The organism is Gramella sp. KN1008, assembly GCF_004332155.1.
In the GTDB taxonomy this organism is placed as follows: domain Bacteria; phylum Bacteroidota; class Bacteroidia; order Flavobacteriales; family Flavobacteriaceae; genus Christiangramia.
In genome coordinates, this window is sequence record NZ_SJDV01000003.1 from 173,014 (window position 1) to 403,699 (window position 230,686).

216 protein-coding genes, 1 tRNA gene and 1 other RNA gene (2 of these 218 running past the window's edge) are annotated in these 230,686 nt (G+C 40.5%); 93 read left to right on the forward strand and 125 right to left on the reverse strand.

Annotated features, from left to right (window positions below; all coding sequences use genetic code 11):
- Both EZJ28_RS06620 and recG read right to left on the reverse strand, forming a co-directional pair.
- On the reverse strand, positions 1 to 18 hold the 5' end (the start) of the coding sequence (locus tag EZJ28_RS06620) for a membrane lipoprotein lipid attachment site-containing protein (RefSeq protein ID WP_131396152.1). It extends 768 nt beyond the left edge of the window; 18 of the gene's 786 nt are visible here — the first part of the coding sequence; its start codon is at positions 16 to 18; its stop codon lies beyond the left edge, outside the window.
- A gap of 137 nt (positions 19 to 155) precedes the next feature.
- The gene (gene recG, locus EZJ28_RS06625) at positions 156 to 2,255 is read right to left on the reverse strand and encodes an ATP-dependent DNA helicase RecG (protein WP_131396154.1); all 2,100 of its coding nucleotides are present in this window, start codon (positions 2,253 to 2,255) and stop codon (positions 156 to 158) included.
- Positions 2,256 to 2,382: 127 nt separating this feature from the next.
- Between recG and EZJ28_RS06630 the strand changes: the two genes are divergently transcribed.
- The 3 genes from EZJ28_RS06630 to EZJ28_RS06640 are packed head-to-tail and all read left to right on the forward strand — an operon-like array spanning position 2,383 to position 6,324.
- Positions 2,383 to 4,497, forward strand: a complete 2,115-nt coding sequence (locus tag EZJ28_RS06630; RefSeq protein ID WP_165499039.1) for a M1 family metallopeptidase — start codon at positions 2,383 to 2,385, stop codon at positions 4,495 to 4,497.
- A gap of 1 nt (position 4,498) precedes the next feature.
- Positions 4,499 to 5,401, forward strand: a complete 903-nt coding sequence (locus EZJ28_RS06635; RefSeq protein ID WP_131396158.1) for a patatin family protein — start codon at positions 4,499 to 4,501, stop codon at positions 5,399 to 5,401.
- The gene (locus tag EZJ28_RS06640; RefSeq protein ID WP_131396160.1) at positions 5,401 to 6,324 is read left to right on the forward strand and encodes a patatin family protein; all 924 of its coding nucleotides are present in this window, start codon (positions 5,401 to 5,403) and stop codon (positions 6,322 to 6,324) included. Before EZJ28_RS06635 ends, EZJ28_RS06640 begins: the two co-directional genes overlap by 1 nt.
- On the opposite strand, the gene EZJ28_RS06645 is transcribed toward EZJ28_RS06640, so the two are convergent.
- The 3 genes from EZJ28_RS06645 to EZJ28_RS06655 form a co-directional block, all read right to left on the reverse strand.
- On the reverse strand, positions 6,308 to 6,829 hold the full coding sequence (locus EZJ28_RS06645) for a hypothetical protein (RefSeq protein ID WP_131396162.1): 522 nt from the start codon (positions 6,827 to 6,829) through the stop codon (positions 6,308 to 6,310). The two genes, EZJ28_RS06640 and EZJ28_RS06645, sit on opposite strands and share 17 nt — an antisense overlap.
- A 96-nt stretch (positions 6,830 to 6,925) precedes the next feature.
- Positions 6,926 to 8,203, reverse strand: a complete 1,278-nt coding sequence (locus EZJ28_RS06650) for an amidohydrolase (RefSeq protein WP_131396164.1) — start codon at positions 8,201 to 8,203, stop codon at positions 6,926 to 6,928.
- A 7-nt stretch (positions 8,204 to 8,210) separates the two neighbouring features.
- Positions 8,211 to 8,747: a DsrE family protein gene (locus EZJ28_RS06655; protein WP_131396165.1), complete on the reverse strand. Its 537-nt coding sequence runs from the start codon at positions 8,745 to 8,747 to the stop codon at positions 8,211 to 8,213.
- A gap of 157 nt (positions 8,748 to 8,904) precedes the next feature.
- Here EZJ28_RS06655 and EZJ28_RS06660 point away from each other — a divergent pair, with 157 nt between their 5' ends.
- Positions 8,905 to 11,226 carry an ATP-dependent helicase gene (locus EZJ28_RS06660; protein ID WP_131396167.1) on the forward strand — a complete coding sequence of 774 codons (2,322 nt, stop codon included), beginning with the start codon at positions 8,905 to 8,907 and terminating at the stop codon, positions 11,224 to 11,226.
- A gap of 224 nt (positions 11,227 to 11,450) precedes the next feature.
- Positions 11,451 to 12,074: an L-threonylcarbamoyladenylate synthase gene (locus EZJ28_RS06665; RefSeq protein ID WP_131396169.1), complete on the forward strand. Its 624-nt coding sequence runs from the start codon at positions 11,451 to 11,453 to the stop codon at positions 12,072 to 12,074.
- A 1-nt stretch (position 12,075) separates the two neighbouring features.
- Here EZJ28_RS06665 and EZJ28_RS06670 read toward each other — a convergent pair whose 3' ends face one another.
- The 4 genes from EZJ28_RS06670 to EZJ28_RS06685 all read right to left on the reverse strand — a co-directional run bounded on the left by EZJ28_RS06670 (position 12,076) and on the right by EZJ28_RS06685 (position 15,686).
- On the reverse strand, positions 12,076 to 13,170 hold the full coding sequence (locus EZJ28_RS06670) for a hypothetical protein (RefSeq protein ID WP_131396171.1): 1,095 nt from the start codon (positions 13,168 to 13,170) through the stop codon (positions 12,076 to 12,078).
- A gap of 132 nt (positions 13,171 to 13,302) precedes the next feature.
- On the reverse strand, positions 13,303 to 14,148 hold the full coding sequence (locus tag EZJ28_RS06675) for an OmpA family protein (RefSeq protein ID WP_131396173.1): 846 nt from the start codon (positions 14,146 to 14,148) through the stop codon (positions 13,303 to 13,305).
- Between the two features lie 92 nt (positions 14,149 to 14,240).
- Positions 14,241 to 15,239, reverse strand: a complete 999-nt coding sequence (locus tag EZJ28_RS06680; RefSeq protein ID WP_131396175.1) for a glycosyltransferase family 2 protein — start codon at positions 15,237 to 15,239, stop codon at positions 14,241 to 14,243.
- The gene (locus EZJ28_RS06685; protein ID WP_131396177.1) at positions 15,240 to 15,686 is read right to left on the reverse strand and encodes a type I restriction enzyme HsdR N-terminal domain-containing protein; all 447 of its coding nucleotides are present in this window, start codon (positions 15,684 to 15,686) and stop codon (positions 15,240 to 15,242) included.
- An 82-nt stretch (positions 15,687 to 15,768) separates the two neighbouring features.
- Between EZJ28_RS06685 and holA the strand changes: the two genes are divergently transcribed.
- The 7 genes from holA to EZJ28_RS06720 all read left to right on the forward strand — a co-directional run bounded on the left by holA (position 15,769) and on the right by EZJ28_RS06720 (position 22,931).
- Positions 15,769 to 16,773: a DNA polymerase III subunit delta gene (gene holA, locus EZJ28_RS06690; protein ID WP_131396179.1), complete on the forward strand. Its 1,005-nt coding sequence runs from the start codon at positions 15,769 to 15,771 to the stop codon at positions 16,771 to 16,773.
- A gap of 3 nt (positions 16,774 to 16,776) precedes the next feature.
- Positions 16,777 to 17,679, forward strand: a complete 903-nt coding sequence (gene menA / locus EZJ28_RS06695) for a 1,4-dihydroxy-2-naphthoate octaprenyltransferase (protein ID WP_131396181.1) — start codon at positions 16,777 to 16,779, stop codon at positions 17,677 to 17,679.
- 90 nt (positions 17,680 to 17,769) lie between these two features.
- On the forward strand, positions 17,770 to 18,450 hold the full coding sequence (locus EZJ28_RS06700; RefSeq protein WP_131396183.1) for a metal-dependent hydrolase: 681 nt from the start codon (positions 17,770 to 17,772) through the stop codon (positions 18,448 to 18,450).
- The gene (locus tag EZJ28_RS06705) at positions 18,447 to 19,481 is read left to right on the forward strand and encodes an o-succinylbenzoate synthase (protein ID WP_131396185.1); all 1,035 of its coding nucleotides are present in this window, start codon (positions 18,447 to 18,449) and stop codon (positions 19,479 to 19,481) included. Before EZJ28_RS06700 ends, EZJ28_RS06705 begins: the two co-directional genes overlap by 4 nt.
- Before the next feature lie 5 nt (positions 19,482 to 19,486).
- The gene (locus tag EZJ28_RS06710) at positions 19,487 to 20,428 is read left to right on the forward strand and encodes a CPBP family intramembrane glutamic endopeptidase (protein WP_131396187.1); all 942 of its coding nucleotides are present in this window, start codon (positions 19,487 to 19,489) and stop codon (positions 20,426 to 20,428) included.
- Positions 20,429 to 20,488: 60 nt separating this feature from the next.
- A complete protein-coding gene (locus EZJ28_RS06715) occupies positions 20,489 to 21,589 on the forward strand; it encodes an AMP-binding protein (protein ID WP_131396189.1) in 1,101 nt (366 codons plus the stop codon).
- A gap of 22 nt (positions 21,590 to 21,611) precedes the next feature.
- On the forward strand, positions 21,612 to 22,931 hold the full coding sequence (locus EZJ28_RS06720) for a M24 family metallopeptidase (RefSeq protein ID WP_131396191.1): 1,320 nt from the start codon (positions 21,612 to 21,614) through the stop codon (positions 22,929 to 22,931).
- A gap of 29 nt (positions 22,932 to 22,960) precedes the next feature.
- Here EZJ28_RS06720 and EZJ28_RS06725 read toward each other — a convergent pair whose 3' ends face one another.
- The 3 genes from EZJ28_RS06725 to EZJ28_RS06735 all read right to left on the reverse strand — a co-directional run bounded on the left by EZJ28_RS06725 (position 22,961) and on the right by EZJ28_RS06735 (position 26,780).
- Complete coding sequence (locus tag EZJ28_RS06725; protein WP_131396193.1) at positions 22,961 to 23,383, reverse strand: DoxX family protein; 423 nt, start codon at positions 23,381 to 23,383, stop codon at positions 22,961 to 22,963.
- A 128-nt stretch (positions 23,384 to 23,511) separates the two neighbouring features.
- Positions 23,512 to 25,146, reverse strand: coding sequence for a M1 family metallopeptidase (locus EZJ28_RS06730; RefSeq protein ID WP_131396195.1), 1,635 nt, complete (start codon positions 25,144 to 25,146; stop codon positions 23,512 to 23,514).
- Positions 25,147 to 25,151: 5 nt separating this feature from the next.
- The gene (locus EZJ28_RS06735; RefSeq protein ID WP_131396197.1) at positions 25,152 to 26,780 is read right to left on the reverse strand and encodes an acyl-CoA carboxylase subunit beta; all 1,629 of its coding nucleotides are present in this window, start codon (positions 26,778 to 26,780) and stop codon (positions 25,152 to 25,154) included.
- A 188-nt stretch (positions 26,781 to 26,968) separates the two neighbouring features.
- Here EZJ28_RS06735 and EZJ28_RS06740 point away from each other — a divergent pair, with 188 nt between their 5' ends.
- From EZJ28_RS06740 to ettA, 3 genes are all read left to right on the forward strand, one after another.
- Positions 26,969 to 27,148, forward strand: a complete 180-nt coding sequence (locus EZJ28_RS06740) for a CAL67264 family membrane protein (RefSeq protein WP_131396199.1) — start codon at positions 26,969 to 26,971, stop codon at positions 27,146 to 27,148.
- 17 nt (positions 27,149 to 27,165) lie between these two features.
- Positions 27,166 to 27,639 (forward strand): DinB family protein, encoded by a 474-nt coding sequence (locus EZJ28_RS06745; RefSeq protein WP_165499040.1) that lies wholly within the window; start codon positions 27,166 to 27,168, stop codon positions 27,637 to 27,639.
- 65 nt (positions 27,640 to 27,704) lie between these two features.
- Positions 27,705 to 29,396 (forward strand): energy-dependent translational throttle protein EttA, encoded by a 1,692-nt coding sequence (gene ettA, locus EZJ28_RS06750; protein WP_131396203.1) that lies wholly within the window; start codon positions 27,705 to 27,707, stop codon positions 29,394 to 29,396.
- Positions 29,397 to 29,526: 130 nt separating this feature from the next.
- Here the strand turns inward: ettA and EZJ28_RS06755 are convergent, their stop codons facing one another.
- On the reverse strand, positions 29,527 to 29,781 hold the full coding sequence (locus tag EZJ28_RS06755; RefSeq protein WP_131396205.1) for a DUF1456 family protein: 255 nt from the start codon (positions 29,779 to 29,781) through the stop codon (positions 29,527 to 29,529).
- A 14-nt stretch (positions 29,782 to 29,795) separates the two neighbouring features.
- Positions 29,796 to 31,103: a DUF2254 domain-containing protein gene (locus EZJ28_RS06760; protein WP_131396206.1), complete on the reverse strand. Its 1,308-nt coding sequence runs from the start codon at positions 31,101 to 31,103 to the stop codon at positions 29,796 to 29,798.
- A gap of 186 nt (positions 31,104 to 31,289) precedes the next feature.
- On the opposite strand from EZJ28_RS06760, the gene EZJ28_RS06765 reads away from it, so the two are divergent.
- The 3 genes from EZJ28_RS06765 (at position 31,290) to EZJ28_RS06775 (ending at position 34,256) form a co-directional block, all read left to right on the forward strand.
- On the forward strand, positions 31,290 to 31,733 hold the full coding sequence (locus EZJ28_RS06765) for an Hsp20/alpha crystallin family protein (RefSeq protein ID WP_131396208.1): 444 nt from the start codon (positions 31,290 to 31,292) through the stop codon (positions 31,731 to 31,733).
- A gap of 270 nt (positions 31,734 to 32,003) precedes the next feature.
- Complete coding sequence (locus tag EZJ28_RS06770; protein ID WP_131396210.1) at positions 32,004 to 33,629, forward strand: thiamine pyrophosphate-dependent enzyme; 1,626 nt, start codon at positions 32,004 to 32,006, stop codon at positions 33,627 to 33,629.
- A gap of 27 nt (positions 33,630 to 33,656) precedes the next feature.
- Complete coding sequence (locus EZJ28_RS06775) at positions 33,657 to 34,256, forward strand: indolepyruvate oxidoreductase subunit beta (protein WP_131396212.1); 600 nt, start codon at positions 33,657 to 33,659, stop codon at positions 34,254 to 34,256.
- 22 nt (positions 34,257 to 34,278) lie between these two features.
- Here the strand turns inward: EZJ28_RS06775 and EZJ28_RS06780 are convergent, their stop codons facing one another.
- Positions 34,279 to 35,496, reverse strand: a complete 1,218-nt coding sequence (locus EZJ28_RS06780) for a PLP-dependent aminotransferase family protein (RefSeq protein WP_131396214.1) — start codon at positions 35,494 to 35,496, stop codon at positions 34,279 to 34,281.
- A 123-nt stretch (positions 35,497 to 35,619) separates the two neighbouring features.
- On the opposite strand from EZJ28_RS06780, the gene EZJ28_RS06785 reads away from it, so the two are divergent.
- The gene (locus EZJ28_RS06785; protein WP_131396216.1) at positions 35,620 to 37,677 is read left to right on the forward strand and encodes an acetate--CoA ligase family protein; all 2,058 of its coding nucleotides are present in this window, start codon (positions 35,620 to 35,622) and stop codon (positions 37,675 to 37,677) included.
- A 72-nt stretch (positions 37,678 to 37,749) separates the two neighbouring features.
- Here the strand turns inward: EZJ28_RS06785 and EZJ28_RS06790 are convergent, their stop codons facing one another.
- From EZJ28_RS06790 to EZJ28_RS06810, 5 genes are all read right to left on the reverse strand, one after another.
- Complete coding sequence (locus EZJ28_RS06790; protein WP_131396218.1) at positions 37,750 to 38,967, reverse strand: hypothetical protein; 1,218 nt, start codon at positions 38,965 to 38,967, stop codon at positions 37,750 to 37,752.
- A gap of 93 nt (positions 38,968 to 39,060) precedes the next feature.
- On the reverse strand, positions 39,061 to 41,064 hold the full coding sequence (gene uvrB, locus EZJ28_RS06795; RefSeq protein WP_131396220.1) for an excinuclease ABC subunit UvrB: 2,004 nt from the start codon (positions 41,062 to 41,064) through the stop codon (positions 39,061 to 39,063).
- Between the two features lie 149 nt (positions 41,065 to 41,213).
- Positions 41,214 to 42,812: a T9SS type B sorting domain-containing protein gene (locus EZJ28_RS06800; RefSeq protein ID WP_131396221.1), complete on the reverse strand. Its 1,599-nt coding sequence runs from the start codon at positions 42,810 to 42,812 to the stop codon at positions 41,214 to 41,216.
- 17 nt (positions 42,813 to 42,829) lie between these two features.
- Positions 42,830 to 43,666 carry an ABC transporter permease gene (locus tag EZJ28_RS06805; RefSeq protein ID WP_131396223.1) on the reverse strand — a complete coding sequence of 279 codons (837 nt, stop codon included), beginning with the start codon at positions 43,664 to 43,666 and terminating at the stop codon, positions 42,830 to 42,832.
- A complete protein-coding gene (locus EZJ28_RS06810; RefSeq protein ID WP_131396225.1) occupies positions 43,666 to 44,571 on the reverse strand; it encodes an ABC transporter ATP-binding protein in 906 nt (301 codons plus the stop codon). Before EZJ28_RS06810 ends, EZJ28_RS06805 begins: the two co-directional genes overlap by 1 nt.
- Before the next feature lie 94 nt (positions 44,572 to 44,665).
- On the opposite strand from EZJ28_RS06810, the gene EZJ28_RS06815 reads away from it, so the two are divergent.
- Positions 44,666 to 45,730: a hypothetical protein gene (locus EZJ28_RS06815; RefSeq protein ID WP_131396227.1), complete on the forward strand. Its 1,065-nt coding sequence runs from the start codon at positions 44,666 to 44,668 to the stop codon at positions 45,728 to 45,730.
- 145 nt (positions 45,731 to 45,875) lie between these two features.
- Here the strand turns inward: EZJ28_RS06815 and EZJ28_RS06820 are convergent, their stop codons facing one another.
- The 6 genes from EZJ28_RS06820 to EZJ28_RS06845 form a co-directional block, all read right to left on the reverse strand.
- On the reverse strand, positions 45,876 to 46,934 hold the full coding sequence (locus EZJ28_RS06820; protein WP_131396228.1) for a nucleoid-associated protein: 1,059 nt from the start codon (positions 46,932 to 46,934) through the stop codon (positions 45,876 to 45,878).
- Positions 46,935 to 47,023: 89 nt separating this feature from the next.
- Complete coding sequence (locus EZJ28_RS06825; RefSeq protein ID WP_131396230.1) at positions 47,024 to 47,536, reverse strand: hypothetical protein; 513 nt, start codon at positions 47,534 to 47,536, stop codon at positions 47,024 to 47,026.
- Positions 47,537 to 47,586: 50 nt separating this feature from the next.
- Positions 47,587 to 48,600 (reverse strand): COX15/CtaA family protein, encoded by a 1,014-nt coding sequence (locus EZJ28_RS06830; RefSeq protein ID WP_131396231.1) that lies wholly within the window; start codon positions 48,598 to 48,600, stop codon positions 47,587 to 47,589.
- A gap of 38 nt (positions 48,601 to 48,638) precedes the next feature.
- Entirely contained in the window at positions 48,639 to 50,084 is a 1,446-nt protein-coding gene (locus EZJ28_RS06835; protein WP_131396233.1) for a CCA tRNA nucleotidyltransferase, read from the reverse strand.
- A 4-nt stretch (positions 50,085 to 50,088) separates the two neighbouring features.
- A complete protein-coding gene (locus tag EZJ28_RS06840) occupies positions 50,089 to 50,658 on the reverse strand; it encodes an L-threonylcarbamoyladenylate synthase (protein WP_131396234.1) in 570 nt (189 codons plus the stop codon).
- On the reverse strand, positions 50,645 to 51,751 hold the full coding sequence (locus tag EZJ28_RS06845; RefSeq protein WP_131396236.1) for a glycosyltransferase family 4 protein: 1,107 nt from the start codon (positions 51,749 to 51,751) through the stop codon (positions 50,645 to 50,647). The genes EZJ28_RS06840 and EZJ28_RS06845 overlap by 14 nt, the downstream gene beginning before the upstream one ends.
- A 181-nt stretch (positions 51,752 to 51,932) precedes the next feature.
- Between EZJ28_RS06845 and EZJ28_RS06850 the strand changes: the two genes are divergently transcribed.
- Positions 51,933 to 52,736, forward strand: coding sequence for a glycosyltransferase family 2 protein (locus tag EZJ28_RS06850; protein WP_131396238.1), 804 nt, complete (start codon positions 51,933 to 51,935; stop codon positions 52,734 to 52,736).
- On the opposite strand, the gene EZJ28_RS06855 is transcribed toward EZJ28_RS06850, so the two are convergent.
- Positions 52,727 to 53,860 (reverse strand): CDP-glycerol glycerophosphotransferase family protein, encoded by a 1,134-nt coding sequence (locus EZJ28_RS06855; protein WP_131396240.1) that lies wholly within the window; start codon positions 53,858 to 53,860, stop codon positions 52,727 to 52,729. The two genes, EZJ28_RS06850 and EZJ28_RS06855, sit on opposite strands and share 10 nt — an antisense overlap.
- 127 nt (positions 53,861 to 53,987) lie before the next feature.
- Here EZJ28_RS06855 and EZJ28_RS06860 point away from each other — a divergent pair, with 127 nt between their 5' ends.
- A complete protein-coding gene (locus EZJ28_RS06860; protein ID WP_131396242.1) occupies positions 53,988 to 54,743 on the forward strand; it encodes a lipopolysaccharide kinase InaA family protein in 756 nt (251 codons plus the stop codon).
- Here EZJ28_RS06860 and EZJ28_RS06865 read toward each other — a convergent pair.
- The 3 genes from EZJ28_RS06865 to EZJ28_RS06875 are packed head-to-tail and all read right to left on the reverse strand — an operon-like array spanning position 54,740 to position 57,617.
- Complete coding sequence (locus EZJ28_RS06865; protein ID WP_242670080.1) at positions 54,740 to 55,807, reverse strand: glycosyltransferase family 9 protein; 1,068 nt, start codon at positions 55,805 to 55,807, stop codon at positions 54,740 to 54,742. The genes EZJ28_RS06860 and EZJ28_RS06865 overlap by 4 nt on opposite strands.
- Before the next feature lie 4 nt (positions 55,808 to 55,811).
- Positions 55,812 to 56,783 carry a glycosyltransferase family 2 protein gene (locus tag EZJ28_RS06870; RefSeq protein ID WP_165499041.1) on the reverse strand — a complete coding sequence of 324 codons (972 nt, stop codon included), beginning with the start codon at positions 56,781 to 56,783 and terminating at the stop codon, positions 55,812 to 55,814.
- Positions 56,784 to 56,801: 18 nt separating this feature from the next.
- Entirely contained in the window at positions 56,802 to 57,617 is an 816-nt protein-coding gene (locus EZJ28_RS06875; protein ID WP_131396246.1) for a 2,3,4,5-tetrahydropyridine-2,6-dicarboxylate N-succinyltransferase, read from the reverse strand.
- Between the two features lie 86 nt (positions 57,618 to 57,703).
- Here EZJ28_RS06875 and ruvX point away from each other — a divergent pair, with 86 nt between their 5' ends.
- Genes ruvX through EZJ28_RS06890 form a run of 3 tightly spaced genes read left to right on the forward strand, consistent with a single transcriptional unit; the run spans position 57,704 to position 59,215 of the window.
- On the forward strand, positions 57,704 to 58,111 hold the full coding sequence (ruvX, locus tag EZJ28_RS06880; protein WP_131396248.1) for a Holliday junction resolvase RuvX: 408 nt from the start codon (positions 57,704 to 57,706) through the stop codon (positions 58,109 to 58,111).
- Between the two features lie 33 nt (positions 58,112 to 58,144).
- Entirely contained in the window at positions 58,145 to 58,735 is a 591-nt protein-coding gene (gene def, locus EZJ28_RS06885; protein WP_131396250.1) for a peptide deformylase, read from the forward strand.
- 57 nt (positions 58,736 to 58,792) lie between these two features.
- Positions 58,793 to 59,215, forward strand: a complete 423-nt coding sequence (locus EZJ28_RS06890) for a DUF5606 domain-containing protein (protein WP_131396251.1) — start codon at positions 58,793 to 58,795, stop codon at positions 59,213 to 59,215.
- A 62-nt stretch (positions 59,216 to 59,277) separates the two neighbouring features.
- On the opposite strand, the gene EZJ28_RS06895 is transcribed toward EZJ28_RS06890, so the two are convergent.
- Complete coding sequence (locus tag EZJ28_RS06895; RefSeq protein ID WP_131396253.1) at positions 59,278 to 61,743, reverse strand: DUF5686 and carboxypeptidase regulatory-like domain-containing protein; 2,466 nt, start codon at positions 61,741 to 61,743, stop codon at positions 59,278 to 59,280.
- A 39-nt stretch (positions 61,744 to 61,782) separates the two neighbouring features.
- Positions 61,783 to 62,238 carry an SsrA-binding protein SmpB gene (gene smpB, locus EZJ28_RS06900; protein WP_131396254.1) on the reverse strand — a complete coding sequence of 152 codons (456 nt, stop codon included), beginning with the start codon at positions 62,236 to 62,238 and terminating at the stop codon, positions 61,783 to 61,785.
- Between the two features lie 112 nt (positions 62,239 to 62,350).
- On the opposite strand from smpB, the gene EZJ28_RS06905 reads away from it, so the two are divergent.
- Positions 62,351 to 63,097, forward strand: coding sequence for a DUF6503 family protein (locus tag EZJ28_RS06905; protein WP_131396255.1), 747 nt, complete (start codon positions 62,351 to 62,353; stop codon positions 63,095 to 63,097).
- Between the two features lie 5 nt (positions 63,098 to 63,102).
- Here the strand turns inward: EZJ28_RS06905 and EZJ28_RS06910 are convergent, their stop codons facing one another.
- Positions 63,103 to 63,627: a histidine phosphatase family protein gene (locus EZJ28_RS06910; RefSeq protein ID WP_131396257.1), complete on the reverse strand. Its 525-nt coding sequence runs from the start codon at positions 63,625 to 63,627 to the stop codon at positions 63,103 to 63,105.
- Between the two features lie 50 nt (positions 63,628 to 63,677).
- Positions 63,678 to 64,775, reverse strand: coding sequence for an esterase-like activity of phytase family protein (locus tag EZJ28_RS06915; protein WP_131396259.1), 1,098 nt, complete (start codon positions 64,773 to 64,775; stop codon positions 63,678 to 63,680).
- A gap of 124 nt (positions 64,776 to 64,899) precedes the next feature.
- Here EZJ28_RS06915 and EZJ28_RS06920 point away from each other — a divergent pair, with 124 nt between their 5' ends.
- Positions 64,900 to 65,085 carry a CsbD family protein gene (locus EZJ28_RS06920; RefSeq protein WP_131396260.1) on the forward strand — a complete coding sequence of 62 codons (186 nt, stop codon included), beginning with the start codon at positions 64,900 to 64,902 and terminating at the stop codon, positions 65,083 to 65,085.
- Positions 65,086 to 65,147: 62 nt separating this feature from the next.
- On the opposite strand, the gene clpB is transcribed toward EZJ28_RS06920, so the two are convergent.
- Positions 65,148 to 67,763 carry an ATP-dependent chaperone ClpB gene (gene clpB, locus EZJ28_RS06925; protein WP_131396262.1) on the reverse strand — a complete coding sequence of 872 codons (2,616 nt, stop codon included), beginning with the start codon at positions 67,761 to 67,763 and terminating at the stop codon, positions 65,148 to 65,150.
- Between the two features lie 178 nt (positions 67,764 to 67,941).
- Here clpB and ytxJ point away from each other — a divergent pair, with 178 nt between their 5' ends.
- Together ytxJ and EZJ28_RS15985 are read left to right on the forward strand one after the other, a co-directional pair.
- On the forward strand, positions 67,942 to 68,340 hold the full coding sequence (ytxJ, locus tag EZJ28_RS06930; protein WP_131396263.1) for a bacillithiol system redox-active protein YtxJ: 399 nt from the start codon (positions 67,942 to 67,944) through the stop codon (positions 68,338 to 68,340).
- Between the two features lie 96 nt (positions 68,341 to 68,436).
- Entirely contained in the window at positions 68,437 to 68,586 is a 150-nt protein-coding gene (locus tag EZJ28_RS15985; RefSeq protein ID WP_165499042.1) for a hypothetical protein, read from the forward strand.
- Between the two features lie 69 nt (positions 68,587 to 68,655).
- On the opposite strand, the gene fahA is transcribed toward EZJ28_RS15985, so the two are convergent.
- Positions 68,656 to 69,945, reverse strand: a complete 1,290-nt coding sequence (gene fahA / locus EZJ28_RS06935; RefSeq protein WP_131396265.1) for a fumarylacetoacetase — start codon at positions 69,943 to 69,945, stop codon at positions 68,656 to 68,658.
- 110 nt (positions 69,946 to 70,055) lie between these two features.
- Between fahA and glyA the strand changes: the two genes are divergently transcribed.
- A complete protein-coding gene (gene glyA / locus EZJ28_RS06940) occupies positions 70,056 to 71,330 on the forward strand; it encodes a serine hydroxymethyltransferase (RefSeq protein ID WP_131396266.1) in 1,275 nt (424 codons plus the stop codon).
- A gap of 51 nt (positions 71,331 to 71,381) precedes the next feature.
- Here glyA and EZJ28_RS06945 read toward each other — a convergent pair whose 3' ends face one another.
- The 3 genes from EZJ28_RS06945 to EZJ28_RS06955 form a co-directional block, all read right to left on the reverse strand.
- Complete coding sequence (locus EZJ28_RS06945) at positions 71,382 to 72,401, reverse strand: amidohydrolase family protein (protein WP_131396268.1); 1,020 nt, start codon at positions 72,399 to 72,401, stop codon at positions 71,382 to 71,384.
- Between the two features lie 75 nt (positions 72,402 to 72,476).
- Positions 72,477 to 72,881 (reverse strand): thioesterase family protein, encoded by a 405-nt coding sequence (locus tag EZJ28_RS06950; RefSeq protein WP_131396269.1) that lies wholly within the window; start codon positions 72,879 to 72,881, stop codon positions 72,477 to 72,479.
- Positions 72,881 to 73,939, reverse strand: coding sequence for a glutaminyl-peptide cyclotransferase (locus EZJ28_RS06955; protein ID WP_347562582.1), 1,059 nt, complete (start codon positions 73,937 to 73,939; stop codon positions 72,881 to 72,883). The genes EZJ28_RS06950 and EZJ28_RS06955 overlap by 1 nt, the downstream gene beginning before the upstream one ends.
- An 84-nt stretch (positions 73,940 to 74,023) precedes the next feature.
- Between EZJ28_RS06955 and ffs the strand changes: the two genes are divergently transcribed.
- The 3 genes from ffs to fsa all read left to right on the forward strand — a co-directional run bounded on the left by ffs (position 74,024) and on the right by fsa (position 75,707).
- Positions 74,024 to 74,122, forward strand: an RNA gene (gene ffs / locus EZJ28_RS06960) — signal recognition particle sRNA small type.
- A gap of 43 nt (positions 74,123 to 74,165) precedes the next feature.
- On the forward strand, positions 74,166 to 74,987 hold the full coding sequence (locus EZJ28_RS06965) for an SDR family oxidoreductase (protein WP_131396271.1): 822 nt from the start codon (positions 74,166 to 74,168) through the stop codon (positions 74,985 to 74,987).
- A gap of 63 nt (positions 74,988 to 75,050) precedes the next feature.
- On the forward strand, positions 75,051 to 75,707 hold the full coding sequence (gene fsa / locus EZJ28_RS06970; protein WP_131396273.1) for a fructose-6-phosphate aldolase: 657 nt from the start codon (positions 75,051 to 75,053) through the stop codon (positions 75,705 to 75,707).
- 134 nt (positions 75,708 to 75,841) lie between these two features.
- Here fsa and EZJ28_RS06975 read toward each other — a convergent pair whose 3' ends face one another.
- Entirely contained in the window at positions 75,842 to 77,254 is a 1,413-nt protein-coding gene (locus EZJ28_RS06975; RefSeq protein ID WP_131396274.1) for a hypothetical protein, read from the reverse strand.
- Positions 77,255 to 77,425: 171 nt separating this feature from the next.
- Between EZJ28_RS06975 and EZJ28_RS06980 the strand changes: the two genes are divergently transcribed.
- Positions 77,426 to 79,051 carry an ABC-F family ATP-binding cassette domain-containing protein gene (locus EZJ28_RS06980; protein ID WP_131396276.1) on the forward strand — a complete coding sequence of 542 codons (1,626 nt, stop codon included), beginning with the start codon at positions 77,426 to 77,428 and terminating at the stop codon, positions 79,049 to 79,051.
- Positions 79,052 to 79,125: 74 nt separating this feature from the next.
- Here the strand turns inward: EZJ28_RS06980 and EZJ28_RS06985 are convergent, their stop codons facing one another.
- A complete protein-coding gene (locus tag EZJ28_RS06985; RefSeq protein WP_131396278.1) occupies positions 79,126 to 81,486 on the reverse strand; it encodes an outer membrane beta-barrel family protein in 2,361 nt (786 codons plus the stop codon).
- 298 nt (positions 81,487 to 81,784) lie between these two features.
- Here EZJ28_RS06985 and EZJ28_RS06990 point away from each other — a divergent pair, with 298 nt between their 5' ends.
- Positions 81,785 to 82,147 (forward strand): CoA-binding protein, encoded by a 363-nt coding sequence (locus EZJ28_RS06990; protein ID WP_131396280.1) that lies wholly within the window; start codon positions 81,785 to 81,787, stop codon positions 82,145 to 82,147.
- Here the strand turns inward: EZJ28_RS06990 and EZJ28_RS06995 are convergent.
- The gene (locus EZJ28_RS06995; RefSeq protein ID WP_131396282.1) at positions 82,118 to 83,563 is read right to left on the reverse strand and encodes a sodium:solute symporter; all 1,446 of its coding nucleotides are present in this window, start codon (positions 83,561 to 83,563) and stop codon (positions 82,118 to 82,120) included. The two genes, EZJ28_RS06990 and EZJ28_RS06995, sit on opposite strands and share 30 nt — an antisense overlap.
- A gap of 77 nt (positions 83,564 to 83,640) precedes the next feature.
- Between EZJ28_RS06995 and recR the strand changes: the two genes are divergently transcribed.
- The 13 genes from recR to EZJ28_RS07060 all read left to right on the forward strand — a co-directional run bounded on the left by recR (position 83,641) and on the right by EZJ28_RS07060 (position 93,648).
- Positions 83,641 to 84,258 carry a recombination mediator RecR gene (recR, locus tag EZJ28_RS07000; protein ID WP_131396284.1) on the forward strand — a complete coding sequence of 206 codons (618 nt, stop codon included), beginning with the start codon at positions 83,641 to 83,643 and terminating at the stop codon, positions 84,256 to 84,258.
- A gap of 215 nt (positions 84,259 to 84,473) precedes the next feature.
- Complete coding sequence (locus EZJ28_RS07005) at positions 84,474 to 85,802, forward strand: dihydrolipoamide acetyltransferase family protein (protein ID WP_131396286.1); 1,329 nt, start codon at positions 84,474 to 84,476, stop codon at positions 85,800 to 85,802.
- A 142-nt stretch (positions 85,803 to 85,944) separates the two neighbouring features.
- Entirely contained in the window at positions 85,945 to 86,721 is a 777-nt protein-coding gene (locus EZJ28_RS07010; RefSeq protein ID WP_131396288.1) for a 3'-5' exonuclease, read from the forward strand.
- Positions 86,721 to 87,335 carry a fumarylacetoacetate hydrolase family protein gene (locus EZJ28_RS07015; RefSeq protein ID WP_131396290.1) on the forward strand — a complete coding sequence of 205 codons (615 nt, stop codon included), beginning with the start codon at positions 86,721 to 86,723 and terminating at the stop codon, positions 87,333 to 87,335. The genes EZJ28_RS07010 and EZJ28_RS07015 overlap by 1 nt, the downstream gene beginning before the upstream one ends.
- A 6-nt stretch (positions 87,336 to 87,341) precedes the next feature.
- Entirely contained in the window at positions 87,342 to 87,680 is a 339-nt protein-coding gene (locus EZJ28_RS07020; RefSeq protein ID WP_131396291.1) for an Hpt domain-containing protein, read from the forward strand.
- A 3-nt stretch (positions 87,681 to 87,683) separates the two neighbouring features.
- The gene (locus EZJ28_RS07025; protein WP_131396293.1) at positions 87,684 to 88,943 is read left to right on the forward strand and encodes a competence/damage-inducible protein A; all 1,260 of its coding nucleotides are present in this window, start codon (positions 87,684 to 87,686) and stop codon (positions 88,941 to 88,943) included.
- Between the two features lie 204 nt (positions 88,944 to 89,147).
- On the forward strand, positions 89,148 to 89,387 hold the full coding sequence (gene rpmB, locus EZJ28_RS07030; RefSeq protein ID WP_131396295.1) for a 50S ribosomal protein L28: 240 nt from the start codon (positions 89,148 to 89,150) through the stop codon (positions 89,385 to 89,387).
- A 20-nt stretch (positions 89,388 to 89,407) separates the two neighbouring features.
- Positions 89,408 to 89,590, forward strand: coding sequence for a 50S ribosomal protein L33 (rpmG, locus tag EZJ28_RS07035; RefSeq protein ID WP_131396297.1), 183 nt, complete (start codon positions 89,408 to 89,410; stop codon positions 89,588 to 89,590).
- A gap of 8 nt (positions 89,591 to 89,598) precedes the next feature.
- A complete protein-coding gene (locus EZJ28_RS07040; RefSeq protein ID WP_131396299.1) occupies positions 89,599 to 89,751 on the forward strand; it encodes a DUF4295 domain-containing protein in 153 nt (50 codons plus the stop codon).
- Positions 89,752 to 89,890: 139 nt separating this feature from the next.
- Entirely contained in the window at positions 89,891 to 90,844 is a 954-nt protein-coding gene (gene ftsY / locus EZJ28_RS07045) for a signal recognition particle-docking protein FtsY (RefSeq protein WP_131396300.1), read from the forward strand.
- A 4-nt stretch (positions 90,845 to 90,848) separates the two neighbouring features.
- Entirely contained in the window at positions 90,849 to 92,489 is a 1,641-nt protein-coding gene (locus tag EZJ28_RS07050; RefSeq protein WP_131396302.1) for an amidase family protein, read from the forward strand.
- On the forward strand, positions 92,482 to 92,766 hold the full coding sequence (locus tag EZJ28_RS07055) for a hypothetical protein (RefSeq protein ID WP_242670081.1): 285 nt from the start codon (positions 92,482 to 92,484) through the stop codon (positions 92,764 to 92,766). Before EZJ28_RS07050 ends, EZJ28_RS07055 begins: the two co-directional genes overlap by 8 nt.
- Positions 92,767 to 93,648 carry an aminotransferase class IV gene (locus EZJ28_RS07060; RefSeq protein WP_131396306.1) on the forward strand — a complete coding sequence of 294 codons (882 nt, stop codon included), beginning with the start codon at positions 92,767 to 92,769 and terminating at the stop codon, positions 93,646 to 93,648.
- Positions 93,649 to 93,655: 7 nt separating this feature from the next.
- Here the strand turns inward: EZJ28_RS07060 and EZJ28_RS07065 are convergent, their stop codons facing one another.
- Positions 93,656 to 94,786 (reverse strand): P1 family peptidase, encoded by a 1,131-nt coding sequence (locus EZJ28_RS07065; RefSeq protein WP_131396308.1) that lies wholly within the window; start codon positions 94,784 to 94,786, stop codon positions 93,656 to 93,658.
- Positions 94,787 to 94,957: 171 nt separating this feature from the next.
- Here EZJ28_RS07065 and rimO point away from each other — a divergent pair, with 171 nt between their 5' ends.
- Positions 94,958 to 96,310: a 30S ribosomal protein S12 methylthiotransferase RimO gene (gene rimO, locus EZJ28_RS07070; protein WP_131396310.1), complete on the forward strand. Its 1,353-nt coding sequence runs from the start codon at positions 94,958 to 94,960 to the stop codon at positions 96,308 to 96,310.
- Here the strand turns inward: rimO and EZJ28_RS07075 are convergent.
- From EZJ28_RS07075 to EZJ28_RS07100, 6 genes are all read right to left on the reverse strand, one after another.
- Complete coding sequence (locus EZJ28_RS07075; RefSeq protein WP_131396312.1) at positions 96,307 to 97,365, reverse strand: class I fructose-bisphosphate aldolase; 1,059 nt, start codon at positions 97,363 to 97,365, stop codon at positions 96,307 to 96,309. The genes rimO and EZJ28_RS07075 overlap by 4 nt on opposite strands.
- 21 nt (positions 97,366 to 97,386) lie before the next feature.
- Positions 97,387 to 98,676: an erythromycin esterase family protein gene (locus EZJ28_RS07080; protein ID WP_131396314.1), complete on the reverse strand. Its 1,290-nt coding sequence runs from the start codon at positions 98,674 to 98,676 to the stop codon at positions 97,387 to 97,389.
- 88 nt (positions 98,677 to 98,764) lie between these two features.
- Complete coding sequence (locus EZJ28_RS07085) at positions 98,765 to 99,430, reverse strand: TIGR02117 family protein (RefSeq protein WP_131396316.1); 666 nt, start codon at positions 99,428 to 99,430, stop codon at positions 98,765 to 98,767.
- Between the two features lie 11 nt (positions 99,431 to 99,441).
- Complete coding sequence (locus EZJ28_RS07090) at positions 99,442 to 100,134, reverse strand: TVP38/TMEM64 family protein (protein WP_131396318.1); 693 nt, start codon at positions 100,132 to 100,134, stop codon at positions 99,442 to 99,444.
- A gap of 102 nt (positions 100,135 to 100,236) precedes the next feature.
- Positions 100,237 to 103,065: a pitrilysin family protein gene (locus EZJ28_RS07095; protein ID WP_131396320.1), complete on the reverse strand. Its 2,829-nt coding sequence runs from the start codon at positions 103,063 to 103,065 to the stop codon at positions 100,237 to 100,239.
- Between the two features lie 9 nt (positions 103,066 to 103,074).
- Positions 103,075 to 105,564 carry a M14 family metallopeptidase gene (locus tag EZJ28_RS07100; RefSeq protein WP_131396322.1) on the reverse strand — a complete coding sequence of 830 codons (2,490 nt, stop codon included), beginning with the start codon at positions 105,562 to 105,564 and terminating at the stop codon, positions 103,075 to 103,077.
- A gap of 112 nt (positions 105,565 to 105,676) precedes the next feature.
- On the opposite strand from EZJ28_RS07100, the gene bshC reads away from it, so the two are divergent.
- The 7 genes from bshC to EZJ28_RS07135 all read left to right on the forward strand — a co-directional run bounded on the left by bshC (position 105,677) and on the right by EZJ28_RS07135 (position 113,865).
- Positions 105,677 to 107,293 (forward strand): bacillithiol biosynthesis cysteine-adding enzyme BshC, encoded by a 1,617-nt coding sequence (bshC, locus tag EZJ28_RS07105; protein ID WP_131396324.1) that lies wholly within the window; start codon positions 105,677 to 105,679, stop codon positions 107,291 to 107,293.
- A gap of 1 nt (position 107,294) precedes the next feature.
- Positions 107,295 to 108,659, forward strand: a complete 1,365-nt coding sequence (locus tag EZJ28_RS07110; RefSeq protein ID WP_131396724.1) for an aminotransferase class V-fold PLP-dependent enzyme — start codon at positions 107,295 to 107,297, stop codon at positions 108,657 to 108,659.
- A 162-nt stretch (positions 108,660 to 108,821) separates the two neighbouring features.
- Positions 108,822 to 109,286: an SgcJ/EcaC family oxidoreductase gene (locus tag EZJ28_RS07115; RefSeq protein WP_131396326.1), complete on the forward strand. Its 465-nt coding sequence runs from the start codon at positions 108,822 to 108,824 to the stop codon at positions 109,284 to 109,286.
- A 126-nt stretch (positions 109,287 to 109,412) separates the two neighbouring features.
- Positions 109,413 to 110,942 (forward strand): glutamine-hydrolyzing GMP synthase, encoded by a 1,530-nt coding sequence (gene guaA, locus EZJ28_RS07120; RefSeq protein WP_131396328.1) that lies wholly within the window; start codon positions 109,413 to 109,415, stop codon positions 110,940 to 110,942.
- Positions 110,943 to 110,973: 31 nt separating this feature from the next.
- On the forward strand, positions 110,974 to 112,929 hold the full coding sequence (locus tag EZJ28_RS07125; protein ID WP_131396330.1) for a LysM peptidoglycan-binding domain-containing protein: 1,956 nt from the start codon (positions 110,974 to 110,976) through the stop codon (positions 112,927 to 112,929).
- Positions 112,919 to 113,320, forward strand: a complete 402-nt coding sequence (locus tag EZJ28_RS07130; RefSeq protein WP_131396332.1) for an OsmC family protein — start codon at positions 112,919 to 112,921, stop codon at positions 113,318 to 113,320. The genes EZJ28_RS07125 and EZJ28_RS07130 overlap by 11 nt, the downstream gene beginning before the upstream one ends.
- Positions 113,317 to 113,865, forward strand: a complete 549-nt coding sequence (locus EZJ28_RS07135) for a DUF922 domain-containing protein (protein ID WP_131396334.1) — start codon at positions 113,317 to 113,319, stop codon at positions 113,863 to 113,865. The genes EZJ28_RS07130 and EZJ28_RS07135 overlap by 4 nt, the downstream gene beginning before the upstream one ends.
- Here EZJ28_RS07135 and EZJ28_RS07140 read toward each other — a convergent pair.
- The 4 genes from EZJ28_RS07140 to EZJ28_RS07155 form a co-directional block, all read right to left on the reverse strand.
- Positions 113,862 to 114,806: a nitronate monooxygenase family protein gene (locus EZJ28_RS07140; RefSeq protein WP_131396726.1), complete on the reverse strand. Its 945-nt coding sequence runs from the start codon at positions 114,804 to 114,806 to the stop codon at positions 113,862 to 113,864. The two genes, EZJ28_RS07135 and EZJ28_RS07140, sit on opposite strands and share 4 nt — an antisense overlap.
- A 152-nt stretch (positions 114,807 to 114,958) precedes the next feature.
- Positions 114,959 to 116,161 carry a tRNA 2-thiouridine(34) synthase MnmA gene (gene mnmA / locus EZJ28_RS07145; RefSeq protein ID WP_278248320.1) on the reverse strand — a complete coding sequence of 401 codons (1,203 nt, stop codon included), beginning with the start codon at positions 116,159 to 116,161 and terminating at the stop codon, positions 114,959 to 114,961.
- 100 nt (positions 116,162 to 116,261) lie between these two features.
- Positions 116,262 to 116,660: a lipocalin family protein gene (locus tag EZJ28_RS07150; protein ID WP_131396337.1), complete on the reverse strand. Its 399-nt coding sequence runs from the start codon at positions 116,658 to 116,660 to the stop codon at positions 116,262 to 116,264.
- A 41-nt stretch (positions 116,661 to 116,701) separates the two neighbouring features.
- Positions 116,702 to 117,364 carry a toxin-antitoxin system YwqK family antitoxin gene (locus EZJ28_RS07155; RefSeq protein WP_131396339.1) on the reverse strand — a complete coding sequence of 221 codons (663 nt, stop codon included), beginning with the start codon at positions 117,362 to 117,364 and terminating at the stop codon, positions 116,702 to 116,704.
- Between the two features lie 89 nt (positions 117,365 to 117,453).
- Between EZJ28_RS07155 and EZJ28_RS07160 the strand changes: the two genes are divergently transcribed.
- Together EZJ28_RS07160 and EZJ28_RS07165 are read left to right on the forward strand one after the other, a co-directional pair.
- Complete coding sequence (locus tag EZJ28_RS07160; RefSeq protein WP_131396341.1) at positions 117,454 to 118,473, forward strand: fasciclin domain-containing protein; 1,020 nt, start codon at positions 117,454 to 117,456, stop codon at positions 118,471 to 118,473.
- 228 nt (positions 118,474 to 118,701) lie between these two features.
- Positions 118,702 to 119,673, forward strand: a complete 972-nt coding sequence (locus EZJ28_RS07165) for a fasciclin domain-containing protein (protein ID WP_165499043.1) — start codon at positions 118,702 to 118,704, stop codon at positions 119,671 to 119,673.
- A gap of 52 nt (positions 119,674 to 119,725) precedes the next feature.
- Here EZJ28_RS07165 and yidC read toward each other — a convergent pair whose 3' ends face one another.
- The 4 genes from yidC to EZJ28_RS07185 form a co-directional block, all read right to left on the reverse strand.
- On the reverse strand, positions 119,726 to 121,588 hold the full coding sequence (yidC, locus tag EZJ28_RS07170; protein WP_131396345.1) for a membrane protein insertase YidC: 1,863 nt from the start codon (positions 121,586 to 121,588) through the stop codon (positions 119,726 to 119,728).
- Positions 121,589 to 121,634: 46 nt separating this feature from the next.
- Positions 121,635 to 123,275: a CTP synthase gene (locus EZJ28_RS07175; protein ID WP_131396346.1), complete on the reverse strand. Its 1,641-nt coding sequence runs from the start codon at positions 123,273 to 123,275 to the stop codon at positions 121,635 to 121,637.
- Positions 123,276 to 123,392: 117 nt separating this feature from the next.
- Positions 123,393 to 123,629, reverse strand: coding sequence for a DUF3820 family protein (locus tag EZJ28_RS07180; RefSeq protein ID WP_131396348.1), 237 nt, complete (start codon positions 123,627 to 123,629; stop codon positions 123,393 to 123,395).
- Positions 123,613 to 123,996: a response regulator gene (locus EZJ28_RS07185; RefSeq protein WP_131396349.1), complete on the reverse strand. Its 384-nt coding sequence runs from the start codon at positions 123,994 to 123,996 to the stop codon at positions 123,613 to 123,615. Before EZJ28_RS07185 ends, EZJ28_RS07180 begins: the two co-directional genes overlap by 17 nt.
- A gap of 339 nt (positions 123,997 to 124,335) precedes the next feature.
- Here EZJ28_RS07185 and EZJ28_RS07190 point away from each other — a divergent pair, with 339 nt between their 5' ends.
- Positions 124,336 to 125,871 (forward strand): GH3 auxin-responsive promoter family protein, encoded by a 1,536-nt coding sequence (locus EZJ28_RS07190; RefSeq protein ID WP_131396351.1) that lies wholly within the window; start codon positions 124,336 to 124,338, stop codon positions 125,869 to 125,871.
- Here EZJ28_RS07190 and EZJ28_RS07195 read toward each other — a convergent pair.
- The 9 genes from EZJ28_RS07195 to EZJ28_RS07235 form a co-directional block, all read right to left on the reverse strand.
- Positions 125,868 to 126,530: a hypothetical protein gene (locus EZJ28_RS07195; RefSeq protein WP_131396352.1), complete on the reverse strand. Its 663-nt coding sequence runs from the start codon at positions 126,528 to 126,530 to the stop codon at positions 125,868 to 125,870. The two genes, EZJ28_RS07190 and EZJ28_RS07195, sit on opposite strands and share 4 nt — an antisense overlap.
- Before the next feature lie 147 nt (positions 126,531 to 126,677).
- Entirely contained in the window at positions 126,678 to 127,148 is a 471-nt protein-coding gene (locus tag EZJ28_RS07200) for a DUF4168 domain-containing protein (RefSeq protein ID WP_242670082.1), read from the reverse strand.
- A 135-nt stretch (positions 127,149 to 127,283) separates the two neighbouring features.
- On the reverse strand, positions 127,284 to 127,886 hold the full coding sequence (locus EZJ28_RS07205) for a short chain dehydrogenase (RefSeq protein ID WP_131396353.1): 603 nt from the start codon (positions 127,884 to 127,886) through the stop codon (positions 127,284 to 127,286).
- A 4-nt stretch (positions 127,887 to 127,890) separates the two neighbouring features.
- Positions 127,891 to 128,349, reverse strand: a complete 459-nt coding sequence (locus tag EZJ28_RS07210) for a DUF1801 domain-containing protein (RefSeq protein ID WP_131396355.1) — start codon at positions 128,347 to 128,349, stop codon at positions 127,891 to 127,893.
- Positions 128,350 to 128,407: 58 nt separating this feature from the next.
- The gene (locus EZJ28_RS07215; RefSeq protein WP_131396356.1) at positions 128,408 to 128,812 is read right to left on the reverse strand and encodes a hypothetical protein; all 405 of its coding nucleotides are present in this window, start codon (positions 128,810 to 128,812) and stop codon (positions 128,408 to 128,410) included.
- A 118-nt stretch (positions 128,813 to 128,930) separates the two neighbouring features.
- Positions 128,931 to 130,112 (reverse strand): nitrate/nitrite transporter, encoded by a 1,182-nt coding sequence (locus EZJ28_RS07220; RefSeq protein WP_131396358.1) that lies wholly within the window; start codon positions 130,110 to 130,112, stop codon positions 128,931 to 128,933.
- Between the two features lie 51 nt (positions 130,113 to 130,163).
- Positions 130,164 to 132,065 carry a S9 family peptidase gene (locus EZJ28_RS07225; RefSeq protein WP_131396359.1) on the reverse strand — a complete coding sequence of 634 codons (1,902 nt, stop codon included), beginning with the start codon at positions 132,063 to 132,065 and terminating at the stop codon, positions 130,164 to 130,166.
- Between the two features lie 110 nt (positions 132,066 to 132,175).
- The gene (locus EZJ28_RS07230) at positions 132,176 to 132,535 is read right to left on the reverse strand and encodes a cupin domain-containing protein (RefSeq protein ID WP_131396361.1); all 360 of its coding nucleotides are present in this window, start codon (positions 132,533 to 132,535) and stop codon (positions 132,176 to 132,178) included.
- A 4-nt stretch (positions 132,536 to 132,539) separates the two neighbouring features.
- Complete coding sequence (locus EZJ28_RS07235; protein ID WP_131396363.1) at positions 132,540 to 133,034, reverse strand: DUF4440 domain-containing protein; 495 nt, start codon at positions 133,032 to 133,034, stop codon at positions 132,540 to 132,542.
- Positions 133,035 to 133,166: 132 nt separating this feature from the next.
- On the opposite strand from EZJ28_RS07235, the gene EZJ28_RS07240 reads away from it, so the two are divergent.
- On the forward strand, positions 133,167 to 135,209 hold the full coding sequence (locus EZJ28_RS07240) for a S9 family peptidase (RefSeq protein ID WP_131396364.1): 2,043 nt from the start codon (positions 133,167 to 133,169) through the stop codon (positions 135,207 to 135,209).
- Here the strand turns inward: EZJ28_RS07240 and EZJ28_RS07245 are convergent.
- Positions 135,200 to 136,486 carry a hypothetical protein gene (locus EZJ28_RS07245; RefSeq protein ID WP_131396366.1) on the reverse strand — a complete coding sequence of 429 codons (1,287 nt, stop codon included), beginning with the start codon at positions 136,484 to 136,486 and terminating at the stop codon, positions 135,200 to 135,202. The two genes, EZJ28_RS07240 and EZJ28_RS07245, sit on opposite strands and share 10 nt — an antisense overlap.
- A 112-nt stretch (positions 136,487 to 136,598) precedes the next feature.
- Positions 136,599 to 137,099: an SRPBCC domain-containing protein gene (locus EZJ28_RS07250; protein WP_165499044.1), complete on the reverse strand. Its 501-nt coding sequence runs from the start codon at positions 137,097 to 137,099 to the stop codon at positions 136,599 to 136,601.
- Between the two features lie 67 nt (positions 137,100 to 137,166).
- Between EZJ28_RS07250 and EZJ28_RS07255 the strand changes: the two genes are divergently transcribed.
- The gene (locus tag EZJ28_RS07255; protein ID WP_131396369.1) at positions 137,167 to 137,655 is read left to right on the forward strand and encodes a VOC family protein; all 489 of its coding nucleotides are present in this window, start codon (positions 137,167 to 137,169) and stop codon (positions 137,653 to 137,655) included.
- Between the two features lie 106 nt (positions 137,656 to 137,761).
- Positions 137,762 to 138,067 carry a panthothenate synthetase gene (locus EZJ28_RS07260; protein ID WP_131396371.1) on the forward strand — a complete coding sequence of 102 codons (306 nt, stop codon included), beginning with the start codon at positions 137,762 to 137,764 and terminating at the stop codon, positions 138,065 to 138,067.
- Between the two features lie 26 nt (positions 138,068 to 138,093).
- Here EZJ28_RS07260 and arsB read toward each other — a convergent pair whose 3' ends face one another.
- The 6 genes from arsB to EZJ28_RS07290 all read right to left on the reverse strand — a co-directional run bounded on the left by arsB (position 138,094) and on the right by EZJ28_RS07290 (position 142,991).
- Positions 138,094 to 139,140: an ACR3 family arsenite efflux transporter gene (gene arsB / locus EZJ28_RS07265; protein ID WP_131396372.1), complete on the reverse strand. Its 1,047-nt coding sequence runs from the start codon at positions 139,138 to 139,140 to the stop codon at positions 138,094 to 138,096.
- Between the two features lies 1 nt (position 139,141).
- Positions 139,142 to 139,759, reverse strand: coding sequence for a protein-tyrosine-phosphatase (locus EZJ28_RS07270; RefSeq protein WP_131396374.1), 618 nt, complete (start codon positions 139,757 to 139,759; stop codon positions 139,142 to 139,144).
- 12 nt (positions 139,760 to 139,771) lie between these two features.
- Complete coding sequence (locus tag EZJ28_RS07275; RefSeq protein WP_131396375.1) at positions 139,772 to 140,236, reverse strand: DUF6428 family protein; 465 nt, start codon at positions 140,234 to 140,236, stop codon at positions 139,772 to 139,774.
- 11 nt (positions 140,237 to 140,247) lie between these two features.
- Complete coding sequence (locus EZJ28_RS07280) at positions 140,248 to 140,583, reverse strand: helix-turn-helix transcriptional regulator (protein WP_131396377.1); 336 nt, start codon at positions 140,581 to 140,583, stop codon at positions 140,248 to 140,250.
- Between the two features lie 66 nt (positions 140,584 to 140,649).
- Positions 140,650 to 141,732, reverse strand: coding sequence for a Gfo/Idh/MocA family protein (locus EZJ28_RS07285; protein ID WP_131396378.1), 1,083 nt, complete (start codon positions 141,730 to 141,732; stop codon positions 140,650 to 140,652).
- A 146-nt stretch (positions 141,733 to 141,878) separates the two neighbouring features.
- A complete protein-coding gene (locus EZJ28_RS07290) occupies positions 141,879 to 142,991 on the reverse strand; it encodes a hypothetical protein (RefSeq protein ID WP_131396380.1) in 1,113 nt (370 codons plus the stop codon).
- Between the two features lie 409 nt (positions 142,992 to 143,400).
- Here EZJ28_RS07290 and EZJ28_RS07295 point away from each other — a divergent pair, with 409 nt between their 5' ends.
- Together EZJ28_RS07295 and EZJ28_RS07300 are read left to right on the forward strand one after the other, a co-directional pair.
- On the forward strand, positions 143,401 to 144,339 hold the full coding sequence (locus EZJ28_RS07295; RefSeq protein WP_242670083.1) for a L,D-transpeptidase: 939 nt from the start codon (positions 143,401 to 143,403) through the stop codon (positions 144,337 to 144,339).
- A gap of 44 nt (positions 144,340 to 144,383) precedes the next feature.
- On the forward strand, positions 144,384 to 145,145 hold the full coding sequence (locus tag EZJ28_RS07300) for a hypothetical protein (RefSeq protein WP_131396382.1): 762 nt from the start codon (positions 144,384 to 144,386) through the stop codon (positions 145,143 to 145,145).
- Here EZJ28_RS07300 and EZJ28_RS07305 read toward each other — a convergent pair.
- The 3 genes from EZJ28_RS07305 to EZJ28_RS07315 all read right to left on the reverse strand — a co-directional run bounded on the left by EZJ28_RS07305 (position 145,142) and on the right by EZJ28_RS07315 (position 147,145).
- Complete coding sequence (locus tag EZJ28_RS07305) at positions 145,142 to 145,936, reverse strand: HAD family hydrolase (protein ID WP_131396384.1); 795 nt, start codon at positions 145,934 to 145,936, stop codon at positions 145,142 to 145,144. The genes EZJ28_RS07300 and EZJ28_RS07305 overlap by 4 nt on opposite strands.
- A 146-nt stretch (positions 145,937 to 146,082) precedes the next feature.
- Entirely contained in the window at positions 146,083 to 146,439 is a 357-nt protein-coding gene (locus tag EZJ28_RS07310; protein ID WP_131396386.1) for a phage holin family protein, read from the reverse strand.
- A 73-nt stretch (positions 146,440 to 146,512) separates the two neighbouring features.
- Positions 146,513 to 147,145 (reverse strand): vancomycin high temperature exclusion protein, encoded by a 633-nt coding sequence (locus EZJ28_RS07315; protein WP_131396388.1) that lies wholly within the window; start codon positions 147,143 to 147,145, stop codon positions 146,513 to 146,515.
- A gap of 126 nt (positions 147,146 to 147,271) precedes the next feature.
- On the opposite strand from EZJ28_RS07315, the gene EZJ28_RS07320 reads away from it, so the two are divergent.
- Positions 147,272 to 147,904, forward strand: a complete 633-nt coding sequence (locus EZJ28_RS07320; protein WP_131396390.1) for an NAD(P)H-dependent oxidoreductase — start codon at positions 147,272 to 147,274, stop codon at positions 147,902 to 147,904.
- On the opposite strand, the gene ribB is transcribed toward EZJ28_RS07320, so the two are convergent.
- From ribB to EZJ28_RS07375, 11 genes are all read right to left on the reverse strand, one after another.
- Positions 147,901 to 149,049: a 3,4-dihydroxy-2-butanone-4-phosphate synthase gene (gene ribB / locus EZJ28_RS07325; protein ID WP_131396392.1), complete on the reverse strand. Its 1,149-nt coding sequence runs from the start codon at positions 149,047 to 149,049 to the stop codon at positions 147,901 to 147,903. The genes EZJ28_RS07320 and ribB overlap by 4 nt on opposite strands.
- 28 nt (positions 149,050 to 149,077) lie before the next feature.
- Positions 149,078 to 150,526 (reverse strand): LptF/LptG family permease, encoded by a 1,449-nt coding sequence (locus EZJ28_RS07330; protein ID WP_131396394.1) that lies wholly within the window; start codon positions 150,524 to 150,526, stop codon positions 149,078 to 149,080.
- A 1-nt stretch (position 150,527) separates the two neighbouring features.
- Complete coding sequence (locus tag EZJ28_RS07335; protein WP_131396396.1) at positions 150,528 to 151,169, reverse strand: outer membrane lipoprotein carrier protein LolA; 642 nt, start codon at positions 151,167 to 151,169, stop codon at positions 150,528 to 150,530.
- Positions 151,170 to 151,178: 9 nt separating this feature from the next.
- Positions 151,179 to 153,548: a DNA translocase FtsK gene (locus tag EZJ28_RS07340; RefSeq protein WP_131396398.1), complete on the reverse strand. Its 2,370-nt coding sequence runs from the start codon at positions 153,546 to 153,548 to the stop codon at positions 151,179 to 151,181.
- A 141-nt stretch (positions 153,549 to 153,689) separates the two neighbouring features.
- Positions 153,690 to 154,055, reverse strand: coding sequence for a diacylglycerol kinase (locus tag EZJ28_RS07345; RefSeq protein ID WP_131396400.1), 366 nt, complete (start codon positions 154,053 to 154,055; stop codon positions 153,690 to 153,692).
- Complete coding sequence (gene tpx, locus EZJ28_RS07350; RefSeq protein WP_131396402.1) at positions 154,055 to 154,555, reverse strand: thiol peroxidase; 501 nt, start codon at positions 154,553 to 154,555, stop codon at positions 154,055 to 154,057. The genes EZJ28_RS07345 and tpx overlap by 1 nt, the downstream gene beginning before the upstream one ends.
- A gap of 126 nt (positions 154,556 to 154,681) precedes the next feature.
- A complete protein-coding gene (locus tag EZJ28_RS07355) occupies positions 154,682 to 154,930 on the reverse strand; it encodes a DUF6952 family protein (protein ID WP_131396404.1) in 249 nt (82 codons plus the stop codon).
- Positions 154,911 to 155,225, reverse strand: coding sequence for a co-chaperone YbbN (locus tag EZJ28_RS07360; RefSeq protein WP_131396406.1), 315 nt, complete (start codon positions 155,223 to 155,225; stop codon positions 154,911 to 154,913). Before EZJ28_RS07360 ends, EZJ28_RS07355 begins: the two co-directional genes overlap by 20 nt.
- A 13-nt stretch (positions 155,226 to 155,238) precedes the next feature.
- A complete protein-coding gene (locus EZJ28_RS07365; RefSeq protein WP_131396408.1) occupies positions 155,239 to 155,877 on the reverse strand; it encodes a peroxiredoxin in 639 nt (212 codons plus the stop codon).
- A gap of 204 nt (positions 155,878 to 156,081) precedes the next feature.
- Positions 156,082 to 157,554 carry a Na+/H+ antiporter NhaC gene (nhaC, locus tag EZJ28_RS07370; RefSeq protein ID WP_131396410.1) on the reverse strand — a complete coding sequence of 491 codons (1,473 nt, stop codon included), beginning with the start codon at positions 157,552 to 157,554 and terminating at the stop codon, positions 156,082 to 156,084.
- A gap of 125 nt (positions 157,555 to 157,679) precedes the next feature.
- Positions 157,680 to 158,894 carry an aminotransferase class I/II-fold pyridoxal phosphate-dependent enzyme gene (locus EZJ28_RS07375; protein ID WP_131396412.1) on the reverse strand — a complete coding sequence of 405 codons (1,215 nt, stop codon included), beginning with the start codon at positions 158,892 to 158,894 and terminating at the stop codon, positions 157,680 to 157,682.
- A 155-nt stretch (positions 158,895 to 159,049) separates the two neighbouring features.
- On the opposite strand from EZJ28_RS07375, the gene EZJ28_RS07380 reads away from it, so the two are divergent.
- Both EZJ28_RS07380 and lpdA read left to right on the forward strand, forming a co-directional pair.
- Positions 159,050 to 159,508 carry an Lrp/AsnC family transcriptional regulator gene (locus tag EZJ28_RS07380; protein WP_131396414.1) on the forward strand — a complete coding sequence of 153 codons (459 nt, stop codon included), beginning with the start codon at positions 159,050 to 159,052 and terminating at the stop codon, positions 159,506 to 159,508.
- A 101-nt stretch (positions 159,509 to 159,609) separates the two neighbouring features.
- On the forward strand, positions 159,610 to 161,013 hold the full coding sequence (lpdA, locus tag EZJ28_RS07385) for a dihydrolipoyl dehydrogenase (protein WP_131396416.1): 1,404 nt from the start codon (positions 159,610 to 159,612) through the stop codon (positions 161,011 to 161,013).
- 157 nt (positions 161,014 to 161,170) lie between these two features.
- On the opposite strand, the gene EZJ28_RS07390 is transcribed toward lpdA, so the two are convergent.
- Both EZJ28_RS07390 and EZJ28_RS07395 read right to left on the reverse strand, forming a co-directional pair.
- The gene (locus EZJ28_RS07390) at positions 161,171 to 162,892 is read right to left on the reverse strand and encodes a M48 family metallopeptidase (RefSeq protein WP_131396418.1); all 1,722 of its coding nucleotides are present in this window, start codon (positions 162,890 to 162,892) and stop codon (positions 161,171 to 161,173) included.
- 248 nt (positions 162,893 to 163,140) lie between these two features.
- Positions 163,141 to 164,019: an aldose 1-epimerase family protein gene (locus tag EZJ28_RS07395; protein WP_242670085.1), complete on the reverse strand. Its 879-nt coding sequence runs from the start codon at positions 164,017 to 164,019 to the stop codon at positions 163,141 to 163,143.
- Positions 164,020 to 164,123: 104 nt separating this feature from the next.
- On the opposite strand from EZJ28_RS07395, the gene EZJ28_RS07400 reads away from it, so the two are divergent.
- The 7 genes from EZJ28_RS07400 (at position 164,124) to EZJ28_RS07430 (ending at position 174,038) form a co-directional block, all read left to right on the forward strand.
- The gene (locus tag EZJ28_RS07400; RefSeq protein WP_131396422.1) at positions 164,124 to 164,660 is read left to right on the forward strand and encodes an NADPH-dependent FMN reductase; all 537 of its coding nucleotides are present in this window, start codon (positions 164,124 to 164,126) and stop codon (positions 164,658 to 164,660) included.
- Positions 164,661 to 165,953: an aminodeoxychorismate synthase component I gene (gene pabB, locus EZJ28_RS07405; RefSeq protein WP_131396423.1), complete on the forward strand. Its 1,293-nt coding sequence runs from the start codon at positions 164,661 to 164,663 to the stop codon at positions 165,951 to 165,953.
- A 97-nt stretch (positions 165,954 to 166,050) separates the two neighbouring features.
- Positions 166,051 to 167,364, forward strand: coding sequence for a tRNA lysidine(34) synthetase TilS (tilS, locus tag EZJ28_RS07410; protein WP_131396425.1), 1,314 nt, complete (start codon positions 166,051 to 166,053; stop codon positions 167,362 to 167,364).
- A gap of 111 nt (positions 167,365 to 167,475) precedes the next feature.
- Positions 167,476 to 169,329, forward strand: coding sequence for a CocE/NonD family hydrolase (locus EZJ28_RS07415; RefSeq protein WP_131396427.1), 1,854 nt, complete (start codon positions 167,476 to 167,478; stop codon positions 169,327 to 169,329).
- Between the two features lie 4 nt (positions 169,330 to 169,333).
- Positions 169,334 to 171,163 carry a DUF885 family protein gene (locus EZJ28_RS07420; protein WP_131396429.1) on the forward strand — a complete coding sequence of 610 codons (1,830 nt, stop codon included), beginning with the start codon at positions 169,334 to 169,336 and terminating at the stop codon, positions 171,161 to 171,163.
- Positions 171,160 to 172,164 (forward strand): aldose epimerase family protein, encoded by a 1,005-nt coding sequence (locus tag EZJ28_RS07425; protein WP_131396431.1) that lies wholly within the window; start codon positions 171,160 to 171,162, stop codon positions 172,162 to 172,164. Before EZJ28_RS07420 ends, EZJ28_RS07425 begins: the two co-directional genes overlap by 4 nt.
- A gap of 194 nt (positions 172,165 to 172,358) precedes the next feature.
- Positions 172,359 to 174,038 (forward strand): sodium/sugar symporter, encoded by a 1,680-nt coding sequence (locus EZJ28_RS07430; RefSeq protein ID WP_131396433.1) that lies wholly within the window; start codon positions 172,359 to 172,361, stop codon positions 174,036 to 174,038.
- 75 nt (positions 174,039 to 174,113) lie between these two features.
- Here the strand turns inward: EZJ28_RS07430 and EZJ28_RS07435 are convergent, their stop codons facing one another.
- Genes EZJ28_RS07435 through galK form a run of 3 tightly spaced genes read right to left on the reverse strand, consistent with a single transcriptional unit; the run spans position 174,114 to position 177,360 of the window.
- Positions 174,114 to 175,142 (reverse strand): LacI family DNA-binding transcriptional regulator, encoded by a 1,029-nt coding sequence (locus tag EZJ28_RS07435; protein ID WP_131396435.1) that lies wholly within the window; start codon positions 175,140 to 175,142, stop codon positions 174,114 to 174,116.
- A 5-nt stretch (positions 175,143 to 175,147) separates the two neighbouring features.
- Positions 175,148 to 176,191, reverse strand: a complete 1,044-nt coding sequence (locus EZJ28_RS07440; protein ID WP_131396437.1) for a UDP-glucose--hexose-1-phosphate uridylyltransferase — start codon at positions 176,189 to 176,191, stop codon at positions 175,148 to 175,150.
- A complete protein-coding gene (galK, locus tag EZJ28_RS07445; RefSeq protein WP_131396439.1) occupies positions 176,191 to 177,360 on the reverse strand; it encodes a galactokinase in 1,170 nt (389 codons plus the stop codon). The genes EZJ28_RS07440 and galK overlap by 1 nt, the downstream gene beginning before the upstream one ends.
- A 197-nt stretch (positions 177,361 to 177,557) precedes the next feature.
- On the opposite strand from galK, the gene EZJ28_RS07450 reads away from it, so the two are divergent.
- Positions 177,558 to 178,442: a hydroxypyruvate isomerase family protein gene (locus tag EZJ28_RS07450; protein WP_242670086.1), complete on the forward strand. Its 885-nt coding sequence runs from the start codon at positions 177,558 to 177,560 to the stop codon at positions 178,440 to 178,442.
- A 91-nt stretch (positions 178,443 to 178,533) separates the two neighbouring features.
- On the opposite strand, the gene EZJ28_RS07455 is transcribed toward EZJ28_RS07450, so the two are convergent.
- Positions 178,534 to 181,089 carry an adenosylcobalamin-dependent ribonucleoside-diphosphate reductase gene (locus EZJ28_RS07455; RefSeq protein ID WP_131396443.1) on the reverse strand — a complete coding sequence of 852 codons (2,556 nt, stop codon included), beginning with the start codon at positions 181,087 to 181,089 and terminating at the stop codon, positions 178,534 to 178,536.
- Positions 181,090 to 182,115: 1,026 nt separating this feature from the next.
- Here EZJ28_RS07455 and EZJ28_RS07460 point away from each other — a divergent pair.
- Positions 182,116 to 182,331: a hypothetical protein gene (locus EZJ28_RS07460; RefSeq protein WP_131396445.1), complete on the forward strand. Its 216-nt coding sequence runs from the start codon at positions 182,116 to 182,118 to the stop codon at positions 182,329 to 182,331.
- A gap of 305 nt (positions 182,332 to 182,636) precedes the next feature.
- Here the strand turns inward: EZJ28_RS07460 and EZJ28_RS07465 are convergent, their stop codons facing one another.
- Positions 182,637 to 183,095: a GNAT family N-acetyltransferase gene (locus EZJ28_RS07465; protein WP_131396447.1), complete on the reverse strand. Its 459-nt coding sequence runs from the start codon at positions 183,093 to 183,095 to the stop codon at positions 182,637 to 182,639.
- 101 nt (positions 183,096 to 183,196) lie between these two features.
- Here EZJ28_RS07465 and treF point away from each other — a divergent pair, with 101 nt between their 5' ends.
- Together treF and EZJ28_RS07475 are read left to right on the forward strand one after the other, a co-directional pair.
- Entirely contained in the window at positions 183,197 to 184,750 is a 1,554-nt protein-coding gene (treF, locus tag EZJ28_RS07470) for an alpha,alpha-trehalase TreF (protein WP_131396449.1), read from the forward strand.
- Positions 184,751 to 184,756: 6 nt separating this feature from the next.
- On the forward strand, positions 184,757 to 185,125 hold the full coding sequence (locus tag EZJ28_RS07475) for a DUF1622 domain-containing protein (protein WP_131396451.1): 369 nt from the start codon (positions 184,757 to 184,759) through the stop codon (positions 185,123 to 185,125).
- 1 nt (position 185,126) lies between these two features.
- Here EZJ28_RS07475 and EZJ28_RS07480 read toward each other — a convergent pair whose 3' ends face one another.
- From EZJ28_RS07480 to EZJ28_RS07495, 4 genes are all read right to left on the reverse strand, one after another.
- Complete coding sequence (locus EZJ28_RS07480; protein ID WP_131396453.1) at positions 185,127 to 186,122, reverse strand: formimidoylglutamase; 996 nt, start codon at positions 186,120 to 186,122, stop codon at positions 185,127 to 185,129.
- Between the two features lies 1 nt (position 186,123).
- Positions 186,124 to 187,359 (reverse strand): imidazolonepropionase, encoded by a 1,236-nt coding sequence (gene hutI / locus EZJ28_RS07485; RefSeq protein ID WP_131396454.1) that lies wholly within the window; start codon positions 187,357 to 187,359, stop codon positions 186,124 to 186,126.
- An 80-nt stretch (positions 187,360 to 187,439) separates the two neighbouring features.
- Positions 187,440 to 187,817, reverse strand: a complete 378-nt coding sequence (locus EZJ28_RS07490; protein ID WP_131396456.1) for a PH domain-containing protein — start codon at positions 187,815 to 187,817, stop codon at positions 187,440 to 187,442.
- A 1-nt stretch (position 187,818) separates the two neighbouring features.
- Positions 187,819 to 188,865: an NAD(P)-dependent alcohol dehydrogenase gene (locus tag EZJ28_RS07495; RefSeq protein ID WP_131396457.1), complete on the reverse strand. Its 1,047-nt coding sequence runs from the start codon at positions 188,863 to 188,865 to the stop codon at positions 187,819 to 187,821.
- Between the two features lie 179 nt (positions 188,866 to 189,044).
- Here EZJ28_RS07495 and EZJ28_RS07500 point away from each other — a divergent pair, with 179 nt between their 5' ends.
- The 5 genes from EZJ28_RS07500 (at position 189,045) to mazG (ending at position 192,409) form a co-directional block, all read left to right on the forward strand.
- Entirely contained in the window at positions 189,045 to 190,199 is a 1,155-nt protein-coding gene (locus EZJ28_RS07500) for a PLP-dependent aspartate aminotransferase family protein (RefSeq protein ID WP_131396459.1), read from the forward strand.
- Positions 190,200 to 190,211: 12 nt separating this feature from the next.
- A complete protein-coding gene (gene bshB1, locus EZJ28_RS07505) occupies positions 190,212 to 190,928 on the forward strand; it encodes a bacillithiol biosynthesis deacetylase BshB1 (protein WP_131396461.1) in 717 nt (238 codons plus the stop codon).
- Between the two features lie 61 nt (positions 190,929 to 190,989).
- Positions 190,990 to 191,063: transfer RNA gene (locus EZJ28_RS07510), tRNA-His, on the forward strand.
- A 122-nt stretch (positions 191,064 to 191,185) separates the two neighbouring features.
- Positions 191,186 to 191,578, forward strand: a complete 393-nt coding sequence (locus EZJ28_RS07515) for a lipocalin family protein (protein ID WP_131396462.1) — start codon at positions 191,186 to 191,188, stop codon at positions 191,576 to 191,578.
- 57 nt (positions 191,579 to 191,635) lie between these two features.
- On the forward strand, positions 191,636 to 192,409 hold the full coding sequence (mazG, locus tag EZJ28_RS07520; RefSeq protein WP_131396464.1) for a nucleoside triphosphate pyrophosphohydrolase: 774 nt from the start codon (positions 191,636 to 191,638) through the stop codon (positions 192,407 to 192,409).
- Here the strand turns inward: mazG and EZJ28_RS07525 are convergent, their stop codons facing one another.
- The 8 genes from EZJ28_RS07525 to EZJ28_RS07560 all read right to left on the reverse strand — a co-directional run bounded on the left by EZJ28_RS07525 (position 192,410) and on the right by EZJ28_RS07560 (position 202,709).
- Positions 192,410 to 193,036: a class I SAM-dependent methyltransferase gene (locus EZJ28_RS07525; protein WP_131396466.1), complete on the reverse strand. Its 627-nt coding sequence runs from the start codon at positions 193,034 to 193,036 to the stop codon at positions 192,410 to 192,412.
- 6 nt (positions 193,037 to 193,042) lie between these two features.
- Entirely contained in the window at positions 193,043 to 195,400 is a 2,358-nt protein-coding gene (locus tag EZJ28_RS07530) for a DUF349 domain-containing protein (RefSeq protein ID WP_131396468.1), read from the reverse strand.
- A gap of 120 nt (positions 195,401 to 195,520) precedes the next feature.
- Positions 195,521 to 196,249 carry a shikimate dehydrogenase gene (locus EZJ28_RS07535; protein ID WP_131396469.1) on the reverse strand — a complete coding sequence of 243 codons (729 nt, stop codon included), beginning with the start codon at positions 196,247 to 196,249 and terminating at the stop codon, positions 195,521 to 195,523.
- Positions 196,246 to 197,262 (reverse strand): DUF368 domain-containing protein, encoded by a 1,017-nt coding sequence (locus EZJ28_RS07540; RefSeq protein ID WP_131396471.1) that lies wholly within the window; start codon positions 197,260 to 197,262, stop codon positions 196,246 to 196,248. The genes EZJ28_RS07535 and EZJ28_RS07540 overlap by 4 nt, the downstream gene beginning before the upstream one ends.
- The gene (locus tag EZJ28_RS07545) at positions 197,249 to 198,187 is read right to left on the reverse strand and encodes a DUF368 domain-containing protein (RefSeq protein ID WP_131396473.1); all 939 of its coding nucleotides are present in this window, start codon (positions 198,185 to 198,187) and stop codon (positions 197,249 to 197,251) included. The genes EZJ28_RS07540 and EZJ28_RS07545 overlap by 14 nt, the downstream gene beginning before the upstream one ends.
- 38 nt (positions 198,188 to 198,225) lie before the next feature.
- A complete protein-coding gene (locus EZJ28_RS07550; protein ID WP_131396475.1) occupies positions 198,226 to 199,623 on the reverse strand; it encodes a tetratricopeptide repeat protein in 1,398 nt (465 codons plus the stop codon).
- 106 nt (positions 199,624 to 199,729) lie between these two features.
- Positions 199,730 to 200,911 (reverse strand): aspartate aminotransferase family protein, encoded by a 1,182-nt coding sequence (locus EZJ28_RS07555; RefSeq protein WP_131396476.1) that lies wholly within the window; start codon positions 200,909 to 200,911, stop codon positions 199,730 to 199,732.
- A gap of 1 nt (position 200,912) precedes the next feature.
- Complete coding sequence (locus EZJ28_RS07560) at positions 200,913 to 202,709, reverse strand: OstA-like protein (protein ID WP_207388436.1); 1,797 nt, start codon at positions 202,707 to 202,709, stop codon at positions 200,913 to 200,915.
- Positions 202,710 to 202,924: 215 nt separating this feature from the next.
- Here EZJ28_RS07560 and EZJ28_RS16195 point away from each other — a divergent pair, with 215 nt between their 5' ends.
- The gene (locus tag EZJ28_RS16195) at positions 202,925 to 203,050 is read left to right on the forward strand and encodes a hypothetical protein (protein ID WP_278248317.1); all 126 of its coding nucleotides are present in this window, start codon (positions 202,925 to 202,927) and stop codon (positions 203,048 to 203,050) included.
- 40 nt (positions 203,051 to 203,090) lie between these two features.
- On the opposite strand, the gene EZJ28_RS07565 is transcribed toward EZJ28_RS16195, so the two are convergent.
- The 8 genes from EZJ28_RS07565 to EZJ28_RS07600 form a co-directional block, all read right to left on the reverse strand.
- The gene (locus EZJ28_RS07565) at positions 203,091 to 204,362 is read right to left on the reverse strand and encodes an adenylosuccinate synthase (RefSeq protein ID WP_131396478.1); all 1,272 of its coding nucleotides are present in this window, start codon (positions 204,360 to 204,362) and stop codon (positions 203,091 to 203,093) included.
- 12 nt (positions 204,363 to 204,374) lie between these two features.
- Positions 204,375 to 204,830, reverse strand: coding sequence for a Fur family transcriptional regulator (locus EZJ28_RS07570; RefSeq protein ID WP_131396480.1), 456 nt, complete (start codon positions 204,828 to 204,830; stop codon positions 204,375 to 204,377).
- Positions 204,831 to 204,854: 24 nt separating this feature from the next.
- Positions 204,855 to 207,065 (reverse strand): bifunctional (p)ppGpp synthetase/guanosine-3',5'-bis(diphosphate) 3'-pyrophosphohydrolase, encoded by a 2,211-nt coding sequence (locus tag EZJ28_RS07575; RefSeq protein WP_131396481.1) that lies wholly within the window; start codon positions 207,063 to 207,065, stop codon positions 204,855 to 204,857.
- Positions 207,066 to 207,100: 35 nt separating this feature from the next.
- A complete protein-coding gene (locus tag EZJ28_RS07580; RefSeq protein ID WP_131396483.1) occupies positions 207,101 to 208,339 on the reverse strand; it encodes a M48 family metallopeptidase in 1,239 nt (412 codons plus the stop codon).
- 11 nt (positions 208,340 to 208,350) lie between these two features.
- Positions 208,351 to 209,166, reverse strand: coding sequence for an RNA methyltransferase (locus EZJ28_RS07585; protein ID WP_131396485.1), 816 nt, complete (start codon positions 209,164 to 209,166; stop codon positions 208,351 to 208,353).
- Between the two features lie 73 nt (positions 209,167 to 209,239).
- Positions 209,240 to 210,577: an amidohydrolase family protein gene (locus EZJ28_RS07590; protein ID WP_131396487.1), complete on the reverse strand. Its 1,338-nt coding sequence runs from the start codon at positions 210,575 to 210,577 to the stop codon at positions 209,240 to 209,242.
- A gap of 13 nt (positions 210,578 to 210,590) precedes the next feature.
- Entirely contained in the window at positions 210,591 to 213,557 is a 2,967-nt protein-coding gene (locus EZJ28_RS07595; RefSeq protein ID WP_131396489.1) for an amidohydrolase family protein, read from the reverse strand.
- Positions 213,558 to 213,634: 77 nt separating this feature from the next.
- Complete coding sequence (locus tag EZJ28_RS07600; protein ID WP_131396490.1) at positions 213,635 to 214,717, reverse strand: DUF3810 domain-containing protein; 1,083 nt, start codon at positions 214,715 to 214,717, stop codon at positions 213,635 to 213,637.
- Positions 214,718 to 214,805: 88 nt separating this feature from the next.
- Between EZJ28_RS07600 and EZJ28_RS07605 the strand changes: the two genes are divergently transcribed.
- On the forward strand, positions 214,806 to 216,266 hold the full coding sequence (locus tag EZJ28_RS07605) for an aminoacyl-histidine dipeptidase (protein ID WP_131396492.1): 1,461 nt from the start codon (positions 214,806 to 214,808) through the stop codon (positions 216,264 to 216,266).
- Positions 216,267 to 216,394: 128 nt separating this feature from the next.
- Here the strand turns inward: EZJ28_RS07605 and EZJ28_RS07610 are convergent, their stop codons facing one another.
- Genes EZJ28_RS07610 through EZJ28_RS07620 form a run of 3 tightly spaced genes read right to left on the reverse strand, consistent with a single transcriptional unit; the run spans position 216,395 to position 219,095 of the window.
- A complete protein-coding gene (locus tag EZJ28_RS07610; protein WP_131396494.1) occupies positions 216,395 to 217,516 on the reverse strand; it encodes a peptidylprolyl isomerase in 1,122 nt (373 codons plus the stop codon).
- 2 nt (positions 217,517 to 217,518) lie between these two features.
- Positions 217,519 to 218,082 (reverse strand): gliding motility-associated peptidyl-prolyl isomerase GldI, encoded by a 564-nt coding sequence (gldI, locus tag EZJ28_RS07615; RefSeq protein ID WP_131396496.1) that lies wholly within the window; start codon positions 218,080 to 218,082, stop codon positions 217,519 to 217,521.
- Entirely contained in the window at positions 218,079 to 219,095 is a 1,017-nt protein-coding gene (locus tag EZJ28_RS07620) for a bifunctional oligoribonuclease/PAP phosphatase NrnA (protein WP_131396498.1), read from the reverse strand. The genes gldI and EZJ28_RS07620 overlap by 4 nt, the downstream gene beginning before the upstream one ends.
- Before the next feature lie 180 nt (positions 219,096 to 219,275).
- On the opposite strand from EZJ28_RS07620, the gene EZJ28_RS07625 reads away from it, so the two are divergent.
- Positions 219,276 to 219,695, forward strand: a complete 420-nt coding sequence (locus tag EZJ28_RS07625) for a nucleoside-diphosphate kinase (RefSeq protein WP_131396500.1) — start codon at positions 219,276 to 219,278, stop codon at positions 219,693 to 219,695.
- A gap of 53 nt (positions 219,696 to 219,748) precedes the next feature.
- Here the strand turns inward: EZJ28_RS07625 and EZJ28_RS07630 are convergent, their stop codons facing one another.
- The 5 genes from EZJ28_RS07630 to recF form a co-directional block, all read right to left on the reverse strand.
- Positions 219,749 to 220,900 carry a hypothetical protein gene (locus EZJ28_RS07630; RefSeq protein WP_131396502.1) on the reverse strand — a complete coding sequence of 384 codons (1,152 nt, stop codon included), beginning with the start codon at positions 220,898 to 220,900 and terminating at the stop codon, positions 219,749 to 219,751.
- A gap of 11 nt (positions 220,901 to 220,911) precedes the next feature.
- Positions 220,912 to 221,544: a protein-L-isoaspartate(D-aspartate) O-methyltransferase gene (locus EZJ28_RS07635; protein ID WP_242670088.1), complete on the reverse strand. Its 633-nt coding sequence runs from the start codon at positions 221,542 to 221,544 to the stop codon at positions 220,912 to 220,914.
- A 95-nt stretch (positions 221,545 to 221,639) separates the two neighbouring features.
- A complete protein-coding gene (locus EZJ28_RS07640) occupies positions 221,640 to 221,936 on the reverse strand; it encodes a DUF721 domain-containing protein (protein ID WP_165499045.1) in 297 nt (98 codons plus the stop codon).
- On the reverse strand, positions 221,917 to 222,354 hold the full coding sequence (locus tag EZJ28_RS07645; RefSeq protein ID WP_131396506.1) for a lipocalin family protein: 438 nt from the start codon (positions 222,352 to 222,354) through the stop codon (positions 221,917 to 221,919). Before EZJ28_RS07645 ends, EZJ28_RS07640 begins: the two co-directional genes overlap by 20 nt.
- A complete protein-coding gene (gene recF, locus EZJ28_RS07650; protein ID WP_131396508.1) occupies positions 222,351 to 223,430 on the reverse strand; it encodes a DNA replication/repair protein RecF in 1,080 nt (359 codons plus the stop codon). The genes EZJ28_RS07645 and recF overlap by 4 nt, the downstream gene beginning before the upstream one ends.
- A 147-nt stretch (positions 223,431 to 223,577) precedes the next feature.
- On the opposite strand from recF, the gene EZJ28_RS07655 reads away from it, so the two are divergent.
- The 7 genes from EZJ28_RS07655 (at position 223,578) to EZJ28_RS07685 (ending at position 229,810) form a co-directional block, all read left to right on the forward strand.
- Complete coding sequence (locus EZJ28_RS07655) at positions 223,578 to 224,348, forward strand: tetratricopeptide repeat protein (RefSeq protein ID WP_131396510.1); 771 nt, start codon at positions 223,578 to 223,580, stop codon at positions 224,346 to 224,348.
- A 6-nt stretch (positions 224,349 to 224,354) separates the two neighbouring features.
- On the forward strand, positions 224,355 to 224,861 hold the full coding sequence (gene ribH / locus EZJ28_RS07660; RefSeq protein ID WP_131396512.1) for a 6,7-dimethyl-8-ribityllumazine synthase: 507 nt from the start codon (positions 224,355 to 224,357) through the stop codon (positions 224,859 to 224,861).
- Positions 224,862 to 224,979: 118 nt separating this feature from the next.
- Complete coding sequence (locus EZJ28_RS07665) at positions 224,980 to 225,273, forward strand: hypothetical protein (protein WP_207388437.1); 294 nt, start codon at positions 224,980 to 224,982, stop codon at positions 225,271 to 225,273.
- On the forward strand, positions 225,274 to 227,127 hold the full coding sequence (gene mutL, locus EZJ28_RS07670) for a DNA mismatch repair endonuclease MutL (RefSeq protein WP_131396516.1): 1,854 nt from the start codon (positions 225,274 to 225,276) through the stop codon (positions 227,125 to 227,127).
- Complete coding sequence (locus tag EZJ28_RS07675) at positions 227,127 to 227,876, forward strand: rhomboid family intramembrane serine protease (protein WP_131396518.1); 750 nt, start codon at positions 227,127 to 227,129, stop codon at positions 227,874 to 227,876. Before mutL ends, EZJ28_RS07675 begins: the two co-directional genes overlap by 1 nt.
- Positions 227,876 to 228,775: a rhomboid family intramembrane serine protease gene (locus EZJ28_RS07680; protein ID WP_131396520.1), complete on the forward strand. Its 900-nt coding sequence runs from the start codon at positions 227,876 to 227,878 to the stop codon at positions 228,773 to 228,775. The genes EZJ28_RS07675 and EZJ28_RS07680 overlap by 1 nt, the downstream gene beginning before the upstream one ends.
- Positions 228,776 to 229,810: an endonuclease/exonuclease/phosphatase family protein gene (locus EZJ28_RS07685; RefSeq protein ID WP_131396522.1), complete on the forward strand. Its 1,035-nt coding sequence runs from the start codon at positions 228,776 to 228,778 to the stop codon at positions 229,808 to 229,810.
- On the opposite strand, the gene EZJ28_RS07690 is transcribed toward EZJ28_RS07685, so the two are convergent.
- Together EZJ28_RS07690 and lepB are read right to left on the reverse strand one after the other, a co-directional pair.
- Positions 229,790 to 230,440 (reverse strand): WbqC family protein, encoded by a 651-nt coding sequence (locus EZJ28_RS07690; protein ID WP_131396524.1) that lies wholly within the window; start codon positions 230,438 to 230,440, stop codon positions 229,790 to 229,792. The genes EZJ28_RS07685 and EZJ28_RS07690 overlap by 21 nt on opposite strands.
- A 5-nt stretch (positions 230,441 to 230,445) precedes the next feature.
- Positions 230,446 to 230,686: the final stretch of a signal peptidase I gene (gene lepB / locus EZJ28_RS07695; protein ID WP_131396526.1), read on the reverse strand. 1,325 nt of this gene lie beyond the right edge of the window; 241 of the gene's 1,566 nt are visible here — the last part of the coding sequence; its start codon lies off the right edge, out of view — the gene reads right to left on this strand; the stop codon is at positions 230,446 to 230,448.

Below are 230,686 nucleotides of genomic sequence, written 5' to 3' on the forward strand. Positions count from 1 at the left end.
ATAAATTATTTTTTTCATAATCGGTTAGTATTTAAAAAATTAGGACTATGAATGTACAGAAATGGGGGATATCCCCTATTTTTTGTAGCATCTTTTCGATGTAAGAAGAGAAATCATCGTTGTAGGACTTATATTACTGGTTTTTAAGTGTTTGTCTAGCTGATGTAATTCCAGATAGTCTTGTTCTTTACAAGACGGGAATAGGCGTTTTTGATCATCAGGTTCTTTTCCATAGAGAGGTTTGGATCCTCTTTCAGGATCTTTGAAGCGTAATATCTTGCCGATTTAAGGATGGAATTATCCTTAACAATATCTGCGATCTTCAGGTTAAGAACACCGCTCTGCTGAGTGCCCATAAGGTCTCCGGGTCCTCTTAGTTTAAGATCCACTTCAGCGATCTCAAAGCCATCATTGGTTGAGGTCATCGTCTCGAGCCTGGTCTTACTGTCTGCAGAAAGTTTATGGCCGGTCATAAGTATACAATAGCTTTGTTCGGCACCACGTCCAACCCTCCCGCGTAGCTGATGAAGCTGGGATAAACCAAATCTTTCCGCACTCTCAATTATCATCACACTGGCATTGGGAACGTTCACGCCCACTTCTATCACGGTTGTGGCTACCATTATCTGTGTTTCGCCACGTACAAACCTGTCCATTTCATAGTCTTTATCTCCAGGTTTCATCTGTCCGTGAACTATTGAAATCTGAAAGTCCGGGAATTCCCGGGCAATGCTTTCGTAACCATCCATCAGATCTTTGTAATCCATTTTTTCCGATTCCTGGATTAGCGGATAGACTATATAGACCTGCCTGCCTTTTTGAATTTCTTCCTTGATGAACCTGAAAACCTTTAAACGGTTACTGTCAAATCTGTGAACGGTCTTAACCGGTTTTCTTCCCGGCGGGAGTTCGTCTATCACCGAAATATCCAGGTCTCCATATAAACTCATCGCAAGTGTTCGGGGAATAGGAGTAGCCGTCATCACAAGAATATGGGGCGGAATTTCATTTTTCTTCCACAGTTTTGAGCGTTGTGCCACACCAAATCTATGTTGTTCGTCAATGATGGCGAGTCCCAGGTTCTTAAATTTTACTTTATCCTCCAGTAAGGCATGAGTTCCTATAAGTATATCGATCTGCCCGTTTTCAAGTTCTTCGTGGATCTCTTTTCTTTCCGAAGTTTTTGTAGAACCTGTGAGCAGACGAATGTTGACATCAAGATCCTGGCAGAGTTCGTTCAGGCCATTATAATGCTGAATGGAAAGGATCTCCGTGGGCGCCATCAAACAAGCCTGGAAATCGTTGTCCAGGGCAATGAACATGGACATCAGGGCCACGATCGTCTTTCCAGATCCAACATCTCCCTGAAGCAGGCGGTTCATTTGTGCACCGCTTCCCATATCGCTTCGTATTTCCTTAATCACTTTTTTCTGAGCGCCGGTAAGATCAAAAGGTAGGTGCTCCTGGTAGAAATTATTGAAATGATCACCGACCATATCAAAATTGAAGCCCTTAATTTTTTGCTTATGAAGCATATTCCTTCTCAACAGCTGGAGCTGAATAAAGAAAAGTTCCTCAAATTTAAGTCTGAACTGTGCCCTGGCTAGTAATTCCTGACTTTTAGGAAAATGCATATTAAAAAGAGCTTCCGATTTTGGGATCAGTTTCAGTTCATTTATGAGCTCATTGTTAAGGCTTTCAATGAATTTAAGACCCGTTTGCTGAAAAAGTTCCTGCATGAGCTTCATGATCACTCGGTTGGTAATTCCTTTTTTCACCAGCATTTCGGTAGAAGGATAAACGGGCTGCATCGCTGTTCGCAGATTCTTTTTATAGTCTGCAACCAGTTCCATTTCGGGATGCGGCATACTGAACATCCCATTGTACCAGTTGGTCTTACCAAAGATCACATAAGGCGTATTTAGCTTCAGGTTTTCCCTTATCCATTTATGTCCGCGAAACCATACCAGTTCCATTCGGCCTGTATCATCCACAAAATCGGCAACAAGGCGTTTTCCTCGCTTTTGTTCCACCATTTTGATATGTACGATCTTGCCAACAATCTGAACTTCGGAGGAGTTTCTCTGAAGCTGGGAGATCTTGTAAAAGCCTGTTTTGTCTATATAACGATTGGGAAAGAAATTGACCAGATCCCGATAAGTCGCAATATTGAGCTCTTTTTTAAGCAACTCGGCCCTGTTTGGACCTACGCCTTTTAAATACTCAATGGGGGTTTGCAACAGGTTCTGCATCATAAAAACGAAGATATTAAAACCGATTTATTTCTGAAGGCTACAATGGGAGAATAGCTGTTTTAAATAGTAAAATTTATGGATTGAAGCGCCGTTTTTGTATTTTGCAGAAGTTATTCTTCATGATTACATGCGAAATATTATAGCTTTTCTGGTCATTTTCCATTCAGGTATTCTGATGGCTCAGGAACAACAAATTTCCCAAACCGAATATTTCGATTTCCAACAAGTTGAAGCTGATGTAAAAATATGGCCATTTACAAAGCAGGTAGAAGGAAAGGTGGTTTATAGCCTTGATATTTTAAAGCATACGGATACGCTGTTTATTGATGGCCGAAAAATGCAGTTCCACGATCTCACACTTAACGGATCACCTGTTAAATTTTCGGGAAATGCTAAAGGTGTATATGTAATTCACAACTTTCTTCCCTCTAAGAATAATACGCTTGAATTAAGTTATAATGCCCGGCCGGAATCTGGTATGTACTTTATAAACTGGGAGTTTCCAGATATAGATGATTCTGAAAAGCAGGTATGGACTCAGGGGCAGGGCAGGTATACTTCAACCTGGCTGCCCAGCTTTGATGATATGGAGGAAAAAACAGAGTTCGATCTAAGCTTTGAGTTTCCTTCCGGGTATGAAGTTATAGCGAACGGAGTGCTGCAGAGCAGGGAAAAAATAAATGATTCGCTTACCCGCTGGGAATTCGATATGACCAAACCCATGAGTAGCTACCTTGTAGCTTTTGCCGCAGGAAAATATAAGTCTGAGGATATCTCCTCGGGAACAGGTGACAGGATCCGGCTTTTTTACAGACCTGAAGATTCCCTGATGTTAGAACCTACCTACAGGTATACTCAGAAGATCTTCGACTTTCTTGAAAAGGAGATCGGTGTGGCTTATCCCTGGCAAAATTATAAGCAGATACCAGTTAGGGATTTTCTTTATGCGGGAATGGAAAATACCGGAACCACAATTTTTTCCCATTCGCTTATGACCGATTCCATTGGTTTCAAGGACAGGAATTATGTAAATGTGAATGCCCATGAACTTGCTCATCAGTGGTTCGGGAATCTCGTGACCGAAAAGAACGGTAAACATCACTGGCTGCATGAAGGATTTGCAACTTATTATGCATTGCTGGCCGAAAAAGAGATCTTCGGAGAAGATTACTATTACTGGAAACTTTTCGAGACTGCCGAACAGCTCAAAGAACTGAGCGATACCGGCAAAGGTCAGGCTCTTCTTAATCCAAATGCAAGTTCACTTACCTTTTACCAGAAGGGGGCATGGGCTCTTCATATTTTAAGAGAAAAAGTGGGAGATGAAGCCTTTAAAAAAGGGATCAAGAAGTATCTGGAGCTCTATAGTTATGAGAATGTGGAGACCGACAATTTTATTGAAGAAATGGAAAAGGCTTCCGGAATGAATCTTTCAGAATTTGTCAAAAACTGGCTGGAACAATCGGCCTTTAAGGCTGAGGAGTCCCTGGAGTCCCTGAAAAGATCGGAATTTATAAGAGATTACCTCAACATAGCATCTTTAAGGGAAGTTCCGCTGGACCAGAAATATGAACTACTGGATGAAGCTTTAACCTTTCCGGTTAACGATTATACAGGACAGGAAGTGGTTCATCAACTAGCCGGTTTGGAATCGGCACAGGCCATCCAGTTATATAAAAAAGCTTTCCAAAGCAATAATCTGTATGTTAGGCAGGCAATCTCCATGAGCATGACCGGTATTCCGCCGGAGCTAAAAAAGGAATTTGAATCACTGCTGGAAGATGAATCTTACCTGACAAAAGAAGGAGCCCTGTACAGATTATGGGAGCAATTTCCATCAGAAAGAGGAAAATACCTAAGCGAGACCGCCGGATTGGAGGGCTTTTATAATAAGAATATCAGAATACTATGGCTTACGCTCAATCTTGTTACTCCAGAATTTGAAACTGAAAAAACAAATTCCTATTATGAGGAACTAGCGGGATATACTGCAGAATGGAGGCCTTTTCAGGTTAGAGAGAATGCATTCAGCTATCTGTACCAGATTGGAGCATTTAATCGTGAAAGCCTGGAAAGCCTGATTAGAGGAACTCATCATCATACATATAGTTTCAGGAATTTTTGTCGGCAATTGCTTTCTGAATTGCTAACGAACGAGGAGTACAGAAAAGAGCTAACCCAACTTTCCCAGGTAATGGCAGAGGAGGAAACAGTATATCTAAGGTCAAAAATCAACGGATAATATGCGCGCGCTGGTCATTTCGGGGGGAGGTAGCAAAGGTGCTTTTGCAGGAGGAGTTGCCCAGTATCTTATAGAGGAATTGAAAAGGGATTATGATCTTTTCATCGGAACCTCCACGGGTAGTCTTTTGATCTCCCATATGGCGCTTGGCAAAGCCGAAAAGGTAAGGAAGGTTTACACTTCGGTAAATCAGTCCAGCATCTTTAGCAGCAGACCTTTTTTGATAAACCGAAAACACGGTCACGATAATATAAGTATCAATCACTTCAATGTTATTCTAAACTTCTTAAAAGGAAGAAAAACATTTGGTGATAGTTTCCATCTTAAAAAGCTGCTCCAGAGAACATTTACCAGAGAGGAGTTTGAAGAGCTTAAAGCCGGTCCTAAAGATATAGTGGTTACGGTTTCAAATCTTTCCCTCAATGATGTAGAGTATAAGTCGATAAAAGACTATAATTATGAAGATTTTATTGAATGGATATGGATCTCCTGTAATTATACACCTTTTATGAGCCTCGTCAAGAAGAATGGTTGTGAATATGCCGATGGTGGCCTCGGGTCTATGGTGCCTATAGAGGAAGCGATAAAAAGAGGAGCTACCGAGGTTGATGCTATCATATTAAAGACAGAGGTCACTTATTTTAACAGGCTGCCCTCCAAGAACGTTTTTTCTTTGATAACCAATCTTTTTGCATTTATGCTGGATCGAATCGAACGCCAGAATATAGAAATAGGAAAATTTTCGGCCACGCATCACGATGCTATTCTTAATTTCTATTATACGCCCACGGTATTGACTACCAATTCTCTTATTTTTGATGAAGAGAAGATGACAGAATGGTGGGAAAGTGGCTTTGAATTTGCAAAGCATAAAAATAAACAGTTAGACCAAATTGAACCTTAATGCGAGCACTGGTAATATCGGGAGGAGGTAGTAAGGGAGCTTTCGCCGGGGGCGTGGCCCAGTATCTAATTCAGGAAAAAAAGAATAATTATGACCTGTTTCTGGGGACATCTACCGGGAGCCTTTTGATTCCTCACCTAGCGGCAGGGAATATTCAGAAGATCTACGATATCTATACCAATGTCACCCAACGCAAGATCTTTAGCATTAATCCCTTTATCGTCAAGAAAAAAGAGGGGCGGAAATATGTTACCATTAATTACCTGAATACTATCTGGCAGTTTATCAGACAGCGGCGCACCTTTGGAGAAAGTAAAGCTTTGAAACGTAATATAAGGAAGAATTTCTCTCATCAGGACTTTAGCCAGCTGAGGAGTAAGGTTAAAGATGTGGTGGTCACCGTTTCTAATCTTTCAAAGAACAGGGTGGAATATAAATCCATTCACGAATTTGAATATGATGATTTTTGCGACTGGATATGGATTAGTTGTAACTATATCCCTTTTATGAGCCTTGCACAAAAGGACGGTTATGAATATGCCGATGGTGGTCTTGGTTGCGTGGTGCCAATCAGGGAAGCAATAAAAAGAGGTGCTACCGAAGTTGATGCGATAATCCTCGAAGCTGAGAATATGGAGTATAATAAGATACTCGGAAAAAACCCATTTTCGCTAATGGTGAATCTTTTCGGATTTTTACTGGACCAGGTGGAATATCATGATATCGTTGAAGGAAAACTTGCAGCGATGAATAAAAAAGTTAAACTTAATATCTATTATACCCCTACAAAACTTACCGAAAATTCCCTTGTTTTCAATAAGAAGGCTATGACCCAATGGTGGCAACAAGGTTACGAATATGCCGAGAAGAAGGAACTGGAAAGAAAGGCTCAGAAATCCTCCTGGTTCAGATTAGGCTTTTAACCTCCGTTTTGATGTATGCCAGTGCGGCATCGGTAGGTGCCGGTTTGTCAATGAGACTTTTTAGCATAACCTCTCTAAGTTCATCCGGGGTGTTGATTTCTTCCCTGGAAGAAGCTTTCCTTATTAGTGTGATAGTTGCGTTTTTTGCCGTCTTTATATAATCCCAGCATTCATTACTTACATAGATCTGTTGCGCGATATTATGCTCAAATTCCTGTTCTATGGTGGCAATCAGCAAATTTGCATAAAGGTTGGCATCTTCTGAAGTAGCTTTGACTCTGAATAGGATCTTTCCTGGTGAAATTCTCTCAAGGAACAATGTGAGCCGCTCATAAGCCTGTAACCTGATTGGCAGTGCCGTCTTTCTATTTTCTCTCAGCATCAGGAACCTGCGACGGTTATCCTCATTTTTTGAATAGGTATGAAAAAAATAGAAGGCTACTAATCCCACAACAATAGCGGGTAAAATGGCGTAGAGAAAGTTGAGTATATCTGCTTCGTTCATCAAATAAAATTTTCTGGTCAGACTTTTGAAAATTCAAAGTTAATTGAATTTCCCGGGATTTGAACCTCCCGGGTTAGCCGGTTCCTGTTCGTTTAATTAAGATTGTGCATTCAGATAGTCCAGTGTTAACTGCGTCATTGTCTTAACCCCTAGTAGCAGGCCACTTTCATCAATAAAGAATTTCGGAGTATGATGTCTTGTAGGTTCTCCGTTTACAGGCATTCCACCCAGGAAAAAATACAGGCCGGGAACTTCTTCCTGGAAAAAAGAGAAATCCTCACCTCCTGTTGTAGCTTTCATGAGTTTTACATTTTCTTCGCCCGCTACTTTTTGAAGGGTAGGTAGCATCTTTGCGGTAAGGGCGGGATCGTTAAATGTGATCGCCGTGTTATTCTGTATCTCAATGCTTGCCTCCCCGCCATAGGCTTCTGCAATAGCAGGAACCAGTTCTCTCATTCTTTTTAAGATAAGTTTTTTGTTTTCTGGATCCAGCGTTCTAACAGTTCCAATCATTTCAGCTGTTTCCGGGATTATATTGAACCTCACACCACTGGTTATCTTTCCAACCGTAATTACCGAAGCCGATTCAGTTAACTCGGCATTACGGCTTATAATGGTTTGAAGACCATCAATGATCTTAGCCGAGATAAGAATGGGATCTACACCACTCCATGGAGCTGAACCGTGAGCCTGTGTGCCTTTCACATTTATCACAAATCTTTCCACCGCAGCCATGGTTCCTTCAGGTTTGTATTTAATGGTACCCACCGGTGTAGCTGCATTGATGTGCAGGCCGAAGATCGCATCCACGTCAGGATTTTTAAGCACACCTTCTTTTATCATCAACGAAGCTCCGCCTGCTTCCCCGGGAGGTGGTCCTTCTTCCGCAGGTTGAAAAATGAATTTTACGGTGCCGTTTATTTTGTCCTTATGCTGTGAAAGTATTTCGGCTACTCCCATCAAAATTGCCGTATGAGTATCATGGCCACAGGCATGCATTATCCCGGTTTTGGAACCCAGGAACTCGGTAGTGACTTCCGATTTAAAAGGCAGGTCATTATTCTCTGTTACCGGCAGTGCATCGATATCTGCTCTTAGTGCGACCGTCTTTCCGGGATTATCACCTTTCAGTATTCCCACCACTCCTGTCTTCGCAATTCCAGTTTGGGTTTCTATGCCCAGCGATTCCAGGTGAGCTGCGATCTTTTCGGCTGTTTTGAATTCCCGATTGGAAAGTTCAGGGTTTTGATGGATATCCCTGCGCCATTCAATTACCTTATCCTCTATGTTTTTGAATTCATTTGCGGAAATCTCATTTTGGGCAGAAAGAAATCCGCTAATAAGAATGGAAGCGGTTATTAAGTATCTTTTCATAGTAAATTTAAAATTTTATAAGTCTGTAATCCTCGTTTTGAAGCTGAACCAGGGCTGTCATTGCCGAGAGTGCGAATTCGGCATTTTCATCGGCTTTCTCTTTTGTTACCTTATGGTGAGCTGCGCTCTGTCCGCACAGGATCACCTGAACTCCATTTCTGGTGAGAGCCTCGATGAGAGGCAGGTTCGGATTTTTTTCTGTTTCCGGGAATTTCTCTGAATAGAACTCGTCCTTCATTACATCAAATACAGCATTTCCGTGAAGAACCAGCGCGAGCTTCATATTTTCTGGTTTAACCCCTGCTTTTTCATGCATGTTGAGATACCTGGCGGCGGTCTCAATAAGTTTATTAGGCTGGGAAGGATCAAAGCTCCTGTCTACATCTATTACTGCCTTAAGCAAATTTTTGGTATCAGTTTCAAATCCTGGAGATTCAATCGTGAAGGTCTGGCCATAATCCGGGATCATATTTCCCGGGCCATAATCCTGTGCAAAAACAAAAGATGAAATTAGGGAAGCAAACAACCAAAGATATTTTTTCATGGGGTGTTGATGATAGTTAAGGTTAAGATTTTTAAAGATATTAAATTATACTGCAATTGTCGGGATACCGAAAATGATTGTTTAAAAAAGGAATGGATTCGGGTTTACTTTTTTGGTCATTTTGGTTACCTTTCAGCTTTTTAAAAACGGAGGAAAATTGGAAGCTTATTTAGCTGAATTGAATGATGCACAGAGGGCTCCGGTGCTACAGAAAGACGGGCCAATGATCGTTATCGCCGGTGCGGGATCTGGTAAAACGAGGGTGCTTACCTATAGGATTGCCTATCTGATGAACCAGGGGGTAGACGCGTTCAATATTCTGGCCCTTACTTTTACCAATAAGGCCGCGCGGGAGATGAAACATCGTATTGCCAGCATAGTTGGAAACAGTGAGGCTAAGAATCTTTGGATGGGGACCTTTCACTCGGTCTTTGCCAAGATACTGAGATTCGAGGCCGATAAACTGGGTTATCCTTCCAATTTCACCATTTATGATACGCAGGATTCGCATAGCGTGATAAGGGCTATCATTAAAGATATGAGGCTTGATAAGGATGTATATAAATATAAACAGGTATATAACCGCATCTCTTCATATAAGAATAGCCTGATCACTGTAAAGGCATATTTTCAGAATCCCGAACTTCAGGAAGCCGATGCGATGTCTAAAAAGCCACGGCTGGGGGAGATATATAAGGAATATGTAGATCGCTGTTTTAAAGCCGGGGCGATGGATTTTGATGATCTTCTGTTAAAGACCAATGAGCTCCTTAATCGATTTCCCGATGTACTTCATAAATATCAGAGCCGGTTCAAGTATATACTGGTAGATGAGTATCAGGATACAAACCATTCACAGTATTTGATCGTTAGGGCACTTTCAGATAAATTCCAGAACATATGTGTGGTAGGGGATGATGCGCAGAGTATCTATGCCTTCCGGGGAGCGAACATCAATAACATTCTGAACTTTCAGAAAGATTATGAAGATGTACAGATGTACAGGCTGGAACAGAATTACCGTTCTACCAAGAATATCGTAAACGCGGCAAACTCAATAATCGATAAGAATAAGACCAAACTGGAAAAAGTGGTTTGGACCGCCAATGATGATGGTCCCAAGATAATTGTTAACAGATTGCTCACAGACGGGGAAGAAGGTAGGTATGTAGCCAGTTCAATTTTCGAGAACAAAATGCAGAATCAGCTCAATAACAGTGATTTTGCTATTTTATACCGAACCAATGCTCAGAGCAGGGCGATGGAAGACGCTCTGAGAAAGAAGGATATTCCTTATCGTATCTATGGCGGACTCTCATTCTACCAGAGAAAGGAGATCAAGGATGTACTGGCATATTTAAGGCTTATTCTAAACCCAAAAGATGAGGAAGCGCTAAAGCGAATCATAAATTACCCTTCCCGGGGAATTGGACAGACAACCATGGACAGGTTATCGGTTGCGGCAAACCAGCATAACCGATCTATATTTGAGGTGATTGAAAACCTTGATAAACTGGATCTGAAGATCAATCGCGGAACTCAGACAAAACTTGAGAATTTCGTGAATATGATCAAGAGTTTCAGTATCATGAACGAATCTTCCGATGCCTTTCAGCTGGCTGAAACAGTTACCCGTAAGACCGGTCTGGTTCAGGAACTGAAAAAAGACGGGACTCCTGAAGGTATCGCAAGAATAGAAAATATTGAGGAATTACTGAATGGTATTCGCGATTTCGTGGAGGGGCAGAAAGAGCTCGCCGATGCCACCGGTTCTCTAGCCGAATTTCTCGAAGATGTGGCCCTGGCAACCGATTTGGATAATGATACCGGGGACGATGACAGGGTGGCTCTGATGACCATTCACCTCGCTAAAGGACTCGAATTTCCCTATGTGTATATCGTAGGAATGGAAGAAGACCTGTTTCCTTCTGCCATGAGTATGAATACCCGAAGTGAACTGGAGGAAGAGCGAAGACTTTTCTATGTAGCTCTTACCAGGGCCGAAAAGCAGGCTTATCTTACCTATACCTTATCCCGTTATCGTTGGGGAAAACTGGTAGATGCCGAGCCCAGCCGTTTCATTGAGGAGATAGATGATCAGTACGTGGATATGATGGTGCCTCAGGATGATTATAAATATAAACCTTTAATAGACACCGATATCTTTGGGGATGATGTTGATAAAAGCAAATTAAGACGGACCAAACCAACCAACGGTACACCACCGCCATCGCATAAACCTTCTGAAGAACAACTGCGAAAATTGCGCAAACTAAAGCCAGCTGCTAATGAGCCAGTTAAAGCCAGGAATAATATAGAACTGGTGGAAGGAAATGAGGTGGAACATATGCGTTTTGGCCGTGGAAAAGTGTTGAAACTGGAAGGAGTGGGGCAGGATAGAAAAGCCGAAATAGACTTTGATGAAGGAGGGATCAAAAAACTTCTGCTTCGCTTTGCAAAGCTTAAGGTGATCTCCTGATATAGCCGTTAAACTTCTGTTATTTAAAGTCTTGAAAAGCGGCTTTATTTTTACCTTGAAGAAAATAGGAAAGGGAAAAGAGGGAGCTTTAAATGTTGAGGGAAAGATGGTAATAAGGTTTTGAAGTGTGAAAGTGAGTTTAAATATGCCGATTGAGTCTCCCAGCTTTCTTATGTAGTTCCATTTTAAAATCGTAAATTTTAATCAGTTTAAAAAATACTATTATGGCTGCTGAATTATTGAGAATTTATGACGAAAATCCCGCTCCAAAACATATAAATAAGGTTGTAGAGGTCCTCAAAAAAGGAGGACTTATTATTTATCCTACAGATACTATCTATGGTCTGGGCTGCGACATAACCAATGTTGCGGCTCTTGAACGAATAGCCCAGATAAAGAACGTAAAGCTGGAAAAGGCTAACTTTTCTTTCGTATGTGAGGATCTAAGCAATCTTTCCGACTATGTAAAGCAAATAGATACAGCCACCTTTAAGATACTTAAGCGCTGCCTTCCCGGCCCTTATACCTTTATTTTGCCGGGAGGAAATAATCTGCCCAACGTTTTTAAGAAGAAGAAAACAGTTGGGATTCGTGTACCCGATAATAATATCTGTCGTGCCATAGTAAATGGCCTCGGGAATCCTATTGTTTCAACTTCCATTAGGGATGAGGATGAGGTGCTTGAATATGGTACCGATCCAGAACTAATCCTGGAAAAATGGAGTAACCTGGTGGATATCGTGATAGATGGTGGTTATGGAGATAATATACCCTCTACGGTCATAGATCTTACTACCGAGGAGCCTGAGGTGATAAGGGAAGGAAAAGGAAGTGTGGAGATCTTATAATTCAGAAGACCTTATCCAGATTCTCAATAAAATAATCGTGAACTTCCTGCGAAGTTAGAATAAAACCTTTCTTTTTAGCTGATTCAGCCAGTTCGTAACCCAATTCAGCGGCATTCATTCTTTGAAGGGGGGTGCCGTGATGAGTGTCGCTACCCGTAAGACAGTCGCCTACAGTGAAAGACAGGTGGAAATACTCTTCTATTCTTTTCCAATTGGATGTAGCTCCCCTTTTATGTGTTAGAAAATAGGCTGCAGCGAAATCGGCTTCAAGTTCCTTGAACCTGGAGACCTGCGAGGCTTCAGTAAATTCTTCAGGTACTGTCCAGCGGCCAGAATATTCATATTGAGCCTGATGCCACCATTCGTGGGCAAGGATAGCTGAAAAGGCTATCTGTCCATCTATCCCGGCTTGTATTAGAGTTTCGATTAACCCATCGCCAATCACGAGTAAGCCGTTCGGCCTGGTAAAAGCATCCATCGCGAAATATGGATTTTCAGGGAGGTTAGGTGAAAGTTCATTTATTTCCAGGAGTGCGTCAGCTTTCCTGTAAGCTTCGGAACGATTCCGTACAGAACGATCAAAACTTTCGATCATATCGGTAAGGATCTCCCTGTCATCCAAAGAAGCGGTGTGCTGTCCGTTCAGGTAGATTTCACGGTTAAGATCCCAAAAACTTCTAAGTTCCCGCATTGTCTTTTCTGCCAGTTGATCATATTCTCCATTAGGCCCGTAATAATTCTCTCCGCGGTAGTGGGTAACATATTTTTTATGCAGTTCTTTATAGTAATTGACCAGTTCCATATTAAAATATGGATCCTTTAGGAGACTTTCAAATTGATCCTGTAAAACCCGTCCAAAAGTGGTAAGCTCACAGGCGGGCATATTCAGGTCGTCGTCAAAGTAAGGTTTGATCAGGTTACAGAAAAAGTACTGACTCTTCCCTGAAGGCTTAGGTGTTTTGTTTTGATGATAAGGTTGCTCCAGATAGGGATGAAAAACAGGTTCTTTGAGGTTGAACTCTTCTTCCGAACAGGCCAGACAGAGAAATATGCAAAAGAGCATAACGATACACCAGGAGTAGAATTTCTTCTTCATAGCTCAAAAACTTTTGGTGATCAGATCTGTAAATTTACACATAAATACCTCTTAATCAGTTAATTGGGTCTTAAAAATAGAAAAGCCCTGCATTTGCAGAGCTTTTCGTGATATTTGGAAAATCTTGTTTTCTTATTCCTGACCAGAAGTGGCTTTTTCCATTCCTTCTTCGATCATACTGTAGAACTGATCAAGTTTAGGAAGAACTACGATTCTTGTTCTTCTGTTCTTGGCACGTCCTTCAGCAGTTTCGTTAGTCGCAACAGGGATGTAGTAACTTCTACCAGCGGCAGTCATTCTTGATGGTTCAACACCAAAATCATCCTGAAGTACTCTTACTACAGAAGTAGCACGCTTTACACTAAGATCCCAGTTGTCTTCGAACATAGAAGTTTTGATAGGCTTGTTGTCTGTGTGACCTTCAACCATGAACTCGATGTTTGGCTTGTTCTTAACAACGGTAGCCACTTTTCCAAGTACTTCTTTTGCACGTGGAGTAATGTTGTAACGTCCGCTGTCAAAAAGAAGTTTATCAGAAATAGAAACGTAAACCACACCTTTTTCAACATTTATCTCGATGTCCTCGTCGCTCATGTTTCCAAGTGCTCCTTTAAGACTGGTAACAAGTGCAAGAGTAACAGAATCCTTTTTGTTCATAGCGTCCTGCATAGAACGGATAGCAAGATCCTTCTCTTTGATACTCTCTAATGAACGCTCAAGGTTCTCTGCTTCTTTCTTAGAAAGAGTGGCCAGATCTCCTACGTTATTAAGTAACGCAGCATTGGTATTATTAAGTCTGGTAATTTCCTGGTTCATTCTGTCTTTTTCATCAAGACAGGAGTTCAGCTTAACAGTGGCAGTGTTTAACTGATCTTGAGTTTCTCTTTGCTTTGCCTCTAGTTCATTGTATTTTTTCTGTGAAACACATGAAGATAGCAAAATGGCAGCTGTTGCGGACAAAAGCATGATTTTTTTCATAATTCGTTTCTTATAAATTTAAATTGTTAGAATGCCCAAAAATATCAAAAAAATAGTAAGCCAAAAAGGTATTTTAACATTTCCTTTTTGATTTATTTTAAAAGTTCCGTGAATTTATTTTTTTTCAACACGAAATGAGAAAAAACTATTGAAGGGATTATATGATATTTACTGAAAATGAATGATTTAGGTCTTTTTTTTCTAATTTTTCTGAAATACTGGTAAAAACTGGCATGAGCATCAAGGATTGCGAAGAAATGATTGAATTTTCCCTCCAGAAGGAATTTAATTCCAGCCAGCCCATCCAGAAGCATCCTTATAAACAAAATCTGATAGACTTTTGAACCTTCAACGTTCTTCAAAAGGAGAAAAAGACTGTTTCTGAAATTAAAAAATGTCTTTTTGGGATTCATGTTCTGCAAAGTCGCCCCGCCAACGTGGAAAACATGGGAATTACCCACATACTTTATCTTATAAGCTTTATTCTGAAGTCTCCAGCAAAGATCAATCTCTTCCTGATGCGCAAAGAAATCCTCGTCCAGTCCTCCAACTTCCTGATAAGCTGATTTTCTTACTGCAAGGCACGCCCCGCTAGCCCAGAAAATATACTGGTCGTCATTATACTGGCCGTGATCTTCTTCCAGTTCCTGAAAGATGCGCCCTCGGCAGAAAGGATATCCGTATTTATCGATATATCCACCTGCAGCACCTGCATATTCGAAATAGTCCTTTTTTCTGTAGTCGAGGATTTTTGGTTGTACTGCAGCGGTGTCCGGTTCGTTTTCAAAAACTTCAATAATGGGTTTTAACCAGTTTGCCGTTACTTCCACATCACTGTTCAACAGGATATGGATCTCTTCTTCTACAGATTTAAGTGCAAGGTTATAGCCCCCGGCATAGCCTGCATTACGATCATTCTGGATGATTTTAACCCCGGGATATACAGATTTTAAAAATTTTACCGATTCGTCAGTAGAAGCATTGTCGGCAACATATATAGTTGCCTCGGGAGAATGCGTTATTACCGACGGAAGAAACTGCTCAAGCAGGCTCCTTCCATTCCAGTTAAGTATAACAACTGCTACTTTCATTTATCTTGTATAATCTGGGAGTGCTTCCAGAAAAATATAATTCTCATTCTCATAATCCATCCGGCAAAAATAGTGTTCCAGTCCGTTAGTGACCATTAGAAAATCAGCCTTTAAGCTCAGATTATAACGGGCTATCTGGTCAAATGTGTCCTGTGTGATCTTAATAGATGGAGCCTTACACTCTACAATTATCTGAATATTTCCGCTGGGTTCAAAAACCACAACATCATACCTTTTGGTAAGCCCTGCGACTTTAAGCTGTTTTTCTACGTTAATCAGACTTAATGGATAGTTCTTTTCAATTTGCAGGAATTTCACACAATGTTGCCTTACCCATTCCTCTGGGGTAAGAATCACAAATTTTTTCCTCAGATCGTCAAAAACGGCTATTTTATTTTGACTATTTTTGAACCGAAACGAATATGGGGGGAAATTCAGTTTTTGCATGTTTCAAAAGTAACAAAGATTATTACAGGCCTGCAATTAACTTTTTCAGTTTTCTCTTATTCAAAACCCTGCAGTGATCCATATGGATGAAGCAAGACAAATTGTAACCGACATTCAGAAGGGAAATATCAAGCCAGTTTATTTCCTGATGGGCGAGGAGCCTTATTATATAGACAGGATTTCCGATTTTATAGAAGAATCTATTTTAACCGAGGAGGAGCGAGGCTTCAACCAGATGCTTATCTATGGAAGGGATACGAGTATTGATGAAATTGTAAGCAATGCCAAGCGCTATCCTATGATGGCAGAAAGGCAGGTTGTGATCGTGAAGGAGGCTCAGGAACTTTCAAGAACCATCGAAAAACTGGCAGATTACGCTGAAAATCCTCAGCCTACTACTGTCCTTGTGGTGTGTTATAAATACAAGAAGATTGATAAACGAAAAAAACTCCATAAGGCTGTATCAAAGCACGGAGTTGTTTTTGAAGGAAAGCGGTTGTATGAAAACCAGGTCGGAGACTGGATAAGCAAGACCATGAAAAGCAGGGGGTACAGTATTTCGCCAAAAGCAGCACAGATGCTGGTGGAATTTCTGGGAACCGATCTTGGGAAGATAGATAATGAACTTCAGAAATTACAACTTATCTGTGAGAAAGGGACAGGCATAAGCCCGGAGATCATTGAAGAAAATATCGGGATAAGTAAGGATTTCAACAATTTTGAATTAAGAAAAGCTATCGGGGAAAGGGATTCCTTAAAGGCACATCGAATAGTCAATTACTTTGCTCAGAACCCCAAAGACAATCCCCTTGTGGTAACAATTTCATTGCTGTTCTCTTATTTTTCTCAGATCCTTCAGTATCATGGATTAAGTGATAAATCTAAAGGCAGTGTGGCAAAACAGTTAAAGATCAGTCCTTATTTTGTAAGTGATTATGCCATAGCCGCAAGAAACTATCCGATGAAAAAGGTAAGTCGGGCCATTAGCCTGCTTCAGGAAACCGATGTGAAAAGTAAAGGAGTTGGTGCGGCAAATGTTTCACATGGAGATCTGCTCAAGGAACTCCTGGTAAAAATAATGAATTAAGGAATGAGTAAATTATCGTCCTGGATCGGCGCCGCAAGGCTTAGAACCTTACCCTTGTCTATTTCGGGAATTATTGTTGGCAGTAGTATAGCCGGCATCGAAGGTTATTTCGATATCGCGATCTTCAGCCTTGCCCTGGGTACTACACTGGGTCTGCAAATATTATCCAATTTTGCCAACGATTATGGAGACGGTGTGAAAGGGACAGATAATGAAGAAAGAATAGGCCCTGCCAGAGCGATACAGAGCGGACTTATCACTCAAAAAGATATGATGATGGCCATTGTTATCACTTCGGTCGCCACATTGTTAATGGCCGTACTTCTAATCTATGCCGCCTTTGGGAGTAAAATGATACTTACTTCGCTAGTATTCCTGTTTCTGGGAATAGGAGCAATCGTAGCTGCTATAAAATATACCGTTGGTGATTCAGCCTATGGGTACCGTGGTTTTGGAGATCTCTTCGTATTTGTATTTTTTGGGCTGGTTGCTGTGTACGGTTCTTATTATCTCTATAGTCATGATCATAACCTGGTGAGCCTGTTTCCGGCCGTTTCCATCGGACTCCTGAGCGTGGCGGTACTTAATCTGAACAATCTTCGGGATAGAATTTCTGATAAAAGATCGGGGAAGATCACTTTGGTGGTAAAACTGGGAGAACGCAGGGCAAAAGATTATCATTATATACTGATACTGGGAGCTTTATTCTGTATGGTGATCTACTCAGTGATCACCTCGCAGGACCTTAATGATTTTATATATCTTCTGGCTTTTATACCTCTTATTTTTCACCTTCTAAGGGTGGTGAATAATGAAGATCCTGCCAAACTGGATCCGGAGTTGAAAATTGTAGCACTTTCAACCTTTGGAATATCATTTTTATTCGCACTTGGACTTATCTGGTAATTTTCTCCTGCTTTAACAAAATTATATACTGTGTGTACCGAAGGTTTTTAGACTAATTTCTATTTTTATAAAAACCGAAAAACCAGAATTATGAAAATCACTTTTTACGGGCAAAATACCCTGGCTTTGAAAATAGGAGAAATTAATGTCCTAGTGGATCCGTTTATCACCGGGAACGATCTCGCGAAAGATAAAGTAGATATCAATGAGCTAAAAGCAGATTATATTCTATTGACTCATGCTCACCAGGATCATACACTGGATGCTGAGGCGATCGCGAAAAATACGGGAGCAATCATTGTAAGTAATTTTGAGATCGCTAATCACTATGAAGCTAAAGGTTTTGAAGTACACCCCATGAATCATGGAGGTAGCTGGGATTTTGAGTTCGGAAACGTGAAATATGTGAATGCTATCCATACCAGTTCTTTTCCCGATGGAAGTTATGGAGGTCAACCGGGAGGTTTTGTGATAGAAGGTGAGCATAAGAATATTTATATTGCGGGAGATACTGCCCTATGTATGGATATGAAACTCATCCCCATGCAAACAGAGCTGGATCTGGCTGTGCTGCCTATAGGTGACAATTTTACCATGGGAGTAGATGATGCAATTATAGCAAGCGATTTTATTGAATGCGATAAGATACTTGGATGTCACTACGATACTTTCGGGTATATTGAAATTGATCATGAAGAAGCGAAAAGAAAATTTTATGAAAAAGGCAAGGACCTAATGTTGCTTGAGATTGGAGAATCTATAGAATTATGATCGCCAGCTACAAAAAGTATATACTCAATTTTAAACGCCCTAGCGGAACTTCGCGGGGCGTTCTTACTGAAAAGGAAACCTGGTTTATAAAAATTTTTGATGGAAAGAATTTCGGGATAGGTGAATGCGGGATTTTAAGAAGTCTTAGTTATGACGACAGGCCCGATTATGAAGAAAAATTAAAATGGACCTGCGAAAATATTAAGCTTGGTGAAGAAAAACTTTGGGAGGCACTAAGGGAATTTCCCAGTATTCAATTTGGGGTTGAAATGGCCTTCAAAAGTTTAACGGCTGAAGATCCTTTTCTCCTTTTTCCTTCAGAATTCACTTCAGGAAAAAAGGCCATTCCTATAAACGGACTTATCTGGATGGGGGATAGGAAATTCATGAAGAAGCAGATCTCAGCGAAGATCGAAGCCGGTTTTAATTGTATAAAACTGAAAATAGGAGCGATCGATTTTGAAACCGAAATGGAGCTTTTAAGATCCATAAGAAAAGATTTTTCAGCAAAAGAGATCGAGCTGCGTGTGGACGCTAATGGAGCCTTTTCTCCGGATAATGCTCTCGAAAAACTTAAAAGACTCTCAGAACTTGATCTGCATAGTATAGAGCAACCTATAAAACAGGGGCAGATTGAAGAAATGGCAAAACTCTGTGAAAAAACTCCGTTGCCAATTGCACTTGATGAAGAACTGATTGGAGTGACAGATGTAACAGAAAAGAGAAATCACATACAAACTATAAAGCCGCAATTTGCCATCTTTAAACCCAGTTTGATTGGCGGTTACAGAGGAACCGAGCAATGGAAAGAGCTATGTGAAGAGAATGAGGTAGGATGGTGGATCACAAGCGCACTTGAAAGTAATATCGGTTTAAATGCCATTGCGCAGTGGACGTATACGCTGCAAACCGAATTGCCTCAGGGCCTGGGGACAGGTAGCCTGTATACAAATAATTTTGCCAGTCCGCTGGAAGTGAAAAATGGAAATATTCATTACAATCCTGCAAAAGAGTGGGAAATTAATTATTGAAAGAGATGTTTATAAATCAGGTATTTAAATATCAACACGATTTTTGGAGATACATAATAGGGATCGTGGTTGTGGTCATGGGTCTTTTTGCTGGTCAGATTCCCATACTTGTCGCCCTTGTTGCCGAGAAAGGTTACGAGGTAATGAATATGACCGAGACGGAAATGATGACGGCTCTGGATTCCAATTACTTCCTGTTTCTAATGTTATTGCCTTTTGCGATTGCCCTGGGATGTCTGCTTTTTGTGGTGAAAAAGCTTCACGATCAGCCCTTGAGGGCATTAACGACCTCCCGGCTAAAGATTGACTGGAGCCGATTCTGGTTTGCATTCCTTATGGTAGCCATTTACATTATTGTTATAACGACAGGGGATTATCTTGCCAATCCACAGGATTATCAACTGAATTTTCAATTACAGCCTTTTCTAATCTTAATGGTCATTGCGATCATTTGGATCCCGCTTCAAACCAGTTTTGAAGAATATTTTTTCCGAGCCTATCTAATGCAGGGTATTGGAGTAGCCGCAGGAAATAGATGGCTTCCGTTAATTATTACTTCTCTGGTATTTGGGGGATTACATTTTTTCAATCCTGAAGTGACCAAACTTGGGAATATTATTATGATACATTATATCTCAACAGGTTTTCTGCTGGGCATAATGACCCTAATGGATGAAGGTATTGAACTGGCCCTGGGTTTTCATGCGGCAAATAACCTGCTTACGGCCCTTATCGTTACTGCCGACTGGACTGCCTTTCAGACCAACTCAATATTTAAAGACATTTCTGATCCGTCGGTTGGCTGGGATTTAATGATCCCGATTCTAATCGTTTATCCTGTCTTTCTGCTGGTTCTTGCCAGAAAATATGGATGGAAGAACTGGGGCGAAAAACTTTTCGGAAAGGTAGAAAAGCCCCAATTCCTAAATGTTTCTGAAGATAATTAAGAGTCTCATATCAATTTGTTAACTTTAAGTTATATGCCTTTTTTCAATTTAGCTTGAAGTATGACAAATAAGTATAAAATACCTGAAACCCATCCGGAGTTCAGACTTAATAAACATCATTTCACCAACACAGAACTTCGTCAGGTGGCGTACAGCTTTATAAAGGAAGGCGAACCCTACGAAGAAAAAATAGGCAGTTTTTTATTAGACTGGTTAAAACCTTCGGCATATCTGGAAGTGCAGACATCGGGATCAACCGGGCGACCAAAAAAGATCAAGCTGAAAAAACAGCATATGATCAATTCGGCCATAGCTACTTCCAAATTCTTCGATCTTCCTGCCGGTACCACGGCTTTACTATGTCTTCCCGCGGAATACATAGGCGGAAAGATGATGCTGGTTAGGGCCATGTACCTGGGATGGCAGCTGGATACTGTTCTTCCTTCATCCAATCCGCTGGACCAGGTATTCAAGGTGTATGATTTTTCGGCGATGACGCCTTTTCAGCTTGATAATTCCATAGCACGTCTCCACCTTTTAAGAAAACTCATTATTGGTGGGGGAGCGGTATCCCCAAGACTCAGGAAAATGCTGGTAGATGTGGATACAAAGCTCTTTGAAACTTATGGGATGACGGAGACCTGCAGTCATATAGCTGCTAAAAGGTTAAATCCAAGGAAAAAGAAAAAGAAGTCTCCCAGGCCTTTTAAGCTGCTTCCAAATGTAAGTATTTCACAGGATGAACGAGGATGCCTGATTATTAAGGCTCCCAATATTCTTGATGAAGAGATTTTCACTAATGACGTGGTAGAGATCGTCACCTACAAGAAATTTCACTGGAAAGGCAGGTACGATAATGTTATAAATTCCGGAGGCATTAAATTATACCCTGAAGAGATAGAAAGGAAACTGAATAAGGAACTTGATCACAGGTTTTTTGTAACCTCCATGCCCGATGATTCTCTGGGGGAAAAACTGGTTCTATTCGTGGAAGACGACTTCTCTGAAGAAACCCTGGAAAATCTTGAAAAGACCATCCGGCAAATGAAATCCCTGTCTAAATACGAAAAACCAAAAAAAATCTATCTTGTCGAGAAGTTTGAAGAAACGCCCAATGGTAAAATTCATCGCGAAAATACTGTAAGAAGTAAAGTAAGCTAATATTCCAATCCAAATCTATTTTATGAAAAAATTACTGGTGCTAACGGCATTCCTGTTTGGTTTTATTGTACAAGGTCAGGTACTGGCTGAAAGGGAAAGATCGAAGGTGATAGATCAGATCCTTGCCGAGCGGTTTAATGAAGTTCTGCCAAAATTGATGGATCGAGCCTCAATTGATATGTGGGTGGTTATATCCAGGGAATATAACGAAGATCCGGTACTTCGAACCATGCTCCCCGCTACCTGGTTAAATGCGAGAAGGCGCACCATCCTGGTCTTTTACAGGGACAGGGCGAATGATACCATTGAAAAGCTGGCGATCGCCCGTTATAATATCGGAGATAATATTGAATCGGCCTGGAATAAGGAAGAACAACCCGACCAGTGGAAGGCCCTCGTTGACATCATAAAGGAAAGAGATCCGCAGAAAATAGGGATGAATATGTCAGAACATTTTGGGATCGCCGATGGGCTGGTGAAAACAGATTTTGACGAATTCATGACTGCCTTACCGGAAACCTACAAAAACCGAATCGTCTCAGCACAAGATCTGGCTGTGGGATGGATAGAGACAAGAACCCTCAGAGAAATGGTGTTGTATAGCGGGTTGGTGGAAATAACCCATGATATAATAGCCGAAGCTTTCAGTACAGATGTTATCCAGCCTGGAGTTACTACCACCGATGATGTGGTGTGGTGGATGCGCCAAAAAGTTACGGAAATGGGGCTGGAGACATGGTTCCATCCAACGGTGGATGTGCAGCGTAGCGAACAGAAACTTGTAGATCACATAACAGCTTTTTCCGATGAAAATGGAAGTATGGTGATCCTTCCGGGTGATCTGCTGCATTGCGATTTCGGGATCTCCTATCTTCGGCTTAATACCGATTGCCAGCAAATGGCCTACGTTTTAAAAGATGGAGAAAGCAATGCCCCTCAGTTTTTAAAAGATGCTTTTCAGAAAGGAAATCAACTTCAGGATATACTCACTGCAAATTTTGAAACCGGGGCTACCGGGAATGAAATTTTAAAGAAAAGTCTTCAGGAAGCAAAAGATCAGGGGCTCAAAGCTTCAATATACACACATCCTTTAGGTTTATATGGCCATTCTGCAGGGCCTACAATAGGGATGTGGGATCAGCAGGGCGGAGTTCCGGGAACCGGTGATTACCCTTTATATGAAAATACGGTCTATGCTATAGAACTCAATACCGAAGTTGAAATTCCGGAATGGCAGAAGAGCATCCGTATCATGCTGGAAGAAGCCGGCTACTGGGGAGAAGAAGGATTCAGGTACGTTAACAAAAGACAAAACGAACTAAGGCTTATTCCGTCAGAATAAGCAGCGGTTACTAAAGGAAAAAGCCAATCCTAATATCCCATCTTCATATTATAGTCGGCAGAATGTTTTCCCGAGCCGTAAAAAATGAAGAAAATAGTGAATACAAGTACTACTGCGGCTTCTATCAATCCTGCAGGGTTCATTATTCCCACAAAGTTGATGATAATCGCACCTAAAAGAATAGGTAACTGAGCGATTAGTGCCCATCTGGTAAGCAAACCAAAAGCGATGAGCAGCCCTCCAACCAGGTGTGCCGGCGCCACATAATGGATAACCAGCATGATTCCCCCAAATCCTCTGAGAGGTTGAATTAATTCAACAAGAGTTTCAGTTTGGGATATAAACTGAATCCCTTTAATGAAAAAGAAAACTCCCAGGGCGATCCTCAGAATATCTAACCAGTAGTAAGTGTGAGCATTGGCCCATTTATTAAGTGATTTGATACTTAACATAATGGAAAATTTACCTTAAGGTACTGATTATTAATCTTTTTAGTAAATAATTTTTTGATTTTATAATATAAAGGCCGGTTAAGCTTAACGCTAACCGGCCTTCATTTAGGGTTTTATAGGAAGGCTTTTTACAGCCGGGATATTTCAACGTAAAATTCCAGCTCATTAAGTCTGATCTCTTCGAGATCGTCTTCACCCTTCAGGATTTGCCATTCTGTAGTGGCATTCAGTCTTTTTTCGTCTTCATCAACAAATATATCTACCGGCATCCTGAAATTTTCCACATCGGCTTTCCATCTATAATAGATCGTATCATTTTCTTCTTTAAGCTGAAGCTCGGGCAGGGAAGTATGTCTCAGATATTGGTCAAAAACGGGTTTAAGATCTATTTCTGTAGCAGCATTGAAGAAGGCTTCTGTATCTTTTGTCGATATGGTCTTATGTTTGAATTTTTCGGTATAATCCTTAAAGGTTCTCCACCACAATTCATCATCATTATAAATACTCCTAATGGTATTCAGAAGGTTGGCGCCTTTAAAATACATGTCCCCGGAACCTTCGGCGTTCACTCCGTAGTCGCCAATAATGGGCCTATGATTTCCCAGCCCTCGGCGGGTTCCTTTGAGGTATTCCTGGGCCGCTTTTTTACCCCAGTGGCATTCCACGTAAATCGCTTCCGTATAACTGGTAAAGCCTTCCTGTATCCACATATCGGCGATATCGGCAGCAGTGATACTGTTTCCATACCATTCGTGACCGGACTCATGAATGATTATGTAGTCCCATTTCAGACCTATACCGGTGCCTGAAAGATCGTTACCTAGATAACCATTTCCGTACTTATTTCCGTAAGCCACAGCGCTTTGATGCTCCATCCCCAGGTACGGGGTTTCCACGAGCTTGAACCCGTCTTCAGGGAAGGGATAGGGTCCCATTTTATTATAGAAACAATCCATCATGCCTTTAACCTGTTCAAATTGCTTTTTGGCTTTATCCAGATTGTATGGTAATACATAATAATCAAGGTCAAGGTCTTTATATTTATCTGAAAAATGGACATAATTCGCCACATTTATCATGATGTTGTAATTATTAATGGGATTGACCACTTTCCAGCACCACTCTGTAAAACCATTTCCAAGATCGGTCTTTCCCAGAAAACGTCCATTTGAAACGTTCATAAGTCCGTTAGGGACTGCGATATCCATTCTGGCTTCTTCCGGTTCATCACTTTGGTGATCTTTATTCGGGTACCAGAGGCTTGCACCTGTTCCCTGTACTGCGACACCAACCCAGGGATTACCTTCCCTGTCTTTTTCCCAGACAAATCCACCATCCCAGGGAGCGTTGCTTGCTACAATAGGATTTCCATGGTAAAAGAATTGAATAGAGTCTTTACTTCCCTTTTCCAGTGCATCCTTAAAATCTATAAAAACCGCATTGAATTTTCTTTTATAATTCAGCTTTTCTCCCTGATGTACTATAGAGTCGATCTGCATATTCTCGAAAAGGTCCAGCTGCATCACCGGCAACTTTTCTTTAACCCTGAAAGTAATCATATTGGAGCCTGAAATAAATTTTTTATCGGGCTCTATCTTCAGTTTAAGATGATATTTTCTGACATCGAAATTCGTTCTTTCAGGTCTTAGTGAGCCACGAAGAGTATCAGCTTCAGTATACTGGATATGGTTGGATCCCACTACCTGTGCATTCGCACCTGTGATGAGCATTAACAATATCAGATTTAAAAATAACGTCTTCATTAAAATCAGGTTTGAATTACACCCAGGTTGAAGTCTTTCTCAATTGGAGCATGGTTGGCTGCTTCGATTCCCATAGACACCCATTTTCTCGTCTCCAGAGGATCAATAATGGCATCTGTCCACAGCCTTGCTGCCGCATAGTAGGGAGAAGTCTGTTCATCGTATCTTGCCTTAATTTTTTCAAAAACTTCTTTTTCTTTTTCCTTATCCACTTCCTCGCCTTTTTTCTCAAGAGCCGCGGTTTCGATCTGGGTGAGTACCTTGGCAGCCTGGGTTCCTCCCATAACTGCAAGTTCAGCACTTGGCCAGGCAACAATAAGTCGTGGATCGTAAGCTTTTCCGCACATCGCATAATTACCGGCTCCATAGGAGTTTCCAATTATAACGGTGAATTTTGGAACTACCGAATTGCTCACGGCATTTACCATTTTGGCTCCGTCCTTAATGATTCCGCCATGCTCGCTCTTGCTTCCAACCATAAAACCTGTTACATCCTGAAGGAATACCAGCGGAATTTTTTTCTGATTACAATTCGCGATAAAGCGGGTGGCCTTGTCGGCAGAATCTGAATAGATCACTCCGCCAAATTGCATTTCTCCTTTTTTAGTTTTCACGATCTTACGCTGATTCGCTACTATTCCAACCGCCCAGCCATCGATCCGGGCATAACCGGTAATGATAGTCTGGCCATATCCTTCTTTGTACTCTTCAAATTCAGAATTATCGACCAGTCGATAGATGATCTCATGCATATCATATTGATCGCTTCTTTTTTTAGGAAGGATACCGTAGATATCTTCCTGCTTTTCTTTTGGCGCTCCGGCTTTAGAACGATTAAAACCGGCCCTATCAAAATCACCGATCTTATCCATGATGTTTTTAATACGTGTAAGGGCGTCCTTGTCATCTTTAGCCTTATAATCGGTTACCCCGCTAATTTCACTATGTGTGGTTGCGCCACCCAGAGTTTCATTGTCTATTGATTCGCCAATAGCAGCCTTTACAAGGTAACTGCCGGCCAAAAAGATACTTCCGGTCTTTTCAACGATCAGCGCTTCGTCGCTCATAATAGGCAAATAAGCACCTCCAGCGACACAAGAGCCCATTACCGCTGCAATTTGAGTTATTCCCATACTGCTCATCACGGCATTATTCCGGAAGATCCTTCCAAAATGCTCTTTGTCCGGGAATATCTCATCCTGCATGGGAAGATATACACCCGCGCTATCCACAAGGTAAATTATGGGTAACCGGTTTTCTATGGCAATCTCCTGGGCGCGCAGGTTCTTTTTTCCGGTGATAGGAAACCAGGCTCCGGCTTTTACCGTAGCGTCGTTCGCAACCACTATGCATTGTTTACCAGAAACGTAACCTATCTTTACTACAACACCACCGCTTGGGCAACCACCATGTTCTTCGTACATGCCTTCTCCGGCAAATGCCCCTATCTCGACAGATTCCTTCTTTTCATCAAGAAGAAAATCGATCCTTTCGCGAGCCGTCATTTTGCCTTTGGAATGGTGTTTCTTAATTCGCTTTTCCCCACCGCCTAATTTTATTTTTGCCAGCTTTTGTCTTAGACTAGAAGATAAAAGCTTATTATGATCTTCATTTTTATTGAAGTTAATATCCATTATTTTGAATTTTTTACAATAATTTGAATAAATGAATGGGATTCCTTTTAAATAAATCTGTTTTCTGAAGAATTTTTAAGAATTTCCTTTCAGAAAAGGCTTTCGGCTAAAATACAAAAACGCCGGAACTCTTGGTGCATTCACCGAATCATTAAAAATAGCCGATATTTGTTTTAAATCTTATTTAAATGAAAATGAATAAAAATACCATATTTGGCTGGGCGTCTTTTTTAACTTTTCTTGTAGGTGTCGCACTGGTGCTTTTGGGAGTATTAAAATATGAGGACTACGCGATAGGTTTTTCAACCACGGGAATAGGTTTCTTCTTTATCTCCTGGGTATTCAATGCGCTTAAAGGAAGAGTATAAAACGAACTCAATTGACTATGGATAATACACGAAGAAATCAGCTGACAAAACATCTGGATGGAGGCCTCGCCTTTACTTCAATGGATAATTTCCTGGATAATATCACTTTTGAAAAGATTGGAAAACGACCTAAAGGTCTCCCTTATTCTTTTTATGAAGTGTTCTATCATATTGCTTTTGCGCAGAAGGATATTCTGGAATACACCATATCAGGGGATTATAAGACCGCTTCCTGGCCGGATGATTACTGGCCTGGTGTTCCCGAGCCGGCAAGCGAAGATGAATGGGAAGACCTAAAAGCTGATTTTTTTGAAGACAGAAGAATTCTTAGGGAATTCATCCTTGATCCCAACAATGATCTTGATGCCCCCATAATGAACTCTGAAAATCACAGCCTGCTTCGGGAAATACTTCTTGTGATAGAGCACTCTGCATATCATACCGGCCAGCTTGTCCTTATTCAGCGATTATTAGGTGTTTACAATAATTGAATTCTCTGAAAATTTCAGGATATTTGCATACTTAAATTAATACTAGAAAAATTAAATAAAAATATATGTCAGACGATAAGAAAGTTATCTTTTCGATGTCTGGGGTGACCAAGACCTTCCCCAAGGCGAATACCCCGGTATTGAAGAATATTTACCTGAGTTTCTTTTACGGAGCCAAGATTGGGATACTGGGACTAAACGGTTCAGGGAAATCCACCTTGCTGAATATAATTGCCGGAAAGGATCAGAATTATCAGGGAGATGTGGTTTTCTCTCCTGGCTATAGTGTAGGACTTCTTGAACAGGAACCTGAACTGGATGAGGAAAAAACGGTACTGGAGGTGGTGAAAGAAGGAGTAGCCGATACTGTTGCTGTGCTTGATGAGTATAACAAGATCAATGATATGTTTGGTCTACCGGAAGTCTATGAAGATGCCGATAAGATGCAGAAGCTTATGGATAAGCAGGCTGAACTTCAGGATAAGATAGATGCCAGCAATGCCTGGGAACTTGATACCAAACTTGAGATCGCAATGGACGCTCTGAGAACTCCTGAACCGGATAAAAAGATATCTGTACTTTCAGGGGGTGAAAGAAGAAGAGTGGCGCTTTGCCGTTTATTGCTTCAGGAACCGGATATTCTTTTACTGGATGAGCCTACCAACCACCTTGATGCAGAATCTGTGCACTGGCTGGAGCACCATTTACAACAATATAAAGGAACGGTAATCGCGGTAACTCACGACCGTTATTTCCTTGATAATGTAGCAGGCTGGATTCTTGAACTTGACAGGGGAGAAGGAATCCCATGGAAAGGAAATTATTCTTCGTGGCTTGATCAGAAATCCAAGAGGCTGGCACAGGAACAGAAGCAGGCGAGTAAACGCCAGAAAACTCTGGAACGTGAGCTTGAGTGGGCCAGAATGTCTCCAAAAGGAAGACAGACCAAGCAGAAGGCCAGGCTTAAGAATTATGATAAGCTTTTGAGCCAGGACCAGAAACAGATGGACGAGAAGCTGGAGATATATATTCCAAATGGTCCAAGACTTGGTACTAATGTGATAGAAGCCAAAGGTGTAAGTAAGGCATTTGGTGATAAATTACTTTACGAGGATCTTAATTTCAATCTTCCGCAGGCAGGGATCGTTGGGATCATTGGACCTAACGGTGCAGGTAAGACGACAATTTTCAAAATGATCATGGGAGAAGAAGAACCCGATAAAGGAAGTTTTGAAGTTGGTGAAACTGCAAAGATCGCTTATGTGGATCAAAGTCACGCCAATATAGACCCTGAAAAGACCATATGGCAAAACTTCAGCGATGAGCAGGAACTCATCATGATGGGCGGGCGCCAGGTGAATTCGAGGGCATACCTGAGTAGGTTCAATTTCAGCGGAAGCGAGCAGAACAAAAAAGTGAGCATGCTTTCCGGTGGAGAAAGAAACCGACTGCATCTTGCGATGACCCTGAAAGAAGAAGGAAACGTGTTGCTTCTTGATGAGCCTACGAACGACCTTGATGTAAATACACTGCGTGCTCTGGAGGAAGGTTTGGACAACTTCGCGGGTTGCGCTGTAGTGATCTCTCACGACCGTTGGTTCCTGGATAGAATTTGTACTCATATCCTGGCTTTTGAAGGAGATTCCCAGGTGTATTTCTTCGAAGGTAGTTTCTCAGACTACGAAGAAAATAAGAAGAAACGACTTGGAGGAGACATCATGCCGAAGCGCATCAAGTATAAAAAGCTGGTTAGATAAAAGCTTTAAGCTATAAGTCTAATGCAATAAGCAAAAAAGGAATGATTATTAAAATCATTCCTTTTTTAATTTTGTCAAAAGTCAAAAGTCTCATTTTTTAGCTTAAAGCTTAAAGCTTAAAGCTTAAAGCTTATGGCTTAGAGCTTTTAGTCTTCTTTTCAGGCATTGGCCCGCGAAGGTGAATGACGAGTCCGTCAAGGAAATTTCGCAGGAACTGGTCTCCACACTCCTTATATTTTTCGTGACCTTCTTTGCGGAAGATCGCTCCTAATTCACTTTTTGAAACTCTGAAATCAACCAGTGCACAGATCTCAACAATATCATCATTGGTCAATTTATGTGCAACTCTTAGTTTCTTGAAAATATCATTGTTTGTTAATGCCATGCTCCAAAGGTAATTTATTTTACAAGGAACTGTTTTGTATTAAGGCTAAGTTTTCTGGCGAGGCTTTCAATTTTCTTAAGATCATTTTTATTTTCAATGGCGTCCCGGGCGTCTTCCAGTAAAGTAGTGGCTTCTTTATCTATCACTTCATAGTAGTAGGAGTCACTGGCTTTCTGCGATTTAAGGTATAAGAACATAATGCTTAATTTCTGAACCAGGGTCACATCGTGTTTACAATATACCCTTATTGATGCAAGTACATTATACATCAATTCTTCAAAATTAACAGTGCTGATTTTGATATAGAGCTTCCCATCTCTTGAAATACTGCTATCGTCACGCTTTTGCATGCGCAGAGCAAAAAGTTCAGTCAGATAATCTATCCCGTTCATGGCTGTCCCTGGATCGTTAATCCCCGGCGACATAGCTTTCACAATGATCTCTGTAATCTGTTTAAATGCAAGGGCGTAGTTTTGTGTAACCAGTTCCCCGCGGGTAAAATTAAAACTGGAAAGTATTTCTTTCACGGAATCTTCGTCAAGCTCTTTTTTAGATTTAAAAACGGGAATTCCTTTTAATACGAAAATTCCTTTGACGGGAAGTATTTCCAATTGATTTTCGTTCTTTTCACATATATCAAGAAGATTCCTTGTGAGAATATTTTGAAAATAACCTGTTTTGTTAGTGTGATACTCAAACCAGTCAGAGCTATCCGGAAAATCAGGTTTTGCTTCAGATTCCTTTTCAATTAAATAAATAAGGCGGTCTTCTGCCAGATGAAAAATTCGCTCAAGGATATTATTGATCTGGATGTTATGCGAAATGTTATGAATAAAATAGATGAAGGCACAGATACAAACCACTGTAAACAAAATTCCAAGAAGAACAGAAAATCCCGGGATCTGATATTTATCGCCTGTGGGTTGTATTGAAAACAGGGTAAAAATGCAGAACAGTATCGTAAAAAGATAAATTCCTAAAATTACCTGGTGATTCTTATCTGATATTAGACCCGGTAATAATCTCGGAGAATAGTTACTTGATGCCTGGTTCAGTAATACCATTACCATCGAAAAACTAAAAACCATCATGGATATGAGCCCTGTAATGCAGGCACTAAGAATAGTTAGAGCAGTATTACCATTGTCGACTACCAGTACCGGAACATTTTCCAGTAGATATTCTGAGATACCTCTCTCTTCCAGGTAGATCATGAAAAAGGCAAAATTAAATCCCACAGCGGCTAAAAGAGTAGGATAGAAGGCAATATTGTTCCTTATTCGGGCAATAAAGGAGCTGAGGTTATTAAAAACCTTTTTCATGCGGATGGATTTGTTTTAAAGGTAATTAATCTTAGTTCATATTTTATAAAAATTACTCGAAACACGTCAAAATGACATATTTAAAATCTAAAAAGGCGACAAACAGTCAGTTTATGAGTAATGGTATCCAGATTGCTATATTTTAATCGAAAAATAATTGATTAATAACCATAAAATATATAAGCCATGAGTCTAATTAAAAGAAACGACACAAATTGGTTGCCATCAGTATTCGATGATATGTTCAGAACTGACTGGCTAGGAGGAACTACAAACGTAAACAGCATTGGGACCAGTATTCCTGCTGTAAATATCAGGGAAGATGATGATAGTTTCAATGTACAGGTTGCCGCCCCGGGTAAATCCAAGGAGGATTTCAATATTGAATTGGATAATGATGTACTGACAATCTCGGCCGAGGAAAAAAGAGAAAATGAGACTACCGATAAGAATGGCCGTTTTACAAGAAAGGAATTTAGTTACAGCAACTTTAAACGTTCTTTCAGCCTTCCTGATTCGGTAGATAGTTCGAAGATTTCTGCCTCCTATAATAATGGAGTTTTAGAAATAGCGCTTCCTAAAAAAGAAGAAGCTAAAGTTCAGGCCAAGAGAATGATCGATATATCATAACCTGAAAAATTGAATTAGTTAAAGAGAAAACGCCCTGATGGGGCGTTTTTTTATTTCTAATACTCCCGGAGGAGCCAACAAATACTCAGATTTTAATTAAGCATAACGGTTATTAAAATAGTAAGGAAATTGTTTTTAATACATCGTGGTATGACCAAAATCATACTCTATCAACGTTGATACTTTTAAATTAGGCTACGCTTAAAGCGTGTGTTGTGAAATGTCCATATAGAGATGACATTTCATCCGCTCACAAATAAATTTAACCAGATGAAAAGTTTACTCTTAGGTAATGAAGCGCTTGCTCAAGGCAGTATTGATGCTGGTTTATCAGGTGTTTACGCTTATCCCGGCACGCCTTCGACTGAAATTACCGAATATATTCAAAAATCAAAACTTGCACAGGATCTCAAGATACATACAACCTGGTCGGTTAATGAAAAGACGGCCATGGAAGCTGCTTTAGGAATGTCTTATGTTGGCAAAAGATCTATGGTGGTTATGAAGCATGTAGGTTTAAATGTGGCTTCAGATGTGTTTATGAATATGGCCGTTTCAGGGATAAATGGCGGACTGGTAGTTGTTGTAGCCGATGATCCTTCCATGCATTCCTCCCAGAATGAACAGGATTCCAGATTTTACGGGAAATTTGCGATGATCCCTATTCTGGAGCCATCAAATCAACAGGAAGCCTATAATGTGATGTCTTACGCCTTTGATCTTTCCGAAGAATTACAACTACCTGTTTTATTAAGAATGGTCACCCGTTTATCGCATTCCCGGGCAGGCATAGAAACAGGTGAAAAAAGAGACCAGAACGGTATGAACTTACCGGAGGATACTTCACGTTTTGCTTTACTTCCTCTAAACGCGAGAAAGCAGTATGACATTCTGGTAGATAAAAAGGAAATTTTAATTGAACGTTCTGAAAAATCAGATTTAAACACCTTAAAATTAAGTAAGAATAAGGGTACAGGCATCATAGCTTGTGGGTTGGCATATAACTATTTGATGGAGAATATAGGAGAAAATGAAGCTTCCTATTCGGTTCTGAAAATATCACAGTATCCTTTGCCTAAAGAAAAGATAAGGGCTTTATACCGGCATTGTGATAAAATCTTAGTGATGGAGGAAGGCTATCCTGTGGTGGAAGAATTATTGCACAACTATTTTGATGAGAATGATAAAATAAAAGGAAGGTTATCCGGAGATCTACCAAGAACCGGCGAATTAAACCCTACAGTAGTCGGTAGCGCTTTGGGATTGATTCAGGAAAAAGTTACTCCTGTTTCTTCTGTAGTTACTCCAAGGCCTCCACAACTTTGTGAAGGTTGCGGGCATACTGATCTTTTTAATACCATAAATGAACTCATTCCTGAGATCGGGGACAAAAATGTTTTCGGGGATATTGGTTGTTACGCTCTTGGTGCCTTACCTCCTTTGAATACCATCAATACCCTGATAGATATGGGAGCATCCATAACCATGGCGAAAGGAGCTGCTGATGCGGGAATGGAGAATGCCATTGCGGTTATTGGTGATTCCACTTTTACACATTCCGGAATGACAGGGCTTTTGGATGCCGTTTATGAAAACTCGCCAATCACGGTCATTATTTCAGACAACTCTGCCGTTGCCATGACCGGAGCTCAGGAATCAACTGCAGTGGGAAGATTGCGTAAAATCTGTTTGGGGATAGGCGTTCATCCGGATCATCTGAAGACTATGGTGCCTTTAAAAAAGAATCACAAAGAAAATGTGGAGCTATTACGGAAAGAATTGAATTACAAAGGTGTTTCAGTCATTATTTCTGAGAGACCTTGTGTGAGATTATCCAGAGATCAGAAAGAGGAGATCAAGGCCAGAATTGCGTCATTGAATTGTGAGTGTAATTGACCAGTTGAAACCATTAAACAGAAACAGATGAAAACAAATATCATATTATCAGGTGTAGGCGGACAGGGGATTCTTACTATCGCCGCGGTCCTGGATACAGCAGCCTTAAGCGAAGATTTGTTCATTAAACAATCAGAAGTTCACGGGATGAGCCAGCGTGGCGGAGCGGTTCAATCGCATGTGAGAATATCTGATAAGGAAATATTTTCAGATCTGATTCCGGAAGGACAGGCCGATCTGATATTATCGGTAGAACCGATGGAATTGCTGAGGTATACCCCTTTCTTGAAAAAAGACGGCTGGCTGGTTACAGATTCAGAGTCTTTTGTGAATACTTCCAATTATCCTGAAAAAGGTGATCTTTTCCATCAGATAAAACAACATCCAAATCATGTGATTGTAGATGCAACTGAAATCGCTAAAAAGATAGGGAATTCCAAAATTGCCAACATTGTGTTACTGGGAGCCGCATCAGGCATAATACCTTTATCCGAAAAGAGCTTGCTTGAAGCCATAAAGAAATTGTTCCAGCACAAAAGTGAAAGGATTATCAAACTAAATCTGGAAGCTTTCAATGAAGGAAAAAAAGTAGCCGAAGGAATCACTGATGTTGCTAACAGTAATTAGATTCCTGTAAAATAACTGCACTTTATGAGAGGCTGATTTTAGAACTTTGTAGGGCTCTTTTAATTGTTTCAGATAAGATAATAACTCCTTTCTCAATGTGTTCCTTTGGCATATTTGAAAACGAAAGCCGCAATCTGTCGTCCTTTTTACTTGCGGGATCAAAGGTCCTGCCCGTTACAAACACAACTCCTTTGGAAACCGTTTCTTTGAAAATGTCCGTAGACTTAATATGCGGTGGTAATTTAAGCCAGATATAAAAACCTCCTTTGGGTTCGTTCCAGGTGATCTCTTTGGGCATATGGGTTTTCAAATGTTTTTGAAGCAAGTTCTTGCGCTCCAGATATTCCTTCCTCAAAAATGTTAAATAGGGCTCCAGTTTATGTTGGGCCAAAAAATCATTGGCCAATATCTGCATGAAATTGGACGTACAAGCATCCATTGACTGTTTGACCGTTTCTGCTTTTTCAAAGATCTCTTCGGAAGAAAGCATAAAGCCTAGTCTGAAACCAGGGCCCAGTATTTTTGAAAATGAACCTGTATAGATGATTTCAACATTCTCTACACCAAATGATTTCATGGATCTGGTAAGGTGTTTTTCATCTTCATTAAAATAGAGGTCACTGTAAGCATCATCTTCCAGTAATATTATTCCTGTACCCGATAATACTTCCAGGAGTTGTTTTTTTCTTTCAGGAGTATAAATGATTCCCGCCGGATTGTGATAGTTAGGTGTGACATACAGAAATTTAGGCTTCCGGTCTAAGGATGCAATCTTACTTTTTAAAGCCTTTATATCAATCCCATCCTTATCAATGGGGATACTGTGTATCTCGGCTCCTGCAGTTTCAAAAACCGACAAAGCTCCTACAAAACTGGGATTTTCTGTTAATATGATATCACCTTCGTTTACAAATTCCTGGGTAATTATTGCGATGGCCTGAAGAGAACCGGTGGTGATCAAGATTCTGTTTTCACCAACAGGCAATCCTTTTTCTTTCAAATAGCTTTCCAGTGACTTGATGAGAGGAGGATATCCTGAGGTTGGGCCGTATTGAAAACATAGTTTTTTTATGTCTTCAGGCAAGGATTTATAGATATCATCGATTTGATCCACGGGAAACAGATCATTATTTGGCATTCCGCCGGCAAATGAAATCAGGTTTTTTCCAGAAGCCTGTTTCATTAATTGTTTAATGTCTTCTGAATGCATGGAATTGACCGCCCTTGAGAATGCATACATAGCCTGAAAGGTTTAGCTGGTTTATCAAAATAACAAAAAGGAAATCGAACATATCCTGATGAATGTCAGTTAAAATCATATTTCAAATGACTTCCTTTACAATTACTAAATTCCTTGCTTTCTATGCTTCATTCAAAACTGATTCATCCAAAAAGCATTGTTGTCGTTGGGGGCTCTGATAATATTCACAGTCCTGGCGGAAGAGTTTTAAAAAACCTGCTCGACCATGATTTTAAGGGACAATTATTTGTTGTCAATCCCAAACAGGACAGTGTGCAGGGAGTTAAATCTTATAATCATATTAATGATATTCCTGAAGTAGACCTGGCAATAATCGCTATCTCGGCCAACTATGTTTTGGATACCGTTAGGGTTCTTACCCGACAGAAAAATACCAAAGGCTTGATAGTCTTTTCTGCTGGTTTCAGTGAAAAAGATAAAAAAGGCGAAAAGCTGGAAAGGGAAATTGTTGAAATGATCAATGAAGCTGGTGGAAGTTTATTAGGTCCAAACAACATTGGATTGATAAATGAGAATTACACCGGGGTTTTTACCACCCCAATTCCAAAACTGGATAAAAAGGGAGTTGATTTTGTATCCGGTTCTGGTGCCACGGCCGTTTTTATTATTGAAGCGGCAGAAAGCATGGGACTAACATTTTCGGGCATTTACAGTGTAGGAAACAGTGCTCAGATAGGAGTGGAGGAAGTTCTGGAATATTTAGACCACTCTTTTGATCCGGAAAGAAGCTCGAAAGTCAAGCTGCTCTATATTGAAAGCATTAAGAACCCGCTCAAGTTTTTAAACCATACGGCATCATTAATGCGTAAAGGTTGCAAGATAGCTGCTATTAAGGCCGGGAGTTCCGAAGAAGGGAACAGGGCTGCTTCCTCACACACGGGAGCTATAGCCAATTCAGATGTTTTTATAGACACCTTGTTTAAAAAAGCGGGAATAATTCGTTGCTATGGCAGGAATGAATTGATTATTGTTGCCGGCATACTCTTGCAGACGGAATCAAAAGGAAAGAATATTGCGATTATCACGCATGCGGGAGGACCAGCCGTAATGCTGACCGATGTTCTTTCAAAGAACGGACTGAAAATTCCTCATTTGGAAGGTGAAGAAAGTGAAACATTGTTGAGCCAGTTATTTGAGGGATCTTCGGTATCCAATCCTATAGATTTTTTAGCAACAGGTAATGCACAGCAATTAGAAGCTATTATTGATTTTTGCGAAAATAAATGTCCGGAAATTGATGCCATGGCGGTCATTTTTGGAAGCCCGGGTTTAACAGGTGTAGATGATGTATATGATGTACTGAATAAAAAGATCAGGACATCTAAAAAACCCATATATGCTATTTTGCCATCTGTGGTGAATGTGAAGAATGAAATCCGGGATTTTATAAAGAAAGGTAATATCGCGTTTCATGATGAAGTCTTATTCGGGAATGCACTCGCTAAGGTATATAATCAGATAACTGTCACTGAGAAAGTCCAGGATCCTGACCTAAATTCGTCCAAAAAGATAAGAGCCCTGATAGATAAATTTTCTAACGGCTATATACCAACAGAAGCAGCCATTGAATTGCTGGATTATGCCGGGGTGAAATTTGCTGCTCCGGTTTATGTTAAGAATGAAGCCGAGCTAAAAAAAGTTTCAAAGTCTGTTACATGCCCGGTAGTTATGAAGGTTGAAGGACCTTTACATAAATCAGATGTTGGTGGGGTCATTTTGAATATTTCCAATGAAACCGGATTATTGGATAGCTTCCATAAGTTGATGCGAATTGAAGGTGCAAACTCTGTTATGATCCAGCCTATGATTAAGGGGATGGAACTATTTATTGGAGCTAAAAAGGAAACTAACTATCCTCATGTAATTTTATGCGGAATGGGAGGAATTTTTGTGGAAATATTAAAAGATATAAGTGCCTCAATGATTCCTGTTTCGGAGAAAGAAGCTGTAAAAATGATCACGGATCTGAAAGCATATCCAATGTTAAAAGGGGTGAGGGGACAAAGTGGTATAAACATCCAGTCCTTTGCTGAAACGATCGTAAAAATTTCAGATCTATTGACTATGATTCCTGAAATTGCAGAATTAGACCTTAATCCTCTTATGGCTACAAAAAATGATCTGACTGCTGTAGATGTAAGAATACGTATTGAAAAATAAGTGGTTTATTCTCTGATCAAGATAAGGCTCTTACATTTGTTCTCGTCGTTGCATATAGTAAAAGTTCCTTTTTCAATTGTCGATCAGGATCCACCTGTTCCCGGCACTTTGGATTGTAAAAACCTGCTGAGGTTTGATACTAAGTATCTTGGAATTGGTCCTTAAGTCAAAAAGATCATCTCCTCCCTGGAAAATAAAAGTTTTTTCAGAGTTCCCCGGCCAGTTCAATAGTCGGATGACCCTTCCTTTATTGGCTGCGGATGGAGGAATTATCAAACCGGATACCTGATTGTTAATTCTCAGGGTTCCAATATCATCGGTGATCATAAAATCTCCTGTTGAACTTGTGGTTGAGGAGTAGTTTTCAAAACCCGCATTTGCCCATGAAACTTGCCCGTTTGCATTGGTCATCATTACCTGGCCCTCAGTCCCTCTTGCTGTAGGTAATACATATTCTGTGTCGGGAGTTAGGCCAATTCCCAGCCTTCCTGCAAAATACCCGGCGAATACATTACTATTGGTATCTCCTAAAGCAATACTGTAAATTCCATATATATTTCCAACCCCCTGAACGCTTCCAATTTCCGAATAGATCCCATAATTATTGCTTTTTGCGCCAAAAGTGCGACCAACACGGTTGAATATTCCATAGATGTCATTGGTTCCGGTATTCTGGTATGTTTCATTAAAAATACCATAATGAATTCCGGTTCCGGCTCCGCCTACATTCGTCTTGATCCCATATTTGGTTCCGTTTGTAGCGCTCCGGTTGTCATTAATAATTCCATAGGTGGTCAGGTTATCGGTCGCAGAATTGGCATTATCTACTTCCAGACCTTTTTTCAGGCCAAGATCTTTACCTGTACCAATTGCGATCTGTAATCTGGAGGTGATCTGGTCGGTTCCAATCCCAACACTGGCATCCCTGTAAATAAGATCGGTTAAATTATTCGGGCTGCTTGTTGTCCCCGGTTTATAGAAGTTGGATACTGAAGCATCTGCCAGCATGGGTTTCCATTTGGTCTCTAACGCATTCCAGTAATAAAAACCAGAATTATAACCGCTAATGTTCTTATTCAGAAAAACGAACATTCCGTGCTGGTCACTTCCGGGATTATCCGAAGGAAATTTTTCAATCCTCGGGATTAATATACCATCTATATTGGCAGGATTATCTTTATCGGTGGCTATAATATCCAGTTGAGCCTTTGGAGTTGAGGTGCCAATCCCAACCTGAGCACATAGGTTACTACTTAATAGCAGAAAGAAAAAAGCATAATAATTTCTCATTGACAAACAGATTTTGTTTGTCATTTAAGTAATGTTCAAATGCTTTAGGATCAGCCAAATATATGTTATTTTTTGATGCGGAAATAAAATATTTTAAGCCAGTTCCTTAATTTTTTCCTGTAGTATTTTTATCTCATCTCTCAATCTTGCAGCCTGCATAAAATCGAGTTCTTTCGCCGCAGTTTCCATGGATTTTCTTTTCTCCCTGATCTTTTTCTCCATCTGAGGTTTGGTAAGATATTCCGCTTCTTCCTCAGCTGCTTTCAGGTCAGGACGCTTTTCATGCTCGTAGATATCAAGTTTTTCCTTGATGAGAACACTATTGAATTTCTTAACCAGTGGTTTAGGAGTTATATTGTTTTCTTTGTTATATGCGATCTGTTTTTCACGACGGTATTCAGTCTGGTCTATTGTCTTTTGCATACTATCGGTGATCTTGTCAGCATAAAGGATTGCTTTTCCTTCTACGTGACGGGCAGCGCGTCCAATCGTTTGGGTAAGGGAACGGTTACTTCTAAGGAAACCTTCTTTATCGGCGTCGATAATGGCCACGAGAGATACTTCAGGAAGGTCCAGACCTTCCCTTAGAAGGTTAACTCCAACCAGCACATCAAAAAGACCTTTTCTAAGATCCTGCATGATCTCCACTCTTTCCAGGGTGTCAATGTCTGAATGTATGTAGCGGCAGCGTACATCTATCCTGGTAAGATATTTAGTGAGTTCTTCCGCCATTCGTTTAGTAAGAGTGGTGACCAAAATCCTTTCGTCTTTTTCAACTCTTTGCTGTATTTCTTCTATGAGATCATCTATCTGGTTCAAGCTTGGTCTTACTTCCACTACCGGATCAAGCAATCCGGTAGGACGTATCACCTGTTCCACATAAATACCTTCACTTTTCTGCAGTTCATAGTCCGCAGGTGTCGCACTTACATAGATTACCTGATTCTGTAAGGCTTCGAATTCTTCAAATTTCAATGGCCGGTTATCCATTGCCGCAGGTAGTCGGAATCCATATTCCACCAATGTCTCTTTTCTGGAACGGTCACCACCATACATGGCATGCACCTGCGGGATGGTAACATGACTCTCGTCTACGACCATAAGGTAATCATCCGGGAAATAATCCAGCAGGCAGAAAGGCCTGGTTCCAGGTTTTCTTCCGTCAAGGTACCTTGAATAATTCTCAATTCCGGAACAATATCCCAGTTCACGGATCATCTCCAGGTCAAAATTCGTTCTTTCGTCCAGTCTTTTTGCCTCTAACATTTTACCTATGTCCTGAAAGTAACTAACCTGTTTAACGAGATCGTCCTGTATCTCATGTATCGCATTCTGCAGGACATCAGGAGAAGTCACAAACATATTGGCCGGGTAAATATTTAACCGGTCATATTTTTCGATAATATCGTTGGTACCGGGATCAAAAGCTTCAATCTCTTCAATTTCATCTCCAAAGAAATGTATTCTGAAAGCATTATCGGCATAGCTGGGAAATACATCCACAGTATCTCCTTTTATTCTGAAATTTCCATGGCTGAATTCAGCTTCCGTCCTTGAATAAAGACTCTGAACCAGACTATGAAGGAATTTAGTCCTGGAGATCTCCATATCCCTTTCAATTGAAACGACATTCTTTCGAAACTCCACGGGATTACCAATTCCATAAAGACAGGACACCGATGCGACTACCAGTACATCCCTTCTTCCGCTTAAGAGGGAAGAAGTGGTGCTCAACCTTAATTTCTCGATCTCTTCGTTGATCGAGAGGTCTTTCTCAATGTAAGTCCCGGATGTAGGAATAAATGCTTCCGGTTGATAATAATCATAATAACTTACGAAATATTCCACCGCATTATCCGGAAAGAACTGCTTGAATTCTGAATAAAGCTGCGCTGCAAGCGTCTTATTATGCGCAAGAACAAGCGTGGGTTTTTGAACTTCTTCAATGACGTTGGCCACGGTAAAGGTTTTTCCCGAGCCGGTCACTCCCAGAAGCGTCTGGTACTGTTCATTCTTATTAATTCCCGTTACCAGTTGCTTTATCGCCTGCGGCTGGTCTCCGGTTGGTTTATAATCTGATTCTATCTTGAATTTCATTCAGCAATTTTTCATTCATCTGTTATAATATTCGCTATTTAGCGGTCAGATGCAATTCGCCATTCATCATTCTGCAAACTATGAGAAATTGGAATGGCTAATTTCATAGCCTCACGAAATTAAGCAATTATCGAACCGAAATCAATTTTTTATCTGATCAGAGAGAAATGACCGTTAAATTCCTGACCGTTCTGTAGCTCTACCCTAAACCAGTAATCCCCGGCAGGCATTTCTTTACCATTAAAGATGCCATCCCAGCCCTGTTTTAAAGGATCCAGCCTAATAAGCAGCTTTCCGTAACGATCGAAAATCCGGATGAGGTTTTTTCCAACGGAAGAGGAAAGGCCTTTTATTTGCCAGAAATCATTGACTCCATCTCCATTAGGAGTAAAGAAATTATCATAACCTAATACGGCAATTTCAGATTCAATGATCGCACATCCTTTAATATCCCTGATATACAGCGTTTGAAAACCGGACGCTACATTTGTGAAAGTAGTGCTGGTCTGGTAGGGACCATTTATATCTCCAATTGAATACTCATAATTGTTTGAGGTGTCGAAATCCAGGGTGACGGTATTGTTATTAGCATTCACCTTGGGCTGAGTGGCAGAGACCGACTGGATTCGGGGAGGTGAGTTTAATATTAGGCTTATCTCAGACAAGTTAAAACAATCGAGGTTTCCATTTTCCCAGACACGTGCATATATGGTTCCCCCGTTCGAATTGTAGGAATTAGATAAGGGATCTCTATTTGCGGCAGCATCAGCAGAATTTTGAAAAAAACTTATCTGGAAATCAGAAGGACTAAGCTCCCCGAGAATGTCTCTGTTTTTATCTGTAAGGACAAAGCTTTCATCCCCGGAAAAATCCATGTCGCATTTCTCCCAGATGTAGCTTGACGGGATAACCGGGCCTTCATTAATAACCAGATCAAAATCGGTTATTTTCGAGCAGCCGGTGATATCGTTCTCAACTCGGGCATAGATAGTTTTAACTGGTTGCTGACTGGTATAAATGTCTGAAATCGGATTCAGATTATCTGAGGCGTCAGCCAGGGATTCGTGGTAAGTTAAAGTAGTATTGTTCTGGGTGGTAATCTCAGAATTCTGAACGCTTAGGTCAAACTCTGCTGTGAAATTTGAGTTGCAGGTCTGGAGATCATCAGGTTCGTTTATTTCCGGAGCTTCGGGAAACGGGGACCCTCCAACTGTAGAGGTTCCCGTCCATTCCAGCTCGAAGGGGCTATTTCCTATAGGTCTGTCTATAACAATAAAATATGTTTCACCAGGCAGGACATCCATAGATTTTACGTAACTATTTCCGCTCGCTCCAGGTCCTTCACTTGTATCTGTTTCTGTATCGTTCATTCCGGTATGATTGGTTGTTGCTCCGGCTAAATTAGGATTTGTAGTGGAGCATCTTACCGCAGTGCCTAGATTACCACAGCTTTTATTAGGCCCATAGATGAAAAAGTCATAATCTACCATAATATCAGGATTGGTAGGTTTCAGGTTAAAGCCCAGTGTCCCTTCTTTGGTGATTTTTACATAAAGCCAGAGGCTATTGTGCTCCATACTGGAACAGGAGTTCAGGTTTGAAATTTCCTGAGTTCCTATCCCGTCTGCATTACTTGAAATAGCACCATCGCCACAAATTTGAATGGCTCCTACACAATCATTGGCGACAGATTGGGCCAATCCATTAAAGCTCATTACAAAAAGGAAGATTGCCGGAATAATTTTCATCTAAAGAGGCTTTACCTTTAAAGGTCTCTCTTTTTAAGCAGGACTAAGGATAGATAAACAAAGATGGCTATCCAAATGCTCACTATGAGCAACTGGTACCAGTGAATCCCATAATCCTTGTTCAATTCAGAACCTATCTGGCTCGCAGCTGTTTGTACCGCATTTAAACGCGAAAACGGTTCGACGATAAGATTGCTCATAGCTTCGAGGGGGAAGAACTGCATGATCTTTTCGGCAATTTCAGTACCCTTGAAGACTTTGAAGTTAAGCACCGCGAAAAGGATGTTTTCAAATATGTACCAGACCACCAGAAAGCCCAGCGCAAAGGCCGATCTTTTAACAAGAATCCCCAGAAACATACAAAAAGCAAAGAAGCCCGTAAGCTTTACAAAATAAGCTACCAGATATTCCAGATCCGAGAAAACGATAGAGAATTCGGTGAAGTCTGAAAATGAATAACCCAGAATAAGGGAAACCGCAAAAAGGAACAGTGTTGAAATACCCGAAAATACCAGAACTGTAAGGAATTTAGACATTATAAATTCCTTTTTGCTCAGGCCGTCTATCAGGTTCTGTTTAATTGTACGGTTACTGTATTCATTAGACATCATCGAGACGATCACGATGGCTAGGAACAATTTTAGCAGTGCGGCGATATAACTGTTGAAATGCCAGATATAAGGAAAATTGAATATTCCCTGGTCGGCAACACGAAATTCTATTTGCCCAATATTGAATTCAATTGATGCTATAAGCGCAATAAAGGTGATCAAGATAAAATAGGTGATAATGAGTATCCTGGCAGAACGGCTGTATCTTAGTTTATTATATTCTATTTCTAGTAAACGTAGCATTAGGCTTGAGCGGTTTGGTTAGTTAACTGAAGGAATTGCTCTTCGAGACTTTCTTTTCGTTTGTTGAGATAAGATAGTGAAAGACCTTTTTCAAAAAGATACCGGTTGATCTCTTCGGCTTCCATTGGGTTATCCAGGAAGGCTGTAAGTACTCCATCTTTATCTGTGATCTTTCCGATCTTTGGATGCTCCTTCAGCAGCTCCTCAAGCTTTTGCATATCCGGTGCCTTTAGTTCAAAGAATCCATGGCTATGCACGATCTCATCTACCGGACCGCTGTACAGTTTTACGCCTTTTCTGATAATCACCACATGAGAACACACCTTTTCCACTTCATCCAGCAGATGCGAGGCCAGTAGAATAGTGGTTCCACCTGCCGCAATCTTTCTTATGATCTCCCTGATCTGATGTATTCCCTGTGGATCCAGGCCGTTAGTGGGTTCATCCAGGATAAGGATCTCGGGATCGTTTAAGAGGGCAGAGGCTATAGCGAGACGCTGCTTCATTCCCAGTGAAAATGTTCTGAATTTACTGTCCTTGCGGTCTGAAAGCCCTACCAGTTCCAGTTTCTCATGGATCTTGCTAGTATCTGTACCCTTGATTTTACAAACCAGTGCAAGATTCTGAACAGCCGTCATGTAAGGATAAAAGTTGGGGTGCTCAATGATAGCACCTACTTTTTTAAGGGCTTCATGGGTAGAAAGGGTCCCGTCAAACCACTTGAAATCCCCCGATGATTTGTTCACCACATTAAGTACCATTCCAAGTGTGGTGGATTTACCGCTCCCGTTAGGCCCAAGGATACCATAGACATTTCCTTTTTCTATACTGAAGCTTAGGTTGTTTACGGCAGTGATCCTGCCAAAATGCTTGGTGAGATTATTTAGACTTAAAATTGTTTCCAAGATTGATGAAGTGTTTAAAATACGACGTCTAAAATAGGATTTTGTTACAGGTTTCCCTATAATAAGCTTAATTTTGAGAAAACTAGGTACACCTATGCAACAGAAACTGATGTCTAAAAAGAAGCCCTCTTTCCCTATTAATGAGCGCTTCAACCGATATCTGGCTAAATACAATCGAAACACCAAGATCCCGGTATTCTATGAGGATCTGTTAAGATTTTCAGGATCTATCGTGGTCTATGATCAGCACGAAGAAGATACCTTCTGGGTGAGGTGCTATTATCCTGATCATGAAAGGATCGAGATCGATAACAGCCTGAAAAAGGTCTATACCATTCTTCATTCTGATGGAAGTGATGATTCTCTGGACTGGCTTAATGTGGATGCTATTGATTACTGCACCTTCGGAAATTCAAAACCTTTCAGGATAAAGATCAGGAATATACTTAATGATAGTTTTACTTATTTCTATGTGAAGAAAGCTGATGCTTCCAGGCTCTACGGACTCGAATTCGAGCATTTGCTCTCTCCTCATCGTATAAATTTCCTGGTTTATAAAGACACTCTTATTGAAGCACATATCGCCGGAATTCCGGGTGATGTATTTATAGATGATCATCTGCCGGAATGTGATCTAAGGGCACAGACCCAGATAGCCAAGCAATTCGTAAAGTTCAATGAGCGCTGTACCGTGAGGTTGCTTGGCGATATGCGTTCTTATAATTACGTGGTAATTCCTACTCACGATTTTGACCATGTGGAGTACCAGATAAGAGCAATAGATTTTGATCAGCAATGCTATGAAGGGAATTTAAAGGTATACCGTCCCCAGTTCTTCAAGGAGAATTTCAAGATGGTAAAGCTGGTGTCCGAAAAACTGGAGGAATCCTCAATAGAGCAATATCGTAAGGAGGAGCGTTCGCTTCTCGCAAAAAGGATGATCAACACCAAAGGACGCTATAAAGAACTTATAAGGTGTATGATCAATGATCATGTTTCTTCCAAAGACAATGTAAAACAATTAAGAAACGAGCTGTATGCTTTTTCAAAAGATATGAAGTTCAAACGGGCCAGTACCATGGGACAGATCTTAAGAACCGCACTTGATTTTGTAAAGCGTAATTACGAAAATGTGAATATGCAGCGGATGCTGGAATAGCTTTAAACTGAAACAAGGTCACTGCGAACGAGGTGAAGCAGTCTTAATAATAAGATTCCTTCGCTTCCTGCCTATCGGCAGGCAGGCGCTCGGAATGACGGGTCAAAATGAGCTTAGGGCTTAAAACTTAAAGCTTATAGCTTTTTTACTTCTTCTCCTCCTTATTGAAATAAACCAGATAGTAGTACATCTGCTTTTCCTCATCCCAGCCTTTTTCCACGAACTTGTCGGCTGATTCGGCATTTACGAAATCCATTTTGATCTGGATATTCGTATCCAGGGTGATCACGTTCTTGATCTTCTTTCTGGCATCGGTCACCGCTTTGTTCGCAATAGGGAAATTAGTAAGATCTTCAACCTTATATTTTGGAGCTTTTTCGGTCTTGTAATTCTGGAATTCAGGGATCAATGCCGGGTTGTCGATCACTGAATTGATATAATTACTCTCCTCAAAATCATCATTTTTGGCAAAATAGTCCATGCTGCGGTTCATGAAAAGGACTTCCTGCTTCTTGTCTTCAGCTGGTAGCACCACATCCTTCGCAAAATTCTTGGCAAAATTCAGATAATTCCTGGTGAAATAGTTCTCATCTGCCAGGACATCCACGCCCAGAAAGTTTTCCAGCCAGTATTTGGCATCATAACGGTTGGAATCCACTGAAAGAATCTTGTAACCTTCAGTACGATTTGTATTGAAAATGATCGCTCCCTTATCCAGTTTGTTAAGATTCACTCCCTGCTGAACGATCATATCCAGATTACTTCCTTTCTGTTCAAACTGAAGAAAGTCATGCTTTAATTCAGATTTAAAGATCCCGATCCCTGAAACTTTTTCATTATCTATCTGAAGGTTTTCAAAATAGACCACATACACTTCTCCGCTTTTGATATGAGGATGGCTTGATTGTTCATATAGAAGCGTGGCGATCTTTTTGGAATATTCGTGAGAATTTAAAGGATCGTCAAAAATGGAATTCGAAAGATTATAAAGCTCATGAAACTCAAGATCGCTCTCATGATGAAACCGGTAATAAGATTCTTCCTTTTCCCTGAAGGGTTTCAGGAAATACTCTTTGATAAGAGGTTTGATCTCATCATTAAGATGATAGGTTGAAGCTGAGAGGAAAATATTCTCTCCACGGCTTTTATTTCCTACACGATGTACAGAAAGCGATTCAATTTGAGCATTATATAGATTGATCATTTAATCTGAAAATTTTGGCTAAATAAAGCAGAAAAAAATTAAACCTGAAAATGAATTTCAGAAGAAAAATTCGGAATGAAATAGAAAATTTAGTTCCAGTGATCGTCGAAACTGAGATTGTCAAAATCATCAGAATCGTAATCATCGTCATAATCGCCGTTCAGCAAGCCTTCATCCTCACCTTTGAATTCCTTGGCTGGTGGATTATCGGGAAGTTGCCCGTGTACGAACATAAGATTGGGATAATCACGGCCTTCTTCAACTTCGGCAATCTGCGCGAGTTCTACGAAAAAGGTCCACATTTGCAGAAAGTCGTAAACATAGATCAGTTTGGTCTGTGATTCTGAGAGAACGCTGTCCAGTGTGGTTTCATTCATCAGTTTAATGGAGGTGTCATGCCCGCTCATATCGAACTGATGGATCTCCTCACCCTGATTCCATTCTTCATCACTGATATAAAAAGAGGCCATTTCGGTTCCGTCAAAACCAAAAGACTGTACGATGGTATTGTGCAGATCTTCCAGGGTATTTTCCTGAAGCATCTCTATATCTCTGAACACATCTTCATCTGCATCGAGAATTACTCTGAATCTATAGACCATAACCATGAAATTTGGATTACAAAGATACGTTTTTAGATGGGAAATCGAAGTTATTTGGTAAATCTGTGAAGGGTATATGTCATCCCGGCGAGTAAGAAAAATGCCCCCACCTGGTGTAATACTCCAAGCCAGATTGGTACCGCGTAAATCAGTGTCAGGACACCTAACAGGAATTGCACGAATACCATTATTAAAAGGAAATGAATACTTTTCGCCTGAAGCCCTGTTAACTCTATCTTTCTTGACCTGTACCAGATATAGCCGATAATGGCCACTACGATATAGGCAAGATAACGGTGAACAAACTGCACACCACTCTTTCCTTCAATGAAATTACGCCATAAGGGAGATTGTTCTGTATAGACCGTTTCATGGATCAGCTTACCCTCGGCCATCATTGGCCAGAAGTTATGTAAAAGACCAGCATCAAGACCTGCAACGAATGCTCCCCAAATGATCTGTACCATTAAAATAATCATTCCTGCCCTGACAAGATTCCTTAAGCTTTTATTTATTTCCTTTTTCTTGGGATAAATGATGTCCAGTGCCACCCATAAAGCATAGGCGAATGTGACAAAAGCCGTGGTGAGATGCATGGCAAGCCTGTAATGGCTAACCCATGGCATATCTACCAGACCACTCTTTACCATATACCAGCCTATGAATCCCTGAAAAGCTCCCAGTGCCAGAAGAATTAGGGATTTTTTGATGGTGGGGCGTGAAAGTTGCTTTTTAATAAGGAAATACAGGAACGGAATAATAAAAACCACTCCGATAAGGCGTCCTATTACCCGGTGTATCCATTCCCAGAAGTAGATATCCTTGAAATCTTCAAGATTAAAATGATAGTGTAATTTCTGATATTCGGGATACTGCTTATAAAGATCAAAGGCTTCCTGCCATTCCTGTTCGTTCATCGGTGGAATGGTTCCGCTTATAAGTTTATAATTTGAAATGGATAACCCGGAATTGGTAAGCCTGGTTATTCCACCTACCACGACCATTAAGAAAATAAGTAAACACCCCGTTAGCAGCCAGTAAACTACTTTTTTGTTGTCTTTCATTGCAATAAGGTTAAGTATATATAAAACTCAAAATCATCTTATTTGGTAGTTGGGTTGTTTGGCACACTTAAGCCTAATTCTTTTCCTTTCTTCAGCATAAAATCACGGGCGGGTTCATATTCATTCGGGATATCTCCCTCCAGAATAGCTTCTTTAATAGCATCTTTTATGAGACCCACCTCGCGGCTTGGCTTAATGTCAAAGGTCGTCATGATCTCCTCACCGCTAACAGGAGGCTGAAAATTTCGGATATGATCCCTTTCTTCAACTTCCTCTATTTTCTTTCTTACCTTTTTGAAATTGTTGTGATATTTTTTGAAACGCTTCGGATTTTTGGTGGTAATATCTGCCTCGCAAAGTGTCATGAGATCCTCAATATTGTCACCGGCATCAAATACCAGTCTTCGAACGGCAGAGTCTGTTACATTCTCATCGGCAATAGCAATTGGCCTTGAACTGAGCAACACCATTTGCTGCACGAATTTCATCTTTTCATTTAGCGGAAGCCTTAGTCGCTTGAAGATCTTATAGACCATTTTAGCTCCTACGAACTCATGTCCGTGAAATGTCCAGCCAATCTTTTTATGGAATTTCTTGGTAGGTGCCTTACCAACATCATGCAACAGCGCGGCCCATCTAAGCCACAGGTCTTCGGTGTTTTCAGAAATATTATCCACTACCTCCAGGGTGTGCCAGAAATTATCCTTGTGTTTCTGACCTTCCACTTCATCAATTCCCTGTAAAGCTGTAAGCTCAGGAAGTATCTTTTTTAACAGGCCTGTCTTAAAAAGCAGGGCAAAACCCTTTGAAGGCTTTTCGCTAAGAAGGATCTTATTGAGCTCGTCTATAATTCGCTCTTTTGATATGATCTTTATCCGGTCCCGGTTCTTTTTAATGGCTTTTAGTGATTCGGCTTCAATGATAAAATTGAGTTGGGTAGCAAATCTGATGGCTCTGTACATTCTCAGCGGATCATCAGAATAGGTTACGTCCGGATCCAAAGGAGTTTTGATGATCCTGTTCTTTAGATCTTCATATCCGTTAAAAGGATCAAGTAGATCACCGAAACCATTCTTGTTCAGTTTAAGAGCCAGTGCATTTATAGTAAAATCCCTTCGATTCTGATCATCTTCCAGAGTGCCGTTTTCTACTATAGGTTTCCTACTGTCTTTACGGTAACTCTCCTTACGTGCACCTACAAATTCAATTTCATGGTCATCTGCCCGCAACATAGCTGTTCCAAAATTCTTAAAAACCTGGACCTTTGGTTTGCCGGGAAGTTTTTCAGATACCTTTTTAGCCAGTTCAATTCCGCTTCCAACCGCTACGATATCTATGTCTTTTGGCTCTCCGCGCTCCAGGATATGATCGCGAACAAATCCACCAATAACATAGGCATCTACAGAAAGTTCATCTGCAGCTTCTGAAATTATATTGAAAATCTGGTGATGTAAAGCTTTGCTGTAATTGTGGTATTTCGGCATCTGTCTATTTGCGTATCACTTTCACCTGTCCATCATTACTCAATTTTATAATTGCCGATGGTTTAGGTGATTTTTTTGAACGCTGCAAATTTACTACATAGTCCACACCTTTTAAAATTTGAGGCGTGATTTGATCGAAGGATTGTGGAGTAGGCTGCCCGCTAATATTTGCTGAAGTTGACACCAGCGGTCTGCGCATCTTTTTGATCAGTTCAGAACAGAACTTATCCCTTACCACTCTTATACCAAGAGTATCGTCGTCACCTACCAGGTTTTCAGCAATGCGTATAGGTTTATCATAGATCACCGTGGTGGGTTTTTTGGCATATTTCAGGATATCATACGCCATTTCAGGGACGTCTTCAACATACTGTTCCAGCATCTTGAAATTTGAAACCAGGCAGATCAGGGCTTTGGATTCCTCTCGTTTTTTGAGTTTATATATCCTATCAATGGCTTCCGCATTGGTTGCATCGCAGCCAATTCCCCATACCGTATCGGTAGGGTAGAGGATAAGGCCTCCTTTTTTTATTACATCCAGACAATTTCTTATTTCCTGATCAATTCGTTCCATAGAGCACTTTTTTATATTCAGAAAGGGTTTTTTCTGCCATCACCTGTGTGGTGAAATTATTCTGAAGGATTCTAAAGGACCTTTCAGCAAATTTTTTTTGTAATTCCCTGTCCTGGGACAAAGCTATCAATTTATCTGCTAAACTTTCCACTTCGTAAGGATTGCTTAACAAACCATTCTCTCCAGTTTTGATAATCTCCGGGATGCCGCCTACATTCGTGCTCACAACCGGGGTCTTATGGTAAAAGCTTTCATAGATGAACTGGGGGAGGCCTTCGCTCTGAGAAGTTAACAGTGAAATATCGAACTGGGGGATAAAATTGGAAGCTTCGGGCATAAAACCCAGAAGGCTAATATGGTCGTTCAGGTTTTTCTGTTTGATGATTTCGAGATAGGCAGGGGTCCTTTCTGTATGCTCGCCAATCTGGACAAAATGAAAGTTCTTCTCGTTCCTTACATTTATTATCTCATCAACCACAGCAAGCCAGGTCTCCAGGTTCTTAGCCCTGATATGGTTCGCAATAGTACCCACAATTATCGTATCTGGTTTCAGCTCTAACTTTTCTCTTAATAAAAATGGGGTATTCGTCGATTTATTCGGGCTGGTGCCGTGATAAACGGTTGTGAGTTTGGAAGTGTCTTTTATGCTTCGGGCGGTTACTTTCCTGGTTTCTTCAGAAACGCAAAGCACTTTCTTAATATTCCAGTGATTGTATTTATATAAGGTGCTTCTCCTGTTTTTTATAGGAAAGGAAGTTTTTTTACTAAATATAAAAGGAGGAAGTTTAGCAAGTTTTGTCGCGGCCACTGCAAGGGTAAGCGCTGTAGGATCATGAATATGGATCAGGTCTATTTTTTCCTTTTTGCAGATCGTAATGATTTTGAAAGTATATCGCAGGTCAAATTTAATTTTAAGCGGAGCTTCATATTTCCTTACCAGGTCACCATTCAAAATGTTTGAAAAATCTGAATTCTTTACTGTGAGTATCAGGTTCTGAATATCCGGTAAATCTTTTAACTCCGTGCCCAGGTTAAGAATATGATTCTCACCCCCACCGAAATTTCTTACTGCAGACAAATGCAAAACTTTCATATCATTAAACTGGCTTATGGCTTTCCGGAATTACTGCTGAGCTAATGTAAGTTATTCTTCAGAATTATATATCAGACACGGCTTTTGCAATTAAATTGAAGGGGTGGTAATATTAAATTGTGTTAAGTTTGCCCAAGTCAAAGATTTGCATAACTTTTGCACAATTAACTGAAAACCAGTTATGACTGTAGCCCTTTTAATCTCTACCTACCAATGGCCGGAAGCGCTGGACCTTGTTCTAAAGAGTGTTCTGCAGCAATCGGTAATTCCAGATGAAGTACTAATTGCTGACGATGGATCTTCACAACCTACTTTCGGACTAATTAAAAAATATAAAGATGCTGGCCTTCCCTTAAAGCATTTGTGGCAGGAAGATAAGGGTTTCCGAAAGTCACAGATTCTCAATAAAGCCATAGCTGCCAGTGATTCAGATTATATCATCCAGGTAGATGGTGACTGCATACTTCACGAAAACTTCATTGAAGACCATAAGTTTAATGCCCGGAAGGGGAATTTCCTTTTCGGAAGCAGGGTGAATATCAAGGAAGATGCCGTTGAACAAATCCTGCCAGGGAAAAGAGTCAAATTCGGATTCTTTTCAAGAAAAGTTTCCCGAAGGACCCGAAATCTAAGGATTCCTGCTTTGAGTTCCCTCTATAAAGAAACCGGTGAGCTTAGCAGGAAGGTTAGGGGCTGTAATATATCCTTCTGGCGTAACGACTTTATTGCCGTTAATGGCTATAATGAAGATATGACCGGTTGGGGAAAGGAAGATTCCGAGATGGTTGTAAGGCTATTAAATTCTGGTGTTATGGGGCGAAGATTGCGCTATGCAGGGATCGTCTATCATATCTGGCATAAGGAGAAATCAAGGGAAAGGGAAGTGATCAATTCCGGAATCCAGGCTGAAGCAATTGAAAATAAAATAATTCGTTGCGAAAAAGGAATAGACCAGTATCTTCAGGTAGAGTCAGTTCATTCCTGATTTAGAAAATCAAGCAGGGCTGTTGCAGACCTTTCTGAAGCGGTGCTGCCTTCTTCTGTATAGAAGTTCTCAGCGGTCATTTTTTGCTGTATTGGCTTAAAAGCTTCAAAGTTGTACTGTATATGATCTAAGGCCTTATCCAGTTCTTCCGTTCCGCTTATTACCTCTCCTAATTTCCAGAATCTGAATGAAATATCATTCTTATAATCAAAATTCTCAGGATTGAGGAATATACAAGGTCTTGGCTCTATGATAAATTCGTAGACTTGACTGGAAACATCACCTAAATAAATATCTGCATATCTGGTGTAGGCCATGTTCACACTATTCACGCTTCCCAGATCGATCAAAATATTATCGGCTTCAAAGAACTTTTGAGGGATTTCACTTTTATTTCTTTTTCCTTTGAGTTGCTGAAAAAGGTTTAAATGAGGAGCAAAGATGAGGTTATACTTATCCTGGTTATAAAAATACTCAAGAACTTTAAGCCCTTCTTTATCCCAGGAGGTATATTCGGGATCAAAATGAGGATTGTAAACCACGCTTGGTTTTTGATTCTTGAAGAACTTCTTCTTTGCATCCTTTTCTACCACATCTGTCTTTGGATATCCTACGGTCATGGGATGAGGCCCCAGAAGATTCATTTCTTCAAACTGATCATAATTGAACTGTCCTACCAGGTACTGGGCATCAAAATCCAACAGATCTTTATTATAACTATAAGCTCTTCCCGGTGGGCCGTGTCCCGATTTGATAAGTTTGGGATACTCTCCCTTTCTTGAGTTTAAGATATAATGATGAAAGTAATCTGTGAACACAAGCGCGTCGAAATTTTCGAGCAGGTATTTCTTATGTTTTTTGATCCAGAAGCCCTTTCGTGGTAGGTCCCTGTTTTTTAATTTGTCGGTAAATCTTCTGAAACGTTTTGTTTCCAGACGCCTTACTATAATGTTTTTGCCGCCTAATTTTTCAATACTTTCAAATAAGAGGTCATGACATCTTGGATGAGTGAGAATTTCAACATGTTCCGTTTTTGATAATTCTGCTGCGACGCTTATAAAATGATAGAGATGATGAATTTCATCAAGATATAGAAAGCCAATTCTCTTTTTTCCGGTTACCATGAACGCAGCAATTTTTTGAGGTGTCAAAAATTAAATCCCGGCAGGTGATTCCATTCCTAACACTTCGGTTTATTTCTTTTTGTGATTCAAAAATATCAATAATTCCTATTTATACTAGATTTGCAGTATGAAAGCTACCTGGAACCAGGAATACGTATCAAAAAAAAACAGGATTACCCACTGTATCGAAAATTTCAGTTCAGAAGGAAATATCCTTTATGATGGAAGGAATACAATTAAGACCTTTGAAATTGATAGTTTGCGGATCAATATCAAATCCTTCAGGATTCCCAATCTTATCAATAAGATCGCTTATCGTTTTTTTCGAAAATCCAAAGCAGAAAGATCTTTTGCCTATGCGAATATGTTGAAAGAGAAAGGAATCGGGACACCTGATCCTATAGCTTATTTCGAAGAGCAATCAGGTCTTACTTTTAAACGTAGCTTCTATGTGAGCCGGCAGGTGGAGTATGATCTTACTTTTCGCGAACTTGTAGACGATCCCGATTATCCCCGGCACGAAGAGATACTTCGGGCCTTTACCAGGTTTACTTATTCACTTCATGAAAATGACGTTTTGTTTCTTGATCATTCTCCGGGAAACACGCTTATTCAAATCAATAAGGGCGATTATAAATTCTATCTGGTAGATCTTAACCGGATGGTTTTTAAGGAACTTACCGATACTGAAAGATTTCTGAACTTCTCCAGGCTTACTCCTAAAAGGGAAATGGTAGAGATAATGGCCGATGAATATGCTAAACTTATAGGAGGATCTTCTTCAGAAGTATTCGCTAAAATGTGGTTTTTTACAGATAAATTTCAGAAAAAGTACTGGAAGAAACAGAAGATCAAGCGCTTTCTGAAGCCTAAAAAGAACTAAGATCTTAAATGGTTTTTTAAAAACTCTGAAAGGGAAGGAATTATAAGATCTGGGGTGAATTGTTTATAAAGCCTGAATGTTTCTTTTTTAATTTGGGATGAACTTTTATCCTGGAAAGTTTCAGGTTTAAAATCCTTTAAGTGTAAAGAAATATTGTTCACCCCATCTTCAAAGGTCGCCCAGCCTTTTTTATCGATCCATGGAGAAAATATAATAAATGAAGGTTTACCAAGGGCCTTTGCCATGTTGATCGCACCCCCATCATTTCCAATGATCATATCACATTGGTCCATAATTGCAATAAATTCCCTTAGGTTTTTGCCTAACACCTCAAAATATATCTTTTCCCTTGTACTCTCTTTACACAGGGCCAGAAGTCTTTCTGCTTCCGCCTTCTGAGATGGTATATAGTTGAAAAGAAGATTCATTCCTCCATGACTGGCAATATGATCTATTAACCGAGCCATATATTCAAAAGGATAGGTTTTGGTATCCATGCTGCCTATAATGCTGAGCATGATCGTAGGTTTGGAAATATCTATTCCACTTTTTTTGAACAGATCTATAGCAAATGCTTTTTCCTCTGTAGTAACCTGCAGCTGAGGTCTGGTTTCAAGTTCTATCTCCAGATTAAGGGGCTTTAGTAAAGCTAGTCGGTGTTCGATGATCAATCCAAGCCTGGAATCAGGAATGTCTTCTCTCTCCACCGTATCGGTGTAAATGAGATCAGTTATCCACTTTTTATAGGTAATCCTTTTTTTAGCTCCTGAAAAAGAACTGATAAGATAACTTTCCAGTTTTGCATAAGCATCGATAACAATGTCGTATTTCTCCCTTCTTATATTTTTCAGAAGTCTGATAAATTCCAGTTTGCTTTCCCTGTGTTCCGGTTTAAAAAGGACCAGGTTGTCAAAATCCTTATTTCCCTGAAGTACGGGAGTGGTCGACTCATACACCATATAATCGATCTGTGCCTCAGGATAGGCTTTACGCAAATTGCGAATAAGAATACTGCTTACCAGCACATCGCCTATCATCTTCTGTTGTATGCACAGTATCTTCAATGCTTCAGGATTTTTGATAATTCACAGATCGTTTACTTAGCCAGGTGTTATTGCTTATGGCATTAGTATAATAAGCAAAGAGTTTTTTTAAGATGAAAAAGTTCAGTTTTGCCTTTGATGGAGCAAATAAGATAAGTAAAACTGATAAAATGATCTTTTCAGATAATACCCCCAGGATCAAAAGCAGGTGTAAAACCGGTCTTTTAATTCCTGAAAAATGATTTGAGATGTAGACATGCTTTGAAATGATCACCTCACTCTTTGTAATGGCCTTGGTTTTATAATTGGTTCTGGAGGCTCCCCCATGCTTGTGAAATATGGCAGCTTCTATGGTAACCGCAATTTTACCACCTTTGGCAACCACTTTTTTACATAGATCAACATCTTCCAGGTACATCCAGTAGTCCTCATTCCAGCCATTTACCCTTTCAAACCAATCCCTGGAAATAAAAACCACTGCTCCGGTCACCCAGTCAGGATAAAAAAGCTTATTCTTTATTTCAAATTTTCTCTCCAGCGACTTTTTCTTCAGAAGCCTGTAAACGGCTCTTGTGAGTCCAAAAAACCTGGAGAAAGAAGGAAATAAGTTCCTCTGTTTATAGTAATTACCGGCTTCATTTACCTGCAAACAGGAGAGGATGGCTATTTCAGGATTATTTTTATAAGTACGGTGTAATTGCGGTAATACTCCTTCTTCAATCTTTGTATCAGGATTCAGAAAAAGCAGGAAGCTTCCCGTGGCATGGGAAGCTCCTGTATTACATCCGTTGGCAAAACCATTGTTACCGGAGTTCTTAATGAAATTTACTTCAGGATATTCAGTTTTAAAATTCTCAAGCTTACCATCGGCCGAATCGTTATCAACCACTATCAGCTCATAGGAATAGTCCTTCGCATTGATTTCTTTAAAAGAGTCAAGGCATTCTTTAAGTGAATCCCATGATCTGTAGTTAACTATAATGACTGATATATCCAAAAGAGATTGAAAATCTATTTAAACAGCTACATTGTACTCGCGCAGAGCGTCGTTCAATGAGGTCTTTTTGTTGGTGCTCTCCTTACGTTTACCGATGATCAAAGCACAGGGCACCTGGAATTCCCCGGCAGGGAATTTCTTTGTATAGCTTCCCGGAATAACCACAGATCTCGAGGGAACATAGCCCTTAAATTCCTTAGGTTCGTCTCCTGTAACATCGATGATCTTCGTAGATCCCGTAAGCACTACGTTGGCTCCAAGTACAGCTTCCTTTTCAACTCTTATTCCTTCCACAACTATACTTCTTGATCCAAGAAAAGCATTGTCTTCTATAATAACCGGGGCTGCCTGTAGTGGTTCAAGTACACCTCCAATTCCTACACCACCGCTTAGGTGAACGTTCTTTCCTATCTGGGCACAACTACCTACCGTTGCCCAGGTGTCTACCATGGTTCCTTCATCAACATAGGCACCAATATTTACATAACTTGGCATCATGATCACACCAGAAGAGATATAAGCTCCATGGCGGGCTACTGCATTAGGAACCACACGGATTCCTTTTTCCTTGTATCCTTTTTTTAGGGGTATTTTATCATGATATTCAAAAATTCCCGCTTCGAGGGTCTCCATTTTCTGAATTGGGAAATACAGCACAACCGCTTTTTTCACCCATTCGTTCACCTGCCATCCCTCTGTAGTTGGTTCAGCCACACGTAATTCTCCTTTATCAAGGAGGTCGATCACATTTCTAATGGCATCGGTAGTTTCTGAATCTTTTAATAATTCCCTGTTCTCCCAGGCATTTTCAATTTTGGCTTGTAATTGGTCCATTTTCAATTTTTTTTCAAATATAACAGCTATGTGGTAATATTTATGGACAAACCGATATAAACCTTACCTTTGCGTAAATTTTTGAAATGGCCAGGATTCTAGCGCTGGATTACGGAACAAAGAGAACGGGAATCGCAGTTACCGATGAGCTTAAGATGATCGCATCGGGACTTACAACTGTTCAGACTTCTGATCTTATGAATTTTCTGGAAGATTATTTCAGAAATGAAAAAGTGGAACGTGTTTTGGTCGGTGAACCAAAGAAAATGGATGATTCCCCTTCACAGAGCGAGGAATATATTCAGGAATTTCTGAAAAAGTTTGCTGAAAAGTTTCCTGATATGCCATTAGAAAGGGTGGATGAACGCTTTACCAGTAAAATGGCCGTTCAAAGTATGATTGACAGCGGGCTGAAAAAGAAAAAAAGAAGAAATAAGGCCCTGGTTGATGAGATTAGCGCAACAATAATTTTGCAAACCTGGCTTTACGAATAATTAAAAGCTTTAAGCTGAAAACTAATAGAATAAATGATTTTACCAATAGTAGCATACGGAGATCCTGTATTGAAGAAGAAAGCAAAGGAGATAGATAAGGATTATCCCAAACTTGAGGAATTGATAGACAATATGTGGGATACTATGTATAATGCCTACGGGGTAGGACTTGCCGCCCCCCAGGTAGGTTTGCCTATCAGATTGTTTCTAATAGATCCGGCACCTTTTGCTGAAGATGAGGAACTGGAAGAAAAGGAAAAGGAAGAGTTGAAAAATATGCGTAAGGTTTTCATCAATCCTCAGATCATTGAAGAAGAAGGTGAGGAGTGGGCCTTTAGTGAAGGTTGCCTGAGTATCCCTGAGATAAGGGAAGATGTTTTCCGTCAGCCGGATATCACCATAGAGTATTATGATGAAAATTTTGAAAAGCATACCGAAAAATATTCAGGCCTTGCGGCAAGGGTGATTCAGCATGAATATGATCATATTGAAGGTATCCTCTTTACCGATAAGCTTTCCAGCCTGAAAAAGAGACTTATAAAAAGTAAACTGGCAAATATTTCAAAAGGCAAGATCCAGGTTGATTATAAAATGCGTTTTCCTTTAGCTAAAAAAGCGCGATAAGGGTTTTGATAATTAATTCAGGGAAATGATATTTGCCATCCTAAATAAAAAAATACTATGGGATTAGATAAAATTCTAGCTATTTCGGGAAAACCCGGTCTGTATGAACTTACTGCGCAAACCAGAGGAGGATTTATTGCTAAATCTTTGCTGGACGGAAAGAAGATCGCAGTGAACATGCGTCATAATGTAAGCATCTTAAGTGAAATAGCCATTTATACCTATACTGAAGAGATTCCGCTAGGTGAGGTTTTTCAGAAGATAAAGGAAAAAGAGAACGGGGAGGAAACTATTAGTCATAAGTCTTCCAAGAAAGAGCTTGAAGCTTTTTTTTCAGAGATATTACCAGATTATGATGAAGACAGGGTATACGCCAGCGATATGAAGAAGATCGTACAGTGGTACAATATCCTGATAAAAAATGGTTTTACCGATTTTTCAAAAGAGGAAAAGGAAAATTCTAAAGACGAAGAGGAATAGATTAAATTCCAGATTAGAATATATAAGAAGGCTGAAAATTTAAATTTTCAGCCTTCTTTAATTTAGAATTTCAGTCCAAAAATAAAAGCGCCTTCTCTTTGCCCTCCAAATTCGGAAACAACATAATCCAGCCTTAATATCCTGTATTTGCCAAAACCAAGATTGTCTATTCCAACGGAATATTCGGAATAAGGATTTCTACCCTCGGTAGCAAGTCTATGTGCTCCAAGGATCAGGTTGAAATTTAGCTGATTTATCAATGGCAGTTTTCCCAGCACCCATCCCTGGAAGTCATGTTCGGCATGCAGTTCTGCATAATTCTGATTGGTGCTGAAGTTATAATAGGGCATAAGGTTGAACTTACCCACGTAGCTTCCAAAACCTATCCTGGTCTGGTTTCCATTAAAGTGGCGGTAGTCCACCAGATTAATATTTTCAGCGTTGGAAAAGATCCCACCATTAGCCAGATACCTGAACTCGCCTTTGTTACCTAATTTTATAGTCTGGCTGATCTCAGCCTTGAACTGGTCATAATTATAATTTTCCTCACTGCCTCCAACGCCTTTTTCAAACCCTAATTTCAGGTTAGGGTATTTTGATTCATATACCCTGTAGCGGCCGTTTGGATAACTCATGTATTTCTGGCCAAAATTGATATCAGCTCTTAGATCCAGTTTTACCAGAGAATGTTCTTCGAATGGGAGGCTTCCAAAATTCTGTGGTTCTAATGGATTGTTAGAAGTGTAGGTTCTATCACCCCATTCAACGAAAACATGATCGGTATGGTTTATCAGTGCCTGTCTGTTTTCCCAACTAAGTTTACCAAATAAACGCAAGCCGTTCAGGACTTCCTGTCCGTAACCAATAGAAGCATAGCTTTTTTCGTATAACTTCAGATAGTTCCTTTCAAAGAAAATGGTGGTAATATCATTTAAGATCGTAGAAATAGGTTCCCGGTTATTTATTTGTTCTGCTGCGATCCCACCTTCTATCCTAAGATTTGGCCTTGTGAAATTGTTGAATTTCTTTTCGAAACCTCCGCTTAGCCTGAAACGTTCCTCATTAAAACCATAGTTGAGATTGGAGTAGATCCTCCAGTAATTCTCCTGGTCGTCACCGGTTCGTTGAGTATAGTCGACGTCCAGGTCGATATTCCATCCCTGCACTGTGTTGAATGCTACCCCTGTGATGGGTGCACTAATGCTAAAGCTTCGGTCTTTCCATGAATTGCGGTAAGTATATCCAAACAGGATGTCTGTCACTTCAAACTTATTGTTTACGGCATCTACCGAATCCTGGTATTTTTTAGTGTTCCTTACTTCCTGGATGCTGTCCTTTCTAACATAATCACTGATCTCTTCTTTAGTAAGCGGTACCGGCCTTACTTCCTGCCAGTATAAAGAATCCTTTTTGTTGGCCTCGCTTTCAAAACTCAGGATCTCAGGGCCAAAGGTTCTTTTGTCAAATTCAGGATTGAAATCATAGTTGCTATATACAGCAGTGAACCTTCCGTCGCCACCAAAGCCGAATATTTTAAAACTGAAATCAACGCTTTGGGATATCTGTATATATAGATCGCTTTCTTCAGAATATTTGTAGTTCTGCCTGAAGATCAATTTCTCTATTGGTGGTACCTGGACGGCCTGGCCGGTGGTGGTAAGCTCAATACCATAGATCTGCCATAAGTCTTCAACAATATAGACGTAACCTGAGAATACCCGGTCGTTCTCTCTTTTTGGAGTCACCAGGATCTTGTTGATCATATTACCCTGGTCGTCAAAAAAGCCACCTTCCAGCTTATAGCGATAGTAGTTAAAGGCATAATCGGCAATAGGGGAGATTATCTCGCTGTTAATATCCAGCGTATTCTCATAGAAAGAGAAATAAGCTTCCTGGGCTGAATTGAGGCTAAAGCCATTATCATCGCCACTTACTTTTGATGCGATGATCTTTTCTTTGAAATCGTCCGGTTTTTGATAGGCGATTTTCGAGATCGTTTCACTGAGGTAAACAATACCGCTTCTGGTGGAATCCAGGCCACCACCCAGATCACCTACTACCTGCCCGAGAATCTTTTCCGGAGCATTCTTCATACGCCAGAGGCCACGGGAGTAGAAATCGGCGGTAAAAGACTCTAATTTCTCGGAATTTGCCTGCCGGCTTTCAATGGCGTTCCTTATGATCCTGTTGGCGGGATTTTCCCCGGCATTAATATTTACTTCTGCAAGACTGGTGCTTTCAGAACGTAGGCTGATGTCTAATTTTACAGGATCGCCGTTAAACTGCACATTTTTTCTTTGTGTCTTATACCCCAGGAACTGATACACAAGTGTATAATTGCCCTCCTTAATAATTTTTAGTTCGTAGACTCCTTCTTCATTTGTAGTGGTGCCGGTAGAGCCCGATTCGGTATAAATATTCACATATGGGAGGGGAGTACCGTTCTCGTCCTTTACCAGTCCGCTTATTTGGGAATGCACCTGGAAAACCGTCAAAATCAAGATCAGGCCAAGTAGTCTTTTTAGCATTCAATGAGAGTATTAAAAAAGAAGAAAAGATAAGGTAAATTATCGGTAATCTTTTTGAATACGATCTAAGCGACGCTTATTTTCACGATCTTTAATAGTTTCTCGCTTGTCGTATAACTTTTTACCTTTTGCCAGGGCTATCTGCAGTTTTGCCAGCCCACGGTCATTGATAAACAATCTGAGGGGAATAATGGTTAGGCCTGAATTTGTCACTTCTTTTTCGAGCTTCCTCAATTCTCTTTTTTGAAGTAAAAGTTTTCGTTCACTCTTAGGATCGTGGTTAAAATGAGTGGCGTGGGAGTACTCTTCAACATGCATATTGATTACAAAAAGCTCGTGGTTGTTGAATTCACAAAAACTTTCAGCAATGCTGGCTTTTCCCTGCCGTATGGCCTTGATCTCGGTACCAGCCAGTTTGATACCGGCAATATACTTATCCAGGAATTCATAATTGAATTTGGCCTTACGGTTCTTTATGTTGATAGAATTCTTCATATAGCACAAAAATACAAGCTTTAAGCTAATTTCATACTAAAGGGATTTTAAAATTAGAACTGGGTCATTTCTTGACAAATATTTATATTTGTGCGCCTTTAAAACGCCTCTTATGAAATATGTTACAACATTATTATTTGCATTTCTGTTTGTCTCCTGTAACGATAACAGCGGAGACCTTACGGCGGATGAAATTGTGGATAAGGCTATTGTTAATGCCGGAGGGGATCGTTATAAAAATGCTGAAATCGATTTTACTTTTAGGAATAGAAAATACAGAAGCAAACGTGATGGTGGAAAATTCAGTTTAGAAAGGATCATGACCGACTCAACCGGGAATGAGATCCATGATATTCTGGATAATGAGGGGCTTGAAAGATATGTAAACGATTCTGCGGTAGAACTTGCTGATTCCTTAAAGACACCTATTGGAAATTCGGTGAACTCTGTTCATTATTTTGTTCATCTTCCTTTTGGCCTTAATGCACCTGCAGCTAATAAAAAGCTTATTGGTAAAGACAGCATAGGAGAAAGGGAATACTACGAATTAAAGGTGACCTTTTCCCAAAATGGCGGAGGAACCGATCACGAGGATGAATATCTATACTGGATAGATACACAAACCTTTAAGGTAGATTATCTTGCCTATAATTTTGAGACAAATGATGGAGGGATAAGATTTAGAAAGGCTTATAATCCGCGCATCATAAAGGGGATCAGGTTTGTGGATTATCAGAATTACAAATACGAAGATCTTTCCACGCCTTTGTCCGAGCTTGATAGTTTATTTGAAGCGAGAGAGCTGGAATTGCTTTCTGTGATCGAGACCGAAGATGTTGAGGTTACTTTAGGTTCCTGATCTTTTTAGTTGATATAAAGAACCTGGCAGGTAGCCGATCCGTCTGGTTGTACCTGAACTATAAATAAAGCTCCATTTTCTTTATCGTCAATATCCTGGTATCTTTTTTCGCCAAGGATCGCATTTGCAAAATGAGGTGTGGTATTGCTGTGACCCACCACAAGCACCGTTTTTCCTGAAGTAGCCTTTTTAAAATCCTCATCATATAAATTCCTTGGATCGTAACCGAGAACTTCAAGTTCATTAAGCTCTGCCAGTGGTTTTGCAGTTTGTTTGGTTCTCTTGTAATTGGTGCTGTAAATGGCATCAAAATCTACGTCTTTAAGTACTTCTGCCCATTTCTGCGCTCTTTTTAGGCCTTCAGTATTTAATTCAGGATCCCGGTTACCAGCCTGAGTCCTGTCTTTTTCAGCATGCCTTATAAGATAATAAGTAGTGACTTTATTTTCCTGTAGCTCTTCTTTCATATTCGCTGAAGGATTACCAATACTTAAAATTAAGGAAGTAAAAAGAATTAGGATATTTGCCATGATCTGGATTTTTTAGTTTGACGTCATTTTGGTTGAAGTGTTACAGGGCACTATTTTTTGAAGTCTATTTTCAGCATAATGAATTGGTTAAGTTGTTTTACATAAGTGTTGAAATTATTATCTGCAACCAGGATAAGAGACTTCTTTCCGTTACTTAATTCAGGTCCAAAGCACATACCTTCAATATTGTCTATGATCTCATCAGTCAGTTGATCTTCTATAGATTTAAAATTGAAGACCAGATTTTTCTTAACCTTTTGATAATTAGATTTTTTAAGATTTTCAAAGTTAAGAGTGTTACTGGCTTTTGAAGCGTCAACATCAAAGATCTTAACGGTATTGCCATGGGAACCATATCCGGCAGAAAAAGCTCTTTCAAGCACCAGGAACCTGTCCTGGGCATATTCAAGAATTTCAGTTACTCCATTTACGGCGAAATAATTGATAGGTAGTTTTGAAATACCGTCGAGTTTATAGGTGTATTGTTTAATGGCTTCTCCTGTAATTTTATCAAATTTGGTGAATCTTACATGGGATCTCGTGGGGAATATCTTCGGTTTTGCTCCATCTTTTTCAAGAGGTAATTCGGTCGCTACCCAGTATCCCTGCTTATCAAAGCTTTCTGACAGACCTTCAAAGACTCCATTATTTCTTGGTTTTTGGTCTCCTTTAGATTGGAAATAATCAGGAATGGTAAAAGAATCCAGAATTCTTCCATTTTCATCAAGGCGAAAAATACCCGGATCTTTTTTGTCGTTTATCATCCCTTCGCTGGTAACCAGTATCTCATTCTTTTCTGAGTCCATTCGTATTCCTTCCAGATCCAGTACGATTTCTGAGAATCCTTTTCTTTTATCGATTTCTATAAGATCTTCTATGTAAACAGTATCAATCGAATTTTTCTGAATATCGATTCGTGCTTTGTAGATCCTCGGGTTTGAAGCCTGGTCGCTAACCAGGAAATAAGAACCATTTTTAAAATCTATCCCTGAAAGTCCGCCAACCTGAGTATTTCCATACCTATGGTTTTCGTCTAGGACATATTCGTCCAAAAATTCTATGTGAATATCATCATTATTAATTTTCCTACTAACGGCACAACTTGATAGAATCACCGAAACAAGGCAGAAATAGAGGGCTTTTTTCATAGAGCTTTTTTTGGCGTCTAAAAATAACAAATGTTTAAGATAAAAATAGGAGTTCATTGGGAGGTCTAAAAATGTCTAATAAATATCTTTAAACTATTAACATTAACACCTAAACCAATATATTATGAATGAGGATCAATTAGAAGGAAAATGGAAACAAATCAGAGGAGAGTTCAAGCAGAAGTATGGCAGACTTACCGATGATGATGTAACATTTAGTGAAGGAAAGTTTGATGAGATGCTTGGCCGTTTACAGGAAAAGACGGGAAGATCCAAAGAGGAATTAAAAGAAGAAATAGATAGATGGTGATGATTGATGAATTAGAGAATGAAAAAGGCGGTAGAAATTTCTACCGCCTTTTTTATGATCTTTTATTTGTTATCCTCCTTTCCTGCAAGTTCTTCCTGATTTCTGAAGACAAGCTGGTTATCAAACTCATCAAGTAAAATTATACTGTCAGTGCTTATCTTACCCGCAAGAATTTCCTTGGAAAGCTTATTAAGTACTTCTCTTTGTACAACTCTTTTTACAGGTCTCGCACCATACTGTGGATCGAAACCTTTCTCTCCAAGATAGCTGATCGCTTCTTCTGTAGCATCCAGAACAATGTTCTGTTTACTAAGCATCTTCTTAACTCCTTTCAACTGAAGTCCTACAATCTTCCTTATATCTTTCTGAGTCAATGGGCTAAACATCACAATATCATCTATCCTATTCAGGAATTCAGGTCGTACATTTTGTTTTAATAATCCCAGAACTTCTGTCTTCGCCGCTTCCATAGCGGTATCAATATCTTTGATACTTTCGAACTTCTCCTGAATTATATGGCTTCCCATATTGGAGGTCATAATGATAATTGTGTTCTTGAAATCGGCAAGACGGCCTTTGTTGTCTGTTAGCCTGCCTTCATCCAATACCTGTAAAAGTATGTTGAAGGTATCGGGATGGGCTTTTTCGATCTCATCCAGTAAGACTACAGAATATGGCTTTCTCCGAACTGCCTCGGTCAACTGTCCGCCTTCATCATATCCTACATATCCCGGAGGTGCTCCTACAAGTCGGCTTACCGAATGCCTTTCCTGGTATTCACTCATGTCTATACGCGTCATGGCCGATTCGTCATCGAACAAATATTCTGCAAGGGCCTTAGCCAGCTCGGTCTTACCAACCCCAGTGGTACCAAGGAATAAGAAAGAACCTACCGGCCTGTTCTGATCCTGTAATCCGGCACGGCTTCGGCGAATGGCGTCACTAACAGCGATAATGGCTTCATCCTGGCCAACAACCCGTTTATGCAGGTCATCTTCCAGTTTAAGTAGTTTTTCTCTTTCACTCTGTAGCATTTTGGTAACAGGTATACCCGTCCACTTTGCAACTACTTCAGCGATATCCTCGTTGGTAACCTCTTCCTGGATAAGTGATTTTTCATTTTGATTTTCGGCCACTTTCTCCTGAAGTTTCTCCAGTCTTTCCTGAGCTTCTTTAATTTTCCCGTAGCGAATTTCAGCTACCTTTCCATAATCGCCTTCACGTTCAGCTCTTTCTGCTTCCAGTTTATAATTCTCAATTTCAGATTTCAGATTCTGAATGTTATCCACAATCTCTTTTTCTCCCATCCAGCGTGCATGAAGATCGTTGCGCTCTTCTTTTAGGTTGGCCAGGTCTGCTCTAAGTGATTTGAGCTTGGCTTCATCTTTTTCACGTTTAATGGCTTCGATCTCAATTTCCAGCTGCATGATCTTACGGTCCAGAACATCCAGTTCTTCCGGTTTGGAGTTGATCTCCATCCTTAGCTTTGAAGCGGCCTCATCCATAAGGTCTATCGCTTTATCGGGGAGAAAACGGTTTGTGATATATCTTTGAGATAATTCTACCGCCGCGATAATAGCTTCATCCTTGATCCTTACTTTATGATGAGTTTCATATTTCTCCTTGATACCACGGAGTATGGATATTGCGCTTTCAGTGTCTGGTTCTTCTACGGTTACTTTCTGGAACCTTCTTTCCAGTGCTTTATCTTTTTCAAAGTATTTCTGGTATTCATCAAGCGTAGTGGCTCCAATAGCTCTAAGTTCACCCCGTGCAAGAGCCGGCTTTAAAATATTGGCTGCATCCATGGCTCCCTGGCCGCCTCCGGCACCAACTAAAGTATGGATCTCATCAATAAAAAGGACAATATTTCCATCACTTGAGGTCACTTCTTTGATGACGGCTTTCAGTCTCTCTTCGAATTCACCTTTATACTTTGCTCCGGCTATAAGAGCTCCCATGTCCAGGGAATAAATACGCTTATCCTTAAGGTTTTCAGGGATATCACCATCAACGATACGATGGGCGAGTCCTTCAGCAATAGCGGTCTTACCGGTGCCGGGTTCTCCTACCAGCATAGGGTTGTTCTTGGTTCTTCGGGAAAGGATCTGAAGTATTCTTCTTATCTCTTCATCTCTTCCAATAACCGGGTCCAGTTTACCTTCTTCGGCTAGTTTATTAAGATTTCTCGAATACTTTTCAAGTGAATTATAGGTGTCTTCCTGGCTTTGTGAGGTCACCCGGTCTCCCTGTCTTAATTCTTCTATAGCGGCTTTCAGGCCTTTTTCAGTAGCTCCCTGATCCTTTAAAATCTGCGCTACTTTACTGGAAGATTTAAAAATGGCCAGGACAAGATGTTCAATTGAAACATATTCATCATTCATCTTTTTGGCGATAGAAGAAGCTTCATTCACTGTTTTTCCTGCCTCTCGCGATAGCATGATATCACCACCACTCACTTTTGGAAAACTTTCCAGACTTTTGTCCAGTATCTGAGTGAAAAGATTCACGTTAATATTCAGTTTTTTCAACAGAAAAGGGGTCACATTTTCGTCTACCATCATAATGGCTTTGAAAAGGTGCTCATTTTCTATTTGCTGATGGCCCATTTCCTGTGCAAGCTGCTGTGCCTGCTGAATGGCCTCCTGTGATTTTATGGTAAAATTTTGAAAGTTCATAGTCTTCTTTTTTGAGATTCATATGTCAATACCTGTACCATTAAAAATAAACGTCAAAATGACACTATTCATTAAGAAAATAAAGACAAAACGGCAGTTATACTCCGTTATTTTTAATATTTATTCCTTATTTTCTATATTAAATTTACTTAGAATTACTTTTGCATAAAAGAAGCATATGGGAATATTTAATAAACTATTTACATCAGATAATAAAGAGAAGGATAAGGAGGAATCGAAAGTTCCATGGATAGGACTTAACCGAATGGAGCAGTTGGATAAAATTGAAGACTCTTCTGAAGAAAAAACAGTCGCCATTCTAAAACATTCTACAAGGTGTGGAGTAAGCAGAATGGTGCTGAGGATGTTTGAATCTGACTATGACCTCCAGGAAGACGCGCCAGTAGATTTATATTTTCTGGATTTAATAACATACCGTGATATCTCGAACGAGATAGCTGAAAGATTTAAGGTGAGGCATGAGAGTCCGCAGCTTATTGTGATTAAGAACGGGGAAGTGGTTCATCATGCATCTCATCAAGGGGTTTCAGCCGGAAAGCTGAAAGAACTGGTTTGATTTTCCCGGTCTTTAAGGAGGAGTGTTTAACTATATTAAGGCCTTCACCTGTCTACTTTTCCTTTATTATTTTAAAGGAAAATAAATATTTGAATTATGAAGCTGAAAGAAGAAGAAAAAGAAAAATTAAAGAAGGATATTCAAAATTCTGATCCTAAAAGGCAGGAAAGGGAATTTATGGATGAGGAGCAGAGACAGAAAGAAGGTAATAGGTCCCCTGAAAAAAATAAGAAATCAGAAAAATAGCAGAGTTGACAACTTTGAAAATTAAAAAGCCCTCGATTTAATCGAGGGCTTTTTGTATGCTTGCTAATATTACTTCTTTTTGGATTTATAGACCGGCAGTAATTTAGTTCTTATTTCTCCGAAGCCTATACGCGAACCACTATTCTCGCAATAACCCCGCATAATCACGGTGTCATTGTCTTCGATGAATTTACGTTCCGATCCGTCTTTCAACTTGATTGGCTTGCTGCCGCTCCAGGTTAGCTCCAGCATTGACCCAAAAGAGTCTTCTGTAGACCCGGAAATTGTTCCTGAAGCCATCATATCACCAGAGTTCACAGGGCAGCCATTTACTGTATGATGGGCCAGTTGCTGACTCATGTTCCAGTAAAGATATTTGAAATTAGACTTGGAAAGTAAATTTTCCTCACCGCCGTCCGGTTGAAGTGATACCTCCAGTTTGATGTCAAAACTTTTATCTCCGGTATATTTTAGATAGGGTAGTAATTCCTTTTCAGGCTTAGGACTAGCTGTTCTATAAGGTTCCAGGGCATCCATGGTTACGATCCATGGAGAAATAGAAGAGGCAAAATTCTTAGCCAGGAAAGGGCCTAATGGTACATATTCCCACTTCTGAATATCACGTGCACTCCAGTCATTGAATAGGACCATTCCAAAAATATAATCTTCTGCTTCATCAACAGGAATAGGCTCACCCAGGTGGTTTGCATCTGTGGTGATAAATGCCATTTCCAATTCAAAATCTACCCTTTGTGATGGGCCAAAAACCGGTGTGTCAGAGTCGGCAGGTTTTGTTTGTCCCTGTGGGCGATGTACGGGAATTCCACTTGGAATTATTGAGGAGCTTCTTCCGTGATATCCTACCGGAATATGCAGCCAGTTGGGCATTAAGGCATTTTCGGGATCCCTGAACATGGTTCCCACATTGGTAGCATGTTCCTTGGATGAATAGAAATCGGTATAATCTCCTACCTGCACCGGCATTTGCATCTCAATCTCATCTAGGGTGAATAGTACCGTATTCCGATGATCCTGGCTATCCTTTAATTTGGTGTTATTGGCATCAAAAATCTCAGCGATTCGGTTTCTAACCAGTCGCCAGGTTTTTTTACCGTCAGATATAAAATCGTTTAACGTGTCCTGTAAGAATATATCGTCAGTTAATGGGATCCCTTCAAAATAGCCCAGTTGGTGCAAAGCTCCCAGGTCTATCGCATAATCTCCAATTCTGGTCCCGATAGTGATCACATCATCTCGGGTTAGAAACACCCCGAATGGGATATTCTGAATGGGAAAATCGGTATCGCCAGGGATGTCCAGCCAGGTTTTTCTTTTTGGATCGTTAGCGCTAATTGACATAGAAAATTGTTGGTTTTTTGTTAAAATCTAGTGATTCAAATATATTATTTTCCTGTAATTAACCGAATGTATTTGTTACTTTTACCGAATATTTAACGTAAACATTTGTGATGCAACGAGACACCCAACTATTTGATTTAATAGCAAAAGAAAAAGAGCGACAGTTAAACGGTTTGGAACTTATTGCAAGTGAAAATTTTGTAAGTGATGCTGTTTTGGAAGCAGCAGGATCTGTGCTTACAAATAAATATGCTGAAGGATACCCCGGGAAAAGATATTATGGAGGATGTGAGGTGGTAGACCAGGTTGAACAGCTTGCGATAGACCGCCTGAAGGAACTCTTTAATGCAGAATATGCCAATGTGCAACCTCATTCTGGTTCACAGGCAAATACGGCGGTTTATGCCTCATGCATGAAACCCGGGGATAAATTTCTTGGTTTTGATCTTGCGCATGGTGGACATTTAACACATGGATCTCCTGTAAACTTCTCCGGTAAATTATACCAGCCTGTTTTTTATGGAGTAGATAAGGAAACCGGACGTATCGATTATGATAAAGTAGCGGAGATCGCCGAGAAGGAAAAGCCTAAGATGATCATTGCAGGAGCTTCAGCCTATTCCAGAGAGATCGATTATAAAAGATTCAGAGAAATAGCAGATAGTGTAGGAGCTATTCTGTTTGCTGATATTGCACATCCTGCAGGTCTTATTGCCAAAGGATTGATCAGTGACCCTGTTCCTCACTGTCATATTGTGACTTCCACCACTCATAAGACCCTTAGAGGTCCAAGAGGCGGGATCATAATTATGGGAGAAGATTTTGATAACCCATTCGGAGAAAAACTTAAGAATGGAAAATTGAAGAAAATGTCAGCTATGCTTAATTCGGGAATTTTCCCGGGTAACCAGGGTGGACCGTTAGAGCATATCATTGCTGCAAAAGCAGTAGCTTTTGGAGAAGCACTTACCGATGATTTCCTTCATTATATGGTAAGGGTTAAAAAGAATGCTGAGAAAATGGCCCAGGCTTTTGTTGACAAAGGTTATGGTGTTATTTCTGGAGGGACCGATAATCATATGATGCTTATAGATCTTAGAAATAAGGATGTAAGTGGGAAAGATGCGGAAGAAGCCTTAGGAAAAGCTGATATCACCGTTAACAAGAATATGGTACCTTTCGATGATAAGTCTCCATTTGTGACTTCAGGGATCAGAATTGGAACACCGGCGGTTACCACCCGTGGTCTTGAAGAAAAGGATATGCCTAAGATCGTGGAGTTGATAGACCGTGTCATTATAAATATCGATAACGATTCTGAAATTGAAGCGGTAAGAAAAGAGGTGAATGCCATGATGCATGGGCTGCCGCTTTTTAAAATGTAAATAAGAGATCTGAATAAATAAAAAGCCATTCGGGAGAATGGCTTTTTTGTTTTAATCATCTGCTTGCCGGGATGTGCCTTTAAAATGTTCTTTCTTTTCTTCTTCGCTTAGGCGAAGAAACCTGGCAGCGTTATTATATAGAATATCTCTTTTTTGTTCTTCCGTTAAAAAATCGGCATTTTCAATTGCTTCTATCCCCCGGCCAATAGCATCGGGCCATACCATCTGATCTGAGCCGAACATCACTCTTTTTCCGAACCCGGCATCCACAATACGTTTCAGGTAATAATAAAATTCCTTACGTGGAATCGCGTAGTTGATTACCCCAATCCCAACATAAACCTGCGGATAGCTGTATAACAGGGCTAGCATGTCATCTAATAGGGGCCATCCAGCGTGCATGATGTAAATACGAAGTTTGGGATGTTTGAGTAAGAGATCCTCAATAAGCAGCGGGCTGTCGAGTTTTGCCCTGTAACCTGCAAAGGGTGGAAGATAGCCTGCCCCCGGTGGGCCTGGTCCCATGTGAATCCCTACCGGAATATCCAGTTCTTCAGCAATCGCCGCATAAGGCTCAAATTTTGGGTCGCTGGGAGAGATTCCGTTGTACTGAATAATGACTTCCCCCAGGACTCTGTATTTTCCGGAAGATAATTCATCTCTCACTGTTTCCGGAGTGATTCCGTCATTGAGTTCAAAAAAAAGTGAAGGAATTATCCGGTCACTGCTTAAGTAGTTTTTCAGAAAGGGGCCACTGGTGATGCCATATACATTGTGTTCTTGTAAAGCCGAAAGGGTTTTAGCTATCAGATCTTCGTTAGTGGCTGGACTGGTTATAACATTATCGCAATCTGTTCGCTTTAAATATTCAACGAAGGTTTCACCCCAGGTTTTTTTCTGATCCCAAACAGGCATTTCTAAAGGGGGCGCACACATTGAAACCGGCGGAGGTCCATTCATGTCCACGGGAACAGCATGCAGATGCATATCTAATACGGGTAGCGGTTTTTCCTGTGCAGTTAAAAACGTAGTAATAATAAAACTGAGAAAGTAGAATGTAAATATCTTCATTGCTTAAGTTTTTTATGGACTTAAACAATAAATATAATTCATATTATTGATAGTCAATACCTTGACAGGATGGCGTTAACTTAAAAATATTCTCTTAAGATCCTGCGGGATTTTAACCGGTTTTTTAGTTTCCCTATCCAGCAGGCACCAGGTGGTCTTCGCTTCGGCAAGAAGCTTATCGTTATCTGAATTCTTGATAATAACATGTCTTACGGAGGTGACGTGGGTAGTTTCTCCTATATAGGTTTGCAGGGAGATATTATCACCTAAAAAAGCTTCCTTCTTATAATTGATCTCATGTCTCACCACCACCCAGATATACTGTTCAACCTGTTGAGGAGTTGCTCTTTTTTCCCAATGTTCCTCTGCAACTTCCTGTACCCACTGAACATACTGCACATTGTTCACGTGCTTCTGTTTGTCCAGATGCTTCTTTTTTACAACAAGCTTTTTCTCGTAGATCTCCGGATTAAGTTCCATTACTTTTTAACAATTTTCACCTCAAAGATCTTGTCCCAGTTCTTTCCGGTTACATAAAGCTTACCGGTTTCAGAATTGTAAGCGATGCCATTAAGCACGTCAAGTTCATTATGCTGGGTGACCTTATCTCTAAGTCCGCTGAAATTGATAAGGCCTTCTATCGCCCCATTTTCAGGATTGATGATAGCAACCCCGTCTTTTTGATAGGTGTTCGCGTAGATCTTTCCATTTACCCATTCCAGTTCATTTAGCTTAGTGGAAATGGATTTGTGATGGGTAGGCTGTATATAGCTTTGTTCAGCAAGGGTTTCAGGGTCCAGGATCCAGATCTTTTCGGTACCGTCACTTTTAAATATTTTTTCGCCATTATTACAAAGCCCCCAGCCTTCTTTACTCTGATTATAACCGAAACTTCCTTTTTTTTGAAAATCTTCAAGGTCATAAATAAAACCGGTGTCTTCCCTCCAGGTAAGCTGATAAATATTTCCGTTTAAAATGGTAAGCCCTTCGGCAAAATACTGATCGTCCAGTTGTATTTCATTAAGTACTTCGCCAGTCTCAAGTTCAAGCTTACGGAGTTTGGACTCTCCATACTGACCTGCGCTTTCGTATAAAACACCATCATGAAATTCTAGTCCCTGGGTGTAAGACGAAATATCATGGGGGAAAGAATTCAAAATTTCATAGGTGTAGACAACCGGAGCCTTATCGTTAAGTACCTTTATATTCTTTGTAAGAGTATCGCTATTCTCTTCACTGTATACTATCGCTTTTAAGGTTTGATTTCCTAACAGCATATTCTGCAGTTCCAACTGAAGATCATTACCATTTTGAGAGCTTTCAATATGCTTGTTCCCGAAATAGAATGAGACAGAATCTATATTTCTGTTTTTAGTGTTTACTATAGTGGCCTGAAGCTTCTCATCAATGCTGAATTCAGATTGATCATTTGTGATCTGAATAGAAAAATCTGATTTTTTTTTTCCATTATTGCTTCCGCAGGAAAAAATGAAAATGCTTAAGGTGAAGACTAACAGTAAGTTAAATTTATTCATCATAAAACAGGCTTAAATAAAGGGCTAAATTAACCAATTCACATTAAAAAAAGCTTGCCAAAATATACAAAGATTGTATATTTGCACCGGCAAGTCCCACACAACCAGCTCCTGCTGAATCCCCCAGGGCGGGAACGCAGCAAGGGTAAGCGGTCGTAGCGGTGTGATGTGGGTCGCTTGCCATTTTTTGTTTCTACAAAGTCCTAAATTTATTGCATATTTGTGCGATATGAAAAACGGGAATTCTTCAGAAAAGGTGGTACTTATCACCGGCGCTTCTTCCGGTATAGGGAAATCCATCGCCACCCATTTAAGTAACAAAGGCTTTAAGGTTTATGGAACCAGCAGGAAGCCTCAGGATTCTTCTAAATATACCTTTAATTTTGTTCAGCTTGACGTAACCGATAAACCAAGTATTGAGGAGGCTGTGTATGAGGTTTATGAAAGAGAGGGGCGTATAGATATTCTAATCAACAATGCCGGGATGGGAATTACCGGTCCTATTGAAGAGATCCCTGAAGCAGAGATGAAAAAAGTATTTGAAACCAACTATTTTGGTCCTCTTCATATGATCAAAACCGTGCTGCCTGTCATGAGACGACAAAAATCGGGGCTAATCATTAACATTACTTCCATAGCTGGCTATATGGGACTTCCATATCGCGGGATCTATTCTGCCACAAAAGGAGCTCTTGAGATCACCGCGGAGGCATACCGAATGGAGATCAAGCAATTCGGAATAAAGATGACCAATGTCGCGCCGGGAGATTTTGCTACAAATATCGCTTCGGGTAGATATCATGCACCTGTCATAAAGGATTCGCCTTACGAAAAGGTATACGGAAACACCTTGAAGCTTATGGATGAACATGTAGATGCTGGGCAGGATCCCGAATTAATGGCAAAGGAGATCTATAAAATTATAATTAATCCGAATCCAAAAGTACATTATAAAGTAGGAGAGAGGTTGCAGAAAATATCTGTAAAACTAAAGGCTTTATTGCCGGATAAACTTTACGAGAAGATGCTGATGAAGCATTATAAATTGTAATTTTAGGTCTAAAGGAAGAAAAAGGATATTCATAAAATCATAATTTTTAATAAACACACAACTATGAAATTTTTTATTGATACCGCTAATCTAGATCAGATAAAGGAAGCTCAGGAGCTAGGTGTTCTGGATGGCGTGACTACCAATCCTTCATTGATGGCCAAGGAAGGCATCACAGGAAAGGATAATATATTTACCCATTATATAAAGATCTGTGATCTTGTGGATGGCGATGTAAGTGCCGAGGTGATCGCAACAGACTTTGATGGTATCATAAGAGAAGGAGAGGAGCTTGCCGAATTACATGAGCAGATCGTAGTGAAGGTTCCTATGATCAAAGACGGGGTGAAAGCTTTAAAATATTTTAGTGATAAAGGGATCAAAACGAATTGCACTCTTGTTTTTTCTGCAGGACAGGCTATTCTTGCTGCAAAAGCGGGAGCTACTTACGTCTCTCCATTTATTGGAAGACTGGATGATATTTCTACCAATGGTCTGGATCTGATAGCCGATATCAGGTTGATCTATGATAATTATGGATTTGAAACCGAGATCCTGGCCGCTTCGGTAAGACACACTATGCATGTTCTGGAATGTGCTAAGATAGGTGCTGATGTGATGACAGGGCCTCTTTCTTCTATTGAAGGTTTACTAAAACATCCTTTAACAGATATCGGACTTGAAAAATTCCTTGCAGATTACAGAAAAGGTAATCAGTAATCTTAGAAACTGAATAGTATTTAGAAGGGACGCTTTGGTGTCCCTTTTTTAATTTATAGTGAGGCTTAATTTGCGAGCAGGTAATCGGGAAACGGTTTCCTTTAAAATCCTTTGTGGCATTATTCCGGGAAAGTTCATTTATTAAGAAATTCCAGAAGTTCTGATTCAAATTCGGGGCTTCCTAACTGTACATCGCCACGAACTATAGTTCCGTCCGAAGCAACAAAGAAAATTTTATTTAAATATTTTTTTAACGTTTCCTTACTTACATCCCGTTTGTCGATCTGGAATTCATTCTCCTTTTCATATCCAAAACTTTCAATTGTATTCCGCCATTTTTCCTGCTCCCCCATGTCTATATTTATGCCCATAAAGTTTAATTCCGGATATTTCTTTTTTAACTGGTCCATAATATTATGTTGCCAGCGATGATGTGAATGGGAGTAAAGAGACCAGGCATAAGTCATCGTTGGGCCGTTTATTACATCCCCATATTTAATCCGTTTTCCATCTGTATTATAGGCAGTAAAATTTTGAAGCGAATTCCCTACAAAAAAGTTTCTTTGAAAAGCAGCCAGTTCTTCTATTTTGTGAATGTTGGTATAATCAATCTGTGTAAGGATCTTCAATATGGAGTCCACACGACTTTCGCTCTCTGCCATTGTAATGGCCCGGGCAGCAAGCCTGTCGATAAATTCATTTTTTAACGAAGGAATGTTAGAAAGAGAATCTATCATTAAGATCCTTCGCTCTATATTGGGGAAGCTATGGATGTTATAACACTTCCTTTTATCTTCATGGTTTTCTTTGCAATATTCAATAGACTTTGTCCGCAGGTAATCGTCAATAAGGTTTGTATAGACGTAATAATCCTGCATTTCCTCATTATTGAAATTTATGTCTTTGCGATAATAGGTGAAGTCTTCCGGAATTTCTTTGGCAAAACGCCTGTTATATTTATTTACCAGGAACGCATAGCGTTCTCTTAAATCGTAAAACTCATAATTTATACTGGCCCTTGCGATGGATATAAAATCTTCAGAGAACTCTTTCTTTTCGTTAAGCTCTTCCAGTCTGCTTAATCTTTCTTCTCTGATGGAGTCTGATATACGGGCGAATTCGGAAGGAGAAATATTGTATTTATTGATCACATAATCATTGTTCTTCCGGTTCTTTAGAAACATTTCGAGAAGAAAATTGCTTTTTTCAGCTCCATCACCACTAAAATTCAACGACTCATCAAAGGCCAGGGTGTTGAGCCAGATGAGGATGCTGTCTCCCGGTTCAATATACATTACCTGGCTTTCAGGGGGGTGTTTAAAGGTATAAATGCCGCTCTCCAGATTGCTAAAATCCTTTCCAAACTGATTTTCTTCATCGAGAAATAGCGTATCTATGGTCTGATTTTCCCTGGAAAGGACTACGTAATCAGTTTCGGGATTATTTATTTGTCCGCCGAGAAAAATATCGGTTGATTCCACAGAATTGTCCTTGCAACTCGTGAAAAACAGCACACAGCAAAAGATAAAGTAAAACAAATGTTTCATTCGGTGTATTGGGCCATAAGGGCCACTTCGGTTGCCCCAATTTTTAACAAATATAGATGCTGCTATATGGCGGCGATGTTAAGCAGGCGTTAAATCAAATATTTAAAACGTTAATCTTTCTTAGTAATGTTGATTATAACTACTTTTGCAAAAAATTAATTCTATCAGTTTATGCTTTCAGTATCAAACCTTTCTGTACAGTTTGGAAAACGTGTGTTGTTTGACGAGGTTAATACCACCTTCACCCAGGGTAATTGTTATGGGATCATTGGTGCCAATGGTGCCGGTAAATCTACATTCCTTAAGATTCTTTCGGGAAAATCAGAACCCACTTCAGGTCATGTCCATCTGGAACCTGGAAAACGTATGTCTGTATTGGAGCAGAACCACAACCTGTATGATGATTATCCGGTGCTGGAAACGGTTATGAGAGGTAATAAGCCCATGTTTGAGGTGAAGACCGAAATAGATGCGCTATATGCCGATTATTCTGATGAGAATGCCGAGCGCATTGGTGAGCTTCAGACTGCGTTTGAAGAGATGGATGGGTGGAATGCCGATAGCAATGCGGCCGCTTTACTTTCAAATCTGGGAATCCGAGAGGAACTACATTATGCCCAGATGAAGGACCTTGATGGAAAACAGAAGGTTAGGGTGCTTCTGGCCCAGGCTCTATTTGGAAATCCCGATGTTCTTATCATGGATGAGCCTACTAACGATTTGGACTATGAAACAATAAGCTGGCTGGAAAATTTCCTTGCAAATTATGAAAATACGGTGATCGTAGTCTCTCACGACCGTCACTTCCTTGATGCGGTTTGTACGCATATATCAGATATTGATTTTGGAAAGATCAACCATTTTAGCGGTAATTATACCTTCTGGTATGAATCTTCACAGCTTGCTGCGAGACAGCGTGCTCAGCAGAATAAAAAGGCTGAAGAAAAGAAGAAGGAACTTCAAGAGTTCATTCAGCGATTCAGTGCGAACGTGGCTAAAAGTAAACAGGCCACTTCACGAAAGAAGATGATTGAGAAGCTGAATATTGATGAGATCAAACCTTCCAGCCGAAGATATCCTGCTATTATTTTTGAAAGGGAACGTGAAGCCGGTGACCAGATACTGAACGTTGAAAATCTTGAGGCAAGTTTGGAAGGCGATACCCTTTTCAAAAATGTGGATATTAATCTGGCAAAAGGAGATAAAGTTGTTGTTTTCTCCAAAGACTCAAGGGCGACCACAGCTTTTTATGAGATCATAAACGGAAAACAGGATCCGGTAAATGGTAAATTCCAATGGGGAGTTACAACTTCTCAATCCTACCTGCCTGCAGATAATTCAGATTTTTTCAATAATGATCTTACCCTTGTAGACTGGTTGCGCCAGTGGGCAAAGACCGAAGAGGAGAGAGAAGAGGTTTATATTCGCGGTTTTCTTGGAAAAATGCTGTTTAGTGGAGAGGAAGCCCTAAAGACCTGCAGGGTTCTTTCAGGAGGTGAAAAAGTGCGGTGTATGTTAAGCCGAATGATGATGTTGCGAGCAAATGTTCTTATGCTTGATGAACCTACTAACCACCTCGACCTTGAATCCATTACGGCTTTCAACAACTCGTTGAAGAACTTTAAGGGAACTGTCCTTTTCACAACCCATGATCATGAGTTCGCTCAAACCGTGGCAAATAGAGTGATAGAACTTACTCCAAATGGTGTGATAGACAGATATCTGACGTTTGATGATTATATGAGTGATAAGAGTATCAAAGCTCAGCGAGAGAAAATGTATGCTGTAGAAGCATAATGACTTATTGAGAATATATTGAAAAAGCCCCATGCACAAGCATGGGGCTTTTTACTGGCTATCAAATTAACATTTTAGAAAATTCCACCACCTCCGGCTTCGTTGTCATCTCTGTTCTTGCGTTTAAAGGCCCGGTTTTTTCCTCCTCCGAATCGGTAAGAAAATCCGAGATATACGGTCTGAGTTTCACCTTTGAACCTTCCTTCCTGTTTAAACGGTCGGCCGTCATACACACTGAATTCCTGAGTGTTGAACACATCGTTGAAGTTCAGGCTAAGAGTAGCCTTATTGTCTTTAAGAAATGAATATCTGGTCCCCAGGTTTATAAAATACATTGGGTCCATATCCAGCTGAAGATCCCTGCTTTTGCTTCGATATAATCCGAATAAAGAAAAACTAAGGGATTCTGTGGCTTTAAAATTGTGACTGCTTCTAAAAGTATAAGCTTCATTATCGATTTCGATAAATTCGGTTCCAGCCACACCTTTTAAAGTCTGTCCATATAATTCAAGTGCGCTGTTCGTGCTCCACCAGTCGGTGAATTTATAATTAGTAGAGAATTCCACCCCGTACGAATCATTTGAGTCGAAATTAGCAAAGGTTAATATTAATGATCCTGGTTCACCTTCAACGGCATTGAAAACCTGGTTGATCTGATCTACTGTTCTACGGAAGAAAACTCCGGCCGTAAAATTTCCTTTTTTCTTAAAATTCCGGGTATAATTTAATTCAAAGGAATTGGTGAACTGTGGCTGTAGTTCCGGGTTACCGGTAACGGTTAACCTTGGTGAGCTCACTTCTCTTATAGGATTCACCTGCCCGAATCCCGGTCTGTCCACTCTGCGGCTGTAACTAAACTGGTAGGAATTCTTTTCACTCGGATTATAAGTTAGAAAGCCTGAAGGATATACCGTAAAGTAGTTGTCTTCATAGACCTTCTCAGCATTGTAGATTGCATCCACGTTAAAACTTTCCAGTCTGGCACCTAGCTGGTAAGACCATTTTTCGAAATTCTGTCCGAACGTTGTATAAAAACTATAGATGTCACGTTTATACTGGTAATCTGAATCTGCAAAATCCGGGTTAGTAGATGTATAGTCATTATCTGTGTCCAGAAGTCTGGCTTCTGCTCCCATTTCCAGTTTTGATTGATCACTCAATGGATTTACATAATCTATATTAGCAGTGATATTCTCACGGGACTCCTTTACAAAATCATTATATGGTTCAAAATCCAGTTGGGTATCTCTGAATCTTACCGAAGTATTTTCATCTTCATCAAAGGTGTTATAGTCTAATTCAAACTGGATATCGTGCCCTTGCTTTTCAAAATCGTGATCGTATAGGAAGTTATAGGTTGAATTCACATTGTCAAAATTCAGATCCAATAACTGGGTAAGGTTCCTTGACGGATCGTTATCATCAAAAGAGGAAATGTTACCGTTAGGTCCGCCTTCATAATGATTCTGATTAGTGTAAAAAGAAAAGGTGTTCTTTTCGTCCAGGTAGAAGTCAACACCCAGCTTATATAAATAGGATTCTCTCTGGTTAACAACATCGAACGCCTGTCTTGCATTCTGTTCGGGAAGATTTATTCTACCGCCAAATCCATTTTTTCCAAAGTTAGTGCCCAAATTGGTGTAAAAATTAAATTTTCCGGTTCTGTAGTTCATGTCTACGGTCCCATTGAACCTGGTATTTTCACCAAGAGTAAGGCCGGTGTTAAGATTTCCGTTGAATCCCTGGTTGGCATTCTTATGTAACACAATATTGATGATCCCGCTCATTCCTTCAGGATTGTATTTTGCTGAAGGATTGGTGATCAATTCGATACTTTTGATAGACGTGGAAGGTATCTGCTTTAATAATTGTGCGGGATCCATATTGGTTGGCTTTCCATCTACAAGGATACGAACGTTGGAATTACCTCTCATGGAAATATTCCCGTCCTGATCAACATTAACTGAAGGGATATTCACCATGATTTCTGAGGCGCTTGCTCCAGTGGTCATAAGGTCCTTTCCAACATTGATAACCTTGCGGTCTACGCGCTGTTCAATAGTGGTCCGTTCAGCAACCACCACTGTTTCATCCAGCATCGCAACATCAGGTTCCAGTTTTATCACTCCAATGTCCAGATTGAAGCTGTTTTTATCAATATGAACCTCTTTTGTAAAGGTCTTATAGCCGATGAACTGAACCTTGAATATATAGTCTCCAGCCTTAATATTGGAAATGGTGAAGGTCCCGTCATCGCTGGAAGTGATCCCGGTAACCAGATTGCCCTCCATGTCATTGATAATTACAGTAGCATAGGGGATAGGTTCATTGAGATCCCGGTCTATGACTGAACCGGAGATCTTTCCCACAGGATCGGTAAAAGCCATACTGATGGCTGAAGTAAAAATTAGGAAACTTAAGATTAACTGTTTCATTTTTTGATTGATTTGATGATTATTATGTTAAGCAAATTACTTTGTAATGCATAATAGATGAACACATGATGGCGCAAAAATGAACTGGCCTCTATTATAAAGACGACCAAAAACTGTTTTCGTTACAATGTTTTTAAAAAAAGCCTGCATTTCGGTAAGGAAATGCAGGCATGGCAAAATCACCGGTATTAACACTAACCATCAAATTTTAATAGGATGATTCTGCAAGGGCCGGTCCTCAGTCTAAAGACTATTCCAGGTAGGGAATGTTACACTTTATTTTATGTAACTTTGAAATATGAAGAAAAAAACTCTTGTAATTGGAGCCTCTCTAAACCCTGCCCGCTATTCAAATCTTGCCATTAACCGCCTGGTAAAACATGGACAGCCTACGGTGGCTATTGGTTTACGAACCGGTAAGTTGAACGGTGTGGAAATTGAGACAGAAAAGCTTCCGTTTGAAAATATAGATACTGTTACTCTTTATCTTAATGCAAAGAGGCAAAGGGACTATTATGATTATATCCTTTCCCTGAAACCTCACAGAGTAATATTCAACCCCGGTACCGAGAATCCTGAATTATATGACCTTCTTAAAAAGAACGGGATCTATTTTGAAAATGCCTGCACCTTAGTCATGCTTTCTTCTCACCAGTATTAGGCCTAAAAAGGTTAGAAATCCATTAAGGATCAGTATAAAGAATCCAAATTCAAAACCAAACCATACCAGACTATTCAGACTAATTATATACGATAGAATCGGAGCCGCAATGGCAATTATTGGTACCAGTTTATCTTTAACCTTCCATTTTGTAAATAATCCAAAGGTATAAAGTCCTAATAGCGGTCCGTAGGTATAACCTGCAAACTGGAAGAGCTTATTGATCACACTTTTATCTGCAATGGCATATTTAAATGCAAGCATTACAAGCACGAGTAATACTGAAATTGCCACATGTATCTGTTTCCTTATTCTTACCTGTTTCTTTTCATCATATCTCTTTTCAATATCAATTATATCAATACTAAAGGAGGTTGTAAGTGATGTAAGAGCACTATCGGCACTGGAATAGGCGGCTGCTATCAATCCTAATATAAAGAACACCGCTACGGCAAATCCAAGATCACCACTGGTTGCTATCGCCGGAAAGAGGTCGTCTCTCTGTTCGGTTATTCCGTTAAGGTCAGCATAATCTGTGAGCAATACTCCTAATGCGAGGAAAAGAAAATTTCCAAAAACCAGTACGATGGTAAACCAGAACATGTTTTTCTGTGCATCTTTCAGGCTGCGGCAGGTGAGGTTCTTCTGCATCATATCCTGGTCCAGGCCGGTCATTACTATTGCGATGAAAGCACCAGAGAGGAATTGTTTTACAAAATGATCCTTGCTCTTCCAGTCTTCGAAAAAGAAAATCTGGGAATGTTCACTTTCCGAAAGATACCCCAGCAGATTTTTAACGGAAAAACCCAGGTCTTCAGATATAAAATAGATGGTGATTCCCAATGCCAGAAGCATGAAGAAGGTCTGCAGGGTATCCGTCCAAACGATGGTCTTTATCCCACTCTTAAAAGTGTAAAGCCATATTAGCAGGATGGTAATGGATACAGTGACATAATAAGGCACACCCATTGAATCAAAGACTATAAGCTGTAAGACATTGGCTACCAGGAACAATCTAAAACTGGCTCCAACTACCCTGGATAATAGAAAGAACGAAGCCCCGGTTTTATAGGAATAGTTTCCAAACCTGTTGTCCAGATATGTATAGATGGAGGTGAGGTTCATTTTATAGTAGAGAGGGAGTAATACCTGCGCTATAACCGCATAACCCACTGTATAGCCCAGAACCACCTGGAAATAACTAAAGGAGTCACTTTCTACAGTCCCCGGGATAGAGATAAAGGTGATCCCGCTCAGAGAGGCACCTATCATTCCGAAAGCGACGAGATACCATGGGGCCTGTTGGTTAGCCTTAAAGAACTCAGCATTTGAACCACCACGACCGGTGAGATACGATATAAGGATTAGCACTGCGAAGTAGGCGGCAACGAGAATGAGAATTTGATATGGTTGCATAGGTTGATGTTATGCGCGGCAATTTACAAATTAAGCTTTAAGTAATCTCAGGAGTCAAAAAAATCATAAATTCGCATATGGATTTTTCTTCAAAATTACTGGAGCAGGCGGTTGATGAAATGTCGCAATTGCCGGGGATAGGAAAGCGTACTGCGCTTCGATTAGTGTTGCATTTACTTAAGCAACCGGAGGAACAAACCACCCGCCTTTCTCATGCCTTAAAGAATCTTCGGAATAATATTAAACTATGCAGAAACTGCTATAATATCAGTGACACAGAATTATGTGAAATATGTGCCAATCCCTCAAGAATATCGGAAATTGTTTGTGTGGTAGAGGATATCCGGGATGTGATGGCCATTGAGAATACTGGTCAGTATCGGGGTCATTATCATGTGCTGGGTGGAAAGATAAATCCTATGGATGGAGTGGGGCCGTCACAGCTAAATATCAAACCGCTTATTGAAAAGATTGCGGAAGGTAAAGTGGAAGAGATCATCTTTGCATTAAGCAGTACGCTGGAAGGTGATACTACTAACTTTTATATTTTTAAACAACTGGAAGGCACCAATGTAAAGACTTCTACCATCGCGAGGGGGATTTCAGTAGGAGATGAGCTGGAATATGCCGATGAGGTCACGTTAGGGAGAAGTATTACTAACAGGATACCTTTCGAGAATTCAATGAAAGGCTGAAAATATCCCGTTTTTCTGCTTCACTTTTTCTTTAAAACGCCGAAAACTTTTTCAATTCCGTCTCTGAAATCGTAATTTTAGCGGGAATTTAAATTGAGTATCCGGGTAGAAGAAATTCAGAATAAATTAATTTTATTGATTTTTTAATATTTAATAAGCGGTATTTTAATTAAATTCGCAATACAAATAACCAAAATCACATCTGATTTAAAGATATGGCAAAATTTGAACTAAAATTGCCCAAGATGGGCGAAAGTGTCGCAGAAGCGACCATAACTAGTTGGCTGAAAGAAGTTGGTGACACTATAGAAATGGATGAACCGGTATTGGAAATAGCTACCGATAAGGTAGATAGTGAAGTGCCTAGTGAAGTAGATGGAAAACTTGTTGAGAAACTTTTTGATGTTGATGATGTGGTTCAGGTAGGCCAAACGATTGCCATAATTGAAACTGATTCTGAAGTCGAAGAGACTGTAGATATAGACAGTGAAGATGAACCGGAAGAAGTTGCAGTGGTTGAAGAATCTTTAGAGCAGGCTATAACCACTGCTTCCGGATCTGATTCCACAACTGAAAATTATTCTGATACCTCAAGGTTTTATTCTCCACTGGTTAAGAACATTGCCAAAGAAGAGGGGATTTCTCCCGAAGAACTGGAAAAAGTAGAAGGTACCGGTAAGGATGGTCGCGTAACCAAGAATGATATCCTGGCTTATGTTGAAAATAGAGGTGATGAGCAGCAGTCTCAGGCGGCACCTAAGGGTAAAACAATAGATACCGAACGTCTTGAATCAGGTGTAGCTCAGCAGCCGGAACCTGTTGCTTCAGGGGAAGATCAGATCATAGAAATGAGCCGAATGGGCAAAATGATCGCCCACCATATGGTGCAGAGTGTACAAACTTCGGCACACGTACAGTCATTTATTGAGGTAGATGTCACCAATATCTGGAACTGGAGAAATAAGCATAAGGAAGCATTCCAGAAAAGAGAAGGTGAGAAACTTACGTTTACACCTATTTTTATGGAAGCTGTCGCAAAGGCAATTCGTGATTTCCCAATGATCAATATCTCGGTGAATGATGATGCGACCAAGGTGATCAAGAAAAAAGATATCAATCTGGGAATGGCTGCGGCTCTTCCTGATGGAAATCTTATCGTTCCGGTAATTAAGAATGCAGACAGGCTTAATCTCGTGGGAATGGCCAAGGCGGTTAATGATCTTGCTGCACGTGCCAGAAAGAATAAGCTAAAACCAGATGAGATCCAGGGAGGGACCTATACTGTAACCAACGTAGGTACTTTTGGAAGTATAATGGGAACTCCTATCATCAATCAGCCGCAGGTGGGTATTCTTGCTCTTGGAGCTATCAGGAAAATGCCTTCTGTAATTGAAACTCCTGAAGGTGATTTTATAGGTATACGTTATAAAATGATCCTGTCGCACAGTTATGATCACCGGGTAGTTAATGGTGCATTGGGCGGACAGTTCGTGCAGCGGGTAGCTCAGTATCTGGAGGGATTTGATAAGAACAGGGAAATTTAATTTCCGTTTAAATAGATTTCTTAAAAGCCACATAAAATGTGGCTTTTTTTAGTTTTAGGTTACAAAAAAGTCTATATTAAAACCTGTATCTTATCATATCGGGACTATTAAATTATAGTAACTTTGCAAAAAAAATCTAGAAATGGACCTCAAGCTTACCAAGCCAATATGTTTTTTTGATCTTGAAACTACCGGAACCAATATTACGAATGATAGAATTGTAGAAATCGCGATCCTGAAAGTCTTTCCAAACGGTAATAAAGAAAGTCATACCTGGCTCGTGAATCCCGAAAGGGAAATTCCTTCTGAGGTGGTTGCCATTCATGGTATTTCTAATGAAAAGGTGGCGAACGAACCTACTTTTCAGGAGCTGGCACCTAAGGTCCATGAACTTATAAAGGGCTGTGATCTTGCGGGTTATAATTCTAACAGATTCGATATTCCTTTATTGGTGGAAGAGTTGCTCAGAGCAGGGATAGATTTTGAGATGAAGAATGTGGTGGCCGTGGATGTGCAGACCATTTTTCATAAGAAAGAGCAACGTACGCTCTCTGCTGCTTATCAGTTTTATTGCGGGAAGGATCTGGAAGATGCTCACAGTGCTCAGGCCGATACAGAAGCTACCTATGAGGTGCTGAAATCTCAGTTAGACAAGTACGATGATCTTGAAAATGATATAAAATGGCTCTCCAACTTTAGTTCAAGGAAGAGACCGGCCGATTTTGCCGGGTTCATCGCTTTTGATAAAAAAGGAAAAGAGGTTTTTACCTTCGGTAAATATAAAGGAAAGCACGTAGAGAAAGTACTTGAAGAAGAACCGGGATATTTTGGCTGGATACAGAATGCAGATTTTCCGCTCTATACTAAAAAGGTACTTACCGCTATCAAACTTCGTAAACTTAATAATAAACTTTCCTGATGAAGATCATTTGCGTAGGCAGGAACTATACCGAACATATAGAGGAGTTAAAGAATGAGAAACCTGAAGATCCGGTTCTTTTTCAGAAACCGGATACCTCGATCCTGTTAAAGAAACAACCCTTTTTTATTCCCGATTTTTCCGATGATATCCATTATGAAGTGGAGGTTCTTGTGAAGATCAAAAAGATAGGAAAGCATATACAGGAGAAGTTCGCACATAAATATTATGATGAAATAGGGCTGGGGATAGACTTTACCGCTCGAGACCTTCAGCAAAAATTAAAGGAAAAAGGCCTTCCCTGGGAAAAGGCCAAAGCCTTTGACGGTGCTGCTGTGGTGAGTAATAAATGGCTGGATAAGAGGCAGCTGGGAGATGTGAATGATCTGAGTTTTCGATTGGAAAAGAATGAAGATATAGTGCAGCAGGCCAGAACCTCCCATATGTTATGGAAAATTGACGAATTAATTGCGTATATTTCGACTTATTTCACCTTAAAAATTGGGGATATTATCTTTACAGGAACACCTGCGGGAGTTGGAAAGGTTTCACCTGAAGATCGTTTAACAGGTTATCTGGAAGACAATAAAATGTTTTCTATCAAAGTAAAATAACAATTAATGAGCAGCTACAATCTAGACGATGTCAAAGAAATGGCAGGCGGCGATGAAGAATTCATGCTTGTCGTGGTACAAACTTTTCTTGAGGAGATTCCACCAGATGTAGAGGCTATGAATGAGGCAATTGGGAACGATAATCCTTCGCTGGCTTATCAATATGCACATAAAATGAAGCCAAACCTTCAGCTTTTTGGTTTGGAGCTTATGGAACAGATCCAGGTCATAGAAGCCTGGTCTAAGCAGGGGAAAAGAAAGGACGAAGTGCCCGAAGCAGCTGAGAAGATCACTAAAAAGGTGAATTCGGCTACCACAGAATTAAGGGAGGATTTTGATATTTAAATAATGAAGGCTGAGATTATTACGATTGGCGATGAGATCCTCATCGGTCAGATTGTAGATACCAATTCCGCATTTATTTCTAAAGAACTTAATAAGATAGGCGTAAGCGTTCATCAGATTTCTTCGATTCAGGATGAGCGGGAACATATACTTCAAAGTCTTAATGAGGCGAAGGAAAGAGCAGATGTGGTTATTATTACCGGGGGCTTAGGTCCTACCAAGGACGATATCACCAAAAAATGCCTTTGTGAATTCTTTGGTGATGAACTGGTAAGGGATAAGGATGTTTTAAAACATATCGAAGAGCTTTTTGAAAAATATATTGATACTCCCATTTCCGAACTTAATCGTGACCAGGCCCTAATACCATCCACGGCTACAGTGCTGCCTAATAAATATGGAACTGCTGCGGGAATGTGGTTTGACCATGAAGATAAGGTCTTCATTTCCCTGCCCGGCGTTCCTTATGAAATGAAGGAGCTTGTAAAGGATGAGGTGGTGCCTCGTCTAATGAACGCTTTTTCCCGTCCCGTGATCCTGCATAAAACGGTGATCACTTACGGCATGGGGGAAAGTGCTCTAGCTGAAAAAATAGAGGAATGGGAGAAAAACCTTCCTGAAGAGATCAAACTGGCCTATTTGCCGAATCTAGGTAAAGTTAGGCTTAGACTTACCGCTAAAGGCGATGACGAGGAATATTTACGAAATCTTATAGACAGCCAGGTAACAGCCTTACACGAATTCATAGGTGAAATTATTTACGGGTATGAAGATGATGACCCAGTAGAGGTTATTATTGGTAGAATGTTGGCCGATAAGGGCTGGACTCTTTCTACGGCTGAAAGCTGTTCCGGCGGAAGACTGGCCGTTAAATTTACCAGGGCTCCCGGTTCTTCGGCTACTTTTCAGGGAAGTATTGTAAGTTATGCCACACAGGCTAAAATCGAATTGCTAGGGGTTCCTGAAGAATTAATAGAGGAGAAATCTGTGGTTAGTGCTGAAGTGGCCGAAGCCATGGCCAGAAGTGCACAGGAAAGGTTTCATACCGAATTTGCAGTAGCTACTACGGGTAACGCCGGCCCAACCAAAGGAGATAGCGATGCCGAAATAGGAACTGTTTTTATAGCAATCGCTACACCCGATGAGGTTTTTTCCGAGAAATTCATCTTTGGTAATCACCGGGAAAAGGTGATAGGGAAGACGGTTAATAAAGCAATGGAAATGCTTCAGCAAACGATTATTAAATATCGGGACAGGAACTGATTTGTTTTATCCGGAAAAATTTTAGGTGAAAGACATAAATAAGAACTTTAGTTAAGGCTTCTTAAGCTGGTTTGAATGGGGATTTAGCTTCTTAATTACAAGCTTTATGAATCACTAAAATATTTTTTTTGAATTAGTTGCCTGTTAGGTGAAAAAATCGTTAATTTGCAGCCTGTTTTGAAATAACGAGAAAAGTATAGAGCAATGTCAAGAGTTTGTGAACTTACCGGGAAAAGAGCAATGGTTGGGAACAATGTTTCTCACGCCATGAATAAGACTAAGCGTAAATTTAACGCTAACCTTGTTAAAAAACGTTTTTTTATTCCTGAAGAAGACAGATGGGTCACTCTTAAAGTGAGCACTTCTGCATTAAAAGATATCAACAAGAAAGGAATCTCTGCCGTTATAAAAGAGGCAAGAGCAAAAGGATTTCTTAAGAAATAATCCGATAAAATACATTCACAATGGCAAAGAAAGGTAACAGAGTTCAGGTAATCCTGGAATGTACAGAACACAAATCATCTGGACAGCCAGGTACTTCAAGATATATAACTACGAAAAATAAAAAGAATACACCGGACAGGCTGGAGTTGAAAAAATTCAACCCTATCCTTAAGAAAATGACGGTGCATAAAGAAATTAAATAATTTGAGTCATGGCAAAGAAATCAGTAGCATCTATTCAAACAGGATCTAAAAGGTTAACCAAAGCAATAAAAATGGTTAAATCTCCAAAGACCGGTGCCTATACTTTTGTAGAAGCGATCATGGCTCCGGAAGACGTAAACGATTGGTTGAAGAAGAAATAATCGTTCACAAACGATCTTAATAAATTGCAGAAGCCGTTCAGATTTACTCTGGACGGCTTTTTCTTTTTGTGTATATTTATTGCCGCATTTGGAAAGGCTTTTGGCCTTCTTTTGTTTTTAAAAAAACCTGCCAAACAAAATGAGTTTATTTAAAAAGATATTTTCCCAGGAGAAAAAAGAGAATCTCGATAAGGGACTGGAAAAGTCGAAGACGAGCTTCTTTAATAAGATGAGTAAGGCCGTGGCCGGAAAATCCAAAGTTGATGATGAGGTACTGGACGACCTGGAAGAAGTGCTTGTAAGTAGCGATGTGGGAGTAGCCACAACCATCAAGATCATTAACAGAATAGAAGATCGTGTTGCAAAGGATAAATACCTTGGAACCGATGAGTTGAATAAGATCCTTAGAGAAGAGATCGCGGCATTGCTTGCCGAGACAAACGCCGGTGAAGATTCCGAGATCCATGTTCCTGAAGATAAGAAGCCTTACGTAATTATGGTGGTTGGAGTTAACGGAGTTGGTAAGACAACCACTATCGGGAAACTTGCACATCAATTCAAAAAAGCCGGAAAAAAAGTAGTCCTTGGTGCCGCAGATACCTTCCGTGCAGCTGCTATAGATCAGCTTCAGATATGGGCCGACAGGACCGAGGTTCCTATCATCAAACAGAAAATGGGGAGTGACCCCGCTTCAGTAGCTTTTGATACCATTCAGCACGCCGTAAAGATGGATGCCGATGTGGTTTTGATCGATACTGCCGGACGACTGCACAACAAGGTGAACCTGATGAAAGAACTTTCCAAGGTTAAGAGAGTGATGCAAAAAACGGTAGCTGATGCGCCTCACGACGTTCTTCTTGTTCTGGATGGCTCTACCGGGCAGAATGCCTTTGAACAGGCCAAACAATTTACAGCCGCTACCGAGGTGACTTCTCTTGCGGTTACCAAACTTGACGGTACCGCGAAAGGTGGTGTGGTGATTGGTATTAGTGATCAGTTTAAAATACCTGTAAAATACATAGGTGTTGGAGAAGGAGTAGAAGATCTGCAGGTATTCAATAAATTTGAATTTGTAGATTCCTTCTTTAAATAGACTTATGAAAAAACTTTTACTTCTTTTCACAGCATTGCTTATAACTCTTGGCTGTAAGAATGAAAAATCTGAAATTGATCTCGATGAAGATCAACTCCAAACCGATTCTACAGATACTGTGGAAGAAATGGAATTCAAGGTACTGGACTCCAGGTTTATCGATAATGATGAATTATGGGTGCCTTTTGAATCTGATCTTTCCGAATTTTCGGGAGAGGTATATGAAGAAGTAAAAGCACTGGTATTTGAAAAGAGCATTCCCCAGATTCAGCAGTCTATTGAAGAAGGGAAGCTCACTTATGAGGAGCTGGCTCTTTTCTATCTTTCCAGAATAAAGGAATATGACAGGAATAATGAACTATCATTAAACTCAGTAATTGCTCTGAATCCTGATCTTCTGCAAGAAGCCAGAAAAAAAGATGAGCAAAGGGGAAATATTACAGATCGCCATCCTATATATGGCATTCCTGTGCTTTTGAAAGATAATATCAATACTACGGGAATTCCAACTACGGCTGGAGCGGTTGCTCTTGAGAATAATAATACTGAAGATGCTTTTATAGTAGAGCGGCTCAAGGAAAATGGTGCAATAATCCTGGGAAAGGCAAATCTTAGTGAATGGGCTTATTTCTTTTGTGGTGAATGCCCAAGCGGATATTCTGCAGTGGGAGGCCAGACGCTGAATCCTTACGGAAGAAAAATACACGATACCGGAGGCTCAAGTTCGGGTAGTGGTGTGGCTGTGGCAGCTAACCTTGCTCCGGTGGCGGTAGGTTCTGAAACTTCCGGCTCCATACTTTCTCCATCAAGTCAGAATTCTATTGTTGGCTTAAAACCAACTATCGGACTACTTAGCAGAGGAGGAATTGTTCCAATTTCAAGTACGCTGGATACTCCGGGGCCTATGACGCGCTCTGTGATAGATAATGCTATTCTGCTGTCAGCTATGACCGGGATGGATACTAAAGACCCGGCCTCTGAAGAAGCAGGAAAAAATGTAAATAATTTTTATTCCCGTTTAAAGGACACAGACCTGAAGGGTAAAAGATTCGGCGCGATCAAATCCCTGATGGAAGATACACTTTATATTAGGGCCGTAAACGATCTTAAGAATGCCGGTGCCGAAATAGTGGAATATGAAGCTGAAGAGATCAATCTCCCAAATTTTATAAGGCTGCTTAATCTGGATATGAAGAAAGACCTTCCTGAATATTTCAGGAACTATGGTGGAGAGATCGAATTCGAAAATGTTCAGGATGTGGTGGATTATAACTCTGAAGATACTCTCGCACGTGCGCCCTATGGTCAGGCTCTATTTCTTGGGATTATAAAGGATTCAGCTACCGCCCAGGAATTTGCCGCGATTAAAGATACATTGAAAAGAAATGGAACTCGTTTCTTTGAAAAACCCATGAAAGAGCATGATCTTGATGCGGTTCTTTCTATCAATAATTACCATGCCGGTTTTGCGGCGGTTGCAAAATATCCGGCCATTACAGTGCCCATGGGATATACTTCTAATAATGCACCTAAAGGCCTCACTTTTATAGGGAAACCTTTTACTGAGCAACAATTACTGCAGTGGGCTTATGCCTTTGAACAAACAACGAACAGAAGAAAAACTCCGGAAAACTATAATGAGTAAGACTTCCCAGAGATACCTTGTTCTAATCTCAAAGATCATTTTCTTTTACAGTATTTTCTATGTTGTAATGAAGATTCTCGCCATTTTCCAGGGAGCCTGGCTAATTCCTAATCTTATTCTTAGCCTTCCATATGCGATTTTTGCGGTCATAGGTGGTTTCATGGTAAAAAGAAATTCTTATCACTGGGCATATGTTATCGCCGGGGCAATTGTGATAAGTGTGATTCGTTATTATGAACAGGAGTGGATGGTTCACTTACATAATTATTTCAACTAAGTGCAGGTAGGAGGAGTTCATAATAAAAAGACATATCCGGAAATAGTCTGGTTCAATGACGAATGGGTGAAATATGACGAAGCTAAGATCTCGGTTTTTGATCGCGGATTCATGCTTGGGGACGGGGTCTATGAAGTGACTCCCTTCTATGAGGGAAAAGCCTTTGGACTAAAAGAACACCTGGCCCGACTTCAGTATTCGCTAGATGAGATCATGTTAGACCTTGATGCATCTCTCCTGAAACCTTTAATGTTTGAAGCAGTATCTAAAGCCGGACTTTCAGAAAAAGATGCGGCAGTTTATATTCAGGTTTCAAGAGGTGTAGCTCCCAGAACTCATTATTTTCCGGATAATGTGAAGCCAACCATTCTTATGTATGCCTTTCCGGCAACTTTAAGAGGTTTTGAAAATAAGCAATGGAGCGTACTTGTTTCTGAAGATCTCAGATGGCAGCGTTGCGATATTAAATCTACTTCCCTGCTGGCAAATATCAAGTCCAACACCGAGTCGCACCTACTTGGACTCGATGAGAATCTGCTGGTACGTGACGGTCTTTTCACTGAGGGTTCGCATTCCACTATTTTCTTTGTGAGAAATAATACGATCTATACTCATCCCGAAGGGCCTCAGATCCTTTCTGGCATTACTCGGAAATTTGTTATTGAGATTTGCAGTGAATTGAATATCGAGGTAAAAGAGGAAGCTTTTCCTTTGTCTGAACTAGAAAGAGTTGATGAAGCTTTCCTAACAGGAACCACCACACAGGTAATGGCTATCAAAGAAATGTTTTCTGAAGGAAATAAGATCTATGACAAACCTGAATTTGGTCCACTTACCCGCAAAATACAGCAGGCATTCATTCAGAAAACACGAAGCCTTTAGAAAGGGATTATTTCTTTATCACATTGTATTTTTTTAATATAGGGATAACCTTTTCCACAGGCAGCGCCTTAATGCTTCTACCTTTAAAACCGGTCATGGTTTCGGCCATGAATAATGAATTAAGAATAGCCTCTTCGGTAGCTTCGATGGCTCCCATAAAGATAGGAGACATCAGGTCATTTGGTACTACCGTATTTTCCAGCAGATCAGATTCAATTTTATATGGCACCCTGTTTTCTTCAGCGGAGGAAAATGCGATCACATAATCTCCACTTCCGTTGGATGCAATACCACCGGTCTTCGCGAGGCCAAGAATGGCTCTTTTTGCCAGTCTTTTTAAATTCCGGCTATCCAGAGGCGCATCTGTAGCTACCACGATCATACAGGAACCATCGGCACTGTCCATGATCCTGTCTCTAAAACTGAATTGTTCCAGTTCTTCTCCAACCGGAGCGCCATCAATTTGCAGATTTCCGCCAAAATTGGTCTGGACAAGTACTCCAATGGTGTATCCGCCAAGACTTTCAGGTAGTTTCCTGGAAGATGTTCCAATTCCCCCTTTGAATCCAAAACAGATAGTTCCCGTGCCGGCACCTACGTTTCCTTCTTTTACATCTGAATCTGCATTTTTGATAGCAGCGATCACATGGTCTGCTTTTACATGCTGTCCGCGAATATCATTCAGGTAACCATCATTGGTTTCACCAACCACGCCATTCACCGATCTTACATCTTCATTGCCTTTCTGATTCAGTGTATATTTTATTACCGCGTTCATTCCGGTAGCTACGCTCAGCGTATTAGTGAGTATTAAAGGAGTTTCAATATTTCCCAATTCCTGAATTTGCGTGCTCCCCGCAAGTTTTCCGAAGCCGTTACCAACAAAAACCGCTGCCGGTACTTTCTGCTGAAAAATATTTCCTTGATGCGGAAGTATCGCCGTAACTCCTGTTCTTATAGAATCTCCTTTTATAAGGGTAGTGTGCCCGACTTTTACACCCTGAACATCGGTGATCGAATTTTCTGGACCTGGAGGCAGAACTCCGGGTTTGACACCAAGTTCACGTACGCGTTGCTGAGAAAAAGTATTGAAGGTTAAAAGAAAAGAGCAGAGCAGGAGTAATAGAAAATGTTTCATTTAGACAGAATTTTTTCAAAATTGAAGATACAAAACCAAAGGTAAGTTTTCAGCAGACTTTAAGTCTTAAGGCTTAAGCTTCCGGAATTCTAATTTTAGATTGTATCTTTGCACCCGCTTAGAATTTCTCTAATCAAAAAATTCCGGGCTCAAATATAGATCAGTAAGTTTATGAGGACGAAGTCGTTAAAGAAGAACAGGATAAATGTAGTGACCCTTGGTTGTAGCAAGAATGTCTACGACAGCGAGGTGCTGATGGGGCAATTGAAAGCCAACAAGAAAGACGTTGTCCATGAAGAAGATGGAAATATCGTTGTTATAAATACCTGCGGATTTATTGATAATGCGAAGGAACAGTCGGTAAATACCATCCTGGAATTCGTTGAGAAGAAGGAGCAGGGAGAAGTTGATAAAGTATTTGTGACCGGATGTTTGAGTGAAAGATATAAACCTGACCTTCAAAAGGAAATCCCGAATGTAGACCAGTATTTTGGCACAACCGAGCTTCCCGGACTTCTAAAAGCTCTTGAAGCAGATTATAAGCACGAGCTCATAGGGGAAAGGCTTACTACCACTCCAAAGAATTATGCTTATTTAAAGATCGCCGAGGGTTGTGACCGTCCATGTTCATTTTGTGCTATTCCATTGATGCGTGGCGGACACAAATCTACGCCTATTGAGAATCTTGTAAAAGAAGCTGAGAAACTTGCGGCTAATGGAGTAAAGGAACTTATTCTTATAGCCCAGGACCTTACTTACTACGGTCTCGATCTTTATAAGAAGCGTAATCTTGCAGAATTGCTTGAGAATCTTGTAAAAGTTGAAGGTATCGAATGGATAAGACTGCATTATGCCTTTCCAACCGGTTTCCCTATGGATGTCCTTGAGGTTATGAAGCGTGAACCTAAAGTTTGTAATTACCTGGATATCCCGCTTCAGCATATTTCTGATGATCTTCTGAAATCCATGCGTCGTGGAACTACCCATGAAAAGACAACCAGGCTTCTGAAAGAGTTCAGAAAAACTGTTCCTGAAATGGCCATCAGGACCACGCTTATCGTTGGATACCCGGGTGAGACCGAAGAACATTTTCAGGAATTGAAAGAATGGGTGAAGGAGATGCGTTTCGAACGTCTTGGCTGTTTTACCTATTCCCATGAAGAGAATACTCATGCCTATAATCTGGAAGACGATGTGCCTCAGGAAATCAAGCAGCAGCGAGCTAATGAGATCATGGAAATACAGTCTCAGATCTCCTGGGAACTTAACCAGGAAAAAATAGGACAAATCTTTAAAGTTGTTATTGACAGGAAAGAAGGAAACTATTTTGTGGGCCGAACCGAATTTGATTCTCCCGATGTTGATAATGAAGTGCTGATCGACGCTACTTCAGTTTATCTTAAAACCGGTGATTATTATGAGGTTAAGATAACAGATGCTGCCGATTTTGACCTCTATGGGGAACCATTAAATGTAACTGCTGAAAAACCGAAACGCAAGGAGCTAAAGATCAAATCAGTTTAAGCCAACGTGATTTCATCTTCAAGATAGACTTGCTGCACGCTGTTCAGAATTTCAACACCTTCTTTTAAGGGTCGCTGAAAGGCTTTTCTACCCATGATAAGTCCGGCACCTCCGGCACGCTTATTTATTACAGCCGTTCTTATGGCTTCCTTAACGTCTGATTCTCCTTTGGAACCTCCCCCGGAATTAATGAGACCTATTTTTCCCATATAGCAATTCGCAACCTGTAATCGGCAAAGGTCAATTGGATGATCTGTAGTCAGGCTTTCATACATCTCTTCATTATATTTTCCGAAGTTAATATCCCTGAATCCAAAATTTGTCTCAGGTAATTTCTGTTTTATCACATCAGCCTTTATGGTCACTCCGAGATGATTAGCCTGCCCGGTGAGGTCGGCAGCAGAATGATAATCTTCATCTCCCGTTTTGAAACTTGAATTTCTGGTATAGCACCATAAAATGGTTCCCATTCCCAGCTGATGGGCTTCTTCAAAAGCTTCGGCAATCTCTATGATCTGCCGGTTGCTTTCCTTGGAGCCAAAATAGATGGTAGCTCCAATAGCCACTGCACCCATATTCCAGGCTTCCTTTACCGTTCCATAAGGTATCTGGTCATATTTATTAGGATAGGTGAGTAACTCATTGTGATTTATCTTGACCACAAAGGGGATCTTATGAGCATATTTTCGGGCATGAAGTCCAAGTACGCCGAATGTGGAGGCAACTCCATTACAGCCGGCCTCAATGGCCAGTTTAATAATGTTCTCCGGATCAAAGTAATCCTGGTTCTTATAAAATGAGAACGCTGCCGAATGTTCTATGCCCTGATCTATTGGAAGTATATTCAGGTAACCGGTCCCTCCCAGGTTTCCATGGTTGTATAGTTGAGCAAGGCTTCTTATTGTTGGAATATTCCTGTCACTGTTTATAAATGATTCGGTTGGACCTGGTCCCAGGATTTTAATTCTGTCCGCGGGTATTTTTTTACAGGTATGATCTAAATAATAAGAGGCTTCTTTACCGAGGATTTCTTTTATCTTCTCAATGTACTCCATAACTGAAATTTTGGTTGGTTATCAGATCCCAAAAGGAAAGGTGTCTGGAGTTAAATTTCCTTTTGGCTTGAACTTTAAAGGATGTAGGGCCTGGGTCTGGTCTATATACAGAAAGGCATCATATCTTTCTACCATATCTGAAGGAACATAATTACCAGTTTCTCTTTCGGGATCATAGACCACTCCTATGGCTCGATGTCCCAGTTCCTCTGAAAAGGCATTCGTGATTTCCGGATGCTCGTCAAAAAGTAAGAGTTTATTGGTACCATTGAATTCATGGATCTTTTGCTCAAAGCTACCTTCCATGGCCGGGGGAACCTCCATTTCCTGCATCGGGGCACCCCAACGACTTCCTGCGATCACCGAACCTTCATAAGACCCGAATCCTACAAGTACGGTATTCTTATAACCTTTTTCTTCTCGTACCAGTTGTCCCAGGTTGATGAGCTCCGCGTGAGCCATATCTGTAGCTCTTGCATCACCAATATGAGTGTTATGTTCCCATACTATCACTTTGGAATCATTCCCGTGATAATCCACCAAGCGGTTCAGGGTTTCCATCATATGCCTGTCCCGCACATTCCAGGATTTGGAACCGAAATCAGACATTGCTTTATAGTATTTTTCGGCGTTGGCCATCACGAGGGAATTTATTTCTGCATTAAGATCAGCTTCCAGATCGCTGTCATAATTTCCCGATCGTTGCCGCACTTCTTTGAGAAGTTTAATCACTTCTTCCTGACATCCTGGTTTGGACCGGTTAAAATATGATCCGTAGGAATCATTCTCTCTGAAAGGTTCAAAACAGGTCATCGCATCTCTGGCCAGTTCGGCTGTTTCAGGATCTTCTTTCTCCAGGTAGCTAACAATAATTTCCATGCTTTCCCACAGGCTGTAAACGTCAAGCCCGTAAAAACCGATCCTGTCTTCGATGGGATGATGCTGATTATAATCTTTAAGCCAGTCTGCAAATGCAGCTATCTCCCAGTTCGCCCACATCCAGGTAGGCCAGCGGTTGAATTCTTGCAGAACCTCCTGGATATCCTGATTGCCTCCATTTTTTATCCATTTATTTATCTTGAAGCAATCGGGCCAGTCACCTTCTACGGCTATGAATGAAAAGCCTTTTTCCTCTATTAGCCTTTTTGAGATCTGGGCCCGCCAGGTATAATATTCGTGAGTGCCATGGCTAGCTTCTCCTAACAGAACATACTGGGCGTCTCCTATCCTTTCAAGAAGGGGATCCAGATCATTCTTGGAATGCAGCGGATGAAAAAAATCTGAAACTTTCTTTGAACTAAGCGTGCTCATATTTCAAAGAGATTGGTTATATGTTTGAATTTAAGCCTTTTATGTGTAAGCCTTGCCTAGGAAGATTATAAAAAATTGGTAAAAAACGTTAAGAATATTGCCAGAATAGAGGCCAGGCAAACGGAGTCCAGAGACATGATCTTAAACCTGAATATTTTAGGGCATTGTTAACCCAGGAATTGCAGGTCCTGAATGCGTGAAATGAGGAGGTCGAATTATAGAAAGCATCCCTGTTAGAGTAATGAAAATCCAGTGGTTTGAGTTTTCCTTCAGAACTGAACTGGAAATGTTTTAAAATGTATTCGCAAAGCTTGATGTATTGTTCAGTTTCAATATTTAATTCTATGAATTTCTCGGAATTTATTTTCTCGAAACGGGTTATATGGATTGCTGAAGGAGTATTGAGGAAAATAGCCTTAAAGCCAGTTTTAAAGGATAGGTCTTCCCAGTAAGGAGTGGTGCGGTAGAATTCCCGGTCACCCCAGCCAAAGGAATAATATTTAGTGTCTGGTGACCAGGCCGGGAAATGCTCCGGGAGGATTATTTTTTCCCAGTTGATTATCTCATTAGCAATAGGAACCACAATATCTGTATGAGATCCATTCTGAACAAGGTAGATCTTTACGGGTCCCGTATGTTCTGAAGCTTCGTTTACGGGTATCAGACCTCCAATTAGCACCATGAGGGCATAAATTACTGCTGGTAGCAGGAGAATTGCTACCGCTTTTTGAAGATATTTCACTAAAACCTTCATTCATTTTGTTCTTAGCCAGTCTGTTTTGTTTCCTTCTTCCGCTTCCTATGATCTATATAGACATAGATCGCATAAATCAGTATTCCTGCTCCGCCAATCCAATAAAGACCATTCTTAAGTTTATCAGTATTTCTTCCAAAATATGCGATGGCAAGGGAAAGAGGGATGATTCCGGTTAGGGTTGCAAAAATGAACTTTCGGTATGTCATTCCCAGCATTCCCGCAATAATACTTATAGCGTCATTTGATAAAAACGGAGAGATCCTGAAGATAGCTATGGTCCAGAATCCATAGTTGGAAACCCAGTATTCTACCTTCTTATTTTTAGAGCTACCAATAATTTTCCGAAGATGTTCATCTCCCAGCCATTTCCCAATATAGAAGGCTATTGTTGAAGCACAGAAAACACCGGCAATAGAGATCATAGCGCCACCTAGAAATCCATAAGCCAGCACCGCTACTATCATGGGTAACCATGAAGGGAAAACCACCAGGAATATCTGAAGGATCATTACGATGATTATCGCCACAGGACCCCAGACCCCGAAGCTTTCAAAGTGAGCACTGATTTTATCTTCATCATTGCTCCATAATATTTTCCAGGTTTCATTGATAAAGTTCTGAAATGGGGGATAGGCAAAATACAGAATTATGAGTCCGGCAACAATGCTCCCGGTAAGTATATAAGATGCTTTTTTAGACAAAGTTGATCTTTTGGTTGAGTAAAAAGGCCCGGCTTCTGATGAAAAGATATAAAAAAGGCGGAAATGTTAATTCCCGCCCTGCCTTAAAACTTTGATAAAATTTTATTTTTCTTGAGTCTGCGGATTTAGTAATATGGGTTTTCCGTAGCCCAGCTCTTCCAGTTTTTCTAGTTGAGTCTCTGCATCGCCAACGATTAGATAATACATCTTTTCGGGGTTCACATATTTTTTCGCGAGATCCTGAATATCCAGCACACTTAGTTCTTCAACCAGGGTCTCCCGGTCTTTGATATAGTCGTACTCATATCCAAAATCATTGATCTCCCTCAGCATATTTAGTTTGGCTCCCAGGGTTTCAAAACGCCTGGCATTGCTTTTTATCATATAGCTTTTGGTCACGTCCAGATCTTCCTGGGTAAATGTGGAAGGGTAATCTTTTAAGATATCTCGCACCAGTTCAGCAGCTTCATAGGTGATATTGGTTCTCACCCCGCTGCTTATCAGAAACGGACCTATGTAGGTTCTGTCCAGAAACCTTGAACGAATCCCATAAGTGTAACCTTTTCCTTCTCTCAATTCCTGGGTTAGCCTTGATGCAAAGCTTCCACCCCCAAGTCTGTAGTTCATTACTTCAGCGGGGTAGAAATCATCATTTTTAGCTGAAAGGGCGGGGGAGCCGAAAGCAAAAACCGACTGTTTCGCCCCTGGAACATCGTAGAAATATATTCTTGATTTTTCAGGACTTTTGAACTCAGGAAGCTCAGGAAAATCTACATTCTGCGGAGGCCAGTTGGCCGAAATAGCTCTTACAGGAGTCAATGCCCGGTCTTTTTCTATAGCCCCAACAATAAGAAAGCTGGAAGCCAAGGGAGAAAGTTTCTCTTCATAATAATTCCTGAGGTCTTCCAGGGTCATATTCTTTACGGTTGCCGGTGTGCCAAGCTGGTTATATGATAAAATACTCTTCTCACCGTAAATAAGCTTTTTGAACTCATTTCCGGCAATGCTGTTAGGATCTCCTTCTTCCTGCTGAAGTCTGCTAAGAATCTGTTGCTTTATAAGTTCAAATTCCTTTTCATCCCATCTTGGTTCAAGAAGAATTTCCTGAACCAGTTCAATCGTCTCAGCATAGTTCTTGGAAAGAGTATTTCCCGAGATGCTTATTTTTTCTTCCTGTGCATTAACATAAATCGATGCTCCCAGAAGTTCGATTGCTTCTTCCAGTTCGGCTGGGGTTCTTTTGGCCGTTCCTTTGGTCATCATTTCAGCCAGCATATAGGATACACCTGCATTCTCAGGTTTTTCAAGCATTTGGCCACCTTTTATTTCCAGGCTGAATTGAACAAGGGGAACTTCCTTGTTGGTAATGCCTAAAACTTTCATTCCCGAAGGCATGTTGGCTTCCCAAATTTCAGGAATCTTGAGTTCAGGTTTTCCATGGTAGGGCGGTTCAATACTTCTGTCAAAGCTTGAAGGGGTTTTTTCATAGGAAGCCTGCTGGTTGGGATCAACTTCCTCTTCAGCACCCTCAATGATCTTTTCTTCAACCACTTCAGCTTTTGTAGAGTTCTCCAGTGCAAGATTTATCTGGCCTTTAGGCACAAAACTGGTGGCAACGAAATCTTTATCTTTGATATACTTATTGTAAACCCGCATTATATCCTGCGGTGTTACGGCCAGTAACTTTTCAACTTCTTTATTTATATAATTAGGATCATTGGCAAATATCTGGTACTGGGCCAACTGAAAGCCTTTACCCAGCACACTGGAAATTGAATTATAAAAACTGGTCTCCAGGCCTGCTTTTATTCGTTTCAGGTCCTTATCAGGAATGCCGTTTTGTTCAAACTCCTGAAAAGTCTCCTCTATGGCAGATTTTACAAGGTCCAGGTCTTTACCGTCATACGCTCTTACCTGAAGCATTAACTGACCTGCCAATTCAGAAGTATAATTGAATATTTGAACGCGGCCGGTGAGCTGTTCTTCTTCAACCAGCTTCTTGTATAACGGAGCATTCTTCCCATCGGCCAGATAGCTTGAAAGAATATCCAGTGCATAGGAGTCTTCATGATATGAATAAACCGATGGCCAGGTAAGCGTAAGTTCAGGTAACTTCGCAAAATTATCTTCGTGATAAAGGAGCTTTGTTTCGTTGAGAGTAACCAATTGCTTTTCAAGTCGGTCGATCTCTTCTCCCCGGGGGATCTCATCGAAATATTTATGAACCCATTCTCTGGCCTGTTCTTTATCAAAATCACCCGAAATAGTAAGGATCACGTTGTTGGGAACATACCAATTATTATAAAATTCCTTTACATCCTGCAATGTTGCATTCTGAAGGTCTTCCAGGCTGCCGATTACCTGCCAGTGATATGGATGTCCTTTTGGATACAGGTTGCGATCCACCACATAAAAAGTGTGACCGTATGGACGGTTATCCACACTTTGACGTTTTTCATTCTTCACTACCTGTTTTTCCTTGGCCAGGACCGGTTCTGTAACGGTGTTGATGAAGAAACCAAGCTTATCGGCTTCGGCCCAAATCATTTTTTCAAGGGCATCTTTAGGCACGGTCTGGAAATAATTGGTGCGGTCCCTGCTGGTGGAACCATTTGCTCCGGATCCGCCTATCCTGGCGCTGAGCATATCCAGTCCTCCCTTTCCGAGATTTTCTGATTCCAGGAAAAGAAGGTGTTCAAAAAGATGAGCAAAACCTGTTCGACCTTCCTTTTCCCTTGCTGATCCAACATGGGCGGTAAGGGCAACGGCCACAACAGGATCTGATGTGTCCTGGTGAAAGATCACCTGCAGTCCGTTCTCAAGGCTGAAGGTTTCAAAGTCTACGCTGAAGTTTTCTGATTTTTCCTGCGCGAATACCTGGTTACTTGCAACCAGGATTAACAAATAAAATATAAATTTTCTAAAGTTCATGATATTGAATTATAAACCGGCTCCGGTATTATTAGTAAAGAAAACGGCATTTACAAAGAACAGTTTTCCATTCTGCCAGAATGCCCTGAAAAGAGGATTGTCAACCATATAAATTATCGTTCCCCTGCCCATTGGCACCTCACCAAATACAAGAGAGTTATCCAGTTTTTTTACAGCTTCACTTCCGGCAAAGCCTGATACCACCTCGGGCTTGTCAATGTAAGCTACATTATAGCCTTCACTGAGGAGGGAATAAGAATCATTGCTAAGCTTAAGACTGAAATAAGTATCGTCATACCCAAAAGCCATTGGATGTGTATTGTCTACTTTTGTTTTAATGATACTGCCGGTGATCATGTTTTTGATACTTTCCCTCTCCCGTTGAGCATACGGAATAAGATTGGCTTTTGAAGATGTGGTATCTTTCTTGGTCGTCTCATTCTCTTTTATCCCAAATCCCTCCGTACCGGCAAAGTTTTGAACAGCATTGCCAATAACGATAAGTTTTCCACCATTTTTGATCCATGAAGTGATCTTTTCTTGCATCTCTTCGGTTAACCATTCGCTATACCAGCCAGAGGGCATGATAAGAACGTCGAATTCATCCAGATCAAGTCTTGAAAAATAATCGGTACCCAGGGGAGTAACAGGGTAATTAAGTTCCTGTTCAAAGAAATACCATATCTCCCCGAAATTTAGAGAAGAGGTTTCGTTACCCCGAAGCAACCCAATCTTCTGGTCGTTGATGATCTTGATGTCAGAAGATCCAAAATCGGGTCCGCTACCAGCAAAGCTTGTTTCTGTGGTTAACAACTGGCGTTGGTGTTCATTAGCAATTTCAATTACTTTATTATCAAAATTGTCTAAATCAAGATTGTCACTTTTAGTAATTACCAGGCTTCCGGCAGCAAATTTCTGAGAGTTGTTTTCAAATGGAACCTCACTGAAACGAACCTTTATCCCTTCTTTTATAAGCTCAGCCAGGAATGCCGCATCCTGCATACTATTCCATTTGGCGATATATCCTGCACCGCCAGGATTAGCATTATTCTTGATAGCCTGGGTTTCAATTTTTGTATTCCCCTGAAGTGTCCTGGTACTTGCCACGGCATCCAACCCGTACGCATAGGGCAGGCTCCAGGCCGTTATGTCATAAGTAAGGGAATCGGCCAGTTTGGTCTTTGGCTCAAAGAGTACCTTCACCATTTTTCCTTTCGGCTGATCGGTAGAAACTATGAGCGTATTTGAGTCAGGACTGAAATTTGAGTTATTTCCCTGTTTGTAATTATATCCATTTATACGATCGGAATTTGCATAAGAATATTTTATTTCATGCCTGTCAAGAAGTGCGGTAAGTGATTGGATCTTATCTGCATTTCCCTTAAGCGCATAACTTTTAAATTCAAATTCTCCTTTAGCAAAATAATTGTTGAATTGCCTGTTGAGCTCTTCGGCGTTGTTTGAAGCTAGCTCCACTGTTGAAAGCCCGGTGGTATGGTGGTGCTCTACCCGGTCCTTTAAGGTGAGAACAGATGATTCATCGGTTACTATCCCAAGTCCGGCCCTTCCATGACCTGCCTGCTCATAGGTCATTCCTATAGAGCCCATATAGGTAGGATATGTGTCACCGTAACTTGGATAAAGCAGGTCAAAGCGTTCTCCGGTGAAGTATAACCAGCCTTCTTTATCGAAATATTTTGCGTGATTTTTTCCTATTCTCGTCTGGAAATCTCTTTGAAAAGGAGTGATGACCTCATGGAATGGTTCTGCCGCAGGAGCGAAATAATAAGGTTCGTTAATGCCTTGTTCGTGGAAGTCCACATGCACATGAGGTAACCACTGGTTATAGATCTTTAAGCGCTGCCGGGTTTCTACCTGCGTGGCCCATGCCCAGTCACGATTCAGATCAAAGAGATAATGGTTAGGCCTTCCTCCGGGCCATGGCTCATGATGTTCGGCCGCTGCCTGGGAAGTATTATAAGGCTCGGCTTTTACCTGGTTGTACCAGTTGGCATATCTGTCCCGGCCATCGGGATTTACGCAAGGATCTATAATTACTACAGTATTTTCTAACCAATCCTGCTTTTCAGTAATAAGTTCATAAAGGGTTTTCATGGAAGCTTCAGTGCTGGAGGCTTCATTGCCATGCACATTGTAGCTTAGCCAGACTATAGCAATTTCCGAGGCTCCGCTTCCGTTGCCAATACCGGCGTTTTTTAAATGTTCAGCTTTTATCTCCTCAAGATTCGCCAGGTTTTCTTCCGAAGAAATAACAGCATAGGTCAATGGTCTGCGTTCGTTTGTTTCTCCATAGTTATGATATTGAACCAGCGGAGAGTTTTCCGCGACATGAGTGAAGTAGTTTACCACGTTGGCGTGCCGTGAGAACTGAGTTCCAATTTCATAACCAAGAAATTCGGAAGGGGTTTTAAGTTGCTGAGCAACAATTGCCTGGGTGGTCAGGAAAATAAGAATAAGAAAGCTAAACTGTTTTTTCATCAGGTTTTGTTTATTTGTAAGCCGAGTAAAGATAGTACGTAGGCTTGAATTAACTAAAATTTACACAATAAAATCCCTATCTTCGGTATCTTTGCAAACACAAGTAAAATCTATGCCAACCGATTGTATTTCGTATTCCGAAACCAATTACTTCTCTCCTTTAATTCTCGATTACCTGTCTGAAAAAAGTGATCTGAAGGATTTTTATACGCGTTTTCCAAAGCTCGAAAACTTCAGGGAACAGATACGGGAGAAGAAGAATTCTTACCAGGATGATATTCGGAAAGAGCTGGTAACTGTTTTAAACAAGCAATATAAAGACCTGGATATATCAGAAGAGGTAGCGCGAAATATTAAAGCTTTAGAGTCTAGGAATACCTTTACGGTGGTCACGGGTCATCAGCTGAACCTTTTCACGGGTCCTTTATATTTTCTTTATAAGATCATTTCCACTATTAACCTTACAAAACAACTTAAAGAAGAATATCCGGAAAATGATTTTGTACCGGTCTACTGGATGGCAACCGAGGATCATGACTTCGAGGAAATAAATTTCTTTAATCTTCATGGTAAAAAGTTCAAGTGGAACAAAGCAGATGAGAAAGCCGGAAAAACTGCGGTAGGTTATCTATCTACCGAAGGCCTGGATGAGGTTTTTAAATTGTTTTCGGCTGAAATTGGGGGAGGTGAAAATGCCGACTTTCTGCGATCCCTTTTTAAGGAAGCCTACCTCGACCATGATAATCTAACCGCCGCTACCCGATTTATTGCCAATAAACTCTTCGGAAGATATGGGCTGGTGATCATCGATGCAGAGGACGCTCAACTTAAAAAGCATTTTGTCCCTTATGTTGAAAATGAACTTAGCAAACATTTGTCTTTTAAAAATTCATCAGAAGCAGTAAAAAGAATGGCTGCTCTGGGTTATAATGTTCAGGTGAATCCCAGAGAGATCAATTTATTTTATCTCACAAAAGAAATCCGGGAAAGAATTATAGAAAAGGACGGTAAATTCTTCGTGAACGAAACTCAGATTTCCTGGAGTAAGGAAGATATACTGAAAGAGTTAAAGGAGTATCCTGAAAGGTTTAGCCCTAATGTGATGCTAAGACCATTATACCAGGAGGTGATCCTTCCTAACCTGTGTTATATAGGAGGAGGCGGGGAGCTGGCCTACTGGCTGGAGCTGAGGTCTTTTTTCGATGCTGAAAATGTACCTTTTCCCATATTATTATTAAGAAATTCCGCACTGCTTCAAACCGCTAAACAGGATAAAAAGCGGGAAAGACTGAATATTAGTTTGCATGAATTGTTTCTAAAACAATATGAGTTGATCAATCGGAAGGTGCGTAAGATATCCAATATCGATATAGATTTTTCATCTCAAAAGCAGCATCTGGTACAGCAGTTTGAGAATATGTATAAGCTGGCAGAGCAGACCGATAAGTCTTTCCTGGGAGCTGTAAAGGCCCAGGAAGTGAAACAGCTCAAAGGAATGGATAATCTTGAGAAGCGTTTGTTAAAAGCTCAGAAACGCAAATTAAAAGATGAAGTTGAGCGTATCGCTGAACTTCAGAATGAGCTTTTTCCCAATAAAAGTCTCCAGGAAAGACAGACTAATTTTTCTGAATTCTATGTTGAATACGGAGACGACCTTATTTCCGAATTGATGGAGAACCTGAATCCACTGGAGTCTAACTTTAAAATTCTGACTTTTGGAAAAGAATAGAATGCACACTATAGATATGGATCTGGTAGAAATGACCCTTGATGTCATGAAGTACACCATAGACCGTATTTCTAATGTTACGCCTGAACTTGGATCCCCTAAAAAAGAAGAAGAGCTTCTGCGAATAGTAGGAGAGACCATTACGCCTGAAGGCATTGGAGGTGAAAACGCCTTTAAATTATTTCGGGATGTGCTGGTGAAAGCCACGGTGCCGATAGACCACCCGCGTCATCTTGCATTTGTTCCTGCGGCACCTACCAGGGCTGCGATAATGTTTGACCTTGTAACTTCAGCATCAAGTATCCATGGAGCTTACTGGATGGAAGGTGCAGGAGGAATATTCTGCGAAAATCAGGCTATGAAATGGCTGGTTTCCCTTACCAAACTGCGGGAAGGCGCTTTTGGGGTCTTTACCAGTGGCGGGACCGCCGCCAATCTTTCAGCTCTTGTTACGGCAAGGGAAGAATGGCGTGAAAATAAACCGGAATATGCCCGCGAAAGAGCCTTGTTGCTTACCTCTAATGGTGCCCACAGCTCTATCAAATCCATGGCAAAGGTGATGGATGCCGATGTGATTCTGATCGATTCTGAAGATGAGTACCTTTCTGGCGCCGATCTTAAAACAGCAATTGATGATTTAAGTGATGAAGACCGCGCCCGACTCTTTGCCGTCGTGGCTACGGGAGGAACTACAAATGCCGGTATAATAGACGATTTAAAGACCATAGCTGAAATTTGTGAGCAGGAAAAAGTATGGTTTCATGTAGACTGTGCTTATGGAGGAGGAGCTCTCGCAGCCAATTCGGTGAGACATCTTTTTGAAGGGATTGAGAAAGCAGATAGTATTACCATAGACCCTCATAAATGGCTTTTTTCACCATATGATTGTGGTGCAGTGATCTATAAGAACCTGGAACTAGCTAAAAAAGCACATTCTCAAAAAGGAGCTTACCTTGATATATTTAAGGATGAAGGAGCCCAGGGCTTCAATCCTGCCGATTATCAGATACAGCTTACCAGGCGGCTGCGTGGTTTGCCATTATGGTTCTCGCTGGCCATGCATGGAACCAATAAATATAAAAAGGCTATAGAGCGAGGTATCGAACTTGCTCAGATCGCAGCAAGGAAAATAAAGGAGAATGACAAACTTGAATTGATTAGACCTGCGAGTTTATCGGTTGTGCTTTTTAAAAGGAAAGGCTGGAATTCTGAAGATTACCGGGATTGGACCTATAAGAATCACCGGGAAGGTTTTGCGCTTGTTACTCCTTCATTATGGAAAGATGAAAGCGTGATCCGCTTCTGTTTCATCAATCCCGATACCACCGAGGACGATATTGATAAGATACTTGAAACTCTGGGTTAGGATTCCCCGGTTGGATTGCATTTTAAAACCATTTGTATAAATTTTTGTATATTCCTTCAGGTGTGAACAATTCCTGAAGGAATATTCTCTACTGTTCATATTGCGCCCCCACCCAGGCTTTATTTAATGGCATTTAAGTATTAACCAATCAATATATTTATTATGAAAAAACAATTTGTGCTATTAATTGCTGCAGTTTTTATTGGCTTATCGGCTTTTGCTCAGTCATCAAATTCTACTGCCAGGGAAATTGTCGAAGAAAATTCAGAAACAATGGTGGATGCCCTGAATGATGGGGATTATGAAACTTTCGGTACTTATTTTGCTGAAGATGCCATGTTTAAATTATCCAACATTAATGCCTTAAATGGAAGAAAGGCTATAACGGCTGCTCATAAGCCAATGGCAGAACAAAAAATGAAATTAATAATCGATACCGAGGAGGTGCTGGATTTTGGTGATTATATTCATGAAATAGGGAATTATAAAATCCAAACCCAGGAAGGGCAGACAGTAGACCAGGGGCAATATTCCACATTATGGAAGAAGGTAAATGATTCCTGGAAAATATACAGGGATGTGGTAAGCTCTTCTATGCCGCTTCCTACCGCAGCTTCCGGCAAATAAAATTACTAACCAGCCAGCAGCAGAGCCTCAAGGAATTTCTTTGGGGCTTTGTTTATTATACCTTTAATAAAGTTAAATTTAATTCTATCCGGGTTTTATTTTAGTCTCAAATTCCTATTTTTGCGCATGCAAAACAACGTACTCATCCTAGACTTTGGCTCTCAGTACACCCAGCTTATCGCGCGAAGAGTAAGAGAGCTTAATATTTACTGCGAAATTTATCCTTATCACAAAATTCCAGACGATTTATCAGGCTTTAGAGCGGTTATCCTTTCAGGAAGTCCTTTCTCGGTACGAGCCGATGATGCTCCACATCCTGATCTTTCTCAGATCAGGGGAAAACTGCCTGTGCTGGCCGTATGTTACGGAGCGCAATATCTGGCTCATTTTAATGGAGGGAAGGTAGAACCTTCAGATACGCGTGAATTTGGGCGTGCGAATCTTTCTGTGATCAAGGATGCAGAACCTTTATTTGAAGATATCAAAGAGAATTCCCAGGTATGGATGAGTCATAGTGACTCTATTATAGAATTACCTACAAATGCTGTAAGGCTTGCCAGTACCACTGACGTATTGAATGCGGCTTACCGTATTGATGGCGAAGAAACTTACGCGATACAGTTTCATCCTGAAGTATACCATTCTACAGATGGAAAGCAGCTACTTGAGAATTTTCTTGTGAGAATTGCAGGCACAGAACAAACCTGGACTCCGGGAGCCTTTGTAGATCTTACTGTTTCAGAATTAAAGGAAAAGATTGGTAACGATAAGGTAGTGCTGGGACTTAGCGGTGGTGTTGATTCTACCGTGGCTGCAGTGTTGCTTAATAAAGCGATAGGGGATAATCTCTATTGTATTTTTGTGAATAACGGATTACTGAGAAAGAATGAGTTTGAGAGCGTTCTGGATCAGTATAAACATATGGGGCTTAACGTAAAGGGAGTAGATGCTTCGGCACGTTTTTTGGACGCGCTCAAGGGTCTCAGTGACCCTGAAGCCAAACGTAAGGCCATTGGGAATACGTTCATAGAGGTTTTTGATGATGAAGCCCATCATATCCAGGATGTGGTTTTTCTCGCACAGGGTACAATTTATCCTGATGTGATAGAATCTGTTTCCGTTAACGGGCCTTCGGTTACTATAAAATCCCATCATAATGTAGGTGGTTTGCCTGATTTCATGAAATTGAAAGTGGTGGAGCCGCTGCGAATGTTGTTCAAGGATGAAGTTAGAAGGGTTGGAAAGGAACTTGGAATTGCAAAGGAACTGCTTGGCAGACACCCATTTCCGGGGCCCGGACTGGCGATAAGGATACTGGGAGATATTACTGCAGAAAAAGTTCGAATCCTTCAGGAAGTGGATCATATCTTCATTCAGGGATTGAAAGACTGGATGCTGTATGATAAGGTTTGGCAAGCAGGAGCGATCCTTTTACCGGTACAATCGGTGGGGGTGATGGGAGATGAAAGAACCTATGAGCAGGTGGTTGCTCTTCGTGCAGTTGAATCTACAGATGGTATGACAGCCGATTGGGTGAATTTACCGTATGAATTTTTACAAAAGACATCCAATACAATAATTAACAGGGTTAAGGGCGTTAATAGAGTGGTGTATGACATTAGTTCGAAGCCACCAGCCACTATAGAATGGGAATAATTAGAACCATTTTTTATCTAAATAGATTATAATGAGGTACTTATTTGTAATATGCTTTCTTTTTCAGGTTTATACAATTTCGGCAAATGCCCAGACGTATAAATATCATACTGTAAAAAAGGGGGAAACGGTTTTCAGCATTTCCCAGTCTTATAACATAGAAGAGGAAGATATTTACAAATATAATCCCGATGCCAAACAAGGGATCCAGGTGAATGAAAAACTGGTGATTCCTATGAATGTTTCCGGCAATTCAGGGTCTGAGGCTAATACCACCAAGTTTAAGGAACACAGGGTGGAGAAGAAAGAAACCCTGTACAGTCTTTCCAGGAAATATGATGTTAGTATTGATGAGATCAAACGCTATAACAAACATCTCTATTCCGAAGAACTCCAAACCGGAGAGTCTATAAGGATTCCTTTTGGAGGTTCGGCAGGAACTATCGTGACCAAAAACACTCCAAAACCTGAAGCACCCAAATCAACTTCCGGGCAGATCAAAACCCGCGAACATATTGTATTGCCTAAGGAAACCAAATATGGCATTGCCAGGAAGTACGGTATGACTGTGAAAGAACTGGAAGAGCTTAATCCAATGGTAGAGGTCCTCCAGCCAGGGATGATGATTAGGGTTGGAACAGATGTACTTGAAGATGAACCGGTGATTATCACCGATGAGCGTTTTAGATTTTATGAAGTAAAACCAAAAGAGACACTTTTTAGTCTGTCACAAAGGTTTGGAGTAAGTCAGGATTCTTTAAGAAGACTCAATCCAGCTTTAAAAGAAGGTCTTAAGTTTGGGATGGTATTAAAAGTACCGGAAAGAGAGGGAGATGCAAATATAGATGAAGATATCTATACCGGAACCGAGAATGCCGATACCAGGGTAGATCTTAGTAACTCCGTAAGCAATTTCAATAGAAAAGAGATTGCACTTATGCTTCCTTTTCACCTTCAGAATATCGATATGGATTCATTGGAAACTTATCGTCATTCTATAATCAATGAAAGGGTAGTTCGAATTTCCCTTGATTTCTATAGCGGAGTTCTAATGGCTGTAGACAAAGCTAAATCAATGGGGATCTCCACTAATCTGAAGGTTTATGATACTAAACAGAACGCCTCGGAAGTGGCGAATATCATCAATGCAAATAACTTCAGTAACGTGGATGCTGTTATCGGTCCGCTGGTTCAAACAACTACAGAAGCAGCAGCTTCCAGGCTGGAGAGCAGGAATATTCCTGTAATCAACCCGCTTTCAAACCGGGAGATGAGGGGCTTTAATAATCTCTTTCAGTCAAGACCTTCTGATGAGTTACTGAGAGAGGTGATGCTGGATTATATTTCGAGAAATTCAGGAGGAAAGAATGTCATTATCATTGCCGATGGCAAATCTTACCAGGTCAAGAACCAGCTTAGCAATATGCTGCCAGCCGCGAGATTTGTTAATCCGACTGATAACTTTGTTAGTGATTCCCAGCTTGCCGATATTTTGACCGAAGGAGAAAACTGGGTGATCCTTGAATCTCAAAATATCAATCTTGTAAGTAGCGTCACTTCGGCTCTTAACAGGTTGGCCAGATCGCATGATATCACGCTTCTTACCACCAATAAGGACAGGAATGCCTATGAGAACAACATCGTCTCAAACAATCATCTTGGTAAACTGAATTTTCATTATCCTTCGGTAGATAAAGAGTATGATACAATAGATATTGAAGTATTCATGGGCGAGTACGAAGAAAGGTTCGGCATCAATCCAAACGAATATGCTCTGAGGGGATATGATCTTACCCTGGATGTGCTCTTGAGGCTGGCTTCTGCCGAAAATCTTTATGAGTCTTTTGAGAAGTATCCTGGTTATACAGAATATTACGAAAGTAAATTTCATTACCTTCCGAAGACTGATGGTGGCTTTACTAATGATGCCATCTATATCCTTCAGCTTAATGAAGACTTAACGATAAGTGAAGCCAATGACTTCTAAAGTTATATATCTTGGGGATCTAAGGACCGAGTCTGAGCATATACAGAGCGGTTCAAAAATGTTGACAGATGCTCCTGTGGACAATCATGGCAAAGGCGAAGCTTTTTCTCCAACCGATACCGTTGCAAATGCGCTGGCTACATGCATGCTTACCGTTATGGGTATCAAGGCGGAAGGATTGGGAGTGAATCTCCAGGGTGCTACAGCTGAGGTCACCAAAACCATGGCGTCAGATCCACGTAGAATTTCGAGGATCGAGGTGAATATTAACTTTCCTGCTACATATAGCGAAAAGGAGACAAGCATACTTGAGCACACAGCAAGAACATGTCCCGTTCTTCAAAGCCTGCATCCTGATTTAGAAAAGAAGATTTCCTTTAGTTATTCATGAGGGCTCTAATAGCCATATTAGTCCTGGTATTTGCTTGTAATTTTAAGTGTTTTTCTCAGGAAAAGAAGGAGAAGTTAAGATGGCAGGAAGACCGTCCATTAAGATGGGAAGACTTTAAGGCAGAGCCTGACGAGTCCACCTCTTATTCAGCCAATACAAATTCAGGGATCGCTTACAGCTGGGATTATAGCACAGCATCAGGTAAACCGGTTCTTAATCATGAGGTTACAAGTAATTTCTATCCGAATCTATCGTGGGTGAAGGATATAAAGGAAAAAGAATACCTGCTGGCCCATGAACAGTTGCATTTTGATATAACCGAACTCCATGCCCGAAAGCTTAGAAAGGCTCTTGCCGAATATGAAATAGGCCGAAACATTCGGCTCGACCTTAAAAGGATCTATAATAATATAGAAACTGAAAGGACTTCAATGCAAAAGCTATTCGATAAGGAGACCGGGCATAGTGAAAACCGGGAAGCAGAGATGCGCTGGAGAAAATATATATCTGGTGAACTCGAAAAACTAAAGGAGTTTTCGAGTTAAAGATTTGCCACTTCCTTTTTAACGCTTTCAAATTCAGAAATCATATCGTGAACGATTTCCGCTGCTGGTTTTATCTCATGAATAAGTCCTGAGATCTGGCCGATTTCAAGTTCTCCCTGATCCAGATCTCCTTCAAACATACCTTTCTTTGCACGTGCTCTGCCTAAAAGTTCGATGAGTTCCTCTTTGGTTGGTGCTTTCTTATAAAGTTCCTGAATTTCCTCATAGAACTTATTTTTGAGTAAACGTACAGGTGCGAGTTCCTTAAGGGTTAAAACAGTATCTCCCTCCTTTGCATTCACTACCATTTCCTTGAAATTGCGATGAGAAGAAGCCTCTGGGCTGGCCACAAATCGGCTTCCAACCTGTACGGCATCGGCACCAAGAACCATAGCGGCCAGCATCCCCCTTCCTGTCGCAATACCTCCTGCAGCAATGAGGGGAATAGATATTTTCTCTTTAACCATTGGAATAAGGGTGAAGGTAGTGGTTTCATCACGACCATTGTGCCCTCCGGCCTCAAAACCTTCTGCCACTACGGCATCTACGCCAGCTTCTTCAGACTTCATGGCAAACTTCACACTGCTAACAACGTGCACTACTTTAATCCCATTCTCCTGCAGGTGTTTTGTCCATGTTCTGGGATTTCCGGCAGAAGTAAAAACGATCTTAACACCCTCCTCGATAATGATTTCCATGATCTTTTCAATATCCGGATAGAGCATAGGGACATTTACCGCGAAAGGTTTATCTGTTGCTTTTTTGCATTTTTGAATATGTTCCTTCAATACTTCAGGATACATGGAACCCGAACCAATGATTCCCAAACCACCTGCATTGGATACGGCGCTTGCCAGTTTCCATCCACTGGCCCAAATCATTCCGGCCTGGATTAGCGGATATTTAATATTAAATAGTTGAGTAATTCTGTTATCTGTCATCATTTTTTAATGATAAGAAAGTATTTGCTGAAATTATTTTGTTCAAACATAGGAATATAAATTCCTCCGGAAAAGCCAGAAAGATCAGTTTCGTTCTGCATGTTCATACCAGGATCTGCCGTTCTTCATGGAGAGCCCTGTAGATTCCTAAATTACGATATAACTCCAGAACCCAGTAATTCCTCATCCCTGTACCAGGCCACAAACTGGCCTTCTGTGATAGAGGCCTGAGGCTGGTCAAAGACCACGTACATTCCCTGTGGCATTTGATAAAGTGTTGCCTCCTCCAATGGCTGCCTGTATCTAATTCTAGCCTTCACTTTTAGTTCTTCGCCATCCTTAATGGCAAGATCCCTCCGAATCCAGTGTACTTCATCCTGCTCGATAAAAAGGGCTTTGCGATAAATTCCTGGATGATCCTTACCCTGGCCTGTATAGATAATATTCTCCTCAACATCTGTGTCAATTACGAACAATGGTTCCGGAGTCCCACCAACTGCGAGTCCTTTTCGCTGGCCCTTTGTAAAATAATGGGCACCCTGGTGTTTACCTACCACTTTTCCGTCAGCCGGCTGGTACGCATATTTTTCTGAAAGATGCTTCAATTCATCAATTTTTGAATCGAAGGTTTTTTCCGATTTTGAATAGACCGGTGTACTGGCAGGTATTTCAACTATTACACCTTCTTTTGGCTTTAATTTTTGCTGAAGAAATTCCGGAAGTCTTACCTTTCCAATGAAACATAGGCCCTGAGAATCCTTCTTTTCAGCTGTAACCAGATTTTGCTCTGCAGCTATTTTTCTCACTTCAGACTTCTGGAGTTCTCCTATGGGGAACAGGGTTTTTGAAAGCTGTTCCTGGGTAAGCTGGCAAAGAAAATAGGACTGGTCTTTATTATTGTCTTTTCCTGAAAGAAGTCTGTATATGGTTTCGCCATTCGTTTTAACTTCGTCTTTACGGCAATAATGCCCGGTAGCTACATAATCGGCTCCCAGAGAAAGAGCGATCTTCATAAAGACATCAAACTTTATCTCCCTGTTGCATAAAACATCAGGGTTGGGAGTTCTTCCTCTTTCATATTCGTTGAACATATAATCTACGATACGCTCCTTATACTGCTCGCTCAGATCTACCGTTTGGAAAGGAATTCCCAGTTTATCGGCCACCATCATAGCATCATTGCTATCGTCCAGCCAGGGGCATTCATCAGAGATCGTAACAGAATCGTCGTGCCAGTTCTTCATGAAAAGACCTATCACTTCATAACCCTGCTCTTTTAGAAGATAGGCCGTTACACTGGAATCTACTCCACCTGATAAACCAACAACAACTTTTTTCATTCTGCCTTTTTTAATTTCAATAAAACCGATAACAGAGTCGGATTTAACGCTGCGAAATTACGAAATAAAAAAAGGTGGCGAAAGCCACCTTTTAAATCAAATGAGATAAGAATGTTTAGTTTCTTTCAAATGTTAAACTAGAACCCGGTAACATATTGGGTGTAAATGTAAATTTGTTTTCGTTATTAAAAACTACGGTCCCTGTAACCGGATCATCAAAACCTGGAATTTTGATGGTATATTGGGAACTTGAAGAACTGCTCCAGGTTCCGCTATCGGTATCTGAGACGCAATTGTCTTCAACCATAGTGTAGAATGTAGATGAAGCCGTATTGTCGGCATTAAAGGTAATGGTTGATCGTCCAGTGCATTCGTTGACTGTAAAGCCCGGTACGTTATTTGCCTCAACTAGCAACCAGGTGCCTACAATATTGCCTTCTACACTGGCATCATCATCGTCACTGCATGCTGTAAATAGGCTAAGCGATAAAAATAGAATTAAGATCTTTTTCATAATTAAATAGTTTAGTTATATAAATATATTCAAATTTAAATTCAATGTTCTTCTTCCCGGTCCAATTTTCCATCGGTATAATATTTCCAGGTGCCGGATTTTTTACCTTCAGTATATGAGCCCTCTATTGTTTTCTCTCCTGTGGGCGTAAAATGAAGTATTGGACCGTGTAATTCCCCTTGTTTGTAATTAAGATGTTTGGTTACCTGGCCGTTTTTGGCATAAATAAAACTTTCCCCGTGCTGCAGGCCATCCAAATAATTGGTCTTTTCAGCCAGATTTCCGTTGGGGTAATAGGTTTTTTGAAGACCATTGAGTTTGTCTTCCTTGTAAAATTCGGTCATCATTATACTATCGGACTTCTGATGATAGTAGACCCATTTCCCTTCTCTTTTTCTGTCTATTACCTTTCCTTCACTTATCGGCTTACCTTTTTGAGTATAATAGGTGACATGTACTGAATCCTTATTTTTTTCAAAATTCAGGATGGCTGAGGGATGGTCATAGAAGCCCTTTTTGTAGAACTTAAACCTTCCTATTTCTTTTCCGTGCTCAAAGGTTCCTTCGAACTTAGGTTGGGAAGTGCCTTCAAAATTTTCTTTCCAGAAGCCATGCCTGCGGCCTTCTGAATCTAATTTATTCTGTGAATAACTTAACACCGAAAGCAAAACTGTTAAGGTAAATATTAACCTATGTTTAAACATAATTAACAAACATTAAACAAAGTGTAACTGATTTTGGTTATACTTTTAAGCCAAAGATCAAGAACTATACTAAACTAAAACTTTTAATTATGGATTTTATTTTAAAGAACGTTAGATTAGGCCTGATTGCTCTCCTTGTGTGTGTTGCATTTGTGGCCTGTGATGAGGATGATGATTTTAGGCCGGGTGATCCCATGACCAATAATCCTGATCCTGGTGATGATGGTACTGCAGAAACCAATACCATTGTGGATTTTGCTGCTGCTAATGGATTCACTTCCCTTGCAGCCGCTGTTGAAGCCGCTGGTTTAACCGCAACTCTTAGTGGTGATACTGAATTCACGGTTTTCGCCCCTACTAATGAAGCATTTGATGCTTTTCTTTCAGGTAATGGATTTTCATCTTTAGATGAAGTTCCTGTTGAACTGCTTACTCAGGTTCTGATGAACCATGTTCAGGAAGGAAGTATCATGTCTACAGACCTTTCTACCCAATACTACACTAGTATGGCTGAAGCAGGTCCGGATCCTGAGAACCCCGAGAATGTAAGTCTGTATATTAATACCGAGGATGGGGTGTTAATCAACGGAGTGGCCAGGGTTACTTCAGCAGACAATGAGGTGGATAATGGAGTGGTACATGCCGTTGATGCTGTGATTGGCTTACCAGACATTACTACTTTCGCTTTGGCCGATCCTACTTTTGATATACTGGTTGATGCCCTGACCCGTGAAGAGTCCTTCACTTTTGTAGATGTTCTATCCAGTCCCGATGCCCCGGCTCCGTTTACTGTATTTGCTCCGACGAATGATGCATTTGTAGCACTTTTAGCTGAACTTGAAATGGATGCGCTTGCCGATATTGATGCATCTGTTTTAGAAAACGTTTTGAAATACCATGTGGTGGCGGGTGCGAACGTAGCTTCAGATCAATTGAGCGATAATATGGAGGTAAATACCCTGCTGGATGAAAAATTTACCGTAAACCTTGGTGATAATGTTACTATAACTGATGCTAATGGAAGAACCTCAACCGTGATTGCCACAGATGTTCAGGCTACCAACGGAATAATCCATGTAATTGACACTGTTTTGCTCCCAACACTCTAGAATGTTTGTTTGAATTTGATTTGAAAAACCCCACGCAATTGCGTGGGGTTTTTTATTCATACCGGAATATAATAATGATTATAAATGAACTTCTTCCGTTTTAACCATGTTACATCTTATAATTTAACACACTGACAATCAAGATGTTATATTAAGTCGCTAAATTTGTAATTATGAAATACTTGTTAATAATCAATATTCTATAGTATGTATTTTATAATTAAAAATTTGTCATTTGCTTCTTTGGTTCTTGTAATTGGTTTTGGTTTTTTAGCCTGTGATTCAGATTCTGATCCGGAAGTAGAACAAGAACCTATAAGTTTAATGGATTTTTTAATTATAAATGGCTATGACTCTTTCGCAGAAGCCATCGAAAAAATTGGATTAGACTCTGAACTGAATGGCGAATTTGAATATACTATGTTTGTACCTACCAATGCCGCCTTTAAAAAGTTTCTTGCAGATAATGATTTTGAATCACTGGACGAAATACCTGAGGAGTTACTTACCAAGATTCTTATGAACCACCTGTTGGAGGAAGTTAAAAGAACTTCGGATTTTTCAACCGGATATATTCAAACTATGGCTAAAGCGGGAACGAATAATAATGAAAACCTGAGTCTTTATGTTAATAAAGAAAACGGATTGTTGTTCAATGGAGTCAGTACTATTGAGAGCCCAAATAATGAAATTGGTAGTGGAATAGTGCATGGCGTACATCAAGTGATTGATCTTCCGTTTATACATACTTTTATATACCCTGGAGACGAACACGAAGACGATCCTCAATTCGATGCTTTCTCTAATGTTATATTCTGGAATGGTCCAAGATTTGACGAAAATAGTTCCTATACTGTGTTCGCACCTATCAATGATGCCTTTGCTGCCCTCTATAATGAATATGGGGAAGAAGAATTCTATAGTGAGGATCCGGAATATGGTTCTATAACCTTAATGAATATTGTAGGATACCATATAATATCCAAGGTTAATTTAAGATCAGAAAATTTAATTGATGGTATGACAGTTACTACGGTACAGGGGGAAGATCTTATTATAAATTTAAATGGCGAAGTAACCCTAACCGACGTGAACGGAAGAAAATCAACTATTATAACTAAAGATATTCAGGCTGTGAATGGAGTTATTCATGCGGTCGATATGGTCTTATTGCCAGATATTAATGGTGATGGAGAGTAATTTTAAATTAATTGGTTAAATAAGAAGCCCGGTATTAGCCGGGCTTGTTGTTTTACTTCTTTTGTTTTTTCTGTTGCTCTTCAGCCTGCTCCATCATTTCCTGGAACTTCCTGGTAAACCTGTTCTGCTTCTTAGGTTTCTTCTTGTTCTCCTGGATCTTTGCGTGGATCTTATCTTCATCGATGATTGCATATTTGATCACTAACATAATCCCGATTGTAATAAGGTTGGAAGTGAAGTAGTATAGGGATAATCCACTCGCATAGTTATTAAAGAAGAATAGCATGATAAGCGGAGACAGGTACATAAGGAATTTCATATTTGGCATTCCCGGTTGCTGACTCGCCTGCATATTCTGCCCGGTGGTCATCATCATATAAATAAAGATCGCTACCGAAGCCAGAATAGGGAAGAGGCTTACATGGTCTCCATAAAATGGTATATGGAAAGGCAGCTCTACTATAGTATCATAACTGGAAAGGTCGTCTGCCCATAGGAAGCTTTTCTGTCTTAACTGAAAAGCACTTGGGAAGAACTGGAATAATGCATAGAAAATAGGGATCTGCATAAGCGCCGGTAAACATCCGCTCATAGGGCTGGCTCCAGCCTTGCTATAGAGCTTCATGGTCTCCTGCTGCTTTTTCATCGCATTGTCCTTATACTTTTCATTTATCTCATTGATCTCTGGTCGTAAAACTTTCATCTTCGCCTGAGATAGATAAGATTTATAAGTTACCGGAGAAAGCAGGATTCTTACCACGATGGTCATCACAATGATCGCAATACCGTAGCTTGGAAGGAAGCTGCTTAAAAATGCAAAGAATGGAATGAAAAGGTATTTGTTGATCCATCCAAAGATCCCCCATCCTAATGGTACGATCTCATCAAGGTTACGTTCGTAGTCGTTCAGGATCTTATAATCTGTAGGACCATAATACCAGTTCATATTATAATTGAGCTCTCCAGCTTTTAAGTCTAGTGGGATCGTAGAAGCGAATTCTTTAGTATAAACGGTGTCTACTTCCTCATCTTCAACAAGGTTCTTTGATCTGAACTGTGTAGTTGAAAAAGGTGTATCGGTTAGGAGAATTGAAGTAAAGAAGTGCTGCTTATATGCAATATAGCTAACATTCGTGTCTTCATCTTCTTCATTGGAACCCTGGCCAAGGTAATCATCGTCTCCGCCATCATATTCATATATAAGCTCGGTATAACGGTTCTCATAGGAAATACTTTTGGCATGTCGGTACCCTTTAAGCTGCCAGTTAAGAACAGGTTTCTGAGCGGTATTTAGAACCCCGGTGAGGCCTTGTGAACGTATGCTGAAATCCAGCATATATTCGCCCGGTCTCATTGCATATCGGTATTCCAGGTATTCTTCTTCAGAAACCTTTAATTTCATGGAAAGGATCTGGTTCCCGTTATTCTCGGTTAATTCAGGTTCAAAATAAAGGTTTTCAGTATTCAATGTCCTTCCATCGGTTGTAGAAAGGCTCATGTTCAGGGAAGCATTTCCATCCTTTACCAGGTAAACAGGTATAGAGTCGTAGGTTTTGAAATTTTTCAACCTTGCTTCTTCAATATACCCTCCTTTATTGGAAACCTTTAATTCGAGAAGATCATTTTCAATGGTTGTAACGCCACCTTCGGCAGAAGCCAGGGTTGCTGAATAACCAAAAGCCCCAAGTCGGCGCTGAGCATCTGCCAAAGCAGTAGAGTCATTCTGAACCGATGATCTCGTTTCAGTTTCTTCGTCTGCTACCTCAGGTTGTTCAGGTGCTTCTTCTACCTGTTCGGTTGTAGTTTCTTCAACTACCGCTTCGTCTGGTGTATTATTGTAGAGCATCCAGATTAGAATCGCTCCGATGAGTAAAAATCCGATTATGGATTGAACGTCTATTTTCTTTTCTTCCATTATTTAATATTGCTTATGCTTCTTTGGTCAAAAAAACCGCCATTTTCTATTTCTGTGCCATCTTGGCATTCTTTTGTTTAACCGAATGTTCGTGTGCGGCCTTTACAAAGGAAACAAACAGTGGGTGAGGACTGGCTACCGTACTCTTGTATTCGGGATGATATTGTACTCCAACAAACCAGGGGTGGTCCTTGAGTTCTATGATTTCCACCAGACCTGTTTCAGGATTTATACCGGTACTCGCCATACCCGCATTCTCCAGTTGTTCCTTGTACTTGTTATTATATTCATAGCGGTGACGATGACGCTCTTTGATCATTTCCGTATTATACACACTATGTATTATAGAATCTTTACTTAGCTTACAATCCCATGCTCCTAAACGCATGGTTCCGCCTTTATGGGTGATTTCTTTTTGTGCTTCCATTAGATCGATTACCGGGTGTTTGGTATCAGGATCCATTTCGGTAGAATTGGCACCTTTGAGTTGAAGTACGTTTCGTGCAAATTCTATTACTGCCATTTGCATTCCCAGGCAGATCCCCAGGAATGGTAAACCATTTTCCCGAGCGTATCTCACTGCATCTATCTTCCCTTCGATCCCCCTTTCTCCAAAGCCTGGAGCAACCAGAACCCCGTCCAGATGACTTATCTTATTATGGATGGTACTGTCGTTGATAAATTCGGAATGTATATATTCCACATTCACATATACTTCATTTTCTGCCCCGGCATGAATGAAGGCTTCCAGAATGGATTTATAGCTGTCCTGTAACTCCACATATTTTCCAATAAGACCTATATGAACTTCGGCCTTCGGATTCTTGTGTCTTTGAAGAAACTGGTTCCATCGTTCCAGATTGGGAGTAGTATCGTCTGGCAGAGCCAGTTTTTTTAAGGTCACCGTATCCAGACCCTCTTTCAGTATCATATTAGGAACGTCGTAGATGGTGGGAGCATCAATACTCTGGATAACAGCTTCCTGTCGAACATTACAGAAGATCGCCAGTTTTCTGCGAATATCATCCGAAAGCTCATGTTCAGTACGGCAAACGAGTATATCTGCTTTGATTCCGCTTTCCATCAGCGTTTTCACACTGTGCTGCGTAGGCTTGGTCTTCAATTCCCCGGCTGCTGAAAGATAAGGCACCAGTGTAAGATGAATTACAAGAGCGTTATCATCGCCCAGTTCCCATTTTAACTGTCTTACCGCTTCAATATATGGAAGGGACTCAATATCACCCACGGTTCCTCCAATCTCTGTAATCACGATATCATAATCGCCATTCTGACCAAGGATCTGTATTCTTTCCTTTATTTCGTTCGTGATATGAGGAACAACCTGAACCGTTTTTCCGAGAAACTCACCGCGACGCTCCTTCTCAATTACGCTTTGGTAGATCCTACCTGTAGTAACATTGTTGGCCTGGGAAGTATTTACATTGAGAAAACGTTCGTAATGGCCAAGGTCAAGGTCTGTCTCGGCCCCATCTTCGGTCACGTAACATTCACCATGTTCGTAAGGATTTAAAGTTCCCGGGTCCACATTGATATAAGGATCCAATTTCTGGATTGTGGTCTTAAAGCCCCGTGCCTGTAACAATTTTGCCAACGAAGCCGCAATGATCCCTTTTCCCAGTGAAGAAGATACACCTCCGGTTACAAATATATACTTGGTATCGGCCATTTTATTCCTGTTTGTTGTGTTGTTTTTTCAGGGCGCTAAATTACAAAGAAGAATAGAAAAAGTGGCTATATTGTAATGCTAATATTAAGACCTTCTTAACAGCTTGTCTTTATTGGTCTAAGGTCTTGGGTATCTATTTCTTATCTGTTTGAGCAGTCCCTCAAGGCCATTGATTTTCAATTCGAATACCTGTTGCATCTGGTTGCCCAGTTTTCCCGGTGGAAAACCTTTTTGTCTAAACCATACATAATAGGGTTCTGGAATATCAGAAAGATACCTGTCTTTATACCTGCCGAAATGCATTCTGGCATAAGCAAGTTCCACAAGTTTTTCAGAATCAGGAATTATCTTCAATCTTTGCCCAAATTAGATCTGAAATTTCATTGAATTTTTTCTTGTTCATGGGTTTAACCATGTATTTGATCACACAGGAATACTCCTTTGCTTTCTTACGGTCCACTTTACTGGTGCTCGAAGTTAAGACAATAATATTGTGATGCACCTTCCTTGTTTTGAGCTCGGCAAGAAATTCCAATCCGCTCATTTCAGGCATATTCAGATCGAGGAAGACCAGGGAGTTCTCATCTTCTTTAATGGAATCCAGAGCTTCTACGGGATCTGTGAATTCTATGATTTCTCCCTTAAAGCCTTCAAGTTCAAGGAGTTTTCTAGTTATAAAATTTGCTATGGGTTGGTCATCTACCAAATAGACCTTGTTCATATCCTACTCTTCTATTTGAAGCTTCTCCTTTACTAAAGACAATTCTTGGAGCTCAATTATTTCAATTGACCCGCCGGAAGCTTCCTTAAAGCTGCACCTTGATTCAGATTTGGTTAGCATTTGCATTACGGTAAGGATTATAGCTTCAATAAGCGTAAAGATGAAATTTAATTTTCTATAATAGCTAAGATTTTTTTCAATTTAACTAAAATAATCCTTTTCATACAAATCCTATAGAATCAATGTAGGAATTAAATTACTTTTTAGCTCGTTAAATATTTTGTAACGATCATAGGCCTTCAAGGATGTCTTCTTAGTTTTAGACTCTAAAAAAGAAAGATGGCGATATTCGGGTCAATTATAAAAAGTCTTATCGATTTAAAGGAAAGTCTCACCCCAGACGGCGATCCTAATCAGGATCAGGAAGAGGTATTAAGAAGCCTTCTGAAAAAAGCTAAGAATACGGCCTTTGGCAAATATTACGATTTTGAAACAATACTGCAAGCTGATGATATTAGGCAGAGCTTTGCCAGTAAAGTACCTTTTTTTGATTATAATAAGATTGATAAGGAATGGTGGCACAAGTATCACCAGGGGGAGAACGATGTAACCTGGCCGGGAAGACCTCCTTATTTTGCATTGAGTTCCGGTACTACAGGGAAAAGTAGCAAAAGGATACCTGTTACCGATGATATGCTGGAATCAATAAGAAAAGCCGGTATCAAGCAGATAAGTGCTCTCAGTAATTTTGAGTTACCTCCCGATTTTTTTGAAAAAGAGATTATGATGCTGGGAAGTTCAACCGATTTACAGAAGGAAGGGGATCACAAAGAGGGAGAAATAAGTGGGATAAGTGCCAGCAACATACCTTCCTGGTTCAGAGGTTATTATAAGCCCGGCGAAGAGATAGCAAAGATCGATGAATGGGACGAGAGAGTACAGAAGATCGCGGAGAATGCAAGTAACTGGGATATTGGCGCATTAAGCGGAATTCCGTCCTGGATGGAACTTATGCTTAAAAGGGTTATAGAATATAATAACCTGAATAATATTCACGAGATATGGCCCAATCTTCAGGTGTATGCTTCGGGAGGGGTGGCTTTTGAGCCCTATGAAAAGAGCTTCGAGAAATTATGGGGTAAACCAGTACAGGTAATCGATACTTATCTGGCTTCAGAAGGTTTTCTCGCGATACAGAATAGGCCCGAAACCCATGCTATGAAACTCATCCTTGATAATGGAGTCTATTTTGAGTTTGTTCCTTTTAAACCTGAATATATAAATCAGGATGGTTCCATCACCGTTGATGCACCGGTGATCCCGCTGGCCGATGTAAAGGAGGAAGAAGAATACGTCTTACTGATCTCCACCGTTAGTGGAGCGTGGAGATATATTATTGGAGACACCATTAAATTTACCGATAAGGAAAAGTATGAGATCCGGATCACTGGAAGAACAAAGTTCTTTCTTAATGTGGTGGGGTCGCAACTTTCGGTAAATAAAATGAACGATGCCGTAAAGGAACTGGAAGATACATTCGATATGCGCATTCCAGAATTCGTGGTCGCCGCCAGGAGAGGAGAAGATGGCGAATATTATCATTTCTGGTATCTGGGAACTGAAGATAAAAAGGATGAAGCAGCACTGGCAGAAGCCCTGGATGAATCACTCCAGGAAGCTAATAAAAATTATAAGGTAGCTCGTTCCAAGGCTCTGCATGGAGTTAAGGTGAAACTGGTAAATCCTAACATGTTCCATGAATGGAATGCAGCGAATAAGAAAAAAGGGGGACAGGTTAAAATGGAGAAGGTTATGAATGAAGAAAAGTTCGGGGAATGGGAAAAATTCGTTCAGGAAAATTCCGGAAAAATTTAGTGGGTCGTTTCTTCGTGAATTTCATCGATCAAGACCATGATCTCCTCCTGCGAGAGATAAAGATCTTCAATACGTGCTTTGTAAATGTCTGATAGCCGGGAATGGTTGAGAATAAAATCCTTGGTTGCGATGATCTGTTCACCCAGACCATGGTTTACCGCATAAGTATCGGCAGCCCTTTCGGCTTCCCTGATATAGTTATCTGAAGTTATATATTTCAAGCCAAACCAGATAAGACCCAGTGCCGACCTGTCACGATAGTCCATGATGTGCCCAAGTTCATGGCCAATCCAGCCTATAAGTACTTCAGATGGTACCATACTTATATCCAACTTTTCATCTTCTATACTAAACTCTTCGTTTATAAGGATAAGATAACTTCGGTTTTCCTTTTTTTTAAAAAGGCCTCCTAGTTTGGGCTGGGCCTGCATAAAGGATTTTTTGATATTCTTTTTGAAACGAAATTCTATGGGAGTATCCTTTAATTCCGGATAATGCGATAGAGCCACATAGGCCTCGCGCCAGATAGTATCCGGAACAATCTTATTATTAAATTTAAGGCTGTCTTTTTGTTGCATGGATGGCTGCTGGGAATAACAGGCGGGTAGCACTATAAAAAAAATAAATAATAGATATGTTTTTCTAAGTATGCCTGTCATATGATTTCATTGTTTTCTAAATTACAACAAAATTGATGCCTCTAAAAGTCTTATATTTTAAAATAGACTTAAAATATGCGAAGATTAGAAATAAAAAAAGCAGGTTGGATAACCTGCTTTTTACAAAATCTATTTAAGATTTAAGTCTTAGCCTTTCATAATAGCCTGCAATCTCTGCTGCAACTGAGCATCGGTTCTAAGAGCCATAGCTAACTGCTGATATCGCTGCATGCTAAGATCACTTTCCTTTATAAGGTCTTCCATTCTTTTCTGAAATTTTGGCTGCATACTTTCAAGTTCGGCAACCACCAGTTCATACTTTTTCTCCTCCTCATCAGTGGTTTCCACTTCTTTTTCAGGGTCCATTTTTGCCTGGTGGATCTCATTGAATCTTTGAAGTTCAAAACTCTCTTCCTCCACGGCCTGGATCATCTTTTGCTGCGCTTCCTGATTTACCATTCGCATCTTTTGAAATACCTGGGCAAATTCGGTAAGTTCTTCATCACTCACTTCGATCTTTTCCTTTTGTTGTGGTAACTGAGGGGTTTGAGCCATTACTGAGGCACTTCCCATTATGAATACCAAAAGCAGACTGCTGAATAATTTCGTCAATTTCATATTTTATCTTTTCAATTTTGAAGCGCGTAAGCTATAGTTATGTGCTTCCAAAACCAAAGCTTTAAGAAACTGAAAAAGGTAATTAATAAAACCTTAACATTTGAATGGAAAAGCTGTTAAATCATTTCGTGCGTCTTAAGCCACTATCCTTATGATCTCTCCGTTAGGTATTCCGAGAACGGATTTTTTGTATCCGTCTACCACCTTATACATAGGAACAGGAGTATGGCCTGGAAAGTAATCTTCATATTTTTCCCTGGCATCTTCCACAAGATCAGCTGAAACAGCATTGATTCGGTGGCCGTTTTCCAATTCAAGAGATACTGCTTTTACAAAACTGTGAAGCCCTCCATTTACCATGGCGGCACTGGTGGTTTTGTCTACCGGATGATCTGCCAGTATTCCTGTTGTAAGCGTAAAAGAACCACCCGGATTCAGATAATTCCTGCCTATACTCACCAGGTTAACCTGCCCCATCAGCTTGCTTTTAATGCCTATATAGAAATCCTCTTCTCTGAGGTCTTCAAAATTATCCCATTTGGCCTCACCGGCGATGCACACAATGGCATCCACTTTTCCCAATTTTTCGAACATACTTTGGATAGAGCCTAAATCTGAGATATCTACCTGGATCTCACCACTTGTCTTTCCAACTTTGATAACCTCATTCTTTTTAGATAGTTCTTCGGTAACTTTTCTACCAATGGTGCCACTGGCTCCGATGATCAAAATTTTCATATATTTATTTTCTTTTTATGCTTTTTTCATACAACTCTATCCATTCCTGGGGAGTGATTTTTGTTGCCAGTTCACCAATAACATCAATTGGGATCTCATCAGTTTTTTTGAATCGTATACAGCTTTTTCCCATATCGGGGTTTTTACCTGTTTCTTCTTTGTACGTTTTAATGAACCCATCATAAAGTTCGGGGTTAGCATAGACACCGGAATGATAAAGTGCAATATAATTCTTCTGGCAAGCCAGATTCATAAATGGAAGCGGAAGTCTGGGGTCGCAATGATAACCTGCGGGATAAAGGGTATGAGGAACAACATAACCTATCATTCCATAACTAATCCTCTCATGAAATCCTTCAGGCAAATTATCTTTGATGATTGATCTTAATTTAGATATGGCTTCCTTTTTTTCTTCAGGAACTTTGCTGATATATTCTTCAGGAGAATTGGCTTCGATCTTCATCCTTATATTTATTGAATGATTCCTGCCTAATTTAATCTTTTAAATAAATAAAATGATGCTATAAACGTACATATTCATTTTGAAAGCAGTCATAGCATTCATCGAACAGAATAAGATTTCCATTACGAAATTCGAAAGACTGCTTTTTGCCAGTTTCATAGATTATAAGAGGAACATCCTCTGTAGTTCTAATAGACTTGCCCATTATTATGCGATATTTGGTTTTTTCTAATTCTTTTCCATTTTTTGAACTGATGAAATCTTCTTTTCTGAATTCTATCACAAACTTATCATCATTTTCATCATATTCTGTTGTGGTTCCTTCAAAGCCTCCGGAGATTTTGATAAGTCGCCAACTTCCAAGAAGTTCTTCTTCCGAAAGATTCTTTATTTCAGGTCCACTATTAATGGAACAGGAAGAAATAATAATTGAAAAAAGTAAAATGCCGATAAAATTCCTCATGTACTTAAATTTTATTTTCACTTAAAAGATGATAGCCGCTCAAAAAGGTTGCTTAAAATTCCTGTAAAAAATTATAATTTTCTAAGAAATGACCTTTACTTCACATATTGTGAGGGTTTTACGTTAGTCTTTTTTCGGAGAGCAAACCGATTAGGCCCAATACCGGACCAAACGCCAGAAAAATGAATAAAAATATAGGAGATATATTCAGTATTAAAAAGTTAAGTAATTGAATGCTCAGAATGGTAATGGAAAAGCCAATACAGTTAACAATTGTCAGGGCGGTACCCCGGGATTCCGGAGGTGTGTTTTGGGCGACCAGGGTAGAAAACAGAGGAGAGTCTGCTACTACTACCAGTCCCCAGAAACTAAGGAAAGTAATTAGCAGAACCTGGGAGTTCAGCAGGAATACCAGGGGAGATATAAGACAGCACAAGCCTGAAAAAAACAGGGCCGAACCCGCCGTTCTTTTCGTTCCGAGCTTTTCTGCAATATAGCCTCCAATTATACAGGCCAGCCCTCCCAGACCTATGATGAAGAACGAAACAAGCGAGACGCTGAATTTGGTTCCCGGATTTATTAGCTGATAATAATTAAGTATTGCCGGAGTAAATGCCCAGAATGCATATAATTCCCACATATGCCCAAAATAACCGAATGCCGCAGCTCGAAAACTACGATTTTGAAAAACCTTGTAAGCTAGTCCTAAATCGGCCTTCTGTCTTTTGGAACGATAAGGGCCATCAGGTATCAGGAACCAAATCAAAAACCCTCCTAGTACTGCCAGAATAGAAGTAAAGATGATGACAGATCTCCAGTTTAACAGGATACTTCCTGAGACCTCTTTCAGTAGATGCGGAAAAGCGGTACCTATAACCAGGGCACCTACCAAATAACCAAGAGATCTTCCCAGGCCTTTGTCAAAATAATCAGCCGCTATTTTCATGCCTACGGGGTAGATCCCTGCCAGTGAAAAACCGGTTAAAAAACGGAATAGCAATAAACTGAGCAGATTGTTGTTTTCCAATAATATTCCCAGGTTAAAGATGGCGCCGAATATTGCACATGTGAAAAACACCTTAGAGGGAGAAAATCTGTCTGAAATAGTTAAAAAAGCAAAACTTAATGTTCCCAGAATAAAGCCAAATTGTACTGCAGAGGTAAGATGGCCCAGGGCTTCTTTATTCAGGTCAAAACTTAGAAGGAGATCGTTCATTACTCCATTTCCTGCAAACCAGAGCGAGGTGCAACAGAACTGTGCAATAACAATAACAGGTAATATTCTACGAGCTGCTTTCAATACCAAGTTTCTTATAGAATACTACCTGTTTCATATGGCAATTATACTAATTTAATCTTTCAGTCCCTGGTCGGGGAGATTTACGTCTTCATCCTTTAGATATTTGTCCAGGAAAAGCCTTATCTGCCTGTAGCCCTTAATCTCATTTTCCTTTTTTATGAAACCGTGTCCCTCGTCTGGGAATACCATATATTCAACTGGGACATCATTATTCTTAACTGCCGCCACGATCTCATCAGATTCAACCTGGAGCACTCTCGGGTCATTTGCTCCCTGTAAAACCATGATTGGATTCTTCACATTTTGGGCATGGAATAATGGAGATATTTTTCTAAGTCTTATGGAATCCTGTGTATTGGGATCACCAAGTTCTTCATATAATGCATTTTTAAATGACTCCCAATACGGTGGAATGGACCTAAGCGTTCTTAACCAGTTGGTCACGCCAAAGATATTCACCCCTACCTCGAATTCGTCAGGTTCAAAAGTCATTGCGGCCATGGTCATATAACCTCCATAACTTCCGCCAATAATCCCTATTTGATCTTTGTTTATATAATCCCGGGAAGCCAGCCATTTTTTGCCCCATATTACATCCTGCAGATCTTTTTCTCCGTGGTTCTTATCGTCCATTTTGTAGAAACTGGCGCCATACCCACTACTTCCACGGTTATTTACGGCCAGTATGGCATACCCATGATTTGCCAGATATTGAATAAGAGCAGAATATCCTACACGGCTTTGCCCTCCAGGACCACCATGAACCCATACTAAAGCTGGTTTTTTATTATCTGGTGATGCATTTAAAGGTTTGTAATAAATGGCGGGAATTTCCAGACCGTCAAATGATTCATACCTCACCACTTCTGCCGCAACCAGATCATCAGGGTCTATTTCAGGGTTTAGGGTATTGGTGAGTTTTTTTAAGTTGTTTGTTTTAAGGTCAAGAACATATATGTTATTTGGAGTTTTAGAGGTTCCCACGGTCAACCTTAAAAGTTCTTCGCTGTCAGAGAATCCGGCAGAAACGATATTCCCATCAGGGATCTCCGGTAGATCAATAGCCTCCTGGGTTTTATTTTCCCACATTATGAGTTTATTCGCTCCGTCTTCATTTATCGCGATCACTCTGTATTTGTCATTTTCACTTAAGCTGCTGTACATGACATCCCAGTTGGTCTCGTAAAGGACTTTTGAAGTTTTGCTATCAGGATCGTATGCCATCAAGCTACTGAATTCCCCTCCGTGGTTCGTGGTATAATAGAATTCTGTTTCATCTTTATTGAACCCGGTAGGACTGTAATTGAATCCGGGTTTTGATATTTCGGTCATTTCTCCTGTCTCACGATCCAATAGAAATAGTTTATTCTCACTGGTAGTAATAGACCTGGTTAAAGAAATATATTTCCCCGAATCAGAAATATCCGCGATTCCGTATCCTTCTTTATTTTCATACAGCAATTCCGGCTCCCAACTTCCAACTTTCATCCTGTAAAGATCAAAGAACTGTGGGTTGCGCTTGTTGGAAATGTAGTACATATACTGATTGTTACCGCTCCAGCCTGCAAAGCTCACTTTTTCATTTTCTCCCGGAGTAAGATCTGTGGAAGAACCATCGGGTTTGAGAAGATATAGGTGATTAATTTCATTTCCTCCTTTATCGGCAGAAAAGAGAATATTATCACTCCCAGGAACATAGTCTACGGCAAAGAGTGATTCTTCAGCCGAATTGGTAATAGCTTTTTTTGAGCCATCAGCAATATTGATCTCATAAAGATTAAAAATTCCGGATTCGTCACTGCTGATCAGCAATTTGGTTTCGTCATTGGAGAATTGACCACCGGCTACCCTGGTATTCTCGTAAAATTGTTCAATACTGTATTTTTTGGGTTTGGTTTCCTGCGCAAAGACAGTAATGCACAGGAGCATAATAAGGAAACTTGCTTTTTTCATTTTTTGGTTGTTTAAGTTTGGAAAAAAGTTCTAGTGGTTTGAGAACTATTTAAATATACAAAAATGAAAATTTGGAAGCCGAAAAAATTTCTGCAAAGCGAAACTTTAGATCACAGGAATTCCTGATTGTTATTGGTCATTTTATAGGATTCTTCGCCCGTGTGCTTAGTGGAAGCAGGTTCAAAAAGCATTACGTGAACTTCCTCTTCGGCAATGGGTTTATGCTCAACCCCTCGTGGAACTATAAAAAATTCATTCTCGTTTAAAACCACTGTTTTATCCCGGAATTCTATCTTTAACTTCCCTTTTATTATAAGGAACATTTCGTCTTCTTCTTTGTGAGAATGCCATACAAATTCACCTTTTAATTTTGCCAGTTTTACTTGTTGCTCGTTCAGTTCTCCAACTATCCTGGGATTCCAGTGATCAGAGAATTTTTTCAATTTCTCAGCTATATTGACTTTTTCCATTTTTCTATTCTGGATTTTTATGATCGTAGCTCAATACTCTTTTAAGGATCCATTCTTCGTTTTCCAGTAGCCAGACATGAGTGAACTTTGCCGTGCTGGTCATATAAAGTTCTTTTCCAGGCTCTTTGATAAAAAAGTCATGAATTCCTTTCTGAATAGCGCCATAGAGCTTTCCGTTCTCGTAAAGTGGAAAAATCTCCAGACTGGCTTCGCGAAGTTTTCGAATAGGCTTCTCATCTGGTTTCCCGCAAATATTATTTTTAACCGCATCAAGGAAATCCTTTTTATTCGTGGTTAGGCCTCCCTGGTCGTGGTAGAACTCCAGGTCTTCGCTAATAAAATTCTCAAACTCTGTTATTCTGCATTTATTAAATCCTTCCTTGAAGAGAAGACTGTCTTTTTCGAGTAATTTCTGAAAAAGTTCAGAATCTTCGCTTACCTGTGTATATGCAGGAACTAAGGTGAATTGTAAGAATAAAATTAGTATAATATTTCTCATATATCTATCAGGTATAAAGATCATTTCAAAAATAGTGTTTACTTTATTTAAAATTCAAAATAGCGATTATTTGTCGATGTTTTGTTTAAAGAAACTTATATTTCAGGGCTTATAATCCATATTTTTAAATCAATGTATAAATCTATTTTCAGTTTGGCGCTGGTCCTTTTCTTTGGCAGTGCCGCAGCTCAAACCTCACAAAACTTTGAATATCTTGATATTTTTCAATTAGAATATGCTGAAGATCCGCAGATATCACCAAATGGCGAATATGTGGTATACAGGCGAACCGGTTTTGATATAATGAAAGATAAACCAAAAGGTAACCTATGGATCGTTGGGGTGGAAGAGCCAGAAATCCACCATAAGCTAAGTGCCCGTGAAGTGAATGAAAACAATGCCCGCTGGTCTCCTGCAGGAGACCGTATAGCTTTTGTAAGCAGTACCGATGAGGGTAGTGAAATATATCTTTACTGGACTGAAACAGGGGCTATTGCGCGACTTACCCAGTTGGAAAACAGTCCGTCTTCACTTGAATGGTCTCCTGATGGAAAATCAATTGCCTTTACCATGAAGGTAAATGCAAAGGCCCCCGTGATCGCTAAAATGCCTGAAAAACCTGAAAAAGCAGAATGGGCCAAGGCTCCAAGGATCACTGACCGTCTAAAACATGAAGCCGATGGGAGCGGTTATATAAAACCTGGTTTTACTCATATTTTTACCATTCCTGCTGAAGGTGGTACTGCAAGACAACTTACGAGTGGTGATTTTAACCATTCAGGAAATCTTTCCTGGTCATCAGATGGCAGTAAAATATTCTTTTCTGCTAACCGAAATGAAGACTGGGAATACGATTTCAGAAACAGCGAAATATATTCTGTAGATGTCCAGAATGGAAACATAGATCAATTAACTGAAAGAAGCGGTCCAGATTATTCTCCTGTAGTTTCCCCGAACGGTAAATACATAGCCTATCTTGGTTTTGAAGATAAGGTGCAGACATATCAAACAGATAAATTACAGTTAATGAATATTGACGGGAGTGGGAATAAGCTAATCTCTGGTGGTTTGGATCGCAGTGTAAGCGACCCTGTCTGGGATGCCAAAAGCAAAGGGCTTTATTTTAAATACAACGACCTAGGGGTTACCAAGATCGCCTATATTGATCTTAAAGGAAAAGTGACCGATATCACCACAGATGTAGGGGGTACAACTCTCGGGAGGCCATATGCAAGCGGGAGTTACAATGTTTCGAATGGCGGAGAAATAGCTTATACAATGAGTAAACCTGATAGACCCGCTGATGTCGCTGTAATTGAAAAGGATGATAAGCCTAAAATTCTTACCGGTGTGAATGAAGATCTTTTGGCCTATAGAAACTTAGGGAAGGTGGAGGAGATCTGGTATAAATCATCAGTAGACCAAAGAGATATTCAGGGATGGATCGTATATCCGCCGGATTTCGATGAGACGGAAGAATATCCATTACTGGTGGAAAATCATGGTGGCCCGATCCTTAATTATGGTCCGCATTTTTCTGCCGAGATCCAGTTATATGCATCTCAGGGTTACGTGGTGTTTTATCCAAATCCCCGCGGAAGTACAAGTTATGGTGAAGAATTCGGAAATTTACTATATAATAACTATCCCGGTGAAGATTATAATGATGTAATGGATGGGGTAGATGCTGTCATCGGAAAAGGCTTTATAAATACAGATGAACTTTTTGTTACGGGAGGTAGTGCCGGAGGGATCATGACGGCCTGGATCATTGGGAAAACCGATCGGTTTACGGCTGCTGTAGTGGCAAAACCCGTAGTGAACTGGATAAGCAAAACCCTCGTAGCCGATAATTATTTTGGTTATGCCGAATCGCGATACCCGGGACAACCCTGGGAGAATTTCGAGGGCTACTGGAAATTTTCACCTTTATCCCTGGTGGGAAATGTGGAAACTCCAACCATGGTTATGGTAGGTATGGACGATCTGAGAACTCCTCCAAGCGAGGCAAAACAGCTTTATCATGCATTGAAACTAAGGAAAGTTGAAACCGTATTGGTAGAGATTCCGGAAGCCTCTCATGGAATTGCGGCAAGACCAAGCAATCTCATTACCAAGGTGGCGCACACCCTGGCATGGTTTGAAAAGTACAGGTCTGGGAGTAATCAGGATTGATCATTATCCCTGCATTCAAAACATTCAATCAGAGAATTATTAAGGTTAAGCTCTTCAGATCCTTTCAGGGGTTTGGTGAGCTTTCCTTTTCTCTGGATGATCTCATAGAAGTTCCTGGCGTATTCCTGCAGGTGTTTTCTCCGGTTTTTAATCTTGGATGTTATTTCCTTCTTATCCAGCTCTGAGATTGCTTCAGGCCAGACATGGAACGCCTGATCTATTTTCTCATCGCTCATAACTGTTTGGAGCTCTTTAGCCTGTTCAATAAAAACTTCTTCAGGAGTCTTCAGCAGAAAATAACGGTCAAATGGATAAACGAGCCCTGGCATATAATCCACTTCTTTTTCGAAAGGTCTTACGAGGGGTTCGATGTTCTTGTTGGTAAGGATCTCTGAAACCACTCCGCTAAGATTGAAAAAAGCATTATCCCTGTCACCCGCGATAGGAATAGCTTTCATATCACCATTCATTTCCTGAATGGCCCATCCCCATTGTTCAGCATGTCTGTCCCAGTCACCAATCATGATATCGAACAACCTAAGCCTTACCAGGGCCTTCCTGTCTATATTCAGCTTTTCTCCATATTCCAGTTTTAATTCCTGTAAATCATCAGTTTCTATGATCTCTTTTATGTTATTTAATGAAGTCCAGTTCTTTTCACCTTCCGTTTCATATTCGAGAAGATAAAGGCGGTTACCATATTTTTGATTGAATTCACCCAATCTCTTTTGTTTAGGGACAAACACAAGTTTAGGATGAGTATGAAAAACTCCGGCAATATCCGACAGTTCTGCAGCCAGGAGTGCGCCATAGGGATGCTGGGCAGAAATCCCATCAACTATTATATTTTCAAGGCCCAGGGTTTCCGCTATTTCGGGAATTAATTGTTGTGGATCTTTAGTAACGCTGCGCAGACTGTATAAGGTTCCATTATCACTTTGAACTCTTAAGGAATGTGTTTGTTTACCGCCACCTTCTTTAACGATCTCCATTCCGCCGTAAAGCGTATCCAGATATATGATAGGCACCTGAACGGGAGTAGCCCAGGCTTCGCGGTAATTTTCGCCCTGCATAAATTGTTTAATCGCATCGGCTTCGTAGAGACTGCTTGCTGCTATGAGAACCGAATCATGCTTTTGGAAATCCACTTTCTCCAGATCCTCAAAGTTCTCTATTGTGCAGGTTTCGAATTCTTTATCGGTGCTGGAAACCGACCAGTATATTAATAAAATGAATAAAATGAAAAGAATTGCGATAAAGATGAATATCTTTTTCATTTAAGATCTGTTTAATGATTTCCGGACCTTAAAACTATGACATTGCAGATGAAAAAGCTTCCTAAAAAAAGTTATAATATTCAAAAAAAAAGCCGGAGAGATAGGATGCTTTTTAGTCCATTTTGAGTTCACTTCTTTTATTTCTGAGATCCGGGCCACCCTGCAGTACAGATTTTAAGTTCAACATATAAAACGTCCATCCTGTCTTACATCCAGTATAGAAATTCATTCTTGACTCTTCATCTGTAGGAATATTTTCCTGTACAAGCCTGAGGATGGTCTGGTTGTTTTCCTTTACTAAACTAACCCCAACGATCCCGGCTTTACCAAAAACGAACCTTAAGAACTCACCGGATTTCGGTTTTAATAATTTACCGGTTTCTTCAATATTTTCCGGCCATCCATGCCATTGCCATCTGTAAGTATCTCCTGGCTCAATCATTTCAGTTCTCGCTCTTTGGGTTCCTTCCGCAGATTTGAACTCGGCAAGTTTAAGGAACCATTTTTCCAGATTTTCCTGGGTTAACCAGAATTCGCTGATTTTCTCTTCCGGTTGATTGATAGGAAGATTAACCGTGAAATTACTCCAGTCTGGTTTTTTCTTTTCTTCCATGACTTTGACTTTGAAAATATGGATAAAACGGATTGACGAATGTTTTATAAATTTAAAGAAAAATATCATGTCCGGAAACTATAAAGTACCTGATGAGACTAGAATTGGTCATGTGCACCTTAAGGTTTCAGATATTGAGAAAGCACTGACATTTTACAGAGATCTCCTGGGTTTTAAGATTACTGAAAGAATTGGAAATAGTGCTGTTTTCTTATCTGCTGGAGGATACCACCATCATATAGGATTGAATACCTGGCACAGTGAGGGCGGGTCTAAAGCGACAAAGTCGGGTGTAGGTCTTTTCCATGCCGCGATCTTATATCCCACCCGTGAGGATCTGGCTGTTGTGGTCAGGCGTTTGTTTGAAAAGGGTTATCCTCTAGAAGGAGCGGCCGATCATGGTGTTTCAGAGGCTATCTATCTTGATGACCCCGATGGAAATGGGATTGAACTATACTGGGATAAACCAAGAGAAGAATGGCCGGAAGATGATAAAGGAGGAATTAGAATGTATACACATAGATTAGATCTTAAGTCTTTGCTTGAACTAGTTTGATAGATGAAATATTTCCAATGCGTAATATCATATAGTAGGGTTTTAACTAATATTTATTGATTTTTTATTCCCCTAATTTTAGTGTCTAACCAATAAAATTAAGGTCATGAAAATGTTAGTTAAAATTATCTGCCCCATAGAACCTTTTAACTCAATGGTCAAAGATGGCTCGGCAGGGGAGGTCCTTGGCAGGATAATAGAAGAGACTAAGCCAGAAAGCATTCATTTTACTGAGATTGAGGGATGCCGCGGAGCCATTATGGTAGTCGAGGTTGGCGGAGCCGGTGACATTCCAGCTATTGCAGAGCCCTGGTTTCTCAATTTTGAAGCTATCTGTGAATTCAGGATCGCAATGACACCCGATGATCTTATGAAAGCAGATCTTGAAAATCTGGGTAAAAAATGGAGTTAGAGTTTGATCAGATAAAAATCTGATCATTATCCACCCGAAATAGCCGGATAGTATTTTCTCTTTAGCCAGAATGATACCCTAACCAGGAGAATAAGAGCGGGGACTTCAACCAGAGGTCCTATAACGCCGGCAAAAGCCTGACCGCTATTCAGTCCAAATACCGCTATGGCCACAGCAATGGCAAGTTCAAAATTATTTCCTGCGGCAGTAAAGGAGATAGATGCGTTCTTATCATATGAGGCTCCCATTGCTTTACTCATAAAGAAACCAATGATGAACATTAGGCTGAAATAAATGAGCAGCGGAATGGCAATTCTTACCACATCCATAGGTATCTCAACAATCAATTCCCCTTTTAACGAGAACATAAGCACGATGGTGAAGAGAAGAGCGATAAGCGTCATCGGAGAAATTGTGGGAATGAACTTATTTTCATACCAGCTTTCACCTTTAATTTTTACTAGGATAAGACGGCTAAGGATTCCCATAGCGAAAGGAATACCAAGGTAAATAGCTACGCTTTCAGCAATGGTGACAATGGAAATATCCACGATGGCTCCTTCAAAACCCAGTAAAGGTGGTAGCTTGGTAATGAACAGCCACGCGTAGAAACTATAAGCAAACACCTGGAAGATGCTGTTAAGCGCAACCAGGCCTGCACCATATTCGCTACTGCCTTCAGCAAGATCATTCCATACCAGAACCATGGCAATACATCTTGCCAGACCTATCAGGATTAGACCTACCATATATTCCGGATGGTCCTGTAAAAATAGAATGGCGAGGAAGAACATCAGTAGCGGACCAACTATCCAGTTCAGGATCAGTGAAATACTAAGGATCTTTACATTTTTAAAAACTTTAGGCAAAAGCCTGTACTTTACTTTGGCCAGGGGAGGATACATCATCAAGATAAGTCCCACCGCAATTGGGATATTGGTGGTGCCCCGATTGTATGAATTGATGTTTTCAGGGATCCCCGGAAATAAATATCCTAAACCAACTCCGATTCCCATAGCCAGGAAAATCCAAAGCGTTAGATTCTTGTCTAGAAAATTTAATTTTTTTGCCATTCTATTTTATATTTTTAAATACGTAGATCATTTCCGAAGCGATCTGGTCGCTGCGTTCATCATATTTCCCTGGCGCCTGTGGAGTTTCATCAAAGTCTTTTGGATCCTTATAGTCCAGCGGAATCCTGGCATCTGCTCCCGGGATAAAAGGGCAGTTTTCATCTGCATGAGAACAGGTCATAACAGCGGCAAAACCTTTCGATGGATTTTCCTCCGAATCATAGACCTTTGAGTAACAAATCAATGGGTCGTCATTTTTGCTAAAATGGACCATGATTTCAGGATTGTCACCAGGCTTGGATTCTATTCTGAAACCTGCACGCTCCAGGGCGTTTATCGCATTTATATGGAAGGCAGTCTCTTCGGTTCCTCCTGAAAAGCATTCGGTATCTAAACCGAAATATGCTGAAACTGCTTTTGCCCATACCTGGCCCAACTGACTCCGTCTCGAATTATGGGTACAAATAAAATTAATGAGAATAGGGTTGCCTTTATCCTTTTTATGCTGAATGAAGGACATAAGTGGCTTTAGGACCTCTTTTCTTTCAGAGGAGATGGTATGATTTTGCAGAGCCTGAATCTTTTTCTGAATTTCAGGAAATAAATTGAGCTTGGACATATATAAACTGGTTTAGCAGCATCCCGAATCCGGGGTGCAGCATGCATTTTGTAGGTCAGATAATTTTATTTTCGGTTTCTTTTTAGGTATTCCACATTTGTCCTTCGCCAGGCAATCGGTTCTGGTATTGTGCATAAGGAAGTACCTTCCATCAAAATCAACCTCATATTTTTCGATGCTTTTGCCCTGGTATTCGATCTCTATTTCATAATCGGGAAGATCCAATTTATCCTTGGCGAGTTCGATTATTCCGACCAGTTTTTCGGGATGAAGACGGTGGTTGTAATCATTGGCCTCCCAAAGCTGAAAAGAAAGTTTTTCTTCATTTCTAATTGTTCCTCCGCAATCTATAAACTGTTTGTTGATCTTACCTATTTCGGTCACATGAAAATGTTCCGGTAAGAGTTCACCTGAGGGTAATCTAAATTTGAGTTCACTTAGTCCGGATAAGTTGTTCCTGAATTCTGAAAGTTTCATAATCTTATCTTTTAGCAACAATTACCTGGATCACAATCTGCAAGCCTGTCAAACATCCCATTGAAAAGCTTCTGTACGCTTTCCCACTTTTTAGGGTTTATACAATAGCTCATGGAAACCCCTTCAATATTTCCCTGAATGAGGTCTGCATTTTTAAGTTCTTTCAGGTGCTGACTTATGGTTGACTGGGCAAGCCCTAATTCATTTACCAGATCATTATTGATGCATTTATTCGATTCTAACAAGTATTGTATGATGGCGACCCTTGCCGGATGAGCAAAGGCTTTTGCCAGGGTAGCAAGTTGATTCTGTTCTTTGGTGAAAAGATCTGTTTTGGTAATTCCCATAGCTAAAATCGTATATTGCAATATTACGATGAAAGGGGAAGGAATCCAAGGTTTTGCGCTGAAAAATTAAAGGGATAATCTTTTTCCTCCAAGCGAAGCCGATTCATTGATCTTTTCTACTATCGCAATATCTTTAAGCCCCTCTTCTCCCGGAACCAGTACCGGGCTATCATTGATAATGGCCAGGGCATCATCATCCATTTGTACGGCCTGCTGGTTTTTGCCCATGGGTGCTAAAATTTTACCGTCACTTGTTTTTCCTCTAACGCCGGAATAAGCCTGCATCGGCCTAAGATAATACCATCCTCTTTCGCAGGTGACCTCCAGATTGTTCAAATTTTCACCAAAACTTGTTTTACCTTCTACCATTATTCCTTCTGGAAATTCAAGTTTAAAATTAGTAGTCTCATCAACTTCGTCAAAGATCTCAGGCCTCTTGGTAGACTGAGTTGCCGATACGGCAACAGGTTCTAAACCCGTGGAATATCGAGCCGCATTGATAGGATAAACGCCCATATCATAGATCGCTCCACCACCCATTTCCTTTTCCAACTTCCACGGGTTAATGGTTCCGCCATTGTACCCTGCTTCAGAGATCACATGACGGATATTGCCATAGGGTTCTGTTTCGGCCCATTTCATAAGGGTCTGGGTATTGGTCTCGTGCTGCATTCTGTAACCAATTGAAAGTTTTACATTATTTTTTTTACAGGCATCAATGATCTGCCGGCATTCTTCAGATGTTCTGGCCATAGGCTTTTCACACCAAACATGCTTGCCGGTATTTGCAGCTTTAATGGCATATTCGGCATGCAGGCCGGTTGGTAGAACTATATAGATCACATCGATATCATTGTTGTTAGCGATCTGATGCATATTCTCGTAATTGTAAACATTGGAGTCTTTTATTCCGTAACGCCTTTGCCATACAGGGATCTTTTCGGGACTTCCGGTAACTATTCCCCGTAATTCGCAGTGATCGGTTTGCTGAAGGGCGGGGGCGAGCAGATCCGTGCTGTAATAGCCCAGGCCGACAAGGGCAACTCCCAGTTTTTTATAAGAATTAGAAGAAATGCAGGCGGGAAACGGTAACATCGCTGCTGTTAGAAAAAGCCCTGACTTTTTTAGAAAATCCCTTCTGTTATTCATAAGTATATGCTTTTCTGTAAATTAATGATTTTTAAGAAAATAAAGAATCTTAAGTGGTTTAGTATTCCAGTTAAACGAATCTGGCCATTTGAAATAATAAAAAAAGCTGTCGTCGGGACAGCTTTGGTATAATGGATTAAGCAATCCTAATAATAGGTATAAGTGGTAGTTTCACCGCTTGTTTCCCTTTTCACCGCTTTTCCTTCAGTATCAAACTGGTAAGTAAAACTATAGGACAGATCTGTGCCGTTTTCCAGAATCCTGTAGGAACCTGGAAGATTCTTCTGTGCTATAAGCGTTGGAACTATCTCATTCACAGGGAACCAGTTAGGTTTATCTATATAATTATCATGGTAGCGCTGTGAAATTACGGCATATCCATCTATAGAGTTATCAGGAATAAAGGTTATTTGCAGTCTTAAATTTCCGTCAGGAAAATATAGATAGGAGTATACAAAAGATTCCTTGTATCCACCATTAGGATCCTGATGATAAACATGTTTACTGCCAATATTTCCTTCCTCATTATAATTGTATTCAGAAAAGGAAGTTTTTATACCATTTTGGATGATCTCAGAACTGCGGATGATATCACCATCCCAGTAAAAATATTCATCATGGTTTTCACTATAGTTGATCCTGGCTATTTTTCCATACCAATAAGAATAGGTTTCTGTACCGGTAAGAAGGTTTGGAGTCTCTTTGCTCCATTCAATTTTATGAATTCTACCCTCAGGAGTATAGGTATAAGAGTTTTTTACCTTCCAGTTGCCCGTTATGGTTTCAAAGGATTTTGGCTTTCCATAAAGTTCATCATCTATGAGTTCTACAGCCAGATCTTTTTTCACTCCCATGCTAAAACCTTCAGATACTGAATAAAGTTGGAATGCGATTTCCTTCATTCCTTTTATAATATTATCATCGTCGGGGGTAATATTGAATGAAGCAAAACTGGCATTCTTCTCAACACTAATGCTTATAATCTTATTTGTTGCAGAAGGTGTGGTGTAAAAATTTAATCCTTCAGGGATCGTAATAGCTAATTGAATTTGACCGTCTTTTATTGCCGGTTTACTGAATTCAAGTTTTACTTCTAAACTACTGGAATTTTCAAACAGGGTAATATCCTCTCCGAATTCTACTGTTACATTGGAGGGTTGAGGAGAGGGTTCCTGTGGCGGTAAATTTTCATCATCTGTAGAACAGGCTGTGAGTAGGATAAATAAAATACCAGAACCAAAAAGAATATGTGATTTCATTTTTTAGATTTTAAATTTAAAATAGACGAATAGTTGCACCGTATTTCCAATTTTTCTGCCTGGCAGCAATTGAAGATGAGGAAGTATCTATCTGGTTCTTTATCTAAAGTTGAAAAACATAATCGACTATTGGCGTAGGAATTTGATACAGGAAGGAGAAAATTTTTAGGGCAACTTATCTGAGAATTCCCATCTGTATTTTCATAATATACTCATATACACCGAAGTATAAAATTAGTCATTTAGATAATTAAAGCTTCGTTAAATTTTTAAAGAAAATTAACCACGTCCCGGAATATTCTTTCTTAAAAAGGGTTAATTATCATAAAGTCAACAATTCCTTAACGCTTAATTGGCATGAGCCAGCCTGATCCCTACTTAATTTCATCCTCAGAACCAAAACTATTACATGATGAAACGCTTTATGAAGTTAAGAAGCATTGCTGTACTTTTCGTTATTGGGTTTATACTTTTATCCTGTAATTCCAATACCCAAATTGCCGATTCTTCGGCTATAGAATCAGAGCCGGTTATGAAGAACCCGGTTATCAAGAAAGAACCGAAAATCTTCAGGAACGAAGTAAAATATACCCTGGACTCCCTAAGTTCAACAGCAGATATTGACAGCCTTTTTAAAGACTATAATGATTCACAAATAAAGAATATACTGGCTCTTAATCGTATAGAAAAAAGCAGGCTGAGACCCAACAGGCCATTGGTTATCCCGGAATGTGCTTCGGCAGAGTTCAATACCTACAGTCCTTTTCCTGAGAATGTGCATTTTTTAGAATGTATCCCTAAAACAGTACTTATTTCTCAACGGGTGCAGGCTTTCGGACTGTATGAAAACGGTGAGCTTGTTAAATGGGGACCCGTAAGTACCGGGAAACGTTCTACCAGAACTCCAAACGGACTCAATTATGGAAATTATAAGGCCAAGCGTAAGATAAGTACTGTAGACCAATCCTGGATCATGCCATATTATTTCAATTTTATGAACTTTGAAGGAATTGGGGTTCACCAGTATTCCATGCCGGGATATCCTGCCAGTCACGGTTGCGTGAGACTGTATATGGAAGATGCTCAATATATCTTTGACTGGGCAGAGATGTGGGAGATGGAGAATGCTAAGATCACAAGAAACGGGACGCCGTTTATGGTCTTTGGTGAATATGACTATAATTCTCAAAAGCCCTGGTATCATCTTGCACAGAATATGAAAGCCAACGATCTTACCCAGGAAGAAATTGAAACCTTGAAAGATTATGTGGAACGTTACCAGGAAGATCCCCGAAATTTTCCAAATATGACTGAAGAGGGAGCAAGGATGGAACTTGCGAGCTCCTAAATGATAAAAAATTTAATTAATTTGGCAGGTAAATATTTCAATTTATGAAGAGTTTTAATTTTCAGAATATTATCCTGTGTTTTTCTTTACTTATGTCTATGAACCTGATCGCCCAGGAGACGAATATCATGATTCGGGCCAAGGCGAAAGATGCGAAATTCATAGGAAGCTCAATTGGAGGAGCAAAGATCCTTGTGAAGGATGCGGTCACGGGAGAGATACTATCTGAAGGGGTGACCACTGGGAGTACAGGGAATACCGATAAAATAATGAAACAAGACTGGAAACGTAACCAGCCTCTTTCAGAAGATAATACGGCTGGTTTTAAAGCTATCCTTGAAATTGATAAACCGGTTTTTGTGACTGTTGAGGCTTATGCACCAATAAATAAGAGACAGGCCATGGTACTTAGCAGTACCCAACTCTGGGTAATTCCCGGGAAGGATATTACGGGAGATGGAGTAGTGCTAGAGTTTCCGGGCTTCGTAGTAGACATACTTTCACCTCAGACTCATGAAAGACTAGCGGCCTCAGATGAAGTTGAGATAAAAGCCAATGTGGTACTAATGTGTGGTTGTCCTGTGACCAAGGATGGGATCTGGGATGCTAATCAGTACGAAGTGAAAGCAATGATCACTAATGAAAAGGAAAATTCAGTAGAGCTTAAACTGGATCAGACAGATAAATCCAGTACTTTTTCTGCTACAACAAATCTTGAAAAAGGCTTATATGAAGTCCTTATCTATGCTTATGATCCGGTAACGGGAAACACAGGTGTAGATAAGACCAATATAATCGTCAATTAGGAGTTCAGTAAGCCGAGGGCTTCGATCGTTCTAAGAACACCATTCTCATTATTGTCATGACTGGTCACAAAATTGCTGGCCTCTATGATCTCTGGATGCGCATTTTTCATAGCATAGCTATGCCTGGCCACTTTCATCATTTCAAGGTCATTAAGATAATCACCAAAAACCAGTGTTTCTTCGGGTGAAATTCCAAGCTCCTCCTGGATGCCCTTTATGGCGTTTCCTTTATTCGCATCCAGTGCCGTGATATCAATAAAGACCTTTGCAGCTATAGCTACTTTGTACCTATCAGTGTAATTAACGAAGTGGGGAAATGTGTTATCTTCAACTCCATTGAAGTTACACAAGGTCACTTTTAAATACGTGTCATCTACTTTAGTAAGATCATCAACCACCTGGAGCCTTTCATAGAACTGTGAAATTTCGTCGAGGAATGCCTTCTCACTTATCTCTACATAGGCAGAGTCTTTTCCGCAAAGGACCAGGTAAGTGTTCTCGAGTTTTCTGCCCATTTCAATGAACTCCAGCGCAGCTTTTTTCTCGATTGGGTTTACATACAATTCTTTGCCTTTGTGAGAGACATAGGTTCCGTTTTCGGCAAAGAACATGGTGCGGTCCTTGATTTTTTCAAATTTGGATTCCAAATTGTAAAACTGCCGACCGCTGGCGATAGAGAATAAAATACCTTTTTTGGTGAGTTGTTCTTCTACCTCCCAGAAATCCGGATGTAACTCATGATTATCATTCAACAGGGTTCCGTCAACATCGGTTACAATAAGTTTTATCATAATTGGAAAATTTCAAAAGGCAAAAATATAGGATTTTAGTTTCCTGAATTTTAATTAGAGATTAAATTTTCGAGTAGGAGTATAAAGGAATCCTATGTTTCCGGTAGTAACAATGAGAAAATGAATTAAAGGAATGATACACGCAATTAGAGCAGGAAAAGATCAGTGATGCCACTCACAATGGCAATGAGGATGGCAAGCCATATAGAAGCCCAGAAACCCCTGGTCTTGAAATCTTCGGTAAGTTTATCGGCTATTTCGATCACGATTGTAAATACTATAACCCGTGAAATAAAACCGATACTTAGAAAATAAAATATTCCGAGATTTGCCAGTGCCAGGACCACATCGATGGACCAGCTTAATAAAAAACTGAGTATTCCTATGGTGCAGGCAACCACGGTAGCGGTACTGGATCCTTTAACTTCTACACTGGTCATTAGCCTCGCGGCAATAAGTAGGACTAGCGCATCTACCAGCACATGGGTCACCCAATGAAGCATATTTTTTGGTTTTGAGTTAGCAGCTTTTACTAAGATAGAAAATGAAGTGAAATATTCTTACTTTTCACTTACCTCATTTTAACCGGGCCTGGAGCGTGCGTGGTTTCTTTTTTAATAAAACTTCCCAAAGCGCTTTGAAGTTTGCCAGCTTTTCCCTTTGCTTTAGACGGTATTCGGTTTGATAATGTCTTTGGTCCGCTACAAAACCATTATACTCAAAACCCAGATTTGAAGCAATAAAAAGAGTTCTGGGAAGATGGAAAGCCTGTGTAACTACAGTCGCACTTTTAATGCCGAAGAGTTTCCCGGCCCGGTACATGCTGTCGTAGGTATCCAGTCCTGCATGGTCTGAAGTGATCAGATTTTTTTCTATTCCTTTTTCCTCAAGATATTTTACCATTGCGGCCACTTCGTTATAGTCATCCGATCGATGATCACCGGTAACCAGGAAGTTCTTAACCTTTCCACTTTCATATAGCCTGATGGCCGTATCTACTCTGTCCTGAAGTATTGGAGAGAGTTTACCATCAGCATGAACGCTGGCTCCAAGGATGATCACTGTTTCAGAAGTGGGAATCCTCGAAATATCTTTGTAGATAAGTCCCGCTGTCTGTCGTTGAAAAGTAGCTTCAAGACCAAGAACAACAAAGATTATCAGTATCAAACCGATGACCGAAGCAAGAATTATTTTTTTAAGGCGCTTCATGATTGACTGATGATTATATGATCGAAGATAACCATAATAATTGGATGTATTAGTTTAATTTATGCGCTAACGTCTTTGTAAGTATACACATTGTGTACATTTGTAAAATATTATCCAAGGTATACTATGAGTAATATAAAAGCTTTAAACTGGCGTTATGCCACCAAGAAATTTGATGCATCGCGAATACTTACCGATGACAAGGTAGATGTGTTGAAACAAGCTTTCAACCTTACTGCGACTTCCTATGGCTTGCAGCCACTGAAAATGATCGTGATCTCTAATAAAGAGCTTCAGAAAAAGTTGCGCGAGTTCTCCTGGGATCAGAAACAGGTTGATACAGCTTCTCATCTTCTGGTAATCTGTATAGAAAATGAAGTGGATGAGAAGTTTATAACTGATTATTTCAGGCGGGTAAAACATGTAAGAGAGACACCTGATGAGATACTGGAACCCTTTCAGAATTCTCTGGTAAATGATTTTAAAGCCAAAGCTAAGGAAGAGATCGAAGCCTGGGCTATAAATCAGGCCTACCTGGCATTAGGAACCCTTCTTACCGTGTGTGCGGCTGAAGAGATCGATGCCTGTCCCATGGAAGGTTTTCAACCAGATAAATATGATGAGGTTCTGAATCTGCATGAGAAAAACCTTAAATCTGTCCTTGTATTACCTGTTGGTTACAGGGCAGATGATGATATGTTCTCCAGATTCAAAAAAGTAAGAAGACCTCTTGATGAGGTTATTATCGAAATCGATTAATAATTGACATATTCGGTGATCTCCAGGCCGTAGCCAATCATTCCCACTCGTTTGGTATGTTCGCTATTGGATAACAGTTTTATTTTATGGATCTCAAGGTCGTGGAGTATTTGTGCTCCGATCCCAAAATCCTTATTATCCATTTTTACAGGCGGAGCCTTTACTTCTCCTTTTTTTTGTCCCTCCTTAAGGTCAGCAAGACGGCTTAAAAGATTTAACCTCTGGGTTGCGGGATTGATAAAGACAATCGCTCCACGGCCCTCATTATTTATAGCCCTGAACATATTGTCCAGTTTCTTGTCGGCATCGTTCGTTAAGGTTCCAAGGATATCGTTATTGACCAGGGTAGAATTTACCCTCACCATGATCTCTTCATTAGGTTTCCAGTGACCCTTGGTCAGGGCTATATGAACCTGCGAATTAGTGGTTTGTTTATATGCGCGGAGTCTGAATTTTCCAAATTTGGTCTCTACATCAAAATCCTCTTTCTTTTCGATAAGGGAATCATGTTGCATCCTGTAGGCTACAAGATCTTCAATTGAAACGATCTTAAGGTCGAATTTTTTGGCTACTTCAAGTAACTGCGGAAGTCTCGCCATAGTTCCATCTTCGTTCATTATTTCAACAATAACGCCTGCGGGTTCAAAACCGGCGAGTCTTGCAAAATCTATGGCAGCTTCGGTATGACCTGTTCTTCTTAATACCCCACCTTCCTTGGCCTTAAGCGGAAATATATGGCCAGGCCTGTTAAGGTCCTGAGGATTGGTTTCAGGATCTATGAGAGATTTGATGGTCTTGGCCCTGTCCGCCGCTGAAATTCCTGTTGTGACCCCCTTTCCTCTGAGGTCTACGGAAATAGTGAAGGCAGTTTCCATGGGATCGGTATTATTACCAACCATCATGTCCAGTTTCAGTTCGTTACAACGGTGTTCAGTAATGGGAGCACAAATGAGACCGCGACCATGGGTAGCCATGAAGTTGATCATTTCAGGCGTTACTTTTTCGGCAGCAGCCAGAAAATCCCCTTCATTTTCGCGATCAATATCGTCTACCACGATGATCACTTTTCCATCCCGTATATCGTCAATGGCTTCCTGAATACTGTCCAGTTTAACCGAATACTGATTGTTTTCAACCTGCGCCATAAGATCAATTTTGTGGCTGCAAAGATATTTATTCTGATTTACTTTTATCCTTGATAAGCCCGGCTTTTTTGAAGAGTTTCTTGAAAGGCTCGATAAAGTTATCGAATACGAACAATCCCTGATCTGTTGTAGCCCTGTAAGTAAGATAAACGCCAAGGGGGAGCATGATCCAGGTAGACAGCCAGGTGGCTACAAAAGCGCTTACACTACCATCTTCGGCTGAGTTCTTCGCAAAAATCCCAATAAAGTGATAGGTGAGAAATAGAAGGATGGCCACCACTATAGGAAGCCCGATCCCACCTTTCCTTATAATAGCACCCAGGGGTGCACCCACAAAGAACAATACGATGCAGGCTACTGCCAGTACGTATTTTTCATGCAGGGCTATCTCGAACTTATTTATCTGCTTGATATTTACCTTGAATTCCTGCTTCTTCATGGCCAGGTGGGCAACGGCAGAGTTGATGGTTCCCAGTGCCAGATTAGCGATTTGGGCTGCATCGTAGGTGTTATAATGGGATAGAAGGCCATCTTCAAAAGCGACCGTAGTATCTTTGGTCTTCATATTAGTAGAAAGGGTCATAACACCAGAGCGTCTGTACATATCTTTTCTGAACTGCTCCATTCTGGTGTTATATGAGACCGAAAATGAATCTATACTTTCATCCAGCTCTGAGATCTTGAGCATTCCATGATAGGAGGTGGTACTTTCATCTTCAAGGTCTACCTTGTTGAAATCAGACAGATCTATATTGATCACGTACTCGTCAAAATAACTTTTCGTAAATGGTTTGTCCTTTCTTTTCTCGTAGTCACTGGGCTGGATCTCATCGTAATAGTTTCCTTCTTTCAGAATAAGCGATAGCACATCAGAATCTGTGCTTCCCACCAGCTCACCTTTTTTAGCCTTTATTACCGTATGGTTGCCACCATTAACCGTCTTCTGGTGAATAATAACATCGGTAAGAAACTGATCATTTTCCCCGCTTTTATCTTCAACCTTAATGTTGAAGGTTCCAATGTCATTGAAAACACCTTCGGTGATCGCCATTGCGGGTTTGAGCTGAGCGATATTTTTTCTGAGGTTTATCGATTTAAATTCGGCGGCGGGAATCACATTATTCGCGAAAAAGAATGCTACCAGGCTTACTAATACTATAAAAAATGTTAGACTTCGCATCGCTCTTTGAAGGGAGATGCCCGAAGATTTCATCGCTGCGAATTCGTAGTTTTCGGCAAAAGTTCCGAAGGTCATTATAGAGGTTAGCAGGATGGTGAGCGGTAATACAAGAGGTACCAGTTTAGGTGAGAAGTATAGCAGGAACTTCATGATCACTTCTACATCCAGGTCTTTACCAGCAAGTTCACCTATGTACAGCCAGATCGTCTGGAGTACAAAGATGAACATGAGTATAATAAAGACCGAAAAAAAAGTTTTTAGAAAACTGGTTAGTATGTACCGGTCAAGTATTTTCAATTTAATCTATTCGATTGATATAATAATCGCTGTAACGAGCTTCGTCAAAGGTAAACAGATTTTTCGCGAGTGGCTGATCTGTTTTAAAGCTTTTCACGGTAATCGTGATCTTGGTTCCGTTATCCTGTGTCTGGATTAGGTTATAGATGTGTTTAGTTTGTTTGTCTATTCCCAGAAGTATATTCTTGATCTCTGCATTACTGTCTTTTGGAGTAAGTTTTACATACTGAATCTCACGCCCCTTTACACTTTGTGTAATATCCATCTCATAATTATAGCCTTCTTCGTAAAAACTGAACATTTTTGAAGGGGTGATACTATTGCTGTCTTCTTCTACGTAGCTTGAGATATTGATCTCTTCATCTTCAGGTATGATCGTGTAGATCTTTTTTCCATCAAACATCTGTGTGGTGCCCATAAGGTTTAAAACATACTTCTCTCCATCTATACTTACATCTCCTCGGGCTTCCTGACTCACATTCTCTGCCGTGTTCTCCAAAGCATACTTGAACTCTATCACCATGTTATCATATGACTGAACCTTGGATGATACTTCATTCAAAAGTTTTTCAGCTTTCTGGGAGCTTTGTGCCTGAACATTGAAAGACAGAATTGCGGCCAGGATGAATACTAATTTTTTCATTTTGATTTTTTAATTGTTTGGTTCTTCATTTAAAAGTTGCTCTAAAGCCGCTAAATCTGTTACTAAAACCTGTCTTGCCTTACTTCCTTCAAACGGACCAACGATGCCTGCGGCCTCCAGTTGATCTATTATCCTACCTGCGCGGTTATAACCAAGTTTTAGTTTCCTTTGAAGCAATGATGCCGATCCCTGTTGGGCTGTCACGATCACTTCGGCGGCTTCACGGAACAGTTTGTCCCGCTCGCTCACATCTATATCAACTCCTGTGCCACTTTCCTCACTTTCGTAGGCAGGCAGGATATGTGCATCGGGATATGCTTTTTGCGACCCAATGAACTCGGTGATCTTATCTACTTCCGGGGTGTCTACAAAAGCACACTGAAGCCTTTTAAGTTCATTTCCCTGAGTGAACAACATATCTCCGCGGCCAATAAGTTGATCGGCTCCCTGGTTGTCCAGGATGGTCCTGGAATCGATTTTTGAAGTAACCCTGAAGGCGACCCGTGCCGGGAAGTTAGCTTTAATGATACCGGTTATCACATTTACCGAGGGTCTCTGGGTAGCGATGATCAAATGTATGCCTATAGCACGTGCCAGCTGAGCAAGCCTCGCAATTGGTGTTTCCACTTCCTTGCCAGCAGTCATGATAAGGTCGGCGAATTCATCTACCACAAGCACGATATAGGGCAGAAACTTATGGCCATCGTTAGGATTAAGTTTTCTTGCCTTGAATTTGGTATTATACTCCTTTATATTTCGACACATGGCATCCTTGAGTAGCTCGTAGCGATTGTCCATTTCAATACAAAGGGAGTTAAGGGTATTTATCACCTTGGTGTTATCGGTAATAATAGCCTCTTCAGTATCGGGTAATTTTGCCAGATAATGTCTTTCGATCTTATTGAATAACGTAAGTTCGACTTTTTTAGGATCTACGAGTACGAACTTAACTTCTGCCGGATGTTTGCAATAGAGCAGGGAGGTAAGTATAGCGTTAAGTCCTACAGATTTACCCTGACCTGTTGCACCCGCCATTAAAAGGTGGGGCATCTTTGCAAGGTCCACCACAAATGTTTCATTGGAGATCGTTTTTCCCAGAGCCATTGGAAGTTCCATCTCGGCATTCTGAAACTTAGGCGATGATATTACTGAACGCATGGAAACTATACTGGCATTCTTATTAGGAACTTCTATTCCTATGGTTCCGCGGCCAGGGATAGGAGCGATGATCCTTATACCAAGAGCAGATAGGGAAAGGGCTATATCGTCTTCCAGGTTCTTGATCTTGGATATTCTTACTCCGGCTTCTGGGATTATTTCATAAAGGGTTACGGTTGGTCCAACCGTAGCCTTTATTTGTGCGATATCGATCTTATAGTTCTTGAGGGTATCTACAATTCGATTTTTGTTTTCCTCTAACTCTTCCTGGTTTATCGTAATACCTCCCCCATAATCTTTGAGAAGATCTACAGTAGGAAATTTATAGTTTTTTAGTTCAAGGGTAGGATCAAATTCACCAAAATCGCTAACCAGTTTTTTGCTAAGATTATCTTCCTCCTCTTCTTCGGGTGCTGCTTCAACTTCCATGGATACATCCTCTTCAGTTTCATCAGAAGCTTCTTCTTTTCGGGGAGCTGCTTCCGGTTCTTCTTTTGTATCGGGATCATAAAGATCTATACTTTTTGGTTCTTCCTCCTGAACGGTTGTAATAGTTTCTTTTTTCCAGTCTATTTCTTCGTCGGTTTCTGCAACATTGGGTGGATGCTGCTCAAAGGCATCCTGAAGTTCTTTTTTTCCATTTCTGAAATAGGAACCGATCATTTCGGGTGTAATTTTCAGCCGTATGGCCAGGTACGCAATAAAGAGGAATAACAGAAGCAGGGTGGTACCAAAGAAGCCCAGGTAATCCTGAAGAAAATCGTTCATTTCAAAACCAATCCTTCCACCTAAAAGAGCATTGCTTTCAGCAAAAAAACCGAAGAAGACCGAAAGCCAGATCATTACCAGAATACCCCAGAACCAGAATTTTTGAAGATTGGAACTTTTAAAACCAAAGAAAAGGTAGATCCCGCTTAAAAAGATCAGAAAAGCAATGGTGAAAGATGCGATCCCGAAACCCTTATAGATAAAAAAATCACTTACTGCGGCTCCGAATTTGCTAAGCCAGTTTCGGGCTTCTACTTCCCTGTTAGCAAATTCATTAAGAACGCTTTGATCTGCCTGCCAGTTAAAGAGGAAAGAGATAAAAGCAACGATAAGCGCAAGACCAAAAAGCATCAGAAAACTACCTAAGACCACTTTTTGCTGGCGGTTCAGCTTAAGCGATAAATTCCTTTTTGTTTTGGTGGTTTTCCTGGTCTTAGATTTCTTTTTGGCCATAAATAGGTTAAAGGATTTCGGCAAAAATACAAATTAGGCTTTTCCAAATTAAGGAAAAAACTTCAATTTTAGAGCTTCTCCTAATTGTGAAAGTACTTCAGGATAGAAAACTGGAGATTATTTATTTTATTGCGAGGAGATCTATGGGAAAATATATGGAAGATAAATAAACCCGGCAATTATTACAGCGATCAGCGCCGCGATGAAGACCGAACCTGCCGCTACATCTTTAATATGGCCAATTTTACTGTGGAAATCGGGGTGCACAAAATCTGCCATGGCTTCTACTGCGGTATTTAGACCTTCGGCAGACATCACCAGGCCAATTGCAAAGAACTGAAGAATCCACTCGATTCGGGTAATTTCAAAATACCAGCCTGCAATGCACACCAGGATTGAAATTACGAACTGTACCTGGATGCTTGGCTCATGTTTTAATAATAACCATGCTCCTTTTATAGCATAACCTCCTCCTCTAATTCTTTTTCCGAGGAAACTGTTCTTCATTATAATAGTGTTTTCAATGCGGCAAGATAATCTGGCTCGTTATCTATATTTGAAACCTGCTCTGAGTAGATCACGTGGCCATTCTCATTCAAAACTAACACTGCTCTTGAAAGAAGACCTTCCCAGGGACCATCAATCATTTCCACTCCATAATCCTTACCGAAATTTCTTTCTCTAAAGTCAGACAAATTAACAATATTTTCCAGATTTTCACTTTTAGTGAACCTTTGCTGGGCGAAGGGGAGGTCCCGTGATATACATAGTACGCTAACATTTTCCAGTTCGGCCGCCTTGTTGCTGAAATTTCGTACAGATTTGGCGCACACACCGGTATCTATACTTGGGAATATATTCATGATAAGCCTCTTTCCTTTAAAATCTTCCAGATTTACGATAGAAAGCTCTTGGTTAATTAGTTCAAAATGTGGTGCTTTTTCATCCAGGGAAGGAAGACTGCCATAGGTGGTTACCTTTTCACCTCCAAATTCAATTATCGCCATAACAATTGGTTTATCAGAAACATAAATTTAGAAGATTGTGAATGGCTTATTACTAAAATTTTCATAAAACAATAAAAGGCTGTTTTCCTAAGAAAAACAGCCTTTTCAATTTGATTCAAAAGGAATCTAGCGGTCTATTGAGCCTAGAACCTTTTGGGCAAAACTATTGGCAGCATCCCTTTCCGGGGTACCATCCTGTATCATTTTATGAACTTCCACAGCGCCGCAAAGATTGGTAAGCAATTCACCTATTACGTCCATTTCTTCTTCAGAAACCGAGCGGTGTTCGGTGAAATTTTCTAGCACCTCTATGGTGTGCTCCAGCTTTTCAACCTCATTGTTCTTCTGCAGATGTCTAATTACTGGTAACTTCATCAACTAAGTTTTTTAGCTGGTCAAACTTATTTGTTTGAACCTGATTTTTAAAACTTCCATTTTTGAATGTTGCGAAGGTTGGCAGGTTATCTACCTTGGCCAGTTTTCTTGATTCCGGGAATTTCTCGGCATCTACCAACACGAATTGCGCATTCTCATGCTCAGAAGCCAGTTTTTTGAATTTCGGCTTCATAAGTCGGCAGTTACCACACCATCCGGCCATATACTGAACCACTACGGTATCGTTGCTACTTACTAATTCGCTTAAGTTATCCTGATCTAATTCCTTAATCATAGCAATTTTTTATTTAGTTTAAACTTAGGTAGTTCGCAACACCTTCTCTGTCGGCGTTCATCGCTTCCTTACCTTCTTCCCAGTTTGCAGGACAAACTTCTCCTTTTTCCTGTACGTGGGTGTAAGCATCAATAAGTCTAAGGAATTCGTTTACATTTCTTCCAAGTGGCATATGGTTAACACTTTCGTGGAAGATAGTTCCTTCTTCATCGATAAGGTAAGTTGCACGGTAAGTTACGTTATCTCCCTCTACAGTTAATGCTCCTGTTTCCTCATCGTAAGTTTCGTTCATGATATCAAGGATATCAAGTCTTGAGCTTAGATTACGGTTAGAGTCTGCAAGGATAGGATAAGTAACGCCTTCAATACCACCATTATCTTTTGGAGTATTTAGCCATGCAAAATGAACCTCAGGTGTGTCACAAGACGCTCCGATCACCATAACATTCCTTTTTTCAAACTCTTCAAGAGCTTTTTGAAAGGCATGAAGTTCTGTGGGGCAAACAAAGGTGAAATCTTTTGGGTACCAGAAAAGCAATACTTTCTTATTGTTCTTCTGAGCTTCTTCCAAAACGTTTATTTTGAAAGTGTCTCCCATTTCGTTCATAGCGTCTACGCTAAGATTTGGAAATTTTTTTCCGACTAAAGCCATATTGTTAGATTGTTTTTAATTAAACTTTTTCTCTTTTTCTTCGGGTACAAATTTATAAACTAAGCTCGTTTTTTAAACCTGTGAAAATTCTAAAATTTTATCGTCTAATAGGATTTGATTATAGCTTATGTCAATTTCAATAAGAGGATTCTATAATTGTCAAATTATCAGGTTTTTACCAGCTGTTTTGAAGATTTCTCAATATTATTTACTGCTCAACATTTTAATTTTTATTCGGAAAGCTGCGAACAATAAGGTCATGAACGGACTCATATAATTGAAAAAAGCATATCCGGCATAAGAAAGCACAGGCACTCCCAGTACTCCACTATGATAAGCTCCACAGGTATTCCATGGAACGAGCACTGAAGTAACTGTTCCTGAATCCTCAAGACTACGGCTCAGATTCTCAGGTGCAAGGCCTTTGTCTTTAAATGCTTTGGAGAACATTTTACCCGGTACCACAATCGCAAGATATTGATCTGAGGCCGTAACATTCAGCGCAAGACAGCTGAACACGGTACTTGCAAATAACCCAAAGGTGGTATGAAAAAGATTTAGTAAAGCTTTACTTATTGTTGAAAGAGCGCCTATAGCTTCCATAATTCCGCCAAATACCATCGCGCAGATGATCAACCAGATGGTTCCAAGCATCCCGGCCATTCCACTTGCCGCAAAAAGGTCGTTCAATGCTTCAGAATCTGTTTCCACGGCGGTATCTACCGTGATGGCATTCATTATGCCTTTATAGCCACTAATAAAATTCAGTTTATCCATTCCGCTTACCGCCAGCACAATATCCGGCTGGGCGATCAATGCGGCAACAGCTCCCAGCAAAGTACCTATTAATAGGGCTATTAAGGGGGAGGTTTTTTTAACGATGAGGTAAATAACTATTACCGGCACCAGGAACAACCATGGGCTAATATTAAAAGACGCATCGATGGAATTCAAAATATCTGTAGTGTCTGTGGCGCCTTGAGTATTTATATTAAGACCTATAATTATAAAAGCAATCAGAGTTATGGTAATTGTGGGAACCGTAGTAAGTGCCATATACCGGATATGCGTAAAGAGGTCAGTTCCTGCCATGGCCGGTGCAAGATTTGTAGTATCGCTTAGCGGAGACATCTTGTCTCCAAAATAGGCTCCCGAAAGTATTGCTCCTGCCGTCATTCCCAGCGAAATATCTAGTGCGTCTGCGATGCCAATCAATGCGATTCCCACAGTAGCCGAGGTTGTCCAGCTGCTTCCTGTTGCCAGCGAGATCACTGAACAGATTATAACACAGGCCGCCAGAAAAATGGTAGGATTCAGAATCTGAAGTCCATAATAGATCATGGTAGGAATTATACCGCTTATCAGCCAGGTTCCGGCCAGTGCTCCAACCATAAGAAGTATAAGGATGGCTCCCGCTGTGCTCTGGATATTACGGGCCACCTCGTCTATCATATCATCGAATTTCACCTTGTTGAAAAATCCAACGATCGCCGCAACTGCTCCTCCCATAAGGAGTATGAACTGGTTTGAACCGCTTAAGGCGTCATCACCATATACAAAAACATTGAAAGCAAGCATCCCTATAAGGGCAATAACAGGAATGAGAGCTTCCCAGATATTCAATTCTCTGTTCTCAATAACTGGTTCATTTTCAGGATTAGCCGTAGAGTTTTCCATGCAGTGATTTTAAAAAATGAAACCTCACAGGTTTCCGAACCTGTGAGGTCTTTTTATTTTTAATATTAAGAATTTTCCATTTTAGTCGCGTAATTTTACGACTTTCGGCTTAATCCTGCAAAATTTTAAACCATTTCGGTATTAAGAACGCCAACTTCTACCATACATTCCTTCATCATTTCATAGGTTCTTTCAATATCATTATCCAGGCCTATGGAGAAACGGATAAGGCCGTCACTTAATCCCATTTCTTTCTGTTCCTCTTCAGGAATCTCTGAAGAAGTTGAAGTTCCGGGTGCGCTGAAAAGGGTTTTGTAAAAACCAAGGCTTACTGCAAGATATCCCAGGTTGCGCTTCTGCATAAGTTCCATAAGCTCATTAGCCTTATCAAGAGAACCTACATCTATGGTAAGCATTCCGCCGAAACCATAGGACTCATTCATCAGCCTTTTGAAGGTCTCATGACCCGGGTGGGATTTAAGTCCGGGATAAACCGTCTTAAAACCGTCTTCCTGGAATTTCCTTGCCAGGGACATCGCATTATGGCTGTGCTGCTTCATGCGAATGTGAAGCGTTCTCAGGTTCTTAAGTATAGAGGCTGCTCTAAGGCTATCCATGGTTGGGCCTAGCAACATGGCTGCCCCATCATTTACATTTCTAAGATCGTTGATAAAATCCTTTGTTCCGCAAACTACGCCACCTACGGTATCACTGCTACCATTAATGAATTTTGTCAAACTGTGTATCACCACATCAGCTCCTAGTTTTGCAGGGCTAATGGAAAGGGGTGAAAATGTATTGTCTACTACTAGTTTCAGGTTATTTAATCCTGCTATTTCTGAGAGTTTTTCCAGGTCTGCGATCTCCAGTAGCGGGTTGCTAACGGTTTCACAATAGAGCACTTTAGTATTTTTCTGAACCGCTGCTTCTACTGCTTCGGTTTTTGTAATGTCAACAAAAGTGGTCTGGATGCCGAACTTTGGTGCGAAATTTTTCAGAAACGCATAGGTTCCTCCATATACTGTCCTGCTGCATACAATATGGTCGCCGGCATTGCATAGTTGCATGAGTACCGAGGTAATAGCTCCCATTCCCGATGCGGCAACATTGGCAGTTTCTGTACCTTCCATTGCGGCAAGTGCCTCTCCAAGATACAGGTTGGATGGTGAGGAGTGCCTGGAATACAGGTAACAACCTTCAGCATTCCCCTCGAAGGTATCGAACATGGTCTTTGCTGAAAGGAAAGTATAGGTGGACGAATCGGAAATAGACGGATTCACTCCACCAAATTCCCCAAAATATTGTAGATCCTGAATGCGATCTGCTGGCTTATATTTCATAATGAATAGCTTTAATCTTCAAAATTGAAGAGAAATGGTTGTAAAAACAATGATATTCATCAGTTGCAGAAAATAAAACTACCTAATTACATGTCTATGGATTATAAATCTATTTTTGCCATGAATATTTCTTTGATAGTGAAAATTTATAACCGATGAAAATTGATAATCTTGATAAAAGGATACTTAAGCATCTGCAAGCAGATAGTAAAAAGACCAATAAGGAGATCTCAAACGATCTTGGACTTTCGGTCACAGCGGTTTACGAACGAATTCGGAAAATGGAAAGAGAAGGTGTGATTTCTAAATATGTGGCGATCCTGGATCCTGACAAGATTGATAAAGGTTTTATGGTGCTTTGCCAGATCAAACTCATTCAGCATAAGAAAGATTTTTTAACCCGATTTGAGAAAGAGGTTACAAGTCTTCCGGAGGTGATTGAATGTTTTCATGTGAGTGGTGATTATGATTATATTTTAAAGGTCCTGGTCAAGGATATGGATGCTTATCGTGAATTTATGGTGACGAAGCTTACAACCCTGGACCATATAGGTAGTACCACGAGTATTTTTACTATTAATAAAGTAAAGGAAACCACAAGTATTAGCCTGTAGTTCTTAAATTTTTATCAACTGAGTAGTCTTGCATTGGTCATTGTAGAGAATAGTCGTACTTTTACGGTCAATTTGTTAAAAAATCAGTAAAACAGACAATTATGAGTACATATGATGTTGCAGTTATAGGATCAGGACCCGGTGGATATGTAGCCGCCATTCGTTGCGCCCAGCTGGGTATGAAAACTGCGATCATAGAAAAATATTCCACGCTTGGTGGAACATGCCTTAATGTTGGGTGTATTCCAAGTAAGGCGCTTTTAGATTCGTCTCACCACTATCATGATGCGATTGCACATTTTGAAGAGCATGGGATTGAAATTCCTGGTGAGGTAAAACTGAATCTTGAGAAAATGATGGAACGTAAAGCTTCTGTGGTAAGCCAGACTTGCGACGGGGTAAAGTTCCTTATGGATAAAAATAAGATCGATGTTTATGAAGGAGTGGGTTCATTTAAAGACAAAACTCACATTAACATCGATAAAGACGGTGAAACCCAAACCATCGAGGCGAAAAAGACAATTATTGCCACGGGTTCCAAACCGGCTAACCTTCCTTTTATCGAACTGGATAAGGAAAGGGTGATCACTTCCACTGAGGCTTTAAAGCTGAAGGAAGTGCCAAAGCATATGATCGTGATTGGAGGAGGAGTTATAGGGCTTGAATTAGGACAGGTTTACCGTCGTCTTGGGGCCGAGGTGACTGTTGTAGAATTCCTTGACAGGATTATCCCAACGATGGATAGTGCCCTGTCAAAAGAACTTCAGAAAGTATTGAAGAAACAGGGAATTAAATTCCATACCAGCACCAAGGTAAAATCGGTTGAAAGAAATGGTGATGAGATCACTATTAAAGCCGATGACAAGAAAGATAAGGAGATCGAGTTAAAAGGAGATTACTGTCTTGTTTCAGTTGGGCGCCGTCCTTATACAGATGGACTGAATGCTGAAGCTGCCGGTGTGAAGCTTGATGATAAGGGTAGGGTTGAAGTGAACGATCATCTTCAAACAAACGTAGAAAATATTTATGCTATTGGAGATGTGGTTCGCGGAGCCATGCTTGCTCATAAAGCTGAAGAGGAAGGCACCATGGTCGCAGAACTTATAGCCGGACAGAAGCCTCATATTGATTATAACCTGATTCCGGGTGTGGTTTATACCTGGCCTGAGGTTGCGGCGGTAGGAAAGACTGAAGAACAATTGAAGGAAGAAGGGGTGAAATACAAAGAAGGTAAATTCCCCATGCGTGCCCTTGGTCGCTCCAGAGCCAGCGGAGACATTGACGGACTTGTTAAGATCCTTGCTGATGAAAAGACCGATGAGGTGCTTGGAGTTCATATGATAGGAGCCAGAACAGCAGATCTTATTGCAGAAGCGGTTACCGCGATGGAGTTCAGGGCATCTGCCGAAGATATTTCAAGGATGAGCCATGCGCACCCAACCTATGCCGAGGCTGTGAAGGAAGCTGCACTGGCAGCTACCGAGAACAGGCCGTTGCATATATAATTTTGACAGATCTTACGATGGAGCCTGTGCTGAGCTTAGTCGAAGCACTTGGGGTTACCAGAGATTAACAATAATAAAACCACCCAATTCGGGTGGTTTTTCTTTTAAATATGGTCATCCCGAATTTATTTCAGGATCTAATTTTAAGTGTAATAAATCACTTTATCCTCGATGAGTTTATCTCGATATCGGCTCCCTTCCAGCTCTTAGTCAGAAGTTGTTCCATTCTTTTTACATTTTCCTGGTCGTTCAGGTTTTCGTAGGCCAGTCTAATTCCGTGCTGAGCCCAGCCGTTCTTAGGAAGTCGCCTTAAGTCTTCTTCATAAGTGGCAATTGCTTCTTCATATTTTCCTGCTTCGATCTGGACTGCACCCAAATGATGCCTTACTGAAAAGAACCAGTCTGGCGGCTCATCATAGTTAAGGGAATCTTCGATCTCTACGGCTTCTTTCAGTAAAGCGATGCTTTCACCATATTTCTCCTGATTTGCCAGGATCTCTGCTTTTAAAACTCGTTTAGCGATCTGCATTAAAGTGGAAACCGAGTTGATTTCCCAGATGCTTACTTCTTCCAGACTTTCATCTTCAGAAAGCTTTTCTAGATTTTCCAGTTTTTTTACGGCATTTTCAAGGTCATTATTTGCCATATATGCCATTCCCTGCGCGTAATTCTTAACTGCTTTCAAATAGGGCAGATCATAAGTCTTAAATTCTGAATTTATCAATTCGTTCCAGCGCCCCAGTTTTACCTGTACATATAATGGAATTGAATAGTAATGCTGAAGGGTTCCCCATCCAGGTTCTTTCATAAGATCCGGATGTACATGTGCCGATAATTTATTGGCACCGATCATGGCCCATTCACTATTCCCTTCCAGCGTAGCTGTGGCTGCGAGAAAATGATAATTATGCGGATAGTAGGCCAGGGGATAGGCTCCCTGGGCATGGCAGGCGCTTACATAAATACTGTCAACCTCTACCGCTCTGATATTTGCAATTGTACCTTTATGATATTCCCCGGTTCTTATATAAACATGTGAAGGCATATGTACCAGATGTCCTGAACCGGAGACAAGTCCGTCATCAAAGGCTTTTGCCGCAGCATTTGCCCTTTCCGGAGTATTTGAAGCTTCTACAGCATGAATATAGAAATGGTTGGCTCCGGGATGTTTTGGGTTCTTCTTTAGAATATTTTCAAGCAATCCAACGATCTCCTGGGTCCATTCTTTTGCTTTTCCCTGCTTGTCAAAAAGGTCCCATGGATGGAGATCCATAATGGATTCGGCATACATTGCCGCAATATTTTCATCATCCGGATACTCTTGGTGAACTTTTTTCATTGCCTTGCTGTAAGCAACATCGAACTTGCTTCTGTCTTCCACCGGTTCCTTAACATATCGCTGCGCCATGGCGTTGATTAAAGCCATTTCTTTTTCAGAGTTTGATCCTATTTCCCTGGCTTTTTGAATAGCATCATAGGCACGCTTATAATTATCAGCTTCCATCCCGGCATTATAATTAGGTCCCAGGACATAGGCATATCCCCAGTAACACATGGCGCATTCAGGATCAACTTTAGTCGCATAATAAAAGGATCTGGCAGCTTCAGCATGATTGAATCCGTAGGCCAGCACCAGCCCCTGATTGAAATATTGCTGAGCTTCCGCACTCTTTGTCTGGATAGGGTAATTAACCGCATCCAGACCTTCAAATAATGGAGCCTTATTATCAGATTTGTACCATTCTGCATCGCTAACCTGTGGAGCGCAAGCATATTTGCTTTCCGGAGGTTCCTGTATACTTATCTTTTCCGGTTCTTTTTCAGGATTCTTACAGGCAAAAATTAAAAAGAGAAGAACCATGAATGTTTTTGCCTTCATGATTTGATATTTTGGTTAGAAAAAAATTGGGGGGAGAACCTTATAAAATTACAAAAAAGAGGATGAAAATTTATGATTTTCGAATGAGAAGATTCATTAACTTTAATAAGTTAAATTTTAGAAGTTATGGGAAAAGATAAATCACCTTCAAAGAACACGGCCAAGAAAGAACCTGTGCTGAGTTTAAAGGAAAAACGTGCGGCCAAAGCAGCGAAAAGAAAGAATAGAACGTAATTTTTTCAGGTTATTTATGATATATTTATCGTATAACCGGCATTAAATTCCTTAGCAGGCATCAGTTCAATGATGCCTGCTTTATTTTTCAGAATCTGATCGGTTCCTTCTACATCTGCAATTCCAAGCCAAGGCTCAATGCAAACATAGGGAGCGCCTGGTTTAGCCCAGATTCCCAGGTTTTTGAAATCCGAATACTTTACTGATAAGATCTTTCCATTCTTTTTGCTTACCAGATCAGCTTTCTTAGCGGGAATATCTTTAAAAATGAGCGCATCATCCTCAAAAATATCCTCTGTTAACTGAATCTTTTTCTCGTTTTCCAGAACGGGTTCTGTTTGTTCGCTTACCAGGCCTTCGTCATTTAGAATATATTTTTTCAATTCCATTTCGCGATCAAATTCTATGGAATAGTCGCTGATCTTTTCTCCTTCAAAAAGACAAATGTTGAAGGCCGGGTGACCACCCAGGGAGAAATACATTTCCCGGGAATCCAGGTTGATGATATGGTGTTTTACCTCCAGCGATCTTCCTTTTAGGTTAAACTCGATTCTGAAATCGAATTTGAAAGGGTAAATTTTCAGACTTTCTTCAGAATAGATCAGTTCAAAAATGAGTCGGTCCTCAGCTTTTTCTTTAAGTCTTACATCTTTGTTATAGCGAATAAACCCGTGTTTCGGCATTTTATATCCTTCACCCTCATGAAAAAACTTGCCATCTTTCAGGATCCCTATAACCGGAAAAAGGTTGGGGGCATGGCTGGGCCAGATCTCCGGATCGGCCTGCCAAATATGTTCAGTCCCTTTTTCCTTGTTTATCAGGTTGCACAACTCAGCTCCGGTTTCCTGAACTGCGATCTTCAAAAATTTATTTTCTAGGGAGTGCTTTTTCAAAATGCTTCAATTTTTTTCTAAAGTTACAATTCTTACCAAGGGATTAAAACCCAAATAAACTCAACTTGTAATTTTTAGGTATTTTAGACAAAAATTCTGTGGAAATGAAAAATATTCTGGCCTTTGCGGGATCTAATGGTAGTGTTTCAATCAATCAGCAGTTACTGGAAAATATTACCGGTCGTATTCAGGGACATCATATTAAAATGATAAAGCTAACCGATTATCCTCTTCCTATTTATAGTCGGGATATTGAAGTAAATGAAGGAATTCCTGAAAATGTAAAGAAGCTAAAAGAACTTATAGATTCTCATGATGCGCTGGTTGTAGCGGTTAACGAACACAATGGGGCTTCTTCTGCTTTCTTCAAGAATAATATAGACTGGTTGTCCCGACTCAAACGAAATTTTCTGGAAGGAAAACAGATCCTCCTTTTTAGTACTTCGCCGGGAAAAAGAGGGGCGAAATCTTCTTTGGAATATACCCGCCATATTTTTGCCCGTTTCGGCGGACAGGTGATCGAGAGCTTTAGCTTTCCTTCATTCAGGGATAATTTTGAGGAGGGACAGGTAATTAATGAAGTTCTGGATATGGGAATTGAAGATGTGCTTACTACCTTTGCCCATCAAATTGAGAATTAAGTGCGCACTTCCAGAATTTTTCCTTTAGATAAGCATTCAAAATTTAAAGAACAGTTGCTTATATGGGGTAGTCAGTTTCATGAAATCGCCTGGCTTGATAGCAATGAGTATGAATTGAAAACAGGAGAATATGAGGCCATTCTTGCAGTAGAGGCTTTTACGGCTATCAAGACCGATCATGTTGATGCATTTGATAAACTAAAAGAATATCAGGAAACCACGGCCGACTGGATCTTTGGCTACCTGAGCTATGATCTTAAAAATGATGTGGAGGACCTTAGATCTTCTAATTTTGATGGACTCCATTTTCCCGACCTGTATTTCTTTCAGCCACAAAAACTGATCTTTCTAAAAGATGATAGGATTGAATTTCATTATCTGCGAATGGTCGATGATGAAATTGAAGTAGATTTTCAGGAAATATGCGGAATCCAGGAAGAAGCTGGAACGGGCAGACATTCAATAAAGGTGAAACCACGTATCTCTAAAAAGGAATACAGAGATAAGTTGGATACCATGTTAAGATATATACACCGGGGGGATATTTATGAGGCTAATTTTTGCCAGGAGTTTTTTGCTGAAAATGTTGATATCAATGCACTGGATATTTATCGTTCTCTGAATAAAATTTCCACACCTCCTTTTGCGGTTTACCTGAAGCTTGAAAATTACAATCTTATTTCGGCTTCTCCCGAGCGTTATCTAAAGAAAAAAGGAATGGATCTTTTATCTCAGCCCATTAAGGGAACTGCAAGGCGTTCGGATGATGTAGAAGAAGATCTGTGGATCGCTGCCGAACTGGAAAGCGATCCCAAAGAGCAATCTGAAAATGTGATGATCGTTGACCTGGTAAGGAACGATCTTTCCAGAATCGCTGAAAAAGGTAGTGTTCAGGTAGATGAACTATGCAAGGTTTATACTTTTAGACAGGTGCATCAGCTTATTTCGAGCGTGACCGCAAAGCTGGCTGATGGTATCCCGCCGGTTGAAGCCATACGGAGTAGTTTTCCCATGGGGAGCATGACCGGGGCACCAAAGATCTCGGCCATGAAGATCATAGAGGAGTTGGAAGAATCCAAAAGGGGACTTTACAGCGGAGCTGTCGGCTATTTTACTCCCAATGGGGATTTCGATTTTAATGTAGTAATAAGGAGTATACTTTATAATTCGTTAAACAAATATTTGTCATTTTCAGTAGGTGGTGCGATCACTGCAAAATCTAACCCAGAAAAGGAATATGAAGAATGTCTTCTCAAGGCCAAAGCGATGCGCGAGGTACTAACTAACTTATAAGGATTTTAAATTCAATTTTAGGTTCATCAATTAAAAAGGAAAAAGTACATCTCTTCTGAGTCAATTTAGGTGGGGTCTTTCGTATATTTGGTGTGCAATGGAAAAAGCCTTCAAGAATCTGGTAAAGACCGAATTTCCCTTTTTGTGCGGAAGTAAGTTATTGCTGGCAGTTAGCGGTGGAGTAGACAGTGTGGTGCTTGCCCATTTATGCCACGATTCAAAACTCGATTTTTCCATAGCTCACTGCAATTTCAATTTACGTGGTGACGAAAGTGATGGTGATGAAAGCTTTGTGGTAGATCTTGCAGACTCTCTGGATGTGGAGGTCTATACTCAAAGTTTCGATACTCAGAAATATGCCGAATCCAGGGGGATTTCTGTGCAGATGGCTGCACGCGACCTTCGATATGGGTGGTTTGAGGAACTTAGTGCTTCCGTGCATTTTGATTATACACTTACTGCGCATCATGCCAATGATAACCTTGAAACCTTTCTTATCAATCTCATTCGGGGTACGGGCCCGGAAGGACTTACAGGCATAAAGAGGGAAAATAATGAAGTGATAAGACCCTTGCTGAGTTTCAGCAGGGAAGAGATCGAAAGCTTTGCCAGAGAAAGACATTTTAAATGGCGGGAAGATAGTACAAATGCTTCTGATAAATACATGCGGAACAAGATAAGACATCAGATAGTTCCAGTTATGCAGGAGATTAATCCACAGCTTCTGGAAGGTTTTGCAAAAACACAGGAGCATCTTAGAGAAAGCCTGGACCTGGTTGAAGATTATATAAGCCTGTTGTATCCAAAGATTGTAGAGAAGGACGTTTACGGATATTCTCTAGATGTGGAATTCCTTAAAAAGGTTCCTAATCCGAAACAGCTCCTTTACCAGTTATTAAAATCTTTTGGATTTACTGAATGGAACGATGTATATGATTTATTAACAGCACAAAGCGGTAAGGTTGTCTATTCAGATTCACACCGGTTGATCAAGGATCGCCGTAAGCTTTTACTAACCGAAAGAAAAGAGAAATCCCTGAATAAGGATTACAGTATTGAGGAAGGTGAAAACCTAGTGATGATACCTGGCCTGGGAACCCTGCATATAAGTGAGGTTGAAAAAATGGGACGTCTTTCAAAGAGCTGTATCTATGTTCCTCAGCAAGAACTAAAATATCCACTGGTCATTAGAAAATGGAAGAAAGGTGATTTCTTTTATCCCTTTGGAATGGATGGCAAGAAAAAACTGAGCGATTTCTTTAAAGACGAAAAATTCTCTCTTCCTCAGAAAGAAAATACCTGGATCCTATGTTCAGGAAAGAGAATAGTTTGGATAATAGATCACAGAGCCGATAATCGTTTTGCCGTTAAACCATCAGATTCCCGGATCCTGAAGATCTGCGTGAGTTAGATTTTTACCTGAAGGTCAGCAGTAGTGAGGTATTTATCGTAATCGGCAATTTTCTTTTAGCTTTAAAGGGCTAATTTCTATCTTTAGGAACTTTAAAAAAAACAGCCCCTAATGAAAGTATTCAAGATCTCCCTGTTTACTGTGTTTATTTTTCTGGTTTTTATCCCGGTAACTGCACAGACGAAAACAGGCTATGATGTAAAGGAACATTACACCAAAATGGAAGTTGATATTCCAATGAGGGATGGAGTGAAACTTCATACTACCATTTATTCGCCAAAAGATACCTCGAGGGAATACCCAATTCTAATGCAAAGAACGCCTTATAGTTCCAGACCTTACGGAGAAGATCAGTTCAGGTCCAAGATAGGGCCAAATGAGATCCTTATGAAAGAAGGGAATATCATAGTATATCAGGATGTTAGGGGACGATGGATGAGTGAAGGGAAGTATGATAATATGCGGGGCTATATTCCAAATAAAAAAGGTGACCAGGTAGATGAAGCGAGCGATACTTACGATACTATTGAATGGCTGGTTAAGAATGTTGAGAACAACAATGGCCGGGTTGGAACCTGGGGGATTTCCTATCCCGGATTTTATTCCACCTATTCGTTGCTTAGCGGGCATCCTTCCTTAAAAGCAGCATCACCCCAGGCAAGTATAGGAGATTTTTTCTTTGACGATTTTCATCATAACGGAGCCTATTTGCTTAGCTACTGGAGGGCAACCACGGTTTTTGGTTACCAGAAAGAAACCCCGGTAGACACGGCCTGGTACTCTATTCCCGACCTGGGAACTGAAGATCAGTACCAGTTCTTCCTGGACGCAGGTCCGCTAAGCAATCTTGACCAATATTATAAAGAAGATAATGAATTCTGGCAGCAGCTGAAGAAACATCCAAATTATGATGAATTCTGGCAGTCCCGGGGCATCGTTCAGCACCTGAAAGATGTGGAACCAGCGGTAATGATTGTTGGTGGTCTTTTTGATGCTGAAGACCTGTATGGTCCATTCGCAATCTACAAGAATATAGAAGAAAGCGGTGATAACTTCAGCAGTATTGTTTTTGGTCCCTGGAGTCACGGGGACTGGGCCAGAGAGACGGGCAGGCAGTCTGTTGGGAATGTGTATTTCGGGGATAGTATTTCCACACATTTTCAGCGGGATTATGAAACCGTATTCTTCAATCATTTTCTGAAGGGAAGTGGGAAAGGGGAACCAGACCTGCCCGAAGCACATATCTATGATACCGGCTTGAGAAAATGGAATAATTATTCAGAATGGCCTCCAAAAAATACTAGAACAAAAACCTGGTACCTCGGGGATGATCAGAAACTTGTTGAACAGCCTTCCGATAATAAGGAAGAATTCATCAGTGATCCCGAAAAACCTGTATCATATAATAATGAGATAAAAATGGTCTTTACTCCGCGGGAATATATGACAGGAGACCAGCGATTCGCCGCCAGGAGGCCCGATGTACTGGTATTTGAGACCGAAGTCCTGGAAGAAGATATGAAACTGGTTGGGCCGATTGAAGCTATGCTGAAGGTGGCGACAACGGGAACTGCGGCCGACTGGGTCGTGAAAGTGATAGATGTTTATCCGCCCGATGCCGAAAATTACGAGGAAACTATGCCGCATCTTAAAATGAGCAATTATCACATGATGGTGCGAAGTGAGGTCATGCGAGGGCGGTTTAGAAATGGATTTGAAGAGCCTCAACCTTTCGAGCCAAATAAAAAAACAGAGGTAAACATTACCTTGCAGGGTATTAATCATACCTTTAAAAAAGGCCACAAACTGCAGATACAGGTCCAGAGTACCTGGTTTCCGCTGATAGACCTCAACCCTCAAACTTATGTGGAGAATATTTTTGAGGCAGAAGAGGAAGATTTTAAGAAACAGACCCATACGGTATATGGTGACTCTGCTGTCAAATTTTTATTATTAGAAGAATAGAAGCATGAAACCTTATTTTAAAATCATATTGATACTTCCGGCACTGATAATTTTTTCATGTGCGCAGGATAAAGGGAAGAGAAGCTATACCCAGGCTGAAATGGAAAAAGCTTCAGCTGAATTGAATGAATTCTTCGAAACAGAATTTCATAAGGAAATCGAAGAATCCCCCATGACGCAAACGCGAAGAGGAATGAAGACCGATTATGGTAAATGGGACGATTTTTCCAGTCTTAAATACACCGAAGACCTCGAGCAGGCCAAAAAGCGAATGGAGTACCTGGAGAAGGTGGATACCTCTGCTCTAAACGAGGAAACCAGATTAAGCTACCAGTTGTATCACCAACAGGTTCAGAATGAAATTGACGATTATAAATACCGTTTCTATAATTATCCTATAAATCAGATGCATGGCTATCATACGGAACTGCCAGCCTTTTTGATAAATATGCATCGAATAGATTCGATACCCGATGCTGAGGCTTATATTTCAAGACTTGTGGGGATTGAAAAGGCTATGAATGATATCATAGAACAGCTCAAGTTACGAGAACAGAATGGGATCGTACCTCCTAAATTCGTTTTTGACAGAAGTCTGGATGCTTCCCGTAATATCATAAAAGGTAAGCCATTTATGAAGTCTGAGAATCCCAGTACGCTGCTGGAAGACTTCAAATCCAAGATTGAAAAACTCGGGATCTCCCAGGAAGAAGAGCGCAGGCTTATAGCGGAAGCAGAAAATGCGCTCGTGGATCATGTTCAACCGGCCTATGAGAGCCTGATAGCCTTTCTGGAAAATCAGCAGCAAAGAGCAACAGAAGAAGCTGGCGTCTGGAAGTTACCCAAAGGAGGGGAGTTTTATAATAATGCTTTAACACGTATGACTACTACTGGTTTAACGGCAGATGAGATCCACGATATAGGGTTAAGCGAAGTAGCCCGAATACATGCGGAGATGGAAGAAATCATGGCTGAGGTTGGCTTTGAAGGATCATTGCAGGATTTCTTTGAGTTCATGAAGACAGATGAACAGTTCTATTATGAAAACTCTGAACAGGGAAAAACGGCATACCTTAATAAGGCTAAAGATATTATCAATAAAATGAAGACTGAGCTTCCAAAGTTATTCAACACCATGCCTGAAGCCGAGGTTGTGGTAAAAGCAGTGGAGCCTTTCAGGGAGAAAAGTGCCGGAAAGGCTTTTTACCAGGAACCTGCACTTGATGGTTCGCGACCTGGAACTTATTATGCCAATTTATTTGATATGGAAGCTATGCCCAAATACGAAATGGAGGCATTGGCCTATCATGAAGGTATTCCCGGTCATCATATGCAGATCGCTATTGCCCAGGAAGTGGATAGTATTCCTGAATTCAGAAAGTTCAGCTTTTATCCCGCTTATGTGGAAGGATGGGGCTTGTATAGTGAATTTGTTCCTAAGGAAATAGGATATTATAAGGATCCCTATTCCGATTTCGGACGGCTTGCAATGGAATTATGGCGTTCCTGCCGTCTGGTGGTAGATACGGGTATACATGCAAAGAAATGGACGAGACAGGAAGGTATAGACTATTACAAAGAGAATACTCCAGCCGCTGAAAGCGCATGTGTGAAAATGGTAGAAAGACATATAGTAATGCCAGGCCAGGCTACAGCCTATAAAATAGGGATGAATAAAATTCTGGAACTAAGGGAAAATGCTACAGAAAGACTCGGTCATGATTTTGATATCAAGGAATTCCATGATGTTGTATTGACCAACGGGGCTATGCCTTTAAATATTTTAGAATCACAGGTAGAGGCCTGGATCAAATCCAAAAGCAAATTAAATTGAGCGAAATTCAAAAATCCGATCTCAAGATCATTGAGCTGGTAAATGGAGAAAAAAGTCGTTTGCAGATTCTTAATTATGGAGCTGCAATCTTTGGATTTAAAATATACAACAACCGGCAGGAATTGATAGATCTGGTAGTTGGGCCACAAAATCCCGAAGATTATATCAGCGCCGATTATAAAAACGAAAATAAATGCTTTGGAGCCAGTGTGGGCCGGTTCGCGGGAAGGATCTCCGATGGGAAATTCAGTATTGCAGAAAAGGAATATCAGCTCTTTGAGGAAAATGGAGTTCATCTTCACGGGGGTGAGAACGGTTTTCAGTATAAGTTATGGGAAGTAGAAAAGGTCGAGCAGGACGAAAACCCCTCTGTAACTCTTTTCTATATCAGTGAGCATCTGGAGGAGGGCTATCCGGGAAGATTAAAAGTGACTGCAAAATTTACCCTGACGGAGGATAACCAGATAAAGATTTCCTATCAGGCTAAAACTGACCGGGAAACTATAGTGAATATTACCAACCATTCATATTTCAACTTGAATGGAGGGGGAAGTGTGAGCGATCACTTCATGCAAGTGAATGCATCAAAGATACTTGAACTTGATGAAAAGAATTTACCCACAGGGAATCTCATAAAACTAAAAAAGAACCTGAAGGATTATCGGGAAAACCGTTTGTTGGGGAATAGGGAACTAGACGATATATATGTACTTGATGTAATGGAAAATGAAGTTCAGGCGCAGTTATTTGCTCCACTTAGTGGTATTAAAATGAGAGTGAGTAGTAACCAACCGGTACTGGTGATCTATTCACCCGAAACTCTGCCGGATAAGTGGAATTATTCCAGTAAAATTGACCGGAAATATCCGGCGGTGGCCATGGAAGCACAAAATTATCCTGATGCGCCTAACTTTCGTAATTTTCCATCCAGTATTTTAAAACCCGGAGAATTGTATGAAAATGAGATCGTTTTCTCATTTACTGTAAATAAAAGCGAATAAATGTAAACGTAGCTTTTACGTTTCAGGATTATAATTCTATATTTAACCGAAATTTTAAGAAAACCTTATGACTTCAATTTAAACCACTCTGGAGATATAAAAATTAAAATAATATCTGGTGGGAAAGGAAAAGTCTTCTTGGGGGTAAGGATTTCATAACTAACTATTTAACAACTTTAAACTAATCTTTTAATATGGAATTTGAATTACTGGATGTTATAGTCTTTATTGCCTATGCCCTGGTTATAATGGGAGTTGGACTTTGGATGTCACGAGGGAAAGGAAATACTTCAGAAGACTATTTCCTTGCGAGTAAATCGCTGCCCTGGTGGGCAATTGGAGCATCGCTTATTGCAGCGAACATTTCGGCGGAACAGTTTATTGGGATGTCCGGATCCGGATTTGCCCTGGGACTGGCTATCGCTTCATATGAATGGATGGCGGCTTTAACGCTTATCATCGTGGGTAAATATTTCCTGCCCATTTTCATTGAAAAGAAACTCTATACAATTCCGGAATTTATCGAGGTACGATATAGTGAAAATCTCAAGACCATTCTTGCGGTTTTCTGGATCTGTCTTTTCATATTCGTTAATCTTACTTCCGTGTTATATCTTGGTGCTACAGCACTCGATACTATTATTGGAACAGGTGACGGTTCCATTTTCATGGAAAGCATTTTAGGCCTTGCTCTTTTTGCAGCCGCATACTCCTTGTACGGTGGACTCTCTGCTGTGGCCTGGACCGATGTTGTGCAGGTAGTACTTCTTGTAGCGGGTGGTTTGATCACCACAGTTATAGCGCTAGGTCATGTTTCTGACGATGGTAATATCATTAACGGAATGGTTAAGATATATGAAGAGGTTCCGGAAAAATTCTCAATGATACTTGATAAAGGAGAGATTATAACCCCTAATGGAAAGGATGCCTGGTGGGATCTTCCCGGTCTGGCGGTTCTAATAGGAGGTATGTGGGTAGCAAACCTGTATTACTGGGGTTTCAACCAGTATATCATACAAAGAACCCTTGCCGCTAAAAGTTTAAGGGAATCCCAGAAGGGTATCGTGCTGGCGGGTTTTCTGAAACTACTTATTCCTTTGATTATTGTAATTCCTGGGATTATTGCGTTTGTAATGAATGCAGATCCGAGTGGGAATATAGTGTCTGGAGTCGCCGATCCTTCCTTCTTTAGCAGTAGTGGAAGCGTAATTAATGACAATGCTGCTCCATGGTTAATTAAAGAGTTCGTACCAGCCGGATTAAAAGGGCTTGTACTTGCTGCCCTGGCTGCTGCGATTGTTTCTTCTCTGGCTTCTATGCTTAACTCTACGGCTACGATCTTTACCATGGATATATATAAGCCATTCTTCCATAAAAAAGGTGGTTCGGAAAGAAAACTAGTGAATATTGGTAGAATAACTGCTGCTATTTCATTAGTAATTGCAATTATTCTGGCGCCACAATTGAAGAATCTGGGACAGGTATTCCAGTATATCCAGGAATATACAGGAGTGGTTAGTCCGGGTATCCTGGCTGTGTTTATGCTTGGTCTGTTCTGGAGAAAAACTACTAACAAAGCAGCCATCTGGGGTGTTCTCATATCCATACCAATCGCCTTTTACTTTAAAGTAGCACCTAATGGATGGAGTGATTCTGTCATCTTTATTAACTGGCCGTTTATGCACCAGATGATGGCAACATGGATCTTAACCATGTTAGTGATGGTGCTTATCAGTTACCTTGAGACAGGCGGAAAGATCCAGGAGAAGTCTATCAAGCTTACACCAGGTTTATTTAAAACAGGACCTGTATTCAATATTTGCAGCTTTGCGATCATATTGATCCTCGTAATGCTTTATGCGATGTTCTGGTAAGAAGAATAGTCATTATAAAAAAGAAATCCCGAAGCTGTGCTTCGGGATTTTTTATATATCAGGAATCTAAACTTTTTAATTAACAGGCTGTAAGGCTTTATGCCTAGTGGAATTTCGATGAATAATTGAAGTCTCCAGCTTATACACTATAGGTTCGGGAGGTAGTTTTCCCTCAATCCGGTCTACCATAGTCTCCAGGGCAAGTTTTCCCTGTTCTTCGGCATGCTGGTCTACCGTGCTGAGTGAAGGCCTGAAATGTTCGCTCATCAAACCATTAGTGAAGCCTATAACAGACAGATCTTCTGGGATCCTGAAACCGGAATTCAAAGCACTTTTCATAACCAGAATGGCACCCAGTTCATCGGAGGCAATAATTCCATCAATCTTCTTATTTTGAAGAAGATCTTTTAATTTTTCATCGGGGAAATTTTTGGGATCAAAATCTACCATTTTTTGTGATACACCATAGTTTTTTACTGCCTCCAGGTATCCTTTCTTTCTTTCAGTATCTACGCTCGTGTCTGAAATTCCCGAAAAGTAGGCTACCCTCTTACATCCCGAATTCAGAAGTGCCACGGTAGCCTGTTCAGCCTGTAGAGAGTCATTTATACTGACCTTATCGCATTCGATTTGTTTTAGAACTCGATCAAATAACACGAAAGGTACTTTACGGCTGAATATAGGCTTTAAATGCTCTATTTCCATTCTCGCCTGAGTTTCCTGTGAAAGTGACATTATGAGCCCATCTACCTGACCCTTTATAAGAGTTTGAACACTTTCGGCTTCCTTTTGGATACATTCGTTAGATATGCATATTATAATGCGATAACCGAGTTCGCTGGCTTTTGTTTCTATACCATGAAGGGCTTCAGCGAAGAAATGCGGAAGTATGGCCGGAATGATAACACCTATGGTCCTGGTATGTCTGGTTTTTAGATTTTGTGCCAGCATATTTGGAACATAATGATGCAGAGCAGCCAGTTCCTTTACTCTTTTTTGAGTCTGGGGACTTATCTCAGGGCTGTCGTTCAGGGCTTTTGAAACGGTGCTGATAGATACATTCAGTAATTTGGCCAGTTCCTTTAGGGTTATCCTGTTTTCCATTCTTTTTATTCCTTCTTTAGATAATGAATATCTGAAAGTTCATTCAATCGTTTTGCCGCCTGCTCTGCAGTTATATCTCTCTGTGGACCCGCAAACATTTCATATCCGACCATGAATTTTTTTACCGTAGCCGATCTGAGTAAGGGAGGATAAAAGCTCATATGAAAATGCCACTCGGGATATTCCTTTCCATTAGTAGGAATTTGATGAATTCCTGAGGAATATGGAAAACTTGTCTCAAAGAGATTGTCATATTTGATGGTCAGTTTTTTCAGAATTTGGGCATATGCCTTTTCTTCTTCTGAGTTTAACTGACCAATATGCTGAAGATGTCTTTTTGGGACGATCATCGCTTCAAATGGCCAGACCGCCCAGTATGGTACTAAAGCCACAAAATGTCCATTTTCTTCAAGTATTCTTTCGCCCGCCTTTAATTCCTGTTCCAGGTAATCACCCAAGAGGCTGGAACCATTTTCTTCCCAGTATTCCTTGAATCTGGACGATTTTTTGAGAACTTCGGTAGGGATGGAAGATTGTGACCAGATCTGCCCATGTGGATGCGGATTGCTGCATCCCATTATCGCACCTTTATTTTCAAAGATCTGTACATAATTGATTTCTTTTTTTCCACCCAATTCTTTATATTCTTTCTTCCACATTTGGATTACCTTGGTGATATCTTCCTCTTCCATTAAAGGCAAGGTGAGGGAGTGATCAGGTGAAAAGCATACTACCTTGCAGATCCCTTTTTCACTTTCAGCCTTAAGCAGGCCTTCCTCAAAATCGATCTCCGGAGAATCCGGCAGCAGGGATGAAAAATCATTTACAAAGCTAAAAGGTTCCTTATAATCAGGATTGGTATCTCCACTTGCCCGCGTATTGCCTGGACAGAGGTAACAGGATGGATCATAGGTTTCCTTTTTCTCCTTTTTACTTTCTTCAGTCTTTCCCTGCCATGGTCGCTTTGTACGGTGAGGAGATACGAGTATCCATTCTCCGGTTAGGATGTTATAACGTCTATGGGGAGTATTATTTAGTTCGGTATTCATTATCTTATCGTTTTTGTAATTTGAGTACCTACGTTCGGGAAAACACTTATAGCATCTAATTTAATATTGAATCTTTCAAAGTAGGCTGCAGACACTTCTTCAACATACGAATCTATTTTGTCCTGTTCAATCAGGTTTAAAGTGCAACCTCCAAAGCCGCCTCCCATCATTCTTGAACCATATATAAAGTCCTTATCCCGGGAATAGTCAACAAGGAAATCAAGCTCTGGGCAACTAACTTCATACTTATGTTGCAGGCCTTCGTGAGAAGCATACATCAGTTCACCAAACTCTTTTAGCTTCCCTGCTTTTAAGGTTCTGGCAGCATTAAGAACCCTTTCATTTTCTTCCAGAACATATATACATCTCTGATAAATGGTGGGGGTTAGCTTATCTTTATATTTCTCGAGGGTGGTAAAGTCAACATCTCTGAGTGTATCTACATCGGGATGATCTTTTTGAATTATTTTAACAGCTGTCTCACATTCTTCACGTCTAGTGTTATATTCACTGTCCGCAAGGTTATGAGAAACATTCGTGTTAAGTAGTAATAATTTACAGTCGTCAAAATCGGCGGGGATATATTCAGCATCCAGGTTGTCACAATCCAGCATGATCAAATGATCTTTCCTGCTCATTACTGAAGAATACTGATCCATGATTCCACAATTGGAGCCCACAAATTCATTCTCTGCCTTCTGAGAAAGTTTTACGATTTCGAGAGCGCTCAGGCCAAGGTCGAATAGTTCATTCAAACCACTGGCGATACCACATTCCAGTGCAGCAGAAGAGCTAATACCTGCGCCCACCGGAAGTTTACTATCAATTATACATTCAAAACCTTCAATTTTTTTACCCATTTTCTGGATCTGATCTACGACTCCAAGAACATAATTTTCCCAGCCTTCAGCTTTTGAAAAGTCTTTATCCAGCTGGAATTCAAAACCGGTCTTAAATGTCTCACTGTAAAGCCGGCAGAAATTTTCGGTATCATTTTTACGAAATTCCATACTGATGTACTTATCAATCGCACTTGGAAGTACAAATCCGCCATTATAATCGGTATGTTCACCAATAAGGTTTATTCTTCCAGGTGATTGAACAGAGACCTCAGATTTGAAATTCTCGTAAAGATCAGGTCGGTTTTTAAAGCTTCTAATATTCGTCAATTTTAATTCTTTTAGTTTTCAAATATAATAAATGTAAAAATTACGTTAATCTTTTTAAGAAAAAAAATTAATTTATTTGAAGATTAATTGATGGGTTAGTATTTAGGTAAACAGATAATATAGTTAATTTTCAATTATTAATTGTTCTTTTTACGTTTATTACTATTTTTAACAAGATAATTTATATATCCATCGCGATGAACAGACGTAATCTATTAAAAAACCTTGGCCTTGGTGCCGGAATTGTTAGCCTTGCCGGAGTTCCAAAAATATTTGCATCAGAATCAAAGGAAAATGAATACGGAATCAATCCACCTCATAAATCTAAAATAAACCATTCTGTTTGCAGGTGGTGTTATCAGGATATTCCATTGCAGGAATTCGCTAAAGCCTGTGCTGAAATGGGTATAAAAGCAATAGATCTTTTGAAACCGTCAGAATGGGAGGTCGTGGAAAAAGAAGGTTTGGTTTGTTCTATGGCAACAGATACGTTTGCTAATATAACAGAGGGTTTTAATAATCCTGCAAATCATGAAAAATTGCAGAAAGATTATAAGGGTTTAATAAAAAAGGCTTCAGAACACAAGATCAAAAATGTTATCTGTTTTTCCGGAAACCGGAATGGAATGGATAATGAAACCGGAATTGAGAATTGTGTTATTGGGCTTACTCCATTACTCGAATATGCGGAAGAGTTAAATGTCAATCTGGTAATGGAATTGCTTAACAGTAAAGTAGATCATGACGATTATATGTGTGATCGTACCGAGTGGGGAGTGGCTTTAGCAAAGGCTTTGGACAAACCTAACTTTAAATTGCTTTACGATATTTACCATATGCAGATCATGGAAGGAGATGTGATAAGAACCATTCGTGATAATCATAAATATATAAATCACTATCATACTGGTGGCGTGCCAGGAAGGAATGAGATAAATGATTCTCAGGAGCTTAATTATCCTGCTATCATGGAGGCGATCTATGAGACCGGCTTCGATGGTTTTGTAGCTCAGGAATTCATTCCTACATACGATGATAAACTATCTGCTCTTCGTGAAGGTATTAGGATTTGTGATATTTAGCCGGAAAGGAATATCTTAATGGATCATTCCCGTTTTATAAATCAAAAAAGGTCCCGTTTTAACGGGACCTTTTTTGCAGTTATAACAGAAATTAACCACATTTCGAAGAACCGCAGTCCTTACAGGTTAAGCATCCTTCCTGGTATATCAGATTTGAGGAATTACAATTATTACATTTTTCTTTCTTCGCTAACGTGCCATCGGCGATATAACGCTTAAGAGCCCTTACCACACCATTCTTCCAGGTGTTGATAGATTCGCTATCCAGTTGCAGACTATTAATAAGATCTACGACCTTGTCTATGGACATTCCATGGCGAAGTGTACTTGAGATCAGTTTCGCATAATTCCAGTATTCCGGATTGAACTTATGAGAGAGTCCCTCAATCGTGGTTTTATATCCTCTTTTATTCTCATACTGGAAATCATAGCGGGAAGTCCCATCTTCATCCCTGTTCTTAATGATAAGTCCTTCATTTACCCAGCGAGGAAGTAGAATACCTTCTTCATCATCAGCAAAACCGGTAAAGATCTCATAAGGCCTTCCGTCTACGAGTCCAATGAAAGCGATCCATTTATCCTTATTGTTCTGGAAGCGAACCACATCTGCGGTTAAGGTTTGTGGCCTTTTTAATGGAAATGCCCCAGTACTTTCTTCAGCCTCTTCTTCTTTTTTCTCTTCATTGGAAATTAGAACTCCAGATCTTGAACCGTCACGGTAAACCGTTACTCCTTTACAGCCGGCTTCCCAGGCTTCCATATATAGTTTGCCAACCAGGTCTTCATCCACATCATTAGGGAGATTGATGGTTACACTAATGGAATGATCTATCCATTTTTGAACTGCACCCTGCATTTTAACTTTACTTAACCAGTCCACATCATTAGAAGTAGCCTGATAGTAAGGTGACATTTTAACGAGTTTGTCCAGTTCTTCCTGAGAATAGTTCTTTTCGGTATCATGGCCCTTGGCTTTCATCCATTCTTTGAATCTATGGTGGAATACCACATATTCTTCCCAGGAATCACCAACTTCATCCACAAAATCTACCCTGGCATCCTTATCATTGGGATTTACCTTTCTTCTTCTTTTATAAACCGGCAGGAAAACAGGCTCTATTCCTGAAGTCGTTTGGGTCATAAGGCTTGTAGTACCGGTAGGAGCAATGGTAAGAAGTGCGATATTCCTTCTACCATGTTCCATCATGTCATAATAAAGCTTTTCGTCTGCCTCCTTTATTCTGTTGATAAGAGGATTATCTTTTTCTCTGTCGGAATCATAGATAGAAAAAGCGCCTCTTTCCTTTGCAGTTTCAACGGAAGCCCGGTAAGCAGCAAGAGTAATATTCTTATGGACATCTACTGAAAAATCGATTCCTTCCTTGCTTCCGTATTTTATACCAAGGCCTGCGAGCATATCTCCTTCTGCGGTAATTCCGATTCCTGTTCTACGCCCTTCATAGGCCTTTTTACGGATGTTCAGCCAAAGATTCTTTTCTACTGCTTTGATCTCTTCATTTTCAGGATCGGCATCGATCTTTGAAAGAATATTGTCTATCTTTTCCAATTCAAGATCAATGATGTCATCCATAATTCTCTGGGCTGCACCAATATGCTTTTTGAAAAGCTCATAGTTGAATTTCGCATTTTCGGTGAATGGGTTCTCAACATATGAGTAAAGATTGATCGCTAGCAAGCGACAGGAGTCGTATGGGCATAATGGTATTTCTCCACAAGGGTTAGTGGAAACCGTTTTGTATCCAAGATCTGCATAACAATCTGGTACCGACTCATTGATCACCGTATCCCAGAAAAGGATTCCGGGCTCGGCAGATTGCCATGCGTTGTGAACGATCTTCTTCCATAGTTTTTCTGCCTGTATCTCTTTTGAAAACTTAGGGTTTTGACTAAAAACCGGATATTTTTGAGTGTAATTACTGTTATTTTTAACAGCTTTCATGAACTCATCATCTATTCTAACCGAAACATTTGCACCTGTTACCTTGCCCTGTTCCATTTTGGCATCTATGAAATCCTCCGAATCTGGATGGTTAATGGATACTGATAGCATCAATGCGCCGCGACGACCATCCTGCGCAACCTCTCTTGTGGAATTTGAATAACGTTCCATAAAAGGAACAATCCCTGTAGAAGTAAGTGCCGAATTTTTTACTGCAGAACCTTTTGGTCGTATATGGGAAAGATCATGTCCCACACCGCCCCGGCGTTTCATTAACTGTACCTGTTCCTGGTCTATCTTCATTATTCCGCCGTAAGAATCAGAATCACCATCGTTTCCAATCACAAAGCAATTGGAAAGTGAGCCTACCTGGTATGGATTTCCAATTCCCGCCATGGGACTTCCCTGTGGGACTATGTATTTAAAGTTCTTGATAAGGTCAAAAACTTCATCTTCACTCATTGGATTAGGATATTTCTTTTCAATCCTGGCAATTTCCTTTGCGATACGTCTATGCATATCGTCCGGGGTAAGTTCATAGATATTCCCTTTGGAATCTTTTAGGGCATATTTATTTACCCAAACCCTTGCAGCAAGATCATCTCCTTTAAAATATTTAAGTGATGCTTCATAAGCCTGCTCCTGGGTATAGATTTTTGGAACGACTGGTTTTTCTTGTACAGGCATATAAATGAGATTTTTAGGTTAGAAATTCGTTATTCGAGCAGTGTAAATCTAAGCAAAGAAATGAGACAATTAACAAATCGTTTAGAAAAAGTTATCAAGAAAAAATTGTTAATTATCTAATAATCAATTAAGTAAAAAATTACTAACAATTAAAAGTTGACAAATATTAAAAACTTATGTTTTTCTGTTTGAATTTGAGTTCCGAGGATTGTACTGGGTATTTAAACATGAAAAAACAAGAAGAACCTGGTAATTCTATGGTAGAGCTAAAAGATAGAAGGGTTATCAAAAAAAGAGGCTCCGCAAACTGCGGAGCCTTCTTGAATTAACACCTATGAAAATTCAAAAATAAAAGCGTTTATTTTGTTACAGACCATATCACATATATTAGTTGGTGCTATGATCATCGCCCCATTTTCATTGGAGGTAGGGTTATATGTTGAGTTACCGCTGCAATTCACCAGGGTAACATTATTTTAGTAGAACTTCCAGTGCATTATTTGCACCATTTGTGATGCTAATATATATAATTAATCCGGGATTTGTACGTAGACAGAATTTTTTCATAAAATTTTCATAAAATCAATAGTGTAATCCGCGTATACCGGTTTAGAATCTCCGGCTACAATGCTCTTACGGAGCGCAATATGGCTTATAATTCATCCTTGAGATCAGCGTTCCTAAGGTCGAAGTAAAAAAGTGGTTTGAGTACAATTTTGAGGGGTGCTTTAAAGCTAAAAAAAGAGGGGTGTTCTTGTCAGAGGCCTCAAGTTTTGATAGAGGGGGGATGCATCGGACTATTTTTTTTAATCTTTATTTCATTGGGCAAGAGTGGTTGGTTCCTGCGATCTCTCCCAGCAGATAATTTTAATTAGATTTTCATTATCCATTTTATACTACTTTAATTATTCTAACGTTAAATTATTATTGTTTAGTAGTTGATTGATAGTATTTTATGGTTCGGGTTTGGTGTAACTATTATTAAAAAGGTTCGTCTTTTATATGTAAGCCAAAAAATGAATCAGGATGAAGAAAATTCAAATATTACTTTTTGCTTTAATAATGATTTCTGTAGCGGTAAAAGTTTCAATAGCGCCTGTGGATAGAAAAGCTGGAATTCAGGCTGTTGGTGAGAATTATGGAGCCGAAAAATTTTTTAGATACAGGGTTCATCATGTTCAGTTTAAGGGTGATGCTAAACTTACTAAATGCTCGATACGGTCTGAGTGTTGTGAGGTTTAAACCTTAACTTTTATAATTTTAATTATAAAATGATAAAAAATACTATTTTTAGTTAAAAAATAATTATTCATTATGCCAAAAATGTTAAAAAGATATATGATAAATTATTTAAATTGTAAATTATTGAATATATTATAGCTGCTCTCTGTGGCATATTTGCGCTGAAATACTATTAAATTTGAATTAGCCAACACAAAGTTTTTACGATTCCTCGCACTGATACTTCTAGGAGGGCAGCTTTAATTTTATTATTCCTCGGGGTACCAATCCGTCAATTCCACTTCTATATTTTTATCTCCTGTATTTTAAGAAAGGTTTAAGCGCATTTTAATGTCCCCACGGGAATAAGGGCCATTATCTTCTATTGGAATTTCTTCAAAACCATATTTTTTGTAGAGATGGATGGCGTTTTCCAATTTTCGATTGGAATAGATAATCAATTTTTTCCAATTCATCTTTTTTGCAAAATCCAGGGTGTGTCTCATGAGTTTTTGTCCTATTTTCTGCCCCCGGCATTCAGGCTTTACCGCCATTTTTGTAAGCTCAAAAACATCATCCTCCATCCGCATTAGAGCCACGCAGCCCAATATATCATTTCCTTCCTTTACAAAGAGAATATTACCACCAGGGTTAATAATAAATTTTTCCGGATCCCCGAGTACTTCCTCGTCATGTGGTTCAACCCAGAAAAACTCCTCAAGCCATTGAAGATTCATGTTTTTAAATTCTTCAGCATATTCTGGTTGCCAGGATATTATTTCCATTTGCTAGTTTTTGAGTAAAATTAGAAATTCCGTTTAATTATGTCGCAGTTTAGGGAAAATCTAAATTCACTTATATTTATGGATCTTAAAATTTTCATTCGATGAAAAATGTAATCTGGTATAAATTGGGTCACCTATTCTTAATTCTTTTATTTCTTTCCTGTAAGATAGGTCCCGAACCAGACCAGGAGTTAAAGGCTCTAGAAGGGGAGGTGGAGATCCTGCCACCCGATGAGCTGTACGGAGATCTTTTTTTCGATGCGCAAACAAAGGAACTCTATGATGATAGTAAAACTTTTGTTGATGTGGTCCCTCAGTATAATGTGGGACTCATAAGGCAACGCTACAATATGCTTGATGATACCACCGCAGAATCCATTTCGGAATTTATAGATCAGCATTTTGTGGTTCCTGGAAATGATTTTGAATTCAAAACCGATTCTTCATCAATTAAACTCCATATCAGAAAATTATGGGGTGTATTAAAAAGACCTGCTGATGATAGGATCTCGGGAACTCTGATTCCTCTTCCTAACCCGTATATAGTTCCCGGCGGCCGTTTTAGAGAAATATATTACTGGGATAGTTATTTTACCATGCTTGGGCTGATGGAGGATGGTGAAATTGAAACGATAAGGAATATGGTAGATAATTTCGCATATCTTATCAATGAGTATGGATTCATCCCTAATGGAAACCGTACTTATTATCTGGGGCGTTCACAGCCACCATTCTTTGCTATGATGGTAAAGGTTCTGGCTGAAGCTGAGGGCGAGAAGGTTCTTTCTGATTATCTTCCGGAACTCGAAAGGGAATATAATTTCTGGATGGATGGTTCAACTGAATTAAATGAGAATGCATTTCGCAGAGTTGTGAAGATGAAAGATGGAGAGATCCCAGAAAAAGCCGTTGTTAAAAACCCCGATCGAACAAAAGAAGAAGTATACCGGAACCTCCGAGCCGGAGCCGAATCGGGTTGGGATTTTTCAAGCCGCTGGTTGAATAAAGATGAAAATGGAAAATTTGATCTTTCAACAATTCATACTACGGATATTATCCCGGTAGACCTTAATTCTTTGCTATATAATCTTGAAATGACAATTGCCCAGGCAGCCGATTTAACCGGTGATGAATCTAAAGCGAATGAATTCAGGAAAAAGGCTGAATCCAGGAAAAAGGCAATTATTAAATATCACTGGAATGGGGAAGCCGGCTATTTTCTGGATTATAATTTCAGGGAAAATGAGATGACCGAGCGTTTTTCACTCGCCGGTGTTTACCCTCTTTTCTTCGAAATCGCAAATCAGCAGCAGGCAGATCTGGTCGCTGCTAAAATTGAAGAGGTATTTCTTCAGCCGGGGGGAGTGGTCACGAGTCCTTATAATACAGGAGAACAATGGGATGCTCCTAATGGCTGGGCTCCTTTACAGTGGCTGGCCATTGAAGGCCTTCGGAATTATGGCCGTAACGAACTGGCTTCAGAAATAAGTTCCCGCTGGCTAAAACTGAATAAGGATGTTTACCAGCGAACCTATAAAATGCTTGAAAAATATAATGTAGAAGACCTCTCCAAAGAGAGCGGAGGAGGAGAATACCCCACCCAGGATGGTTTTGGCTGGACAAATGGGGTTTATCAGAAATTATCTTCAGAATAAACTTATATGGAAAATATAGAATTATATATAGAATATGCTGCGAAAATTATCGAGGTTGCAGGAGTCCTCACTATAGTAATAGGAACTATAATAGCTCTTGTAAAATATATAGCGGTGCGTCAGAAATCCGCGCATAGATCATATAAACTTTTAAGGCAGGAATTAGGAAAAGGCATCTTGCTGGGTCTTGAAATTCTCGTTGCGGCCGATATAATTGCGACCGTAGTTACCGAGCCTACCATGGATAAGGTATTAATCCTGGGAGTTATTGTACTAATAAGAACATTTCTAAGTCTTTCTATTGAACTGGAAATCGAAGGTCGTTTTCCCTGGCAAACCAAAACCGAAAATGACCATATTGATCATAAATCATGAATTATTCAGAGATAAAATCACTGATAAAATAGGACAGGGTTTTTCCTATCTGCACGGCACTGGTTTCGTCTGGGGCTGCTTCACAGATATGAAAATAACAGCAGTTCTTATTTTTGGATGCCATGCTGATGAAATTCCGGATCTGATTCACAGAGAATCCGGCAGGTGATTTTGCGCTGCTTGGAAAATTGGCAATCGCATCACAGTCCAGTTCAAAACCAAATTTTGAATTGTCTATAGTCTCTATGCATTCCTTAAATCTCCGGTTGATCTCATCGGGGAACCTAAGCAGGTCTTCCAATAGGTGATAGTTCATATTTTCAGAAAAATCCATCTCCTTAAAAATATATTCAGGAGTGTAATTTTTGTGCAGACCAAATACTGCATATTTGCAAAGGTACTGGCCTTCTATGGCGTAGCTGAATCCATTCCCACTATGGCGGTGTTCCAGTTGCCGAAGATCTGTATGAGCATCTATATTAATGACATTCACCGGATCCCCCGTTGCTTTGGCAGCTCCTTTGATGTTACCGTAAGCGTTATTATGGCCGCCACCAATAAGGATAGGGATCTTTCCTGAGGAGATTATTTTCTCAACTAATTCGGCTACTAACTGATCGATCTCCTTTATGAGATCTCCCAGTTTTATATGATAATTAGGATCACTTGCGTCAATATTGGCGGCTTTATCCATAAATTTTTTACAGTCCAGCTCACCTAAAAGCACGAGATTCTCAGGGTCATTGAAACGATTCACCTGGATGTTTGCCAAAGCAGCCAGTAAAGATTGCCAGGCTTTGGAAGTGCCTGGTTTTCCATGATTGGCCCTAACACCAATATCTTCCGGAATTCCTAGCACGACATATCTGGCCGAATTATTTTCCAGGTCGCCCAGATTGTTTATGAATTGAAGCTTCTCTCCAAACTTGACCTCTCCTTTTCTTTTTGAGATCAGTTTTTCAATATTGGCCGGCTTATAGATCTTTAATGCGTCCATATTAAACCAGTTTACCATTTACATAAACCGAATCTATAGAATTGGTACCAAAAGCATAAGGCAGAAATGTGTAAGAAGGTATTTCTTTAGTGACGATCAGATTCGCCTTTTTGCCTTTGGTGATACTACCGTGGCTTTCGCTCAGCTCCATTGCATAAGCTCCATTTATAGTCGCCGCATTGATCGCCTCTTCAGGTGTCATCTTCATCTTAATGCAGGCCAGGGAGACTACAAGGTTCATGTTTCCGCTTGGCGTACTTCCCGGATTAAAATCTGTAGCGAGGGCTAATGGCAATCCTGCGTCCATTATCTTTCTTGCAGGAGTATAGGGGATACTTAGAAATAGGGAGCAGGAGGGGAGGGCGACAGGCATTGTATCTGAATTCTTTAGAATTTCAATATCCTCGTCGTTCATTACTTCAAGGTGGTCTACGCTTAATGCATTGTGTTCCACGCCAGCCTTCACACCTCCAATAGCGTTGAACTGGTTTACATGGATCTTTGGTTTAAGCCCGTATTCTTTTGCCGCGCTTAGCAGTTTATGAGTATCCTCCACTGTGAAATATCCTTTTTCGCAAAAGATGTCGATATATTCCGCAAGCTCCTGTTCAGCAACCTTAGGTAAGATCTCATTTATTACCAGATCCATATATTCCTGCGGTCGTTCTTTGTAATCCTTCGGAATGGCATGAGCGCCAAGGAAAGTAGCTTTCACAGGTAATTCATAATTCTCTCTGAGCTTTTTGATCACTCTCAGCATTTTCAACTCAGCTTCCTCGGTAAGTCCGTAGCCGGATTTGATCTCAACGGCACCCGTGCCAAGCTTCATAACCTCTTCCAATCTTTTAGCCGATTGTTTGTAGACTTCTTCTTCCGGAGTTTCCTGAAGGGTTTTTGCGCTATTCAGAATGCCGCCACCGCGGTTCGCGATCTCCTCATAACTGAGTCCGTTTATACGATCGGCGAATTCCTGTTCTCTGTTCCCGGCGTATACGATATGTGTATGCGAGTCACACCAGCTTGGAAGGATTATCTTTCCCGAAGCATCTATTTTTTCATTAACTTCAATATCCGGTGGATTATCCATGGAATCATAGGCTTCTATCCTGTCGTCCTCAATCAGTAACCAGGCATTCTTTATCGAAGGAAGTTCCTTCATATCGGTCCCTGAGACCTTTAGAATTTTTTCTTCTCTTACCTGAAGCAATTCCTTTATATTGGAGAATAATAATTTCATTTAAGCTCGAATTTTTTTGATCGGTCTGCTAAGATAAAAAAGTCATTCTGGAAGCTTCATAATTAGTCCGAAATTCTGTGTCAGAGGGTGAACTGCGCCAGTATCTTCTGAACTTCGTAAATATCAACTTTCTTATTAAAACGTTTGGAAATAGAAGGCGACTGCTCTCCCGAGATCCAGATTTTGAGTTCTGCATCGAGATCAAAACTGCCGGCCGTTTCCACACTAAAACGGGTAATGCTCTTATAAAGAACCGAAAAGTATTCGATTTTGTTTCCGGTAATTCCCTGAACATCCACAAGAATTAGACGCTTGTTAGTAAAGATGAAGGTGTCCCTTAATATTTTGAAGCCCGCTTCGATCTCTTCTGAAGGAATTAGGAGTTTTCCATATTTTTCCTGGAGCGTTTCCTTTTCAATAGCTCCAGCATTTCCTAAGAGTGAAGAAAGTATGCCCATATTAATTTTTAATTGATTTCATGTCTATTACAAACCTGTATTTCACATCAGAGTTAACCACCCTTTCATAGGCTTCATTGATATTCTGAATATCTATCATTTCAATATCTGAAACTATATTATGTTTTCCGCAGAAATCCAGCATTTCCTGGGTTTCCTTGATGCCACCTATCAGGGAGCCGGCCACTCTTTTTCGTCCCATAACAAGTCCGCCGCCATGAACGTCTATCGAATCTATCGCACCAACAAGCACCATGGTCGCATCTCTCTTTAATAGAGCGATATATGGATTGGTATCATGTCCAACCGGGACGGTGTTCAGCAGAAAATCGAAACTGCCCTGATGTTTTTTCATCTGCTCTTCATCCTTAGAAATAAGTACTTCGTGTGCCCCCAGGGCTTTTGCATCTCCGGCTTTTGATGGAGAAGTAGTGATCATTACAACATGAGCTCCAAGAGCATTTGCAAATTTGATCCCCATATGGCCCAAGCCTCCCAAACCAATAACGCCTACCTTATCTCCTTTCTTTACATTCCACTGTCGCAAAGGCGACCAGGTTGTAATACCTGCACATAATAAAGGAGCTACAGCCTTAGTGTCCAGGTTTTCAGGGATCTTTAAAACGAACTTTTCTCTTACGACAATCATTTCAGAATATCCTCCAAAAGTATGACCTCCCAGATGTTTGTCCTCACCGTTATAGGTTAGGACCATTCCATTTTCACAATACTGTTCCAGGTTATCCTTACAGGACTCACATTCCTGGCAAGAATCTACCAGGCACCCAACTCCTACCAGATCGCCTTTTTTGAATTTTGTGACATCTTTTCCTACTTCGGTTACTCTCCCAATTATCTCGTGGCCCGGTACCACAGGATAAATACTATTCCCCCAGTCATTTCTAACTTGATGAATATCACTGTGACAAACTCCGCAATATTCTATTTCGATCTTTACATCATTTGCTAAAATCTCCCTTCTTTCAATATCAAAAGGCTTTAATTTGGCATCACTTGATTGTGCTGCATAAGCGTTAACATTCTTCATCTTTCTGGATTTTTAATTTCATAGGAAGTTACTTAAAATAGAAAGGAGACCGGTTATATATGGGGAAGGTTTAACTTTAATTAACGATTGTACCAGTACGTCTCTCTTGATCAAGCCAAGGAATGAGTTTAACAGAATTCTTAGTACATTAGGGCTCTTATTTTCCAAATCAGAATTTTATGAGTAAGCCTAAAGGGATAAATACTATTTGCACACATGTTGGAGAGCTGGAAGACACGGAGTTTAGGGGAGCGGTTTCACCATTATATATGTCTACATCCTATGCGTTCGAAGATGTAGAGGTTAAACGATATCCTCGTTATTTTAATACACCTAATCAGGTGGCTCTTACCAGGAAAATGGCAGCGCTGGAACATGGGGAATCTTCGCTTATCTTCGGAAGCGGAATGGCTGCGGTAAGCACCTCGTTGATGGCATTTTTAAGATCTGGCGATCACGTGGTATTTCAGGATTCCTTGTACGGGGGAACCAGTAATCTGGTGACCGAGGAATTTGATAAATTTGGGATAGCATATAGCTTTGCCAAAGACGCGAGAATTGAGTCACTGGAAGCCGAACTTAAGGAAAATACCAAGGTGATCTATATCGAAACACCCTCAAATCCTTTGCTCAGGATTACTGACATGAAGGCTGTCGCTAAGCTGGCAAAGAAAGAAGGTCTTGTAAGTATGATAGATAATACCTTTGCCTCACCCGTGAATCAGAATCCCATAGACTTTGGGATAGATGTGGTGATACATTCGGCTACCAAGTATATGGGTGGCCACAGTGATATTCTGGCAGGAACAGTAATTTCTTCAAAGGAATATATAGACCGTATTTTTCAAATGGCAAAGAACTTTGGCGGTAGCCTGAGTGATTATACCGTCTGGTTGCTGGAAAGAAGTCTGAAGACCATGGGCATCAGGGTGAAAGCTCAGAACGAGAACGCGATGAAATTAGCTGAATACCTGAATTCTCATTCGGATGTAAGTAAGGTTTATTATCCCGGATTGAAGGATCATCCGGATCATAAACTGGCAAAAGAGCAAATGAAAGGATACGGCGGAATGCTTTCTTTTGAACTGAACGAGGATATCAATGTTTCAGAATTCATGAAATCCCTGGAGCTTATAAAACCTTCCATGAGCCTTGCAGGAGTGGAAAGCACCATTCTTCTGCCTTCAAAGACCTCTCATGGCTTATTAAGTGCTGAAGAGAGGGAAAAGCAGGGGATTAAGGATAATCTTTTAAGGTTTTCGGTAGGAATCGAAGAGACTGAAGACCTGATAGAAGACCTGGAGCAGGCTATTAATAAAGTAATTAAGAATTAGAAAAATAATTATATGAAATTAGATATACTGGCAGTGGGGTCGCATCCCGATGATGTAGAGTTAAGCTGCTCAGGAACCATAGCCAAGGAAGTGGATAGGGGAAAAAAAGTTGGTATACTTGACCTAACCCGGGGAGAACTTGGGACCAGGGGGACGGCCGAAATAAGGGAGAAAGAAGCAAAAGCTGCTGCTGAGATACTGGGGGTTACGGTTCGCGAAAACCTGGAGTTCAGTGATGCATTTTTCGAAAATAACACGGCTCATAAGCTTGAAGTGGTCAAGATGATAAGAAAATACCGGCCGGAGATCGTTCTTTGTAATGCAATAGAAGACCGTCACATTGACCACGGCAAAGGAGCGAAATTGGTGAGTGAGGCATGTTTTCTTAGCGGACTCAGAAAGATCGAGACCATACTTAACGGAGAGAAACAGGAAGCCTGGCGGCCAACACATGTGTTCCATTATATACAGTGGAAGAATCTTAAACCCGACTTTGTGGTAGATATCTCAGGTTATATAGATAAAAAAGTTGCGTCTGTTTTAGCCTATTCCTCCCAGTTCTATGATGAGAACAGTAAAGAGCCTGAAACACCCATTTCCAGCAGTAACTTTCTGGATAGCATTACTTACCGTGCAAGGGATATGGGAAGACTTATAAACACAGAGCATGCTGAAGGCTATAATGTTGAGAGAATGGTTGCGGTAGATTCGGTATTTGACCTTATTTAAATGGAATTTTTTCTTTGCGAAATTGATCAAATAACTTACATTTGCAACCGCTAATCAAATGGTGGTTGTAGCTCAGCTGGTTAGAGCGCTGGATTGTGGTTCCAGAGGTCGTGGGTTCGAACCCCATCATCCACCCAAAAGTAAAGTCCTTCAGAAATGAAGGACTTTTTTTGTTATATGTTTTAAAAACTTTTAGAGTATCTCGCGCAACCTTTTGAACCCTGTGGTATTTACTAGGTGTAACTCAATTTATCAACATGAAAAAACTACTGCTATTTACTTTAATGCTGGTTATCAGTATTTCCTGTTCAAAGGAGGATAACAATCTCAAGCCTTTAGACCTTAGCGTGAACAATATCACCGGCACCTGGCAGTTGACCGAAACCTATCTCAGCCCGGGCGGCGAGACCGAATGGCAGGAAATTGAGAACGGCCCAACATACAATTTCAAATCCAATGGAAGCTTTACTTACTCTGAAGGAGATTGCACTTCGGGTAACTTTGAAATACTTAATGAAAACCTGAAACTTAGCTGTCACGGAAGTTCTGAAGTTTATAGTTATTTCATCCACAAACTGGATTCTTCACAAATGGAGATAAGTATCGTTGGCTGTAAAGAGGCCTGTGTTTATAGATATCAAAAACAATAATTTCACGATTACATTTATAGAATGCTTTCGAAATGGTATTTTTGAAAAAATCATTTCATGAATACCCGAGAAGACCAGCTAAAAGCCTTTGACAGATTACTCACCATAATGGACGAATTACGGGAACAATGCCCCTGGGACCGTAAACAGACCATGGAATCTTTACGTCATCTTACGATAGAAGAAACTTACGAACTGGGCGATGCCATCCTGGATAAGGATATGGATGAGATCAAAAAGGAACTGGGCGATGTATTACTTCACCTGGTCTTTTACGCAAAGATAGGAAGCGAAACAAACGATTTTGATATTGGCGATGTTGCCAATGGGATTTGCGATAAGTTAATAGATCGGCACCCTCATATCTACGGGGATGTTGAGGTGGCCAATGAAGAAGAGGTAAAGAAGAACTGGGAAAATCTGAAGCTCAAAGAAGGCAAGAAAAGCGTGCTGGAAGGAGTTCCAAGGTCTTTACCGGCCATGGTTAAGGCAAATCGTATTCAGGATAAGGTTGCAGGAGTAGGATTTGACTGGGAAGAATCTCAGCAGGTATTTGAAAAACTGAAGGAAGAACTGGAAGAACTTCAGCACGAGGTGGAAACCGATAATAAGGATGAAATAGAAGCCGAATTTGGAGATGTTTTGTTCTCGATGATCAATTACGCCAGATTCCTTAAAGTGAACCCGGAAAACGCCCTGGAACGCACTAATAAGAAATTTATTCAGCGGTTTCAGTATCTGGAAAAAAAGGCAAAAGAGAAGAATAAAGCTCTGAAGGATATGACGCTTGCCGAAATGGACGTCTTCTGGAATGAGGCAAAGAAATTATAGTTAGTTGGTAAATACCATTAGCTCATCCAGTATCTCGACGGACGAGAATTTCAGGTTTTCGCATATCCATAGCAGACTTTCACGGTTGTAGAATATTACATGCGTAAGATCGTTCTTATAATGCCAGCTATTGAAGTCTATTGCCCCGGTCCACACTTCAGTTTTGCAGTATAATTTTCCTCCTGAATTCAAAAGGGACTTCAATAAGCTGAATTCTTCAAAAGGCTTTTGAAAATGTTCCATCACTTCACAGCAAATAATGAAGTCATACTGTTTATCCAGCAATTTATGGTTGGGCTGAAAATAAGGATCATAAAGCTTAATATCGAATCCTGTTTTGGCAAGTTCTGAAGCTATAACCGGGCCGGTTCCGCAGCCAAAGTCGAGGCCCCGTGAATTTTTGGGAATTTCGGATCTGATCTTATCTATAACGGGCCTTACGAAATTAATATATCCGGGATCGTTAATATCGTTATTGTGAAGACGGTATCTGAACTTTTCTTCCTGCGGGCTAAGGTAAGATGCGGGAGAAAGTAAGATAGCCCTGCAGTTTATACATTGTAAGTACTCCCGATCTTTAAAGACTTGAAAATTCTCGGTAGCACTCTTGCATAAACTGCATCGCATGGATCTTTAATAAAGTGATTTGATCTTTCTGAGCTTCTCTTCCCAGACCTCAAGGTCTGCCTTGTGATTCTCAATATTTTTATGCACCTCCTGAACAACAGGATTATCGTCCTCCACATGAGCGAAGAACTGAAGATTGTTCTCCAGTTGCCTTATTTCGGCCTTTGTCTCCTCAATTTTTTTAGTAAGGAAGTAGTGCTCATTTCTTATCTTATTATCATCATCTGCCTCATCAAGAGCCTGTACCTTGTTTTCATATTTAAGCATTTCGGCCTTGGTGTTATCAATATCCATTTTCTTGAATAACTGGTCCAGCGCCTTATTAAATTTACCCTCTATGAAACGTTTGTTATATGGTACTTTGCCAACTTCCTTCCAGGCATTGATCTGTTCTTTAATGGCCGCGAGGTCTTCTTTTTTATCCCCTTTGAGCTCCATGCTCTTGACTTTTTCAAGAATCTCCTTTTTCTTTTCAAATGCTTCGAATTCCTCCTTGTTATCTTCATTGCGTTGTGCATGAAGCCGGTCAAAATAATGATTACAGGCTTTTTTGAACTGTTTCCATATCTTATCGCTATCCTTTCTCGGGACATGGCCTATCTTCTTCCAGTCGGCCTGTATCTTCTTCATTAAAGGAGTGACAGTTTTAAAATCTTCGCTATCCTTATTGTCTTCAGCTATCTGGATAAGTTCCTTTTTCTTTTCAAGGTTATCGTATTGCTGCTTTTTCAGGTTCTTGTAAAACGCATTTTTTTTGCGATTGAAGCGGCGCACGTTTTCCTTGAAAGCGTTCCAGGTCTCCTGGTTCTTACTTCTCGGAACCTTGCCGGCATTGAAAAACTCTTCTCTTAAAGCTTCTATTTCCTTAATCTTTTGCTGCCATTTATTATGACTGTCAAAATCCTGGTCGGCGATCTCCCTGATCTTTTCTATGATCTCCTGCTTCTTTTCCCAGTTCTTTTCATACTGCTCATCAAGCTTATCAAAATACTCCTGTCTTTTATCGTGAATCTTTTTGGTGGCCGTGCTAAACCGCTCCCAGATATCTTCTCGATATTCTTTAGCTACTGGTCCGAGTTCTTCCTTCCACATTTTATGGAGCATCTGCAATTCACGAAATGCACGGTTCACATCACCTTCCTGTACCAGCTCCTCTGCGCGATCTATTACCTTTAATTTTTGCTCAAGGTTATGTTTGAAGTCCATATCCCTGAACTCCCGATTAAGATGCAGAAAGTCATAGAAGTTCTCTACATGGTGATGATAGGTATTCCATACATTATTGTACTTATCTCTCGGAATAGGTCCTGCCGTACGCCATTTGTCCTGGATCTCCTTAAAATGATTGTAGGTGGTATTGATATTCTCTTCAACATCTAATAAACCTTTTAGTTCCTCAATGATCTCCAGTCTTTTCTGAAGATTTTCATTAAGGTCCTTTTTAAGACGCTTATAGTAATTACTTCTCTGTTCCTTATAATCGAAATAGAGGGAATTAAAACGTTTTTTTAGGGGAGTGGAGTAGTGGAAGTCTATAATGTTCCCACCATCGGCCAGGAAATCTTCCTTTTTCTCTTCAACTTCTTCATCGAATTTGGCATTGAATTCCGCCCTTATTTCGGCAACGTGTTCCTTTATAGCCTGTATCTTTTCCTTTTTCAGAAGTCTTTCCAGTTCGTCTGCAAGGGCTTCCTTGGTCATGGAATGATAATCTTTCTTTTCGATATCATGGCGTTCACTGGCGCTCTCATCTTCGCTATCCTCAGCCACCGCACTATCCATATCATCTTCGTGATTTCCTGAAGATTTTTTATTTTCTCCAACTACTGCCTCACCAATATCGCTGTCCAGATCGTCATCCTCATCATCTTCCTTCTGTTGACTTTTTTGTTGTGATTCTGACTCAGATACCATAGCGTCTTCATGATCTGTAGAATCAGAAACCTTTTTCTTTGCTTTAGGTTTCCCTTTTCCTTCCGAATCATCTTCCAGCACCTCGGGCTTTTTGAAGAAAGGATTTTCCGTATTATCACTTTCCTCTTCTTCAAGATCTGAATATGGATCTGAGTCCGGATCTTTCTTTTCACGGGCTTTCTGATCGGAAGTGGCCTTACCCGCTGCCGATTCATCTACCATGGCATCTTCATGATCTGTAGATTCGTCATTAGCTTCCTCGGTAATTGAATTATCGGAATTATCTGAAGTTTTCTCTGTATTCTTTTCGGTTTGGTCATCAACAGACTCCGCCTCCATTTTCTCCGAACTACCATCAGAAGTCTTCTTTGCTGAGTTCTTAGCTTCCTCAGCCTTTAATTCTTCTTCCGTAAGTCCTTTTTTCCTGTTTTCATTTTCTTGTTGAGACATATTTTTCAATGTTAGGTTCTTCAAAGTCAATTAAAGGTGAAAGATAACAACTCCCCTAAAATTGGGCAAGTGATTGGTTTTATTTATGGGGTGTGGGAGAGGGATATTTACTGTTTGGAACTACGAATTCCATATACTCCAGGCCTTTTCTGCCTGAAATTCGAGCATTTTCAATCCGTTAATAGCGGTAGCACCTTTTTCTCTTCCCAGTTGCATGAGCCTGGTTTCTGAAGGATTATAAACCAGGTCAAAGATGAGGTGATCTCTGGAAAAATATTGAACCGGTAGTTCCGGATACCTATCGGTCTCAGGAAAAGTCCCGAGTGGGGTGCAATTAATGATAAGTGTATAGGAATCCATGGTCTCCCGGGTTAGCTCATCGTAAGAAAAAACCTGGGAAGACTTTTTCCTTGATACGAATTTGAAATCGATTTCAAGGAGTTTTAGGGCGTAAGCAATGGCTTTTGAAGCTCCGCCGGTACCTAGGATAAGTGCTTTTTTATGATGAGGTTTTAAATTGGGCTTAAGCGATTCGAGAAATCCCCAGTAATCCGTATTGTACCCACAAAGGCTCCCGTCTTTTTCAAATTTGATGGTATTCACCGCCTGAATCTCTCTGGAATGAGGATCTAAATGATCCAAAAAGGGGATGATCTCCTCTTTATAAGGGATGGTGACATTCAGTCCGGAAATGATATTATTCTTTAGAATTTCAGGTAGTTCCTGAATGGACGCAAGGTCAAAATTCTTATAAACAGCATGAATGTGTTCCCTCTCGAATTTTTCCGAAAAATATTTTCGGGAAAAGGAATAATCTATATTTCTGCCAAGGAGTCCGAAGGTTCTCATTTTCGCTGATTTTTATTTTCATACCAGGCCAGGCCTAAGACTATGAATATTCCAATGAGAATAAAGAAGATGGCTAACCAGGTTTCTGAAATGCCAAATTCAGGTAAGTACCGGTCATAATTGTCGATGATCTTATTGCCTTCACGGTCTATCAGGATCTCACCCTCTTCATTGGTTTTGAAGATCTTTTCTTTCCAGGGCCAGACCACTCCCAGAGAACCGGTGATGAAACCAATGATCATCGCGAAAGTATGCTTTTTATATCGTTTTAGAACATAACCCAGAAGATGGGAAAGCGAGACGAGTCCCGCAAGGGAACCAGCAGCAAATACGATTAACACCTTTAACATTCTAAGTCTTTCGGCATCCCGGGTGAAACTAAAATCCCAGAGGATAATTTCGGCAATGGTGTCATATAGCGCGTTAACCGAATCTACCAACAGCAGGACATAATTTCCTAAAAGAATAAGTATGAAACTTCCGGAGAGCCCCGGTAGCGTCATTCCGGAGACACTTATCATTCCGCAGATAAATACGAACCACAGATTATCGTTCTCCCGGGCCGGTTCGAGAAAACTGATTGCCATACCTCCAATTATACCAAGCAGAGCAAAGATAGCCGAGTTGCGGTCCCATTCCCCAAAGTCCTTACTTATGTAATATATTGAGCCTATGATCATTCCGAAGAAAGAAGACCAAACGTATAATTCGTAATGTACAATTAGATAATCCAGGAGTTTGGAGACGCTAAAATAACTTATCAGCATTCCAAGGATAAGGAGCCCCAGGAATTTACCATTTAAATATTGGTAAAGACTCCTGAATCTACCTGCCAGGAGGAGTTTGAGAGCCTTAAGGTTTACTTTTTGCAAAGAATATATGAACTCCTCATAAAATCCGGCTACGAACGCGACAACACCTCCTGAGACTCCGGGAACTTTATTCGCGGCGCCCATGGCGAGTCCTTTCAGAACGAGCAGGATCTTATCAGTTATAGTTCTAGTCTGCTGCATCGGCCGAATCGGGTTTACTGGTTGCCAGCATTTCCAGAATGATGATCAGAAAGAATCCCGCAAGCATAAGCAGCCCCGCGTAAAGTGTTTGAGGGTCTCCATTGAAATTCCAGGGTAGAACAGAGGCTTCTCTTAAAACAACCTCTTTCTCCCCGTATGTGGCTTTTTCCAGAACTTCTTTCCACGGCCATATCTTGTTTAATGAACCGGCGATGAAGCCTGTGAGCACAGCAAGAGTAATACTGCTGTAATGAACGAACAGCCATTTTAGAACACGTGAAAAACTAAGAAGGCCGAATACTGCTCCACAACCAACCACAACAAGTGTTTTAACGTCGAAATCATGAGCGGCTTCGGTAATCGATTTATAGGCTCCCAGTAGTACAAGGATAAAAGCTCCTGATATTCCCGGCAGGATCATGGCGCAAACTGCAATAGCACCGGCCAGGAATAAATAAAGATATCCTGAATTGGACGCGAGAGGGGGGAGGCTAACTATATAGAAGGCTACAGCTGCACCAATAAGCAACCCCAGAATAACCTTGAAATTCCATTTAGGGATCTGTTTTCCAACAAACCAGATACTGGCCAGTACTAGTCCGAAGAAAAATGACCATATAAGCACCGGATGATTTTCAAGGAGATAATTAGCCAGGCGCATTAAGCTGAAAAGACTTATGAGAATACCACAAAAGAGAGCCAGAATAAAGTTTCCGTTCATCTCTTTCCACATGGCCTTGAAACCATCTTCCTTCCATGTAGTTAACAAGGTAGGTTTTACTCCGCTGATCGTGGAAATGAGCTCTTCGTAAATTCCTGAAATAAAAGCTATGGTTCCTCCCGATACTCCGGGAACAACATCTGCCGCCCCCATAGCCATTCCCTTAAAGGTGATCTTTAGGTAGTCCAAAAAGCTTCGCTGCATCTTCTTTTTTTATGATTTCGCCAAAGGTAGCAAAATTACTAAGAGAGCTTTACGAAGGAATTTATAATTTGTTTGACACTTTTCCGGTCAAAAATATTCGGAAATAGTTCTTCAATAATGATGTAATATTCTGAATCTATTTTCAGTGCATTATTGAGGTGAAAATATCCCTTTTCCCCTTTATTTGTTGAAAAGAAAAGTCCGGCCAGTCTGTATTCAATCTCTGCCGTATCGGGATAGAATTCGAGTGCTTGCAGCATACTATGGATGGCTGTTTCATATTCACCAAGCCCGATGAGAATATCACAGCGTCTTATCCAGGTCTCCAGTTCATAATTGCCGAGCTCAAGGCTTTTTTTATAGCCGTGTTCGGCTTCCTCGTAAAAATTAAGACGGCTGTTTATCTTGGCATATCGTTTCCAATACAGGACATTCTCTTCATCAATATTTATTGCCTTATTGATATAATAAAGAGCCTTTTGGAAATTGAGCTTTTTAATATAAAAATCGGTGATCGCGATCCATCCTTTATCAAGTAAGGGATCTTCATGAACAGTTTGCTTATAATTCTTAAGGGCAAGCTCATCGCACCCAAGCTTTTCAAAACATTTCCCTATTCTCAAATAGGCGAAAGAGCTAGGGTCTTCAAGTTCCAGCGTTATCTTATAGTTTTCGATGGCCTCATTATAACGTTTCAGTTTTTCAAGCACCTTTCCTTTTTCAAGATATGCGCCTACAAACCTGTCATCACTAATTATGGCAAAATCGAATGCAGCCAGGGCTTTATTGTATTCCCTCAGGTCAAAATACTGTTTCCCAACCTGGTGCCATGCAACTTCACAATACGGGTGTTTGTCAAGGTACATGTTCAAATATTCAATAGCTTCGGTCTTCTGGTCCAGAAAATCGAAGCAATACATTACATTATATAGCGCTGAATAGTCTTCTTCATCTGCTTCCAGACATTTCATGAAGCTGTACTTGGCATTCTCGAAATCCTCCAGGAACAGGTATTCCATTCCGATAAGCGAAAATATCTCGGCATCTTCAAGAGTGATCTCCAGGGCAGCTTCCAGCATTTTTATAGCTTCCTCATGCATATCCCTTTTTGAATAGATCTGAGCCTTTTGTATATAGATTTCTTCATTCGAAGCCTCCAGGTCCTTCAGTTCGTTAAGGATACCATCTGCAAGGTCCAGCTTATCTTCAAATACAAGGATTTCCACCTTGAACAACCTCAGGTTGACCGAGCTGGGGTGCTGCGCAAGTCCCATTCTAACCGCTTTCTTTGCCAGTGAAATCTTGCCGTTCTCCAGGTAATAATTAATGATGTTCTCAAATTCATTAGAATCAAAGAACAACACATCGTTGGTTTTCAACATGGATTCAAAGCGGGTTAGTGAGAAATTGTCTTCTTCATTATGGCTTAACTGCATAAGAGGCCGATTTAGGGATTTCTACTGTTCTAAAGTTATAAATGAATAAAAGCGATTTGGGAAAAGTGTTATATTGTTGTTAACAAATTAATTAACACTCAGTAGCCTAGTCTTTTATTTTATTGAGTATGTCAATAATAATGCCACATCCTTTCACTATTTCTTCATTGGAAATTGTAAGTGGGGGAGTGATTCGAACTGCTCTTTTTTCGTAGAGGAGCCAGAAAAGGATCAGTTGATTTTCTTTGGCTTCGAGGACCAGCCTGTCGGCTATTTCGGATGTTTTTAAGACAATTGCGAGCATTAAACCTTTTCCCCGAATTTCTTCGATAAGGGGGTGGTTTAACAGTCTTCTGAATAATTTTTCCTTTTCCAGACACTGTGACATGAGGTCTGTCTCTGTAATTTCACGGAGCGTGGCCAGTGCGCTGGCTGCAATAAGAGGATTACCCCCAAAGGTTGTGATATGTCCTAATTTTGGATTGTCCATTAATAGGTCCATAAGTGCTTCGGAAGCCGTAAAAGCCCCTATTGGCAGGCCGCCGCCCATTCCTTTACCCATAGCAACGACATCTGGAACCACTTCAAAATTCTCAAAACCGAATAGTTTGCCAGTTCGGCCAAAGCCGGGTTGGATCTCATCCAGTATCAGTAATGCTCCCACTTCTTCACAGCGCTTTTTCACCTTTTTTAGATAATCATCTTTAGGCATTATGAATCCTGCTCCTCCCTGAATGGTTTCCAGTATAACTGCAGCGGTCTTTTCTGTTATCTTTCCCAGGTCATCCGGGTTATTGAATTGAATGAATGAAATATCTCCAAGAAGCGGTCTGAATGGTTTTACCCTTTCCTCATAGTCCATAAGACTAAGGGAGCCCATGGTATTGCCGTGATATGCTTTTTTTGCCGCGATGATTTCAGATCTGCCGGTGGCCCTTCTCGCCAGTTTAATAGAGCCTTCAATAGCCTCAGTACCCGAATTCACAAGATATGTTTTGCTTAATGGTTTTGGAAGATTTTGGGCCAGCAGCTTTGTAAGGTCAATAGCGGGTTGCTGCGCATATTCTCCATAGACCATTACATGCAGATATTTTTCGGCCTGCTCTTTAATCGCCGCTACAATTTTAGGATGTGAATGTCCAAGGCTACACGCCGAAACACCGGCAACAAAGTCCAAATGGGCCTTCCCATCGGTAGTGTGGATATAACAGCCTGTTGCATGGGAAACCTCCAGCGCAAGGGGATGCGGGGTGGTTTGAGCCTGATATTTTATAAAATCTTCTTTCAAGTTACTGGTCCTTCTTTATAGGGGAAATCTTTGGTTTTTGAATATCCCTTCTCAGACTGTCTTTGGTTATTTCGGGTTTTAAACTATCCCTTAGCTTTTCATTTTTGAATTTGAGACTGTCGGGATCACGGTTCTTCAAAATTTCAGGTTTGAGACGTGAATTTTCATTGAGCAAGAGTTCATCTTCATCCCTCTCCTCAAAAAATTCGTCGGGTTCATCGGGTAGTGGTATTCCTCTGATCCGGGTAAGTTCCGGCTCGGGTTTACCCTCAAACAATCCTTCCTTAGTCAGGATACGTTCCTCCCCACGCCAGTTAAAACCTTTTAGTTCTCTGGCATTTGGCGGGAAATCTGCTTCAGGAGTAAGTTTTCCATCTATCTGATTATAATAATAGATATCCTGTATCTGCTGCTCCAGGAATAAGATCCGGATAGAACTGGCAAGTGTCTTATTGATTCCTATAAGGTCGTCATTGTCATTCCGCATATAATGGAGCGTTTCAGTGTTCTTGTCTATGATCACTTCATTGAGCTCATTTTCCTGGAAATATCCCGTAAGTCGTTTTCCTTTCACCTGGTTAAAGCCTTCTATACTATCCTTCTGAATAAGAAATGCATTGTCAAAGACTAGTAGTGAGTCCAGCTGTTCGGTGTTTGTATTGCTAAATAAATGTATGCTGTCTCCAGTCATCTGGTTCTCACCAGACCATAATACCGGATTTCTTTTGCCTCCCTCGCGATCTATATTGATTAGCTTGGTGAGTCCGCTTTGCTGATTGGAATAAATGGAATCACTACGCCCGCTCATATCGCTTTTAAAGATTCGCACATCGTAGAACCCTCTTATAACCCGTTTATCAGGTTTACCTGTGATCATGATGGTATCACTATGAATAAAAAGTGAATCTTTATCCTGAAGGCTGGCGGCAAGTGCCCTTTTAGTAATAAACACCGAATCTTTGTCACGAAATACCTCCGCATAATGACCGGTAACCGTGCTATTATTGATGGTGTCTATCACCCGTATATTATTGGTGGCCGAGGCGAAACTGGTCTCACGGTTAAAATAAAGACTGTCACCTTTTAATATGCGATTATCATAATTGATCTGGGAGTTCTTTACAAAGTAGCCGTTATCGGCCCTGGTGTCATAAAACCCACGTTCGCAATACACGGTACTGGTTTCACTTTTGATGGTAGAGGGACCGTACAGGTAGGCATGCCCGCTTTCAGAATAGAAATCCAGTTGTTCAGAATTGATAGTATATTCCGGGTTGGTCACCACCACTGTATCAATAAAACTGTATTTATCTTCCTCCATGAAATAACGGCCTATACGACTGGTAAGCACACTGGCTGTATCAGTGACTTTTCCGCCACTTCGGTAATATGCCTGCTGTTTGAGACGGTCAAAGAAGAGACTATCTGTTTCCAGCGTGGTCTGAGGCCGTTCCATTCTGACATTTCCGCTGGCGAAGGCAAATTCGGTATTTCCATTGTATTCGGCATAATTGCTGGTCATATTTACACTGTCTCCCTGTTTCATGCGAATATTTCCATAAGCCTTAAAGAAATTGGCTTCTTTATAGAAAACCGCATTATCGCACCAAACTTCGATCCCATCGTGGTCAAAATATACCTGATTATCTACCTTGCTAAGGATAAGAGCTCCCGGATAACGCTCCTCGTTTTTGAGGGTCCGGTCTGAATCGTAATTGATCTCCTGGGAATTCTGAGCGACTCCCAGAAGCGGAATGGCGAAAATACCGATGAATAAGAGTAAATACTTTTTAAGCAAGCCTATTTTTTTTCAAAAGTAAGCAAAATCCCCTGATCTCATTTGGTAAGCTTCTATCATTACTGAGGTTTTTAATTAGCGCAACTTTAAGAAAAGGAAGGCACTTTAAATTTCTTGCGTTATTCTTGTAAAGAAGACATAATGTTTGATCCCGCCGTAAACTAGTTGCGAAGACCCTATGTCCAAGCCGGATCATAGAAGTGATTTAGTTTATCATGGAAGAAACCAATAGTAAAGATATAGATGGAGGTTTTAATGTTGGCGTAGGCCAGGCTTTAGATAAGCCTATGACCGGAGAAATGGTCACAGCTATTGCAAACCTAATGATAAAGGAAAATTAACCTAATTAAAAAGCCCCGCATACATCGGGGCTTTTTGATTTTATCTGTTGATAGTTTGTTTTCTATCCGGTCCTACAGAAACCATTTTGATTGGAACTTCAAGTTCTTTTTCCAGGAAATCAACATAATCATTGAATTCCTTTGGCAGGTCTGAAGGATCTGTAAGCTTGGTAAGATCTTCTTTCCATCCTTTCACTTCAGTATATATAGGTTCTACATTTTCCGGTTCGATATTATAAGGTAAATGTGTTATTTCCTCGCCTTTATATTTGTAAGCTGTACAAACCTTCAGGATTTCAAATCCACTTAAAACATCACCTTTCATCATGATAAGCTGGGTAATACCATTAACCTGAACCGCATATTTCAATGCAACAAGGTCCAGCCAGCCACAACGTCTTTTTCTTCCGGTGGTGGCACCAAATTCGTTTCCTACACGTCCCATGGTTTCTCCAACTTCATCGAACAACTCGGTAGGGAAGGGGCCACTTCCAACTCTTGTAGTGTATGCCTTGAAAATACCAAAGGCTTCGCCTATTTGCCTTGGCGCAACGCCTAATCCCGTACATGCGCCGGCTGCAGTAGTATTTGAAGAAGTAACGAAAGGATAGGTTCCAAAATCAATATCAAGTAAAGATCCCTGGGCACCTTCTGCCAGGATAGTCTTGCCAGATTTAATGGATTGCTGAAGGTATTCTTCGCTATCTATAAATGTAAGTTCCTTTAAGGTTTCAACAGCCTTACAGAATTCTTTTTCTAGATCTTTAAGGTCATACTGAACGTCCACATCATAGAAAGCGATCATCTTTTCATGCTTATCGGCAAGTGCACGATACCTGTCTTTCCAGTCTTCAAGTTCAAGGTCACCCACTCTTAAACCGTTTCGTCCGGTCTTATCCATATATGTAGGGCCTATACCTTTTAGAGTGGAGCCTATCTTCGCCTTGCCCTTGGCAGCTTCAGAAGCTGCATCCAGTAAACGATGAGTAGGAAGTATAAGATGTGCCTTTCTCGATATAAGCAGTTTAGACTTATAATCTATATTATGCTTTGCCAGATTATCCAGTTCTTTCTTAAAGATAACCGGATCTATAACCACCCCGTTTCCTACAAGATTGATACTGTTATCGTGGAAAATACCGCTGGGAATAGTGTGTAATACATGTTTTTGTCCGTCAAATTCCAGGGTATGTCCTGCATTGGGACCACCCTGAAAACGTGCAATAATATCGTATTGTGAGGTAAGTACGTCGACTATTTTGCCTTTTCCTTCATCACCCCATTGAAGACCTAGTAGTAAATCTACTGCCATGAAAATGTATACTTAGTTAGTTGATTTTTTATTGCCGTAAAAGTATAAAGAATGCTTTTTAATCTCAATATTAAAAACTTCTTCAATAGTTTGTTTGATGCTTTGGATCCTGGGATCACAAAATTCAATCACTTCTCCGGTATCGGTAAGTATGATGTGATCGTGCTGACGGTCAAAATATGATTTCTCGTACTGCGCCTGGTTCTGCCCGAACTGATGTTTCCTTACGAGTCCGCACTCCAGTAACAACTCAATGGTATTATAAAGAGTTGCCCGGCTCACACGATATTTTTTATTCTTCATTTTGATATAAAGTGACTCTATATCAAAGTGATCATCCGAATTATAGATTTCCTGAAGAATGGCAAATCGTTCCGGAGTTTTCCGGTGACCTTTTTCCTCAAGATATTTAGTAAAAACGTTCTTAACGACCGCCTGATCGTTCTTATTTACGACTTTTTTGCTCATAATTTGCTTTGCAAAGGTATAAGTTTATTCACGGCTAACCTTGTCTATCCCGTTAATTTTTTTCAGTCTTTGGATGATGGTATTCAGGATATTATTGTTCTTAACCACCAGGGTTATCCTGCCGCTAAAGATCCCATCGGAACTGTCGAAGTTAAGATTTTTCATGTTCACGTGCATGTTGCTTGAGATCTCCTGGGTCACCTCGCTTACCAGTCCTATATTATCTATACCCTGCAGTTTTATAACCGCCACAAAATCCTGTTGTGAGCTGTCTATCCACTTAGCCTGAATGATCCTGTAGGCATAATTACTCTGAAGCTGTAAGGCATTGGGACAATCCTTTTTGTGCACTTTTATCCCGTCATTAACAGAAATGAACCCAAATACTTTATCTCCCGGTATAGGGTTACAGCAGTTGGAAAGTTTATACTCCAGTTTCTCCTCTTCGTTCCCGAAGACAAGCTGGTCGTATTTGGCGGTGATCTCTTCCTTGTTAAGATCGGCAGAGACCGGAGATTTCTTGATCTTATTCTTAAAATAACTAACCAGGGCATTGCTTCGGGACGAAGCAAAATCCTTAAGCATCTGGTTGTCTATTTTTCCTATTCCTACCCTGTAGAAAAGGTCCAGGCTGGTTTTTAAATTAAAGAATACAACCAGTTGGTTGATAGTCTTTTCGTTGAACTGTATCTTCTGGGCTTTCAGTTTTCTGGCCAGTACTGCTTTTCCTTCTTCGGCGATCTCCTTTTTTTCTTCTTTTAAAGAAGATTTTATCTTGGCCCTTGCCCGGGCTGTGTTAGCATAATCAAGCCAGTTGATATTAGGCTTGGCACTTTCGGAAGTTATGATCTCCACCTGGTCACCGCTTTTCAGCTCATGACTAAGAGGTACCAGTTTGTTGTTTACCCTTGCTCCTCTGGTATGCAGACCAATTTCAGTATGGATACTGAAGGCAAAATCAAGCGGTGTCGATCCTTTTGGGAGGGACTTCAAATCTCCCTGTGGGGTGAAAACGAAGATCTCTTTGGAATACAGATTAAGTTTGAACTGTTCAACAAAATCTACAGCATTCACTTCGGGATTTTCAAGAGCTTCCTGTAAACGGGTCACCCATTCTTCAAATCCTCTTTCTTCCCTTCCCGAAGCTCCCTGTTTGTATTTATAATGAGCAGCATAACCCTTTTCTGCAATCTCGTTCATTCGCTCACTACGAATCTGCACTTCCACCCAGCGTCCCTTAGGCCCCATGACCGTAATGTGCAGGGCTTCATACCCGGTAGATTTTGGAGAAGATATCCAGTCTCTTAATCGGGTAGGATTAGGTCGGAAGTGATCCGTAACTATGGAATAAATCTTCCAGGCCAGGAATTTTTCCTGTGTCGGCTCGCTTTTGTAAATGATCCTGATAGCGAATTTATCGTAAACCTCATCAAAGCTGATGTTCTGCGCCTTTATCTTCCTGTTGATGGAATAGATGGATTTGGGTCTACCCTTAATTTCGTAAGCCAAATCCTCCTTATCAAGGGAGTCCTGAATAACCTTGGTGAATTCCTTTATATAGGCATCCTGTTCTTCCTTACTTTCTTTCATTTTAGTAAGGATATCATGGTAGATCTCCGGTTCGGTGTATTTCAGTCCAAGATCTTCCAGTTCGGTCTTTACATTATAAAGACCTATCCTGTGAGCAAGAGGAGCATATATGTACAAGGTTTCAGACGCGATCTTCACCTGCTTATCAGATCTCATCACATCCATAGTCTGCATATTATGCAACCTGTCTGCAATCTTGATAATAATAACCCTTACATCATCATTGAGGGTGAGCAGCATTTTTCTGAAATTTTCTGCCTGCAGGGAAACGTCCTTATCCTTTTTAAGGTTGGAGATCTTGGTAAGCCCGTCAACGATCCGGGCAACGGTTTCGCCAAACATCTTTTTAAGGTCCTCCAGGGTGTAGCGCGTGTCTTCAACTACATCATGTAGAAGAGCAGCGGCGATAGAGGTGGCGTCCAGACCAATTTCCGAAGCTACGATCTTCGCTACCGCGATTGGATGAAATATATAGGCTTCCCCGGATTTTCTTCTCTGGTCCTTATGTGCATCCACAGCAGTGTCAAACGCCTTCCTGATGAGCTTTTTATCATCATCGGTTAGGGTTTGATAGCTAATGCGGAGCAATTCCTTATACTGCCTTGCAATCTGCTTGTTTTCTTTTTCAATAGCTGCCTCTGTCATAGGTTAAAAATACAATTAAGATGGAAATGAAACAACTAAAAACCGGTCTTAAGGTTGTGATACCGCTGTAACAGACTGGGGTGGGAGTAATGTACAAAAATATAAGCCTTGTGGGGAGTTAAATTACTCAGTGTATTCCTGGATAATTTCTTTAAGCTAGAAATGAGCGAATCACCATTATAAGTCGCTTTTGCATAATTATCTGCCTGGTATTCGAATTTACGAGAAATGAAGTTCATAATAAGTCCGGTAATTTCGGAGATCGGGCTATAAAGTATTCCAAAAGCTACAAGACCAATATGAAAACTGGGCTGGGCAACTCCCAGGGCTTCTGAAAGTATTGGATTACCAACGAAAAGTGATAACAGCCATAGGGTGAATCCTGTGGTAAGTACTGAAGCTACCAGGTTCACGATAATATGATTTTTCTTGTAATGACCTACCTCGTGAGCCAGGACCGCCACGATCTCTTCCTCTTCCAGGTCGTTGATAAGGGTATCATAAAGCGTAATTCGCTTTTCACTTCCAAATCCTGAGAAATAGGCATTCGCCTTTGTGCTTCTTTTAGAACCGTCTATCACGAAAATATTATCAAGCTTAAAACCAACACTTTTAGCATACTGTTCAATTTTAGTTCTTAGGGAACCTTCTTCGAGTGGGGTTTGCTTGTTGAAAAGCGGAACTATTAGTTTAGCATAGAACATATTCATAAATACAGAAAATATGGCAATGAGAATCCAGGCGTACCACCAGAAATCATCTCCAGCGATCTGATAGAACCAAACAATAAGGGCTAAAATGCCTCCGCCAATAATTGCAGTCATGGCAAGACCTTTTATCTTATCCAGAACGAATGTTCGTTTCGTTGTCTTATTAAAACCATATTTCTCTTCGATCACAAAGGTGCTGTACCAGGAGAATGGAGTCATCAAAATATCACTGCCCAGCATAATGATCCCAAAAAATACCAGAGCTATGATGATTGGATTCTCACTGATACTCCGTGCGATCTGGTCTACCCAGGCAAACCCATCAAAAATGATAAAACCAAGGGTTAGCAATACTGAGAATGTTGAACTCACAAGACCAAATTTGAATCTATCTTTCTTATAGCTCTGAGATCTTTCATATTCCTTTTTATCATAAACATCAGATAACTCCTCTGGAACCGGATCATTAAAATGTTTTGCATTCAGGGTGTCGAGGATCTTGTCAATGAGAAAATCAATGACGATTATAGTAATTATGATATAAAAAAGAGTTTCAGGTGTCAAATTCTGTTGTTTTAAGTTGAGTCTGCAATTCGTTGCCGTTTCGCCTCAAAAATAAGAATTCCGGCCGCTACAGAAACATTCATGGAATCAATTTCCCCATGCATCGGGATTATAATATTCTGTGTAGAGTTTTTAAGCCATTCATCGCTAAGACCGGTAGCTTCGGTTCCCATTACAATGGCTGATGCTTCCTTAAAATCGATCTCATGATAGGCTTTGGAAGCCTGCAATGCGGCGGAGTAAATATTAATATTATTTTCTTTTAAAAATTCAATGATCTCTGAAGTTGTGCCGATGGCGATCTGGTTGGTAAAAAGACAGCCAACACTACTTCTAACTATATTAGGGTTGTACAGATCTGTCTTTGGATTTGCGATGATCACGGCATCCACCGCCGCGGCATCTGCCGTTCTTAAGATCGCTCCAATATTTCCGGGTTTTTCTGGTGCTTCGGCAACAAGGATGAGCGGGGTGGAAGTTTGGAGTTCAATATCTTCAAGCAGATGTGATTTGGATTTGAAGACAGTGATGATCCCTTCGGTACTGCTTCTATAGGCTACTTTTTCATATACCTCCTGGCTTATCTCGATTATCTCAGCCGGTTCTTCGCTGGCAGATCTTGCAATCTCCAGTACTTTCTGAAAATCTATAAGCTCCGGATTGAAATAAAGCTGAAGCAGCTCATAGTTTCCTTTAATCGCAAGGGAGGTTTCTCTCTGACCTTCAACTACAAAAACATTCTCCTTTCTCCGGTTACGGGATTTCTCCTGTAGCTGAAGCAATCTTTTTATTTCCCTGTTCTGGGTGCTGGTGATACTTTTAAGCATGGCGATAAAAATACGTAGATATTAGGCATAAAAAAAGCCCCTGAGTTTTCAGGGGCCTATATCTTAGCAGTCTTTATTTGCTATCTTCTTCTTTCTGTTTTTCAGTTTCCTGATTTTCATATTTTTCAGAATAGCGCTTCCATAGTTCTGTCTGGTGAGACTCCAGGCTGATTTTCCTTCCATCAATGAAAGCATGAGTCAGTCGGTTGGTTCTCATGTCCAGTGCGTCTCCTTCAGAAATAAATAAAGTGGCCGATTTTCCTTTTTCAAGACTTCCGTAGGTATCATCAATCCCCAGGATCTTGGCCGTATTTAAAGTTATAAGCTGAAGGGCATTTTCCTTGTCCATTCCAAATGCCGCCACAGTACCGGCGTAAAAAGGCAAATTCCTGGTGTTCATTCTTTCCATTTGTCCACTGCTTTCAATTCCAACAAGAACACCTCTATCCTGAAGCAGTTTCGCTAATTTATAAGGATAATCGTAGTCCTCGTAAGCCATTTCTGGAGTGCTGTGGGGGCGGTTCACCAAAACAGGAACATTATTTTCCTTAAGTTGTTCTGCCACACCCAGTGCATTATAGCCTCCAACGATCACAAATCCATCAAGCTTCTGATCTTTCTTGAACTGCAGAGCATCAAGTATCTCCTTTTCACCATCCACGTGAACGAATACCCTTTTCTCCCCGGTAAAAACCGTTTCCATTGCCTGGTATGGCAGATGGGTATAATCCTGAGCTCCGGCCAGGTAAGCTTTAGCTTCATTAAAGAAATCTTCCAGTTTCTGAATTTCTTCGGTATATTCTTTATTAGGTTTCAGGTTAGGGTCTTCGCCTCTCCACCAGCGACCTCGGCTAAAAGCATCAGGCCAGTTAATGTGAAGTGCGTCATCCTCTTTTACTACAGCATCTTCCCAGTTCCATGCATCGAACTGCACTACAGATGAGGTGCCCGAAACAAGTCCTCCCCGGGGAACGATCTGTCCAAGTAGCACTCCATTAGGTCTCATGGACTCAACGATCTTGCTTTCGGCATTATAGGCGATCAAACTTCTTACATTTGGAAGAATTTCTCCAATTTCATCCTGGTCTATAGTGGGTCTTACTGCGGCGATCTCCACCAGTCCCAACGTTGAATTGGGCGCGATAAACCCCGGATATACATGTTTCCCTTCCGCCTGGATGATCTCACCTCTGTACTGCATTTTCGTTGAGGTTGCATCCATTACCTGGGTAAGTTTACCGTTTTCAAATATTATAAGGCTGTTCTCTATCACTTCACCATTCCCAAGATGGGCGGTAGCTCCAACAATAGTCACTGCTTCGCTCTGCTCGGGTGCAGGGGTTTGCTGTGCAGAGCTGTTTCCTGAGATGATCAGGAATGCTATTAAAATATAATTATATACTGATTTCATTTTTGTCAATTTTTTATTGAACCTTCTCTAGAAGATCACAGTGAACTCTCTGCTTTTCTTTTTTGGTCACAGGCTGGGTTTTAATACCATTGTTCTTGGCCTTAAGCATTTGCCCGATAAGTTCGTTACGTTCTTTTTTGATCTCATTCCTCATCTTTCCATCACGTTCTATGTCAAAATAGAACACTCCTTCTACCATGGTCTTTTCGGGTTTGGCATAGACAGAAAGCGGATGCTCGTTCCATAATACAAGATCGGCTTGCTTTCCTGTTTTAATACTTCCCACAAGATCATCTACATGCAATAGTTTTGCTGGGTTAATGGTCACCATTTTCCATGCTTCCTCTTCGCTCATCCCACCATATTTTACACTTTTAGCGGCTTCCTGGTTCAGTCTTCGGCTCATCTCGCTATCATCACTGTTGATGGCAACAGTGAGGCCAACTTCATTCATGATCGCAGCGTTATAAGGGATCGCATCGTTCACCTCATATTTGTAGGCCCACCAGTCAGAGAACGTAGAGGCTCCAACGCCATGTTCCTTCATCTTGTCGGCTACTTTGTAGCCCTCCAGGATGTGCGTGAAGGTATTGATGTTAAAGTCAAAGGCTTCCGCAACTTTCATAAGCATATTGATCTCGCTCTGGATATAAGAGTGGGAGGTCACGAAACGCTCTCCGTTAAGGATTTCCACAATAGTCTCCATTTCCAGATCCTTGCGAAAATCTTCACCACTTTTTTTCTGACTTTCGTAAGCACGGGCACGACTGAAATAATCGGTAAATACCTGTTCAACTCCCATTCTGGTTTGCGGAAATCTTATAGTGCTGCCCCAATTGGACTGCTTGACGTTTTCTCCCAGAGCAAATTTGATAAAAGGAGGTGCCTGTTCAAAGATCATATCTTCAGCAGATTCTCCCCATTTTAGTTTAAGGATAGCTGACTGCCCGCCGATGGGGTTAGCCGAACCATGAAGTAACTGAATTGAAGTCACCCCGCCGGCAAGGTTCCTATAGATATTAATATCAGTAGGATCTACAACATCTTCCATCTGAACTTCGGCAGATGAATTATGTCCTGCCTCGTTAATGTCTGAAGCTGCAATATGCGAGTGCTCGTCAACTATACCCGCTGTAAGATGTTTACCGGTAGCATCGATCACCCTGGCTCCGCCGGCATTGAGATCCTTTCCAATGCGAACTATCTCCCCATTCTTCACCAGCACATCTGTATTTTCCAGTACTCCTTCATCTTCACTTGTCCAAACGGTCGCATTCCTGAAAAGAACATTTTCCTGTTTTGGTTTTTGAGTAAAGCCATATGCAACATTAGGATAGGTGACAGGTATTACTGTATGCATCTTCTCCTTCTTCTCCTTATCATCTTTCTTTTCAGCATCGCTTTGTTTTGAAGCTGTGAACGCAGTCTCAGTTCCATTAGGCATGATCGCCTTTCCAGATATTTTATCGGTACTTTCCGGTACATTTGCTGAAAGTCTGACGAACTCTGTTTTGGTGGTATCCGGAGAAGATAGCAAAAGGTTCATCCAGTTATCCTGAAAGCTGAGTTTGGAACCTATCTTGGTGTCGCCCATTTTAACCTCGGCTTTTGGTTTGGAAGGTTCCCCGGTGATACTAAGCTCATAGCTCTTCCCATCTACTTTCAGATCATATTTCCCGGTAATATTAGTAACGTCCATATTTTCAAGGATCGTTCTGTAGCCCTGTACCCAGTTTTCATAAAGGGTGGTCTCCTTATCGAAATAATCACCAGAGGTAATGATAAAGTTTGCCCAGGCTCCTTCTTTTATTACGCCTATTTTTCCTTCCTTGCCGATGGTCCTGGCTGGAACCGTAGTTAAGGCTGCAAGGGCAGCTTCTTTGCTTAAACCATATTCGATGGCCTTTAACAGGTTTGCTTTGAATTCTTTTTCAGCATCAATGGAGTGAGTTGTTAGTGTAAAAGGCACTTTGTTTTCTGAAAGCATCTTCAAATTTGCAGGCGCCTGATTCCATTCTCTCATTTCTTCGAGGCTTAACTGATTTGCCAGGTATGGATTTTCAACATCGTAAGCTTCCGGAAATTTGAGAGGTACTATAAAGGTCGCATTCGACTCTTTTATTTTATCCAGTCTCTGGTATTCCTTTCCGCTTCCAACGATCACATATTGAATTCCGAATTCATCCCCAACCTTATCGGCTCTAAGCTCATTTAAGAGATTATCTGTAGCGAAGATCTGTACCAGATCACTGTTCTCATTCAGAGCCTCGAGGGCAAGGTCTTTATTGTCGGCATTTCCTCCCGCATACCATTTTGCATCAAGGTAAGCCTGACGGATGAGTGCCATGGTTCCCATAATGGAAGTAGGATAGGACTGTCTTGACTGTACGCTCTTATCAAAAGAAAGATATTGAGCAGATCTTTCGTCAATGATTCTGTCGCCTTCAGTTACTCCGGGTGTAAGCGCTACCAGCATTCCGGTTCCGCGGATGATCCCGTCCGGTACATGAGTGTTCACAACTCCAAATCCCGCTTTATGGAGTTTTTCGGCTTCTTTTGAGTCGAAACTGAAATTAGCCACCGCATCAGTATCAGGTCTTATATGGTCATTCCAGTAATAGCCTTCACGTCCAGCATCATACTGAGGCTGACTTCCGTTTTCAGCTCTTTTGGGTTTGGAAATCCCAAAGCTGGTATACAGATCTATAAAGGATGGATAGACTTCTTTTCCCTGAAGGTCAACCACTGTGCTGTTGGCAGGAATATTAATCGATTTTCCTACCGCGGTTATCTTTCCTTCTTTGATCGCAAACATTCCATTGTTAATAATGGTTTGCGGATCTACATGTATTTTCGCATTCTTAAAAACAGTGTAATTGGTGTTCCGGGTTTTGACACCATCATTCTTGGGAAAGTATTCCTGTGCATGTAAGTTCAATACACCTAGAAACACTCCCAGGATCAGAAATTTTAATTTCATTTAGTTCAAGGGTTTTAATAAAATAGATTATTCAAATAATTAAGAGAGGCTCAAAATACTAAAATTTGGAGAATCTGCTAACCTTTTTTAAAAGCCTGACGAGAATCATCAAAATAATTAACAAGAAGAGCCACCACATAACTGTAACTTTTCATTCCGTCTGCCTGATTATTTGCGATAAGATAACGGTTATAGGTAGCCTGGAAGATAGGCTCAAAAGGATTTGTATGCCTGAGCCAGAATTCATCTACCTCCCTGTAGTTTTTCAGGATCCCGGAATTCATTTTAGCGGTCATTTCTTTGACTCTTTCGGGTTCCCGGCGGTAGATCTCACTAAGGCAGTAACTTAATGCAAAGGTATACCCGGAATACCTGAAATAAGGATCGGGGTGATTCATCGTAGCCAGGCACGCAATGAAGTTCGCTTCGTTCTCTTTTGCAAAACCAAGCTGATGCCCAATTTCATGACTTGCCGTAGTCGGGATCTTATAAGGCACAATAAGGGTGTTCACCTGGGCTTCATTCGTTAGCGGATTCAGGTAGCCATTGAATCCCATATATGTTAAGGGGATACTGTATAATGAGCGTTTTAAAGCTTCCCCATTATACCTAAGTTCAGGAAAGTCCTTCTGAAGATTCTCATAACCTTCTATGGTAAGGTCAAAAAGCTCTTTTTTAGTAAAATCATATTCTACCTTTACCGAATCATTTTCGGCCAGTTTGGAATGCAACTCATTGGATTTTTCGATGAGAGTTTCTGTAAGAGTAATGAGCTTTTCTGTAGTATAATTGTTTTCGATCTCCAGGCTCTTATGTAGAGGAAGGCGATAATAATTAAATCCCCAGAACAGATGAAAACAAAAATAGATCACCGATAGTGTGGCAAGAGCATCTGGTATCCAGGATTTGGGATTCCTGAATTTCTGGCTTATCCTTCTGGCCAGCCAAATTATAAGTAGGATCACCAGGGCGGCATATAAAAAATCACCCAGGGAAAAAGGTACAAATCCCAGGCTGTATCTCATAATTTTTGAAATTACGGGGTACAGGCCATGGGAATAATACTCTTCAATGAAATATGGATGATTCTTGAGTATATTGATGCCTATGATCTGAAGAGGCAAAAATATGGCGAGCAACAATACAGATTTTCTCTTCACGGCTTAAAAATACAAATATTTAGCAGGCCTCAAATTTTTGAAATCGGTCAAATCGAATACCTTTGTGAATATACCAAAAAATACAGGAATGAATGAAGAAATAAGGGCACTGGAGCCCAAAGTCTTATGGAATAAATTTGCAGATCTGAATGCCGTGCCCAGACCCTCAAAAAAAGAGGGGCGGGTTATAGAATTCATTAAGAATTTCGGGAATGAACTTGGTCTGGAAACTGAAGTAGATGAAGTAGGAAATGTGGTGATCCGTAAACCTGCCACCAGAGGCATGGAAAACCGAAAAAAGATCGTTCTTCAGGCCCATCTGGATATGGTTCACCAGAAAAATAATGATACCGAATTCGATTTTGACAACCAGGGTATAGAGATGTATGTAGATGGAGACTGGGTACGGGCTAAAGGAACCACGCTGGGAGCAGATAATGGCCTGGGCGTGGCAACCATGATGGCGATACTGGAAAGTAACTCGATTGAACATCCTCCGCTGGAAGCTCTTTTTACGATAGATGAAGAAACAGGCATGACCGGTGCCAAAGGATTAAGTCCAGAAATTCTCGAAGGAGATATTCTCTTAAACCTGGATACTGAAGAAGACGATGAGATCGGGATCGGGTGTGCCGGAGGAGTTGATATCACAGCTACAAGATCCTATGAGGAGGAAAATATGCCTGAATCGTACCGTTCTTATGAAGTAAAGGTCCAGGGACTTATGGGAGGACATTCGGGAATGGATATTATCAAAGGCCTTGGTAATGCCAATAAACTGATGAATCGTTTGCTGGTAAATACGGCAGAAGAATTCAAATTGCGAATCTCTGAAATTGATGGCGGAGGATTGCGAAACGCGATTCCGCGTGAAAGCACTGCGGTTATAGCCCTTCCTGAAACAGAAGAAGAAACCTTTAAAAAGGAATTCGAAAAACGGGCGAAGGCTATTAAAGAAGAATATGCATCGCTTGAACCTAACTTAATTCTTGAGCTAAACAAAATAGCTTCACAGGAAAAGGTGATGGACCTTGCTTCCCAGCGTGAACTCGTCCTTGCACTGGCCGGGGCTCATAATGGGGTTTACAGGATGAGTCCTGAAATTGAAGGGCTTGTGGAAGCATCGAATAATATCGCGAACGTTACTGTGAAAGAGGGTGAAATATGGATAAAATGCCTCACCAGAAGTTCTGTAGATTCATCAAAGGACGATCTGGCTAACTCCATAAAATCTGTTTTTGAACTTGCCGGATTTAAGGTGGAATTATCTGGAGAATATCCAGGTTGGGCACCGAACAGTGACTCTGCTATCCTGAAGACGTTGGACGGGATCTATCAGAAGATGAATGGAGAAAAGGCACATATCGCAGCCTGTCATGCCGGCCTTGAGTGTGGGATCATAGGAAGCCATTATCCGGGGATGGATATGATCTCCTTTGGGCCTACAATAAGAGGAGCTCATTCTCCAGATGAAAGGGCAAGTATAAAATCTGCTCAGAAATACTGGGATTTCTTACTAGAAGTATTGAGAAACATCCCTGAGAATTAATTGCCTTTTACCGGATAATAGGAAAAACCAACTGCTTGTTTTTACTTTCTAAACAAGTTCAGGATAACCAAAAATAAAAAGCCCCACGCAGCTGCGTGGGGCTTTTAGTTTATTCGGTCTAAAATCGATTATTCAGCGATTCCGGTGATTTCCATTACGAAGATAAGGTCGGTGTTTGGAGGAATTACGCCTCCTGCACCTCTTTCACCATATCCAAGGTGACTTGGGATCCAGATAACTGCTTTGTCTCCCACCTGCATCTGCTGAAGTCCTTCTTTGAATCCGGGGATCATAGGTGCATCCGGGCCATATTGCATTGGCATGGCTCCGTAACCACCCTGAGCAGCTCTCTGCTCGTTGAAGATACCGGCTTCTTTAGCCACTTCCTCCTTATTCGTGTCAAAAAGAGTTCCGTCAGCAAAATATCCTTCATAGATAACATTTACTTTCTGGCCATTCTTTGGTTCTTCTCCATCACCTTCATTTTCGAAATAGATCTTTAACCCGCTGTCCAGAGAATCAGCTTTTTCTTCAAGAGCTTCAAATTCCTGAGATTTTTCTGCTTTCATCTCCTGCATTTTCTGAGCCTGGGCTTCTTTTTCAGCTTCTACTTCAGCAAGCTGGTCCTCCATTACTTTTGGGGCCTCAAAGTTTTTGGCTGCACTTCCTTTTCTTATGATATTCACTTCGTTCATCACCACATCCTTTACGGGGCGGTCACGAGGATCGGTTTCCACCTTTCCTATAGCTTCAACCACATCCAACCCTTTAACTACTTTTCCAAAAACCGTATGTCTTGGGTCTAGTTGCTGAACAGGAGCAAGGGTTATAAAGAACTGGCTTCCGTTAGTTCCCGGGCCGGCATTCGCCATAGAAAGGATTCCCTTATCATCATGACTTAAAGAGTCTACAAATTCATCGGGAAACTTATAGCCGGGTCCGCCACTACCAGTTCCGGTAGGGTCGCCTCCCTGGATCACGAATCCGTCAATAACCCTATGGAAGATCAGTCCGTCGTAATACTTTTTATCTTTATAAGTGCTATCGGCCATGGTGCTGGTTCCTTCAGCAAGGGAAACAAAACTTGCCACGGTCATAGGGGTCTCTTCGAAATAAAGTTCTGCCACTATAGGACCCATGGAGGTTTTGAATTCAACATACATCCCGTCTTCCAGCTCAGGGTATTCCTCATTACAGGAGAATAGGGATAGCGCAATCGTTAACAGTAAAAAAATACTTTTAGTCTTCATTCTTAATTATTGATTTCATTATTGGGTTGTTCTTCTTTTATGGTATGTAATGTAACCCGCGTCATAATGGGAACATTACTGCCAATTTTTTTCTTGTCGCCGTAATATCCGAAAGCTTTATGAGAAGGAAATAGAAAAGTTACCGTTTCGCCTTCTTTCATTAATTTTAATCCCTGCCTGAGACCGGTGAAAAGTTTTTCCCTGTCTATCGCATACTCACGGGTTGGTTTTTCTCCCTCTGCATAAATTGGTTTCCCTTCTATGGTAGAGATGCTGTAATCAAAGACCACGATATCACCAAATTCAGGAGTTTGGGTATTGGAGCTGTCGGTAGACTTCTCATTATAATAATACCAGAACCCATCAGCTGAGGTAAGATATTCTATATTCTCATCCTGCCCCATCACCTGTTTGATATATTCCTCTTCTTCTGCGATCATCTCCTTGTTCCTCTCAACAGATTCATCTATGTATGAACCGCTGTTCTGAGAAACAGGATATCTGGCTTCGGGCGATTTACAGGCCCCGAAAAGCACAAATATCAGTAATATGGATATTATTTTCATTTTTTCAGTTCTTCGGAATATTGCGGAAGTATCTTATTGAACCTTACAATAGTATCGTTAAGGGATAATTCACTTCGTCCACCTGCCGCATTAATGTGACCTCCGCCATCAAAATGAGCCCTTGCAAAAGTATTGCAATCAAAGTCGCCTTTAGATCTGAAAGAGATCTTCACAATATTCTCATTTTTCTTTTCAATAAATATCACCGCGAAAATTATACCTTCCAGGGAAAGGCCATAATTTACGAAGCCTTCTGTATCCCCCTTTTTAAAATTATGGCGATCCAGTTCCTCTTGTGAAAGGCTTATATATGCCGTTCTCAGGTCCCGGTTCATCTTAAGGTTCTTCAAAGCAGTACCCAGTAGCTGTAATTTGTCTTCTGAATTAGTGTCGAAGATATTATTGTGTATCTGATCATTCTTCGCACCTTTATCTATAAGCTCGGCTATTACCCGATGAGTGTCACTGGAGGTGGAGCTGAAGCGGAAAGAACCGGTATCGGTCATTATTCCCGTATAAAGACAGGTGGCGATCTGAGGAGTAATATCCTTTTTCGCCCTTAATTTATCTATAAAACAATACACCATTTCACAGGTGGAGCTCATTTTCGCGTCACTATAGGTATAGTCTGCATAATCTGAAGGTTCCTGGTGATGATCTATCATCACAAAAACAGCTTCGGAAGCCACAAGTGAATCCTGCATGAGTCCGCATCTTGACAGATGATTGAAATCCAGGGTAAACACGATCTCAGCTTTACCGATAATTTCATCACATTTATCCTTGTTGGATTCATAAACGATCACATCTTCACTGCCGGGAAGCCATTTAAGGAAATCAGGATAATCGTTAGGAGCAATCACATCTACCTTATGACCCTTGTTTTTCAGGAAGTGGTAGAGTGCCAGCGACGATCCCATGGCATCGCCATCGGGTCCTTTATGGGGTACTATAACTATATTTTCAGCCGTATCAAGTTCGGCCGTTATCTCAAGTATTCTGGTATCGATCATAATCGAGGCTAAATATACAATTTAATAAGACTTAAGAAATATCGGAAGCTTGAAATTTAAAATGATATTAGGTGTTGTAAAAATTTAGAATATAGTTTCCAGTAATTCAACATAAAAGCTGAAAGGCCTTGTTTATGGAATGGAATTATTTATTTTTGCAGCAAATTTAAAAACCATACAATGGCAGGAAACAGAACATTCACCATGATTAAGCCTGATGCAGTTGAAGACGGGCATATTGGTGCGATCTTAGAACAGATAACAGCTTCAGGATTCAGAATCGTGGCAATGAAGCTAACTCAAATGACACAGAGAGACGCTGAAACTTTCTATGCGATCCATAAAGAGCGTCCTTTCTTTGGGGAACTGGTTGAATTCATGACCCGTGGGCCAATTGTTGCCGCTATTCTGGAGAAGGATAATGCAGTTGAGGATTTCAGAACTCTTATCGGAGCCACTAATCCTGAGGAGGCCGCTGAAGGCACAATCAGAAAGAAATTCGCTAAGAGCATTGGAGAAAATGCCGTTCACGGAAGTGATAGTGATGAGAATGCTCAAATTGAAGGTGCTTTCCATTTTTCAGGAAGAGAAATGTTCTAAGTAACTTTTCAGTTAGATAATATAGAAGCCGGATTCTTTCGAATCCGGCTTTTTTATGTTTTATGCGGAATACCAAGAAATACCTCCGGATGGTTGCACGCAATAAGACTGGCTGCTAATGTTACAGAATTGATGTTGATATGTGATTTCCAGGTGCCTGCTTTCTGATTGCGGGTATCCATCCAGAAATCTTCTATCTCATTAGCCAGTAGTTCATAGCACTGCATTTGTGCATTTGAAATCCCTGGAATATTGAGCTTCTGTTTCATTCCCCTGAATATCCTTACGCCAAGAGAAAGCCCGCATTCCCTGAAGGCAAGGCGTTGACTGGCACCTTCCCAGCGATTGTTTCGCTGATAATTATTAATACTTTGTATGCTTTCCTTCAGAAGCTGCTCGGGATCCAGGCTTAAATGAAGGTCCTCTTTTTTCAGTATAAATGCTCGTACACAATCGGTAAGAAGTCCGCCAATCCCCAGCGGATCGGAAGTAATCCAGGTCTGACCTTCGCACATGCGGTTAAAAGCACTTAACATATAATCGAATTCCGATTTTCTGTCTGGAAATCTCCTGATGATACCCGCGGTGCAGATCAATCCTTCCAGCGGATCATGGGCTCCCATACTGGAAACAAGAGGTTGGGAAAGCTCGGCATCCATTTTCCAGTACATTCTGGGATCCTGATTTCCATTCACAATAAAAGCTGAAGTGGCAGCCAGTAGTTCTGCCGCCCATCTGGAATACCTGTAATCTTCAGATTCATTTTCTGCCTGGTATAGTGTATTTATCCATTTGGTCAGGTAATGAAAATACTGTCCGTCCCGTTCCCATTCAAGCTGCTCATTAAAACTTTCGCTTCCAGTTCTTTCCGGTAGGCTTTTTCCGATTCTAAGCCCGCCGGCGGTAGGATGTAATTCTGCCTTTTCATTACTTAATCCGCTTATCCAGCCTTTTCTTTTATCTCCGGGATGGTATTTCCCTAAATATTCATGGACCAGGTCTATAAGTCTGAAAGCTCTTTCCCTGTAAGAAGCATCTGCGGTAATATGATAAAGCCCAAAAAAACTGTTTACTGCAAAGGCATCGGTCCAGAGATATCGACTGGAAGGATCTTCCTGGCCGTTTATAAGGCCGGTTCTTCTGGCAAAACCTTCCATGAGTTTTGCAGCCTGTTTTGTTTTTGTTTGTAATACTTCAGTTGTCATGATCTGAACCTTTATTTTTCGGCTTCACCTCGCATAGGTACAAAGCTTACCAGAATGAGATCTTCGCGGCTAAATTCATTCTCACTTTTTCTTTCTATAAGAACCAGGCGCTGATTTGTAATTCCTATTGGGGCTATGAGCCTGCCACAAATTTTGAGCTGTTCCTTCAGGGGAGAAGGGATAAACGGCGGTGCAGCTGTGAGCATCACCCCGTCAAAAGGAGCTTTTTCAGGCCAGCCTTTATAACCATCGTCCTGCTTTATACTCACATTCGTAACCCCGGCCTTTTCAAGGTTCCCTTTTGCCGTTTCAGCAAGCCATTCTATGATCTCAATACTATAAACATGCCTGGCCAGCCGGGCAAGAACTGCGGCATTATATCCACAGCCGGTACCTATCTCCAGTATCTTATCATCTGGAGAGATATTAAGGATCTGAGCCATGTAAGCTACTATATAGGGCTGACTAATGGTTTGACCTCTGCCAATAGGCAGTGGGCCATCATCATAAGTGTGTGGTTTTACATCATCGGGAATAAACAGGGAACGGTCTACATTCCACATGGCGTCAAGCACCCGGGAATCCTTGATTCCACGGGCCTTTAACTGGTTTTCGATCATTTCTTCCCTGGTGGCGTACATCATCTTCAGTTTAAGGATGATTGTAGCTTAAATTTAGGAAATCTTTAGTCTAAATAAAAGATTGTTAGAGGGTTATGTGAATTTGGCTGAAAACTGACCTATCGCAGTACCAGCTTTGAAATGATTTCTTCTCCCATTTCTTCGTTAAGTATCCTGATGATCTTTTCCTTTCCGTAGCTTAACTCCTCCCGAAGTACAGAAGAACTCAATTGTACATAGAGAACATCATTCTTTAATTTGATCCCTGTAGTATATTTTTCAATGGCCGGCCCCATCTGGCTGTTCCATACGTCCCTTATTTTAACCTGGTTCAGGCCACGGTCCAGTTTGTTTTCGTCTACGAAACTCTTCAATAGGTCGCTGAGCTTCATTTCTTCATTCTTCCTTTTTTTCATCATTTTCGGTTAAGATGGGTGTATATTTTCGGTAATGGTAGACCTTCCGGTCTGGATTCATAACTACCAGTTCTTCGCCATCGGCTTTTATCACTTCCTCTTTCCAGTTGTCATAAGGAGTGGAATAAAGAAGAATAAGCTTGTTATTTTTTATTGTCGCCGTCACCTTTTCAGCATCATTGGTCTCAATATATCCCCCGCCGAACTTGGGCTGAAGTTTCTTTCTAAAACCCACAGAATCTGTGATCTCGATATAGTCTACGTACTGACTCATTCCGTATTCCATCACCGAATCCTTTGCCAGTTCTACTTTTCTGATCTCCCAGTAACCATTAAGGTTTTCCAATTGGGTGGCAGGGTTGTTCTTTCCGCAGGAAAGAAACAATATGACGGAAAATAAGATGAGGACTCTTTTCACAACTTGAATATTTTATATGACTGGTTACTGTTTTTTACTACCTTTTCGGTTCTTTCGGCGTGTGTATCGCTAAGGAATATCTGGCCCAGTTCGCTGGTAGCTACCAGGGCTACGATGTGGGCGACTCGATTTTCATCCAGTTTATCAAAGATATCATCCAGCAACAAGATGGGATTCACTTTGCTTATTCGTTTTATGAAATCGAACTGGGCAAGCTTCAGGGCGATCAGAAATGATTTTTGCTGTCCCTGGGAACCGAATTTCTTTATGGGATGTCCTTCTATCTCAAAACTAAGATCATCTTTATGGGTTCCCACTGAGGTATACTGTAAAGCCATATCTTTTTGAAGATTTTCTTCCAGTAGCGAAGAAAGTGAGCTTTCATACAGCTGACTTTTATAATTGATATGAACCTCCTCCTTGTCATTGGTAATATCAGAATATCTTTTATTGAAGATAGGAATGAACTCTTTCAAAAACTCTTTTCTTTTCTCGAACAGATCCTGTCCCAGACTGCTCATCTGCAAATTATAAACTTCCAGGGTGTCCCTTTCGAATGTATTATTGGCAGCGAAATATTTTAAGAGGGAATTGCGCTGAGAGACCAGTTTAGTATACTGAAGCAGTTTTTCCAGGTAGACGTGATCGCTTTGGGAGATCACTCCATCCATGAACTTGCGCCTGGTTTCCGAGCCTTCAATGATGAGGTCCCGGTCTGCCGGAGAAATGATGACTGTGGGAATAAAACCTATATGATCGCTTACTTTTTCATAGGGCTTATTATTCCTTTTAATGATCTTCTTCTGGCCTTTTTTTGCGCTTACAATGATATTTTCAGACTTTTCATTCTTGCTGAATTCACCATCTACCACAAAAAAGTCGGAGTCGTGATTTATATTCTGCGAGGTTACCGGGTTAAAATAGCTTTTTCCGAAGGAGAGGAGATAAATACTGTCCAGCACATTGGTTTTACCTACGCCATTATTTCCTACCAGGCAGTTAATCTTTTCATCAAAAGCGAATTCAGCTGTCTTAAGGTTCTTGTAATTAAGCAGGCTAAGATTTTTTAAATGCATAAATCGCTGTGTTTCAGCTGAAAATTACTAATCGGGTTAATGCCGGACTGAGCGCTAAAAGGACCCGAAATTATTGAAAAAATACAAATAATTTCCCTTTTAATTTTCACAAAAAATTATATTTTTGCCACGCATTAACAAATTTTTATGGCAACGTATAAGAAAAGAGGATACAAGCCTTCTAATAAGGAGGATCGAAGAAAGTCGGTAGAAGAAGAATCAACGACTGCAGAGGTATTTAATACTCTTGATGAGGGAGCAAGTAAAACTGAAACCTGGGTCGCCGATAATCAGAAGTATATCTACATCATAGTTGGAGTAGCAATTGTTGCCGTATTAGGATATTTAGGTTATAACCGTTTTATCCTTGAACCAAAACAAACAGAAGCTGCCAATGAAATGGCTAAGGCGCAGGATTATATGTCTTCAGCTTTAAGAGCGAGCGGGGCACAAAGCGATTCTTTGTACAATCTTGCTCTGAACGGAGGAGAAGGTAAGTACGGATTTCTAGATATCATAGAGAACTATGGTGGTACAGATGCGGCTAACCTTGCGCACTACAATGCCGGTTTCGCATACCTGAGAACGGGAAAATATCAGGAAGCCATAGAGCAGCTTGAAGATTTTAAGAGTGACGATGAGATAATGGCAGCCCTTGCGACCGGAGGAATTGGAGACGCCTTTATGCAGCTGGACCAGCCTGAAGAGGCTTTAGGTTACTATGAGAAAGCAGCTGAAATGAGATCCAACTCATTCACAACTCCAAGATTTTTATTGAAAGCGGCCATTACGGCTATAAAAATTGGTGATGCTGATGCAGCGGAAGGATTCTTAATTCAGATAGAGGATGAATATCCAGATGCTCCTGAAGCAGATAAGGTGCCTATCTATCTTGGACAGGCCCGTGCTTTGAAATAAGATATTATGGCTACAGAAGGTAAAAACCTTTCACAATACGATAAAGATACGATCCCAAACGCGAAAGACTTTCGGTTTGGGATCGTTGTTTCTGAGTGGAACGATGAGATCACTGAAGGGCTCTTTCAGGGAGCTTTTGATGCTTTTATGGAAAATGGAGTTCAGAAGGAGAACATCGTAAGATGGAATGTGCCCGGCAGTTTTGAGCTTATCTATGGCTGCAAAAAGATGCAGGAGAGCTTTGATATGCTGGATGCCATCATAGCAGTTGGGAGTGTGATCCAGGGAGAGACCAAGCATTTTGATTTTGTTTGTGAAGGAGTGACCCAGGGGATCAAAGATCTGAATGTAGAGCATGATATTCCTGTTATCTTTTGTGTGCTTACCGATAACAATATTGAGCAGTCAAGGGCCCGCAGCGGAGGTAAACATGGGAATAAAGGTACCGAAGCGGCCATAGCGGCGATTAAAATGGCACAGCTTAGAAAGGACGCGAAATTCTACAAAGGCTAAAGCTTAATTTTTCTTTCTTTTCAGAACGGCATTGTTATTGCTTTCGTTATTAACACTTCTAAGCTTCGGAATTCTGAAGCTTTTTGAGTAAATTTGGAACAGCAAACAGTCTACAGTTTTGAAAATCAGTTTTAACAAAATCAGGAAGAATACCCGGTATAACTATACCCCACGCTATTATAAGGGTAAGGATACCGGTAATATCTATGATTTTGATTCCAAATTCAATAAATATAAAGAAGCCACCAATGCGATAGATTTTGGGTCCCACTGGGCCCAGGCTCGTAAGGATAGCCGTACCAGGGGGAACAGAAGCATTAACCGGCGTGTTATTTATATTATTATCATCTTACTTTTCATTTGCCTGTGGATTTTAGATTTTGATTTGTCCATTTTCTCGAACCCCCGTTAAATGAGTAACGTAATTCAATTGTTGCCCGATCATGTTGCAAACCAGATCGCTGCGGGTGAAGTGGTGCAACGTCCGGCCTCGGTAATAAAAGAACTTCTCGAAAATTCAATAGACGCAAAGGCAAGCCGTATCCAGGTGATTATTAAGGATGCCGGTAAAACTCTTGTTCAGGTAGTTGATGATGGCGTTGGAATGAGTATAACCGATTCCCGGATGTGCTTTGAACGTCATGCGACCTCTAAGATAAAACTTGCCGATGATCTCTTTAGTTTAAAAACCAAAGGTTTTCGAGGGGAAGCTTTAGCTTCGATAGCCGCGATCGCTCATGTTGAGCTTAAGACCAGATCTGAAGAAGATGAGGTTGGTACCTGTATAAAGGTGGAAGGCAGCAAGGTGGTTTCCCAGGATCCATGTGTAACGCCTAAGGGAACTAGTATTTGTGTGAAGAATTTGTTCTATAATATTCCGGCCCGAAGAAATTTCCTTAAATCTGATAATGTTGAAACCCGCCATATCATTGACGAATTTCAGCGTGTTGCCCTGGCGCATCCAGATATTAATTTTTCGCTCACTCATAATGGAAGTGAACTTTTTCAGCTTCCTGCCACGAATGTACGTCAGCGTATCACCAATATTTTTGGTGGAAAAACCAATGAAAAACTGGTCCCGGTAGAAGAAGATACCGAAATAGTGAAAATTTCAGGTTTTGTAGGTAAACCGGAATTTGCCAAGAAGAGCAGGGGAGAACAGTTCTTCTTTGTGAATGACAGATATATTAAAAGTCCTTATCTGAATCATGCGGTGGTAGCTTCCTTTGAAGGCTTGCTGAAGGAAAAAAGCTATCCCAGCTATTTTCTGTACCTTGAGGTAGACCCAAAGTCTATAGATATCAATATTCATCCCACCAAGACCGAGATCAAGTTCGATGATGAGCATGCCTTGTATGCTATCTTAAAAAGCGCCATCAAACATAGCCTGGGGCAGTTCAATGTTGCGCCCATGCTGGACTTTGAAAGGGATTCGGAACTGGATACTCCCTATGATTATCAGAATAAAGCAGCCAGTGCGCCCCAGATAGAAGTGGACCGGAATTTCAATCCTTTTCAGAATGAGGGGAGCTCAAAACCACAATTTTCAGGGGGTAATGGTTTCAGAAGAGAGAAACCCGCCCAGTGGGAAAGTCTTTATTCCGGCATGCAGCAGGAAACAGAGACCGAAGTTGATGTTAAACAAATAGAGTTTGAAAGTGAGGAGGTTACCGGTAATCTTTTTGGCGGAAGAGAAGACGAAGCAGAGAAATCAACTTTTCAGCTTCATAAGAAATATATAGTATCTACCTTAAAAAGCGGAATTCTGGTTATTGATCAGCACCGGGCCCATACGAGGGTACTTTATGAAGAATTACTGAAAAATATAACAGTTTCTGCAGCTGTTAGTCAACAACTTTTATTTCCTTTACGACTTCAGTTCAACAATCATGAGGTTGAGATGCTGAAAGAATTAAAAGAGTCACTGGAGCAAACGGGTTTCATTTTTTCCCAGATCGATAAAGACGAAGTGGAGATCACGGGGATTCCCACGCTGATCCCGGAAAGCGAAGTACAGATTTTACTTGAGCAGCTCCTGGCCGATTTTGAAAAGGATGTACCGCATGACGGTTTTTCACAAACCGATCTGCTTGCCAAATCCCTGGCTAAATCCATGGCGGTGAGATCTGGAACTCTTTTGAATTCAACCGAGCAGCAGCATATAGTGAATCGTTTGTTCGCCTGCAAGGAACCTGCACTCAATCCTTTTAATAAAACAGTGTTCATTACCTTATCGGTCGATGAACTGGATAAAAAATTTGCCTGATGGGAAGAATGACAGAGACCGTAAAGGTTCTATTGATCATAAATGTAATTTTCTTTATTGGTAGCCAGCTGATCGGCGATGCGGCATATGAGTATTTTGCCCTTTGGTTTGTTAAGAACCCTAACTTTCAGGTCTGGCAGATACTTACGCATATGTTCATGCATGGCGGTTTTATGCATATTCTTTTCAATATGTACGCATTGTGGGCGTTTGGGAGTCCTATTGAACAAATGCTCGGGCAGAAAAGGTTCCTCTTCTTTTATTTTTCAGCGGGTATAGGCGCAGCTTTTCTCCATACCCTGGTGAATTTCTATGCTTATCAGAAAGGTTTTAACGGATTACTGGAACTTGGCTGGACTCCGCCGGAAATAATTGATTATATTCGGGAAGCCTATGCTGCCAATAGATTCAGAATTCCACAGGGAATAGATGAGGGCACCCTTAGATCCATGCTACAGGCGTATTCCAATCCCGCGGTAGGTGCCTCTGGAGCAATATATGGGATACTTGTAGCGTTTGGAATGATGTTTCCCAATGTTCAGTTGTTCCTGTTGTTCGTACCGGTTCCAATTAAAGCCAAGTATTTTATTCCCGGATTAATTGCCTTAGATTTGTTTTCAGGCTTCACCGGATATTCGATATTTGGCGGGTCCATTGCACATTTTGCACACGTTGGAGGAGCCTTGTTCGGATTTTTAATGATGTATTACTGGAAGAAGAATCAGTTTAATGACAATCGCTGGTACTAATGAGATCCTCAGATAAAATAAGATATAAGATACAGACCGCTACGGTCACCGAGAAGCTCATTGCTCTTAATGTGCTTGTCTTTATTTTGTTCTTTCTGTTAAGAACTCTGGCTTTTCTTTTTCAGTTGCCTTCAGATTTTTTACTGGAATGGTTCGTATTTCCCAAGGAACCTCTGGAATTTCTCGTAAAACCCTGGTCTATAATAACCTATTCATTTCTGCACAACGGGATCTGGCATATTTTGTCTAATATGCTTATCCTTTATTTTTCCGGGATCTACTTTCTGAATTATTTTTCACCAAAGCGACTGCTTAATTATTATTTCCTGGGTGTTATTATAGGAGCCCTGGTTTATATGTTGAGCTATAATCTTTTTCCTGCATTCCAGGGAACGGGTCGTTCTTATCTTATGGGAGCTTCAGCCGGTGTGATGGCGGTGCTTATTGGTATAGCATCTCATATTCCTAATATGCGGGTGAGACTTTTACTTATAGGGAGCATCAAATTCTGGTGGATTGCAGCATTTCTTGTGGTTTTGGATATTATTCAGATCCCGATGGGAAATGCGGGTGGACATTTGGCACACCTTGGTGGTGCGGCGTTGGGATATTTATATACCAATCAGCTTCAGAAAGGTAACGACATTGGTAAATGGTTCGAAAACCTTATGGATGGGGTCGCTTCCCTTTTTAAGCCTAAAGAGAAAAAGGCTAAAATGAAAACTGTTCATCGTTCAGGAAAAACAACCAAATCCCGTTCCAGTCAGAAAAAAGCCATGGATAAGGATGATAAACAGAAAAAGGTAGATGCCATTCTTGATAAGATCAGTAAAAGTGGTTATGATAGTCTGAGCAAGGCTGAAAAAGACTTTTTATTCCAGGCAGGTAAAGAGGATTAGATGAAGAAACTAAGCATCTTTGACAAATTCATTTTTATATTGAATTCGCTGGCAGCAACCGCGCTGTTATTTTCTTATTTGCTTCCGCATATTCCACCAAAATCCTTTCCGTTACTTTCAGTATTAAGCCTTGGTGTACCAGTACTTATTATACTCAACACATTTTTCCTTCTTTACTGGGTGCTCAGGCTCAAAAGACAATTACTGCTGTCTCTCATAGTCTTATTACTTGGCTATAATTATATCACCAGTTTTGTGAAATTCTCCGAGGGAGAAACCGACGAGAAGAAGAATGCAGATCTTTCTATAATGAGTTATAATGTACGTATGTTCAATGCGTATGAGTGGTCTGACAGAAAAGATATTCCTGAAAAAATAACCGAATTCATTAAAGAAAAGAATCCCGATATTCTTTGCGTTCAGGAGCATTATGTGGGTGCCGCAGCACTTGCAGAAATTTATCCTTATGAATATATAAAGCTCAAGGGAAAGAACTCTGAATTTGGATCTGCAATATTTTCGAAGTTTCCAATCATTAAAAAACATTCGGTAGACTTTCCACATGACGGGAATAATAATGCGATTTACGCCGATGTGCTAATCAATAAAAAGGATACGCTCAGAGTATTCAACGTCCATTTTCAGTCGCTTAATATAAAGCCGGGAATAGATGATCTTCAGAAAGAGGATTCAAAAAAACTGCTTGGCCGTATTGGTTACGGATTCTCCCTGCAGCAGGAACAGGCAGAGATGATGATGGATGAGGTGAAGAGATCTCCCTACCAAACCATTATTGCGGGTGATTTCAACAATACAAGTTTCTCTTATATTTATGACCTTGTAAAGCAGGAGGGAAGGTTTAAAGATGCTTTCCTGGAGGCCGGTAGCGGCTTTGGAAAAAGCTTTAAACTCAATTACTTTCCTTTACGGATAGATTTTCTCCTGATAGAAAATGATATGAAAATTGCCGAATTTCAGAAATTCGAGATCGATTATTCCGATCATTATCCCATCCTAACCCGAATAGGACTCTAGGTCCTGACCTTCCAGGTAATCCAGCGCAGCATTTCCTTCATTAAAGATCAGATCAAGAACACAGAGATCCGGCAGGAAGCCTTCCTTGGAATCAAATACCTGCGTATAAGGCGTATTTTGAAAAAGCTGTTTGGATTTGGCATTTACCAGATTTCTCAGATTTTTAATCCCGGCAGGCTCTAGAATGAATTCCTCGGTCTTCTCATAATCCCAGTCTACCTGGAGACAATCTGCTACGAACTCCATGCATTGATAGTTGAAATCCATCAGGTATTTGAACTCCTTCTCATAAAGTGGATATAGCTCATCTTCGTAGAATTCGAAAAAGGGAGAGGTTTGGTAAGATGCTTTAAAGGCTCTCCAGTGCTGGGTTTGCCATTCAAAACTATTCTCTATCTGAACATCCTTATATTTCTGTCTTCCATTTGTGTTCAGGCCTAATGCAGAACTGTGTTTTATAGGAATGTTGAGAGTTAGCTTTCCATTAGCATCATAGATATACATTCTGTTCCTGTAGGTCTGTTTCTGGTAATTATCCTCATTCTCAAAAATCACCTTTTTAGCCTTTACATATGCGATCCATTGGCTAATGGGGCCAAAATATGTAGGATGTAACAATACAGATTCCATGCAGGCTATGCTTCTCTTCGTTTTTTGAAATATCTCCAGCCAAAGAATATCACAAGAACGATTAGGAAATATGGCAGGAAGGAAGTAGGTTCACCGTCACCTTTAACAGTAGTGAAAACCCTGTCCCATCTTATTTTATCAAAGCCGCTTGCGTTGGAATCCCAGCTCATCCATATAAATACAGGTTTACCCACGATATGATTTTCCGGAACATAACCCCATGTGCGGCTGTCTTCCGAATTGTTC

What these genes read in the sequence shown, in the direction of transcription:
- EZJ28_RS07245 (WP_131396366.1), bottom strand. Translation starts at nt 136,486, where the DNA reads ATGAAAAAGATATTCATCTTTATCGCAATTCTTTTCATTTTATTCATT.
- yidC (WP_131396345.1), bottom strand. Translation starts at nt 121,588, where the DNA reads ATGGAAGAAAAGAAAATAGACGTTCAATCCATAATCGGATTTTTACTC.
- EZJ28_RS06975 (WP_131396274.1), bottom strand. Translation starts at nt 77,254, where the DNA reads ATGAAACATTTGTTTTACTTTATCTTTTGCTGTGTGCTGTTTTTCACG.
- EZJ28_RS07230 (WP_131396361.1), bottom strand. Translation starts at nt 132,535, where the DNA reads ATGGAAAAAGTCAATATAGCTGAGAAATTGAAAAAATTCTCTGATCAC.
- EZJ28_RS06710 (WP_131396187.1), top strand. Translation starts at nt 19,487, where the DNA reads ATGTTTATAAATCAGGTATTTAAATATCAACACGATTTTTGGAGATAC.
- EZJ28_RS07515 (WP_131396462.1), top strand. Translation starts at nt 191,186, where the DNA reads ATGAAAAAACTACTGCTATTTACTTTAATGCTGGTTATCAGTATTTCC.
- EZJ28_RS07315 (WP_131396388.1), bottom strand. Translation starts at nt 147,145, where the DNA reads ATGAAGCGCCTTAAAAAAATAATTCTTGCTTCGGTCATCGGTTTGATA.
- EZJ28_RS06640 (WP_131396160.1), top strand. Translation starts at nt 5,401, where the DNA reads ATGCGAGCACTGGTAATATCGGGAGGAGGTAGTAAGGGAGCTTTCGCC.
- EZJ28_RS06835 (WP_131396233.1), bottom strand. Translation starts at nt 50,084, where the DNA reads ATGCCGAAATACCACAATTACAGCAAAGCTTTACATCACCAGATTTTC.
- EZJ28_RS06965 (WP_131396271.1), top strand. Translation starts at nt 74,166, where the DNA reads ATGAAAAACGGGAATTCTTCAGAAAAGGTGGTACTTATCACCGGCGCT.
- EZJ28_RS06785 (WP_131396216.1), top strand. Translation starts at nt 35,620, where the DNA reads ATGCTTCATTCAAAACTGATTCATCCAAAAAGCATTGTTGTCGTTGGG.
- EZJ28_RS07200 (WP_242670082.1), bottom strand. Translation starts at nt 127,148, where the DNA reads ATGAAATTGACGAAATTATTCAGCAGTCTGCTTTTGGTATTCATAATG.
- smpB (WP_131396254.1), bottom strand. Translation starts at nt 62,238, where the DNA reads ATGAAGAATTCTATCAACATAAAGAACCGTAAGGCCAAATTCAATTAT.
- ribB (WP_131396392.1), bottom strand. Translation starts at nt 149,049, where the DNA reads ATGGCGCAGGTTGAAAACAATCAGTATTCGGTTAAACTGGACAGTATT.
- EZJ28_RS06945 (WP_131396268.1), bottom strand. Translation starts at nt 72,401, where the DNA reads ATGAAGATATTTACATTCTACTTTCTCAGTTTTATTATTACTACGTTT.
- ribH (WP_131396512.1), top strand. Translation starts at nt 224,355, where the DNA reads ATGGCTACAGAAGGTAAAAACCTTTCACAATACGATAAAGATACGATC.
- EZJ28_RS07475 (WP_131396451.1), top strand. Translation starts at nt 184,757, where the DNA reads ATGGAAAATATAGAATTATATATAGAATATGCTGCGAAAATTATCGAG.
- EZJ28_RS06655 (WP_131396165.1), bottom strand. Translation starts at nt 8,747, where the DNA reads ATGAAAAAATATCTTTGGTTGTTTGCTTCCCTAATTTCATCTTTTGTT.
- EZJ28_RS07435 (WP_131396435.1), bottom strand. Translation starts at nt 175,142, where the DNA reads ATGGAAAACAGGATAACCCTAAAGGAACTGGCCAAATTACTGAATGTA.
- EZJ28_RS06840 (WP_131396234.1), bottom strand. Translation starts at nt 50,658, where the DNA reads ATGGAACGAATTGATCAGGAAATAAGAAATTGTCTGGATGTAATAAAA.
- EZJ28_RS06680 (WP_131396175.1), bottom strand. Translation starts at nt 15,239, where the DNA reads ATGAAAGTAGCAGTTGTTATACTTAACTGGAATGGAAGGAGCCTGCTT.
- EZJ28_RS07210 (WP_131396355.1), bottom strand. Translation starts at nt 128,349, where the DNA reads ATGAAGATCGAAGCCAATTCTCCTGAAGAATATATCAGCAAAGTTCCT.
- EZJ28_RS07430 (WP_131396433.1), top strand. Translation starts at nt 172,359, where the DNA reads ATGGAATTTGAATTACTGGATGTTATAGTCTTTATTGCCTATGCCCTG.
- EZJ28_RS07575 (WP_131396481.1), bottom strand. Translation starts at nt 207,065, where the DNA reads ATGACAGAGGCAGCTATTGAAAAAGAAAACAAGCAGATTGCAAGGCAG.
- EZJ28_RS07355 (WP_131396404.1), bottom strand. Translation starts at nt 154,930, where the DNA reads ATGAAGTTACCAGTAATTAGACATCTGCAGAAGAACAATGAGGTTGAA.
- EZJ28_RS06735 (WP_131396197.1), bottom strand. Translation starts at nt 26,780, where the DNA reads ATGGATATTAACTTCAATAAAAATGAAGATCATAATAAGCTTTTATCT.
- EZJ28_RS07685 (WP_131396522.1), top strand. Translation starts at nt 228,776, where the DNA reads ATGAAGAAACTAAGCATCTTTGACAAATTCATTTTTATATTGAATTCG.
- EZJ28_RS07130 (WP_131396332.1), top strand. Translation starts at nt 112,919, where the DNA reads ATGACTTCTAAAGTTATATATCTTGGGGATCTAAGGACCGAGTCTGAG.
- EZJ28_RS07055 (WP_242670081.1), top strand. Translation starts at nt 92,482, where the DNA reads ATGAGTAAGACTTCCCAGAGATACCTTGTTCTAATCTCAAAGATCATT.
- bshB1 (WP_131396461.1), top strand. Translation starts at nt 190,212, where the DNA reads ATGAAATTAGATATACTGGCAGTGGGGTCGCATCCCGATGATGTAGAG.
- ytxJ (WP_131396263.1), top strand. Translation starts at nt 67,942, where the DNA reads ATGGGAATATTTAATAAACTATTTACATCAGATAATAAAGAGAAGGAT.
- EZJ28_RS07065 (WP_131396308.1), bottom strand. Translation starts at nt 94,786, where the DNA reads ATGAAACATTTTCTATTACTCCTGCTCTGCTCTTTTCTTTTAACCTTC.
- EZJ28_RS06760 (WP_131396206.1), bottom strand. Translation starts at nt 31,103, where the DNA reads ATGAAAAAGGTTTTTAATAACCTCAGCTCCTTTATTGCCCGAATAAGG.
- EZJ28_RS06920 (WP_131396260.1), top strand. Translation starts at nt 64,900, where the DNA reads ATGAATGAGGATCAATTAGAAGGAAAATGGAAACAAATCAGAGGAGAG.
- EZJ28_RS07310 (WP_131396386.1), bottom strand. Translation starts at nt 146,439, where the DNA reads ATGCTTCATTGGGTGACCCATGTGCTGGTAGATGCGCTAGTCCTACTT.
- clpB (WP_131396262.1), bottom strand. Translation starts at nt 67,763, where the DNA reads ATGAACTTTCAAAATTTTACCATAAAATCACAGGAGGCCATTCAGCAG.
- EZJ28_RS07375 (WP_131396412.1), bottom strand. Translation starts at nt 158,894, where the DNA reads ATGAAATATAAGCCAGCAGATCGCATTCAGGATCTACAATATTTTGGG.
- EZJ28_RS07085 (WP_131396316.1), bottom strand. Translation starts at nt 99,430, where the DNA reads ATGAAGGTTTTAGTGAAATATCTTCAAAAAGCGGTAGCAATTCTCCTG.
- EZJ28_RS15985 (WP_165499042.1), top strand. Translation starts at nt 68,437, where the DNA reads ATGAAGCTGAAAGAAGAAGAAAAAGAAAAATTAAAGAAGGATATTCAA.
- EZJ28_RS06745 (WP_165499040.1), top strand. Translation starts at nt 27,166, where the DNA reads ATGGATAATACACGAAGAAATCAGCTGACAAAACATCTGGATGGAGGC.
- fsa (WP_131396273.1), top strand. Translation starts at nt 75,051, where the DNA reads ATGAAATTTTTTATTGATACCGCTAATCTAGATCAGATAAAGGAAGCT.
- menA (WP_131396181.1), top strand. Translation starts at nt 16,777, where the DNA reads ATGAGTAAATTATCGTCCTGGATCGGCGCCGCAAGGCTTAGAACCTTA.
- EZJ28_RS07015 (WP_131396290.1), top strand. Translation starts at nt 86,721, where the DNA reads ATGAAGATCATTTGCGTAGGCAGGAACTATACCGAACATATAGAGGAG.
- EZJ28_RS07095 (WP_131396320.1), bottom strand. Translation starts at nt 103,065, where the DNA reads ATGAACTTTAGAAAATTTATATTTTATTTGTTAATCCTGGTTGCAAGT.
- EZJ28_RS06635 (WP_131396158.1), top strand. Translation starts at nt 4,499, where the DNA reads ATGCGCGCGCTGGTCATTTCGGGGGGAGGTAGCAAAGGTGCTTTTGCA.
- EZJ28_RS07450 (WP_242670086.1), top strand. Translation starts at nt 177,558, where the DNA reads ATGAACAGACGTAATCTATTAAAAAACCTTGGCCTTGGTGCCGGAATT.
- EZJ28_RS06790 (WP_131396218.1), bottom strand. Translation starts at nt 38,967, where the DNA reads ATGAGAAATTATTATGCTTTTTTCTTTCTGCTATTAAGTAGTAACCTA.
- tpx (WP_131396402.1), bottom strand. Translation starts at nt 154,555, where the DNA reads ATGGCGATAATTGAATTTGGAGGTGAAAAGGTAACCACCTATGGCAGT.
- EZJ28_RS07455 (WP_131396443.1), bottom strand. Translation starts at nt 181,089, where the DNA reads ATGCCTGTACAAGAAAAACCAGTCGTTCCAAAAATCTATACCCAGGAG.
- EZJ28_RS07080 (WP_131396314.1), bottom strand. Translation starts at nt 98,676, where the DNA reads ATGAGCACGCTTAGTTCAAAGAAAGTTTCAGATTTTTTTCATCCGCTG.
- glyA (WP_131396266.1), top strand. Translation starts at nt 70,056, where the DNA reads ATGCAACGAGACACCCAACTATTTGATTTAATAGCAAAAGAAAAAGAG.
- rimO (WP_131396310.1), top strand. Translation starts at nt 94,958, where the DNA reads ATGAGGACGAAGTCGTTAAAGAAGAACAGGATAAATGTAGTGACCCTT.
- EZJ28_RS07255 (WP_131396369.1), top strand. Translation starts at nt 137,167, where the DNA reads ATGTCCGGAAACTATAAAGTACCTGATGAGACTAGAATTGGTCATGTG.
- EZJ28_RS07260 (WP_131396371.1), top strand. Translation starts at nt 137,762, where the DNA reads ATGAAAATGTTAGTTAAAATTATCTGCCCCATAGAACCTTTTAACTCA.
- holA (WP_131396179.1), top strand. Translation starts at nt 15,769, where the DNA reads ATGGATGAAGCAAGACAAATTGTAACCGACATTCAGAAGGGAAATATC.
- EZJ28_RS06685 (WP_131396177.1), bottom strand. Translation starts at nt 15,686, where the DNA reads ATGCAAAAACTGAATTTCCCCCCATATTCGTTTCGGTTCAAAAATAGT.
- EZJ28_RS06755 (WP_131396205.1), bottom strand. Translation starts at nt 29,781, where the DNA reads ATGGCATTAACAAACAATGATATTTTCAAGAAACTAAGAGTTGCACAT.
- EZJ28_RS07675 (WP_131396518.1), top strand. Translation starts at nt 227,127, where the DNA reads ATGGGAAGAATGACAGAGACCGTAAAGGTTCTATTGATCATAAATGTA.
- def (WP_131396250.1), top strand. Translation starts at nt 58,145, where the DNA reads ATGATTTTACCAATAGTAGCATACGGAGATCCTGTATTGAAGAAGAAA.
- bshC (WP_131396324.1), top strand. Translation starts at nt 105,677, where the DNA reads ATGCCAACCGATTGTATTTCGTATTCCGAAACCAATTACTTCTCTCCT.
- EZJ28_RS07135 (WP_131396334.1), top strand. Translation starts at nt 113,317, where the DNA reads ATGAGGGCTCTAATAGCCATATTAGTCCTGGTATTTGCTTGTAATTTT.
- EZJ28_RS07235 (WP_131396363.1), bottom strand. Translation starts at nt 133,034, where the DNA reads ATGAGAAATATTATACTAATTTTATTCTTACAATTCACCTTAGTTCCT.
- EZJ28_RS06820 (WP_131396228.1), bottom strand. Translation starts at nt 46,934, where the DNA reads ATGATCAATCTATATAATGCTCAAATTGAATCGCTTTCTGTACATCGT.
- EZJ28_RS07280 (WP_131396377.1), bottom strand. Translation starts at nt 140,583, where the DNA reads ATGGGAATTACCAAAACAGATCTTTTCACCAAAGAACAGAATCAACTT.
- treF (WP_131396449.1), top strand. Translation starts at nt 183,197, where the DNA reads ATGAAAAATGTAATCTGGTATAAATTGGGTCACCTATTCTTAATTCTT.
- recG (WP_131396154.1), bottom strand. Translation starts at nt 2,255, where the DNA reads ATGATGCAGAACCTGTTGCAAACCCCCATTGAGTATTTAAAAGGCGTA.
- EZJ28_RS07275 (WP_131396375.1), bottom strand. Translation starts at nt 140,236, where the DNA reads ATGAAACTTTCAGAATTCAGGAACAACTTATCCGGACTAAGTGAACTC.
- EZJ28_RS06950 (WP_131396269.1), bottom strand. Translation starts at nt 72,881, where the DNA reads ATGGAACTTAATCCGGAGATCTACGAGAAAAAGCTTGTTGTAAAAAAG.
- EZJ28_RS07225 (WP_131396359.1), bottom strand. Translation starts at nt 132,065, where the DNA reads ATGAAAAAAGCAAGTTTCCTTATTATGCTCCTGTGCATTACTGTCTTT.
- EZJ28_RS07025 (WP_131396293.1), top strand. Translation starts at nt 87,684, where the DNA reads ATGAAGGCTGAGATTATTACGATTGGCGATGAGATCCTCATCGGTCAG.
- EZJ28_RS06645 (WP_131396162.1), bottom strand. Translation starts at nt 6,829, where the DNA reads ATGAACGAAGCAGATATACTCAACTTTCTCTACGCCATTTTACCCGCT.
- tilS (WP_131396425.1), top strand. Translation starts at nt 166,051, where the DNA reads ATGGAAAAAGCCTTCAAGAATCTGGTAAAGACCGAATTTCCCTTTTTG.
- EZJ28_RS06630 (WP_165499039.1), top strand. Translation starts at nt 2,383, where the DNA reads ATGCGAAATATTATAGCTTTTCTGGTCATTTTCCATTCAGGTATTCTG.
- EZJ28_RS07020 (WP_131396291.1), top strand. Translation starts at nt 87,342, where the DNA reads ATGAGCAGCTACAATCTAGACGATGTCAAAGAAATGGCAGGCGGCGAT.
- EZJ28_RS06775 (WP_131396212.1), top strand. Translation starts at nt 33,657, where the DNA reads ATGAAAACAAATATCATATTATCAGGTGTAGGCGGACAGGGGATTCTT.
- EZJ28_RS07655 (WP_131396510.1), top strand. Translation starts at nt 223,578, where the DNA reads ATGGCAACGTATAAGAAAAGAGGATACAAGCCTTCTAATAAGGAGGAT.
- EZJ28_RS06825 (WP_131396230.1), bottom strand. Translation starts at nt 47,536, where the DNA reads ATGGTCTATAGATTCAGAGTAATTCTCGATGCAGATGAAGATGTGTTC.
- EZJ28_RS06905 (WP_131396255.1), top strand. Translation starts at nt 62,351, where the DNA reads ATGAAATATGTTACAACATTATTATTTGCATTTCTGTTTGTCTCCTGT.
- EZJ28_RS07140 (WP_131396726.1), bottom strand. Translation starts at nt 114,806, where the DNA reads ATGACAGATAACAGAATTACTCAACTATTTAATATTAAATATCCGCTA.
- EZJ28_RS06910 (WP_131396257.1), bottom strand. Translation starts at nt 63,627, where the DNA reads ATGGCAAATATCCTAATTCTTTTTACTTCCTTAATTTTAAGTATTGGT.
- mutL (WP_131396516.1), top strand. Translation starts at nt 225,274, where the DNA reads ATGAGTAACGTAATTCAATTGTTGCCCGATCATGTTGCAAACCAGATC.
- EZJ28_RS07295 (WP_242670083.1), top strand. Translation starts at nt 143,401, where the DNA reads ATGATGAAACGCTTTATGAAGTTAAGAAGCATTGCTGTACTTTTCGTT.
- EZJ28_RS06670 (WP_131396171.1), bottom strand. Translation starts at nt 13,170, where the DNA reads ATGAAGAAGAAATTCTACTCCTGGTGTATCGTTATGCTCTTTTGCATA.
- EZJ28_RS06705 (WP_131396185.1), top strand. Translation starts at nt 18,447, where the DNA reads ATGATCGCCAGCTACAAAAAGTATATACTCAATTTTAAACGCCCTAGC.
- rpmG (WP_131396297.1), top strand. Translation starts at nt 89,408, where the DNA reads ATGGCAAAGAAAGGTAACAGAGTTCAGGTAATCCTGGAATGTACAGAA.
- EZJ28_RS07240 (WP_131396364.1), top strand. Translation starts at nt 133,167, where the DNA reads ATGTATAAATCTATTTTCAGTTTGGCGCTGGTCCTTTTCTTTGGCAGT.
- lpdA (WP_131396416.1), top strand. Translation starts at nt 159,610, where the DNA reads ATGAGTACATATGATGTTGCAGTTATAGGATCAGGACCCGGTGGATAT.
- uvrB (WP_131396220.1), bottom strand. Translation starts at nt 41,064, where the DNA reads ATGAAATTCAAGATAGAATCAGATTATAAACCAACCGGAGACCAGCCG.
- EZJ28_RS07635 (WP_242670088.1), bottom strand. Translation starts at nt 221,544, where the DNA reads ATGATGTACGCCACCAGGGAAGAAATGATCGAAAACCAGTTAAAGGCC.
- EZJ28_RS07305 (WP_131396384.1), bottom strand. Translation starts at nt 145,936, where the DNA reads ATGATAAAACTTATTGTAACCGATGTTGACGGAACCCTGTTGAATGAT.
- EZJ28_RS06895 (WP_131396253.1), bottom strand. Translation starts at nt 61,743, where the DNA reads ATGCTAAAAAGACTACTTGGCCTGATCTTGATTTTGACGGTTTTCCAG.
- EZJ28_RS07530 (WP_131396468.1), bottom strand. Translation starts at nt 195,400, where the DNA reads ATGTCTCAACAAGAAAATGAAAACAGGAAAAAAGGACTTACGGAAGAA.
- EZJ28_RS06845 (WP_131396236.1), bottom strand. Translation starts at nt 51,751, where the DNA reads ATGAAAGTTTTGCATTTGTCTGCAGTAAGAAATTTCGGTGGGGGTGAG.
- fahA (WP_131396265.1), bottom strand. Translation starts at nt 69,945, where the DNA reads ATGTCAATTAGCGCTAACGATCCAAAAAGAAAAACCTGGCTGGACATC.
- EZJ28_RS07190 (WP_131396351.1), top strand. Translation starts at nt 124,336, where the DNA reads ATGGCGATATTCGGGTCAATTATAAAAAGTCTTATCGATTTAAAGGAA.
- EZJ28_RS07590 (WP_131396487.1), bottom strand. Translation starts at nt 210,577, where the DNA reads ATGAAATCAGTATATAATTATATTTTAATAGCATTCCTGATCATCTCA.
- ruvX (WP_131396248.1), top strand. Translation starts at nt 57,704, where the DNA reads ATGGCCAGGATTCTAGCGCTGGATTACGGAACAAAGAGAACGGGAATC.
- EZJ28_RS06915 (WP_131396259.1), bottom strand. Translation starts at nt 64,775, where the DNA reads ATGAAAAAAGCCCTCTATTTCTGCCTTGTTTCGGTGATTCTATCAAGT.
- EZJ28_RS06815 (WP_131396227.1), top strand. Translation starts at nt 44,666, where the DNA reads ATGCAACAGAAACTGATGTCTAAAAAGAAGCCCTCTTTCCCTATTAAT.
- EZJ28_RS07380 (WP_131396414.1), top strand. Translation starts at nt 159,050, where the DNA reads ATGAAAATTGATAATCTTGATAAAAGGATACTTAAGCATCTGCAAGCA.
- EZJ28_RS06770 (WP_131396210.1), top strand. Translation starts at nt 32,004, where the DNA reads ATGAAAAGTTTACTCTTAGGTAATGAAGCGCTTGCTCAAGGCAGTATT.
- rpmB (WP_131396295.1), top strand. Translation starts at nt 89,148, where the DNA reads ATGTCAAGAGTTTGTGAACTTACCGGGAAAAGAGCAATGGTTGGGAAC.
- EZJ28_RS07570 (WP_131396480.1), bottom strand. Translation starts at nt 204,830, where the DNA reads ATGAGCAAAAAAGTCGTAAATAAGAACGATCAGGCGGTCGTTAAGAAC.
- EZJ28_RS07005 (WP_131396286.1), top strand. Translation starts at nt 84,474, where the DNA reads ATGGCAAAATTTGAACTAAAATTGCCCAAGATGGGCGAAAGTGTCGCA.
- EZJ28_RS07540 (WP_131396471.1), bottom strand. Translation starts at nt 197,262, where the DNA reads ATGCAGCAGACTAGAACTATAACTGATAAGATCCTGCTCGTTCTGAAA.
- EZJ28_RS07270 (WP_131396374.1), bottom strand. Translation starts at nt 139,759, where the DNA reads ATGTCCAAGCTCAATTTATTTCCTGAAATTCAGAAAAAGATTCAGGCT.
- EZJ28_RS07050 (WP_131396302.1), top strand. Translation starts at nt 90,849, where the DNA reads ATGAAAAAACTTTTACTTCTTTTCACAGCATTGCTTATAACTCTTGGC.
- EZJ28_RS06725 (WP_131396193.1), bottom strand. Translation starts at nt 23,383, where the DNA reads ATGTTAAGTATCAAATCACTTAATAAATGGGCCAATGCTCACACTTAC.
- gldI (WP_131396496.1), bottom strand. Translation starts at nt 218,082, where the DNA reads ATGAAAATAATATCCATATTACTGATATTTGTGCTTTTCGGGGCCTGT.
- EZJ28_RS07250 (WP_165499044.1), bottom strand. Translation starts at nt 137,099, where the DNA reads ATGGAAGAAAAGAAAAAACCAGACTGGAGTAATTTCACGGTTAATCTT.
- EZJ28_RS07040 (WP_131396299.1), top strand. Translation starts at nt 89,599, where the DNA reads ATGGCAAAGAAATCAGTAGCATCTATTCAAACAGGATCTAAAAGGTTA.
- EZJ28_RS06730 (WP_131396195.1), bottom strand. Translation starts at nt 25,146, where the DNA reads ATGAAGACGTTATTTTTAAATCTGATATTGTTAATGCTCATCACAGGT.
- EZJ28_RS07680 (WP_131396520.1), top strand. Translation starts at nt 227,876, where the DNA reads ATGAGATCCTCAGATAAAATAAGATATAAGATACAGACCGCTACGGTC.
- EZJ28_RS07690 (WP_131396524.1), bottom strand. Translation starts at nt 230,440, where the DNA reads ATGGAATCTGTATTGTTACATCCTACATATTTTGGCCCCATTAGCCAA.
- EZJ28_RS07100 (WP_131396322.1), bottom strand. Translation starts at nt 105,564, where the DNA reads ATGAAAAAACAGTTTAGCTTTCTTATTCTTATTTTCCTGACCACCCAG.
- EZJ28_RS07585 (WP_131396485.1), bottom strand. Translation starts at nt 209,166, where the DNA reads ATGCTTAAAAGTATCACCAGCACCCAGAACAGGGAAATAAAAAGATTG.
- guaA (WP_131396328.1), top strand. Translation starts at nt 109,413, where the DNA reads ATGCAAAACAACGTACTCATCCTAGACTTTGGCTCTCAGTACACCCAG.
- EZJ28_RS07300 (WP_131396382.1), top strand. Translation starts at nt 144,384, where the DNA reads ATGAAGAGTTTTAATTTTCAGAATATTATCCTGTGTTTTTCTTTACTT.
- EZJ28_RS07415 (WP_131396427.1), top strand. Translation starts at nt 167,476, where the DNA reads ATGAAAGTATTCAAGATCTCCCTGTTTACTGTGTTTATTTTTCTGGTT.
- hutI (WP_131396454.1), bottom strand. Translation starts at nt 187,359, where the DNA reads ATGAAATTATTATTCTCCAATATAAAGGAATTGCTTCAGGTAAGAGAA.
- nhaC (WP_131396410.1), bottom strand. Translation starts at nt 157,554, where the DNA reads ATGGAAAACTCTACGGCTAATCCTGAAAATGAACCAGTTATTGAGAAC.
- EZJ28_RS07480 (WP_131396453.1), bottom strand. Translation starts at nt 186,122, where the DNA reads ATGGACGCATTAAAGATCTATAAGCCGGCCAATATTGAAAAACTGATC.
- EZJ28_RS07400 (WP_131396422.1), top strand. Translation starts at nt 164,124, where the DNA reads ATGAAAAATATTCTGGCCTTTGCGGGATCTAATGGTAGTGTTTCAATC.
- EZJ28_RS07320 (WP_131396390.1), top strand. Translation starts at nt 147,272, where the DNA reads ATGAGTAATATAAAAGCTTTAAACTGGCGTTATGCCACCAAGAAATTT.
- EZJ28_RS06700 (WP_131396183.1), top strand. Translation starts at nt 17,770, where the DNA reads ATGAAAATCACTTTTTACGGGCAAAATACCCTGGCTTTGAAAATAGGA.
- EZJ28_RS07630 (WP_131396502.1), bottom strand. Translation starts at nt 220,900, where the DNA reads ATGACAACTGAAGTATTACAAACAAAAACAAAACAGGCTGCAAAACTC.
- EZJ28_RS06980 (WP_131396276.1), top strand. Translation starts at nt 77,426, where the DNA reads ATGCTTTCAGTATCAAACCTTTCTGTACAGTTTGGAAAACGTGTGTTG.
- EZJ28_RS07205 (WP_131396353.1), bottom strand. Translation starts at nt 127,886, where the DNA reads ATGAAAATTTTGATCATCGGAGCCAGTGGCACCATTGGTAGAAAAGTT.
- EZJ28_RS07440 (WP_131396437.1), bottom strand. Translation starts at nt 176,191, where the DNA reads ATGAATACCGAACTAAATAATACTCCCCATAGACGTTATAACATCCTA.
- EZJ28_RS06675 (WP_131396173.1), bottom strand. Translation starts at nt 14,148, where the DNA reads ATGAAAAAAATCATGCTTTTGTCCGCAACAGCTGCCATTTTGCTATCT.
- EZJ28_RS07365 (WP_131396408.1), bottom strand. Translation starts at nt 155,877, where the DNA reads ATGGCTTTAGTCGGAAAAAAATTTCCAAATCTTAGCGTAGACGCTATG.
- recR (WP_131396284.1), top strand. Translation starts at nt 83,641, where the DNA reads ATGGATTTTTCTTCAAAATTACTGGAGCAGGCGGTTGATGAAATGTCG.
- EZJ28_RS06990 (WP_131396280.1), top strand. Translation starts at nt 81,785, where the DNA reads ATGAAGAAAAAAACTCTTGTAATTGGAGCCTCTCTAAACCCTGCCCGC.
- EZJ28_RS07640 (WP_165499045.1), bottom strand. Translation starts at nt 221,936, where the DNA reads ATGAAAAAAAGGAAGAATGAAGAAATGAAGCTCAGCGACCTATTGAAG.
- EZJ28_RS06765 (WP_131396208.1), top strand. Translation starts at nt 31,290, where the DNA reads ATGAGTCTAATTAAAAGAAACGACACAAATTGGTTGCCATCAGTATTC.
- EZJ28_RS06855 (WP_131396240.1), bottom strand. Translation starts at nt 53,860, where the DNA reads ATGGTAACCGGAAAAAAGAGAATTGGCTTTCTATATCTTGATGAAATT.
- EZJ28_RS07625 (WP_131396500.1), top strand. Translation starts at nt 219,276, where the DNA reads ATGGCAGGAAACAGAACATTCACCATGATTAAGCCTGATGCAGTTGAA.
- EZJ28_RS07075 (WP_131396312.1), bottom strand. Translation starts at nt 97,365, where the DNA reads ATGGAGTACATTGAGAAGATAAAAGAAATCCTCGGTAAAGAAGCCTCT.
- EZJ28_RS07420 (WP_131396429.1), top strand. Translation starts at nt 169,334, where the DNA reads ATGAAACCTTATTTTAAAATCATATTGATACTTCCGGCACTGATAATT.
- EZJ28_RS07525 (WP_131396466.1), bottom strand. Translation starts at nt 193,036, where the DNA reads ATGCGATGCAGTTTATGCAAGAGTGCTACCGAGAATTTTCAAGTCTTT.
- EZJ28_RS06995 (WP_131396282.1), bottom strand. Translation starts at nt 83,563, where the DNA reads ATGCAACCATATCAAATTCTCATTCTCGTTGCCGCCTACTTCGCAGTG.
- EZJ28_RS06860 (WP_131396242.1), top strand. Translation starts at nt 53,988, where the DNA reads ATGAAAGCTACCTGGAACCAGGAATACGTATCAAAAAAAAACAGGATT.
- EZJ28_RS06805 (WP_131396223.1), bottom strand. Translation starts at nt 43,666, where the DNA reads ATGCTACGTTTACTAGAAATAGAATATAATAAACTAAGATACAGCCGT.
- EZJ28_RS07160 (WP_131396341.1), top strand. Translation starts at nt 117,454, where the DNA reads ATGGATTTTATTTTAAAGAACGTTAGATTAGGCCTGATTGCTCTCCTT.
- EZJ28_RS07535 (WP_131396469.1), bottom strand. Translation starts at nt 196,249, where the DNA reads ATGAGAACCTTCGGACTCCTTGGCAGAAATATAGATTATTCCTTTTCC.
- EZJ28_RS06985 (WP_131396278.1), bottom strand. Translation starts at nt 81,486, where the DNA reads ATGAAACAGTTAATCTTAAGTTTCCTAATTTTTACTTCAGCCATCAGT.
- EZJ28_RS07175 (WP_131396346.1), bottom strand. Translation starts at nt 123,275, where the DNA reads ATGGCCGATACCAAGTATATATTTGTAACCGGAGGTGTATCTTCTTCA.
- EZJ28_RS07010 (WP_131396288.1), top strand. Translation starts at nt 85,945, where the DNA reads ATGGACCTCAAGCTTACCAAGCCAATATGTTTTTTTGATCTTGAAACT.
- EZJ28_RS07460 (WP_131396445.1), top strand. Translation starts at nt 182,116, where the DNA reads ATGAAGAAAATTCAAATATTACTTTTTGCTTTAATAATGATTTCTGTA.
- EZJ28_RS06955 (WP_347562582.1), bottom strand. Translation starts at nt 73,939, where the DNA reads ATGATGAATAAATTTAACTTACTGTTAGTCTTCACCTTAAGCATTTTC.
- EZJ28_RS06830 (WP_131396231.1), bottom strand. Translation starts at nt 48,600, where the DNA reads ATGAAAGACAACAAAAAAGTAGTTTACTGGCTGCTAACGGGGTGTTTA.
- EZJ28_RS07490 (WP_131396456.1), bottom strand. Translation starts at nt 187,817, where the DNA reads ATGGGCATACTTTCTTCACTCTTAGGAAATGCTGGAGCTATTGAAAAG.
- arsB (WP_131396372.1), bottom strand. Translation starts at nt 139,140, where the DNA reads ATGGCAAAAAAATTAAATTTTCTAGACAAGAATCTAACGCTTTGGATT.
- EZJ28_RS06740 (WP_131396199.1), top strand. Translation starts at nt 26,969, where the DNA reads ATGAAAATGAATAAAAATACCATATTTGGCTGGGCGTCTTTTTTAACT.
- EZJ28_RS06800 (WP_131396221.1), bottom strand. Translation starts at nt 42,812, where the DNA reads ATGAAAATTATTCCGGCAATCTTCCTTTTTGTAATGAGCTTTAATGGA.
- mazG (WP_131396464.1), top strand. Translation starts at nt 191,636, where the DNA reads ATGAATACCCGAGAAGACCAGCTAAAAGCCTTTGACAGATTACTCACC.
- EZJ28_RS07155 (WP_131396339.1), bottom strand. Translation starts at nt 117,364, where the DNA reads ATGTTTAAACATAGGTTAATATTTACCTTAACAGTTTTGCTTTCGGTG.
- EZJ28_RS07495 (WP_131396457.1), bottom strand. Translation starts at nt 188,865, where the DNA reads ATGAAGAATGTTAACGCTTATGCAGCACAATCAAGTGATGCCAAATTA.
- EZJ28_RS06650 (WP_131396164.1), bottom strand. Translation starts at nt 8,203, where the DNA reads ATGAAAAGATACTTAATAACCGCTTCCATTCTTATTAGCGGATTTCTT.
- ettA (WP_131396203.1), top strand. Translation starts at nt 27,705, where the DNA reads ATGTCAGACGATAAGAAAGTTATCTTTTCGATGTCTGGGGTGACCAAG.
- EZJ28_RS07110 (WP_131396724.1), top strand. Translation starts at nt 107,295, where the DNA reads ATGCACACTATAGATATGGATCTGGTAGAAATGACCCTTGATGTCATG.
- EZJ28_RS07340 (WP_131396398.1), bottom strand. Translation starts at nt 153,548, where the DNA reads ATGGCCAAAAAGAAATCTAAGACCAGGAAAACCACCAAAACAAAAAGG.
- EZJ28_RS07335 (WP_131396396.1), bottom strand. Translation starts at nt 151,169, where the DNA reads ATGAAAAAATTAGTATTCATCCTGGCCGCAATTCTGTCTTTCAATGTT.
- EZJ28_RS07465 (WP_131396447.1), bottom strand. Translation starts at nt 183,095, where the DNA reads ATGGAAATAATATCCTGGCAACCAGAATATGCTGAAGAATTTAAAAAC.
- EZJ28_RS07285 (WP_131396378.1), bottom strand. Translation starts at nt 141,732, where the DNA reads ATGAATAACAGAAGGGATTTTCTAAAAAAGTCAGGGCTTTTTCTAACA.
- EZJ28_RS07290 (WP_131396380.1), bottom strand. Translation starts at nt 142,991, where the DNA reads ATGAAATCACATATTCTTTTTGGTTCTGGTATTTTATTTATCCTACTC.
- EZJ28_RS07390 (WP_131396418.1), bottom strand. Translation starts at nt 162,892, where the DNA reads ATGAAGGCAAAAACATTCATGGTTCTTCTCTTTTTAATTTTTGCCTGT.
- EZJ28_RS07620 (WP_131396498.1), bottom strand. Translation starts at nt 219,095, where the DNA reads ATGATCGATACCAGAATACTTGAGATAACGGCCGAACTTGATACGGCT.
- EZJ28_RS07215 (WP_131396356.1), bottom strand. Translation starts at nt 128,812, where the DNA reads ATGAGGAATTTTATCGGCATTTTACTTTTTTCAATTATTATTTCTTCC.
- ftsY (WP_131396300.1), top strand. Translation starts at nt 89,891, where the DNA reads ATGAGTTTATTTAAAAAGATATTTTCCCAGGAGAAAAAAGAGAATCTC.
- EZJ28_RS07550 (WP_131396475.1), bottom strand. Translation starts at nt 199,623, where the DNA reads ATGCAGTTAAGCCATAATGAAGAAGACAATTTCTCACTAACCCGCTTT.
- EZJ28_RS06850 (WP_131396238.1), top strand. Translation starts at nt 51,933, where the DNA reads ATGACTGTAGCCCTTTTAATCTCTACCTACCAATGGCCGGAAGCGCTG.
- EZJ28_RS07565 (WP_131396478.1), bottom strand. Translation starts at nt 204,362, where the DNA reads ATGGCAGTAGATTTACTACTAGGTCTTCAATGGGGTGATGAAGGAAAA.
- EZJ28_RS07195 (WP_131396352.1), bottom strand. Translation starts at nt 126,530, where the DNA reads ATGACAGGCATACTTAGAAAAACATATCTATTATTTATTTTTTTTATA.
- EZJ28_RS07605 (WP_131396492.1), top strand. Translation starts at nt 214,806, where the DNA reads ATGAATGAAGAAATAAGGGCACTGGAGCCCAAAGTCTTATGGAATAAA.
- EZJ28_RS07360 (WP_131396406.1), bottom strand. Translation starts at nt 155,225, where the DNA reads ATGATTAAGGAATTAGATCAGGATAACTTAAGCGAATTAGTAAGTAGC.
- EZJ28_RS06780 (WP_131396214.1), bottom strand. Translation starts at nt 35,496, where the DNA reads ATGTATGCATTCTCAAGGGCGGTCAATTCCATGCATTCAGAAGACATT.
- EZJ28_RS07125 (WP_131396330.1), top strand. Translation starts at nt 110,974, where the DNA reads ATGAGGTACTTATTTGTAATATGCTTTCTTTTTCAGGTTTATACAATT.
- recF (WP_131396508.1), bottom strand. Translation starts at nt 223,430, where the DNA reads ATGCATTTAAAAAATCTTAGCCTGCTTAATTACAAGAACCTTAAGACA.
- EZJ28_RS06890 (WP_131396251.1), top strand. Translation starts at nt 58,793, where the DNA reads ATGGGATTAGATAAAATTCTAGCTATTTCGGGAAAACCCGGTCTGTAT.
- EZJ28_RS16195 (WP_278248317.1), top strand. Translation starts at nt 202,925, where the DNA reads ATGGAAGAAACCAATAGTAAAGATATAGATGGAGGTTTTAATGTTGGC.
- EZJ28_RS07610 (WP_131396494.1), bottom strand. Translation starts at nt 217,516, where the DNA reads ATGAAGACTAAAAGTATTTTTTTACTGTTAACGATTGCGCTATCCCTA.
- EZJ28_RS07115 (WP_131396326.1), top strand. Translation starts at nt 108,822, where the DNA reads ATGAAAAAACAATTTGTGCTATTAATTGCTGCAGTTTTTATTGGCTTA.
- EZJ28_RS07500 (WP_131396459.1), top strand. Translation starts at nt 189,045, where the DNA reads ATGAGTAAGCCTAAAGGGATAAATACTATTTGCACACATGTTGGAGAG.
- EZJ28_RS07150 (WP_131396337.1), bottom strand. Translation starts at nt 116,660, where the DNA reads ATGAAAAAGATCTTAATTCTATTTTTATCGCTTAGCCTATTTACAGCA.
- EZJ28_RS06720 (WP_131396191.1), top strand. Translation starts at nt 21,612, where the DNA reads ATGAAAAAATTACTGGTGCTAACGGCATTCCTGTTTGGTTTTATTGTA.
- EZJ28_RS07185 (WP_131396349.1), bottom strand. Translation starts at nt 123,996, where the DNA reads ATGAACAAGGTCTATTTGGTAGATGACCAACCCATAGCAAATTTTATA.
- EZJ28_RS06875 (WP_131396246.1), bottom strand. Translation starts at nt 57,617, where the DNA reads ATGGACCAATTACAAGCCAAAATTGAAAATGCCTGGGAGAACAGGGAA.
- EZJ28_RS07345 (WP_131396400.1), bottom strand. Translation starts at nt 154,055, where the DNA reads ATGAAGAACAGTTTCCTCGGAAAAAGAATTAGAGGAGGAGGTTATGCT.
- EZJ28_RS07595 (WP_131396489.1), bottom strand. Translation starts at nt 213,557, where the DNA reads ATGAAATTAAAATTTCTGATCCTGGGAGTGTTTCTAGGTGTATTGAAC.
- EZJ28_RS06665 (WP_131396169.1), top strand. Translation starts at nt 11,451, where the DNA reads ATGGCTGCTGAATTATTGAGAATTTATGACGAAAATCCCGCTCCAAAA.
- EZJ28_RS07545 (WP_131396473.1), bottom strand. Translation starts at nt 198,187, where the DNA reads ATGCAGCGAAGCTTTTTGGACTACCTAAAGATCACCTTTAAGGGAATG.
- EZJ28_RS06715 (WP_131396189.1), top strand. Translation starts at nt 20,489, where the DNA reads ATGACAAATAAGTATAAAATACCTGAAACCCATCCGGAGTTCAGACTT.